The sequence below is a fragment of the Streptomyces sp. cmx-18-6 genome (assembly GCF_046548915.1).
GTDB lineage: Bacteria > Actinomycetota > Actinomycetes > Streptomycetales > Streptomycetaceae > Streptomyces.
The window spans coordinates 507,343-737,428 of the sequence record NZ_JAEBEP010000001.1 but is presented as its reverse complement, the minus strand read 5'-3'; the positions used below and the strand labels follow the sequence as shown (position 1 = coordinate 737,428).

The window sequence follows — 230,086 nt, the reverse complement described above, 5'->3', positions numbered from 1 at the left end:
GCGACAAGGGCGGCGAACTGCTGACGGCCTACCTCGACCAGGTGCTCGGCGCCGAACGCGACCGCCGGCTCGCCCCGCTCGACGCGCTCGACGTGGCCCCCGAACCGCAGGCCGAACTGATCGCCGCGCTTTCCGTACTACAGAGGGAGAGGTGGCAGCGATGACTGCCGTCACGGACGAGGACCAGGGCAACGGCACGGCGGACAAGGGTGAGGAGCCGGAGGGCCGGGACCGCGGGCGCTGGGACGACGGGCTCATCGCACGGCGCGCGGCAGCGGTGGAAGCCCCCGAGGCCGACCCCCTCACGACCGACCCCCTCACGGCCGACGAGGAATCCGCCGACTCCCCGCGATCCACCGACGCGGCGGCCGACGAGAGCGACGTACGGCCGCAGGTCGAGGCGTACGGCCCCTCCGGCGGCCCCCTGCCGACCCGGCTCGACGCCCTGCGCGAACTCATCGGCCTCTCCCGGGCCCGCCTCGACCGGGACACCCTCGCCGAGGCGGGCCGCGTGCTGGACGAGGCGGCGGCCCGCCAGCGGCTCTCCTCCCGGCATACGGTCGTCGCCGTCGCGGGGGCCACCGGGAGCGGGAAGTCGACCCTGTTCAACGCCCTGGCCGGGGCCCAGATCTCCGACACCGGGCTGCGCCGCCCCACCACCTCCCAGCCCATCGCGTGCAGCTGGACGGACGGGGCCGCGGGGCTGCTCGACCGCCTCGCGATCCCCGGCCGCCTCCGCCGCAGGCCGCACCCCGGGCCCGCCGCCTTCGACGAGGCGCTCCAGGGGCTCGTCCTGGTGGACCTGCCCGACCACGACTCCGCCGCGACGGCCCACCGGGACCAGGTGGACCGGGTGCTGGCGCTGGTCGACGCGGTGATCTGGGTGGTCGACCCGGAGAAGTACGCGGACGCCGCCCTGCACGAGCGCTACCTGCGCCCCCTCGCCGGGCACGCCGAGGTCACCTTCGTCGTCCTCAACCAGATCGACCGGCTGCCCGGCGAGGCCGCCGACCTCGTGCTCGACGATCTGCGCCGGCTCCTCGACGAGGACGGCGTGGCGGTGGGCGAGCACGGCGAACCCGGCGCCACCGTCATGTCCCTGTCCGCGCTGACCGGCGACGGGGTGCCCGAACTGCGCCAGCTGGTCGGCAAGTTCGTCCAGGGACGCACGGCCGCCACCCGCCGCCTCTCCGCCGACGTGGACGCGGCGGCGGCGCGGCTGCGTCCCGTGTACGTGGCCGAGGGGCGGCCCGGTCTCGGCGAGCGGGCCCGCGAGGAGTTCACCGACCGGCTGGCCGAAGCGGTCGGAGCGGCCGCCGCCGGGCAGGCCGCCGAGCGGGAGTGGCGCAGGAACGCGGGCCGCGCCTGCGGGACGCCGTGGCTGCGGCTGTGGCGCTGGTACGAGTCCCGGGGGCTGCCGGGCAGTCTGGACCGGATGGGCCAGGCGCTGGCCCCGCCGGAGGAGGAGCTGACCGCGCGGCAACGGGTCGAGCAGGCGGTCCGGATCGTCGCGGACGACGCCGCCGACGGGCTGCCCGCACCGTGGGCGCAGGCGGTGCGCGAGGCGGCCTTCACCGGGGCGAAGGGGCTGCCGGAGGCGCTGGACGAGCTGGCGATGCGGGGCGGTACGGGGGACGGCTCCCCCAAGGCCCGGGGCGCTGAGGCCGACGCCGGGCGGGCCGGCGGTACGGGGAAGGCCGCCGGGCGGTCGGGCGGTGCGGCGAAGGGGGGCCCGGCCGCCGGGATGCCGTTCGGCGGCCGCCCGGCCAAGCCGCCCCGGCCGAAGTGGTGGCCCGCTGCGGTGCTGGCCCAGGTGTCCATGACGCTGCTCCAGGTCTTCGGGGGGCTGTGGCTGGCCGGCCAGATCATCGGGGTCCTGGAGCCGGGACTCGTCACCCCCGCGCTCATCATGCTGGCCGGAGTCGTCGGCGGGCCGCTGGTGGAGTGGTCCTGCGCGGCGGCGATCCGGGGACCCGCGCGCCGTTACGGGCAGGAGGCCGAACGACGGCTGCGCGAGGCGGCGGCGGGGTGCGGCAGGGCGAGGGTCCTGGACCCGGTCTCGGCGGAGCTCGTGCGATACCGGGAGGTGCGCGAGCGGTACGCGGCGGTGACGGAGTTTTCCACAACCGGCCAGTAATCCACAGGCTCCGACGCCGTTCGCCCCCGACGTCCACCATGAAGTCAGCACACCGGTGGAGAGAACGAACAGGTACGAGCAGAACGAACAGAACGAGCAGGACGAACAGGTACGACGGAAAGCGGGGGCGGAAAATGAACGAGACCTTGGTGACGCTGGTGGGGAACGCGGCCACGGCGGTGGAGTTCCGGGAGACGGCCACGGGGGGAATGGCGCGGTTCCGCTTCGCCGTGACCCCGCGCCGCCGGGATCGCGAGACCCAGTTGTGGACGGACGGGCCCACCAGCTTCTACACGGTATGGGCCTGGCGGACGCTGGCCGCGAATCTGGCCGGATCCGTAGCCATCGGGGAACCCCTGGTGGTGCACGGCAGGTTGAAGGTCCGCGAGGAGGAACGGGACGGCACACGAAGGACGTTCGTGGATGTCGAGGCGGTCGCGGTCGGTCATGACCTGAGCCGCGGGACCGCCGCCTTCCGCCGAGCGGCCAGGGGAGAGCCGCCCTTGACCGCCTCTGGGGCGGCCGGGGCTGACGGGGCGTCGGGCGGAGCGCGGATGGGTGGTGCGGTGCTGGATCGGGACAGTGCCGCCGACGTTACGCCGCCCCTGCGGGAACGGGTCGGTGAAGTGATGGCGATGTCCTGAAAGGGCTGGTCGGGAGGGGCGGCCCGGCGATAACGATTGCGATTCGGAATGGTTGGCCGGGGGCCCTGCGGGGGATCAGGCTGCGTTCGGTCCCTAGGATTCCCAGAGCTCATGGGTCACTTGAGTCTGCTGGCGGGGCATTCCCCACACGCGCACCACGCGCGAGGGTCTCGCCCGGAGGGGAATTCTGTGTTTGCTGCGCCGTCTGTGTCCGCTTCGCCGTCCGACGCGAAGGCGGGGCACGCCGTACGCGGCAGAACCGCACGCATCGGGGGAACCGGCGGGACCGGGCGGAGGGGGCGCGGCCGGTCCGTCCTCCGACCGCTCGCCGCGCTGCTGCTCTCCGGTCTCGTCACGGCGGCCACCCTCGCCGGGGTGGGCACGGCGGCAGCCGCCGACGAGTCGGGCCGGCACCAGGGCGGTGCGGCGGCGGTGCTCGACGGGCTGAAGACCTTCGACACGGCGGTGCTCCGCATGCCGGGGGAGAACGGCGCGTCCGACCGGACCCAGGAACTGCCCGCCGGGCTCTTCGAGATGACCGTGGACGGCGGCGGCAAGCTCAAGACGTACTGCGTCGACCTCCACAACCCCACCCAGGACCAGGCGAAGTACCTGGAGATCCCCTGGGCGGAGACCTCGCTGGGCGCCAACAGGAACGCCGGGAAGATCCGGTGGATCCTCCAGCACTCCTACCCCCAGGTCGACGACCTCGCCGCACTCGCCGAGGCGGCGGGCACCGGCCCGCTCACCGAGCGGACCGCCGCGGCGGGCACCCAGGTCGCCATCTGGCGCTACTCCGACGACGCCGACGTCACCGCGTCGGACAAGCAGGCGGAGAAGCTCGCCGACTGGCTGCACAAGCGCGCCCGCAATGCCGCCGAACCCCGGGCCTCCATCACGCTGGAGCCCGCGGCGGTCTCCGGCCGGGCGGGGGAGCGGCTGGGCCCGGTGACCGTCCGTACGGGCGCGGGCCAGGTCTCCGTGTCCCCTCCGGTGGACGCGGCGGCGAGCGGCATCACGGTGACGGACAAGAACGGCAAGCCCGTCACCGCCGCGGTCGACGGCGCCCGGCTCTACTTCTCCGTACCCAAGGACACCGCTGACGGGTCCGCGCAGCTGACCGTCCAGAGCGCCACCTCCGTGCCGGTCGGCCGGGCCTTCGCCGGGGTCACGCGCAGCCAGACGCAGATCCTGGCCGGTTCCAGCGAATCCACGGTCTCCGCACGGGCCACCGCCACCTGGGCCGAGACCGGCGCCGCCCCGGCACTGACCGCCAGGAAGAACTGCGCGGCGGGCGGCGTGGACATCACCGCGGCCAACAAGGGCGACGAGCCCTTCACCTTCGAACTGTCGGGCGTCGAGCACACCATCGCCGCCGGCACGACCAGGACGGTGACGATCCCGGTCGCCGAGGACCAGGCGTACGACTTCACCATCACCGGCCCCGGCGGATTCCGGAAGAACTTCGCCGGCGTCCTGGACTGCGCCACCAGCGGAAGCGTCACCACCCCCGACGAGGACCGCCAGGCCGACGAATCCGACGAGCTCGACACCCAGAGCGCCCGGCAGACCACCCCCGCCTCGACCGGCACCACCACCTCGGGCCTGGAAGGCGACCTCGCCGCGACCGGCGGCTCCAGCGCCACCGCGATGATCGGAACCCTCGCCATCGGCCTGCTCGTCGTCGGCGGCGGCGCGGTGTTCCTCCTGCGCCGGAAGGAAGCGCGGCAGCACGGGGAGTAGCGACCGGTGCGCGTCCTTGACGGTTGCGCGCCGGCCGATCCCCGGACGGGTTTCCTTCCGGGGATGGACGTCAGGCAAGATGGGGTGTATCTGCCCACACCTCTATTGCTGCCGGACGGTTTCTCTTGGCTGAGTTCATCTACACCATGCGCAAGACGCGCAAGGCGCACGGCGACAAGGTGATCCTTGATGACGTCACCTTGAACTTCCTGCCCGGCGCGAAGATCGGTGTCGTGGGGCCCAACGGCGCCGGCAAGTCCACGGTGCTGAAGATCATGGCGGGCCTGGAGCAGCCGTCCAACGGTGACGCGTTCCTGTCGCCGGGGTTCAGCGTCGGCATCCTCATGCAGGAGCCGAAGCTGGACGAGGAGAAGACGGTCCTGGAGAACGTCCAGGACGGGGCCGCCGCGATCATGGGCAAGCTCAATCGCTTCAACGAGGTCGCCGAGCTCATGGCGACCGACTACTCCGACGCGCTGATGGAGGAGATGGGCAAGCTCCAGGAGGATCTGGACCACGCAGGCGCGTGGGACCTGGACGCCCAGCTGGAGCAGGCCATGGACGCGCTGGGCTGCCCGCCCGGCGACTGGCCGGTCACCAACCTCTCCGGTGGCGAGAAGCGCCGGGTCGCGCTCTGCAAGCTGCTCATCGAGGCCCCGGACCTGCTCCTCCTCGACGAGCCCACCAACCACCTCGACGCCGAGTCGGTGAACTGGCTGGAGCAGCACCTCTCGAAGTACGCGGGCTGTGTCATCGCCGTCACCCACGACCGGTACTTCCTGAACAACGTCGCCGAGTGGATCCTCGAGCTCGACCGCGGCCGCGCCATCGCCTACGAGGGCAACTACTCCACGTACCTGGAGAAGAAGCAGACCCGCCTCAAGGTCGAGGGCCGCAAGGACGAGAAGCGGCAGAAGCGCCTCAAGGAGGAGCTGGAGTGGGTGCGGTCGAACGCCAAGGGGCGCCAGACCAAGTCCAAGGCCCGTCTCGCCCGGTACGAGGAGATGGCGGCCGAGGCCGACAAGATGCGGAAGCTGGACTTCGAGGAGATCCAGATCCCGCCGGGCCCGCGCCTCGGTTCCATCGTCGTCGAGGTCGAGAACCTCTCGAAGGCGTTCGGCGACAAGGTCCTGATCGACGACCTGTCCTTCACGCTGCCCCGTAACGGCATCGTCGGCATCATCGGTCCGAACGGCGCGGGCAAGACCACGCTGTTCAAGATGATCCAGGGCCTGGAGACGCCGGACAGCGGCGCCATCAAGGTCGGCGACACGGTCAAGATCTCCTACGTCGACCAGTCCCGCGCCAACATCGACCCGAAGAAGAGCCTGTGGGCCGTCGTCTCGGACGAGCTGGACTACATCAACGTCGGCCAGGTCGAGATGCCCTCGCGCGCCTATGTGTCCGCGTTCGGCTTCAAGGGCCCGGACCAGCAGAAGCCGGCCGGCGTCCTGTCCGGTGGTGAGCGCAACCGCCTCAACCTGGCGCTGACGCTCAAGGAGGGCGGCAACCTGCTGCTCCTCGACGAGCCCACCAACGACCTCGACGTCGAGACCCTGTCCTCGCTCGAGAACGCGCTGCTGGAGTTCCCCGGTGCGGCCGTGGTCATCTCCCACGACCGCTGGTTCCTGGACCGCGTCGCCACGCACATCCTCGCCTACGAGGGCGACTCCAAGTGGTACTGGTTCGAGGGCAACTTCGAGTCGTACGAGAAGAACAAGGTCGAGCGTCTCGGCGCGGACGCGGCCCGCCCGCACCGCGCTACGTACAAGAAGCTCACGCGAGGCTGATCGTCTTGGCTCGTCACATCTACAGCTGCCCCCTGCGCTGGTCGGACATGGACGCCTTCGGCCACGTCAACAACGTGGTCTTCCTCCGCTATCTGGAGGAGGCGCGCATCGACTTCATGTTCCGGCTGGCGCCGGGGGACGGCTCGCCGTCGTTCTCGGGCGGGTCCGTCGTGGCCCGGCATGAGATCGACTACGTACGGCCGCTGGTGCACCGGCACGAGCCGGTCACCGTCGAGTCGTGGGTCACGAAGATAGGCGCCGCGTCGCTGACGATCGCCTATGAGATCAAGGACCCCGAGCAGGTGTACGTACGGGCCTCGACCGTCGTCGTGCCGTACAACCTGGCCGAGGAGCGGCCCCGGCGGATCTCCGCCGAGGAAAAGCTCTTCCTCCAGAAGTACCTGGCAGAGGAGCCCGCCGCGGCATGACGGCGCCTGTGCAGTCGCTGCTGTTCGCCGACCCGAGGGAGGCGGCGGATCTCGCCGCCTTCCTCGGCCGGCTGCTCCACTACGACCGGGCCGCCGCGGTCCGGTTGCAGGCGGGCGGCGGCGACGCGCTGGCTGTGTTCGGCCGCCCGCCCTCCTTCGAGGTCCTCGCCATCCGGGCGGCCCGCCTGGCCCGCCCCGAGACGCTCGACGTCACGGTGTCGGCCGGCGAGCTGCTGGAGTCCCTCGACGTCTCCGGGGAGGGCCCAGGTGAGCGGGGCGGCGTGCTGCCCGCTCCCGTCACCGGGCCGCCCTGGGCCGGTGTCCTGCCGCCCCGGGGGCCCTGGCGGGAACAGGACGGCCTGCCCGGCCCCGACGCCCTGCGCACCGCCCTCGACGCCGCCGTCGCCGAGTTCCGTACGCGGGACGAGGCGCTGCCCGAGGAACTGCGCACCCGCGCCGAACGCGACCGTATCGGCCGCGAGATCTGGTCCCGCCCGGTCGGCGCGACCGGGCTGCCGCTGCGGGCGCTCCACGCCGCCCAGTCGCTCGGCTTCCTGCGCGCGGACCCCGACTTCCCCGTCTCCCTGCTCGCCGCGGGCGCCTGGCTTCGGCTGCGGACCCCGTTCGGCTCGGTCGCCCTGCGCCGCGACCCGGTGGGCGGCGGGCTGGGCGGGCTCGCCCTGACGGTCGGGCACGGCTGAACCCCTTTGCCCGACGCGCGGGACCTGTTTCCGCCTGTGGACCGTCCGGGCTCGGTCAGTCAGCCGTGTTGACCATGGAAGCCGCCGCGTACGTCAGGTAGTCCCACAGCTGCCGCTCGTGCTCCGGCGCAAGCCCCAGCTCGTCCAGCGCGACCCGCATATGCGCCAGCCAGGCGTCATGGGCCGCCCGGTCCACCCGGAACGGGGCGTGCCGCATCCGCAGCCGGGGGTGCCCCCGGTTGTCGCTGTAGGTGCGCGGGCCGCCCCAGTACTGGATCAGGAACAGGGCGAACCGCTCCTCGGCCGGGCCCAGATCCTCCTCCGGGTACATCGGCCGCAGCAGCTCGTCGCCCGCCACCCCCTCGTAGAAGCGGTGGACCAGGCGACGGAAGGTCTCCTCGCCGCCGACCTGCTCGTAAAAGGTCTGCTCCTGAAGCGTGTCGCGCGGAATCTCTGTCACCCGTCCATGGTCGCAGACGCACCGGCCGAGGTCAGGGGTCCTAGGACCAATGGCCCGGGCCGCCGCGCGGGCTCCCTTCCGCCGTCCCGCCGCAGGACAGTGGAGGCATGGGCGGACAGCGGGAGGACTCCTCCGTCTCCGACGCCGATGCCGACGAGGCGCGGCAGGCCCTGGTGCGGGACATCGCCGCGCAGGGCGGGCTCACCGACCCCGCGTGGCGCGCCGCCTTCGAACAGGTGCCGCGCCATCTGTTCGTGCCGTACTACTACGTGCACGGCATCCGGGGCTACGAGCGCCTCCGGGCCGACGACCCCGACCCCGTGCGGCGCGAACGCTGGCTGCGCGGGGCGTACGGGGACGGGCCGCTGGCCACCCGGATGCGGGACGGCGAACTCATCTCGTCCTCCAGCCAGCCGTCGCTGATGGCCCTGATGCTCGACGCCCTGGACGTACGCGAGGGGCACACCGTCCTGGAGATCGGCACCGGCCCCGGCTACAACGCGGCGCTGCTCTCCCACCGGCTCGGCGACGCGGCGGTCACCAGCGTCGACCTGGACCCGGAGATCACGGAGCCCGCCCGCGACCACCTCGCCGCGGCCGGCCACCACCCGGTGGTCATCACCGGCGACGGGGCCGGGGGCTGCCCGCAGCGCGCCCCGTACGACCGGATCATCGCGACCTGCACCCTGCCGTCCGTACCGCCCGCCTGGCCGGAACAGTGCCGTACGGGGGCGCGCATCCTGGCCCCGGTCGCGACGGGACTGGTGTCGCTGGAAGTACGCGAGACGGCGCACGCCCCGCGCGCGGGCGTGAAGTACGCCGAGGGGAACTTCCTGCACACCCCGGCGTACTTCGTGCCCCTGCGCGGGGCGTTGCTGCCGCACGACCGTGACCAGCGCCTGGGCGGACTGCCGCGGCGGGCGCTCGGGGACGACCTGTTCCGGTTCCTGCTGGCCCTGACCGCGGACACCCTCGATCCGCACGAGGCCCTCTCCCTCTGGGAGCGCGAGGAGCGCCCGCAGCGGGAGAGGTACGGCATCACCGTCGCCGAGGGCCGCCAGTGGGCCTGGCTGGACGACCCGCAGGGTCCGTACACCTGGGCCCTCAGCGGCTGATCAGCGGCAGGGGTGGGCCCCAGGTGCACGGAGCCTCGTGGACCGGGGAGCGTGTCCTCGTTCCCGGGTCCTGAGCGGTCCCTCAGTCCCGGCGGATCGTGATCGTCGTCCACGCCCCGACGTGCACCTGGTCGCCGTCCTGGAGGGGGACGGGAACGTAGGGCTGGATCGGGTCCTCGGCACCGTTGAGCGTGGTGCCGTTGGTGGACTTCTGGTCGACCACCGCCCAGCCGCCGTCAGGCTGCTGCACCAGGACCGCGTGCTGGTGCGAGACCCCCGGATCCTCCGGCGGCACCGACAGGTCGATGTCGGGCGACTCGCCCGTGCTCTGCCTGCGGCGGCCGATGGTGATCTGGTTGCCGGTGAGCGGAAGGCGTTGTTCCGGGGAGTACGCGGGCAGGTTCAGCCCGGTCGCCTCGGGGCCGCTGCGCTGCATCATCGCCAGGAAGTACTCACGGTCCGGCGCGATGACGGCGGTCCAGGAGACGGCGGCCTGCTGCGGCTGCCCCTGACCGGGCGCCTGGCCGTGCTGCCCGCCCTGGTCGTAACCCTGCGGGCCCTGGTCGTAGCCCTGGTCCTGACCGTGCTGTGGACCCTGGTCGTACCCCGGGTCCTGGCCCTGCTGCGGGCCTCGGTCGTACCCCTGGTCCTGGCCGGGGCGCCGGCTCTGCTGGTGGCCGGGGTCCTGGCCTTGGTGCTGCTGGCCCTGGCCCTGCTGCTGGAACGCCTGCGGCGGCTGCGGCTGGGCCTGGGAGGGCGGCGGCAGCATCCAGTCGTCCTCGCCGCCGGTGTGCGGCGACTGCCGCTGGGGCGGTGCGGGCGGCGCCGACTGCTGGTGCGGCGGGAACGGCGACGACTGCTGCGGCTCGTACGCCGAGGGCGCCGACTGCTGCTGGTGTTGCTGCTGCGAGTGCCCCGGCTGTCCCGGCTGTCCCGGCTGCTGGAACGCCGGCGGGGGCGGCGGGCCCTGCTGGAACACGTGCTGCGGGGGCCCGCCCTGGGGGCCGGGACCCCGGTCGGGGCCGCCGTGCCCGCCCTGGCCGCTGTAGCCACCCGGGCCACCCGCGCCGCCGTGCTCCGGAGCGAGCGGCTCGGCCGGACGGTTCACCTGCGAGGGGCGCGAACCCTGGAACTCGAACGGGTCGCGCTGCTGGGGCGCGCCACCGGGACCGGCCGGCCCACCCGGACCACCGGGTCCCGCCGGGCCGCCGGGACCCGCGAAGCCACCCGCCCCGCCAGGACCACCGGGATGACCAGGCGCACCAGGCGCACCGGACCCGCCAGGTCCACCGGGACCACCCGGCCCGCCGAGTCCGCCCGGCGGACCGTGCTGCGGGGCCAGCGGGGTGTACGAGGTCGCCGTGTTCGTGAGGAAGTTCCAGCGGCACTCCTCGCAGTACGGCGCCATCGCCTCGCGCGGCGTACGGCACTGCGGGCAGAGCTCCGCCTGCATCGTCGGGGGACCGCCGTCGCCGCCCACGGGCGGCGGGTAGCCGTAGCCGGGCGCGGGCGGCGGAGGAGGCGGCGGGGGCACAGCGCCCGCCTGGGCCATGCGGTGTCCGCAGACCTCGCACCAGTCATCGGAACCCGACTGGTGTCCGTTCGGGCAGGTCGGCATGTCGGCGCTTCCCCCTCTCCTCGTCCGGCCCCGGGGCCGTCATGCTGTCGATCGCGGCGTCGTGCTCGGCGAATGCGGGCGGTGATCACCAGGCGGGAACCCGTCGATCACCGGATCGCTGGTGACCGTACGGTCACCGGGTGGTGCTACTTCTTGACGCGAACGGTCTTTGTGGAGCGCGTTTCGAGTGTCATCTCGTCCGCTTCCGCGACTTTCGCCTTCAGTCGCACAGTACCCGTCGCCGCATCGACGACGTCGACCACCTTCGAAAGCAGTTTCGCAGTGTCCTGGTTCCCGGACGCCGACGCCAACTGCACCGCACGGCCCAGTTTGGCCGTCGCGCCGTCGAAGTCGCCCGACTTGCGTGCGTCCAGCCCCTGCTGGATGACTTGTGCCAGTTCCGCCTGACCTGTGTAGTGCGCCACCTGCGGATTGATCGAGGTCGACGCCACCATGTCGTCCGTCCACACCGCCCGTACGAGCCCCTGGGAGAGGACCTGCGGAGCGCCCGCGCCCGAGGGGTCGGGCAGGATCAGCGAGACCCGGGCCGCCAGCATCTCCTGGCCGATTCCGGCCTCGGGAACCTCGACGCACACGTGGTAGTCGCGGGACTCGTCGCCCCAGGAGCCGGTCGGGTAGTCCCCGGCGCGCGGGCCCGCCTCGGTGCGCCGGCCGGTCAGATCCTCGACCGTGGGCGCCACCTGCTTCACGAACCGGATCCGCACCCCGACAGGCGTCCAGAGCCGCAGCGCCACATCCGCGACCTCCTTGCCCATCGCGTTCTCCATCATCTGCGTGAAGTCGGCGGACAGGCCCGAGGGGTCGGCGACTATGTCGGCGGTGCCGAGCAGCGCGGAGGCTATGGACGTGACCTCTTTCACCTTCCAGTCGGTGCCGACGCCCCGGGCGTCACAGGTGAACCGGCCCGCGCAGGCGTCCAGCGCGGCCCGCAGGTCCTCGGGCGACTCGTGCTCGTTGCGGCCGTCCGTCAGCAGGATGCCGTGCCGGATGTCCACGTCGGCGGAGCCCAGCAAACGGTCGGCCAGCCGCAGCCAGCTCCCGATCGCGGTGCCGCCGCCCGCGCTCAGCCTCCGCAGGGCGTCCTTCGCCTGCGCCTTCGTCTGCGCGTCGGCGACTGCCAACTGCCCGTTGCCCGGGTAGACGTCCTTGGCCATATGCGTACCGGCGACCACCGCGAACCGGGTGCCCTCGCGCAGCGTGTCGATCGCCGCCGCCGTCGCGTCGCGGGCGTTGCGCATCTTCGTGGGCGGGTAGTCCATCGAACCGGAACAGTCGACCATCAGCACCACCGCGGCGTTCACCGCCTGCCCCGGCCCGTGCCCGGGCGGGGCCGCCGCACCGGGCAGCGGCGTCCCGCCGGTGGTGCCGCCGCCGGTCGAGGTGACGGTGACGATCCCGTTCACCTCGCGGCCGCCCTCCGGCAGGAACTCGTTCTGATACACCTCGACGGAGAACTGCGGCACGTTCGACTTGGAGAAGTTGGCCATCTGATCGGCTCCTTGAAGCTCCACGCGGACAGCGGACAGCGGACAGAGGGCGGGGGTCAGGGGCAGGGAGGCGAGGACCGTGGGCCCGGGACTGAGGAGGTGACGCGGGTCGTCGCGGGAGGGCTCATGCCGTCTCGCTTGCCGATCCTGCCCCTTGCGGCTCCACGGCGAACGGCAGCAGAGCCACTGTTACGTTGTCGTGGCCCCCGCCGTCGAGTGCGTGATGGACGAGCACCTGGGCTCCCCGCAGCGGGTGCCGGTGGGCGTCCGGGGGCACGGCGGCGGCCATCTCCTGGGCGGACTCCGCGTAGTTCCACAGGCCGTCCGTGCAGACCACCACGAGTCCCGGCCGGTCCGGCTTGAACGAGGCGGTGTGCGGCTCCAGTTCGTAGGAGTCCGCGCCGAGCCAGCCCGTGATGGCGTGGGCGCGCTCGTCCGCGTACGCCTCCGCCTCGTTCATCAGGCCCGCCGCCACCATCTGCGCGGCCCAGGAGTCGTCCTCGGTGAGCCGGGCGGGCGGACCCGTCCGGTCGTCCGGCACCCAGTAGACCCGGCTGTCGCCCACCCAGCCGACGACCAGCAGATCGCCCGCCATGATCGCGCCGACCAGGGTGCAGGCCGGCGCGTTCTGCTGGCGGTGCGCCTCGTGCTCCGCCGCCCCGGCCGGGCCCTCGGCCAGCGCGTTGACCGCCTCGGACGCGGCGACGATCGCCTCGTGCATCGCCTGCTGCGGGTGCGTACCGCGCGGCAGGGACTCCAGCAGCGCCTCATTGGCGGCGACGGCGGCCGCCGCAGACGCCTCGTCGGGGCGGCTCGCCGAGGAGACGCCGTCGCAGACGATCGCGACGACGGCGGGCGAACCGTCCGGCAGCGCGGTCGAGGAGACCGCGAAGGAGTCCTCGTTACGGTGGTGGCGCAGGCCCCGGTCGCTGACGGCGGCCACCGAGCCGAGCTCCTGCTCCATGTGGTCGCGTTCGCGGGGCTGGGCGTGCCCGCAGTTCTCGCAGTAGCCGTCAGGGTCCACCCGGCCGGAACGGCAGGCCACGCAGACCTTCGTGCCGGCGGCGGGCGTCGGGGTGTGCTCAGCCGTACGGGGGTCGGGCGCGGCCAGCGCGAAGTCACCGGAGCCCGCAGGGGGGACAGGGGCGACGGGGGCGGCAGGGGCGACGGACGGTTCCGCGGCGTGCGTTTCTGCGGCCCGCGTCTCGGCGGCTGCCGCAGGGGCTCTTGCCGACCGGTCGTCGTGGCGCACCGGGGCCGTCGTCGGCAGCGGCTTGCCGCCCGAGTCCGTGCCGGGCAGGTCCGTCGCCCGCTGCACCGGCGCGGGAACGTCGGAGCTGTCCCTCTCGGAGGCGGGCGGCCAGGACGCGGGCGCGGGTACGGCGGATACAGGCGTGCCGGGCGCGGGTGCCGGTGCCGCGATGCCCGGAGCTGGCCCGGGTGAGCCGGGCGCACCGGGGCCGGGCGGGGCCGCCGGCGGGGTGATGGCCATCGTCGGCCGGTCGTCGGGGCGGGCGGGAACGGCCGAGAGGTCATAGCCGCACGCGCCGCAGAACAGGTCGCCCGGCTCCAGCGGATCCGCGCAGCCGGGACACCTCGTCAGGGCGGGCTGCTGGTGGCTCTCTGACATCTTCACACCCACGTCCGGGGGCGGAAACGGTTGGCCCGCTCCACCAGTTCGATCCTCTCGTCGCCCCGCTGCGCGAGCCGGGCGAGCATGCGGTACGAGCGCTCCAGGCCCAACCGCAGTCCCCGCTCGTCCAGTTCGGCGTCGAGCAGTTTCCGGGTGCCCAGAGCTTCGGCCGCCGGTCCGCCCGCCGGTTCGCCCGGCAGCGGAGTACCGGGACTACCGGAGAGTACCCAGTCCAGCGCCTTGCCCAGTACCTCGGTCGTCAACTGCTCGCGGCGCACCGGGTCCAGGCCGAAGCCGGTCAGTTCCGCCACCTGGACGGCGGCGGCCGTCAGATCGGTCAGCAGGGGCCCGGCCGGGTCGCGCTCGCGCAGCCGCGCCCGGACGGCGGCGACCCGGGCCGCGGTGAAGTGGATCGACGCCTCCGGCACCGACTCCAGGGTGAGCGCCGAGCCCGCCCGGTCCCCGGCGGCGATCTGCACCCGGGCCAGGCCGAACGCGGCGCTGACGAAGCTCGGATCGGTCGCCCACACCAGGCGGTAGTACTCGGCGGCGTTGTCCAGCTGGCCCAGCACCTCGGCGCAGATCCCCAGCGCCAGCTTGGGCGCGGGCTCCCCGGGGAACGCGTCGTACACCGCGTCGAAGGAGAGCGCCGCGACCTCGTGGTCACCGGTCACCAGCGAGGTGACGCCCCGATACCAGACGACCCGCCAGTCGTCCGGGTGCCGGCCTTCCAGTGTGGTCAACGCCTGGACGGCGACGTCCAGTTCCCGCATCTCCAGCCGGGCCCGCAGCTCCCGCAGCCGGGTCTCCAGGGAGGCCGCGGGCACCGTGTCCAGGGCCGCGACGAGCTCGGCGGGGGCGGAGGTCATCAGCCCGGCGAGGAACCCGGCGTTCGGGTCGTTCGCGTCGACCCGGGGGACCGGGAGCGCCAGGGCGGTGGCCCGCGCGTCGAACGGCGCGAGCCGGATCCCGCCGGCAGCCGTCCCGAACGGGCCGTACGGGACGGCCTGCGCGGCCGGCTCCGCCCCCCGGGGCGCGGGAACGGGGGCGGGCGCCGGGGGCGCGTACACCGGTGCGGGTCCGCCGCCCTGCGGTCCGGTGTACGTTCCGCCCGAAGGCGCGCCCTGCGTACCACCCGGAGGAGCTGCCTGCGCACCGCCGGGCCCGGTGTGCGTACCACCCGGGGAGCCGCCCTGCGGCCCGCCCCGGACGTGGGTCGCCGGCGCCGTCAGCGGAGCCGCCCCCGGCGAGGGCCGCGCGCCCGCCCCCGGGCCGGACGGCTGCCCGCCCGCCGGCAGCGCGCCCGCCACCGCCGACGTCACGGCCCCCGGAGCGACCGGCGCCGCACCACCCCGGCCCTGGCCGGGCAACGCGCCGCCCGGTGCCGGAACACCCTGCGGACCCCCCTGCGCCGGAACGCTCGGCAGCGCACCCGTGCCGCCCCTGCGCCGCCCGAAACGGCCGCCGCGCCCCGCCGCCGTCACCCGGCTGCCCAGCCGCGACACATCGTCCACCTGCTCGGCGAACAACTCCGTGTCCGTCACCCGCAGTTCCGTGCCGAACAGCGTCGACAGCGCCGGCCTCGGCCGCCTGGTCTGGAGCGCCACGACCTCGCGCAGCACCCCCGTCAGCTGCTCCGCCATCTCGGAGGCGGAGGCGAACCGCCGGGCCGGGTCCGGGTCGGTGGCCCGCACCAGCAGCCGGTAGAACGACTCGTAGGTGCGGAACACCTCGATGTTGTCGGGGTCGGGCAGCGAGTCCACGAAGACGTTCGTGTACCCCTGGAAGTCGAAGGTGAGGACCGCCAGGGTCCGCGCCACCGTGTACAGGTCGGAGGCGACGGACGGGCCGACCTCCGCGACCTCGGGGGCCTGGTAGCCCACGGTGCCGTAGATGGCGGACTCGTCGTCGTCCATCCGGCGGACCGCGCCCATGTCGATCAGCTTGAGCTGGTCCTCGGTCTGGATCGCGTTGTCGACCTTGAAGTCGCAGTAGAGCAGGTTGCGGCTGTGCAGATGGCCGAGCGCCTCCAGTGCCTCGATCCCGTACGCGCAAGCCTGCTCGACCGGGAGCGGGTCGCGCTTGCCGGTCGGGGTGCGGCGCTGGTTGGCGATCTCCTTGAGCGCCTTGCCGCCGACGTACTCCATGACGATGTACCCGTCGAGCGAACCGGTCCGCTGGTCCAGGTGCTCCACGAAGTTGTAGATCCGCACGATGTTGGAGTGCTCGATCTCCGCGAGGAAGCGGCGCTCGGAGATCGCCGCCGCCATCGCGTCCTGGTCGCCGGTGTCCAGCAGGCCCTTGAGGACCACCCAGCGGTCCGAGACGGCCCGGTCCACCGCGAGGTAGACCCAGCCGAGGCCCCCGTGCGCCAGGCAGCCCACGACCTCGTACTGGCCGTGCACGATGTCGCCGCCGGTCAGCTTCGGCACGAAGGAGTAGGGATGGCCGCACTTGGTGCAGAACCCCTCGGTGCGGCCCGGCCGCTCACCGCGCGAACGCCCCACCGGGGCCCCGCAGTCCGAACGGGAGCAGAACCGCTTCCGCTCGGGCACCTCCGGGTTGTCCATGACCGCCGTACGCGGGTCGGGCCGGGGCACGTCCGGGACCTGCACCAGGCCGACGCCGAGCCGGCCCCGGGTGGAGGAGGCGGTCGACGAGCCCGAGGAGCGCACCGAGACCGAACGGGAGGCGGCGGTCCCGGAGAGCGAGCGCGACAGCCGCCCCGACACCGAGCGCCGCGAGGTCGACGAACGCGACGAGGACCGTGATGAGGCGCGGGAGCCGGTGCGCTGCGAGGAGCTGTCGCGGCTGCTCGCCCGGCCGCCGCCCGCGATCCCGGTGGGCGGCGAACTGACCATGCCCGTGGGCGAGACGACCGGGGCCAGACCGCAGGTGTCGCAGTACAGCTCACCGCCGCCCATGTCCTCGTAGGCCCCCTCGCACGCGGGGCGCTGGCACTGCGTACTCATCGTGTCTCCCCCTGATGCCCGTGATGGCCCGGATGCCCCTGATCGCCCGGTCCGCCGTAGCCCCGCCGGTCCTCGGGCCCGTCGGCCTCGTCGGGCCGGCGCGGTGTCAGCAGTTCGGCCGCCGCCTGCTGGTAGCGCAGGACGGTCTGTTCGGCCACGCGCAGATCGCACGGGGCGCTCCACAGCATCCGGCGCGCCGCGTCGTACCGCTCGATCAGCAGCGGGTCCTCCGCCAGACCGTGCCGGGCCACCTTCGCCTTGTACGCGTCGAGCCGGCCGCGCAGCTCCGCGCGGACCGCCAGCGGGGCCGTCACCGAGGTCAGCGACTCCCGGGCGCGCAGCAGCTCGTCCTCGGCCTCCTGCTCCAGCGACTCCAGGAGCGGGGAGAGCCGGTGCCACTGGGCCCGCCTGCGGTAGTCGGAGGCGGCGGCCAGCCGCTCCTGGAGGGCGGTCGGCGGTCCGCTGACGGCGGGCACCTCGGACGCGGCGATCTTGGCCAGCACCTCGCCGCGCGCCGCCCGCGCCTCGGTCAGCGTGCGGTCGGCCCGCGAGAGCACGTCCCGCAGGCGCATCAGCCGGGCCTCGGCGTCCTGCCGCACGGCGAGCACCGCCTCGATCTCCCGCCGTACGTCCTCCAGGGCGCGGGCCGCCCGGTCGTAGCGGGAGGTGTCCGGGCGTCCGCCGCCGGGCGCGGCGCTGCCGGGCCCCGGCAGCCAGAACGCCAGCGGGTCCGAGATCACCTGCACCCGCAGCGTGGTCAGCTCCTCGGTGATCTCCGCCAGGTCGTCGGCCGCCGGGTGCTCGCCGGGCCGCACCCCGACCGAGTGGGCCAGCGAACGGGTCCGGTGCAGCTCGGCGGCGAGCAGGTCGATCCGGGCGGGCAGCGCCGACCAGACGGAGTCGGAGGCGACGACCATGTCCAGCGACCTGGCGTACAGCTCGTTCATCCGGGCGACCAGCTCCTGGAGCGAGAACCGCTCGGAGAGCTGGGCCGGGCCGGTGACCGGAGCGGTGGCCGCCGCACCGGGGTGGGCCAGGGTGACCGCGTCCCCGCGCAGCAGCTCGGTCAGCGCGGCCAGGTCCTCCCGGTTGGGGTGGCGGCGGCGCGCCCGGATCTTCCTGGCCTCCTCCAGCGCGCCCGCGTAGGCGTCGAAGTACCCCCACAGCAACGTGATCGACTGCTCGGTCGTGGCCCAGCGCTCCCGGGTGACCCCGGTCAGCTCGGCGCCCTCCAGGAGGCGGCGGCCCGCATGGTCCTGCAGGGCGAGGAGCGAGGTCTCGATGGCCTCGTGCTCCGCGCCGAGCCGGGCCAGCGCACGGTCCGCCTCTTCCCGGTCCATGACCGGGCCGGGGGGCCTCCCCGCGAAGCTGGGGAAGGATCCCGCGACGCCCATCGATCACCTCTCCGCTCTCGCCGCCGGGCCGGTGGGCCCCGCGGGATCAGTTGCTCCGTACGTACGCGCCCCGCCGCCCCGGGGTTCAGTCGCTGCGGTACTTCGGCTCCGGCGGGGCCGTGATGCCGGGCAGTCCGGCCGCCAGCCAGGTGCGGTACGACTTCATCCAGGCGCTGTCCTTCCCGCCCGCGCGGTAGTCGACCAGGACCTTGTTGACCCGGGCCACCAGATCGTCGGCGCCCTTCTTGGCGGCGACGCCGTAGTACTCGGTGGTGAACGGCTTGTCGCCCTTGAGGCCCACCGCCGGGTCCTGCGCCGCCTGCCCCGCCCCCAGGGCGTTGTCCGTGAGGACGGCGTCGACCTCGCCGAGCTGAAGCCGGACCAGGCAGTCCAGCTGGTTGGGGACGGTCAGCTGGTCCCGGTCGCGCGGGGTGCCGTCGAACTCGTCCTTGAAGATCGCCCCGTACGACTCCTTCTCCAGCGCCTCGTACGCCGTGGTGCCCTCGCCTGAGCAGACCCGCTTGCCCTTCAGCGAGTCGTCGTACCCCGTGATGGCGGAGTCCTTCGGGGCCAGCACCTGCTGCCCGGTCTGGAAGTAGGCGGTGGAGAAGGAGACCTGCTCCAGCCGCTTGCAGTTGATGGTCATCGTCCGCACGATGACGTCGACCCGGTCGTTCTCCAGGGCGGCGATGCGCTGGTTGGTGGGGATGGCCCGGAAGATCACCGCGTTCGGATCGCCCAGGATGTCCTTGGCCAGCGCCCGCACCAGGTCGATGTCGAAGCCTTCGAGCTCGTTGGTGTACGGGTTGCGGTAGCCCCAGCGGAAGCTGTTCTGGTCGACGCCCGCGATCAGCTTGCCGCGCTCCTTGATCTTCTCGATGCCCGGTCCGTCCGCCCCCGAGGGCGGCAGGCTCGCCTCCGGTTCGGTGCACGCCTCGGCCCGCACCGGGACGGCCGTCGTCGTCCCGCCGCCCGCCGGGGCCGCTCCGGGGGCCCTGTCGCCATGCAGGGAGAGCGGCAGCAGGGTGAGCGACGCGGTGACCGCGCACGCCGCCGCCATCCCCGTCACGCCGCCCCAGCCGCGCAGCCCGCCCCCGGCGGCACGCCGCCGCGTCCACGTACTCGCCCTGGCCATCGCTGCCCCTCTCACCGGTACTCCGAGAGCCTGCGGTTGATCCCGAGGATCGCGGCGACCGCTCCCAGCACCGCCAGCGCGGCGGCCCCCGTGGGCAGGCCGCGCAGGGCCCCGCGCCCGTCCTCGGCCGCCGCGGTGAACTCGCCCTGCTCATGGGCGAGGGCTTTCCCCAGCGCCGCGTCCACCTGCTGGAAGGACTGCCCCGTGGAGTCCTCGGCCCCGATGATCTGCTTCAACGCGCCCTCGTAGTCGCCCCGGTCGTCCGTCGCGCGGGCCTTGCGGTGGCGCTCCTGCCACTCGGCGACCCTCTTGGACGCCTCGATGACCGGAGCGCTGCCGCCCGCGTCGTCCGCGAGCCGCTCGGCCTTCTTCAGCTGCGCGTCGAGGGCCTTCATGCCGGCGGTGTAGTCCGTCTCGTACTGATCGGCCGAGCCGTCGGCGGTCAGCACGGCCCCGCGCGCCACCAGCGTCAGGTTCTCGTTGGCGCGCGCCTTCAGGGAGTTGATCCGCGCGTTGTTGAGCACGTCGAGCGACTCCTGCCCGTGCGCCATGGCCGAGCGCAGCTCGGCGCGGGCCACCGTGTGCCCCACCGCCAGCCAGAGCAGCACCACCGATGCGGCGGCCGTCGCCACCAGCAGCCCGTGGTTGAACACCCGGTTCGTACGGCGGTAGTTGCGGCGCTGCATCCACACCAGCGCGCCCAGCACCAGGAGTCCGGCGGCGAGCGAGAGGAAGGGCCACTTCCGGGCGTCGGAGGAGTCCCGGTCGAGCCGGCCCGTCTCCGCCGCGTACAGCCGCTCGGCGGCCGGCAGCAGCTCGTCGCTCATCTTCTGGTTGGCGTACCGGAGATACGCGCCGCCCAGCGGCAGCCCCTGCCGGTTGTTGGCGCGGGCCCGCTCGATCAGACCGGTGTAGACGGGGAGCAGCTCGTTGAGCGTGGTGATCTCCTGCCAGGAGCTGGTCGAGGAGTCGGTGTTCGCCGACGCCTTCACCAGCAGCCGCGCCGCTTCCTCGATGTCCTTGCGGTACTGATCCTGTACGGCCTTCGGCTCCTGCGCCCCTTCCAGGAATCCGCTCGCCGCCATCGTGTCCGCGTCGGCCAGCGAGCGGTAGATGTTCGCCGCGTCCGCGCTGAGCGGCTGGCTGCGGCCCACCACGTCGTCGGCGGCGGAGGCCCGCTGCGAGATCTCCAGCGCGGTCACCGCCCCGAACACCACGACCAGCAGTGCCAGGACGGCCCCGATGACCTGGAGCCGGCCGGGCTCGGTCGTCGCCGCGGCACGCAGCCGACGGCTCTGCACGGCCCAGGCGGACCGGCGCTGTGCGGGCAGGCCGGTGGGCGCGGGCGCGAGCGCCTGCTCCGGCGCGCGCCGCGTCTGCGGGCCGCCCTGCGGCGGGTGTGTCACTCGACCTCCCCCTCGGTCACTGACGATGCCCCGGACCCCGGCCCACCGGGGCCGGCGCCCGGCCAGAAGTATGGCCGCAGGGACGGACGTCCACACGGTGAACGCCCGGACCCCTGCGTCGGTCCACGCATTCGATCAGGGCGGACGCGGCCGATCAAGGCGATCGGCGCAAGGTGCCCCGATACATCCTCATAAGCGACCCGCCACCGTGCCGGGCCTCTCCCGAACCGCCTCCGGACCCGTCCCGCGGCATCCCCCAACTGCCCAGCCGTCCCCAAGCGTTCCGGACTCCCCATCAGGTACACGTACGACGCGGCCGATCGGTTCCCTCGCCCGGCCGGGTTCCCTCGAACGAGGGCCTCCACCAACGGGGGGCCCGTCACCGCCCAGGGGGCGCCCCACCGCCGAGGGGCGTCCCACCGCGCGAACGCGACGGCACGCCCCTCGGCGGTGGGGCCGGGAGAGGTCAGGCGTACTGCTCCCGCAGCCGCCGGTGGACCTCCGCCCCCGCCCCCGTACGGTCCAGGCCCAGCAGCGCCGCCCCCAGCACCGGCGGCTCCGACACCACCCGCACCACCGCCTTCGGGGCGCGGGCCGCCAGCAGTTCGGCGATCCGGTCGTTCAGCTGCGGGTGGCGCGCGGCCAGCACGCTGCCGCCCAGCAGCACCGGCGCCTCCTCCTCCAGCAGCCCGAGACGGGTCAGCGCGACCGAGGCCATCGCCACCACCTCCTGGGCCATCCGCTCCACCAGGGCGCTCGCCACCCGGTCCCCGGCGGCGGCCGTGGCGAACAGCACCGGCGTCAGCTCGTGCCGCCGCGTCAGCGGGACCCCGCCCCGGTGCAGCGCCTCGATCAGCGCGTACATCGAGTCGAGCCCGAAGTGCCCCGGCAGCGCCCGGGCCAGCTCGGTCGGCTCGCCCCGCCCGTCCTCGGCGCGCGCCGCGAACCACAGCGACTCCTCCGCCAGCCCCAGGCCCCCGCCCCAGTCCCCGGACAGCCGGCCGATCGCGGGGAAGCGGGCGGTCCGGCCGCCCGGCGCCATGCCCACGCAGTTGATCCCGGCCCCGCACACCACCGCGACGCCCCGGGGCTCGTCCACCCCCGCGCGCAGGATCGCGAAGGTGTCGTTGCGCACCTGGACCGACGCGCCCCAGCCCCGCGCCTGAAGGGCCGCCGCCAACTCGGCCTCCTCGACCGGCAGATCGGCGTTGGCCAGGCACGCGGAGAGGTGCCCGACGGAACCGACGGGCCCGGGCAGCGCCGCGAAGGCGTGCTCCAGGGCCGCGCCCAGCACGTCGAGCGCCGACTCCACCCCCACGACGGGCGGCTGGAAGCCCCCGCCCCGGGCCGTGGCCAGCACCGTGCCGTCCGCGCCGACCAACGCCACATCGGTCTTGCTGTTGCCCGCGTCGACGGCGACGACCGAGACGTTCACGCCCACGCGAGGTGCTCCCGGTTGTGCGCGATCAGCCGGTCGGTGAGCTGCTCGGCGCGGTCGTACTGGCCGATCAGCGGATGGGCGAGCAGCGCCCGGAAGACCCGGTCCCGGCCCCCGCGCAGCGCGGCGTCCAGGGCGAGGTCCTCGTACGCCGTCACGTTGGCGATCAGACCGGCGTACAGCGGGTCCAGCGCCGGGACGGCCAGCGGGGCCGCGCCGTCGTGGCCCACCCGGGCCTGCACCTCGATCACCGCGTCGTCCGGGAGGAACGGCAGCGTCCCGTTGTTGTACGTGTTCACCACCTGGACCGGCGAACCGCCGCCGCCCAGCAGGGAGGCCGCGAGGTCGACCGCCGCCTCCGAGTAGAACGCGCCGCCGCGCTTGGCGAGCAGCTCGGGCTTCGCGTCCAGCGCCGGGTCGCCGTACATCGCCAGCAGCTCCTTCTCCATCGCCGCGACCTCGGCGGCCCGGGACGGCTTGGCGCCGAGCTCCCGTACGACCTCGTCGTGGGCGTAGAAGTAGCGCAGGTAGTACGAGGGGACGACGCCGAGCCGGTCCACGAGCTTCCGCGGCAGGTGGAGGTCGTCCGCGATCGCGTCGCCGTGCTCCGCCAGCAGCCTCGGCAGGACGTCCTCGCCGTCCGGGCCGCCCAGGCGCACGCCCAGCTCCCAGGTGAGGTGGTTGAGCCCCACGTGGTCGAGGTGGACCTCGGCGGGGCTCACGTCCAGCAGCCGGGCGAACCTGCGCTGGAAGCCGATCGCCACGTTGCACAGGCCGACCGCCTTGTGCCCGGCCTGGAGCAGGGCCCGGGTGACGATGCCGACCGGGTTGGTGAAGTCGATGATCCAGGCGTCCGGGTTGGTGCGCCGCACCCGCTCCGCGATGTCCAGGACGACCGGCACGGTCCGCAGCGCCTTGGCGAGGCCGCCGGCTCCGGTGGTCTCCTGGCCGACGCAGCCGCACTCCAGGGGCCAGGTCTCGTCCTGGTTCCGCGCGGCCTGTCCGCCGACGCGCAGTTGGAGGAGGACCGCGTCGGCGCCGGCCACGCCCGCGTCCAGGTCGGTGGTCGTCGTGATCCTCCCGGCGTGGTCCTGCTTGGCGAAGATCCGCCGGGCGAGGCCGCCGACCAGTTCGAGGCGGTCGGCCGCCGGGTCGACGAGCACCAGCTCCTCGACCGGCAGCGTGTCCCGCAACCGGGCGAATCCGTCAATCAGTTCAGGGGTGTAGGTGGACCCGCCACCCACTACTGCGAGCTTCATGTCAGCCTTTTACTCCGGTCAGTGTGACGCCCTCGACGAATGCCTTCTGAGCGAAGAAGAAGACGGCGATCACGGGAGCCATGACCAGAACGGTCGCGGCCATGGTCAGGTTCCAGTCGGTGTGGTGCGCGCCCTTGAAGGATTCCAGGCCGTAACTGAGCGTCCAGGCGGCCGGGTTCTCGGAGGCGTAGATCTGTGGTCCGAAGTAGTCGTTCCAGGCGGCGAAGAACTGAAAGAGGGCGATGGCCGCGACGCCGGGCCTGGCCATCGGCAGGACGACCTTGATCAGGGTTCGGAACTCGCCGCAGCCGTCCACTCTGGCCGCGTCGAGGTACTCGTTCGGGATGGTCAGCAGGAACTGCCGCAGCAGGAAGATGGAGAACGCGTCACCGAACGCCATCGGGATGATCAGCGGCCACAGGGTGCCGGACAGGTCCATCTGCTTCGCCCAGAACAGGTACATGGGGATGATCACGACCTGCGGCGGCAGCATCATCATGGAGATGACGAGCATCAGCGACAGCTTGCGGCCCCGGAAGCGGAACTTCGCCAGCGCGTACGCCACGGGGATGGACGACACCACGGTGAGTACGGTGCCGAGCCCGGCGTAGAGGAGGGTGTTGCGCCACCAGGTGAGGAAGCCGGGGGTGTGGAGGACCCGTGCGTAGTTGCCCCACTCCCAGGTGTCGGGGGTGAGGTCGCGGGTCAGCGCCTGCTGGTCGTTCATCAGCGAGGTCAGGACCACGAAGACGAACGGCAGCACGAAGAAGAGCGCGGCGGCGATCCCGAGCGAGTGGACGGCGATCCAGTGCAGCAGCGCCTTGCGGCGCGCGGTGCGCGCGGCGGGCGTCGGCCGGTCGCTCGCGGGGGCCGCGGCGGGCTTGTCGAGAAGCTGGGCCATGGCTCAGTCACCCGCCTGGATCAGGTTGTCGCGGCCCCGCAGGAGCAGCGCGGTGAAGGCCATGGCCAGGGCGAACAGGATGAGGGCGACGACACAGGCCGCGCCGTAGTCGAAGCGCTGGAAGCCGAGGTTGTAGACGAGCTGGGGGAGCGTCAGTGTCGACTTGTCGGGATAGCCGGGTTCGAAGGACTGGCCGGAGCCGCCGATGACCCCGGAGGCGACCTTTCCGGCCACCAGCGGCTGTGTGTAGTACTGCATCGCCTGGATGACGCCCGTCACCACGGCGAACAGCACGATGGGCGAGATGTTCGGCAGCGTCACGAAGCGGAACTTCTGCCAGGCCGACGCGCCGTCCAGCTCGGCCGCCTCGTACTGCTCGGTCGGCACGTCCAGCAGCGAGGCCATGAAGATGACCATCAGGTCCCCGATGCCCCAGACCGCGAGCATGGTGAGCGCCGGCTTGGACCAGGCGGCGTCGTTGAACCAGCCGGGCGTCGGCAGCCCCAGGTCTCCCAGGATCGCGTTGACCGGGCCGGTGCCGGGGTTCAGCAGGAAGACGAAGGCGAGGGTCGCGGCGACGGGCGGGGCCAGGTAGGGCAGGTAGAACAGGGTCCGGAAGACGCCCGTCCCCGTCTTGATCCTGGTGATCAGCAGCCCGACGCCGAGCCCGAAGACGACCCGGCAGGTGACCATGACGACCACCAGCCAGAGCGTGTTCCCCAGCGACGGCCAGAACATCGGATAGTCCCGGAAGACATACGTCCAGTTCGTCAGACCATTGAAGACCGGCGCGCCGAACCCGTCGTACGCCGTGAAGGAGAAGTAGACCGTCGAGACCATCGGGTACGCGAAGAAGACCGAGAACCCGATCAGCCACGGCGACATGAAGGCCGCGTTCCGCAGCGCTCTTCTTCTACGTCTCGCGACCGGCGCGGGGGTGCGCCGCCCGGGGCGGAGTGTGTGGGTCGTCATCGTCGGCTACTTGGACCCGGCCTTGGCGATGTCGGTGTCGATCTGCTTCGCGGTCTTCTCCAGACCGGCCTGGAGGTCCTTCACCGCGCCCTTCTCGTACTGGTAGCCGAAGTCCTGGAGGGTCTGCTGGTACGTGGAGCCGTTGACGGCCCCGTCCGGGGTGCTGGACTTCGGGTGCTGGGCGATGTCCAGGAAGGTCCTGAAGCGCGGGCCGAACTTCAGGTCGGGCGACTTCAGCGCCTCGAAGGTGGAGGGCACGTTGCGGATGCCGTTGGCGAAGTCGACGACCGCCCGCGTGTCGCTGGTCATGTACTTCACCAGCTCCCAGGCGGCGTTCTGCTTCCTGCTCGCCGGGGCGATGCCCACGATGGTGCCGGAGAGGAACCCCTTGCCGTAGCTGTCCGCCTCGTCGTCCGCGACGGGCATCGGCGCGACCCCGATCTCGAAGCCGACCCCGGCGTCCTCGGCCATCCCGAGCCGCCACTCGCCGTCCAGCTGCATGGCCACCTGACCGGTGTGGAAGGGGTGCTTGGCGCCCCACTCGTCACCGAACGTGCCGCGGTACTTCTCCAGCTTCTCGTAGCCGCCCAGGTCCTCCACCAGCTTCTTCTGGTACGTGAACATCTCCGCGAACGCAGGGTCCTTGGCGATGGCGGACTTGCCGTCCGCGTCGAAGTACGAGTGGTCCCAGGAGGAGAGGTAGTGGTCCGCGACGGTCTCGTATCCGTGGAAGTTCGGCATGAAGCCGAGCTGCCGGTAGCCGTCGCCCTTCTCGACCGTCAGCTTCTTCGCCACGCTGGCCAGTTCGGACATGGTCTTCGGCGGCGCGGTGATCCCGGCCTTCTTGAAGGCGTCCTTGTTGTAGTAGAGGCCGTAGGCGTCCGTGAGCAGCGGCAGGGCGCAGCGCTTGCCCTCGAACCGGGTGTAGTCGAGCAGGACTTTCGGGAAGGTCTTCTCCAGGTCGAGGCCCGACTTGTCGATGAACGGCTTCAGGTCGGCGAACGCGCCCGACGAGCAGAACTTGCCGACGTTGGCGGTGGTGAAGGAGGAGACCACGTCGGGCCCGTTCGAACCGCCCGCGCGCAGCGCCTGGTTGAGCTTGTCGTCATTGATGTTGCCGGAGACCTTGACCGTGATGTTCGGGTGGGCCTTCCGGAACCGGTCGATGTTGTCCTGGACGGCCTTGACCTCGGCGGGCGAGCTCCAGCCGTGCCAGAAGCTGATCGTGGTCCTCGCCTTCGGGTCGTCGGTGGCCCCGGCCTCGGTCCGGCCGGTGCACGCGGAGGCGAGCACCGAGACGGCGGCGACGGCGACGGCGGTGGTGGTGGTGAGACGGTTTCTGCGCATGACAAGGCTCCCTGGGAGGGGGAAGGCAGGCGGACGGCAGAGACGGGGAAGCGACGGGCTCAGCGCGAGGTGTCGAACACCTCGTCGCGGGTGTCGGCGAGCGCCCTCTCCAGGGCGCCGCGCAGCACGGGGGTGCGGTCGATCTCGCCGACGACCAGCCGGGGCCGGGAGGCGGCGAGTTCGGCCAGCTCGGACTGGATGAGGGAGCGCAGGACCTCGCCGCCCGCGACGACCGCCCCGCCGGAGAGCACGATCAGCCCGGGGTCCAGGACGGCGGTGACGGAGGCGAGGCCGGTGGCGAGCCGCTGGGCGTACTGGCGCAGCAACTCGGTCAGCGCCTCGTCCCGCTCGTACGCGGCGGCCGCCCGCTCCAGCAGGGCGGCGGCCGCCTTCGCGTGCGGCTGCTGCGGGGCCTCGATGCCGAGCGCCTTCGCGAGCCGGGGCACCGCCTGGGCGCCCGCGAGCTCCTGGAAGCCGCCGCTGTTGGCCCTGACGACCTGGCGTACGAGAGGGGTGCCCGGCACCGGCAGGAAGCCGACCTCGCCCGCGCCGCCGGTGAAGCCGCGGTGCAGGCGGCCGTTGATGACCAGGGCCGCGCCGAGGCCCTCCTCGTTCCACAGCAGCACGAAGTCCTCGTGGCCGCGGGCCGCGCCGAGGCGCTGCTCGGCCACCGCGACCAGGTTGACGTCGTTCTCGTACTCCACCGGCATCGGCAGGAACGCGGCCAGCTCCTCCAGGAGCGTGGGGGAGTGCCAGCCCGGCAGGTGCGAGGCGTACCGCAGCCGCCCGGTGCCCGGGTCGAAGGCCCCCGGGGTGCCGATGACGACCCGGTGGACGTCGGCGCGGGTGAGCCCCGCCTCCTTCACCGCCCCGTCCAGCGCGTCCGCCACCTGGCGCACCACGCTGTCGGCGCGCCGGCCGGGCGTCGCCAGCTCGAACCGGCCGACCGTCGCCCCGGTCACGTCCGCGACGGCGGCGACGATGCGCCGGCCGTTCACATCGAGCCCGGCCACATGGGCGGCGCGCGCGTTCACCGTGTAGAGCTGCGCGCTGGGCCCGGGGCGGCCCTCGCTGGTCCCGGTGGCGACGACCAGTCCGGCCGCCTCCAGCCGGGCCAGGAGCTGCGAGGCGGTCGGCTTGGAGAGGCCGGTCAGCTTGCCGATCCGGGTGCGGGAGAGGGGGCCGTGCTCCAGCAGCAGATCGAGGGCGGCCCGGTCGTTCATGGCCCGCAGCACCCGGGGGGTGCCCGGTGTGGTTCCCGTCATCGTGGATGCCCCGCCCTCGCCGACTCTGTTAGGAAACTTTCCTATTCAGGGAGGACGGTAGGACGCCGGTCACCGGGGCGTCAATGGGGCCGCCCGTCCGGCAGCCGAAGCGTTACCCCGCCGGGGCCGTGTCGCGGGCATCCTGGGGCGGACACAGCTGTCCGGGAGGGGGCGTCAGGCATGGGGGACGAGGTACGGAGTCGGGAGGGCGGGGCCGACCGGGGGCGCCGGCGCGCCGGTCGCTGGGGGAGGTGTGCCGGTGCGCTCGCCGGGGTGCTCCCGGTCGCGATGCTCGTCACCTCGTGCGTGCTGACCAACGGGCCGGTCATCACCTACTCCGGCTTCCGCATGGAGGGCGCCGGCCTCCTCGTGGCCATGCCGCTCTGCCCCGGCGAGACGGTCGAGGGCGCGGAGATCAAGGTTGCGAGGGAGGACGAGGAGGCGGGCGGCTTCGAGACGCTCTGGAGTGCCCGTGAGCCCCGTACGGCCGCGGTTCGGGGCGGGGTCTTCCAGGTGAACAGTCCGCACGGCTTCGCCAGAGTGACCAAGGAGCTGTCCGGCGCCCTGCCGGACGAGTTCTACGTCGACACGAGGCAGGTCAGGAACGGCGAGGCGGTGAGCGGATCGGGGTACGTCGATCTCACCGAGCTGGACTCGGCCGAGCTGAGGGACGACGAGTTCATCACCCACAAGGGCGAGGTCATGACCCGGGACGAGATAAACGCCCAGGCCCACTGCGGCGAGAAGAAGTGACCGCCCGCCGGATGACAGAAGCGACCACCCCCCGACGACAGGGGTGACCGTTTCCCGGTGGCTGAAGAAGGGGGCTCCGCCGGTCCCCGGTGGAGCGCCCCTTCTTCTGCTTCTTCAGCGCACGCGTGCCCCTACTTGCTGATGCGGGTCGTGGACGGCGGTATCGGCGTCGCCGCCAGGGACTGCGGGGAGGTCGCCGAGGCGTAGGCGGAGGGCGCGGCCATGGCCGCGGTCGGGTCCGCCGTGCTCTCGCCGTCGCCCTCGACCGGCGTCGCGCCGATCATCCGGATGCCCGCGTCGTCCAGCGCCTGCTTGATGCGCCAGCGCAGCTCCCGCTCCACGCCCACGGCCTTGCCCGGCATCGTCTTCGCGGTCACCCGTACGGTCATGGAGTCCAGCAGGACCGCGTCCAGGCCGAGCACCTCCACCGGGCCCCACAGCCGCTCCGACCAGGGCTCTTCCTTCGCCATGGCCTCGGCGGCGGTGATGATGGCCTCGCGGATCTCGGCCAGGTTCTCGGTCGGGCGCACCGTGACGTCGACCCCGGCGGTGGACCAGCCCTGGCTGAGGTTGCCGATCCGCTTCACCTCGCCGTTGCGGACGTACCAGATCTCGCCGTTGTCGCCGCGCAGCTTGGTGACCCGGAGGCCCACCTCGATGACCTCGCCGGAGGCCACGCCCGCGTCGATGGTGTCCCCGACCCCGTACTGGTCCTCCAGGATCATGAACACGCCGGAGAGGAAGTCCGTGACCAGGTTGCGCGCGCCGAAGCCGAGCGCCACACCCGCGACACCGGCCGAGGCCAGCAGCGGGGCCAGGTTGATCTTGAAGGCTCCCAGGACCATCAGCGCGGCCGTGCCCAGGATCATGAAGGAGGCCACCGACCGCAGGACCGAGCCGATCGCCTCCGAGCGCTGGCGGCGGCGCTCCGCGTTCACCAGCAGACCGCCCAGCGCCGTGCCCTCCACCGCCTGGGCGCTGCGGTTCATCCGGTCGATCAGATTGGTCAGGGCACGCCGGATCAGGTAGCGCAGAGTGATCGCGACCGCCACGATCAGCAGGATCCGCAGGCCGGTGCTCAGCCAGGTGGACCAGTTCTCCTCGACCCACCCCGCGGCGTTCCCGGCGTGCTCGGCTGCTTCCTCCAGCGAGCCGACCGGCTCGGAGGACGGCGTTGCTGCCAGGAGGACGGACAGGTACACGACGGGGACCTCCAGAGGGATGACGGTTGACCGATAAGAGTAACGAAGCCGGGGGAGTGGATCGTTGCCGTCATCGGGGGAGAGACAGGTCTCACCGGGGATATGCGGGATGTGGCCGATCGCACAGTGCGCACGGCAGCGCTGGTGGGACGCCCCTCCGGCGCGTGCGGGCGCACCTCGCGGCCGGCGGAGTGAGAAAAATCCTCCCGGCCCGTTACCCGCACGTGGTGGCGCTTTGACCAGGCATGAGGAGAGACTGAGATCGGATCGTCCCGGCGCGAGCCACGCGCCGCCGGCGTACAAGGAGGCATCCACCGTGCCGCACGTCCTGGTTCTCAACGCGTCGTACGAGCCGCTCGGCGTCGTACCGCTCCGCCGCGCGCTCGTCCTCGTCCTCGAGAACAAGGCCATCTGCCTCGAGGAGACCGGCGCCTTCCTGCACAGTGCCACCCGTGCCGTGCCCGCGCCCAGTGTGGTCCGGCTCAAGCGTTTCGTCCGGGTCCCCTACCGGGGGCCCGTTCCCCTGACGCGCCGGGCGCTGTTCGCCCGGGACGGGGGGCGCTGCATGTACTGCGGGGCCGCCGCGACCAGCGTCGACCACGTCATCCCGCGCAGCCGCGGTGGACAGCACGCCTGGGACAACGTGGTGGCGGCCTGCCGCCGCTGCAACCACGTCAAGGCCGACCGCCATCTGCCCGAGCTCGGCTGGCGGCTGCGCCACCAGCCCGCCCCGCCGACCGGCCTGGCCTGGCGGATCATCGGGACCGGACACCGCGACCCGCGCTGGCTGCCGTATCTGCAACCGTTCGGCGCGGACGACGTGATGGCCCGGATCGACGGCGTCTCCGCCTGAGACCGGGCCTTCGCCGTCCCCGCCCGGGATTCGCCGTACGTCACGGCCGCGCTCCGGTTCAGTCGACGACCGCGTACGCCTCCACCGACCACAGCGAGTAGCCGTACGGGGTCGCCCGCCCGTCGCCCTGCACCCGGACGAACCGGGTGTCCTTCGCGTCCATCCGGACCGTCTCGCGCCCGCCCCGGCCCTCCTGGACGGTCGCGGCGGTGCGCCAGGTGCGGCCGTCCGCGGAGACCTGTATGCGGTAGCGGGAGGCGTACGCGTCCTGCCAGGACAGCACCACCTGCCCCAGCCGCACCGGCCGCGGCAGCTCGGCCTGCCACCACGCGCCGTCCTCCGCCGGGGAGGACCACCGGGTGGCCGGATCGCCGTCCGAGGCCGCCGACGCCGGGAAGTCCGGGGTCTCGTCGCCGGACGAGGAGGCCGTGGCCGTACGCACCAGATCCGGGCCCCCCGCACGCGGGAAGGCCCGCACGGTCAGGGTGGACTCCTGGCCGCCGAAGGCGAGCGGCACCTCGTACTCGCCCGCCGGGGTGTCGGCCGGAACGGTGATGTCCACGGGCACTTCGGTACGCGATCCACGCGGCACGGTCGTCTGCTTCGGGACCCGCACCTCGATGCCCTTGGGGGCCTTCGCGGTCAGCGCGCCCTTCACCTCGGCCGGACGCCGCCCGGCGAGCCGCGCCGCCACCCGCTGGGGCTCGCCGCCGATCTCCGCGTCCGTCTCGCCGCGCGCCAGGTCGAGCACCGCGTCCGGCTCGTCGCCGAACCAGGGCACCAGGGCCCGCAGCCGCAGGGCGCCCGCCGGGATCGCGGGGGCCGGCGGCAGGCTGGGGCTGAGGTAGGCGGGGGGCGCGGTCCGGGCCGCCTCCGGCACGGTGACCCGTACGGCGTCGGCGCGCAGTCCCTTCGCGGCGGTCTGGGTCCAGCCGGTCGGGGACAGCCGCCCCAGCGCCCGCCAGCCCTCGCCCGGCACATGGGCCTCGACGATCGCGTCGGCCGGGGCGGACCCGGGCTCCGCGAGCGCCGTCACGGCCTCCACCGGGCGGACCCGGTCGAGGCCGACCGTATAGCTGTGCGCGTCCTCGACGACCCGGCCGGCGGTGCGGTCGACGCCGTTCCAGCCGTCCGCGGCCTTCTCGACCCGGTCCAGGAAGGGGTCGAGGACCCCCTTGCCGACCGTGGCCCGGGCCGCCGCGATCTCCCCGCGCAGCGGCTCCAGCGCCAGCCGGTCCCGCCAGGCGCTCGCCCCTTCGCCCGCCGCCTGGGCCTGGAGCAGGTCCACGGAGAGCTCACCGGCGCGGCCGTAGCGGGCCAGCTGCTCGGTCCAGGGGCGCACCTCGTCGCCGAGGCGGCCCCCGGCGGGGGCGGCGAGCCGGCCGGGGGCCTGCCGCATCACGGTGAAGGCCGCCCGCAGCTCGCGCGCCGCCCGGTCGCGTACCGGCGCGGCGGCCGCCCGGGACCGCCAGAACGCCGCGAACAGGGGCTGGAGGTAGGCGGACTCCGCCGAGCCGAGCACGGAGTCCGCACTGTTGCCCGCCAGTGCCCGCAGCGCCTCCCGGGTCCCCGCGTCGCCGCCCGCCAGATCGTCGATCGCCGCCCGCCAGGACTCGTCCGCGCGGTACCCCTTCGGGTTCCAGGCGAAGTCGGCGGCGGTGAACAGCGGGATGCGCGAGGCGGACGCCTGCTCCATGGCGTTGGCCAGCAGCGCCGCCGAACCGCTCGCCACCGCCGGGTCCCGGCCGGTGTACGGGCCCAGGAAGATGCGGTCCTGGGCGTAGTCGTTGACCGGGTAGTTGTCCATCGTCACCAGCGGGTGGCGGAAGGCGTCGCGCGCCCCGGCCAGCTCGCGGCCGGTGATCGTCTTCGGTACGACCCCGACGCCGGTCCAGGCCACCTGCACCCGGTCGTCCAGCTCGGCGGCGAGCGCGGTGCGGTAGTCGGTCGCCCCGTCCTGGTAGAACTCCGTCGGCAGCACCGACAGCGGGGCCGCGTCCGGGTAACGGTCGGCCAGGTGCTGGGCGAGCGCGCCGGCCACCCGGGCCTGCGCGCGGGCCGCCGCCTTCGGGCCGCTGCCGTACGTCTCCGCGTCCAGGTCGCAGTGCCACTCGCTGTAGCTGACGTCCTGGAACTGGAGCTGGAAGACCCGCACGCCCAGCGCCCACATCGCGTCGACCTTCTTCGTCAGCGCCCGTACGTCCTGGTCGGAGGCCATGCACATCGCCTGGCCCGGCGACACCGCCCACCCGAGCGTCACATGCTCGGCGCGCGCCTTCCGCGCGAGCGCCCGGAAGTCGGCACGCCGCTCGGCCGGGTACGGCTGCCGCCAGCGGGCCAGCCGGTAGGGGTCGTCGCCCGCCGCGTAGAGATACCGGTTCTGCTTGGTGCGGCCCATGAAGGCGATCTGGTCGAGCCGCTCCTCCTGGGTCCAGGGCTGTCCGTAGAACCCCTCGGCCATCCCGCGTACGGCTGTTCCCGGCCAGTCCCGCACCAGGACCCCGGCCACCGAACCGCCGCCCACCAGTTGCCGCAGGGTCTGGACCGCGTGGAACAGGCCGTCCTCACCGAGCCCGTCCAGGGCCACGGTGGCGCGTCCGGCGACCTGGCCCGAGGCGATCCGGTAGCCGCCCGAGGGCAGATCGGCGCGGTCGGGCGCGCGCAGTGCCCGCAGCGCCTCCCCGGCCCCCGGGCCGCCGACGCGGATCAGGGGGCCTCGCCCGGGCAGGCTCTCGTGCACGGTCGTGACACCGGCCGCGCGCAGCAGGGAGCGCACCTGCTCCACCGCGTACGGATCGGCGTCGGACGCGGCCACGACGGTGGCCTCGGCGCCGAGCGGCAGGGCCGGTCCGGTGGTCTTGATGCTCTGGGGCCGCGGCCACACCGGGGGCGGCTGCGCGCTGTCGGCCCGGTCGGGCGAGCTGGCGGGGGGTTTGCCGGGGTCGAGGGGGGCGGCCGTCGCGGCCGGGGCGACGGAGCCCAGCAGCCCGCCGATCACCGCGACGGCCACGGCCGTCGCCTGCTTCCTGCGCCCGAACCGCACGTCGCGCTCCCTCGAAAGGACCTGGTGGGCCCCGACCCCACCACCCGGGCGCGAGGGTGTCAATGCGCGGGGCTGTTCTGCCGGATTTGCCGGGATTGGTGACACCTTCGCGCCCGGTGGGACGGGTGTGGCTGCTGGGAGTGGCCGAAAACGGGCCATACCTGCCGTACGGGGGAACGGAATGTGACCCACGGCACGTTGGGCTCGTTGTCCAGGGCGTACGCCGTAATAACGCGTATGTCACGTCCAGGTCTGCGCACGCGTGGCTTGGGTAGGGCTGCTGTGTCCTGTTCTCCACGGCCAGGAGGCCACCATGCCCGCATCCGCGCAGCTTCTGCTCTCCGCCCTCTCCAAACAGGTACCCGCCCCAGCCGATCCCGCACCGCTCACCAGCGGACTCCCGCTCGCCGACGTCGCCCACCTGATCAGCGGGCCGCCGCTCTCCGACATCTCCCTCCTGCTCGGCGAATCCTCCTACCCCGACGCCGCACCGCTGACCAGCGAGCCCCCGCTCGCCGACGCCACCCCTCTCACGAGCGAGCCTCCGCTCGCCGCCGTCGCCCCTCTGACCAGCGAGCCGACCGCACCCGGTGCGTCGGGGGGCATGGAGTTCCCAGGAGTCTGAATGGGCTTGTCCCGGCTCGCCGCACTGCACGGTGTCGCCACCTCCTACTCCCCGTCCCCGGATGTCACGGTGTCCGTCCCCGACGACACGGTCATCGCCGTGCTCGCCGCGCTGGGCGTGGACGCCGGCACTCCTGAGGACGTACGGAAGTCCCTCGTCGCGGCCCGGTCGCGCTCGCGCCTGCTGCCGTCGACCGTGGTGTTCTGGGCCGGTGAGCCGCTGCCGCCCGCGCTGACGGGCCTGCCGCCCGGCTCGACCGTCACGGTCGAGCCGGAGCGCGCGGGCGGGCCGCCCGCGCCCGCCGTCTCCTGGAAGGTTCCGGAGAACGCCTCGTCCTGGAAGATCACGACGGAGGCCGCCGCCGAGGCGGTGACGGAGGCGGAGAGGACCGGGCCCCGGCCGCCCGCCTCAGCCCCAGCCTCCGCCGCCCCCGCGGGGCCGGCCGGGACGCCCCCCGCCGGATGGACCGAGCCGCCCCACGGCGTCCACCGCCTCCACGTCCGTACGCCCGACCACCACGAGGCCACCGCCACCCTGGTCGTCGCCCCGGCCCGGGTCCCGCAGCCGCCCGAGCGCACCCACGGCTTCCTGGTCCAGCTCTACTCCCTGCTCTCCGCCCGCTCCTGGGGCATGGGCGACCTCGGCGACCTGGCCGACCTCGCCGCCTGGGCCGGACGCACCCTCGACTGCGGGTTCGTCCAGGTCAACCCGTTGCACGCCGCCGTCCCCGGCCGCCCCACCGACCCCTCCCCGTACCGCCCCTCCTCCCGCCGCTTCCCCGACCCGGTGCACCTGCACGTCGAGTCGATCCCGGAGTACGGGCAGGTCCGCGACCGGGCCGTCCTGGACGACCTCCGCCAGGACGCGGCGGCGCTCGGCGAGGCCGTGCTCAACAAGGGCGCGCTGATCGACCGGGACGCCGTCTGGGAGCTGAAGCGGCAGGCCCTGGAGCTCATCGTCCAGGTGCCGCTCACCCCCGGCCGCCGCGCCGCCTACTGCGACTTCCTCGCCGAACAGGGCCAGGCCCTGGAGGACCACGCCCTGTGGTGCGCGCTCGCCGAGGTGCACGGGCCCGACTGGCACACCTGGCCGAAGGCCCTGCGCGACCCCCGCTCCCCGGGGACCGCCCGCGCCCGCTCCGGGCTGCTGGACCGGGTCGACTTCCACTGCCGCCTCGCCTGGCTGACCGCCGCCCAGCTCGCCGCCGCCCAGCGGGCCGCCGAGGACGCCGGGATGGAGATCGGCATCGTCCACGATCTGGCCGTGGGCGTGCACCCGGCGGGGGCCGACACCTGGGCCCAGCAGGACGCCTTCGCCCGGGGCATGTCCGTGGGCGCGCCCCCGGACGCCTTCAACGCGCGCGGCCAGGACTGGGGCCTGCCGCCCTGGCGTCCCGACGTCCTCGCCGCCACCGGTTACGCCGCCTTCCGGGGCCTGCTGCGCGGCCTGCTGGCCCACGCGGGCGCGCTGCGCATCGACCACGTCATGGGCCTGTTCCGGCTCTGGTGGGTGCCGGAGGGCAGCCCGCCCACCGAGGGGACGTACGTCGCCCAGGACGCCGAAGCCATGCTCGCCGTCCTCGTCCTGGAGGCCCACCGGGCCGGCACGGTCGTCGTCGGCGAGGACCTCGGGACCGTCGAGCCCGGCGTCCGCGAGGCGCTGGCCCGGCGCGGGGTGCTCGGCACCTCCGTGCTCTGGTTCGAGCGCGACTGGGACGGCGACGGCCGCCCGCTGGACCCCGGGCAGTGGCGGCGCGACTGCCTGGCCACCGCCACCACCCACGACCTGCCCTCCACCGCCGCCCGGCTGACCGGCGACCATGTGACGCTGCGCCACCGCCTCGGCCTGCTCACCCGCCCCCTGGAGGAGGAGCTCACCGAGGACGTCACCTCCACCGCCGAGTGGCTGGCCCTCCTGGCCCGGCTGCGGATGCTCCCCGAGGGCGACGGCGACGAGGCGGCGGCCGTCCGGGCCGTCCACCGCTTCCTGGCGGCCACCCCCGCCCGCATGGTCGGCGTCTGGCTCCCCGACACGGTGGGCGACCGCCGCCCGCAGAACCTCCCCGGCACCTGGGACCAGTACCCCAACTGGCGACTGCCCATCGCCGACGCCGAGGGCCACCCCGTCACCCTGGAGGAGATCGCCGCCTCGCCCCGGCTCCACGGTCTGCTGGAGGTCCTGCGGCCCCGGAAGGCCCGTACGGCACCCCCGGGCGAGCGCCGCCCCTAGCCGTTCGCTACGTTGGCACCGTGGACAAGAAGAACGCTATGCGCGCCGGCGTCGTTGCGGCCGGGACGACGCTGATGATGCTGCTCATGTCGGCCCCGGCCCTCGCGCTCACGCCCGACGACGGTGACGACCCGGGTCCGGGCCTGAGCGTGATGGAGACCCTCGGTCTCTACGTCATCGCGCCCATCGTCCTGTTCGTGGTGATCACGGGCCTGGTCATGGTCCTGGACAAGTCCAAGAAGCAGGTCTGACCCGCACACGCACGAAGGGTGCGCCGCCGGTGGGAGCTACCGCGCGGCGCACCCCCATGTCCGGCGCGGCGGGGATCCGCCCGCGCCCGGCCGGTAGGTTGCGCCCATGACCGAGTGGGACGTCAAGAAGCTCCGCATCCTGCGCACCCTGCGGGACCGGGGCACGGTGACCGCGACCGCCGAGGCGCTCCTCATGACCCCCTCCGCCGTCTCCCAGCAGCTCACCAACCTGGCCCGGCAGCTCGGCGTCGAACTCCTGGAGCCCCAGGGCCGCCGCGTCCGCCTCACCGACGCCGCCCATCTCGTCCTGCGCCACGCCGAAGCGGTCTTCGCCCAGCTGGAGCGGGCCGACGCCGAGCTCACCGGCTATCTGCGCGGCGAGGCGGGCGAGGTCCGGGTCGGCGCGTTCTCCACCGCCGTGCCCGCCCTCGTCGTCCCCGCCGTGCGCCTGCTGCGCGCCGAGGACCGCCCGGGTCCCGACGTACGCGTACGGGAGGCCGAGGCGGCCCAGGCGTACGAGCTGCTCACCGCCGGGGAGGTGGACCTGGCCCTGTCGCTGGCCGCCCACGCCCCGACCGCCCGCGACCCGCGCTTCTCCCTCTTCCCGCTGCTCGCCGACCCGCTGGACGTGGCGCTCCCGGCCGGCCACCCGCTGGCCGACGCGCCGGCGCTGCGGCTGGCGGACCTGGCCGCCGACCGCTGGATCTTCGGCGGCTCGGGCCCCTGGTCCGAGATCACCACCGCCGCCTGCGAGGCCGCCGGGTTCGTCCCCGAGCAGGCCCACAGCGCCGCCGGGTGGACCGCGATCCTGGCCCTGGTCGAGGCGGGCATGGGCATCGCGCTCGTCCCCCGGATGGCCTCCCGGGAGCAGCGCCGCGAGGGCGTGGTGATGCGGGTCCTGGCGGCCGACCAGCCGCGCCGCCATGTGGTGGCGGCGGTCCGGCACGGGGCGGAGCGGGGTCCGGCGGTGGCCCGGGTGCTCACCGCGCTCACCCGGGCCGCAGCATCGTTCAGCTGAGCTGAACGGTATCTGCGAAAACTTTCGATGGACCTGATGGGTCCGTCGGCGCGAAGGTAGGGGCATGACCTTCGACGCGAACGAGACCGCATTCCAGAACCCCGACACCGACCCCCACGCCAACGACGCCGCGCCCTACGGCGGCGGCGACCCCTACGCCGACTACCGCGAGGCGGGCGACCTCCCCTTCACCGAGCTGGTCGACCTCGCCGACCGCCGCCTCGGCGCGGGCGTGATCGCCGCCAACGACGAGTTCTTCGCCGAGCGCGAGAACCTGCTCCTGCGCGAGCGCGCCGTCTTCGACCCCGAGCACTTCGGGCACAAGGGCAAGATCATGGACGGCTGGGAGACCCGCCGCCGTCGCGGCGCGGACGCCGACCACCCCTTCCCGGCCCCCGAGGACCACGACTGTGCCATCGTCCGGCTCGGCGCGCCCGGCATCGTGCGCGGTCTGATCGTGGACACCGCCCACTTCCGGGGCAACTACCCGCAGCGCGTATCGGTGCAGGCCACCGCCGTCGAGGGGACCCCAGGCCCCGAGGACCTGCTCGCCGACGACGTGAAGTGGGAGGAGATCCTCGCGCCCTCCCCCGTACGCGGTCACGCGGCCAACGCCTTCGAGATCACCGGCGGCCGCCGCTACACCCACCTGCGCCTCTGCCAGCACCCGGACGGGGGCATCGCCCGTCTGCGCGTGCACGGCGAGGTCGTGCCGGACCCGGCCTGGATCGCCGCGCTCGGCACCGTCGACCTGCTCTCGGTCCTCAACGGCGGTACGTACGAGGACGCCTCCGACCGCTTCTACTCCTCGCCCACCCAGATCATCCTGCCGGGCACCTCCCGCAAGATGGACGACGGCTGGGAGAACCGCCGCCGCCGGGTCCGCGACACCAACGACTGGGTCCGCTTCCGCCTCCCCGCCCAGGGCGCGGTCCGCGCGGTCGAGATCGACACCGCCTACCTCAAGGGCAACTCGGCCGGCTGGATCGCCCTCCAGGGCCGCAACGGCGACACCGACGAGTGGTTCGAGATCATCCCCCGCACCCGCCTCCAGCCCGACGCCCTCCACCGCTTCGTGCTGCGCGCCCGGGCCGTCGTCACCCATGTCCGCCTGGACGCCTTCCCCGATGGCGGGGTGGCCCGGATGCGGCTGCACGGCGGCTTCACGGAGTCCGGCACGGCCGAACTGGCCCGCCGCTACGAGGAGTCGGGCGCGTGACCCCGTAACCCCGCCGGCGCCCCACAGTTCCCGCCCGGCGGACGGCTGCGCTCCTGCGCCCGCCCGCCGGGCGGTTTCCACGGCTCCCGCGCCCGTACGCACGGAAGGGGCGCCCCCTCCGCCGCGGCGGAGAGAGCGCCCCCAGAGCCGTGCGCGCTACGCGGTGGCCGCCGCCGCGTCCGCCGCCTGGGCCTTCAGGGCCCGCTCCACGCCCGCCCGCGACTCCGACATCAGCCGGCGCAGGGCCGCGCTCGGCTCGGCCGAGGCCAGCCAGGCGTCGGTGGCGTCCAGCGTCTCCTGCGAGACCTGGAGCGAGGGGTAGAGGCCCACCGCGACCTGCTGGGCCATCTCGTGGCTGCGCGAGTCCCAGACCTCCTTCACCGCGGCGAAGAACTTCTCCGTGTACGGGGCCAGCAGCTCACGCTGGTCCGTCTGGACGAAGCCGCTGATGACCGCTTCCTGGAGCGAGTTGGGCAGCTTGTCGGACTCCACGACCGAGGCCCACGCCTGGGCCTTGGCCTCCTCCGAAGGCTGCGCGGCCCGCGCCGACGCCGCGTGCCGCTCGCCCGCCGCCGTCTTGTCGCGCTCGTACTCGGCGGCGATCTCCTCCTCGTCCAGCAGGCCGACCGCCGCCAGCCGCTGCACGAACGCCCACCGCAGCTCGGTGTCGACGGTCAGGCCCTCGATGGCCTCCGCGCCGTCCAGCAGCGACCGGAGCAGGTCCAGCTGCTGCGGGTTGCGGGCCGTCGCCGCGAAGGCGCGGGCCCACGCCAGCTGGTGGTCGCTGCCCGGCTCCGCCGCCCGCAGGTGCGCGAGCGTGGCGTCCGTCCACTGGTTGAGCGCGGCCTCCCGCGTCTGCGGGGCGGCGTACAGGTCCAGCGCCAGCTTCACCTGGCGGTGCAGCGACTGGACGACGCCGATGTCCGACTCCTTGCCGATGCCGGACAGCACCAGCGACAGGTAGTCGCGGGTGGCCAGCTCGCCGTCGCGGGTCATGTCCCAGGCCGAGGCCCAGCACAGGGCGCGCGGCAGCGACTCGGTGAAGTCGCCCAGGTGCTCGGTGACGACCCGGAGCGACTCCTCGTCCAGGCGGACCTTCGCGTACGACAGGTCGTCGTCGTTGAGCAGGATGACCGCCGGACGGGCCTTGCCCTCCGGGAACGGCACGGTGGTGCGCTCGCCGTCGACGTCCAGCTCGATCCGGTCGGTCCGGACGAGCTTGCCGTTCTCGTCCAGGTCGTACGCGCCGATGGCGATCCGGTGCGGGCGCAGCGTCGGCTCCCCCTTGGCGCCGGCGGGCAGCGCCGGGGCCTCCTGGAGGACGGTGAAGGAGGTGACGCGGCCCTCGGCGTCGGTCTCGATCTCCGGCCGCAGGATGTTGATGCCGGCCGTCTCCAGCCACGCCTTCGACCAGGTCTTCAGGTCACGGCCGGAGGTCTCCTCCAGCGCGCCCAGCAGGTCGCTCAGACGCGTGTTGCCGAAGGCGTGCGCCTTGAAGTACGCCTGCACGCCCTGGAAGAACGCGTCCATGCCGACGTACGCCACGAGCTGCTTGAGCACCGAGGCGCCCTTGGCGTACGTGATCCCGTCGAAGTTGACCAGAACGTCGTCCAGGTCCCGGATGTCCGCCATGATCGGGTGCGTGGAGGGCAGTTGGTCCTGCCGGTACGCCCAGGTCTTCATGGAGTTGGCGAACGTGGTCCAGGAGTGCGGCCACTTCGAGCCCTCGGCGTACGCCTGGCAGGCGATCGAGGTGTAGGTGGCGAACGACTCGTTCAGCCAGAGGTCGTTCCACCACTCCATCGTCACCAGGTCGCCGAACCACATGTGGGCCAGCTCGTGGAGGATGGTCTCGGCCCGCACCTCGTACGCCGCGTCCGTCACCTTGGAGCGGAAGACGTACTGGTCGCGGATGGTGACCGCGCCCGCGTTCTCCATCGCGCCCGCGTTGAACTCCGGGACGAAGAGCTGGTCGTACTTGGCGAACGGGTACGCGTAGTCGAACTTCTCCTGGAACCACGCGAAGCCCTGCCGGGTGACGGCGAAGATGTCCTCCGCGTCCAGGTACTCCGCGAGCGAGGGGCGGCAGTAGATGCCGAGCGGGACGGTCTGGCCGTCCTTCTCGTAGCTGCTGTGCACCGAGTGGTACGGGCCGACGATGAGCGCCGTGATGTACGTGGAGATGCGCGGCGTCGGCTCGAACGTCCAGACGTCGTCCGTCGGCTCCGGCGTCGGCGAGTTCGAGATGACCGTCCAGCCGGCGGGGGCCTTCACCGTGAACTGGAAGGTCGCCTTCAGGTCCGGCTGCTCGAAGGACGCGAACACGCGGCGCGCGTCCGGCACCTCGAACTGGGTGTACAGATAAGCCTGTTCGTCGACCGGGTCGACGAACCGGTGCAGGCCCTCACCGGTGTTGGTGTACGAGCAGTCGGCGACGACCTTCAGCTCGTTGGCCCCCTCGCGCAGGTCCGCCAGCGCGATCCGCGCGTCGCGGAAGACGGCGGCGACGTCCAGCGCCTCGCCGTTGAGCACGACCTCGTGGACGGCGGGGGCGACCAGGTCGATGAAGGACTCCGCACCGGCCTCCGCGGAGTCGAAGCGCACGGTGGTCACGGACCGGTAGGAGCCGCCCTCCTGCGCTCCGGAGAGGTCGAGATCGATCTCGTACGCGTCCACGGTCAGCAGGCGCGCCCGCTCCTGTGCCTCTTCGCGGGTCAGATTCGTGCCAGGCACGCGGTCATCTCCTTGGTGTGCGACTTGATATGCGGCGTTTCCGGCCATCCTTCCATGGGCGGCGCGCCGGGGGGACGCCCGGCGGATCATCCGCCCGCCCCGGTCCGCCGGAAGTCCCGGCACCCTGTCCGAAAGACTCAGCGCGATGTCCGAATTCCGCCGGACGCGGCCGCCCGGCCGGAGCAGGATCGGCCCCATGACCCGTTACGCGCTCCGCTACGAGCCCCGCCCCATCGCCCCCGCCGCCCTCGCCGAACTCCGCGCCACCGACGACGCGGGCCGCCCCTGCGCCCCGTACACCGAGACGGGGACCGGCGCTCCCCTCCGCTGCTGCCTGCGCGGCAGCGAACCGGGGGAGCGCATCGCCCTCGTCTCCTACGCACCGCTGCGCCGCTGGGCGGCGGAGACCGGGGCGACGCCGGGGGCGTACGACGAGCAGGGCCCCGTATTCATCCACGCCGAGGCGTGCGCGGGCCCGGACCCGGAGCGCCCGGCCTACCCGTTCTCGCGCCCCGGCGCACTGCGCACGGTGCGCCGCTACGACGCGCGCGGGCACATCGCCGGCGGCCGGCTGCTGGAGATCCCGGCCGAGGAGGAGAAGGGGTTCGAGGCGGCGTTCGACGAGGCGTTCGCGGACCCGGAGGTGGTGCTGGTGCACGTGCGGGCGGTGGAGTACGGGTGCCTCCACTTCGAGGTGCGGAGGCGCTGAGGATCCCGCTGCCCGTGGTGGCAACCCTTCCAGGTGCTTCTCCAGGCGGGCGATTCCGGTCGGAACACGGAGAGGGGCGGCCACCGGTGCACTCCGGCGGCCGCCCCTTCCGTACGTGTACGGGGGTGGGTCAGCCCTTCAGCTCGGCCGCCACCAGCTCCGCGATCTGCACGGCGTTCAGCGCCGCGCCCTTGCGGAGGTTGTCGTTGGAGACGAACAGCGCGAGGCCGTTGTCCACGGTCTCGTCGACCCGGATGCGGCCCACGAAGGAGGCGTCCTTGCCCGCCGCCTGGAGCGGGGTCGGGATCTCCGAGAGCTCGACGCCCTCGGCGTCCTTCAACAGCTCGTGGGCGCGCTCGACGCCGATCGGGCGGGCGAAGCGGGCGTTGATCTGGAGCGAGTGGCCGGAGAAGACCGGGACCCGGACGCAGGTGCCGGAGACCTTCAGCTCCGGGATCTCCAGGATCTTGCGGGACTCGTTGCGGAGCTTCTGCTCCTCGTCCGTCTCGAACGAACCGTCGTCCACGATCGAGCCCGCCAGCGGCAGCACGTTGAAGGCGATCGGGCGCGCGTAGACGGCCGGTGCGGGGAAGTCCACGGCGTCGCCGTCATGGGCCAGCTTCTCGGACTCGGCGACGACCTTGGACGCCTGGCCGTGCAGCTCGGCGACCCCGGCGACGCCGGAGCCCGACACGGCCTGGTAGGTGGCCACGGTCAGCGCTTCGAGACCGGCCTCGGCGTGCAGCGGGCGCAGCACGGGCATCGCGGCCATCGTGGTGCAGTTCGGGTTGGCGATGATCCCCTTGGGGCGTACGCGGGCCGCGTGCGGGTTGACCTCGGAGACGACGAGCGGGACCTCGGGGTCCTTGCGCCAGGCGGAGGAGTTGTCGATCACCACGGCGCCCTGGGCGGCGACCTTCTCGGCCAGCGCCTTCGAGGTCGCGCCGCCGGCGGAGAACAGCACGATGTCCAGACCGGTGTAGTCGGCCGTGGAGGCGTCCTCGACGGTGACGCCCTCGCCCTTGAAGTCGATCGTGGAACCCGCGGACCGGGCGGACGCGAACAGCCGGAGCTCGTCGACCGGGAAGTTCCGCTCGGCCAGGATCTTGAGCATGACTGTGCCGACCTGACCGGTGGCGCCGACGATTCCGACCTTCACTGGGACTCCTCTGTACGTCTGTACGTCTGTACGTTTACGCGGCCCGTTTACCGCTCCATGATGCGTATGTCCGGGCCCACCTTGTCCAATCCATTGTCCGACCTGCGGAATCGTGCGGCCGGAGCCGAACGTTTCGCCGTCCCTCGGCGTCGGAGGGGAAACATCTTCGGGGGGAGGCAGCCTTGCTGAGAAGGAGAGCGCCGGGTGCGGGGGATCCGCTCGGCCCGGCGCACGTGGACCGGGTCCGGGCGGTGCTGTCCCTGGGCGGGGTCCCGTACGCGGACCTCCAGGACGGCGTGCAGCAGATACGGCTGCGCCTGCTGGAGCGGGCCGCGCGGGGCCAGGAGCCCCCGGCGGACCTCGGGGCCTGGTCGGCGGTGGTCGCCTCGAATCTGGCGGCCGACTGGCACCGGGGGCGCGGCCGCCAGGACCGGGTGGCGGCCCGCCTCGCGGCCCTGGACCCGCCCGGCGGGGCGACGGAGGGCGGCCAGGAGGCGCGGCTGCTGGCCCTCGCGGTCGCGGCCGGGCTCGACGGGCTGCCCGGCCCGCAGCGCCAGGCCCTGGTGCTGCGGTTCTACGCGGATCTCTCGGTCCCGCAGATCGCCTCCGAGCTGGGGATCCCGCAGGGCACGGTCAAGAGCCGGCTGTACGCGGCGGCGCGCACGATGCGGGAGCGGCTGGCGCCGCTGCACGCGGACGGGGTGGTGTGACGATGAACACGGACGACAGGCGCGGCGCGGGCGGCGGGCCCGGCGGCCGGGGTCCCGGGGACGACAGGGGCTTCGGGGACGACGGGGGCTTCGGGGACGGCGGTGGGCCGGACGCGCTGATGGCCGTACTGCTGGGGGAGCCCGCGCCGCCGGGCGACGGCCCGGCCGCGCGCCGGCATGAGGCGGCCCGGCAGGACATGGACGTGCTCGGCGCGCAGGTGCGGCTGATCGGGGACCGGCTGGCGGCGTCGGGCGAGGAGGCGGGGGACCGTCCGGGGGCCGGGGAGGGGGCGGCGTACGGCACGTCCCCGCTCGTCCCCCGGCCGGGCCGCCCCCGCCCGCGCCGGAAGAAGCACCTGGCGCTCGCCGCCTGCGTGCTGCTGGTGGCCGGGCTCGCCGGGGCGGGCATCCTGCGGGCCGTCGCGATCCCCGCCGGTGGGGACGGGGCGGCCAAGCTCACCGAGGAGGGGATCGTGGCGTGCGCGCGCCTCGTCGTGGACGGCACGGTGGTGCGTACGGAGAGCGCCGCGTCGGGCGTGCGGGTGGTGCTGGACGTCGAGCGCTCGCTCAGACCGGAGCGGGGGCCCGACCGGGCCGACTTCCTGGTGCCGGGCGAGGAGGCGGGCTCCTACCGGCCGGGGACCCGGATGACCGTCGTGGTCTCCCGCTTCCCGGACGAGCCCGTCATGGCGTACACGGGGGCCCGGGAGCGGGCGGACGCCTGGGAGCGGCTGTCGGCCGCGCTGCCGGACTCCGGCGGGCTGGAGTGCCCGGGACCGGGCTGACAACGGGCTGGAGCCCGGGACCAACGGGCTGGACCCCGGGACCGGGCTGACGCAGCGGAGGACCGGGGGCTGGCGACGTACAGCGGGGCGGGAGCTCGTGGAGAGCGCCCGCCCCGCTGCTGATCACCGTCGGTCAGGAACGATCCGTTACGGCGTGACCTTCTCGATCACGACGCTGCCGGCGCCCGCCGAGGTGCCCCGGGGGTTGACCAACTGGACCTCACCGAAGAACTGCCGGCCCTCGGGAGCCGCTCCGGCGACCACGACCTCCGCGCCGACCTGCGCCGATGCGCCGTTGACCAGGTTGTAGGTCTTCGAGGCGTCGACCTTCAGTGTGCCGAGCGAGGCCGCGTAGTACACGTCGCGGTAGTCGTACGTGGTCGACCCGGACGGAACCGAGTAGCCCTCGACGACCACCGTGTACGTACCGGCGGCCGGGTTGGCCAGGCTGACCTTCTCCTCGGAGCCGGCGGTGGTGCCGCTGCCGACCTGGGCGCCGCCCCGGAGGACGTACAGGTCGAGGTCGGCGTTGGCGTCCGACGTGCCGCCGATGGCGAAGTCGAGCTTCTCGACGCCCGCACCGATGGTGACGGTGGTCTGCCGGATCTGGCCGGTGGAGATCGACGGCTTGTCGACCTTGGCCGAGCCCAGCGAGCCGCCCTTGAGCTTGCCCTCCAGCGTCCCGGCGTTGTTGGTGACCTTCCAGCTCACCGGGGCCGGGGTGCCGACCTTCGCCTCGGGGATGGTCTGCACCGCCGGGTCGAAGGTCGCGCCGAGCAGCGAGACGTCCAGCTTGAACGGGTTGTCCAGCAGCGGCGACGTACGGCGGGACTCGACCTCGATCTCCCACACGCCGGGGTACGGGTCCTTGTAGGACCGCACGTCCGGGCGGCAGGTGTTGGCCGGGTTCTCGTAGTTCGGGTAGCAGTTGACCGTGGAGGTCGGGTCGACCGGCGTCCCGTACGGGTGCAGGGCGATGAACCGGGTCTGGCTGCCCGAGCGCAGCGCGCTGAGGGCGACCTCGAGGGTCTTGGCGCCCTCCGGCACGTTGACGAAGTACGAGGTGGTGCCGTTGCGCTGCACCGAGCCCGACGACTTGAACGCGTAACCGGGCTTGGTCAGCTCCTGGGCGACGACGACCGTGGACAGGACCTGGTGGTCGATGCCGATGGTCTTGTTGTCGTCCAGCTCCAGGATGGCGCTGTGCACGCCCGCCGTCTTGGCCTTCGCCGTGACCTTCAGCTTCACCGGGGTGTCGAGCGGCAGCGAGACGTACTCGGGGCTGCTCAGCTTGAAGGTGCCGTCGTTGTTCTTCCACGACAGCTTGTGCTGGACGTTGCGGTCCGGGCCCGTGGTGCGGGTGACGGTGATCTCGTAGACCTTCGTCTCGCCGACCTTGAGGCCGCCCTCGCGGTCGTAGAGGCCGGTGCCGAAGCCCGGGTCCTTGAGCGCGAAGTCGATCGCGGTGTCGACCGGGGCCTTCACCTTGTACTCGTGCGCCGGGTTGCCCTTCTTGGTGATGAGCTTCCACGCGCCGACGATGTCGATCAGACCGGAACCCTGGGCGTGCGCGGGCACGTCCTTGATGTGGCTCGCGGAGCTGGTGAGCGCGACCCGCAGGTCGGCCGGGGGCAGCTCCAGGTTCCGCTGCTTCGCGGCGGACAGCAGCAGCGCCGCCGCGCCGGCGGCCTGCGGCGAGGCCATCGAGGTGCCCTGGAGCATCGAGTAGCCGACCGGCAGGGCGTAGCCCGCCTCCTTGACCGGACCGCCCGGGGCCCAGGTCTGGGTGGTGTTGATCGACGCGCCCGGGGCCGAGATGGTCGGCGTGAAGCCGCCGTCCTCACGCGGACCGCGCGAGGAGAAGGGGAGCAGGTCGTACTTCTTGGTGACGTTGGAGCCGTAGTTCGCGGCCCACGTCTCCTTGGAGATCGACGCGCCCACCGAGATGACGTGGTCGGCCAGGGCCGGGTCGCCGATGGTGTTGAGGCCCGGGCCGCTGTTGCCGGCCGAGATGACGAGCTGGACGCCGTAGATGTCGACGAGCCGCTTGTAGAGCTCGGCGCGGGCGTTGTTGCCGTCGTTCAGCGGCGGCAGGCCGCCGATCGACATGTTGACGATGTCGACGCCGCGGTTGACGACGAGGTCGATCATGCCCTCGGTCAGCGCGATGTTGGTGCAGCCGCCGGACCAGGTGCAGGCGCGCGAGGAGACGACCTTGGCGCCGGGCGCCGCGCCGTTCATCTTGCCGCCGAACAGGCCGTTGGCCGCGGTGATGCCCGCGACGTGCGTGCCGTGCGAGCCCTCGATGAGGCCGATGTTGACGTAGTCGGCCCGGGCGCCCGCCGCGTTGTAGACGACGTTCTTCCGGGTCTCGACGACGAACGGAATGCGCTCGACGACCTCGGTGCGCGGGTCGTCCTCACCGAAGTAGGAGACCTGGAACTTCTCCTTGTACGGCTTGAGGACCGTGTCGTCGGAGAAGTCGGCGTTGTCGTTCAGGTCGACGCGGGTGGTGCCGGTGACCGGGTCGTACAGCACGCCCCAGACGTCGGTGGTGTCACCGTCGCGGTTGAGGTCGCCCGCCATGTCGCCGCCGGTGGTGGCCGCCTCGGCGAACGTGGCGAACCGGTAGCTGCCCGCCGGAGCCGAGTAGGTCTTGCCGCCGGCCGTGAACGTCGGGCCGGTCACGGTCTGCGTCATCCGCAGCCAGGTGCCGTCGCCGTCGTTCACCGGGTCGGTCGCGGTGACCCAGTCGACGATCTTGCGCTCGCCGGTGGTGGTCTTCTTCAGCGCCGGGTGACCGAGGTCGACGCCGGAGTCCAGGACGCCGATGGTGATCCCGCGGCCGTCGGCGGTCGGGTTCTTCTCGACGAACTCGACGGCGCCCGTCTCGAAGGACGGGTTGTACGGGTTCGCGGCCGGGGTCTTCTTGCCAGGGGCCGGGTAACTGCCCGTGGCCTTGACCTGCTTGGCCCCCGCGGCCCGGTCGCCCGAGGGCGTCGGGTCGTCCCGCTTGATCTCCTGCTTGAGATCGATGCCGAGGACGGACTTGAGCTTGGACGCCGCCTGGATGGTGGCGTCGGCGGAGCTGGTCGGCACCGTCGCCCGGACGTAGCCGAGCTTGTCGTAGGTCCGGCCCAGCACGGAGCCGTTGACGGCGTCCAGCTGCTCGGTGACCTGCTCGGTCGCCCCCGGGGTGGTGGCGATCATCATCGTGATGTTCTTCTCGCCCTTGGCCTCGGCCGCGGCGAGGATCTCGGCGTCGGCCGTGCCGAGCTTGTCGCCCCGGTCGCTCGTGGCGGCCGGTTTGACGGGGGCCGGGGCCGGGTCCTCGGCGGCGAAGGCCGGGGCGGCGCCGGAGGCGGCGAGTGCGGCCGCCAGACCGGCAGCGGCCGCGATACGGGCCGCTCGTCTCGCCCCGGGTATGGAACTGGGGGATTCCTTGGTCATCAGCATCCCTGTAATTGAAAGAGAGTCCGGAATTCGGTACCGGATGACCGCTCAGCCTGTCGTAAATGACCAGGGTTTGTGGAGAGTTGACGGAGATCAGTCAGGGACATGGCAGAGATCCGCCACGGGGAGCGATACGTCACGCGGGATGAATGAGGCGAAAGGGTACGCCTGAAGCGCCGATGGCGGCCCTGTGGTCCGGACCAGTGGAACCGGCGGCTCCGCGCGCCGCCCGGTGGCCCGACCGGGCACGCGCCCCGCTCGGCGCGGCGGCGCCATCAGGTTCGCGCTCCCTGAGCGCGGCGGCGCCATCGAGTACGCGCCCCCTTCAGCGCGGCAGCACCACCAAGTACGCGGCCGGCTCCAGGTCGTTCGCCGCCATCAGCGCCGTCCGCACCACCGTCGCCTGCTGGTCCACCGCCTCGCGCAGCTTTCTCGGCGTGAGGTGGACGACCGTGACCCCGAGCCGCTCCAGACGGTCCCGCTTGGCGGCGTACGCGGACCACTGCGGGTCCTCCGGCCCCGCCGGGCCCCTGTTCCCGCCCCGGAGCCCCTCGCCCGGCACGCCGAACCGGGGTGCCCGGGTGTCCAGTTCGACCGCCACCGCCTGCTCCGGCCAGTACGCGTCGACCCCACCCAGCTCCGGCCCGCCCGGGAGCCGCAGGTCGACGTTCCACAGCGGTTCCGGCAGCCCGTGCTCCCGCACCATCGCGTACAGCCGCGCCTCCGCGACCGCCCGCCCCTCCGCCAGCAGCGCGTCCACCGCGCCGGCCACGGCGGGCCGCCCCAGCAGCTTCGCCGCGCTCAGCTCCCGCACCACGGCGGCCGGTTCGCTGTGCCCGCCCCGGACGGCTTCGGTCAGCAGCCGCGTCACGTCCTTCGCCCCGCTCAGCCCCGCCACCGCGTCGGCCAGCGCCCGCTCCACCGGGGCGACGGGCACCCCCGCCACCCGTACCGGGTCGGGCAGCGCGGCGGCCCGCACCACCTCCACGTACCGCGTCGAGCGCAGCCGCCGGGTGCGCGGGACCAGGACGTCGACGCGGTGCAGCGCCCCCAGGTCCGGGGCCGTGGCGAAGCCGTGCAGCGCGAGCGCCGCGAGGCCGGTGACCATCGCCTCGCCGAACCCCGCGTCCGAGGGCCCCGGGGGCGTACGCCGGGAGGAGACCGGCGGGCGGCCGGCGTACAACAGCGCGCCGTGCAACCGCTCCTGTCCGCTCGGCGGACCCGGGTGCAGCAGATAGACCCCCGGCAGCAGGTGCTGCCAGGGGCCGCCGGGCAGACAGTGCGCGGACGTCTGCGCGGCGAAGACGCCCCGGGCCCGCAACTGCGCGGCGGACAGCACGCGCTGCGCCACGTCCAAGAGGTCGTCGGCCGGCGGGCGGGGGGCGAGGGAGGGCTGAGGGTACTGGGGGGACCGGGGGGTGTTCTGGGTCATGTCCCGCAGTCTCCCGCCGGCGCAGGGTGCCCTAACCCCTGTTACACGCCCGTCGACAATTCAGGACAACGCCGCCCTAAAGTACGCGCGTTCGAGAACCGAAATGGGCCGTCGCGCCGGGATTGAGGGCGGGCGCGCGAGGCGGGTGTGCGAGCGCCGCTCGCACACCACACCCCGCGCGCCCCCTTGCCCCGGGTCAGGCGCTCGCGTCGCGCTCCTGCCCGCGCAGCCCCCGAGCCAGGTCGTCCCGGGCCTCGATGACCAGTCGGCGCAGCGCCGGAGCCGCGTCCGCGTGGCCGGTCAGCCAGGCGTCGGTCGCCGCGAGGGTGTGCGGGCCGTCCTGGAGGCCGGGGAACAGGCCCTTCACCACATGCATGCCGATCTGGATGGACCGCTCGGCCCAGATCCGCTCGATCGCCGCGAAGTACCGGTCCGCGTACGGGGCCAGCAACTCGCGCTGCGAGGGCTGCCCGAAGCCCGAGATCGTCGCCTCGACCAGGGCGTTGGACAGCTTGTCCGACTCCACCAGGGCCGCCCACGCCTGCGCCTTGACCGCCTCCGAGGGACGCGAGGCCAGGCACCGCACGTGGTGGCGCTTGCCGGACGCGGTGTCGTCCCGGGCCAGTTCGGCGTCGATGGCCGCCTCGTTCGCCGCCCCGTGCGAGGCGAGCGGGGAGAGGAACGCCCAGCGCAGTTCCTGGTCGACGTCGAGGCCGTCGATCCGGGCGGTGCCGTCCAGCAGCCCGTCCAGCAGCCGGAAGTCCTCCTCGGAGCCCGCGACGGCCGCGAAGAAGCGGGCCCACGTCAACTGGTGCTGGCTGCCCGGCTCGGCCGCCCGCAGCTCGCGCAGCGCGCCCTCGGCCAGCGCCCGGCCGCCCTCCTCGCGCCAGGTGGGGGCCGCGTAGTGCACCAGCGCCGACTGCGTCCAGGCGTGCAGCATCTGGAGGACGCCGATGTCGCTCTCCCGCCCGGCGTGCGCCAGCACCAGGGCGACGAAGTCGCGGGCCGGCAGAACCGCGTCCCGGGTCAGGTTCCACAGGGCCGACCAGCACAGGGCGCGGGCCAGCGGGTCGGTGATGTCGCCCAGGTGCTCGCGGAGGGTGGCGAGGGACCCCTCGTCGAAACGGACCTTGCAGTACGTGAGGTCGTCGTCGTTGACCAGGATCAGATCGGGCTTCTCGGCCCCGGCCAGCTCCTTGACCACCGTCCGCTCCCCGGCCACGTCCACCTCGGCGCGGGCGTAGCGCGTCAGCTCCCCCTGGGGCGTACGCCGGTACAGGCCGACCGCGACCCGGTGCGGGCGCAGCTCCGGGTGGGAGGCGGCGGCCTCCTGGACCACGACCAGCTCGGTCAGGGTCCCGGCCCCGTCGTACGCGGCGACGGGCGTGAGCACGTTGACCCCGGCCGTCTGGAGCCAGGAGCGCGACCAGGCCGTCATGTCACGGCCGGAGGTCTCGGCGAGCACCGAAAGAAGGTCGCCCAGGCGCGTGTTGCCGTACGCGTGGCTCTTGAAGTAGCGCCGCGCACCTTCGAGGAAGGCGTCGCGACCCACGTACGCGACGAGCTGCTTCAGTACGGAGGCGCCCTTGGAATACGTGATGCCGTCGAAGTTCAGCTTGGCGTCCTCCAGGTCACGGATGTCGGCCGTGATGGGATGCGTGGAGGGCAGCTGGTCGGCGCGGTAGGCCCACGCCTTGCGGTTGTTGGCGAAGGTGATCCAGCCGTTGGTGAAGCGGGTCGCCTCGACCATCGAGAAGGAGCCCATGAAGTCCGCGAAGGACTCCTTCAGCCACAGGTCGTCCCACCACTCCATGGTGACGAGGTCCCCGAACCACATGTGCGCCATCTCGTGCAGGATGACGTTGGCGCGCCGCTCGTAGGCCGCCGAGGTGACCTTGCCGCGGTAGATGTACTCCTCGCGGAAGGTGACCATGCCCGGGTTCTCCATGGCACCGAGGTTGTACTCGGGGACGAACGCCTGGTCGTACTTCCCGAAGGGGTACGGATAGTCGAAGTGGTCGTGGAAGAAGTCCAGGCCCTGCTTGGTGATCAGGAAGACGTCGTCCGCGTCGAAGTGCTTGGCGAGCCCCTTGCGGCACATCGCGCCGAGCGGGATCTCCAGCGTCGAGCCGTCGTCGAACGTACGGCTGTAGTGGTCGGTCACATAGTGGTACGGGCCGGCGACGACGGCCGTGATGTACGTGGAGATCGGCTTGGTCTCCGCGAACCGCCACACCCCGCCCTCGTGCGACTCCTCGGCCCCGTTGGACCAGACCCGCCAGCCCTCGGGCGCGGTGACCTGGAAGCGGTAGGGGGCCTTCAGGTCGGGCTGTTCGAAGTTGGCGAAGACGCGGCGGGCGTCGGCCGGCTCGTACTGCGTGTAGAGGTAGACCTCGCCGTCCTCCGGGTCGACGAAGCGGTGCATGCCCTCGCCGGTCCTGCTGTACGCGCACCGGGCGTCGACCACGAGGACGTTCTCGCCCTCCAGGAGCCCGTCCAGCGCCACCCGGACCCCGTCGAACACGAGGGCGGGGTCGAGGGACTTCCCGTTCAGCGTCACCGCGTCGACGGCCGGGGCCACCAGGTCGGCGAAGGTGGACGCGCCGGCGCGGGCGGAACGGAACCGGATCGTGGTCAGCGAGCGGAACGTCCGCGGACCGGCGGTCCCGTCGTCCCCCTCCGCGCTCCCGTCGGCCCCCTGGTGCTCGCCCACCGCGGAACGGAGGTCGAGCTCGACCTCGTAACCGTCGACGGCCAGCAGCTCGGCCCTCTTCTGGGCCTCGTCGCGGGACAGGTTTTCACCGGGCACGGGCACTCCTTCGTGACGCGCGTCATGTGTCGTGTTCGAACCCATTGATCCTTGCACGCGTCTCCGGAGACCGGTATCGGGTTCCGGCCGCGGCGGCCCGGCCGGGAATGGGAGGCCCCGCGGGGGTGTTCTGGACCACAGCAGCGACAGGCCATTCCTGAGGAGAGAGATGTCCCAGAACACCCCCGCGAACGGCAAGACCCCGGCCGACTTCTGGTTCGACCCCCTCTGCCCGTGGGCGTGGATGACCTCCCGGTGGATCCTGGAGGTGGAGAAGGTCCGCGACATCGAGGTCCGCTGGCACGTGATGAGCCTCGCCGTCCTCAACGAGGACAAGCTGGACGACGTCCCCGAGGAGTACCGCGAGATGCTGGCGACCAAGGCGTGGGGCCCGGTCCGGGTCGTCACCGCCGCCCAGCAGCTGCACGGCGACGACGTCGTCGGCCCGCTCTACACGGCGCTCGGCACCCGCTTCCACAACAACGAAGAGGGCCCCACCCGCGAGGCGATCGCCGGCGCCCTGAAGGACGTCGGCCTGCCCGAGGACCTGCTGGAGTACGCCGACAAGGACACGTACGACACCGAGCTGCGCGCCTCCCACAACGAGGGCATCGACAAGGTCGGCCAGGAGGTCGGCACCCCGGTCGTCGCGGTCCCCGGCGCGGACGGCGAGCAGGTCGCCTTCTTCGGCCCCGTCGTCACCCCCGCCCCCAAGGGCGAGGACGCGGCGAAGCTCTGGGACGGCACGCTGCTGGTCGCCTCCATCCCGGGCTTCTACGAGATCAAGCGGACCCGCACGCAGGGCCCGATCTTCGACTGAGGGCCCTTTCCGGCGGCCGCGGGCCGGGAGCACGCGCGTGCTCCCGGCCCGTCGTCGGTGGCGGGTCGCGCAGCGCCCGTTGTCAGTGGTGGACCGTACGGTGAGGACCATGCGAATCTCACCGGAGATGATCACGATCGACTGTCCCGACCCGCAGACGCTCGCCGCCTGGTGGGCCACGGCGCTGGGAGTGGACGACACGCGGGACTACGGCGAGTTCGTCATCGTCCCCGCCACGCCGCTGGTCCTCGGCTTCCAGCGGGTGCCCGAGCCCAAGTCCGTCAAGAACCGGCTGCACATCGACTTCGCGTCGCCCGACCGCCCGGCGGACGTGGAGCGCCTGGTGGGGCTGGGGGCGACGGTGATCGGCGAGCACTCCATTCACGGGCTCGTCTGGAACGTCCTCCAGGACCCGCAGGGCAACGAGTTCTGCGTGGCCGACGAGGGCACGCAGTGACCGGTCACCCCGCCCGGCCCTGAACTTGCCCTGGCCCTGGCCCTGAACCCGCCCCCGGCCCTGAGGGGGACAGGGGAAATAAGCGAAGGACACGCCCCTGTGGCGCGGAGTAGGTTCGGCCCATGATCACGGTGCGGCCCATGCGCGAGGAAGACGTCCACGGTGTCTCGACCGTGCGGACAAGAGGCTGGCAGACCGCCTACAGGGGCATGGTCCCGCAGGACTACCTTGATGCGCTCACCATCGAGGAGGACGCCCGCACGCGCCGGGACATGTTCGCGCGCGGCGACGGCAGCGTGCTGAACCTGGTGGCCGAGGAAGCCGGCACGGTGGTCGGCTGGGCGGCGCTGGGCCCTTCCCGCGAGGAGGACCGGGAGCCGGGAGACGGTGAGCTGCTCGCCCTCTACGCGGCTCCGGACCGGATCGGCGCCGGCGTCGGCAAGGCGCTGATGCAGCACACGTTGACCGCCGCGCGGGAGCGGTCGTACGGCCGCCTCGTGCTGTGGGTGATCGCCGCCAACGCACGGGCGCGCGACTTCTACGAGCGGGGCGGTTTCGCGGCGGACGGGGCATCGGTGGAATGGCCGGTGAACGGCGCCAGAGTCCCGGAGGTCCGCTACAGCCGGAAGCTCACGCCGTAGGCCCCTGGCCTTTCGGCCCCCGGCCCCTTGCCCTCCGCTCGAACTGTCGTTCATGATCTGCGGCATGCCGACCGAAAGCCGCGCCAGTCGCGACAACAGCGACAGCGACAGCGGCACGGGCAGCGGCCCGGGCAGCAGCCCGGACAACGGCCCGGGCAGCAGCACCGAGAGCGGTCCGGGCCCCGGGCTCCCGCGCCGGGTGCGGATCGGTTACGGCCTCGGCTCGCTCTGCACCGGCACTTTCGCCACCGTGCCCGGCCTGATCCTGCTCTACTACCTGACCAACGTGCTCGCCGTCTCCCCGGCCCTCGCCGGAGCCGCCGTCTTCCTGCCCAAGGCATGGGACGTCCTGATCAACCCGCTCGTCGGCGCGCTCTCCGACCGCAGCCGGCTGCGCGGCGGCCCCCGGAGACCGTTCCTGCTCATCGGCGCGTGCACCCTGCCGCCCCTCTTCGCGCTGATCTTCGCCGCACCCCCGCTGCGCGGCCTGGCGGCCGCCGCCTATGTCGCCGCCCTCTTCCTGCTCGCCGCCACCGCCTACGCGATCTTCCAGGTCCCGTACGTGACCATGCCCGCCGAGATCACCGACGACCCCGCCGAACGCCGCCGGGTGCTGAGCTGGCGCGTGGCCTTCCTGGGCGCGGCCATCCTCCTCTCGGGCGCGCTCGCCCCGGCCATCGCCCACGCGGACGGCGGCACTTCGGCGAGCTACCGGCTGATGGGCCTCGCCGTCGCTGTCCTGCTCGCGGTCGGCATGTTCGGCGCGTGGTTCACCACCCGGTGGGCCCCCGCCGCGGCCCGCTCCACCGCCGAACCCTCCCTCCGCGCCCAACTGGCCGTGGCCCGCACGAACCGGCCCTTCCTTTTTCTGGCCGGGATGTGGTTCCTCCAGGCGCTCGCGGTCGGCGTGATGCTCGCGGGGGTCCAGTACTTCGCCACGTACACCCTCGGCTCGCCGGCCGCCGTCACCCCGCTCTTCGCCTGCCTGATCGGCCCGTTGGTCCTGGTCATGCCGCTGTGGACCCGGCTGGCCCGGCTGCGCGGCGCGAAGTACGCGCAGGGCTGCGCCACACTGCTGTACGTCGTCGGGGCGGCGGCCCTCGCCCTCACCGGCCAGGTGGGGAACGCCCTCGGTTACGCCGCCGTCGCGGTCATCGGCATCGCCTACGCGGGCCTCCAGCTCCTGCCGCTCACCCTGCTCGCGGACACCCTGGCCGCCGACACCGCCCGGACCGGCAAGCGCCGCGCCGCCACGTTCACCGGCCTGTGGACGGCGGCCGAGACGCTGGCGTTCGCGCTGGGCGCGGGCGTCTTCGCCCTGGTGCTGGCGGTGACCGGATTCCGCTCCTCCGACGCCGACCACGAGGTCGCCCAGCCCGCCGCCGCGCTGACCGGCATCTCGGCGGGTATGAGCCTGCTGCCCGCACTCCTCGCCGCCGCGAGCCTGTGGCTGCTCCACCGCTACCGCGAGGACCCCGCCGACGCCCCGGAGGAACCCGCCCGTGTCCCATGACCAGGACGACGCCAGCACCCCGGCCGTGCAGCCCGCCCCCGCCGGGGGCGCCCACGAGCACCCCGCCCTCCCCACCGGCCGCCCCGCCGCCGAGATCCTCGCCGAACTGAAGGCCCTGCGCACCGCCGACGCCCCCACCCGGGGCGGCCGGACCTTCGCGTACGTGTACGACGCCGGGCGCGAGGGCCTGGACGAACTGGCCGCCGAGGCGTACGCCGCGTACGCCACCGTCAACGGGCTCGACCCCACGGTCTTCCCGAGCGTGGCGCGCCTGGAGAACGACCTGGTCGGGGCGGCGGCGGCCCTGCTCGGTGGATCGGCGCGGACGCAGGGCACGTTCACCAGCGGCGGTACGGAATCGATCCTGCTGGCGGTCAAGACGGCCCGGGACCACGCCCGTTCGACCCGTGGCGTGAGCGACCCGCAGCTGGTCCTGCCCGCCACCGCGCACGCCGCCTTCCACAAGGCCGCCGCCTATCTGGGCCTGGAACCGGTCGTGGTGCCGGTCGACCCGGTGACGTACAAGGCGAACCCCACCGCGATCACGGCCGCCATCACGCCCCGCACCGCCCTGGTGGTCGCCTCGGCCCCCTCGTACGCGCACGGGGTCGTCGACCCGGTGGCGCGCATCGCCGAGGCGGCGGCCGAGCGGGATGTGCTGTGCCATGTGGACGCCTGCATAGGCGGCTGGCTGCTGCCGTACCTGCGCAGGGCGGGCCGCGAGGTCGAGCCGTTCGACCTCTCCGTCCCCGGCGTCACCTCCCTCTCGGTCGACCTGCACAAATACGGCTACGCGGACAAGGGCGCGTCCGTCGTGCTCTACCGGGACGCGGAGCTGCGCCGCCACCAGTACTTCGCCCACGCCGGCTGGCCCGGCTACCCGGTCGTCAACCCCACGGTGCAGGGCACCAAGTCGGCCGGGCTGCCGGCCCAGGCGTGGGCGGTGCTCCAGCACATCGGGGAGGACGGCTACACCGCGCTGGCCGAGCGGGTGGCGACGGCGTCCGACCACCTGCTGGAGGGCCTGCGCGCCACCCCTGACGTGCACGTCCTCGGCGAACCGGAGGCGGGCCTGGTCGCGTTCACGGTCCTCACCCCCGGCGTCCCGGACCGGACGTCCGCCGCCCCGGACCTGAGCCTGCTGCTGCACCTGGCCGACGAGATGCGCGAGCGCGGCTGGTACCTCCAGCCCCAGCTCTCCTTCGACGGCCTCCCGCCCAACCTCCACCTCACCCTGACCCCCGCCACGGTCGACCGGGTGGGCCCCCTGCTCACCGACCTGGCCGCCGCCCTGACCTCGGCCCGCGCCCTGCCCCCGGTCACCGCCGACCCGGCCCTCACCGACCTGGCGGCGGGCCTGGACCCCGACGCCCTGACCCCGGACGAGATCGCGGGCATCCTGGCCTTCGCGGGCCTGGGGGAGGACTCCGGAACCGGCGGGCTCCCGGAGCGGATGGCCCCGGTGCTGTTCCTGCTGGACGCGCTGCCGGGGAGGCTGAAGGAGCGGCTGCTGACGGAGTTCGTGGGGTCGGTGTTCCGGCTGCGCTGACGGCTCCCGCCCGGCCGCGCGAGGGCGGCCGGGCGGGAACCGTCAGGGCGTGGACCGGTCAACTGCCCCGGCCCCGTGGCTCACGCCGGCCGCGACCGGCCCGCCATCGCCGCGGGGGTCACCAGTGCCAGTGACCCAGGAGCCGCACGCCGTCGTAGATGACCTTGGCGGAGCCCAGGCAGGTGCTGCTGCCGCCGTGTCGGTCGATGCAGATCTGGCGCATCTCGTGATGGAAGCGCTCGTCGATCCATGCCCTGCGGGCGTCGGACGGGTCGAGCTTGAGATGGCTGGAGGGACCGTAGTTCCCGTACCCGAAGTCGTGCTGGACGCAGGCATCGTAAAAGATGATCTTCGATCCGGTGTCGACTCCGGTGCAGCCGTCGGTCTCCCAGTCGAAGGGCGCGACCTGGGGCTGCCCGGCGAAGTCCCAGTACCTCATCCCCATCAGGCGGTCGGCGGTCTCCAGCAGTCCGGCGACCCGCGCCCCGCTCTCGGAAGAGGGGCCGGCCCCCGGAGCGGTTGACGCGGAAGCGGTCACCCCGGGAGCGGTCAACCCGGGCGGAGTCGCCCCGGCCGGTGTCACCCCGCCCGGAGTCGCCCCGGCCACGGTCGTCCCGCCGAGGGACAGCAGGAGGGTGAGGGCGGCGGCCATCGCGGTTCGTTGCAGGCGCATGGAACAGTCCTTTGCGGTGGGGGAGGGGTGCTCCGGGCGGCAGCGCCGCCCGGAGCACGAAAGGGGTGGGGGCAGGTGGTCACGGGAACTACCGGACCCCTGTGAGAGGGGCGGGCGGTCCCGCCCGCATCCCGGCCGCTGAGCGGTTGATGAGAGTCTGTGATGGCCTGTCACCTATCGCAAGCTTGTCCCGCTTGCTTCACCAATGTCGGGATCCCTAAGGTTCTGACCTGCTGGGACGCGGGCGTCCCGGGACAGCGACGGGCCTGACCGGGGCACGTCCGGCGGGCCCGACGAGCGGAAGAGGGGCAGCGATGGCCGGGGGCGAAGCGCGGCAGGAGAACCCCGCCCAGCGGTTGGGCGGGGCGTTGCGGGCGCTGCAACAGCGTTCCGGCCGGACGCTGCGGTCGCTGGAGGCGGACGTGGCCATCAGCGACTCGTCGCTGTCGCGCTATCTGCGCGGGGCGACGGTTCCTCCGTGGGCCACGGTCCGCGACCTGTGCAGGGCGCTCGGGGGCGACCCCGCGGAGTACCGGGCGCTGTGGGAGGCGGCCGAGCGGAGTCAGCCCCAGGCCGGACCCGGTGAACGCCCCGCGCCGCCGCCGTCGTTGGCGGAGCCCGTAACGCCCGAAGCCCCCGGGGCGGCCCCCGGCCCGACGCGCGTCCCGGGCCCGGGCCCGGAAGCGGGGCCCGGCCCGGGAGGCGCGCCGCGTCGGGCCCGGCGCCTACTGCGCAGCCGTCGCGCGTGGGCCCTGGCCGGGGCCCTCGCCGGGGCCGTGGTCGGCAGCGCCCTGACCGCCCTCGCGCTGCCTCCATCCGCCCCGGAACAAGGAGCCGGAACGGGGCCCCGGCACCATGCCGGGGCCCCCGCCGCCGGAAGGATGCTCGTCAACCGGTCCACCGGCGCGTGCCTGGACGACAGCCTCGACGCGGGGCTCCGCGCCTTCACCTGCAACGCTCTCAGCTACCAGAAGTGGACCGTGCGGACCGGCGGAGACGGTACGTCGTCGCTGCGGAACCACGCCACGGGCGGCTGCCTGGCCCAGGACGCCTCCGGGCCGCACACGGCGGCCTGCGGTACGGCGACAGCCCAGAAGTGGAAGGCCACTGCCCTGCCGGACGACGCCATGGAGGTGCGGAGCGTGGCCACGGGGGACTGCTTGGAGCACGACTCCGCCGGCCTGCGGGCCCGTGCCTGCGCTAGCACGGCAGCTCAGAAGTGGGCCTGAGGAACGGGCGGCCCGTGATCAGGCGGCCCGCGCCGCCTTCTTGAAGACCTCGAACACGGCCAGGTAATTCGAGTCGCCGTGGCCTTCGGCGACGGCCCGCGCCGCGATCGCCCGCATCAGCCCGGGCTGCTCGGCGTGCACGCCCTGTTCCGCACAGGTGCGGGTGATGTGCTCCAGGGCGTTCAGGTTCATCTCCAGGGTGCCCAGGTCGCCGGGGTAGTGGCCCGCGTCGAGGTCGGGAGCCTGCTCGACGAGGGTCGCGTCCACCACCGTGGGCAGGAACCAGTTGACCGCGAGATCGGCGAACTCCGCCGCCGGGACGCCCGCCGAGCCGACCAGGGCGGTGGCATGCAGGAAGCCGTTGACGGTCGCGTACATCAGGCCGAGCAGCGCGGTGTTGTACAGCACCGCGAGCCCGGGGTCGGAGCCGAGGAGCCGGGGGTCGCCCATGCTCGCCAGCGTGGCCCGGTGGGCGTCGAAGACCTCGGGCGGTCCGCTGTAGAAGAAGACCGCTCCGGGCTCCCCGACCAGGGGCGGCGGCACCATGATCGCGCCGTCCAGATACCCCGCGCCGCGCTCGGCGGCCCAATCGGCCGCCGCGTGCGCCTCCTTCGGCGTACCGGAGTTGAGGTTGACCAGCGCCCGGCCCGCCAGGGCTCCGGCGGCGGGGTCGAGCACGTCGTACAGCGTCGCGTAGTCCTTCAGGCATACGACGGTGAGGGGACTGGCCGACACGGCGTCGGCCACGGAGGCTCCGAGGCGCGCGCCCCGGGCGACGAGATCGCGGGCCTTCTCCGGGGTGCGGTTCCAGACGGTCGTGGGATGGCCGTTCTTCAGAAGGGCTTCGGCGAGGGCGAGCCCCATGGGGCCGAGGCCGATGACGGTGACGGGGGTGGGCTGCGGGCGGGTTGCCGGCTGATCGCTCATGCGGAATAGGCTGCTGTCTCACATCGGTGTGAGAGTCAACCGGACGTGGCGGGGGTCACATGCGCATGGGGGAGTTCTCCCGGAGGACCGGCGTCAGCCAGCGGCTGCTGCGCTACTACGAGGAGCAGGGCCTGCTCTCACCGGCCCGCCTCCCGAGCGGCTACCGCGAGTACGAGGAAGCCGACGTCGTCACCGTACGAGGCATCCGCATGCTGCTGGCCGCCGGCCTCAACACCGCCACCATCGCCGAACTGCTGCCCTGCATGCCCGACAAGGGCCGCGTCCTGGAACCGGCCTGCTCCGCGGTCCTGCCCGACCTCAACCGGGAACGGGCCCGCATCGACGAGGCCGCCGCCGCCCTCCTGGCCGCCCGTGACCGGCTGGACGCGCTGATCGCCGGCACGGCGGGGTCGGCGACGGACGACGGGGTGGCATGCACGGTGGGGGCCGGTTAGCGGCTGCGGGTGGCTGTGCCGGTGTCAGGGCTTGGTGATGAGTTCGCCGAGGGGGTCGGTCACGGAGAAGGAGTGCGGCCCGGGGTGGTGGTCGAAGAACCCGCACACGGTGATGGTTCGGGTGGCCAGGTGGCGGAGGACGGCGGGGCACAGGGGCAGGACGTCCAGCCGGTAGACGCGATGCGCGCCGGAGCCGGTCCACAGGAACCACAGGTCCCGGTCGTCCGGGGTGTCGGCGGTCCAGAGGTGGGCGGCGTGCTCGGCCGACTCGTCGTGCTCGCCCAGCTCGCACAGCAGGAATTCGTCCTGGTCGAGGACGTCCTGCGGGTGCTCGGGACCACCTTCCATGGTGGCGAGGGCGAGGAGCGCTTCGTAGAACGGCACGTCGGTCACGGCGGTGCATTGCAGCACGGGGGAGGTCTCTTCCGTGGGGTGATGTCCGGGCAGTACGAAGCCCCGCCCACGGCTTCGGGGATGGCTGTGGGCGGGGCTCCGGGTCTCAGGGAGCGGCGAGCCGGAGGTCACACGGGCAGATCCCACCCCGGACCGTCCTCGGCACCGATCCACACGCGCTGCCCGGCGGCCGAGACCGTGACGCCGAAACCGTCCTGATGCGGCTCGCCCGCCGCCTGCCAGAGCCGGATCGCGGCCTCGACCCGGTCCCACAGACGTACGGGACCACGCTGGACGACCGTCCACCCTCCATCGGGCCCGGGCGCCGTCCGAGCCTGCGAACCGGTGGAGACGTCCCAGAGGATCTGCTCCGCCCCCGCCCCCATGCGTTCCGCCGCCGGTGCCGCGAGCTGGGCCACCCAACTGCCGGTCCACGACCCGATCACCGCCGGATCGATCCGGCTCGCCCGCTCCTCGCCCGGCAGCAGCTCCAGGGTGGGACGGGGCGGCCGGTCGTGCGGGCGGGCGATCATGAAGCTGGTGTATCCGGGCAGGAACCGCCCGGTGGCGGTCCCGGGGCCGGTCACGGTGAGGAGCGCGAGCCCGGAGGCGTAGCTCCAGCCGGAGAGGGTGACCAGGATCTTCCCCCCGGGCTTCACCTGATGCAGCCAGGCCATGGGGACGTAACGGACCGAGCAGGTGGCGATCAACCGGTCGTACGCGCTCCCGCCCCCGTCCGGGTCGCGCCGGAGGCCGTCCCCCACGATCAGGCGCGGGGCGTACCCGGCCGTCTTGAGGGCGGCGGCCGCGGCACGACCGACCACGGGGTCGTACTCGACGCTGGTCAGCCGGTCTTCGCCCAGGCGGTGCGCACCGAGGGCGGTCGAGTAGCCGGTCCCGGTGCCGACCTCCAACACCCGCTGCCCTGACTCCACTTCGAGCTGCTGCCACATGCTCAGCACCAGCGACGGCAGGGTGGACGACGAGGTCGCGGAGCCCACCACGCCACTGTCGTCGCTGACGTCGTCGGCCCGGGTGCGGCCGTCGAGCTGGGTGATGAGCGTCCGGTCGGTGTAGATCCCTTCGAGCCACCCTTCCTGGCCCCGGCGCACGGGCCGGTAGCGGGTCGGAACGCTGTCGGGGACCGGTACGAAGTAGGACCCCACGAAGACCTCACGGGGAACCGCCTCGGCGGCGCTGCGCCATGCCGGGTCGGTGAGCGTGCCGTCCTCGGCCAGTACGTCCGCGAGGGCGGTGCGCAGTTGAGCGGATGTGCTCACGTGTCCGAGCCTTTCTCCAGTTGGCCGGCGAGGGCATGGGCGACCGCGTCGGTGATGTCGGGCGGTTGCCACGCCCACTGCCCGTTGGGGTTGCATTCAAGGAAGTACCAGGCCCCGTCACGACCCACGGCGAAATCGAAGGCCCCGTACGCCAGACGGAAGTGGGTGAGGTAGGCGAGGACGGAGCGCTCCACTGCCTCGGGCACATCGACAGGCCCGCACCGCATGAGGTTCTGCCGGTGTCGCCAGTCGAGATCGGGACTGTCGATCCGGGCCCCGAACAACTGATGGCCAACGGCGGTCACCCGCACGTCGAACGCCTTGTCCACCTTGGCCTGGAAGAGATGGGGGCAGACTGCCACGGCGTCCGTGATCTCCTGCTCGCGCACTTCGCGCACCCATACGCTGTGGGGCCGACCGGCCACGCGGAACGGCGTGTTCCACACGGGCTTGTAGACGGCTCCGCCAGGTTGACGACCGATGAACTCGCTGGCCTCGCCAGCGACGTTGGTGATCAGTGTGTCGGGTACGTGAAACCCGAACCGCTGCGCCGCCGCGAGCTGTGCGGGCTTGTACTCGGCGGCCCGGTTGCTCCAGGGGTGGTTGACGTAGTACGCGCCCGTCAGGGACGCGAGGATGCCTCCGACTCCCCAAGAAGCCTGCTCCGCCGCGAACCTGCGGTCCTGTGGGTCCAACCCGTGAGGCCCCTCGTACGGCGAGGGTCTGCGCACCCATACGGACCGCACCCGCGTGAGATCGAGTTGTCGGCTCGCAGTGCGCAGGACACCCCGCTGAACGCCCGTGCCGTACGTGGCGGACAGCGAGGCCCCTGCGTACAGGTCGGTGCCGGGGTCGAGGCGAACCACAGGAACCTGTCGTGCGGCGAGGACGCGCAGCACGATGTCCGTGGTCGCATCGGCGAGGTTGGTCAGCACCAGCACCGACCCGTGTCGGCCGTCCATCAGCCGGACTGGTCCTGGTCGTAGGACTCCGTGGTGTCGGAGTCGTTCGCTCCGCCCGGTCCCGAGCCGTCGCCCGGGGTGGTCTGCGTGGGCGTGAGCCCGCTGGTGCTGGTTCCGTGACCGCCCATCTCGATCGCGCGCCCGTTCGCGTCTACGACCAGGGCGACCTGTGTCTCGGGGTCGAGGACGGGCGTGAACTGCGGTACCGTGACGGCCGTTTCGTACGGTCCCATCCGGCCCGTGCCCCACGGGGCGGGTGTTTGCGTCATCCTGCTCATCTTCCTGAACCTCCGTACTGTCGGTGGACCGCTTCTCTTGTGCCGGCCTGTGACTGTCGGCCGCTCGGTCGCTATGGCGGCGACCTCAGCCGCCGCACCAGCGCATCCACCTCGCCCGAGCGCCAGTGACCCCGCTGCGCGATCGCCGCGCCCAGCCCCGGGAAGTGCCGGTCCCGGTATGCGGGGTCGGCTTCGATGCGCACCCGCTCGGCGAAGGGAGCGGGCAGGGGCGACGCGTGCGGGTGAGTGGCCGCCCTCCTCCGCGCTGCCGCCGCGAGTACGCCCCGCAGGCGCACGTTCACCCCCGCTCCACGCGGGCCGTGACAGCCCTGATGGGCAGGTGCGCCCAGATGGTCTTTCCGGGGTCGCGCGGGCGTACGCCCCACCGCTCGGAGAGCGCGTCGACGATGAGGAGCCCCCGGCCGGACGTCTCGTCGTCGTCAGGCTTGCGGAGTTCCGGCATCAACCACTGGTAGGAGTCCGCGACTTCCAGGATGAGCACGCCGTTCCGGCGGCGTAATCCCAACTCGAAATAGTCGCCGGTCCCTTTGGCGTGGTCGACGACGTTGGTGGCCAACTCGCTGGCGATGAGCGACGCGTCGTCCACCAGGCCGTCGAGCTTCCACCCGACCAGAACCGTTCTGACGTACCGCCGAGCGGCGGGAACGGAGTCCCTGCGGACTCGAAACCTCTTGCTGTCTGTGCGCCCGGACATACGTCCCCCAAGGTCGTGGGCAGGCGGAACCGTGATCACCTGGCGTGCTGGATTCGGCACTCGGGGTGACGCAATCCACGCTAGGGGTGGATTGAGACGCAAGGCAAGTGATTCTGTAATGCAAGCTTGCATTCACTCGTACGAGGCAACTCGCTAGCGAGAGCGAACCGTTGCCAGGCAGACTGGCCAGAAGGGAGAGGGGGAGCCATGCCCGCAGGTGGGAAGTCCACGGTGCGCAGTCGACGGTTGGGGGCCACACTCAGGCGGCTACGGCTCAACGCGTGCCTCGATCAAGAGCATGCCGCTGAAGCAGTCGACTGTTCCACTGCCAAGATCAGCCGAGTCGAGTCCGGAACTGTCAGTGCACGCATCGGGGACGTGCGCGTGCTCCTTGACCTTTACGGAGTCAAGGATGAACTCGAGCGCAGACGGTTGGAGAAGCTGGCACGGGACAGCAACAAGCGCGGTTGGTGGCTCGACTTTCCCTTTCAGTCGCCCACGCTGGAGCGGCTGGGCGACTTCTTGTCCTTGGAGACGGACGCCACGTACATCCGGTCCTGGCAGCCCGTCTTCATTCCCGGCCTGCTCCAGACACCGGACTACACAAGGGCTTTGACCGAGGCCAATCCTGAGGTTCTCAGCGACGAAGCAGCCCACGGCATCGTCAAGGTGCGGCAGGAGCGGCGACGGGTGTTCGAGGAGTCGGGCGCGCGGTTCGCCGCTGTCATATGGGAGCCCGCGATCGCTGGCCCAATGCCTTCGCCGGCCGTCCATCGCGAGCAGCTGGCACACCTCATCAAGATGTCCAAGCAGCCCACTATGACCATTCAGGTGCTGCCCCAGAGCGAGTGGGCGGCAGCCCGAGTCTCTCCCGGGTTCGTGGCGCTCTCCTACGCTCATGAGGCGTCGCCCGAAGCCATCGTCCAGGACACGCTGGTCAACAGCGTGATTCTGGAAGATCATGAAGACATGGCGGGGTACGTCCACGCGTTTGACGCGCTCAGGTCCGCTGCTCTCACGCCGGATCAGAGCGTCGCCTTTATCCGTAACACCATGAACGGCATCACCGCGGAGAACGAGGAATCGTGACCAGCCAGCAAGTCGTCAGCCCCTTTGCCAAGTCGTCGTTCTCCGGGGGAGGATCGGCCAACGAGTGCGTCGAGGTCGCCCACACCGCAGACGGCGGCCGGGCCGTGCGCGACAGTAAGAATCCGGCCGGCGGGCTTCAGTTCTTCGGCCCCGGCCACTGGGCCGCCTTCATCGACGGCGTGAAGGCCGGTACCTTCGGCGGCTGACGGCGACCATGCCAGTGCTTCGCACAGCCGAAGAAGTTGACGCGTGGCTGGCCGAAGCCGGATGGCACCCCGGGCGCGATGCCGAGGCGGAAGCGGCGCAAGCCGTTGCGGCCGTGGTCGAGCGGTATCGCGCCTACGGGGTGGACCTCGCGCCCTCCTCGGCGGCGCTCGCCTTCGTCCGTGAGCACGTTTCCCTCCGCGCGGTCATCGATACCGCCCCGGAGAACTTCGCGATCTTCACGCCGCACCTCGTGTTCAAGGGCGACGCCGAGGAGATCGCCGAACTGGCCGGAGACCTCGGCGCGAAGCTCTTCCCGGTCGGATACGACACCTACGACGGGTCCACGCTCCTCATCGACGAATCCGGCCGGTTCTTCCTCTCGCACCACACCGGGGCCTACTACCTCGGACGTGAGAAGTACGAGGCGTTGATCAGCCTCACGGGCAGCGACATGGACGACGCGGAGACGTACTTCGCCTGAGTCGCATCCCTCCCGGCGTCACCCCGCCCCCGGAGCCGCCGCCTCCAACTCCGCCACCGTGCCCGACATCACCGTACGGATATGGCGGGTCAGGTGGTCCGCCGGCCAGTCCCACCAGGCAACGGCCAGCAGGCGCGCGATGTCCCCGTCCTCGTAACGGGTACGGATCAGCTGGGCCGGATTGCCGCCGACGATGCCGTAGTCCGGGACGTCCGAGACGACCACCGACCGCGAGCTGATGATCGCGCCGTGCCCGATGCGGACGCCCGGCATGATGACCGCCTCGTAGCCGATCCAGACGTCGTTGCCGATGACGGTGTCGCCCCGGTTGGGCAGGCCCGTCAGCAGGTCGAAGTGGTCGGACCAGGAGCCGCCGAGCGTCGGGAAGGGGAACGTGGACGGGCCGTCCATACGGTGGTTGGCCCCGTTCATGATGAACCGCACCCCCGTGCCCAGCGCGCAGAACTTGCCGATGACCAGGCGCTCCGGACCGTAGTGGTAGAGCACGTTGCGGGTCTCGAACTCCGTGGCGTGCTCGGGGTCGTCGTAGTACGAGTACGCCCCGGCCTCGATCAGCGGCGAGGTGACCAGCGGCTTCAACTGCACCACGCGCGGCTGGCCGGGCATCGGGTGCAGGACGGTGGGGTCCGCCGGGACGGGCGCGGGGTGAGAGCTCATGGGTCCGCCTTCTGGAGGGATGGAGGAGTACGGGGACGGGGGCGAAGATCATCGTGACAGCTCGGCCCGGGGAACTGCGGGTATTTTCCGGCGCGGGCGGAGCTCCGGCCGTGGGACCGTCCCGATCTGCTGCGCCCTCGCGGACCACCTCAGGGGCGGTGCCGACCTTCTCGCCGCATCGGGGCGTGAGGACGAGCACCTGCGCGTCGATGCCGCCGAGCACTGGCGCTTCGACGTCCAGGAGGCCCTTCCCGATGGCGACGGGGTCCTGGCCTTCGGAGCTCTCGCCGGACGCTTCCCGGACTCGGACGGTACGCAGTCGGCGGAGCTTCACCGTGCCGGGAGCGTCACTCCGCTCGCCGGGGTCGTCCTCCTCCACCCACCCGAGGGCGGCAGCCCTGACGCGTTCCTGCGCGTCGTCGGCGGGGGCGTGCGCACGAGTCAACTCGCCCCGCCCGCCGTACTGTTCCCCGGCCGGTGCGCCCCCGACCTCGCGGCCGAGCAGTCCCGAGGCCCCCTAAGCCCCCGCCCCGCCCCCCAGCCGCAACGGCTCCCCCTGCGACCGGTCGGCAGGCACGCCCCGCATCACCAGCGCGCTGTCCAGCACCGCGCTGCCCGGCGGGAAGCGGTCCAGGTCCTCGAAGAACGTGGAGCGTACGGTACGGGGTCGGCCCGCCGTCACCTTCCAGGCGTCCGTGGACAGCTCCAGGACGTCCAGGTGGTCGCCCCCGGCGTTGGGGGAGAGGCCCCGGTGGCCGAGGCGGAAGAACTCCGACGCCTCCGCCAGGTCCGCGAACAGCCCGCTCCCGTGCAGTTCCCCGGCCGGCTCCACCGTCGCGTCGACCTCCACCGCGCCGTCCCGGGTCGCGAAGGCCACCCGTACCGCGTCGGCCTCCTCCCGCACCGTGAAATCCGCGCGGCCGTGCTCGCCCGGGTAGATCCGGCCGCCCGCGAAGGCGTTGAGGCGGGAGGCGGTGTCGCGGCGCGGGATGTAGACGCCCCGCTCGACGCCGTCCAGGCCGTCCTACTCGACGGAGATCCGGTGTGCCGCGTTCTCGCTGGTCAGCCCGGTCGCGGCCGGGGCCCAGCCGGGGCGGACCCCGCCGATCCGCAGCAGGCAGATCCCCGCCACCGCCTGGCCGCGCACCAGTTGGGGCGGGGGAGGGCATGGGAAAGCCCCCGCGAGTCACGTCCTCGCGAGGGCTTTCCGTTCATCCGCCTGCCGAAGTGAAGGTTGAGAAGACGATCACGAGGCAGGACGTGCTGTCCGCCGGAGCGGAATCAGGGGGCGAGCAGCAGAACGTCCGCGCGCTCCTTGGCGGCGGCGTAACGCTTCGCCACGTCCTGCCAGTTGACGACCTGCCACATCGCCTCGATGAAGTCCACCTTCTGGTTCTTGTACTGAAGGTAGAAGGCGTGCTCCCAGGCGTCGAAGACCAGGACCGGGACCGAGCCCTGGCCCACGTTGCCCTGGTGGTCGTAGACCTGCTCGACGATGAGCTTGCCGCTGAGGGGCTCGTACGCGAGCACGCCCCAGCCGGAGCCCTGCGTGGTGGCCGCGGCCTTCGTCAGCTGGGACTTGAAGCCCGCGTAGGAGCCGAAGGACTCGGTGATCGCGTCGGCGAGGTCGCCCACGCCGTCCGCCGCGAGGGGCTCGCCGCCGCCGTCGCCGGTCATGTTGTGCCAGTAGATCGAGTGCAGGATGTGGCCGGAGAGATGAAACGCAAGGTTCTTCTGAAGGCCGTTGATGGCTCCCCAGGCTTCCTTGTCGCGGGCTTCTTCCAGCTGCTCCAGGGTGTCGTTCGCACCCTTCACGTACGCGGCGTGGTGCTTGTCGTGGTGGAGCTCGATGATCTGCGGGTTGATGACCGGTTCGAGCGCCGCGTAGTCGTACGGGAGTTCCGGGAGCGTGTACGTGGCCATGATGCGAGCCCTCCGACTGCTGGGAATGCCGTCCAGTTGTTATTGCAACCTATATGCAAGAGCAGGCTAACAGCAGGAGGGTTTGAAAGTGATCAGCCCTTCGGCCTAGGTCCAGGCCGCCGAGTCGTAGGAATCGACACGGTGTCGGCACTCCCGCGCTCACAGCCGCACAGGGTCCGGAGGGCCTACGGGTCTACAGGGCGTCCCGTATCCACGGCCGCAGCTTCTCCGGATTGCGGACCGCCCAGATCCGGGCGACGCGGCCGTCGACGACATCGAACGCGGCCACGGTCATGACGGTGCCGGCGCGCAGGGCCACCAGCCCCGGCACCCCGTTGACCGACCGCTCCAGCAGTTCGAGGCCCGGGGCCTTGTCCGCGATCGCGACCATGTACTGGGCGATGTGCGCGCCCCCTTCGACGGGGCGCAGGGCGGCGCCGACCAGGCCGCCGCCGTCCGCGGTCATCACGGCGGCCGGGTCGAGGAGGTCGACGAGGGCCGCGATGTCCTTGGTCTCCCACGCTTCCTTGACCTGCCGCACCGCGTCGGCCTGCCCGGTCGCCGTCGTCGCCGGAGCCCGGTCCGTCCGCACTCGCCGCCGGGCGGAGGCCGCGAGCTGCTTGCAGGCCGCGGGGGTCCGGTCGAGGACTCCGGCGATCTCGGCGAAGGGGTACCGGAAGACGTCGTGCAGGACGAACGCCACCCGCTCGGCGGGCGTCATCGACTCCAGTACGACCAGGAAGGCCATGGTCACCGACTCGTCCAGGACCACCTGGTCGGCGGGGTCGGAGTCATGGGGGTCGGTGCTGCGGAAGTGGCCCTCGGCGCGGTCGGGCAGCGGGTCGGGCAGCCACGCGCCGACATACCGTTCACGCCGGGCCCGCGCCGAACCGAGCACGTCCAGGCAGATGCGGCCGGTCACCGTCGTCAGCCAGGCGCCGGGGGACGCGATGTCGTCCTGCCGGGTGCGCGGCAGCGCGTACCAGCGTGCGTACGCCTCCTGCACCGCGTCCTCGGCCTCGGCCAGCGATCCGAGCAACCGGTAGGCCACGTTGATCAGTTGGCGTCGCTCGCTCGCTATCCCGTCAATGCCCGCCCCAGCCGCCCCCATGCCCCGACCGTCCCCCCGCCCCGCCTTACCTTTCACCGGCCCGCGTCGTCGGGCTGATGAGACCTTATCGATCTACTGCCCCCGGGGGGCGGAAATGGGGACCGTGAACATGACGACCCAGGCGACGGCACAGGCGCAGACGACCGCACCGGCGCGGACGCGGGCCCGGCGCCGCTTCTCGCTCCTCCAGATCGCGATCGCGCTACAGACCCTGACCATCTTCCTTCAAGCGGTCTCCTCGGGACTGCTGTTCACCACGTCCTACGGGGAGATGCTGCACAGCGTCGGAGCCCGCGTGATGTACGGGGCGTCGATGCTGTACGTGCTCGCGGCGGTGCTGGCCTGGAAGCCGGGCGGCGGTTCACCCCGGCCCATCTGGTACGCCTCCGGCTTCCTCGTCCTCGCCTCGGTCCAGGTCGCGGTCGGCATCGCGCACATATCGTCGGTCCATATGCCCCTGGGGGTCCTGATGTTCGGCCTGAGCGTGCTGGCCCTAGCTCGGCGCTAGCCGCCGCGAGGTTCCGTGGCCCGGTCGCCGCCACCGGCCCCATGGAGAGGGCCCTGCGGCGAGCGGGCCCCGTGAAGAGGTCCCACGGTGAGAGGCCCCCCGGCGAGCGGCCCCGCGCAGAAACCCCGCGGCGAGCGGCCCCACGAAGTGGCCCCCCGGCGAGCGGCCCCGAAGTCAGGGGGTCAGTGCGTCGGGTCGCCGCCCTTCCTCTCCTGCGGGTCGATACCTGTGTGGGCGGACGCGTCCTTCTCGCCGCTCGGGCGGCCGGACCTGCCGCGCCGGCCCGTCCCGTGCTGGTCGGAGTCCCCGCCGCGGTTCTCCCCACGGCTGGTCCCGCTCTTCGTGGTGGTGCCTTCCAGCGAGGCGCGCTTCTCCTCCTCGGTCGGCTTCTTGCGGGGCCCGTCCGACTCCGGGGCGTATGTGTCCGGGTCGAAGGAGCGGTGCGCGCTCGGATTGGGCTGCTGGGACGTCTCGTCCACGTCGGGGGACCAGCCGTGCTGCCCCTCGCCGCCGAACCTGCTCGGCCCCTCGCCGTGCCGGGGCGGTTTCTTCGACATGGTGGGCCTCTCGTTCTCGTCGGGTGTCCTATTATCCTCCCTTTTCTTGTTATAAAGGCGTTCTGTTTTCCCGCCGACTTCTCTCCAGATGAGCCCCATGTCTTGAGCGCCCATGTTTGGACGCCTCTTCCCGGGGGACCCGCGATACGGCCGAGCGGTCCGCGCAGTGGCGGCCGGGCCGCCCGGGCCCGCCGAGCCTGCTTCCGCGCCGGGCGCGAGTGCGCCGCGCGCAGTCAACCCCGCCGCACCGACCAGGAGGACTTGATGCCATCCCCGAACGCCCCCGACGCCCCGACCGGCTCGAACGCCTCCCAGGGCAACGCCTCCCAGGGCAACGCCTCGCAGAGCAACGCCTCCCAGGGCGGTGCCTCCCGGGGCTCCGGGGCAGCCGCCGCCCGCTCCCGCGACCCGAAGCTGGCCCCGCCGGTCGCGGACGCGGCGGGCTGGGGCCCGCTCGACGTCCGCGCCGTCGACACCGTCCGGCTGCTGGCCGCCGACGCCGTGCAGAAGGCGGGCCACGGTCACCCGGGCACCGCGATGAGCCTGGCCCCGTTGGCGTACCTGCTCTTCCAGCAGGTCATGCGCCACGACCCGGCCGACGACCAGTGGCTCGGCCGCGACCGCTTCGTGCTCTCCTGCGGGCACTCCAGCCTCACCCTCTACATCCAGCTGTACCTGAGCGGTTACGGCATGGAGCTGGCGGACCTGGAGGCGCTGCGCACCTGGGGGTCCAGCACCCCCGGCCACCCGGAGTACCGCCACACCCGGGGCGTCGAGATCACCACCGGGCCGCTGGGCCAGGGGCTCGCCTCCGCCGTCGGCATGGCCATGGCGGCCCGGCGCGAGCGCGGCCTCCTCGACCCCGACGCGCCCGCCGGGACCAGCCCCTTCGACCACCACGTGTACGTCGTCGCCTCGGACGGCGACCTGATGGAGGGCGTGACGAGCGAGGCCAGTTCCCTGGCCGGACACCAGGAGCTCGGGAACCTCGTCGTCTTCTACGACTCCAACCACATCTCCATCGAGGACGACACCGACATCGCCTTCAGCGAGGACGTGACCGCCCGCTACTCCTCGTACGGCTGGCACGTCCAGACGGTCGACTTCACCCGCACCGGCGACTACGTGGAGGACGTCGACGCCCTGCTCGCCGCCGTCGAAGCGGCGAAGAGCGCGAGCGACCGGCCCTCCCTGATCCTCCTCCGTACGATCATCGGCTGGCCCGCGCCGACCAAGCAGAACACCGGCAAGGCCCACGGCTCCGCCCTCGGCGACGACGAGGTCGCCGCCACCAAGAAGCTGCTCGGCTTCGACCCGGACGCCGACTTCACCGTCGAGGACGACGTACTGAAGCACGCCCGCGCGGTCCGCAACCGGGGGGCCGAGGCCCACCGCGCCTGGGAGCCGCGCTACCAGGAGTGGCGCTCCGCCCACCCCGAGCGCGCCGAGCTGCTGGACCGGCTGCTGGAGCAGAGGTTCCCGGCGGGCTGGACGGAGCGCCTGCCGGTCTTCGACGCCGACCCCAAGGGCATCGCCACCCGCAAGGCGTCCGGCGAGGTGCTGACCGCGCTGGCTCCGGTGCTGCCCGAGCTGTGGGGCGGCTCGGCCGACCTCGCGGGCAGCAACAACACGACCATGGAGGGCGAGCCGTCCTTCGTGCCGGAGTCCAAGCAGACCGGCGAGTTCCCGGGCAACCCGTACGGCCGTACGCTCCACTTCGGCATCCGCGAACACGCCATGGGGGCGGTCCTCAACGGCATCGCGCTCCAGAGCCTCACCCGCCCCTACGGCGGTACGTTCCTGATCTTCAGCGACTACATGCGCCCGGCCGTCCGCCTCGCCGCCCTGATGAAGCTCCCGGTCACCTACGTCTGGACCCACGACTCCATCGGCCTCGGCGAGGACGGCCCCACCCACCAGCCGGTCGAGCAACTGGCCGCACTCCGCGCGATCCCCGGCCTCGACGTCGTACGGCCCGCCGACGCCAACGAGACGTCCGTCTGCTGGCGCACGGTCCTGGAGCACCACGACCGGCCCGCCGGCCTCGCCCTGACCCGGCAGCCGCTGCCGGTCCTGGAGCGCGGGGAGGGCGGGTACGCCCCCGCCGAGCGGGCCGCCCAAGGCGGATACGTACTCGCCGACAGCCGTGACGGAACCCCGGACGTCATCCTCGTCGGCACCGGGTCCGAGGTCCACATCGCCCTGGCGGCGCGCGAGCTCCTCGCCGCCGAGGGCCACGACGCGCGGGTGGTCTCCATGCCCTGCCGCGAGTGGTTCGCCGACCAGCCGCACGCGTACCAGGACGAGGTCCTGCCGCCCGAGGTGCGGGCCAGGGTCAGCGTCGAGGCGGCCGTCGCCCAGGGCTGGCGGGACGTCGTGGGCGACGCGGGCCGCATGGTCAGCCTGGAGCACTTCGGCGCTTCGGCCGACTACGAGCGGCTGTACGAGGAGTTCGGCATCACCCCCCGCGCCGTGGCCGACGCCGCCCTGGCCAGCATCCGGGCGGCCGCCGGCCCGGTCCGGCCCGGCGGGGAGCGCCCCGGCGCGACCCCGACCGAGGGCGGCACCGGCGACGCGGGCTGAGCCCGCCGCACACGACCACCACTGACATCCACCCCCACTAGGCCAAGGAGCCCCATGTCCCCCGCACGCACCCCCCGCTACACCGTCCCCGGCCTCGGCGTCGACGAGGGCCGGAAGATCATCGACCTGCTGACACTGCGGCTGCACGCGCTCAACGACCTCGCGCTCACCCTCAAGCACATCCACTGGAACGTCGTCGGCCCGCACTTCATCGCCGTCCACGAGATGCTCGACCCGCAGACCGCCGCCGTACGGGACATGGCCGACGCGGCCGCCGAGCGCATCTCCGCCCTCGGCGGCGAGCCCCAGGGCACGCCGGGCGCGCTGGTCAAGGAGCGCACCTGGGACGACTACAGCGTCGGCCGCGCCGACGCCATCGCCCACCTCGGGGCCCTGGACCTCGTCTACACCGGGATCATCGAGGACCACCGCGAGGCGGTGGAGAAGGTCGGCGAGATCGACCCCGTCACCGAGGACCTGCTCATCGAGCACCTGCGCGGCCTGGAGCAGTTCCAGTGGTTCGTCCGCGCGCACCTGGAGAGCAGCTCCGGCGCGCTCGTGAACGCCGGCGCCGACACCGAGGAGGCGGCGGCCGAGGCCGCGTCCCCGAAGCGTGCCGCCGCCAAGCGCACCCCGGCGAAGAAGACGGCGCTGCCCGCCCCCGCCAAGAAGACCGCCAAGCGGGCGACCAAGAAGACGACGGCGAGCAAGCGCACCACGCGCTGAGCCCCGAAGCCGGGAGGGGCCACGGCCGACGGCTCACACGCCAGGGCCTACGCCCTACCGCCGCAGCCCCTCCCGCGCCTGCACCGCGATGTCCGGGAAGTCCGTCACCACCGCGTCCACGCCCTGCCCGTAGTGGACGGCGTACTCGGCGAACGCGTCCCCGAAGTCGTTCGGCCCGGTACCCCGGCGGTGGGCGGCCGGCAGGTACTGGTTCTCCGCGCGGAAGGTGTACGCGCCCACCTTCAGGCCCGCCGCGTGCGCGTCCCGGAGGAGGGTGCCCGGCGGGACCAGCGACGACTTGTCCGGGCCGATCCACCGCGCGTACGAGGCGATCTCGCGCAGCCCGGCCGGGCTCATCATGTCCTTGTAGGCAACCGCGTGGCCGTACGGGCCGCCGCTCGTGCCCAGCGCCTGCCAGAGGGGGAGGCCGAGGCGGGCGGCGGCCACCCGGTGCAGGCTCGACGGCTCGAAGGACTGGACGACGCACTCCCCGGCCGTCAGCCGGTTGCGGCGGATCACCCGGATCAGCTCCTCCTCCAGCGGCAGCCCGATCGAGCGGAAGTAGGTCGGGTGCTTGGTCTCCGGGAAGACCGCGATCCGCCGGCCCGACTCCCGCGACAGCCGCCGGGCCAGGTCGATCACCTCCTGGAAGGTCATCACCCGCCCCCGCCCGTCGAAGACCGTGTTCCGGTCGCGGACCAGCGGCAGCCGCTCCACCGTGCGCAGCGTCCGCAGCTCGCGCAGCGTGAAGTCCTCGGTGAACCAGCCGGTCACCGCCTTCCCGTCCACCGTCTTCGTGGTGCGGCGGGCCGCGAACTCCGGGCGGCCCGCGACATCCGTGGTCCCGCCGATCTCGTTCTCGTGCCGCACGACCAGGACGTGGTCCTTCGTCGGTACGAGGTCCGGCTCGATCCAGTCGGCCCCGGCCCGGACCGCGTAGGCGTACGCGTCGGCGGTGTGCTCGGGCCGCCAGCCCGCCGCCCCTCGGTGGCCGATGACGAGGGGGCCGGAAGGCCGGCGGCCTTCCGGGGCCGACGCGGGGGTGGACGCGACGGCCGGGGCGGTGGCGGCGGCCGGGACGGCCGTGGTGGCCGCGGCGGCCGCGGTGGCCAGGAGAACCGAACGACGCCTTGGCGCAGGGGACATGACAGCTCCTCGGGTGGCGGAGCCACCACGGAAGCGAGGGCGGATGACGTCCCGGGGTACGGCGGTCGACCCTGTCGTGTCCGGCAGTCCACGTGTTTCCCCGCCGCGCCGCCGTCACGCAACGGAACCGCCAATGCCCGGGACCCGGGGGCGGGCCCGGACATCGTGCCTGGTCATAATGCGCGAGTGAACAGACCTCCCGTCCCGCTGCCCGCCGAACACATACCCCCCGGCACCCTCGACTGGCGCACCCCCGACGCCGGGCGCTGGCTCGCCGCCGTGCCTCCCCAGTGGGCCCACCCGCTGTGGGCGGTGCTGGCGCTGGTCGTCTCGATGGGCTGGTACATGGTGGCGTCTCCCCTCGCCCCCTGTACGACCGCCGCGCCGTGCGGCACCGACTGGTCGGGCGTCGGGACGGCCGCCCTGCTGGTGCTGACCCCGTACTGGGTGTGGCGGCAGCCGCGGCTCGCGCTCGTGGGGCTGGCGGCCGGGCTGGTCGGGTTCGCCGCCGACGGCGGCTTCACACAGTCGTTCGGCGAACCGTACGCGCTGGCCTACCCCGCGGCCGCCGCGTTCACCGCCGCCGGGATCGTCCACCGGCTGGCCCTCGCCGGCCGGCAGCGGGAGCTGGCCCTGGAGGCGGCAGGACCGGCCGCGCAGCCGCTGCCCGCCGCCGCGCGGACGTTCCGCAGGGGCCGGTTCTCCTTCGCCCTGGCCGCACTGATGCTGGCCGTCGCCGGGTTCGGCTACTGGCAGGCCCAGCAGGTCGCCGACGCCTACGAGGAGCGGGCCGCGAACGCCACGCACCTGTCCGGACGGGTCGCGGCCCACGAGCAGGACGACGACATGGACGTCCTGAAGGTGGAGGCCGACGAACGCGTCCACCGCTTCGAGACCGCCTTCCCCGAGGACTTCCCCGTGGACAGCCGCGTCGACATCGTGGTGGACGGCGACTGGGCCGCGCTGGTCGCGGAGCCGTACGACGCCTTCGGCTGGGAACTCCTGGCGATGGCCGGTTCCGCGACGGCGCTGGCGTTCTTCGCGAACGGCGTGGACGGACGGACGCGTGCGCTACGGCTGCGGCGCGGGTCCCTGCCGGTGCTGCGCGTGCTGGTCCGCGAGGGTCACGAGGACGGCAGCACCTGGGTGTTCGCGGCCGACGACCCGGAGGCCCGCCGGCCGATCCTGCACTTCCACTCGCTGTTGGCCATCGAGGAGGACGAAGAGGAGGAGCGGGAAGTCGACGAGAGCGACCTCGACGAGGCGAGCGTCGTCGACCTCACCAAGGTCAGGGAGATCCTCCAGGGCGAGGAACCGCCCCCGCCGCTGCGTGAGGCCGTCCTGTACGGCGTCCCCTACACCGGTGCCGAAGTCGCCTTCGTCGCCGGCGACGAGCACGAGGACACCGAGGTGGCGGTGGAGTGCAGCGTCACCGCCGTGAAGCCGGCCGTCCCGGGGCTGCTGGAGCGCGGAGCCAAGCGCCGGTCGCAGACCCGCGAGCAGAGGAACCCGCAGCGCCCCGTCGAGGAGATCGCCGCCGCCATGACGCCTGCGGCGGGCCCGCGGGTGTGGAAGGCGCACGGCTTCTCGCGTGCCGTGGGTCTCGGCCTGCTGCTGGTGCAGGGCGGCGGCATGTGGGCCATGCTCGACGACGGGCCGTCGTGGACCTGGCTGTGGCTGGTCGTGGGGCTGCCGTGGCTGGTGTCGGCCGTGGCGACCGCGCTCACCTGGCGGATCACCGCCGACCGCGACGGGCTGTGGGTGACCGGGGCATGGCGGGTGCGCCGGGTCCCGTGGGACGCGATCACCTCCGTGCGCCACGCCGACGACGGCATCCGCGTCCGCATGGGCAAGGACTCCTCCGTCGAGCTGTCACCCACCGGCTGGCCGTGGCTGGAACGCCGCATGGGCCGCGAGCCGTACGCGGTGCGCACCGCCGACGAACTGCGGGCGCTGCACCAGAGCCCGGAGCTGCGGCCCGCCGAGGAGGCGTCGACGGCACGTCAGGGCACGCCGATCGGTCCGCCGCTGGTCGCCGTGTCGGCACTGTGGGGCGCTGCGGTGCTGCTCCTGCTGTGACCGGGGGCCGGGGACCAGGAATCAGGGGCCGGGGGCCGGGGCAGCCGCCCCGGCCCCCCGGCCCTGACCCCCGATCCCGGAGGAGCCCGGTTACTTCCGCTGCGCGGGGATCTCCGCCGCGTCGGTCGCGTCCCCCCGACGCCGCTGACGTACGACCCCGATCCCGATCAGCACCGCCGTCAGCGCACCCGTGGCCAGCAGCTGGTCGCGGGTGTCCGGCTGGCGCAGCATCAGCAGGAAGATGCCCGCCATGCCCACCAGGGCGACGATCGTGAGGACCGGGAAGAGCCACATCCGTACGACCAGCTTCTCCGGCGTCTCGCGCTCGGTGCGGCGGCGCAGGATCAGCTGGGAGACGGCGATGAAGATCCAGACCACCAGGATCACCGCGCCGATCATGTTCAGCAGCCAGGGGAAGACGTCGTCGGGCCGCCAGTAGCTGAGCAGCACGCACAGGAAGCCGAACACCGAGGAGAACAGCACCGCGTTGCGCGGCACCCCGGAGGAGATCCGGCCGAGCACGGCCGGACCCTGGCCCCGGGCGACGAGCGAGCGGGCCATGCGCGAAGCGCCGTAGATGTTGGCGTTCATCGCGGAGAGCAGGGCGATGAGGATGACCACGTTCATGATCTGCGCGGCCCCGCCGATGCCGAGGTGGTCGAGCATCGCGTAGAACGGGCCGACCTCGGCGACCTTCGGGTTGTCCCAGGGGACCAGGGTGACGATGACGGCCATCGAGCCGATGTAGAAGACCGCGATGCGCCACATCGCCGTACGGACCGCCTTCGCGACGCCCTGCACCGGGTTCTCGGACTCGGCGGCGGCGATGGTGACGGTCTCCAGACCGCCGTACGCGAAGACGGAGGCGAGGAGCCCGATGATGAAGCCGTCCATGCCCTTCGGCAGGAAGCCCCCGTCTCCGGTGAGGTTGGTCAGGCCGGGCGCGTCCGCGTCCGGGAGCAGGCCGAGGATCGCCAGCAGGCCGAGCACCAGGAACAGGGTGATCGCGATGACCTTCAGCGCGGCGAACCAGAACTCGAATTCGCCGAAGTTCTTCACGGCGGCCAGGTTCGTCCCCAGGAAAACCACCATGAACAGGGCGACCCACGCCCACTCCGGCGTCCCCGGCAGCCAGCCGCTGACGATCTGGGCCGCGCCGATGCCCTCCAGGCCCACGGCGACGCACAGCAGGAACCAGAAGGACCAGCCGGCGGTGAAGCCGGCCCAGGGGCCGATCGCCCGTTCGGCGTGCACGGAGAAGGAGCCGGAGGCCGGGTTGGCGGCCGACATCTCGCCGAGCATGCGCATCACCATCATGACGAGCAGCCCGGACAGCGCGTACGCGACGACGATCGAGGGCCCGGCGGCGGCGATCCCGGCCCCGGAGCCGACGAAGAGCCCGGCGCCGATCACCCCGCCGAGGGCGATCATCGACAGGTGCCGCTGTTTGAGACCGTGGGTGAGCGCGGAGTCCGTCGAGGCTCCGGCGGAGGCTGCGGAGTCAGCGGTGGGGGGAGACGCGGAGGTCCGAGGCATGGACGAGCTCTGTTCGGTAGCTGAGACAGGGGACGAACCCACAGTCTGAGCATGGTCACCGCTCACACGGAACGGGTGTCCGCTATACGGGCACGAGGCTCACACAAGGTGCACACGCGCCTACCGGCCGATAAAAGCCGACCTCTAGCGCTTCTCCGCCTATCGGTCGGGTAGGAGCCGACCCCTCGCGCTCCTCCGCCTGCCGGCCGGTAGAGGCCGACCCCTCGCGCTCCTCCGCCTATCGGCCGGTAGAGGCCGAACCCCTACGCTCCCGCCACTGCCGCCCCACCGCCACCAGCAGCACCGACGCCGTCGCCCCCGCCGACCACAGCACCTGCGGGCGCGCGTCGGCGTCGGTCAGCATCAGCAGCAACACCCCCAGCAGCCCGGCCAGCGTCAGCCAGGTCAGATACGGGAAGCACCACATCCGCAGCGCGAGCGCCCCCGGGGCCTCCCGCTCCAGCCGGGCGCGCAGCCGCAGTTGGGAGGCGGCGATCAGGGCCCAGACGAACAGGAGCACCGCGCCGACCGAGTTGAGCATGTAGAGGAACACGGTGTCCGGCCAGAGCAGGTTGAGCAGTACGGAGACGAAGCCGAAGGCCACCGAAGCCAGTACCGCCCGCCGGGGCACCCCGCCTTCCGTCCCGGCCCTGCGGGACACCTTCAGCAGCCCGCGCGGCGCCTCCCCGCGCTCCGCCAGCGAGAACACCATCCGCGACGACCCGTACAGGTTGGCGTTGAGCGCCGAGAGCAGCGCCACGAACACCACGATGTTCATGATCTGCCCGGCGGACGGCACCCCGATCGAGTCCAGCACCTTCACATACGGGCTCAGCCCGGCCTGCTGGGCGGTCCACGGCAGCACGGTCACGATGACCAGCATCGAGCCGACGTAGAAGAAGAGGATGCGCACCACCGCACTGCGCACCGCGCGCCCCACCGCGCGGGCCGGGTCGTCCGTCTCGGCGGCGGCGATGGTGACGACCTCCAGGCCGCCGAAGGCGAAGACCACGGTCAGCACGCCCGAGACGACCCCGCCCCAGCCGTTCGGCAGAAAGCCCCCCTGCCCGGTCAGGTTGGTCATCCCGACCGGGTCGGTGTCCGGGAGCCACCCGAGGGCGGCCAGCAGCCCGAGGCCCAGGAAGACGACGATCGCGCCGACCTTCAAGGAGGCGAACCAGAACTCGAATTCGCCGAAGTTCTTGACCGCCGTCAGGTTGGCGGCGGTGAAGACGACCATGAACAGCAGCACCCACGCCCACGGTTCGACGGCCGGCGCCCAGCCGTGGGCGATCTGCGCGGCGGCCGTCGCCTCCACGGCGAGGACCACCACCAGCAGGAACCAGTACAGCCAGCCGACGCTGAACCCGGCCCACCGCCCGAGCGCCCGCTCGGCGTGCACGGAGAACGAACCGGAGGCGGGCATCGCGGCGGACATCTCGCCCAGCATCCGCATCACCAGCATCGCGAGCGCGCCCGCGATCAGATACGAGACGACGATGGCGGGCCCCGCCACCGCGATCCCGGCCCCGGACCCGACGAACAGCCCGGCCCCGATCACCCCGCCGAGCCCGAGCATCGTCAGATGCCGCTGCTTCAGGCCGTGGGCGAGCGGCTCGGCCGGAACCAGGGGGTCGGACGGAACCCGGGACCCGGACGGAACAGGAGACTCCGGCGGAGCGGCGGTCGCGGGGGAGTCGGCGGGGGGTGGAGCCTCGTGCATGGGGTGCGGGTCACTCTCGGATCATTTATGGGGAACCTACAGTCTGGGGCCCCAGCGCCTCTCCCGGCAAAACGGATCGCTCCCCGCCCCACCTCCGTGACGAGCGTCACGCCGGAAGGCGATTGCGCGGCGGCCTTTGTGCGAACCCCACCAACCCGCCAACCACCGCTTTGTGGGCGGCTGATGGTGTTCGGCCGTCGCCCCCTGGGCTAACGTCGGCAGCAGTCCCTCCCCAACTGCCTGGTGGGAGCTGTCCCTCCCCACCTGCCGGGCGGGACCGTCCCTCCCCACCTGCCCTCACCCGCGGAGTCCCGATGAGCACTGCTGCCGCCCCCGTCCGTTCCGGAGCGGTCCTCGCCGACCTGCTGCCCGCAGCCCGGCACCGCTACGCCGTCGACGCGGCCCTCGTGCTGGGCGGCGCGGCCCTCACCGGCATCGCGGCCCAGATCGCCGTCCCGATCCCCGGCTCCCCGGTCCCCGTCACCGGCCAGACCTTCGCCGCGCTCCTCATCGGCAGCGCGCTCGGCGCACGCCGGGGCTTCCTCTCCCTCGCGGTGTACGCGCTCGTCGGCATGGCGGGCATGCCGTGGTTCGCGGAGGGCACATCGGGCTACGCGATGCCGTCCCTCGGCTACATCCTCGGGATGCTGCTCGCCGCCACCGTGGTCGGCGCCCTCGCCCGCCGAGGCGGCGACCGCTCGGTGCTGCGCACGGCGGGCACGATGGTGATCGGCTCCGCGATCATCTACGCGGTCGGCGTGCCCTACCTGGCGCTCGCCACCGGCATGTCCCTGAGCGCGGCCGTCGCCGCCGGACTCACCCCGTTCCTGATCGGGGACGCGCTGAAGGCGGCCCTGGCGATGGGTGCGCTGCCCGCCTCCTGGAAGCTGCTCGGCCGCCGGGGCTGAGCCGGCTGTAGCCCGCTGTCGCGGAGTCAGGCCCCGTACGGGCCACCGAAGAGGCCCGCCGGATCGTACTGGGAGACCAGACCGGCGAGCCTCTTCGCCGTTCCGGGCTCGTGGAAACCGGCGGTACGGTCCCCGCCGCCGAAGGAGAAGTTCAGCGAACGCCCCACGACGAGCGGCCCGAGCACCCGGCCCACCTCCCCGTACAGCGCGCGCACCGAGGCCACGTCCGTACCGTCCAGCGGCGACAGCAGCCGCAGCAGGAACCGGGCGTCGCGGTAGGGCACGGCGTTCGGCGCACCCTGCTCCACGGCCAGCGCCCCGCCCAGGTGGTTGAGCTGCACCACGGTCATCATCGCCGCCCGGGGCCCGGCCAGTTCAAACGCCTGTACGGTCCGCTCCGCGTCCGGTGCGCCGAGCACCGCACTGTCCCCGTAGTACGCGTGCGGGAACGGCGGGTCGCCGTGGATGGTGTGGCTCTCGGCGTACGGCATCTCCCGCAGCGAATCCGCCAGGACGGGGGAGTCCTCGGGGGCGGGGGAGCCCACCGTGCCGTCAGGGCCCTTCGCCCCCGCCCCGATCGCCCGCAGCGGGGCCACCAGTCGCGCGCCCTCCTCCGCGTCCCCCGTGAAGGCGACCCGCACGGAGATCACGTACCGCCCGCGCAACTCCTCGGGCAGCTGGGGCATATCCGGATAGGTGAGCGCGGCCAGCGAGGACGTCAGGGCGTCCGGCACGGTCCGGGTCCACTCCAGATACCGGCGCACCACCTCGCCCGCCGCCCGGTCCCCGTCGAAGGCGATCGAGCCCCCGTAGAGCCGTTCCACCGCCACGAGCCCGATCTCCATCCCGGTCACCAGGCCCAGCCGGTGCCCGCCGCCGCGCAGCCCCCAGAAGAGCTCCGGCTCGCGCTCCGGCGTGACCCGGCGCGCGATGCCGTCGGCGGTCACCACGTCCAGCGAGCGCACCTGGTCGGCGGCGTACCCGAACTCCCGGGCCAGGATGCCGAGCCCGCCGCCCAGCGTGGAGGAGACGGCGCCCACGGAGGGCGATGAGCCGTTGAGCGGGGCGAGCCCGTGCGGGGCCGCCGCCTCGATCACCCGCCCCCAGCTCGCGCCCGCGCCGACCCGGGCGGTGCGGCGGACCGGGTCGACGGCGACGGAGTCCAGGGCGCGGGTGGCGATGAGGACCCCGCCCTCGACGGGGCCGGGGAGGCCGTGGCCGGAGGCGTGCGCGGCGACGCGGAGCCCGCGCACTCCGGCGTACGCCACGGCTTCCTGTACGTCCTCGGGCGTGGCGGCCTCCACCAGCCGCCCGGGCCGGATCGGGAAACCGGTCTGGAAGGTGGGGGGCGCGGCGGGTCCGCGCTCTGAGGGTTCTTCGGATGCGGAATCCCCTGCGGATTTCCTTGAGGATTCCCCTGCGGAGACCATGAGGAAGGCTCCCTTTCGTTCGCGTTCTCGGCGGTGCGAGCGGTACGAAAGGGAGCCTTCCCGGGAAACCTGACATCCGCCGTCAGGTATGGATCACGTACGGATCAGGGCCGGATCACTTGGCCACGGCCTTGCGGCTGCGCGCCTCCCGGAACAGCGAGATCCCCACCACCAGCGCCGCGACCAGCAGCGACAGCACGACCTGCTCGCGGGCGGCGTCGTCGGTCAGCATGTAGACCAGGACGAAGGAGATCATCGCGATCGTCGCCCAGGTCAGATACGGGAAGAGCCACATCCGTACGACCAGCTTGCCGGGGGTCTCGCGCAGGATGATCCCGCGCATCCGCAGCTGGGTGAAGCAGATGACCAGCCAGACGAACAGGGCCACCGCGCCCGAGGAGTTCAGCAGGAACTGGAACACCGTGTCGGGCCACTGGTAGTTGAAGAACACCGCCACGAAGCCGAAGACGACCGAGGACAGGATCGCCGCCTGCGGCACGCCCCGCTTGTTGACCTTGGCGAAGGACTTCGGCGCGTCGCCCCGCTCACCGAGCGAGAACGCCATCCGGGAGGCGGTGTAGAGGCCCGAGTTGAGACAGGACAGCACGGCCGTCAGCACGATGAAGTCCATGACCTGGCCGGCGTGCGGGATGCCGATCGAGTCGAGGGCGGCCACATAGCTGCCCTTCTCCAGGATCGACGGGTCGTTCCACGGCAGCAGCGTCAGCACGACGAAGATCGAGCCGAGGTAGAAGACGGCGATACGCCAGATCACGCTGTTGGTCGCCTTCGACACGGCCCGCTGCGGGTCCGCCGACTCCCCGGCCGCCAGGGTCACGATCTCGCTGCCCATGAACGAGAAGACCACCATCAGCACACCGGTGAGGATGGCCCCCGGCCCTTCGGGGAAGAATCCGCCGGAGTCCGTGAGGTGCGCGAGCCCCGAGCCGGGGTTGTCCGAACCGGGCAGGAACCCGAAGACGGCGAGCAGGCCGACGACCACGAACGCGGCGATCGCCACGACCTTGATCCCGGCGAACCAGAACTCGAACTCGCCGTAACTGCCCACCGACACCAGGTTCGTGGCGGTCAGCACGACCATCACGATCAGCGCCCACGCCCACTGCGGGACGCCCGGGATCCAGCCCTCCAGGATCTTGGCGCCCGCGGTCGCCTCGACGGCGAGCACGACGACCCAGAAGAACCAGTAGAGCCAGCCGATGGAGAACCCGGCCCAACGGCCCAGCGCCTGGTCGGCGTAGGCGGAGAAGGAGCCCGAACTCGGCCGGGCGGCGGCCATCTCGCCGAGCATCCGCATCACGAGGACGACCATCAGGCCGACCATCGCGTACGACAGCAGAATCGCCGGGCCCGCCGCGGCGATGCCCGCGCTGGAGCCCACGAAGAGGCCCGCGCCGATCACACCGCCGATCGCGATCATCGAGAGGTGGCGGTTCTTCAGTCCTGCCTGAAGCCCGCCGGAGGAGTCGGGCCGATCCGGCTCACCGGGCTCGTGACCCGGGCTCGCCAGCGTCGTCTGCGACGTCATGGGGGGAAGTCCTAACGTTTCCGTGCATGAGGGTGTGCCCTGCTCCACGTGGGGTGGTGCGGAAGACAAGGCCACGCATTCAAGCTCGCGGGAAGGAAGAAACGGAACCCCTAACTCCGTAACATTTGCCTGATCATTACCCAAGTGATGTCGGCCACACCGGACGAGCCGGGCAGGCCCGGCCCACGAGGAGACGGGCTCCGACCCCGCTGACCGCTACCCCGCGAAGTTCGTGCCACACTTCGCACCATGCGCGTGTACCTCGGATCCGACCATGCCGGTTACGAACTCAAGAACCACCTCGTCGAGTGGCTCGGCGCCCACGGCCACGAGGCCGTCGACTGCGGCCCCCACATCTACGACGCCCAGGACGACTATCCGCCGTTCTGCCTGCGCGCCGCCGAGAAGACGGCCGCGGACCCGGACAGCCTCGGCATCGTGATCGGCGGCTCCGGCAACGGCGAGCAGATCGCCGCCAACAAGGTCAAGGGCGTCCGTGCCGCACTGGCCTGGAGCGAGCAGACCGCCGCCCTCGGCCGTGAGCACAACAACGCCAACGTCGTCGCGATCGGCGGCCGGATGCACACGGTGGAGGAGTCCACGAAGTTCGTCGAGATCTTCCTCTCCACGCCGTACTCGAACGAGGAGCGCCACACGCGCCGCATCGAGATGCTCTCGGCGTACGAGACCACCGGCGAGCTCCCCCCGATCCCGGCCCACCACCCGCAGCAGGGCTGACCCAGCCCCGAGCCCCTTGTGCCGCCGGGTCCCGGACCCGGCGGCACGGCCATGCCACCGCCCGTACGACCACCCCGCACCACCCCCGTACCACCTCCGCCGCACCACCCTCCGTACCACCGCCCGCCATGCCACAGGGAACAGGGAGCAGCCCGCCGTGCCCGAGGGACACACGATCCACCGTCTCGCCCAGGACCACGCCGAGCGGTTCGTCGGGGCCCCGGTCCGGGTGAGCAGCCCGCAGGGCAAGTTCTCCGACAGCGCGGCCCTGCTCGACGGGCGCACCCTCACCGCGACCGACGCCCACGGCAAGCACCTCTTCCTCGGCTTCGGCGACACCGGCTGGGTCCACATCCACCTCGGCCTCTTCGGCAAGCTCGGCTTCGGCGCCGCACCCGCCCCGCCGCCCACCGACACCGTCCGCCTGCGCCTGGCCAACGCGGCCCACCACGCCGATCTGCGCGGCCCCACCACCTGCGCCCTGATCACCGAGCCCGAGAAGCGCGCGATACACGAGCGGCTGGGCCCGGACCCGCTGCGCGGCGACGAGGACGGCGAGCGCGCCCGGCAGCGGATCTCCCGCAGCCGGACCACGATCGCCGCCCTCCTGATGGACCAGAAGGTCATCGCGGGCGTCGGCAACGTCTACCGGGCCGAGGTCCTCTTCCGCCACGGCATCGACCCGTACCGCGCCGGCAAGGACCTCACCCGCGCCGAGTGGGACGCGATCTGGGCGGATCTGGTCGAGCTGATGCACGAGGGCGTGCGGAACAACCGGATCGACACCGTCCGCCCCGAGCACCTGCCCGAGGCGATGGGCCGCCCGCCCCGCAAGGACGACCACGGCGGCGAGGTCTACGTCTACCGCCGGGCCAACCTGCCCTGCCACATCTGCGCGACCGAGATCCGGACGGCGGATCTCGCCGCCCGCAACCTCTTCTGGTGCCCGCGCTGCCAGGACCCGCGCCTTCCGGGAGCCTGACCCCGCACCCGCGGGCTCCTCAGAACCCGTGCGGCAACCACGGCTCCACGTGCCACGAGAACGCCGAGGAGACCTCCTCCACCGCCCCCGGGCGCACCTCCCGCACCCGCCCCGCCGCCGCGAGCGAGGTGAACGACACCCCGCCCAGATAGCCGGCGCCCAGCTCCGCCACCGACAGCTCCAGATCCGGCGCGCGATCCGGCGCGCGCCGGCACGACGCACCGCCCTTCGCGTCCGCCACCAGGTGCCAGCGCCCCGCGTTCCACGGGCAGAAGTCGTCCGCCACCTCCAGCACCACGTCCACCGGCGTGCGGTACGCGCGCGCCTCCAGCGCCGCCCCCACCTCCACCAGCCGTACGTAGAGCGAGTCTTCCACCCGCGCCTCGCACCGCCGCACGTCCGAGACCAGATGCGTCAGCGGCTCGTCCACCGGCCGCCCGCCGGCCTCCAGCGTCGACGTCAGGTCGATGCCGAACAGGAACCGCCACAGCGCCGCGTACGAGGCCGCGTCCAGCGCCCCCAGATTCCGCAGCGAAACCGTCCCCTTCGGCCCCGCCCGGTCCCAGTCGGGCCGCACCCGGAACGTGGCGTACCCCAGCACCTCCCCGTCCCGCTCCGCCAGCACGCACTGCAACGGGGACGCGCCCGCCCGGTCCTGCGCCGTGTCCAGCACCGAGGTCAGCTCCCACTTCGGCTGCCGCACCGGCGTGCCCGGACGCTCCGCGGCGAGCCGCCCGTACACCTCCTCGCAGGCGGGCAGGGCCGCCACCGGATCCGTGTAGCGCACCCGCACGTCGTCCGTGCCGGGCGGCGCCGCGAGCCGCACGCGGGCGGTGTCGACGCTCAGGTTCAGCGCGCGGGTCGCCGCCCCGTAGCCGAAGCGCCCGTAGATGGCCGGTTCCGACGCGGTCAGCACGGCCAGCGGCTCGCCCCACGAACGTACGTCGTCCAACTGCCGCCGCATCAGCGTCCGCAGCAGCCCGCGCCGCCGGTGCGTACCGGCGACGCTCACCATCGTCACCCCCGCCGCGGGCACGGCCGCTCCGCCCGGCACGGTCAGCCGGAACGCGTACGCCCCCGCCGTACCGACGCACGCCTGCCCGTCCCACAGCCCGATGGACCGGTCGTACGCGACCAGCTCCCGCCACAGCGCACGGGACTCCGGGGCGTTCGGCACACCCCCGAACGCCCGCTCCAGACAGGACAGCCAGACATCCCAGTCGTCGGATCGCAGCACACGGAGTTCTGAAGTCATAGCCCATCCCTACCAGCGCGCGCGGAAGCGGACGACTCGATTTCGCGCTCATTGCCACCGGGGTACCCCTGCACCGGAGGCGTCCGGGTGGATAGGGTCCCGGCAATGGCCCGTCGCGGAGGAGTGAACGACTTCTGGGCCCGGTGGAGCAGATCGATGCACCGGGCCCGCATCGGGCTGCGCAGATCCGGGGTGGACTACTTCCGGGGCGACGGCTCCGACTGGATAGCCCTGGCCGGTCTGCTGCTGACCATCCCGGCCATCACCTTCGCCACCCTCACCAGCCCGGTGTGGGTCGACCCGGCCGCCCTCGCCCTGCCCATCATCGCGGGCGGCCTCCTGCTGCGCCCCGCCAGCCTGCTCGGTCTGTACGCCGCTTCCGCCGCCGCCCTGATGGTGGAGGCGCTCACACTGGGCCCGTACGCGGACGGCCCGGCCCGGGTCACTCCCGGCACCGTGCTCGTGGTCGCCGCCTGCGGGTTCTTCGGGCTGATCCTCGCCCAGTTCCGCGCCCGGGTCGGCGTGCCCTGGCGGCGCGGCGGCACCATGCTCTTCGACCTGCGCGAACGCATCCGGGTCCAGAGCGCCCTGCCCCGGCTGCCCCGGGGCTGGCACCGTGAGATGGCCCTGCGCCCGGCCGGCGGCCAGTCCTTCTCCGGGGACTTCGTCGTCGCGGCCCGCACCCACGGCGGCCGCACCCTGGAGGTCGTCCTCACCGACGTCTCCGGCAAGGGCATGGACGCGGGCTCCCGGGCCCTGCTGCTGTCCGGGGCGTTCGGCGGGCTGCTCGGGTCGCTGCCGCCGCACGGCTTCCTCCCCGCCGCCAACGGCTATCTGCTGCGGCAGGACTGGGACGAGGGGTTCGCGACCTCGATCCACCTGGTGCTGGACCTGGAGTCCGGCGACTACGAGATCTTCTCGGCCGGTCATCCGCCGGCCCTGCAACTGCACGCGGGCAGCGGGCAGTGGGAGGAGAAGTCGGGCGAGGGTCCGCTGCTCGGCGTCTACGACGGGGCCGAGTTCGACGCGGTCAAGGGCTCGCTCGCGCCGGGGGACGTGCTGATGCTCTTCACGGACGGCCTGGTGGAGGCGTCCGACCGGGACATCTCCGAGGGCATCGACCGGCTGACGGGCGAGGCCGACCGCTATGTCCCCACCGGCTTCGAGGGCGCGGCCTGGCATCTGATCGAGGCGTGCGCCAAGGACGTCAACGACGACCGGGCCCTTCTGCTGCTCTCGCGACGGCCCTGAGATCCGTGGCCACAGGGCCGTTCGTCAACGGAGAGACGTCCATCACTCGAACGTGATTCACGTCCGGAAGTGATCGTCACCGGGGGCGGGGTGCCGGGACGCCTCTCCGCTTCCGTTCAGACCGACACCGGGATCTGTTCCTGATCCTTGTCGTCGCTGTCCTTGTCGCGCTTGCCGGGCAGGATGCGGGCCAGCCAGTGCGAGCGTCCGGCCGCCAGCGGCGCGAGGACGGCGAGCAGCAGCACATAGCCGGCGATGAACGGCGAGAGCCGCTTGTCCAGTCCGGCGGCCGCCGCCATCGTGGCCAGGATGAGCGCGAACTCGCCCCGGGCCACCAGGGTGGTGGCGATGTTGGCCGTGGCCTGCGAGCCGAAGTCGTACACCCGGGCGGCGGCGAGCCCCGCGGCCACGTTCATGGCGAGCGTCAGGATGACGGCCGCCAGCACCGGCCAGAAGACGCTCGGGAGGTCGCCCGGGTCGATGGAGAGACCGAAGGCGAAGAAGAAGATCGCACCGAACGCGTCCCGCAGCGGGTGGACCAGCTTGAGGATGCGCTCGCCGGACGTGGTCGAGCCGAGCATCAGACCGACCATGAAGGCGCCGATCGCGTCGGCGACGCCGAACATCTCGGAGACCCCCGCGACGAAGACCGCGGCGCCGAGGAAGGAGATCACCAGGAGCTCGTCGTCCTTGGTGTTCATCAGCTTGCCGATGAGCTTCGTCCCGAAGCGGGCGGCCAGGGCGAGCAGCAGCAGGAAGCCGAAAGCCTTTCCGCCGTCGATGAGCATCGCCGACAGGCTGTCCGCACCGGACAGGATCGGCTGGAGGGCCGCCAGGTACAGGGCGAGGAAGACGTCCTCGACGACGATGATGCCGAGGATCGGCCGGGTCTCCGGGTTCCCGATGCGCCCCAGGTCCACCAGGATCTTGGTGACGATGGCGGACGAGGATATGCCGAGCACACCGGCGAGGACCAGCGCCTCCGACGTACCCCAGCCCAGGGCGAAACCGAAGCCGAGACCGGCGCCCACGTTCAGGACCAGATAGGTCCCGCCCGCGATGGCCATCTTCCGGCCGCCCGTCTTGAGGTCGTCCATGTGGAACTCGAGCCCCAGGTAGAAGAGCAGGAGGACGAGTCCCAGCGCGGAGAGCATCTCCAGATCGTGCGGGTTGGAGAGAAGCGTGTAACCGGGGGTGTGGGGGCCGAGGAGGATCCCGGCGAGGATGAACAGGGGGATCGTCGGCAGCCCGATGCGGCCGCCGAGGCGGGCGAGGACGGCAGCGGCCAGGAAAGCGCCGCCCATGGCGAGGAGGGTGTCTGCGTGTCCGATGAGCCTGTTCCTTCGGGATAGGTCAAGAGGGCGTCAAGAGGGTGTCAACAAACCATCAGTAATTAGTTTACCGAACGATTGACTCTGCAACTATGGCTCCGTCAGATTGTCAGCTTTTGTCTGCTTGGCGGCGAGGCTGTGGCGTGGCGGCGGCACGGGGCGGTGCGGAGGCGGCGCTGGGGTGGCGCGGGGGCGGTGCGGAGACGGGGCCTCGCCCGCGGACCGAAAGATTCCGGCCAACCCGCAACGCACCGATCCACCCGCGGTAGCTCCCACGGGTGGATCGGTGAAGGCAGGGTGCCGGACTCGGCGGCCGGCCCGGCCGCCGAGGGTTCAGCGCTTCGCGGGGTCCCGCCGGAACGCCCACTTCATGTCCGGCTCGGTGGCGAACTTCATGGCCCGGAGCACCGGCGGAGTGCACAGGAGCGACACCATCACGGCCGTCGAGACCGAGACGACGACCAGGCCGACGGGACTGGAGAGCCAGGTGTACCGGTCGAACAGGCCCCAGTAGTCGGCGCTCTTGATCACGAAGCCGTGGAGCAGGTAGCCGCAGATGGTCCCGGCGCCCAGCACGGTGAACCACGTCCTCCTGCTGGGGGTCCAGGCCAGGAGGGCGACGATCAGCGCCAGGGCGCAGCAGAACAGCGCCAGCGCCATCACCGCCCCCGACCACCAGGGGGCGTCCAGCTCCTGGACGCTGTTGGCGCGGTAGAGCCAGCCGAGCTGCATGCGCGGGGCGATCCAGTACGCGATCAGCAGCGCGGCCGCGACCACCGGCAGGGACAGCAGCCGCACCTCGCGGCGTCGGACCAGTTGGAAGTGCTCGGGCTTCAACAGCAGGCCGATGACGAAGAACGGCAGGAACTGCAACACCCGCTGGAGGTCCAAGTCGTTGCTGATGCCCGGGGAGACGGAGGCCAGCAGGGCGATGGCGAACGCCACCGGCAGCGGGTGGCGCAGCGTGCGCCAGATCGGCGTGGTGAGCCGCCAGATGAACAGGGCGGCCAGGAACCACGTCAGATAGATGGGATCGAGCAGGGTGATCGGCTCGTCGGGCGAGCCGCCCACGTACCTCTTGTGGAGCGCGTACGCCGTCTCGAACAGCACGTACGGCACGGCGACTCCGGTGATCAGCCGCTTCACCTTGGCCGGGGACATGTCGAACGAGCGGGAGAAGTAGCCGGAGATGAGGATGAAGGCCGGCATGTGGAACGTGTACACGAACACGTACAGACCCCGGGCGGCCTGGCTGCCCTCCCATACCGACGGCCAGGCGTGCCCCATCGCGACGAGGACGATGGCGAGATATTTCACGTTGTCGAAGTAGGCGTCGCGCTTCTTCGCCGCCGAGGGGGCCGGGGCGCCGACCGTGGGAACGCCCTTTTCCAGGACGGGTCGTGGCGCGGTGGCCGTGAGTGTCTGCTCACGTCTGGGGGGCTCCGGCTCCCGGGTCTCCGGGGGGAGCGGGGCCCTCTGAAATACGCTCGGAGCTTGGAACATCTACGGCACCTTAGACCCGTCGATTGCGTCGCGTAAAACCATGAAGCGATAGCGCGTGTTCCCGCATATTCACAGATGAAACTGCCGGACCTTGTCCGCTATGACACCTTTGATCCCCCTTAAATAGGGCATATCTCCCGGCAGTTGTGCGAGTGAATTACGTCGCTGCCGGGCGGTCCCGATTATCTGTGGACGAACTGTGGGGATATGGAAACGATCACTGCGAAAAAGCGACGGAAGGTGACCGGTCGGGGTGGGGGCGGCGATCGATATTCACCCGCACGTGTTTGCGTGCCGGAGGCGCGGGGTGCTGTGCGCGACCGGGTGGCGGGGCGTGCGGCGTAGGGACCGCGAGAGCTGGGCAGGATGGCGGGATCCGGTCAGTTCGCTCCGTCACCCGGCAACACCCGAAGGGGAGTTGGTGGCACGATGGAGACGAACGGGGCGCGCGGCGGTGCACGCTTCCGGGCCGGCAAGGCGGACCGACCGAGGGTGTGATCAGACGTGGCTATTTCACTGTCTATGGTGCTGCTGTTCGCGGTCATCCTGGTGGTAATGATCCGCAGCGGCTCCATCAAGCCCGGACCGGCGCTGGTCGCCGTGCTCTTCGGCTTCTTCCTGGCGTCGACCGGCATGGCGCCGTCGATCAACAGGTTCATGAACTCGATAGCGGACACGATCAACCAGATCAGCTTCTGAGGCGGCCGCGTCCCCCGGCGTATGCGGGGACGCACGCGATGAGGCGTCGCACGCAAGAGGCCCGGTCCGACGAAGACGTCGGACCGGGCCCAGGCGTGGAGCGGGCGACGGGAATCGAACCCGCGTAGCTAGTTTGGAAGACTAGGGCTCTACCATTGAGCTACGCCCGCGTGCACCGCGCCGCAGGTCCGGTGGACCGCGGCACGAAGAGCATCGTAGCGGGTCGGGGGCGGTGTCCGCACACCCGTTGCCGGGTCGCACACCGGACGCAGTCGGGCCCGCTCGAGAAAGCGGCGAACGCCCGGCTCCCGTGCATGTACCCTACGTGTCGCACCGACGGGGTGTGGCGCAGCTTGGTAGCGCGTCCGCTTTGGGAGCGGAAGGTCGTCGGTTCGAATCCGGCCACCCCGACCACCGGCAAGATCGCATTGTGGGAGTCCTCCCCTTTGCCGTTACTATGCAAAATGCGTGCCCGTGTGTCTGATGTACCGGGCTCGGTCCGCGAAGCCGCCGATCGGCGGCCCAGCAGAACCCCAAGAAGTCAGCCACCAAGGAGACCGAACCGTGAAGAGCGCCGTGGAGACCCTGAACCCGACCCGGGTTCGGCTCAGCATCGAGGTGCCCTTCGAGGAGCTCAAGGACAGCCTCGACGCGGCGTACAAGAAGATCAACCAGCAGGTCACGGTGAAGGGCTTCCGCAAGGGCAAGATCCCCGCCCGGGTCATCGACCAGCGGTTCGGCCGCGGTGCTGTGCTGGAGGAGGCCGTCAACGACGCCCTTCCGAAGTTCTACACCGAGGCGGTCAACGAGGGTGAGCTGAACGTCCTCGGCCAGCCCGAGGTCGACATCACCGAGCTGAAGGACGGCGAACTGCTGGCCTTCACCGCCGAGGTCGACGTGCGCCCCGAGATCGAGATCCCGGACTACTCCGGCATCGAGGTCACCGTCGACGCCCTCGAGGTCACCGACGAAGAGGTCGGCAAGGCCGTGGAGCAGCTCCGCGAGCGCTTCGCCTCCACCAACCCGGTCGAGCGCGCCGCCGCCGAGGGCGACGTCGTCACGATCGACCTGGAGGCCAAGGTCGACGGCGAGGTCCTGGAGGACGGCGTGGCCGCGGGTGTCTCGTACACCATCGGTTCCGGCGAGCTCCTCGACGGCATCGACGAGGCCGTGACCGGCCTGGAGGCCGGTGGCGAGACCACCTTCACCTCCGAGCTGAAGGGCGGCTCCGCCGAGGGCAAGGCCGCGGAGGTCACCGTCAAGGTCACCGCCGTCGCCGCCCGCGAGCTCCCCGAGCTGGACGACGACTTCGCCCAGATGGCCAGCGAGTTCGACACGCTGGAGGAGCTGAAGGCCGACAGCCGCAAGCGCCTGGAGACCACCAAGCAGTACGACCAGGCCACCCAGGCCCAGGAGCGGGTCCTGGAGGAGCTGCTGAAGCTCGCCGAGGTCCCGATCCCGGAGAAGCTGCTCGCGGACGAGGTCCAGACCCGCAAGCACAACCTGGAGCACCACCAGCTCGGTCAGATGGGCCTCGACCTCGAGAAGTACCTCGAGATCCAGGGCAAGACCCTGGAGGAGTTCGAGAACGAGACCTCCGAGCAGGCCATCAAGGGCATCAAGACCCAGTTCATCCTTGACGAGCTCGTCAACAAGGAGAAGCTGAACGTCAACCAGGAGGAGCTCACCGAGCACCTCATGCGGCGCGCGGCCTCCTCCGGCATGAGCCCCGACCAGTTCGCCCAGGCCGTCGTCGAGGGCGGCCAGGTGCCGATGCTCGTCGGCGAGGTCGCCCGCGGCAAGGCGCTCGCCGTCGTCGTCGAGGCCGCCAAGGTCGTCGACACCAACGGTGAGATCGTCGACCTGGAGGACGAGGACACCACGGACGCCGCTGAGACCACGGACGCGGCCGAGGCCGCCGCCGAGGACAAGGCGGACGACAAGGCCGAGGCGAAGAACGAGGGCTGAGCCCCGCTCTGATCCGCACGCCGGCCGCACGCCGACCGGCGAGGACGGGCCCCGGACGCACCACACGCGTCCGGGGCCCGTCGCCGTATCCCGTCCCGTACCGCCGTGCGCCCCCGGAACCCCTGTGCCCCTGGCGGGCCTTGGACCTTGCGCTCCCAGCGAACAGTTGCGGAAGCGGGATGGCGTTGTCCCACCTGCGCGTTAGGGTCCATGAAGAGGAAGGGTGGGGGAGTCCCTCACCCGCCCGGTACGAAGACGCTGAGACGGCCGGAGCCGTCAGAGACGAGCAGGTGGATACGTGACGAATCTGATGCCCTACGCCGCCGGAGAGCCGTCCCTCGGTGGTGGCCTCGGCGACCAGGTCTACAGCCGACTGCTCGGCGAGCGCATCATCTTCCTCGGCCAGCAGGTCGACGATGACATCGCCAACAAGATCACCGCACAGCTCCTGCTCCTTGCCGCCGACCCGGACAAGGACATCTACCTCTACATCAACAGCCCCGGTGGCTCGGTGACGGCCGGCATGGCGGTCTACGACACCATCCAGTACATCCCGAACGACGTGGTCACCATCGGCATGGGCATGGCGGCCTCGATGGGCCAGTTCCTGCTCACCGGCGGCGCCGCGGGCAAGCGCTTCGCGCTCCCGAACACCGACATCCTCATGCACCAGGGCTCCGCCGGCATCGGCGGCACGGCTTCGGACATCAAGATCCAGGCCGAGTACCTGCTCCGCACCAAGACGCGCATGGCCGAGATCACCGCCCGCCACTCCGGCCAGACCGTCGAGACGATCATCCGCGACGGCGACCGCGACCGCTGGTACACGGCGGAGGAGGCCAAGGACTACGGCCTCATCGACGAGATCATCACGTTCGCCTCGGGCATCCCGGGCGGCGGCGGCACGGGTGCCTGATCCGGTTCCCACCGGACCGGCGGCACCTCCCGCACACCTCTCGTACGCCGAGACCCCCAGCCCTCAGAACGCCACCAGGATGGTGAACACCCACATGAACAACTTCTCCGGCGCCTCCGCGAGCGGCCTCTACACCGGCCCGCAGGTGGACAACCGCTACGTCGTCCCGCGCTTCGTGGAGCGCACCTCGCAGGGTGTGCGTGAGTACGACCCGTACGCGAAGCTCTTCGAGGAGCGCGTGATCTTCCTCGGCGTCCAGATCGACGACGCCTCGGCCAACGACGTCATGGCGCAGCTGCTCTGCCTGGAGTCGATGGACCCGGACCGCGACATCTCGATCTACATCAACAGCCCCGGCGGCTCGTTCACCGCGCTCACCGCGATCTACGACACGATGCAGTTCGTGAAGCCGGACATTCAGACGGTCTGCATGGGCCAGGCGGCCTCCGCCGCCGCCGTCCTGCTCGCCGCCGGCACCCCGGGCAAGCGCATGGCGCTCCCCCACGCCCGCGTCCTCATCCACCAGCCGTCCTCGCAGACGGGCCGCGAGCAGCTCTCCGACCTGGAGATCGCGGCCAACGAGATCCTCCGGATGCGCACGCAGCTGGAGCAGATGCTGGCCCGGCACTCGACCACCCCGCTGGAGAAGATCAGCGAGGACATCGAGCGCGACAAGATCCTGACGGCCGAGGACGCCCTGGCGTACGGGCTCGTCGACCAGATCGTGTCCACCCGCAAGACCACCGCGGGCGCATCGCTCTGACGTCGGTCTTTCCCCTTGGCACATTCCGTTTGCACGGTCTCGGCCGTGTGAACCGTGCCAAGGGGGGCCCGAACGGGGGCCCAGGCAAGGTACCGTCGGATAGAGGCACCAGGAGCCGCTGAACCAGGCGGCCTCCCAGGCGAAGGGGAAGCACCTCGTGGCACGCATCGGTGATGGCGGCGACCTGCTCAAGTGCTCGTTCTGTGGCAAGAGCCAGAAGCAGGTGAAGAAGCTCATCGCGGGGCCCGGTGTGTACATCTGCGACGAGTGCATCGATCTCTGCAACGAGATCATCGAGGAGGAGCTCGCGGAGACGAGCGAGGTCCGCTGGGAGGAGCTTCCCAAGCCTCGTGAGATCTATGAGTTCCTCGAGGGGTATGTCGTGGGGCAGGAGCCCGCGAAGAAGGCCCTTTCGGTCGCGGTGTACAACCATTACAAGCGGGTTCAGGCCGGGGAGAACGGCGGTGGGGCGAATCGTGAGGACGCGATCGAGCTCGCGAAGTCGAACATCCTGCTGCTGGGTCCCACGGGTTCGGGCAAGACGCTGCTGGCGCAGACGCTGGCCCGGATGCTCAACGTGCCGTTCGCCATCGCGGACGCCACCGCGCTGACGGAGGCGGGGTATGTCGGCGAGGATGTCGAGAACATCCTGCTGAAGCTGATCCAGGCGGCCGACTACGACGTCAAGAAGGCCGAGACCGGGATCATCTACATCGACGAGATCGACAAGGTGGCCCGTAAGAGCGAGAACCCGTCGATCACCCGCGATGTCTCCGGCGAGGGCGTCCAGCAGGCGTTGCTGAAGATCCTGGAGGGCACCACGGCTTCCGTGCCGCCGCAGGGCGGACGCAAGCACCCGCACCAGGAGTTCATCCAGATCGACACGACGAACGTGCTGTTCATCGTGGGCGGCGCGTTCTCCGGCCTGGAGAAGATCATCGAGTCCCGTGCCGGCGCCAAGGGCATCGGGTTCGGCGCCACGATCCGCTCCAAGCTGGAGATCCAGGCCAGCGACCAGTTCCAGGAGGTCATGCCGGAGGACCTGGTGAAGTTCGGGATGATCCCCGAGTTCATCGGCCGCCTCCCCGTGCTGACCTCGGTCCACAACCTGGACCGCGAGGCGCTGCTCCAGATCCTCATCGAGCCGCGCAACGCATTGGTGAAGCAGTACCAGCGGCTGTTCGAACTCGACGGTGTGGAGCTGGACTTCGAGCGTGAGGCGCTGGAGGCCATCGCGGACCAGGCGATCCTGCGCCAGACCGGCGCACGCGGCCTGCGGGCCATCATGGAGGAAGTCCTCCAGTCGGTGATGTACGAGGTCCCGTCCCGCAAGGACGTCGCCCGTGTCGTCATCACCCCGGACGTCGTCCGCAACCACGTCAACCCGACCCTGGTCCCGCGCGAGCCGCGCACGATCGGCAAGAACGACGGCGGCGGCCGCCACGAGAAGTCCGCGTAACCGCAGCGCAGTCACGCACGCCGAAGGGGCGCCGACCGGTCAACCGGTCGGCGCCCCTTCGGCGTTGAAGAATCAGAGCTTGGTACGCGAGGTGTCGTACAGCTTGGCGGCGAGTGCGGCCACCTCGTCCTGGGTCATCGACTTGTTCGTCATCGCCCCGCCGATGTCCAGGCCGAAGACCACGCCCAGGGTGCTGTGGTCGGCCCAGATGCAGACCGGCAGGGTCATTTCCTTGGGGCCGTTCTGGACAGTGCCGTCAGCCTTCTCGTTGACGACCTTCACGTCCTGGCACTTCATCAGCGCGCCCTCGAAACCGGCGGGCTTGACGGCTTTCGGGCTGCCGACCAGCGTCCCTTCGCTGTCCTTGCTCATCGCCGCTTCCTTCTCGGCGTTCTTGAAGGAGCCGTCGATGACCTTCTCGGGGTCCTCGATCTCCCCCCAGGTGCCCGTGAGCATGAGCAGCTTCGTGGTGAGGGGGTTCTTCTTGATGTCACCGCTCATGTACTCGGCGCTGACGTCGTGAGAGTTCTTGACCCCCATGGCCTCGGCCTTGGCCTTCTCCTCGCCGGCCAGCGGGGTCTCGGGCTTCTTCTTGGCCGGGTCCTGCTTGTAGTCGTCCACCGACGCGGCCGGAGTCAGCTTGTACCCCTTGGTGGAAGCGGCCACCGCGCCGCTGCCGCTGTCGCCGCCCGACGTCAGGAAGTAGACCCCCGCCCCGATGACCGCCAGCGCCAGCACGGAGGCTCCCACGATCAGCCCCGTCTTCTTCTTCGGCTGCTGCGGCGGCTGCCCGCCGTACACCGGCTGGCCGCCGTACGGGGGAGTGGGCGGCTGCTGCCCGTACGGCCCCGGCTGCTGGGGCTGCGGGTAGCCGTAACCCGGCTGACCCGGAGGGGGAGTGCCGTAGCCGGGCTGGCCCTGGGGCGGAGCGCCGTACGGCCCCGGCTGCTGCGGCGGGACGCCCGGAGGGGCCTGCTGGGGGTAGCCGTAGCCGGGCTGGCCCTGCGGAGGCCCCTGCGGTGGGCCGCCGTACGGCCCGGGCTGCTGTCCGTACGGTCCGGGCTGGCCCTGCGGCGGCTGCCCGCCGTACGGGCCCGGCTGGTTGTAGCTCATTGCGGTGTCCCCTCCGAAACTCTTATGCGTTGCGAACATCCTGACGGAAGCCGCCCTGACATGGGGGATCGGGCCGGACACCGTTACTGAACTATCCCGTTTCAGTGCGGGACTGTGACGGCCCTAAACTGTCTCCCGTGACCGAGAACACTCAGCAGCAGCCAGCCAGCACCCCCGAACTGCCGACCCAGTACGCGCCGGCCGACGTAGAGGGGAAGCTGTATGAGCGCTGGGTAGAACGCGGTTACTTCGAAGCCGACGCCAAGAGCGACAAGCCCCCGTTCTCCATCGTCATCCCGCCGCCCAACGTCACCGGCGCGCTCCACCTGGGCCACGCCTTCCAGGTGACGCTCATGGACGCCCTCACCCGCCGCAAGCGGATGCAGGGCTTCGAGACGCTGTGGCTGCCCGGCATGGACCACGCCGGGATCGCCACCCAGAACAAGGTGGAGCAGCAGCTCGGCGAGGAGGGCAAGTCCCGCCAGGACGTCGGCCGGGAGGCGTTCACCGAGCGCGTCTGGCAGTGGAAGGAAGAGTACGGCGGCCGGATCCTCGGCCAGCTGCGCCGTCTGGGCGCGGGCCTCGACTGGTCGCGCGAGCGGTTCACGATGGACGAGGGACTGTCCCGGGCCGTCCAGAAGATCTTCAAGGACCTGTACGACGACGGCCTGATCTACCGCGCCGAGCGCATCATCAACTGGTGCCCGCGCTGCCTCACCGCCATCTCCGACATCGAGGTGGACTACCAGGAGGACGACGGCGAGCTCGTCTCCCTGAAGTACGGCGAGGGCGACGAGACCCTCGTCGTCGCCACCACCCGGGTCGAGACGATGCTCGGGGACACCGCCGTCGCGGTCCACCCCGACGACGAGCGGTACGCCCACCTCATCGGCCGGCGCATCAAGCTGCCGCTGACCGACCGCACCATCCCGGTCGTCGCCGACACCCATGTCGACCCGGAGTTCGGCACCGGCGCCGTGAAGGTGACCCCGGCGCACGACCCGAACGACTTTGCGATCGGCCGGCGCCACGACCTGGAGTCCCTGACGGTCATGGACGAGCGCGGTGTCATCACCGTGCCCGGCCCCTTCCAGGGTCTCGACCGCTTCGAGGCCCGCTCGGCCATCGTCGCCGCGCTGCGCGAGCAGGGCCGGATCGTCGCCGAGAAGCGGCCGTACGTCCACTCGGTCGGCCACTGCTCCCGCTGCAAGACGACCGTCGAGCCGCGGCTCTCCCTCCAGTGGTGGGTCAAGGTCGAGACGCTCGCCAAGGCCGCCGGGGACGCGGTCCGCGACGAGCGGGTCGTGCTGCACCCCAAGGAGATGGAGAAGCGGTACTTCGACTGGGTCGACAACCTCAACGACTGGTGCATCTCGCGCCAGCTCTGGTGGGGCCACCGCATCCCCGTCTGGTACGGGCCGAACGGCGAGGTCGTCTGCGTCGGACCCGACGACGAAGCGCCCACGGGCGAGGGCTGGACCCAGGACGAGGACGTCCTCGACACCTGGTTCTCCTCGGGCCTGTGGCCGTTCTCCACGCTCGGCTGGCCGGAACAGACCCCGGACCTGAAGAAGTTCTACTCCACGGACGTCCTGGTCACCGGCCACGACATCATCTTCTTCTGGGTCGTGCGGATGATGATGTTCGGCCTGTACGCGATGGACGGCGAGGCGCCGTTCAAGACGGTCGCGCTCACCGGCCTGGTCCGTGACGAGTTCGGCAAGAAGATGTCGAAGTCGAACCCGAACGCGGTCGACCCGCTGGACTGGATGGACGCGTACGGCTCCGACGCCGTCCGCTTCACCCTGGCCAACGGCGCGAACCCCGGCGCGGACGTCCCGATCGGCGAGGACTGGGTCAAGGCGTCCCGCAACTTCGCCAACAAGATCTGGAACGCCACCCGCTTCGCGCTCATGAACGGCGCGACGATCGAGGGCCCGCTCCCGGACCAGTCGGAGATGACGGCCACCGACCGCTGGATCCTGTCGCGCCTGAACGAGACCGTCGCGGACGTCGACCGGTACTACGACGACTTCCAGTTCGCCAAGATCTCCGACGCGCTCTACCACTTCGCGTGGGACGAGGTCTTCGACTGGTACGTCGAGCTGTCGAAGACGACGTTCTTCGCGGGCGGCGAGCAGGCCAAGGTCTCCGGCCGGGTCCTCGGCGAGGTCCTCGACGTCACCCTGCGCCTGCTCCACCCGATCGTCCCGTTCGTCACGGAGACCCTGTGGACCACGCTGACCGGCGGCGAGTCCGTCGTCATCGCGGACTGGCCGCAGGACTCCGGCTTCCGCGACGAAGCGGCCGAGAAGGAGATCGAGCTGGTCCAGCAGGTGATCACCGAGGTCCGCCGCTTCAAGGGCGACCAGGGGCTCAAGCCCGGCCAGCGAGTCCCGGCCGAGCTGACCCTCACCGGCACCGCCCTGGCCCCGCACGAGCCGGCCATCCGCCAGCTGCTGCGCCTGGAAGCGGCCGGCGACGGCTTCCACGCCACCGCCTCGCTCCCGGTCGCCGGGGCCACCGTCGCCCTGGACCTGTCCGGCACGATCGACGTGGCGGCCGAGCGCAAGCGCCTCACCAAGGACCTGGAGGCGGCGCGCAAGGAGAAGGCGCAGGCGGAGGGCAAGCTCGGCAACGAGGCGTTCCTCGCCAAGGCCCCGGACAACGTGGTCGACAAGATCCGCCTCCGGCTCGCCAAGGCCGAGGCCGGCATCGAGCGGATCTCCGCCCAGCTGGCGGCCCTCCCGCAGGGCTGATGAGCCGAGCGGCGAAGCCCCCGTACACCCGACCGACCGGGAGTACGGGGGCTTCCCCGTACCGCCGCTCCGCACTGCGCCGGGCGCTGCGCGCGATGTCGGCGCCCATCCGTAGACTGGCCCCGTGAGTGAGCCCCGCCCTTCAGACCGGCACGACGCGTCCCAGCCCGACGACGCCTTCGAGGAGATCGTCGGCGAAGAGACCCAGCGCGACCCCGACCTGGCGGTGATCGAGGCCGGGAGCCGCACCCTGCGCACCTATGCGGGATCCCCCCAGGGCGATGCGGTCCCCGCCCGACCCACCGACCCCGAGACCGACCGGGCGCTCCGCGCGGTGGAGCAGGAGCTCGCCGGACGCTGGGGCGAGACCAAGCTCGAGCCATCGGTGACGCGCATCGCCGCCCTGATGGACGTCCTCGGCGAGCCGCAGCGCGCCTACCCCTCGATCCACATCACCGGGACCAACGGCAAGACCTCCACGGCCCGCATGATCGAGGCCCTGCTCAACGCGTTCGAGCTGCGCACCGGCCGCTACACCTCCCCGCACGTCCAGTCGATCACCGAGCGGATCAGCCTGGACGGGGCCCCGATCGAGGCCGAGCGGTTCATCGAGACGTACGAGGACGTCAAGCCGTACGTCGAGATGGTCGACGCCCAGCAGCCCTACCGGCTCTCCTTCTTCGAGGTGCTGACGGGCATGGCGTACGCGGCCTTCGCCGACGCGCCCGTCGATGTGGCGGTCGTCGAGGTCGGCATGGGCGGCATCTGGGACGCCACCAACGTCATCGACTCCACCGTCGCCGTCGTCACCCCGATCTCGCTGGACCACACCGACCGCCTCGGCACCACGCCCGCCGAGATCGCCGGGGAGAAGGCCGGCGTCATCAAGCAGGGCGCCACCGTCGTCCTGGCGCAGCAGCCGGTGGACGCCGCGCAGGTGATGCTGAAGAAGGCCGTCGAGGTGGACGCCACCGTGGCCCGCGAGGGCATGGAGTTCGGCATCGTCTCCCGGGAGGTCGCGGTCGGCGGGCAGTTGCTCACCCTGCGGGGCCTGGGCGGCGCGGCCACCGAGTACACCGACATCTTCCTCCCGCTGTACGGGGCCCACCAGGCGCACAACGCGGCCGTCGCGCTCGCCGCCGTCGAGGCGTTCTTCGGCATCGGGGCCGAGCAGGCCCGCTCGCTCGACATCGACGCGATCCGCAAGGCGTTCGCCGCGGTGCACTCGCCGGGCCGCCTGGAGGTCGTGCGCTCCAGCCCGACCGTCGTCCTGGACGCCGCGCACAACCCGGCGGGGGCCAAGGCCGCGGCGGACGGGATCTCCGAGGCGTTCAGCTTCTCCCGGCTGATCGGCGTGGTCGGGGCCAGCGGCGACAAGGACGTGCGGGGGCTCCTGGAAGCCTTCGAGCCGATCTTCGCCGAGGTCGTCGTCACGCAGAACTCCTCCGACCGCGCGATGGACGCGGACGAGCTGGCCGCCGTCGCCGTCGAGGTCTTCGGCGACGAGCGGGTCCAGGTCGAGCCGAGGCTCGACGACGCGCTGGAGGCGGCGATCACGCTGGCCGAGGAGGACGACGAGTACGCGGGCGCCGGGGTGCTGGTGACCGGATCGGTGATCACGGTCGGCGAGGCCCGGCTGCTTCTGGGAAGGGGCTGAGAAGAAGGATGCGTACGCTCTGCGCCTCGACGCTGCTCGGTGAGTTCTTCGTGATCGGCTTCGCCGGTCTCGTCGCGATGAAGCTGGACGACGTCTCCATGACGGCGGTCTGGACGGTCTGCGGGGTCGGCATGGCGCTGTCCCTGCTGCTGTGCGGGATGCTCACCCGCCCCGGCGGCGTACAGCTCGGCTGGGCGCTCCAGGTCGCCCTGGTCCTCAGCGGGTTCGTGGTCCCGATGATGTTCATCCTCGGTCTGGTCTTCGGCGGACTGTGGTGGGCCTCGGTGCACTACGGCCGCAAGATCGACGAGGTGAAGGCCCGCTGGGCAGCGCAGCAGGAGGCCGGCGAGGCCGCGGCCTGACGGTGGTGGAAGGCGGCCCGGGCCCAAGGGTGACTCTGGGTGAACCCGGGCGTCGGCCCGTTTCCGTACCCCTGTAATCTCGCCCTCACCGCACCCGTATGCCTGCAAGGAGCCGCACATGACTCAGCGCACCCTCGTCCTGCTCAAGCCCGACGCGGTCCGCCGCGGCCTGATCGGCGAGATCGTCGGCCGGATCGAGCGCAAGGCGGGCTGGCGGATCACCGCGCTGGAGCTGCGCACCCTGGACCAGGACACGCTGGAGCAGCACTACGGGGAGCACAAGGGCCGCCCGTTCTACGAGCCGCTCGTGGAGTTCATGGCCTCCGGCCCGGTCGTCGCTCTGGTGGCCGAAGGCGAGCGGGTGATCGAGGGCGTGCGCGCCCTGGCCGGCCCCACCGATCCGATCGCCGCCGCGCCCGGGTCGATCCGCGGTGACTTCGGCACGATCACCCGGGAGAACCTCATCCACGCCTCGGACTCGCAGGAGTCCGCAGAGCGAGAACTGAAGCTCTTCTTTCCGGGACTTTCCTGACCCGATCGGCCAAACAGCGCTGTCTGCCTGGGGCGACCGAAGTAATTCGGTCGCCCTTCGGCATAGGGTTCCCTCTCGCGGGAACGCATCCCTCCGACGTAACGTCACCATGGGTGGAACGGGCAGCCGTTCCGCCAGCAATGGCGAAGGACCCTCGCGCTGTGTCCGTGCATACGGCACTACGATGGAAGCTTCCACGCCCGCAGCGCCATCCTCGCCGACCAGAACAAGCCATCATCGCTTCTTCGGGAAGGCCCGACGCATCCTCATGGGGAACAAGGGGAACTCAATGTCGTTCATCGGCCGTGACATGGCTATCGACCTCGGGACTGCCAACACGCTGGTGTACGTCAGGGGGCGCGGCATCGTCCTGAACGAGCCGTCCGTCGTGGCCATCAACACCAACACCGGCGGAATTCTGGCGGTCGGCTCCGAGGCCAAGAAGATGATCGGCCGTACGCCGGGCAACATCGTTGCCGTACGGCCCCTGAAGGACGGCGTGATCGCCGACTTCGAGATCACGGAGCGGATGCTCCGCTACTTCATCCTCAAGATCCACAAGCGTCGCTACCTGGCCCGCCCCCGGGTCGTCGTCTGCGTTCCCTCCGGCATCACCGGGGTCGAGCGCCGCGCCGTCATCGAGGCGTCCACGCAGGCCGGCGCGCGCCAGGTGCACATCATCGAGGAGCCCATGGCCGCGGCCATCGGCTCCGGACTGCCGGTCCACGAGGCCACCGGCAACATGGTCGTGGACATCGGCGGCGGCACCACCGAGGTCGCGGTGATCTCGCTCGGCGGAATCGTCACGGCCCAGTCGATCCGGACCGCCGGCGACGAGCTGGACAACGCGATCATTCAGCACATCAAGAAGGAGTACTCGCTCCTCCTCGGTGAGCGCACCGCCGAACAGATCAAGATCACGATCGGTTCCGCGTACGACATGGACAAGGACGAGCACACCGAGATCCGCGGCCGCGACCTGGTCTCCGGGCTGCCCAAGACGGTCGTCATCTCGGCCGCCGAGGTCCGCAAGGCCATCGAGGAGCCGGTCAACGCGATCGTCGACGCGGTCAAGACGACGCTCGACAAGTGCCCGCCCGAGCTGTCCGGCGACATCATGGACCGCGGCATCGTCCTCACCGGCGGCGGCGCGCTGCTGCGCGGCCTGGACGAGCGGCTGCGCCGCGAGACGGGCATGCCGATCCACATCGCCGAGGACCCGCTGGACTCCGTGGCGCTCGGCTCCGGCAAGTGCGTCGAGGAGTTCGAGGCGCTCCAGCAAGTGCTGGACGCCCAGCCCCGACGGTAGGAACTCGATGGCCAGACGGGCGGAACCTGCGGTTCCGCCCGTCGCATCGTTGATATAGATCGTTGTCGTACGCGTAGTGGCGCAGAGCCCGATACCCGTACGGACGCGTACACAGGCACGAACAGACGCATACACAGGCACGAACAGACGCATACACAGGCACGAACATTCCGACGAGGAAGGCACGGCCGCCGCACGTGAGGGACACACGAGAGAGCCGGCTGCTCCTGGTGCTGCTGGTCGCCATCGCATTCGCCCTGATCACGGTGGATATCCGAGGCGGCGAGGAGTCACCGGTGGACGGTGCCCGGCAGGCCGCCGCCACGGTCTTCGGACCCGTGGAGAACGGCGTCGCGGCAGCGGTCAACCCGGTGGGCAACGCCATCGGTGCGGTACGCGACTCCGGCAGCCGGCACGACCGGATCGCCGCCCTGGAGCAGGAGAACGCCGCGCTCAAGGCGAAGCTCGGCAGCGACGACCGCAGCAACAGCCGCGTCCGGCAGCTCGACGCCATGCTGAAGAACGCCGGCGCCGGGCAGTACGGCATCAAGGGCGCCGAGGTCATCGCCATAGGAGCGGCCCAGGGCTTCTCCTGGACGATCACCATCGACGCCGGGGCCGACGACGGCATCCGCCGCGACATGACCGTCCTCAACGGTGAAGGGCTGGTCGGCCGGGTTACCACGGTCGGCCCGAACACCGCGACCGTCCTGCTGGCCAACGACCCCGGCTTCACCGTGGGCACCCGGATGGAGAAGACCGACGAGCTCGGCTTCGCCACCGGCCAGGGCTCCCGCCCGCTGTCGGTCCAGTTCCTCAACGGCAAGGCCAAGGTGAAGGCGGGCGACCGGCTCGTCACCTTCGGCTCCAGCAAGGACAAGCCCTTCGTGCCCGGCGTCCCGGTCGGCGAGGTCGTCCACGTCGACCCCTCCGGCGGCGCGCTGACCCGGACCGTCCACGTGAAGCCGTACGTCGGGTTCACCAAGCTCGACATCGTCGGCGTCGTCGTCCAGGCCCCGCGCGCGGACCCCCGCGACGCGGTCCTGCCGAAGCAGCCCGCGAAGACGGAGACGAAGCCCAAGCCGACCCCCACGGTCACCGTCACCGTCCAGCCCAACGGCGATCTCGTCGACGGCTCGGGCAAGGTCGTCGGCAACATCAACGAGAAACCGGGCGACGGCCGGGCGGCCGGCGACGCGGCGCAGAACCAGCAGGGCGACGCGCAGGGCGACGCCCAGCCGCCCGGCGACGCCCAACCCGACAACGCGGCAAACGACCAGGAGTAGAGCTGATCCCCATGCGCCTGAACCGGACTCTGCTCTCCACCGTCCTGGTCGTCCTCGCCCTCGTCGTCCAGGTCTCCGTCCTCGCCCGCCTCCAGCTCCCCGGCGCGGTCCCCGACCTGCTGCTGCTCACCGTGCTCGCCCTCGCCTTCGTGTACGGGCCGGTCAGCGGCTCGCTCATCGGCTTCGGCGCGGGCCTCCTCGCGGACCTCGCACCCCCCGCCGACCACGCCGCCGGGCGCTACGCCCTGGTGCTCTGCGTCATCGGCTATCTCGCGGGCCTGGCCCGCCCGGAGAACGGGCAGCTCAAGTCGGCCTTCGCCCCGATGGCCGTGGTGGTCGCCGCCGCGATCGGCTCGACCCTGATGTACGCGGGAGTCGGCGCGCTCGTCGGCGACACGGCCGCCCGCCATGTGGGCCTGTTCAGCCTGCTGTTGACCGCCGCGATCTACGACCTGCTGCTGGCGCCCTTCGTCGTGCCGCTGATCATGGCCCTGGCCAGACGCACCGAGAACGACCCGGTCTCCGAAGCCGCCGGCGGCGGCAGCGACGTGGCCGCGGGCTGGCTCGCCTCGGGCACCGGACTGCGGATCGGCAACCAGCGCGGCGGCCTGCGCGTCAAGGCCGCCCGCAGCCGCGCCGCCCGCGCGGGCCGCATCAAGGGGGTCAAGCGACTGTGAAGCCGTACAAGACCGGAGACACCACCGGGGGCACCGCGTGAGGCTGTATTTCCCGGGGGACGACCCCCGTACCACCACCGGGGGCGCCGCGTGAGCAACATTCCGGAGACCGGGCGGACCCAGCGGGTCCAGATCCGGCTCATCGTCATCCAGGTCCTCGTCTTCTCCCTGCTCCTCACCCTCGGCGGACGCCTCTGGTACCTCCAGATCCGCAACGGCGACGAGTACACCGCCGAGGCGGCCGGCAATGGCGTCCAGCAGGTCGTCCAGCCCGCCGTGCGCGGCTCGATCCTCGACGCCCGCGGTGTGCCCCTCGCCGACAACGAGACCCGGCTCGTGGTCTCCGCGAGCCGCACCGAACTGCTGAAGATGAAGGACGACGGCGTCGGGGTCCTCACCCGCCTCGCCGACGTCCTGGACATGAAGCCCGACGAGGTCCGGGACAAGGTCCGCCTCTGCGACGCCAAGACCCCCCAGCCCTGCTGGAACGGCTCCCCCTACCAGCCGATCCCGGTCACCGACGAGGCCACCACCCAACAGGCCCTCCAGATCCGGGAACGCGCCGAGGACTTCCCCGGCATCACCGCCGAGCCCACCGCCGTACGCCGCTACGCCGCACCCGGCAAGGCGAAGACCGCGCAGGTCCTCGGCTACCTCTCCCCGGTCACCGACGAGGAGATCACCAAGGCCATCGACACCGACTCGCCCTATCTGCGCTCCGACCAGATCGGCCGCTCCGGCCTGGAGCGCACGTACGACAAGGCGCTGCGCGGGAAGGCGGGCGTCACCCGCTACGAGGTCGACAACCTCGGCCGCGTCATGGGCGAGGCGGAGAACGACCCGGCGGTGCCCGGCTCCAACCTGGTCACCAGCCTCGACGCGCGGGTCCAGGCGGTCGCCGAGTACGAGCTCAACGAGGCGATGAAGACCGTCCGCAAGGAGACCGACAAGATCACCGGCCGCCCGTACGAGGCCGACTCCGGCGCGGTCGTCGTCATGGAGTCCAAGACGGGCCGCATCGTCTCGATGGCCTCCCAGCCCGACTACGACCCCAACGCCTGGGTCGGCGGCATCTCCGGCAAGGAGTACGCCAAGCTCACCAGCAAGAAGTCCAACTACCCGCTGCTCAACCGGGCCATCCAGGGCCAGGCCCCCGCCGGCTCCATCTTCAAGGTGGTCTCCGCGAGCGCCGCCGTGCGCGGCGGCCACGCCTTCAACGACCGCTACAACTGCAGCAGCTCCTACAGCCTCGGCAGCCAGACCTTCGCGAACTTCGAGTCCCAGGGCCACGGCCCCATCACCCTCGGGGACGCGCTCAAGTACTCCTGCAACACGGTCTTCTACCGGCTGGGCCACGAGGAGTGGGCGCGTGACGGCGGCATAAAGCCGAAGAAGGATGCCAAGAACTGGTTCTACCGGACCGCCCGTGACTTCGGCCTCGGCGCGGAGAGCGGCATCGACCTCCCCAACGAGGTCAAGGGCCGCATCCCGGACCGCCAGTGGAAGCAGGACTTCTGGAAGGCCAACAAGGACGCCTGGTGCAAGGAGGGCAAGAAGGGCGGCACGTACGTGCAGCAGATCGCGTACGAGAGCTGCCTCGAAGGCAACCAGCTGAAGGCGTACGACAGCATCAACTACGCCATCGGCCAGGGTGACGTCCTCGTCACCCCGATCCAGATGGCCACCGCCTACGCCGCCATCAGCAACGGCGGCACCCTCCACGCGCCCACCGTGGGCAAGGCCGTGATCAGCCCGGACGGCAAGAGCGTCCAGGAGATCAAGCCCAAGGCCACCGGCAAGCTGCCCGTCGACGCCCAGACCGTCAAGGACCTCGACAAGGGCCTGCGCTCGGTGGTCGAGCCCGGCGGCACCGCCGCCTGGCGGTTCGGCGGCTGGCCGCAGGACAAGATCCCGATGCGCGCCAAGACCGGCACCGCCCAGGTGTACGGCAAGCAGACCACCTCGTGGTTCGCGACCTACACCGACGACTACACGATCGTCATGACGATCTCCCAGGGCGGCACCGGCTCCGGCGCCTCCGGACCCGCCGTCCGCAAGATCTACGACGCGCTCTACGGCCTCGACGCCGAGGGCAACCAGGATATGAAGAAGGCCCTGCTGCCCACGCCCCAGAAGACGCTGCCGAAGGTCCAGCCGGACGGCTCGATCCACGCCCCGAAGGTCAAGCCGTACAACCCCCGGCCGACGCAGCCGGAAGGCCAGGAGGCGGACCCCGAGAACCTGGTGCCGCAGCCCCCGGGCCAGCCCGGTCTCACCGGCTCGCCCGCGTTCGGGAGGCGACCCTGATGGCAGGTGGCTTCTCCGTCTCCCGGTACGGCCCCGACCAGGGCTCCTGGTCCAGGCTGACCGCCCGCGACTCCCTCGTACGGCGGCTGGACTGGCCGCTGCTGGGAGCCGCGCTCGCGCTCTCCCTGCTCGGCTCGCTGCTGGTGTGGTCCGCGACCCGCAACCGCGACCACCTCACCCAGGGCGACCCGTACTTCTTCCTCTTCCGGCACGTCATGAACACCGGCATCGGCGTCGCCCTGATGATCGGCACGATCTGGCTCGGCCACCGCACCCTGCGCGGGGCCGTCCCGGTCCTCTACGGCATCTCGGTGCTGCTGGTCATGGCCGTCCTCACCCCGCTCGGCACCACGATCAACGGCGCCCACGCGTGGATCAAGCTGCCGGCCGGATTCTCCATCCAGCCCTCCGAGTTCACCAAGATCACCATCATCCTGGTGATGGCGATGCTGCTGGCGGCCCGCGTCGACGCGGGCGACCAGCTCCATCCCGACCACATCACCGTCGCCAAGGCGCTGGGCCTCGCGGTCATCCCCATGGCCGTCGTCATGCTGATGCCGGACCTCGGCTCGGTGATGGTGATGGCGGTCATCGTCCTCGGCGTCCTGCTCGCCTCCGGGGCCTCCAACCGGTGGGTCTTCGGCCTCCTCGGCGCGGGCGCGGTCGGCGCGCTCTCCGTCTGGCAGCTCGGGCTGCTCGACGACTACCAGATCGCCCGCTTCGCCGCCTTCGCCAACCCGGCGCTCGACCCGGCCGGCGTCGGCTACAACACCAACCAGGCCCGCATCGCGATCGGTTCCGGCGGCCCCACCGGCACCGGTCTCTTCAAGGGCACCCAGACCACCGGACAGTTCGTCCCCGAGCAGCAGACCGACTTCGTCTTCACCGTCGCCGGCGAGGAGCTGGGCTTCGTCGGCGGGGGACTGATCATCGTCCTCCTCGGCGTCGTCCTGTGGCGCGCCTGCCGCATCGCCCGCGAGACGACCGAGCTGTACGGCACGATCGTCGCCGCCGGCATCATCGCCTGGTTCGCCTTCCAGTCCTTCGAGAACATCGGCATGACGCTCGGCATCATGCCGGTGGCCGGTCTGCCGCTGCCCTTCGTCTCGTACGGAGGGTCCTCGATGTTCGCCGTCTGGGTCGCGATCGGGCTGCTCCAGTCGATCAGGGTGCAGCGGCCGATGTCCGCCTGAACCCGGCTCAGGCGGGTAGGTGTCCGTATATGGCGGACACCAAGCGAGAGATCGAGCGGAAATACGAAGCCACCGAAGCCACCGGAGGCGGCGAAGCCGCTGCGGCGACCTGGCTGCCCGGCCTGAGCCGGGTCGCCGGGGTCGACCGGGTCGTCCCCCGGGGCGTCACGGAGCTGGACGCCGTCTACTACGACACCGCCGGCCTCCGCCTCGCCGCCGACTCCCTCACCCTGCGCCGCAGGACCGGGGGAGCCGACGACGGCTGGCACCTGAAGTTCCCCGTCGCCACCGGCATCCGGGACGAACTGAGCGAGCCGCTCTCCGACACCCTGCCGGACTCCTTCGCCGCGCTCCTCCGCTCCCGGGTCCGCCACGACGAGGTGGCCCCCGTCGTCCGGCTGCTCTCCTCCCGGGACGTCCTCCACCTCACCGCCGCGGACGGCTCCCTCCTCGCCGAGGTCAGCGTCGACACGGTGTGCGCCGAACGGCTCACCGGGGACACGGCCGGGACGACCGCCACCTGGACCGAGATCGAGGTCGAGCTCGCGGACGACGGCGACCCCGCCTTCCTGGACGCGGTCGAGAAGCGGCTCCGCAAGGGAGGGGCGCGCCCCTCCCCCTCCCCGTCCAAGCTCGCCAGGGCACTGGCCGAGACCGCCCCCGTACGCGAGAGGAAGCGGGCGAAGGAGCAGAAGGACGAGCCGCATACCGCGGGGGACCACGTCCTCGCCTACGTACGCGAACAGGTCCGGGCGATCGTCGACCGCGACCCCGCCGTCCGCCGCGACCTGCCCGACTCCGTCCACAGGATGCGGGTGGCGACCCGGCGGCTGCGCAGCGCCTTCAAGACCTACCGCAAGGTCCTCGACCGCGAGGTCACCGACCCCGTGGGCGCGGAGCTCAAGTGGCTCGCCGGCGAACTGGGCGTCGACCGGGACCAGGAGGTCCTCGAAAAGCGCATCGGCAGCCGCACCGCCGCCCTCCCGGACACCCTGGTCCTCGGTCCCGTACAGGGGCGGCTCCAGATCTGGTCGGCCGCACACGGCACCGGGGCCCGCCGCGGGATCATCGACGTCCTGGACGGGAAGCGGTATCTGGCGCTCCTGGACGCCCTGGACGCGCTGAGCGCCGATCCGCCCCTGCGCCCCGCCGCCTCCCGCGCACCGGAGAAGGTCCTGCCGCGCGCGGTCCTCAAGGACTACCGGCGGCTCGCGCACCGCATGGAGCACGCCCTGGAGCAGCCGGCGGGCGCGGAGCGGGACGTGGCGCTGCACGAGGCCCGCAAGGCCGCCAAGCGCGCCCGGTACGCGGGCGACGCCGCCCGGCCCGCCCTCAAGAAGCCCGCCCAGCGCTTCGCCAAGCGGGTGAAGGCCGTCCAGTCCGTGCTGGGCGACCACCAGGACAGCGTGGTGGCCCGCGAGACCCTGCGCACCCTGGCGATCCAGGCCCACGCGGCGGGCGAGAGCGCGTTCACCTGGGGACTCCTGTACGGCCGGGAGGAGGCCGCCGCCGACGCGCGGGAGCGCGAGCTGCCGCAGGTGTGGGAGCGGGCCGCCGACCCCGTACTGCGGGCGGATCTGAAGCGCTGAGCCGCGCGGTACGCTGGATGGTCACCCCAGCCGGCTCACGAAGGTTCGCGAGATGTCTGCCGCATCGGTCTTCCCACAGCTCGAAGCTCTGCTCCCGCATGTGCAGAAGCCCATCCAGTACGTCGGCGGTGAGCTGAACTCCACCGTCAAGGACTGGGACAGCTGCGACGTCCGCTGGACCCTGATGTACCCCGACGCCTACGAGGTGGGGCTCCCCAACCAGGGCGTCATGATCCTGTACGAGGTGCTGAACGAGCGCGAGGGCGTCCTCGCGGAGCGCACGTACAGCGTCTGGCCGGACCTCGAGGAGCTGATGCGCGAGCACGGCGTGCCGCAGTTCACCGTGGACAGCCACCGCCCGGTCGGCGCGTTCGACGTCTTCGGGCTGAGCTTCTCCACCGAGCTCGGCTACACCAACATGCTCACCGCCCTGGACCTGGCGGGCATCCCGCTGGAGGCCAAGGACCGCACGGTCGACCACCCGATCGTCCTCGCGGGCGGCCACGCCGCGTTCAACCCCGAGCCGATCGCGGAGTTCATCGACTGCGCGGTCATCGGGGACGGCGAGCAGGCCGTCCTGGAGATCACCGAGATCGTCCGCGCCTGGAAGGCCGAGGGCCGCCCCGGGGGGCGCGACGAGGTGCTGTTCCGGCTCTCGAAGACCGGCGGCGTCTACGTCCCGCGCTTCTACGACGTGGAGTACCTCCCGGACGGCCGCATCGGCCGCGTCGTGCCCAACCGGTCCGGCGTGCCGTGGCGGGTCTCCAAGCACACCGTCATGGACCTCGACGAGTGGCCCTACCCCAAGCAGCCCCTCGTCCCGCTCGCGGAGACCGTGCACGAGCGGATGTCCGTGGAGATCTTCCGCGGCTGCACCCGGGGCTGCCGTTTCTGCCAGGCCGGCATGATCACGCGCCCCGTGCGGGAGCGAAGCATCACCGGCATCGGCGAGATGGTCGAGAAGGGCCTCAAGGCGACCGGCTTCGAAGAGGTCGGCCTGCTCTCCCTCTCCTCCGCCGACCACAGCGAGATCGGTGACATCGCCAAGGGCCTCGCCGACCGCTACACCGAGGACAAGGTCGGCCTCTCGCTGCCCTCCACCCGCGTCGACGCGTTCAACGTGGACCTGGCCAACGAGCTGACCCGCAACGGCCGCCGCTCCGGCCTCACCTTCGCCCCCGAGGGCGGCTCCGAGCGGATGCGCAAGGTCATCAACAAGATGGTCTCGGAGGAGGACCTGATCCGGACGGTGTCCACCGCCTACGGCAACGGCTGGCGCCAGGTGAAGCTGTACTTCATGTGCGGCCTGCCCACCGAGACCGACGAGGACGTCCTCCAGATCGGTGACATGGCGGTCAACGTCATCGCCAAGGGCCGCGAGGTCTCCGGCCAGAACGACATCCGCTGCACCGTCTCCATCGGCGGCTTCGTGCCCAAGCCGCACACCCCCTTCCAGTGGGCCCCGCAGCTGAGCGCCGCCGACACCGACGCCCGCCTGAAGAAGCTGCGGGACAAGATCCGCGGCGACAAGAAGTACGGCCGCTCCATCGGCTTCCGCTACCACGACGGCAAGCCCGGCATCGTCGAGGGCCTCCTCTCGCGCGGCGACCGGCGCGTCGGCTCCGTCATCCGCGCGGTCTACGAGTCGGGCGGACGCTTCGACGGCTGGCGCGAGCACTTCAGCTACGACCTCTGGATGAACTGTGCGGAGAAGACGCTCCCCGAGTTCGGGGTCGACGTCGACTGGTACACCACCCGCGAGCGCACCTATGAGGAGGTCCTGCCCTGGGACCACCTCGACTCCGGCCTGGACAAGGACTGGCTCTGGGAGGACTGGCAGGACGCGCTGGACGAGACCGAGGTCGAGGACTGCCGCTGGACCCCCTGCTTCGACTGCGGCGTCTGCCCGCAGTTCGACACATGGCCACAACTGAGCGAGAGCGGTAAGAAGATGCTCCCGCTCACGGTCAAGAAGCCGTAGTGACCAGCGGGGATGTCGTCCGGCAGGTGGCTGAGTCGCTTGCTGGCATGACGGAGGCGGAGTGCGCCGAGATGTTGAGAGGTCTCGGCGCTATGGAACGGGGCCAGGCTCCACAGGCTGTGAGGCGTACGCCGCTTCCTCCGCCTCGCCGAGACCCGCGCATCGTCTCCGCTGTGGAGTGGGTGTAGTGACCAGAGGCGTCCGGCCCGTGTCGGACGCCTTCTGCGTACCGCGCGTGGGGTCGCCTCGCCCCCGGCTGGGGCAGGCTTTTATGCGACTACGCCAATATTCGCGTGATCGCATGGACGGCGACCCCCTCCCCTTCGTACGGTCTTCATGTCGCCCCAACAGGGGGCCCGAGACAAGGGGTTTCACCATGGCTCGTGAGGAACTGACCCGGCTTACAGGAACCGGTACGGGCGAGTGCAACAAGAACGACTGCCCCAACGTTTACCGCAAGGCATCCGGGGCCTTTATCGTGCAGGGCGACGTGTCCCACGCGTTCGCCGCGCCGGACGGGGAGGGGCTCGTGGAGATCCCGGAGGAGACGTTGAGGGAGGCGTTCCGTGCTCTTGGATGGTGACGAGTGGGCGGCTCGGTTCGAGTCTTTCCGGCGTGAGGCATGGCGACTGGAGACTTTGCCGGAATATCGCGTCCCGCAGGAGGCCGAAGAGATCGCGGCATTTCTTGCGGGAGAGCGCCTCGACCCTCACGCCTACTCGAACGAGTACACCGACGACCTGAAGCGGGTACGGCGGGAGGGAAAGAGGAAGGGGCGCGTTCACATCGTGACTCGCCCCCTGTCGGACTACCTGCGCTATGAGTTCATGTACTACCAGCCGCATGTGTGGGCCGGTGAGGACATCCGGATTATGGATGTCACGGATCGTCTCAACCCTCTTGCGGGGGTGCAGGACTTTTGGATGTTCGACGGCTCAGAAGTCGTGCTAATGAACTACGAGCAGGACGGCACTCAGGTCAACCGAGAAGTATTCGAAGGCGACGTGAGTCTCTATGTCGAATACCAACGGATCGCCTTGGCTGGTTCAGTTCCCTTCGAGGAGTACGTGAAGGGCTTTGACCTTTGACCCGGAATCGCTGGGCAAGTCGAGATCAGACCTAGCGGAAGCACTACGCAGCGAGCGCAAGCGAGCCGGCCTCACTCAGACCGCGCTCGCTCGGCGCTGCAACTTGTCGCAGACCAAAGTCAGCAATATCGAGAGTGGCAAGGTCACGCCGACCATCGTTGATGTCGAGCTGATTCTAGAGACGCTCGGGACACAGGGCCCCGTTGCGATGGAGATACTCACCCTTGCTCGCTCGGCCAACACAGAGTGGCAGGACGACTGGGGGTCTCAGCGGCGGGGCCTTGACAAGAAGCAGAACGAGTTGGCACGGCTGGAGACTGTCACCACAGAATTCAGATTCTTCCTGCCGACTATGATCACGGGCCTTTTGGCAACGCCGGACTATGTGCGTGCCAGTCTCGCCCGGAACTCCGGTGACATGACCAAGACTGTCGCGAAGAAGCTGGAGCGACAGCAGATCCTGACGGACTCCTCGAAGTTCTTTACGTTCCTCCTCACGGAACAGGCTGTGCGCTGGCCGCTGGCATCCCCGTTGGCGATGGCTATGCAGCTCGATCGCCTGGCTTCTGTTTCGCGTATCCCGAACGTGCGGCTGGGTGTGATTCCACTCGGGATCGTCGGCCCTGTGGTCGAGACGCCACTGAGTGTCTTCACGGTTTATGACCGACGCTTGGTTCAAGTGGAGACCCACACGGGGGCGCTGATCCTCCGCGACCATCGGGACGTGAGCGCCTATCGGGATGAGTTCGATAGGTATGAATCCCATGCCGTCTTTGGGGGAGAGTGCCGGTCACTCCTTGGCGACTGGGCGCAGGGATTTACCCGACAACGCGAATAAGTGCGGTCCCATGTCATCCACAGGGCGAGACTGGTGGTCGTTCTCAACACTCGTTCGGGAAGGCGCACGGTGTGAGCGAAAGGCAAACGACCATGACCGGACCGGTACACCTCGCCCTTCCCCATCCACCCCCGAAACCGGCGGTTGGCTGCGAAGTGTGTGAGGCGCTGGCCGTTCAGCGGCTGGCGGCACGGGACAGGGGTGACCTGTCGGCGGCGACCGACGCCGATGTGGAGATCCGGAGTCACCCGCACAAGGTGAGGCGGGGGCGGTGACGCGTTCGCTCACCCGGTTCGTTCAGCACCGGATAGCGCAGCACCCCGATACGGACGTCACCTTCGAAGCGGAGTGTCTCGGCTGCAAGTGGAAGGCGACGCCTTCGACGGACAGCGCGGCCGTGGATGTGGAGTGCATGAGCCACACGGGGCGCAGCAACCATCGGGGCTTCCGCCGTATCTGCACTTCGTTCGCGGCAGTCGTCCGCGACGAGTGACCCATGACCCCCGGCGCATCGAGGGATGGCGAGCACCACTTGACCAGCGGTGCGCCGGAAGGGGCGCAGCGTGAGCGACATGCGCCGCTGTGCTGGCCCCTGTCGGCTCCCCCGTAGTCGGTAGGGGCCAGCATCGTTCGATCCGTGTTCGTGCCCCACAGGGGCACAGAGAGGCTGGCGGCGGTGCGGCTGCGTGTGTTCGTCCTGCTGGAGAGCAAGGGGCCGAGAGGCCCCCGCTTCCTCATGGTCAAGAACCTGGAAACGGGGGCGTGGCAGTTACCAGGCGGAGACGTGCCGCAAGGGGAGACGATCCCCGAAGTGGGTTCGCGCTTACTGGAGTTGCAAGCGGGAGCGGTGCTGGAGCTTGCCCGGCTGCTGGCGTTCGACCAGTCGCCGGGGGATGTACTGACGGCGGTGCTGGACGGTGGCTTCATGGGCCCGGAGAAGTCGCGGGTGCACATGCGTCTGTCCCGCAGGGTCGGCACCCTGCTGCCCATGAAGTGGGTCACCATGGCGGGACTCAAGGGGGAGCCCGGTTACGTGCACCATGCGGTCGTGAGCCGACTCATGGGGAATCTGACGGCCCCTGTCCTGGTGGATGGCCGCAACGACATGGAGCGGCGGGAGTCTGCCAACGGGTGACGCTGCGCCCGGTACGCCGACAGGCCCCGACGTGATGCCGGGAGCCTGTCATGGGAACGCCTGCGCGCCTGTCTCAGTCGCTGTCACCGATGTGCCGGTACAAGGTGGCACGGGAGATCCCCAGCGCCTTAGCGATGGCTGTGACGCTCTCTCCCTTGGCGTGCCGGGCACGGGCTACGGCTAGCTTGTCGTCGTCCACTACGGTCGGGCGTCCTCCGTGGTTGCCCTTGCGGGCCGCAGCGTCGAGCCCTTCCAACGTCTTCTCCCGGATGCCTTCCCGCTCAACCTCCGCACTGACCGCGAGGACGGCGAACACGATCGCGCCCGCCCCGTTCGGGTCGTACACACCCTGGAGGGGACCGGACAGGAGTTCCAGTTGGATGCCGTCCGCTTGAAGGGTGGAGGACAGGGACATCAACTCTGCCGCACTACGGGCGAGACGCTTCATCTCGACCACGGTCAGGATGACGGGTTGGTTGGGTGCAGCCTGCTTGAACTCGCGTGCCAGCGTGAGCGCCTTCTCAAGCTCCGGCCGCTCCTTCACGCGGGTACTGATCTTCTCGGAGAACACGCGGGTGCACTGTGCCCCGGCAAGGGCGTCCAACTGGGACTGGAGTTCCTGCCCCACGGTCGAGCATCGGGCGTAGCCGAGCCGGATCGCTGCGCCCGGCTTCCCTTCGGGTGCCTGTGCCACGGGTGCGCCCTGCGTCCACGCCTTGCCCGGGTTGCGGTCGGCAGGCGTCTTCACGGTCAGCTCTGCCTTGAGCGCGGGCACCAGGGCGAAGCGGCCCGTGTGGTAGTTCGCTGCCACCTTGCCCGCGCCGGTACGGCAGGGGCTTCCTGCGGGTGCCTGGCACTTCGGGCAGTCGTGGCGCTCCACCTGTTCGGCGGGGGTGATCTTCTTCGTCATGACTGGACCGTCTCATAAACGCGTCTCGAAAGCTAGCCGTGAGACGGATCTTTTGAGACGGGTTTCGAGACGGCGAGACGGGAGCGAAACGGACACTGCCGAGAGACTGGCCGATCGTCTCACTATCGATGGTTTATGAGACGCACTGTCTTGGCCCTGATGGGCGCTGTCGCGCACTCGGTCAGCCTGTCTGTGCTGGCCAGCGTGAGGGGCTGCGCGCTTGCCTCCCGGCCTGCTGGCCAGCGCTCGACCGCAGGGCGGGGAGTCGCCCTGTCGGGCGCTCTGGATGGCGCACAGTCGTACGCCTATCGACGGCAGGCGACGGCGAAGGGGAGGGGGTATGACCCCCGAAGGGGGCAAGCTCGCACCGCCGTGTCTTAGCAGCTCAAATCGTGCCACGGTTTCAGGGTCTTTCAGGCTGGCCCCGACCCTCCGGCCGGCTACGGGATAGTGCCAGGTCACAGGCTTGCGCCAGCCTTGCAGGCAGCGGCGGAACAGTGCAGAGAGTGAAGCCTTTCGCCCTGCGTCTAGAGGCTTGGCCAGGTGGCCGCGTAGCGGCCCGCAAGAGGAAGCGCCTTACTCCTGGGGCTTCGCTCTACGGGGGCGCGGCAGCGCCCCACTGGGCTAGCTTCCTGTGTCTCTCTTCTGTCGGCCCTTGGGGCCGTACTGGCGAAGCGGCTTCCGACTGTGGCGGCGGAGCCGCCCACTGCCCCTACTCCTTCGCCGTTGCCTTGCTGCGTTAGGACGCTGCCGCGTCCTGCTTTCGTTCGCCGTTGAGTCAAGAGGCTTTCCTCTGTCGGCCCCGAAGAGGGCCGCACTGCACTGGAGCCAAATAGATAAGAGAGGGCGTGAACGTTCGTGCAGCTCAGGCGCGATGTCGGCACACGCGAGACGTGCTCTCACTACACGCTGGGCGTGCGGTCACCTGTCCTGGTGGAGACGGCACGGCACTGGTGCACCCTTGGCCTTCTGGAACAGGTGAGGCGGAAGCATCAGGCACGCCGCGCCTGAACGGGCCGAGATGAGGTGGAGATCCTTGGCGCGGGCTACCGCGTTGCGGGTGCTCTGGTCGGACAGTCGCTTGCCCTCCATGCCGAGTAGTGCGGCCAGGCGGCCCGGCTCGAACGCGGCGTGTCCGTGGCGGTCGGCCCATCCGATAGCGGCGAAGTGGACCCGGTAGGCAAGCTGGTGCCGGGAGTCCTGCGCCATGCGCCGGTACTCGTGCTGAGAGACTCCGCCCCACGGGCGGTCATGACCGAAGCTGATAGTCACTGGTCGTGGCCCCCGGCGTTGGGGCCGCAGGTGTGGGCGTGTCCATCGATGAGAGGCGACGCGCACGCCTCGCAGGTCCAGACGATTTCGCTCGTGATGTTCAAGGGTTCGCGACTCCTGTCGGTGGAGCGCAGCACGTAGCCACGGCTCGGCGGTTGGAAGTCGCGCAGTTCCGTCCTGCGCTTCGGGAGGTCCTCGACATCCCTGCGAGCCCCTCGGGATCGCGGCCTCTCGCGGAGTGGCCAGCTCTACCACCGCTGAACGGTGGGAGCTACGGTCCCCGCTCGTCAAAGAGCGGGGAGGTATTCCTACGTGGCGCGTGGCTCGGCTGTCAAGCCGAGCCCCTCCCTATCCTTGCTGTCAGAGTTTCGCCGCGAAGTCGTCGCTCTTGATGACGAGCCGTTCGCGTACGTCACGGGGAATCTTCAGACGCAGATGTACGGAGGGCGCACGCACGCCCTTGACCTTGGTGCGGGTGACCTCGCACGTGATGCCCACACGGCGGAGGTCCTCAGCCATGACCTCCATCCCTCCGGACTCCCATGCTTCACGGAACGTCTTCCCGTTGTGGATGAGAGTCCATCGGTCCTGTGTGGTCTGGGGATCGATCGCACCCAGTTCGTCAGTGAGCTTGTCGAGCGTCTTCTCCGCCTGCTCCCGGGTGAACCGCGTCTTCGCGTAGCGCCCTCCCGGCTCCAGCCCCTTCATGTAGTAGGCGATGGCCTCTTCGAGTCGCTTCACCTCGGCGCGAGCCTCAGCGCCCTGCGCGTACTCGCGGACTTGGACGGGGAAGTCGCCGAGTACGCGCAGCACGTCGCCGACAAGAACGTCGTACACGCCCTGCGGATCGGGGGCACCGAGACCCCCGCTCTTGCACTTCTGGCACCGGAGATACCGGTACTGGCCAAACTTGTTGGACGTGACGTGCACCGTCATGTTCGACGCGCAGTCGGCGCAGACCAGGACACCAAGGAACTGAGTCGCGCCGTGTGTCTGACGCTGGGGCTGGTTCTTGCCGCGCCGGTCGATGGCCTCTTGGAGTTCGTTGAACTCGTCCTCGGTGAAGATCGGTTCGGCCACCCTGATCGGCTTGCCATCGTGTCCAAGTATCAACTTGGAGCGGCGTACCCCCTTGTTCTTGTTCTCCTCCACTCGGTACCCCATGAGAGCGGGGTTGCGGAGGCGTCGCAGAAGAGTCGTTGTGGTAAGCCCTGCGGACATGAGCCCGGACCGGACAAGGCACACGGCCATGCGTCGAGCGGACACCCCTCGAAGCGCCATACGGCGCGCCCAGTGCAACGCCTTGTGTGCGACAGGGTCGACGGCAAGGGTCGACCTTCCGTTCACCTTCGCCGTCACGAAGCCGTACGCGGGCTTGCCCACGAGCCATGCGTCCTGAGTCCGGGTGTAGTCCCACAGGGAAGCGACGCGAGTCGACGTGTTCGCCGCCTCGATCTCGGCGATGCCTCCGATGAGCGTGACCATCATCCGGCCCACCGTGGATTCGAGGTCGATGCTGTCGTTCTTCGAGACGAGGTTCTTCGCGTACCGCTCGCACCACTCGATCATGGTCGAGAGATCCGACATGCGACGGATGAACCTGTCGAGCTTCCAGAAGAGAAGGACATCGAACTCCGGAGCCCGGTTGTTCAGCCAGTCGCCCAGTTCCTTTCGCTTCCACGGCGGGACCTTCGTTGCTGACACGTTGAGATCAGAGGCGACGCCCACGACACGGCACCCCTTCTCTCTTGCTAGGAGGCGGAGGTCCAACTCCTGCCGCACGGGCGAGGTGGTGTCCTCGGTAAGGACAGACAGCCGGATGGACAGCAGAGCGCGCGGCGCATCCGCAGGGAGTAGGGCCTCCGCTTTCTTCAGCTCCTCTAGAAGGGCGAGGTCTGAGGCGGTCCACTCGGTTTCGATGGCATACGTCTTCATGGGGCGGAGAGTATGTGTGGATGTGGGCTCATGTCCATCTGCCCGCAGCTCGACCTGGACATCCAGATCGGTCCGACCGGCAAGAAGCTGCTCCCGCTGAGCGTGGTGAACAAGTAGCGCGTCCCTGACGCTCCGCAGGCCCGGTCCGGCAACCCCGGACCGGGCCTGCGCGTCCTTCACGGCATGGACGACGTGAGCAGGCCCCGGGAACTGGACCGGTCCGCGCCCGACACCGCGCTGACCAGGCTGATCAGGGTGCCGGTGCGCATCGTGGCACTGGTCCTCGTCCTGCCCGTCCGCATGGTCTGGGACCTGCTGGCCGCCGGCTGGCACGCCCTCGACCGGACCCTGCTCCGCCCGCTGGGCCGAGGGCTGGCCCTGCTGTTCGACACCCTGGTCGTCACCCCGCTGACCTGGCTGTACGCCAACGTCCTCACCCCGCTGGGCCGGGCCGTCGCCTGGCTGGCCACCGCCCTCCTCATCTGGCCCTGGATCGGCCTGTGGCGGTATCTGGTCGTCCCCGTCGCCCGGTACGGGATCGGGGCCCCGGCGCTGTGGCTGTACGCGTACGTCCTCACCCCGCTGGGCCACGGCCTGCGGTGGGTCGGCGCCGCGCTGCTGGCCCCGGCGGCGCGCTACGGCCTGGTCGTGCCGCTGGTGTGGCTGTACGGGGCCGTCCTCGCCCCGGTCGGCCGGGGCACGGCCTGGGTCCTCGGGGTGCTGTGGCGGGGCGTCTCCTGGCTCCTCCGCACGCTCTGGCTGGGCACGGCCTGGCTCCTGGAGCTGGTCTGGCAGGGCGTCGCGATCGTCGGGCGCGGGGTGGGGGGTGCGGTGGTGTGGCTCGTCATGACGCTGCTGGTGGCCCCCGCCTCCTGGCTGCACCGCCGCGTCCTCGCCCCGGTCGGGCGGGAGATCGCGGAGGCCGCCGAGGTCGCCTGGCGGATCGCCGGGTACCTCTCCCGGGCGGTGGGCCGGGGGATCGCCTGGCTGTTCCGGCACCTGATCGGCGTACCGGTGTCCTGGGCCTACCGAACGGTGTGCACCCCGGTCGGCCACTTCGTACGGGACGCCCTGTGGGCCCCGGCCCGACGCGCCGCAGTCGAGGCGGGGCGCACCGCCCGCGAAGCGCTCGCCGCCGCCCGGGAAACCGTGCGGCAGGCCCGCCGCGACGCCTGGCGCGCACTGGTCGGCGGCGCGAGCGGCGAGCGGTCCCGGGAACCGCTGGGGGTGCCTGCGCGTACTCTGGGTAGTACAACGACTGTCCCCAGCGCGGCGCAGGCGTCCGAGACCTCCCCGCCGATCGAGAAACTCGTCAAGCGGGCGTGAGCCGGCGCGGCACCCCGGGGACCACCCCGCACTTCGTGGGCGGCGCTCCACCGCGCCCGCCCCGCACCGAGGAGAAGAACCACTGGGCAAGCGACAGCCCGAAGGCCCGCCGCCCGCACCGGCAGTGCAGCGCATCCGTTTGCGCTACACCAAGCGCGGCCGCCTCCGGTTCACCAGTCACCGCGACTTCCAGCGGGCCTTCGAGCGGGCACTGCGCCGCTCCGAGGTGCCGATGGCCTATTCGGCGGGCTTCACCCCGCACCCCAAGGTCTCGTACGCCAATGCCGCCCCCACCGGCACGGGCAGCGAGGCCGAGTTCCTGGAGATCGCCCTCACCGAGGCACGCGACCCCGACCTCCTGCGCGAGCTGCTCGACGCCTCGCTGCCGGACGGCCTGGACATCACCGACGCGGTGGAGGCCCGCACCTCGGGCCTCGCCGAACGGCTGACCGCCTCCGTCTGGGAGATGCGCCTGGACGGGGTGGAGACGGACGAGCTCCGCGAGGCCGTGGCCGCCTTCAACGCCGCCGGGACCGTCGAGGTCCAGCGCAAGGCGAAGAACGGCATCCGCACCTTCGACGCCCGCGCCGCCGTCGCCGACCTGCAGGCCCTCGATCCATCGGCCGATAGGCCGGGGGACAAGCCCTGTGCGATACTGCGGCTGGTTGTTCGGCACGTGACACCTGCCGTGCGACCCGACGACGTCCTGTCCGGTCTTCGCGCTGTGGCCGACCTGGCGCCGCCCGTCCCCGCTGCGGTGACGAGGCTGGCGCAGGGGCTCTTCGACGAGGAGTCCGGCACGGTGACCGACCCGCTCGCGCCCGACCGCGAGGCCGCCCCGACCGCACATCCCGCGGTCGCAGCAGCCGTCGCGACGGCGCCGGAAGGTGCAGGTTCCGCGTAGGCGGTCGTTGTAGCGCAGCCCTCCGACCCGGGAGCCACCTGGGTCGGGCCGCGCACTGACCCAATAAGACTTTCGCCAGGCCGTCCGCAACACCGCGTACGGAACCGGCGAGCCAGACATCAGCTCCCGTGCGGCGCCCGCGCCCCGGACGAGCGGTATCGCACCACTGCGGACCGTGCCGGACCGGAATCAGACGCGGCGCCCGGGAGCGCGACGGGAGAACCGCCCGCATGCCTCAGCCGAACGAACCCGGTACGAACGGGAACAACGAAGACAACGCCCCCGGCGACAAGCTGCCGCCGCGCCGCAGGCGCCGCGCCGCCTCCCGCCCGGCGGGCCCGCCGGGCGGGCCCGTGACGCCCGCCGGGGACACCGCGCCGGCCGCCGTCGCGGAGACCCCGGTCACCGCCCCCGAGGAGACGGCCCCCGCGCCGGCTCCCGAGACCGCGCCGCCCGCCCGTGCGCGCCGCCGCGCCGTGCGCAAGGCGACCGCGCCCGCCGGTGCTCCGGAGACCGCCGAGGCCCCGGAGGTCGTCGAGCCCACCGCTGCCCCGGCCCCCGCCGAGGCTCCGGCCGCGGAGACCCCGGCCGCCGAGGAAGCCCCCGCGCCGCGCACCCGTCGCCGCGCGGTCCGCAAGGCGACCGCTCCGGCCGGCGCCCCGCAGGCCGCCGAGGTGGTCGAGGCCGTGGAGACCCCGGCCGAGCCTCCCGTGGACGAGGAGAGCGAGGAGCTGGAGGCCGAGGCTGAGGTCGTCGAGCCCGAAGCCGCTCCCGAGCCCCCGGCCCCGCGCCGCCGCCGTGCCTCCCGCAAGGCGTCCGCGCCCGCCGGAGCCCCGCAGGCCGCCGAGGCCGCTGTCGTGGTCGAGCCGGTGGCGTCCGCCGACCCCGAGAACGAGAGCGTCGTCAAGGTCGAGACCGCCGAGCCCGCCGTCGAGGCCCCGCGCGGCCGTACCCGCCGTCGCGCCTCCGCCCCGGCCGGTACGCCGCAGGCCGCCGCCGAAGCCGTGAACGAGCCCGCGCCCGCCGTGGAGCCCGCCCCGGCCGCCGCCGAGGCCGCCGAGGAGACCCCGGCCCCCCGCAGCCGCCGTCGCGCCTCCCGTAAGGCGTCCGCGCCCGCCGGAGCCCCGCAGGCCGCCGAGCCCGTCGAGGAGACGGCCGAGGCCGGCGAGAGCCTGCCCGCCGCCGTCGCCGAGGAGCTCGCCGCCGAGGTGGAGGAGGTCGAGGAGGCCGCCCCGCGCGGACGCCAGCGCCGCCGGGCCACCGCCGCCGCGGGCCGCCCCGAGTTCACCGCCACGACCGAGGAGCCGAACCGCAAGGGCCGCCGCGCGACGCGCCCGGCCGTCGCCGTGTTCCAGGCCCCGGTCTTCGCCGAGCCGATGTTCCAGACCCCCGAGACGGCGGCCGCCGCAGCTGCCGCCGCCGGTTCCTCCTCGCCGTACGACGAGGTCGAGGAGGCCGACGAGCAGCGGACCGCCGAGGCCGAGCAGGCCCCCGCGCCCGCTGAGGCCGCGCCGCAGGGCGGTTCGCGCCGCCGTCGCCGCCGCCGTGGCGAGGCCGCCGAGAGTGAGCAGGCCGCCGCGCCCGCCGCCCCGGTGGAGGAGCCCGTCGAGGACGAGCCCGAGGCCGAGGCGGACGCCGAGCACGAGGGCGAGGACGCCGACGAGTACGGCGACCGGCCCTCGCGCCGCCGCCGTCGCGGTGGCCGTCGCCGCCGCCGTGGCGAGGCCAACGACGTGGACGACGCCGACGAGAGCGCCGACGACCCGCGCGCCGCCCGCACCGAGGACGGCCGCGCGGACTCCGGTCGCGGCGAGTCCTCCCGTAACGACTCCGCCCGTGGCGACTCCCGTAACGAGTCCGCCCGCTCCGACGACGAGCAGGGCCAGGACGCCGACGAGGCCGACGACGACAACGACGGCGACTCCTCGGCCTCCGGGTCGAGCAGCAGCCGGCGTCGTCGCCGTCGCCGTCGCCGCAGCGGTGAGGGCGCGGCCGCCGAGGCCGACAACGGCACGGACGACCCGGAGCGTACGGTCGTCAAGGTCCGCGAGCCCCGTAAGAAGGAAGCGGAGCGCGAGCCGGGCACCGGTTTCGACGAGGTCCAGTCCATCAAGGGCTCGACCCGTATGGAGGCCAAGAAGCAGCGCCGCCGCGAGGGCCGCGAGCAGGGCCGCCGCCGGGTCCCGATCATCACCGAGGCGGAGTTCCTGGCGCGCCGCGAGGCCGTCGAGCGCGTGATGGTCGTCCGCCAGAGCGGCGAGCGCACCCAGATCGGCGTCCTCGAGGACAACGTGCTCGTCGAGCACTACGTCAACAAGGAGCAGGCCACCAGCTACGTCGGCAACGTCTACCTGGGCAAGGTGCAGAACGTCCTGCCCTCCATGGAGGCCGCGTTCGTCGACATCGGCAAGGGCCGCAACGCCGTCCTGTACGCCGGTGAGGTCAACTTCGATGCGCTCGGCATGGCCCACGGGCCGCGCCGCATCGAGACCGCGCTCAAGTCCGGCCAGTCGGTCCTGGTCCAGGTGACCAAGGACCCGATCGGCCACAAGGGCGCACGCCTGACCAGCCAGGTCTCCCTGCCCGGCCGCTACCTCGTGTACGTCCCCGAGGGCTCGATGACCGGGATCAGCCGCAAGCTGCCCGACACCGAGCGCTCCCGCCTCAAGACGATCCTCAAGAAGATCGTCCCCGAGGACGCGGGCGTCATCGTGCGCACCGCCGCCGAGGGCGCGAGCGAGGACGAGCTCCGCCGTGACGTCGAGCGGCTCCAGGGGCAGTGGGAGGAGATCCAGAAGAAGGCGAAGGGCACCAGCGGCTCCAACGCGCCGACGCTGCTCTACGGCGAGCCGGACATGACCGTCCGGGTCGTCCGCGACATCTTCAACGAGGACTTCTCCAAGGTCATCGTCAGCGGCGACGACGCGTGGGAGACCATCCACGGTTACGTCTCGCACGTCGCGCCGGACCTCACCGAGCGGCTGTCGCGCTGGACGTCCGAGGTCGACGTCTTCGCGACGTACCGCATCGACGAGCAGCTGATGAAGGCGCTGGACCGCAAGGTCTACCTGCCCAGCGGCGGTTCGCTGGTGATCGACAAGACCGAGGCGATGATCGTCGTCGACGTCAACACCGGCAAGTTCACCGGCCAGGGCGGCAACCTGGAGGAGACCGTCACCAGGAACAACCTGGAGGCGGCCGAGGAGATCGTGCGCCAGCTGCGGCTGCGCGACCTCGGCGGCATCGTCGTCGTCGACTTCATCGACATGGTGCTGGAGTCCAACCGGGACCTCGTGCTGCGGCGACTGCTGGAGTGCCTGGGCCGCGACCGGACCAAGCACCAGGTGGCCGAGGTCACCTCGCTGGGCCTGGTCCAGATGACCCGTAAGCGGGTGGGCCAGGGGCTGCTGGAGTCCTTCTCCGAGACCTGCGTCCACTGCAACGGGCGCGGTGTGATCGTCCACATGGAGCAGCCGACGTCCGTCGGCGGCGGCGGTGGCAAGAAGTCCAAGAAGCGCGGCCGGGGCGGCGCGGGCCAGGACCACGAGCACGGCTCCGAGCAGGACCACGGCCACGGCTCCGACGAGCACGCGGCGGCCGAGCCCGCCGAGACCGAGGCTGAGCTCGCCGCCGAGGTCGCCACCCCGGTGTCCCTGGCGGACCTGGAGCCGGCCGCGGACGAGGAGTTCTACGGCAGTGCGGCGGAGGCCGAGGCGGCCGCCACGCGCGGCCGTGGCCGTCGTCGGGCGTCCCGCAAGGCGTCGGCCCCGGCCGGCTCCCCGGCTGCCGCGCGGCAGCCGGAGGCCGAGGCTCCGGCCGTGGCCGCCGAGGTCGTGGAGGCCCCGGCAGCGGTCGCTGAGCCTGCCGCCGAGGCGCCGCCCGTCGCGGAACCGGCCCCCCAGGGCCGTGGCCGCCGCCGGGCGACCCGTAAGGCAACCGCCCCGGCCGGCTCGCCGAAGGCGGACGGCGCCGAGGCCCCGGCGGAGGTCCGGGTCGAGGCGGCTCCGGCGGCCGAGGCTCCGGCCGAGCCCGAGCCCGAGGCGCGGCCCTCCGAGCAGCCCCCGGCCGTCGTCGAGGAGGCCCCGGCGGAGGCAGCCGCCGAGACGCCGGTCGCGGCTCCGCCGCGGGCGCGTCGCCGGGCCACCCGCAAGGTGTCGGCTCCGGCCGGTCCGCCCGCGGGTGCGGAGGAGACGGCGGTCGTCGTGATCGACTCCGCTCCGGAGCCGGCGGCGGCCGAGCCGTCCGAGGCGACCGTGGTGGACGCGCCGGAGGAGAGCGGCGCGGACGGTGAGGCCGTTCCGGCCAGGAAGACGGCCCGCAAGGCCGCCAAGAAGGCCCCGGCCAAGAAGACGGCGGTGAAGAAGGCAACGGCGGACAAGACGGCCGCGAAGAAGACGGCCGCCAAGAAGACCACCGCGAAGAAGACGACGGCCAAGAAGGCGGCCAAGAAGACCGTCGCGGCCGATCAGTCGGCTCCGACCACGGTCTCGGCGTCGACCGAGGAGTGAGGCCGGCGTCGGCCGGGGACCGAGCGCCCTCGGCCGTCCGTGGTGAGTGAATGACGATGTCCCGTACCGGAGTCCGGTGCGGGACATCGTCATTCGTGGGCGGACTCGCGGGGCGGGGGCTCCGGTGTGTTCCGCCCGGCGGCCATCAGGGCCCGGAGGCGTGCGGGACGGCGGACGGCGGGCAGCGGACGGCGGCCAGGGGGCGGGGACGGCGGACGGTGAAAGGGGACGGCCGGTCCGGAGGATTTCCCTCCGGACCGGCCGTCCCCTTTCACGTCACCGGGAGCCCGCGCCCCGGCTGACCTCTCTCAGCGCCTCTCTCAGCGCCTCTCTCAGCGCCTCTCTCAGCGCTTCTCTCAGTGCTTCTCTCGCGCGAGCTCCAGCATCCGGTCCACGACCCGGCCGGACGCGTGCCCGTCGTCGAGGTCGCAGAAGAGGTGGTGGAAGCGGTCGAACCGCTCCTGGTACTCGGCGGAGACCTTGTCGATGTCCCGGATGGCGCTGACCAGCTCCTCCGACGTGGGGATCAGCGGGCCCGGGGAGTCCTTCTCGAAGTCGAAGTAGAAGCCCCGCAGGGTGTCCCGGTAGTGCTCCAGGTCGTACGTGAAGAACAGCATGGGCCGCTTGAGGTGCGCGTAGTCGAACATCACGGAGGAGTAGTCCGTGATCATCAGGTCCGCGGCGAGGTAGAGCTCCGCGATGTCCGGGTACTCCGAGACGTCCCAGACGAACCCGTTGCCCGCGCCGGGGACGGCGTCCACCACGTTGGAGTGGCGGCGGATGAGGAGCACATGGTCCTCGCCCAGCCGTCGCCGCGCGTCCTCCAGGTCCAGCCGCAGGTCGAAGAGGTACTGGCCCGCGCTGTGCGACTGGTCGTCGCGCCACGTGGGCGCGTACAGCACGACCTTCTTCCCGGTCGGCAGTCCCAGCGTCTCCTTGACCTTCTTGACGATCTGGTCCTGGTCGGGGGAGTAGAGGTAGTCGTTGCGCGGGTAGCCGGCCTCCAGGATCTCTCCGTCGAAGGAGAAGGCCCGCTTGAGGATGGGCGTGCTGAACCGGTTCGACGAGACGACCAGGCTCCACTCCTTGGCCTCGAGCGTCAGACGGTTCTGGTACTCGCGGTCGAAGTACAGCGTCTCGATGTCGTGGCCGATCTTCTTCAGCATCGTGCCGTGCCACGTCTGCACGATCACCTGGCCGGGGCGGCGTTTGACCCACTCGGGCAGATGCCCGTTGGTGACGATGTAGCGGGAGGAGGCCAGCGCCTCGTACCACTCCGTGCCCCACATCCGTACGGGCTCGGCGGTCGGGGGAAGGACGACCTGGCCGTCGCGGACCGCCCACAGGTGCTTCAGGGAGCTGCCCCGGCTGAGCAGTTCCTCGTGCATCGCGCGCGGGCTGTCGGAGTACTGCTTCCCGTTGTAGCTGAGGTAGAAGACCTGGTCGCGCAGCGGCTCCTGGCTCTTCGGCCCGTAGACCTCGCGCTGCATCTGGAGCTGGCGGTAGGGGCCGAGCTCCAGGTCGCTCAGCTCGGAACGGCAGTTGAGCTGCGGGAAGTCGCCCCAGCGGTTCTCGAACCAGTAGCGGCGGCCGCGGAGGTTCGTCTGGAGGGGGAACTGGCTTACGGCCAGTCGGTCGATGACGAAGGCGGTGTCCGGGACGCTCGGGTCCTCGGACCGCAGGAAGAGGTTCCAGCGCCCCGTCCGCAGCGGCACGCTTCCCGAACCGCCCATGACCGAGGGGTCGAAGGAGGTGGTGAAGGTGCCGTCGGGGGCCCATTCGACGTCGGCCCTGCGCTCGTCGAACCGGTTGCGGGCGCGCAGCACCAGGTCGGTTCCCACCAGCAGTTCGCTGGTGTGGCCGGTGACGACGATACGGCCGTCCCGCTCGGAGACCTCGGTGATGACGGCGCGTCGCGTACGGCCGATGATCTTCAGATAGCCGTTGGTGCCGGACGTCAGCGCCAGCTCATGGTGGTCCGCCCGGTCGCCGAGCGAGGCCGGCAGGTCGAACCGCAGGTCGGCGAGTCCGTCCTTGACGACGCTGCTGAACTTCCGCCGGGAGCCGTCCGGCGCCGTGGCCACCAGGACCGTGCTCCACAGCCGGCGCTCCGGCTGGGCCTGCTCCTCGACCGTGTCGCTGGAGACCAGTGCGACGTCCTCGACCGGGACGAGCGTACGGAAGGTCGCGGCCCCCGGGGCCCCTTCCACCGTTATGGGGTACTCGAGGAGTTCGCCGCTCTTCGGGTTGGTCAGCTGAAGGGTGAACGTGGTGCCCGCGACGGTCTTCTCCCGCAGGTCGCCGCTGATCTCCACGTCGGGGCCGACCAGCCGGCGGCCGGTGATCAGCGCGCGCACCTTCTCGATGCGGAGCTTGAGCGCGCCCCGTTCGACCGTGGGCAGCAGCCGGTGGTTCTCGTCGAGCCACTGGTACGGAGGGAAGTTGGCGGCCGAGCCGCCGCGCGCCCACACCCCGCTGCGCCGGACGAGCCCGGAGGAGTAGACGTTGATGCCGACGTGCCAGATCCCCTCCTGCCAGCTGTCGCCCTTGCGGAGCTTGGCCGGGTCGAGGGTGAGCTCCCAGCCCGCCCAGTCGTAGTTGTAGCGCCGCTGCCCGGAGTGCGTGGTGCACTCGGGGCGGTGGATGTTGCGGGCGGGCAGGAAGATCCTGCGCCTGGACTTGTCCCGCTTCAGCTGGACGACCTTGACGCTGCCGCGCTTCGTCGACATGTCGATCTTGTCGATCCAGGCGTCGCCCGACAGGACCAGCCGGCCGTCCTGCCAGGTGACGGAACGCAGGGGCGCGCGCAGGGAGAGGTCGCGGTCGATCCGCAGGGCCGCCTTGGGCAGCTCGATCCCGCTCTCCTCCAGCGGTCGGAAGCCGGCGTACTTGCGGAACGCCCCGGTGACCTCGATCGGCTCCTTGCGGCGCTGGGAGGCGATCAGGGCGATGAGCTCGGGCATCGCGTGCTTGCGGACCAGCAGCCACTGGACCCGCAGATCCGCGGGCAGGTCCATGACCGTCTGCGGGTCGATGAGGTCGAGGTAGCGGTTGGTGGCTTCGAGGAACGCCTCGTGGAACTCCGCGCCGGCGGTCGGCAGCACCCTCATGAAGAGCCGCAGGTCGTCACGGAGGACCCGGTCGTCGTACTGCCGCTTGAAGCCCGCGTACTCGGGACCGGGCTGTTCGGCGAGGAAGTTGCTCACCATGCTCACCGCGGTGACGCGGTCCCTGATCGCCTTCGGCTCGGTCCGCCGTTGGGTGATGGAGGGGGCCGCCTCGCCCTCGCGCAGCCGCCAGAAGTACACCGGCTCACCGATGATGTCGATCGCCTCGGCCCGGTAATGGGCCGGCAGGGTGACCGGAGTGTCCTCGTACATCATCCCCTCGGGGAAGGAGAAGGCGTGCCGCTCCCAGAAGGTGCGGCGGAAGACCTTGTTGCACGCGATGCGGTCCGCGATCAGCCTCGGATTCTCCGACACATGGGTCCGCTTGCGCGCCTCGCCCGCCAGCATCCTCAGCAGCGGCACCTGCCAGGACTTCTGCCCCTTGAGGTGGAAGACGTTGCCCGTCGCGAAGTCGGAACGGCTTTCGTCGAGGCTTTCCACCATGAGCCGGTAGGCGTCCGGCGGAATGACGTCGTCGCTGTCGATGAAGGCCAGGTACTCCGAATCCGGGGACATATGTGCGATGCCCGTGTTCCGGGCCGCACCGAGGCCGGCGTTCTCCTTGCGTATCAGCGTGAAACGCGCGTCCCGTTCCGCGTACTCCGCGGCGATCGCCGCCGCGTTGTCGGGTGATCCGTCGTCCACCATGAGGATCTCGATGTCGCGCAGGGTCTGCGCCTCCAGCGAGTCCAGACAGGCCGGCAGATACTGCTCCACGTCGTAGATGGGGACGATGACACTGAGCCGAGGGGCCATGGGGAGTAATTCCTTTCGGGTCAGGCCCGCTCGACGAATTCGAGCACCTGGGCGGGGAGCGGCGCGTGCGCGCGCTCGTCGAAGGGCACAAAGGGGATCGGCTCGTCCTCGCCGAGGAACACCCGGCGGACGACGCGCTCGGCGGCACGGCCGTCGTCGAACTCGCAGAACTTCCTGCGGAACGCGGCACGCAGCAGAGCGGCCGGTTCGCCCCGCCACTCCTCGGAGCGCAGGAGCTCGATGAGGCCGTCCTCGGTGGTCGCCACCGATCCCGGCGCCTCGCTCAACAGGTCGAAGTACGTCCCGCGGACCGCGGAGTACACCTCCCAGTCGTCGGCGAAGACCACGATCGGCCGGTCCAGGACGGCGTAGTCGAACATCGCCGAGGAGTAGTCCGTGATCAGCGCGTCGGACGCGAGGTAGAGGTCTTCGACCCGGGGGTGGGCGGAGACGTCGATGATCCGCCCGCTCGCCCGGAGATCGGCTAGCCGGGGCGACGCGGAGTAGAAGTAGTGGCCCCGGACCAACAGGGTGACGTCGGGGCCGAGTTCGTCGGCGAGGCGGAGCAGGTCCAGGCGCGGGGTGAACTCGCTCTGGTACTCGCGGTGCGTGGGCGCGTAGAGAAACGCGGTGGTGGAGTCCGCGAGCCCGAGGTCGCGACGGGCCTTGCGGACGTCGTCGGCCGTCCCGTTCACCAGGATGTCGTTACGCGGGTAGCCGGTTTCCAGAGAGGTGTAGCGGCAGGGGTACACCCGCTCCCACGCCGCTGTGGAGAAGCGGTTGGAGGAAAGGCTGAAGTCCCAGCGGTCGCAGCGCTCCAGCAGCCGCTCGAAGTCCATGTCCGTCGACGCCGGGAACTTGCGCTGGTCGAGCCCCATGGTCTTGAGGGGGGTGCCGTGGTGCGTCTGGAGGTGGATCTGCCCCTCGCGCTTGACCACGGCGTCGGCGAAATTCACGTTGTTGACCAAGTACTTGGCCCGCGCCAGGGCCGACCAGTACTCCCGCGAACCCACGCGCACGATCTCCACGCCCTCGGGTACGCGGTTCACGCTGTCGCCCCGGACGGCCCACACCCGCCGTATGTGCGGGGCCGTTCGCGCCAGCTCGGCGTCGATGGCGGCCGGGTTGCAGGCGACGCCGCGACTCCAGTAGGCGGAGAAGAGCGCGAGGTCCGCGTCGATCGGCGCGCGCAGCTGCGACCGGTAGTACGCGCCCATCGCGCCGCGCTTGAACCGGGTGAGGGTCGAACGCGTGCGTCTGCGCACAGCGCGGCGGGCCTTGATCGCGGTGTACGCGCTCGCCATGACCGGGTACGAGCCGCGCTCCAGCAGCGCGTACCGGTGACCCTGGGCCGCGGCGGGGCGGGTGAAGCCCTCCGGGAGACGGGACCGGTAATGCTCGGTCGCCAGCCGGAAGAATTCCGGGCGGGAACTCCGCGGAAGCCGGCCCGGACTCTCCAGCACGGTCAGATAGTGATCGATCATCTTCCGGAAAAGCGGCCGACGCCATTCGTTCAGTTCGGGACGGGCGTCCACGAACGAGAATACGCGATCATATTGCTCGAAGATGTCGAAGTGCTTTCGGCTGACGGTTTTGAGGATATTCCCGCCCTCACGCCGCTGCCGATAATGCACGCATATGTGGTCGAGCACGGCTATGCGTTCCGCCGATATCAGCGAGCAGAACGTCCAGGGGGCGTCCTCGTAATATCCGGGGGGGAACGTCAGGCCGAGCCGGGTGATGAAGTCACGCCGGTACGCCTTGTTCCAGGCGATCTGGAGAAGGTCCAGCAGCTCGGGGTGGTCCGACAGGGGAAAGGCCCCCGGCTCCTTGTCCTGCAGCAGGCCGGCTCGCTGGTTGGGCCGGACCTCGCCGTTCCAGAAGGTGCGCGCGTAGTCGTAGATCAGGATGTCCGGGTCGTCGGCCTCGTCCAGCCGCCGGGCGACCGCGCCGAGCGACCCGGGGGTCAGCGTGTCGTCACTGTCCAGGAACAGCACGTAGTCGCCGCGCGCCTCGGCCAGCCCGGCGTTGCGGGCGGGGCCGAGGCCGATGTTCTCGGCGAGGTGGAGGACACGGACCCGGTCGTCCCGTTCGGCGTAGGTGTCCAGGATCACTCCGGAACCGTCGGGCGAGCAGTCGTCGACCGCCAGGACCTCGAAGTCCGTGTAGTCCTGGTCCAGTACCGAGTCGAGGCACTCCTGCAAGTAACTCTGCACCTTGTAGACAGGCACGACGAGGGTGATTCTTGGCATCCTAGTAACCTGTTCTGAGAACTGTCCGTGGCCTGGCGCCGGGCAGAGGCCGGGCGGCGCTGCGCATTGATGGTAGAGGATTCACCAGCAGTTTCCGTTGCCGCGGTGGCGGGCGGCCGATCGCCTTTCGGGCCGGCCGGGCGACTGTGCACGGGAAGATGGTGGCGGAGCGTGGGCGGGGGTTCACGCAGAGGTGTCCGTCACCTTGCAACATTGCGCTCAATCAAGCGTTCTGTGGCGAGATGTCCGATTGGGCTTTCCCCTGGAACGCTTGGACTGCTCGGACCGCCGATAATCCTGCATCAGGACCGATGACAGGGCCCATGCTCGCGAAAGGACGCTCAATGAGCTGGTTGGTGACCGGTGGCGCCGGATACATCGGCGGACACGTGGTGCGCGCCATGGTGGAGGCGGGCGAATCGGTCGTCGTCTACGACGACCTCTCGACCGGCAGCCGCGACCGGGTGCCGCAGGGCGTGCCCCTGGTGGTCGGCAGCGTCCTCGACGCGGCGGGCCTGGAGAAGGCCGTCCGTGACCACGAAGTCACGGGCGTGGTGCACATCGCGGCGAAGAAGCAGGTCGGGGAGTCCGTCGAGCGGCCGCTGCACTACTACCGCGAGAACGTGACCGGCCTCCAGGTCCTCCTTGAGGTCATGGCCGGGGCGGGAGTGGACCGGCTGGTCTTCTCCTCCTCGGCCGCCGTCTACGGGATGCCGGACGTGGACCTGGTCACGGAGGACACGGCGTGCCTGCCGATGAGCCCGTACGGCGAGACCAAACTCGTCGGCGAGTGGCTCATCCGCGCGGCCTCCGCCGCCCACGGCGTCCGCAGCGCGTCGCTGCGCTACTTCAACGTCGCCGGCGCGGCCTCGCCCGAACTCGCCGACACGGGAGTGTTCAACCTCGTCCCCATGGTGTTCGAGCGGCTGGAGGCGGGGGCCGCGCCCCGGATCTTCGGTGACGACTATCCGACGCCCGACGGCACGTGCGTACGCGACTACATCCATGTGCGGGACATCGCCTCCGCGCACCTGGCCGCCGCGCGCCGCCTGCGGGACGCGGAGCCGGGCACGGCGCTGACGCTCAACATCGGCCGGGGCGAGGGCAGCTCCGTACGGGAGATGGTCGACCGCATCCTGGAGATCACCGGGAACGAGGAGCACGCGCCGGAGGTCGCCGGCCGTCGCGCCGGCGACCCGGCGCGGGTGGTGGCCTCCGCCGACCGCATCCGCGCGGAGCTCGGCTGGTCGGCCCGGTACGGCCTCGACGACATGATCGAGTCGGCCTGGCTGGGCTGGCGCAGCCGCCGCCCGTAGCGAGTGCCCGCCGGACCGCCCCCCTCGGCTGCCCCCTCCGGGGCGGTCGGGGGCCGGTTTGACCGCCTGCGGGGCGCCCCGTACTCTTGACAGTCGGCGTGTAACCATACGCGCCATTCCCCTGAGCACCTCCCTTCCGGCAGTCGCTTTCGACGCGGGCTGGAAGAGGCCGTTCATCCTTCTGTGAAGTCACCACGGGCCCCGGCCCGTGCGAGCGGCTGGCATCAGGGGTTTCCGTTCTGAGCGAGAGTGAGATCCGCGTGTACGCCATCGTGCGCAGCGGTGGTCGTCAGCACAAGGTTGCTGTTGACGACATCGTTGAGGTTGACAAGATTCCCACTGCCAAGGTTGGCGACACGGTCGAGCTCTCGACCCTGCTCGTTGTCGACGGTGACTCCGTGACCAGCGACCCGTGGGTCCTGGACGGCATCAAGGTCACCGCCGAGGTCGTGGACCACCACAAGGGCGCGAAGATCGACATCCTTCGCTACAAGAACAAGACCGGCTACCGCCGTCGCCAGGGCCACCGCCAGCAGTACACGGCGATCAAGGTCACCGGTATCCCCTCGGCTGCGAAGTAAGGGACTGAGAACACATGGCACACAAGAAGGGCGCATCGTCCACTCGGAACGGGCGCGATTCCAATGCTCAGCGGCTCGGCGTGAAGCGCTTCGGCGGTCAGGCCGTCAACGCCGGTGAGATCCTGGTCCGCCAGCGCGGCACCCACTTCCACCCGGGCACGGGCGTCGGCCGTGGCGGCGACGACACGCTGTTCGCGCTGACCGCCGGTGCGGTGGAGTTCGGCACGCACCGTGGCCGCAAGGTCGTGAACATCGTTCCGCTCGCCGTCTGATCTCTTCTTTCGGCGCGCACAGGGCGACACAGCACCTTCCGAGGGCGGATCTCAGCTTTCCCGGCAACCGGGGAAGCGGGTCCGCCCTCGGCGTGTTACGACAGAGACATTTCCGTATTCATCGCAGTACCTGGAGGCACCAACCATGACCACCTTCGTGGACCGCGTCGAGCTGCATGCCGCCGCGGGTAACGGAGGCCACGGCTGCGCCTCCGTACACCGTGAGAAGTTCAAGCCGCTGGGCGGCCCCGACGGGGGCAACGGCGGACGGGGCGGCGATGTGATCCTCGTCGTCGAGCAGTCCGTGACCACCCTGCTGGACTACCACCACAGCCCCCACCGCAAGGCCACCAACGGCCAGCCCGGCGCCGGCGACAACCGCTCCGGCAAGGACGGCCAGGACCTGGTCCTGCCCGTCCCGGACGGCACCGTCGTCCTCGACAAGGCCGGCAACGTGCTCGCCGACCTCGTCGGCCAGGGCACCACCTTCGTCGCCGGACAGGGCGGCCGCGGCGGCCTCGGCAACGCGGCACTGGCCTCCGCCCGGCGCAAGGCCCCCGGCTTCGCGCTGCTCGGCGAGCCCGGCGAGGACCGGGACATCGTCCTGGAGCTCAAGACCGTCGCCGACGTGGCGCTCGTGGGCTACCCGAGCGCGGGCAAGTCCTCGCTGATCTCGGTGCTCTCCGCCGCCAAGCCGAAGATCGCGGACTACCCCTTCACCACGCTCGTCCCGAACCTGGGCGTCGTCACCGCCGGCTCCACCGTCTACACCGTCGCGGACGTCCCGGGCCTCATCCCCGGCGCCAGCCAGGGCAAGGGCCTCGGCCTGGAGTTCCTGCGCCACGTCGAGCGCTGCTCGGTCCTCGTGCACGTCCTGGACACCGCGACGCTGGAGTCCGACCGCGACCCCCTCTCCGACCTCGACATGATCGAGGAGGAGCTGCGGCTGTACGGCGGCCTGGACGACCGGCCCCGCATCGTCGCCCTGAACAAGATCGACATCCCGGACGGCCAGGACCTCGCCGACATGATCCGCCCCGACCTGGAGGCCCGCGGCTACCGCGTCTTCGAGGTCTCCGCGATCGCGCACAAGGGCCTCAACGAGCTCAGCTACGCACTCGGCGGGATCATCGCCGAGGCGCGCGCCGCCAAGCCGAAGGAGGAGGCGACCCGCATCGTCATCCGTCCCCGGGCCGTCGACGACGCCGGCTTCACCGTCGCCGTGGACGACGAGGGCATCTACCGGGTGCGAGGCGAGAAGCCCGAGCGCTGGGTGCGCCAGACCGACTTCAACAACGACGAGGCGGTCGGCTACCTCGCGGACCGGCTCAACCGGCTGGGCGTCGAGGACGCCCTGATGAAGGCGGGCGCCCGGGCCGGCGACGGCGTGGCGATCGGACCCGAGGAGAACGCGGTCGTCTTCGACTGGGAGCCGACCGTGACGGCCGGCGCCGAGATGCTGGGCCGCCGTGGCGAGGACCACCGTCTGGAGGAGCCGCGGCCGGCCGCGCAGCGTCGCCGGGACCGCGACTCCGAGCGTGATGACGCGCAGAAGGAGTACGACGAGTTCGATCCCTTCTAAAGAGCTCGAAGAGCTCGAAGGAAGGGAAGGGCTGAGGGGCCGCCCGCAGAGGATGTACGGATTACGCAACACTTCTGCGGCCCGGTCCGGGCCCGTACGCGCCCCGGACCGGACCGGCCCCCCTTGCGCCAGATGGTGAACTGCGGGTTGCCGCCGGGCGGGCGGCCGATGACGCTCGCCTTGCACGACGGTCACGGAGGGTGGGAACATCGCACCGTTCCCCCGTCGTAGCTAAGTAGGTCGCCCTGTGTCTGTGCATCACGAAGCCAAGCCCCGGACCACAGCGGTCGTACTCGCCGGAGGTACCGGACAGCGCGTCGGCCTGTCGATCCCCAAGCAGCTGCTGAAGATCGCCGGCAAGGCCGTCATCGAGCACACGCTGACCATCTTCGAGAACGCGGATGACATCGACGACGTCATCGTGCTGATGGCGCCCGGGTTCGTGCCCGAGGTCGAGAAGATCGTGGCCAAGGCGGGCCTGGCCAAGGTCACCCGGATCATCGAGGGCGGCGACACCCGCAACGAGACCACCGAGCGCGCCATCGCGGCCCTCGGCGAGGGCCTCGCCGAGGGCGAGGACCGCAACGTCCTCTTCCACGACGCGGTGCGGCCCCTGCTGTCACAGCGTGTGATCACGGACTGTGTCGACGCCCTCGACCGCTACCAGGCCGTCGACGTCGCGATCCCCTCCGCGGACACGATCATCGTGACCCGCACCCACGGCGGGGACGGGGAGTTCATCACCGAGGTCCCCGACCGGTCCCGGCTGCGCCGCGGTCAGACCCCGCAGGCATTCAAGCTCTCCACGATCCGCAAGGCGTACCGGATCGCGGCCGGGGACCCCAACTTCCAGGCCACCGACGACTGCTCGGTGGTCCTGAAGTACCTCCCCGACGTGCCGATCTACGTGGTCGCGGGCGACGAGTACAACATGAAGGTGACCCAGCCGGTCGACGTCTTCATCACCGACAAGCTCTTCCAGCTCGCCTCCACCGCCGCCCCGCGCCAGGCCGACGAGGCCGCCTACCGCGAGCTGCTCTCCGGCAAGACCCTCGTCGTCTTCGGCGGCTCGTACGGGATCGGCGCCGACATCGCGACGCTGGCCGAGAACTACGGCGCGAGCGTCTACGCGCTCGGCCGCTCCACCACCGGCACGCACGTGGAGAACCCGGAGCACGTCGACGAGGCGCTCTCCAAGGCGTACGCCGAGACCGGGCGCATCGACTACGTCATCAACACGGCGGGCGTCCTGCGCATCGGCAAGCTGGCCGAGACGGACAACGCGACGATCCAGGAAGCCCTGAACGTCAACTACCTGGCCCCCGTGCAGATCGCGCGCGCCTCCTACAAGTACCTCGCCGAGACCCAGGGCCAGCTGCTGCTCTACACCTCCAGCAGCTACACCCGGGGCCGCGCCGAGTACAGCCTCTACTCCTCCACCAAGGCCGCCATGGTCAACCTGACCCAGGCGCTCGCCGACGAGTGGGCGGGCGAGGGCATCCGGGTCAACTGCGTCAACCCGGAGCGCACCGCCACCCCCATGCGCACCAAGGCGTTCGGCCAGGAGCCCGAGGGCTCGCTGCTCTCCTCCGAGGCGGTGGCCCGCACCTCGCTCGACGTGCTGCTCTCCACCCTGACCGGCCATGTCATAGACGTACGGCAGCAGGACCCCACGCGTGGCGCCTCAGAGGCATCCGGGTTCGAACAGGCACTGGCTTCCGTGCTTGACCGTCAGGAAGACGTGTAACACTCCCTGACCATCGTCCCTTTCGGGCCCTTGCGATCGCGCTGAGCGATCGCAAGGGCCCGTTCGCGTTTTCGGAGGTCTCTCACCCCCGACGATCCCTTCACCCGCCACGATCTCTTCGCCGTCTCTCCGCCACCCACGTGCGTCAGTTTCCGCACCACGTGAATTTCCGCACCACGTGAATCGACGGCACTCCCTCCCTGGAGCAGGATTCCTCGTGATTTCGACAGCCATTCGCCTCGCCCGAGTGGGCAGCGGGTCGGAACTGGCAGCAGCGGCCCTGATGGGGCTGAGCTACCTCTGCCTCCTCGTCGCCGCGCTCATTCCCCAGTTCTGGTTCTTCGCGGCGGCCGCCGCCGCCACCTACGCCAGCGACTGGTTCCTCCATCAGCGGGGGAGCTATCTGCTCAACCGGCTCAGCAAGATCAGGGCGGGACTGTCCATCCGCTTCCTGCTCCGCCAGATGATGCTCCTTCTCCTCCTGGCCCGTATGGACCTGGCGGCGGAGCCGCTGTTCTACGCGGCCGCGGCGTGCTTCCTGGTCTTCTACGGCCTCCAGGTCCCGCACGGCGCCCTGACCACCCTGGTCCGGCTGCGGCGCGTTCTGCCGGCCGTCACCCGCAACGTGGACCTGCGCGACCTCCGCATCCCCGACGCACCTCCCAGAGCGCTGCTGCACCGCGCCGGGGAGAAGATGCTGCACCTGGACGTCCCGGCCGTCGTGGGCGTGCTGATCGCCGCCCGTACGGGGCAGGACCTGCCGGCCTACATCGGTGCGGGACTCACCGTGGTGCTGGCCCTGCTGCTCATCGGGCTGCTCCTGCCCTACCTGCGCCGCAGCCGTCAGGTGCCCGCGCCCTCCGTGGTGCTCAAGGCCCTGGACGACTGGCTGCGCGCATACCGGCCGACCACGGTGCTCTACTTCTCCGGCTCCCACGAGTCCGCCTACCAGGGCAACATGTGGCTCGACACGCTGGCCCGCGCGGAGGGACGGCCGCTGATCGTCATGCGGGAAAGGGGGCTGGCGGGGCAGCTGGCCGAAACCTCCGTACCGCTGATCTGCGTCCCGGCCGCCACCCACCTGATGAACCTGGACCTCTCCACCGTCCGGGTCTGCCTCTATCCCGCGAACGTGGGCAAGAACATCCACATCCTGCGCGTGCCGACCACGAAGCACGTCTTCATCGGCCACGGCGACAGCGACAAGCTCGCCAGCGTCAACCCGTACTCCAAGGTGTACGACGAGGTGTGGACGGCAGGCCGGGCCGGCCGCGACCGGTACGCGCTGGCCGACGTGGGCGTCCGGGACGAGGACATCGTCGAGGTGGGACGCCCGCAGCTGGAGTCCGTCGAACGTTGGACCGGTACGGCCGCCCACCCCATCCCGACCGTGCTGTACGCGCCCACCTGGGAGGGCTGGGACGACGACCCGGGCAACACCTCGCTGCTGCTGGCCGGCGAGAACATCGTCCGGCGGCTGCTGGCGGCCGGGGACCCGGTCCGCGTCATCTACAAGCCGCACCCCTTCACCGGCATCCGCAGCAGTCAGGCCAAGGCGGTCGACGCCCGGATCAGGGCCCTCCTGGAGCAGGCGTCCGCCGAACGCGCCGCCGAACCCCGCTGGACGCGGGAGGCCGCGGACGCCGCCGCCGGGCAGAGCGAGGCCAAGGCGGAGATGGAGCGGATCGAGGCCCGCCTCACCGAACTGGCCGCCCGGGGCGTCGCCCGGGGCGATGACGCGGAGGAATCACGCGTCGCGCTCGCCGACCCGGCCCGCGAGGCCGAGACGGCCGGGCTGCGGACCGCGTGGAACGCCGCCTACTGGCGTTCCTTCGGCTGGTGGGAGCACCGTACGGTGACGGGGGCGCGGCCCAAGTTGTACGACTGCTTCAACGAGTCCGACGCCATGGTCTCGGACGTCTCCAGCGTGGTCTCCGACTTCATCGCGAGCGGCAAGCCCTACGCGGTCACCGACTCCGCGGCGCTCGGGGCCGAGGAGTTCAAGCGGCAGAACACCGCCGTACGGGCCGCGGTCATCCTGTCCAACAGCGCCGAGGAGCTCGACGAGCTGCTGGCCGCGGTGGCCGACCCGGCGGCGGACCCGCTGGCCGGGGCCCGGCGCGAGCTGAAGGACTACCTTCTCGGCCCCGACGAGCCGACGTCCATGGAGCGCTTCAACGCCGCCCTCGTCGACCTCGCCGCGCGGGCCGAGGCGCGCAACGAGGCCGTCGAGCAGCGCCTCAAGGAGCAGGACCTGGCGGTGCCGGACCCGGAGGCGGCCTCCAGCGGCGTGGGGACGGGCGGGACGGAGGCCGTCGCCGACGCGGTCGCGGTCACCGGCGGCGAGGCCCGGCCGGTCGAGGATGCGGAAGCCGTTGCCGACGCGGCGACGGTCGAGGACGCCGAAGCCGTCACCGTCGAGGCTTCCGAAGCCGCCACCGACGCGGCGGCCACCGCCACCGGCGCCCCGGCCGCCGCGCCCGTCGAGGAATCGACGTCCACGCGCTGACATGCGCCGACCACGTGCTGATGACGCGCTGACCACGCGCTGGCAATGGGCTGATCACGCGCCCAGCGCCGTGTGATCGCACCGCCCGACAGTGGGGACAACCCCGCCCTCGGCTCGTATGTCCCCCTGCGGGAGGGATCTGCGAGCCGCTCGGCGCACCCGTACGTAAAAGCATATGGTCTGACGAATTTCGCCCCTCTTGTGATCCAATCCAAGGGTGGATACGGCCGAAAAGTCACAGAACAACCAGAACAACCAGAACGACCCCACGCCCGATGTCAGTGTGATCATCGGAGCCTATGAGGCCATGCCGTACCTCGTCCGCTGCCTGGAATCCGTCGAGGCGCAGACCATCGGCGCCGGGCGCATGGAGATCGTCGCGGTCGACGACGGGTCCACCGACGGGACCGGCGAGTACCTGGAGCGCTTCGCCGCCGGGACCGCGATCCCCACACGGGTGGTCCGGCAGGCCAACTCCGGCGGCCCCAGCGGCCCGCGCAACCTCGGGCTGAAGCTCGCCCGGGGCCGCTACGTCTTCTTCCTCGACGCCGACGACTACTTCGGCGAGGAGGCGTTGGAGCGGCTCGTCGCCATGGCGGACCGGGCCGGAACCGACGTCGTCCTCGGGAAGATCGTCGGGGTCGACCGGGGCGCCCCGAAATCCATGTGGAAGAAGACGGTCGAACGCGCCGACCTGTACACCTCCAACATCAAGTTCACGCTGAGCGCCCAGAAGCTGTTCCGCCGCGAGCTGCTCGTGCGGCTGGGCATGTCCTTCGACGAGCAGCTGAAGACCGGCGAGGACGCCCTGTTCACCATGGAGGCGTATCTGCGCGGCGGCGGGGTCTCCGTCGTCGCCGACTACACCTGCTACTACCTGGTGGGCCGCGAGGACGGCAACCAGGCGACCAAGCGGGGCAGCCACACCCTGCGGTTCGACTCCGCGCGCGCTCTCACCGGGCTGATCGCCGCTCATGTGCCGCCCGGGCCCCGGCGCGACGCGCTGATGGTACGCCCGTTCGTCATCACGCTGCTGCCCCAGTTCGGACCCGGATTGCTGAAACTTCCGCCCGCCGTGCAGCGCGAGAAGATGGCGCTGGCCGCCCCCCTGATGAAGGCTTACTGGACCCCCGGCCTCGCCTCCCGCCTCAAGGTCGCCGAGCGGATCAGGCTGACCTGCGTGGCCCGGGGCAGGCTCGACCTCCTCCTCGACTTCCTGCGCGTCCTGCGGGACAAGCGGCAGCCCGAAGTGGTCCGCCGCCGGAACCCGCCCCGGATCTACCTGACGTATCCGCAGTTCAGGAGGGCGAGGAGACTGCCGCGCGGCACGTATCAGGTGACGGTGACCGAGTGGGTCGGGGGCGAGCGCGTCGAGCCGCCCAAGCCCGTGCCGCACACGCCCCTGGTCCGGCGGGCCGCCCGCAAGGCCCGGCGCGTCGCCGGACGGGCCCGCCGGAGGCTCCGTAAAGCCGTACGCGCCCGCCGGAGAACCTGAGCCGGGCGGCGGGTCCGGGCAGGGCCTTCGGCAGGGGCCGGGAGGCGGTCGGGGCGACGCCATAATGCGGGCTTGAGCGAGATGGCGTCCTTGTCTCGTTCGCACCCCGTTCCGCCGGGGTTCACCCCATGTGCGTCCTTCCGGAAAGGCCCTCCCCGTGGCGTCCCTCGAAGCGATCCCCGAAGAGCTCAGCCGGCTGATGAAGTACTTCCCGGAGAGCCCGGCCGAGGAGCGCCCCGCCTTCCATAGCGCCGCCAGGGACTTCCTGGACCGGGCCGCCCCCCAGCTCGTCCGGCAGTTCTCCCCGCTGGCCCGGGTGAAGTGGCACCTGGCGGCCGGCGGGCGCGGCGACGAACTGGCGGAGCTGCTGCGCTACGAGCGGGAGAACCCGGGCGCCTTCTCCGTACGCGGTCTGCGGCGCGCCCGCATCGAGCTGCCCGGCATCTCCGGCTCCTCGCTCCCCGCGTCGGTGCGCACCTTCGACCGCAGCGAACTCCCCGTACGCGCCAAACTCCTCGACCTCGCCTGGCGGGACGGCAAGCTCCTCGTCCGCGGCTACGCCTACATCCCCAACGTCCCCTCCGCCACCGGCAGGCGCTCCCTGCGCGTCGCGGCGCTGCGCCGCCGGGGCAGCCGGTCCACCCTCCCGCTGCGCCTGCGCACGGTCCACGAACCGCGCGCCACGGCCGAGGCCAAGGGCGCGCTGCACAACTACGACTGGTCGGGCTTCGAGATCGGCGTCGACCCGGGCCGGCTGCGCGTACGGGGCCAGTGGCAGCCGGGCGTCTGGCGCCTGGGCATCGGCATCCCGCGCCCCGGCGGCATGTCGGTGGGCTCCGTCATGAAGAACAGTGCGGGGGCCGCCGGGCACAGCCTCACCCGGGTCCTCGACGACGGCGTACGCCTGGTCGCCGGCTTCGACCGCGACCGGCTCCGGCTCACCGTCGACGTACTGCCCGCCGAGGTCGTCGCCCAGGAGCCGGCCGGCGACACCCTCACCGTCACCCTCCGCTCCCGCGTCACCGCCCCCGCCGCCAAGCGCCCCACCGCGCTGCGGATCGACCACGAGCCGAGCGGCTTCACCACCGACCTCCCGCTCCAGGACGCCGGGACCGGCTCCGAGGGCTGGCTCCGCCACACCGCCCGTCTCCCCCTCACCGCCCTCCCCGTCGACGGCGTCGCCCCCGGCCGGCCCCGCAGATACCGCGTGTTCATCGTCTTCGCGGACGGCGCCACCCGCCGCGCCACCAACGGCGAGGACCTGCGCACCGGCGTCCACCCCCTGCCGGACGGGCGCGAACTCGCCGTCGTCACGGACGGCGCGGGGAACTTCACCCTCCAGGCGCGGACCGTCCAGCCGGTCGTCGACCGCGTCGAGTGGAGCGACGACGGCGAACTGGTGCTCTCCGGCTCCTACACCGGGCCCGCCGAGCGGATGGCGATGGTCCTGCGCCACACCGGCCGCCACGAGGACCGGCCGCTGCCCGCCGAGTTCGCGGACGGCCGCTTCACCGCACGCCTGCGCCCGGACGCCATGCCCACGTACGACGGCACCGTGCCGCTGCGCGCCGGCCGCTGGATGCCGCGCCTGCGGGAGCGCACCGAGTGGGACCACACCCGCGACCTGCCCGTCACGCTCCGCCCCGACCTGGTCTCCCTGCTGCCGCTCTCCCACCGGGGCGAGCACCGCACGTACACCGTGGAGCGCGTCGACTTCGACCGGATCTTCGTGGAGTCCGGCCCGGTCCTCCGCCCGGAGCTGCGCGGCGCCTACCGCCAGCGCCTGATGTGCGAGGTCCACACCCCCGCGCAGCGCGAACTGCCGTTGCGCGAGGCCGTGCTCTACAACAGCTTCGGCGGCAAGCAGTTCTCCGACTCGCCCCGCGCGGTGTACGAGGAGCTCAAGCGCCGGGGCACGGACGTCGAGCACATCGTGATGGTCCACGACCAGCAGGTCGTCCTGCCGCCCGGCGTGCGCGGCGTCGAGTGGGGCAGCGAGGAGTGGTACGAGGCGCTGGCCCGCAGCCGGTACGTCGTCACCAACGGCGGCCTCCGCGAGTGGTTCGTCCGCCGTGAGGGCCAGGTCGTCGTCCAGACCTGGCACGGCACCCCGCTCAAACGCGTCGGCGCGGACCTGCTCGGCACCCCGAAGGCGAACCTGGCCTACATCGCGAGCCTTCCGCAACGCTCGCGCCAGTACAGCCTGTTCATCACCCCGAACGCCTTCAGCACCCCGATCATGACCCACGCCTTCCGCCTCCAGTGCGAGGTGCTGGAGGCGGGCTACCCGCGCAACGACGTCTTCCACGCCGCCGACCGCGACGAGCGCGCCACGGCCGTACGGAAGAGGCTCGGCATCCCCGCCGGCAAGAAGGCCGTCCTGTACGCGCCCACCTGGCGCGACGACCAGCGCTACGGCGGCCGCCGCTTCAAGCTGGACAACCGGATCGACGTCGAGGCCGCCCGGCGCGAGCTCGGCGAGGACCACGTGCTGCTCTACCGCAAGCACCACAAGGTCCTCGACTCCATCCCCGGCGCGGGCCAGGGGTTCGTGCACGACGTCACGTACTACCCGGACATCGCCGACCTCTACCTGATCGCCGACGTCCTCATCACGGACTACTCCTCCGTGCTGTTCGACTTCGCCCACTCCGGGCGGCCGATGCTCTTCTTCACGTACGACCTGGAGCACTACCGCGACACCCTGCGCGGCTTCTGCTTCGACTTCACCGCCCGCGCCCCCGGACCGCTGGTCAAGACCTCCGAGGAGCTGGTCGCCGCGATCCGGGACATCGACGCGGTGAGCGAGGAGTACCGGGAGAAGTACGACCGGTTCCGGGCCGACTTCTGCGAGCCCTCGGACGGGCGCGCCTCCGCCCGGGTCGTGGACCGGATGCTCGCGATCCGGGAGGAGCGGCAGGACTGAACCGCCCCGGCCGCTCCCAGGGCCGTCCACCGGGCGGAATCGGCGGGCGGCCGGGGCGGCCGCTCGCGTACTGTGCTGTTCCGGGGGCGGTCGCGGCGGCACCGGGTACGGCGGCACACGGCCCCCACCGACCACCCGGCGAACCAGAGCGAGGCAGCACCGTGTCAGAGCAGAGGCCGTCGGAACACCGGTCGTCGGAGCACCGGCCGGACGTGACCGACGCCCGCCGGATCGTCGTCAAGGTCGGCTCCTCCTCGCTCACCACGGCGTCCGGCGGCCTCGACGCCGACCGGGTCGACGCCCTCGTCGACGTACTCGCCAAGGTCAGGGACGGCGGCGAACGCGAGATCGTCCTCGTCTCCAGCGGCGCGATCGCCGCCGGGCTCGCCCCGCTCGGCCTGGTCCGCAGGCCCAAGGACCTCGCACGCCAGCAGGCCGCCGCCAGCGTCGGCCAGGGCCTCCTGGTGGCCCGCTACACCGCCTCGTTCGCGCGTTACGGCGTCCGCGTCGGCCAGGTGCTCCTCACCGCCGACGACACCAGCCGCCGCGCCCACTACCGCAACGCGTACAGCACCCTGGACCAGCTCCTGGAGATGGGCGCGGTCCCCGTCGTCAACGAGAACGACACCGTCGCCACCGACGAGATCCGCTTCGGCGACAACGACCGGCTCGCCGCCCTGGTCGCCCACCTCGTCCACGCCGACCTGCTGGTCCTGCTCTCCGACGTGGACGGGCTGTACGACGGCCCGCCCGGCACCCCCGGCGCCTCCCGGATCTCCGAGGTCGCCGGGCCCGACGACCTGGCGGGCGTCACCATCGGCAGCGCCGGGAAGGCGGGCGTGGGCACCGGCGGCATGGTCACCAAGGTCGAGGCCGCCCGCATCGCCACCGCCGCCGGGGTCCCGGTCGTCCTCACCTCCGCCAGCCGCGCCGCCGACGCCCTCGCGGGCCGCGACACCGGCACGTACTTCCACCGCACCGGCCGCCGCTCCGCCGACCGGCTCCTGTGGCTGGCCCACGCCTCCACCCCGCGGGGCGCGCTCACCCTGGACGACGGCGCGGTGCGGGCCGTGGTGGAGCGCCGCACCTCGCTGCTGCCCGCCGGCATCTCCGCCGTGGAGGGCGAGTTCAGCGCCGGCGACCCGGTCGAACTGCGCGACCTGCGCGGTACGCCGGTGGCCCGGGGACTCGTCAACTTCGACGCCAAGGAGATCCCCCAGCTGCTCGGCCGCTCCACCCGGGACCTGGCCCGGGAGCTCGGCCCGGCCTACGAGCGCGAGGTCGTACACAGGGACGATCTGGTCATTCTCACGCCCCGCCTCGCCACCTGAAACGGCTGAAAGTCCTGCCATCGGGCAGGGACCTTTACCAAAACCGCCCCACGCCCGGCTGTGGACTGGTCCACTTTGTAGCGGGGATGCAGGGGTACCGCACAGCAACACATCACAGGAGGCCGCCGGTGAGACGAGCGCGCCCGGGGGCGTCGCCCCGAGGCACGGGCAGCCGCGCCCTGACGAGCGTCGGAGCGGGGGCGGATTTCGACCGGGACCCGCCCCTGGAAGGCACCGCCGAACAGGAGCCGGCGACGGAGCGGCAGGAGGACCGCCAGCAGTCGAAGCTGTGGCACATCACCCTCAGCGTCTCGGGGGACGAGACGCCGCTGGGCGAGATCAGACGCGGCCTGGAACAGCTCGCGCACGACCATCCCTTCCTGCTGACCAGCCGCTACGCCAACGACCACGCGGAGATCCGCTACTGGGAAGAGGCCCGCGACCTGCACGACGCGGCCGCGGTCGCGCTGCGGCTGTGGGGCGAGCACCGCTCCAGCGCCCGGCTCCCGCCCTGGAAGATCGTCGGCCTCGAAGTCATCGACCGTGAGACCTACCACCAGCGCATCGCCGAGGGATACGGGCCGCCGCCCGCCGCCCCGGTGGGCGTGCACCCGTACTGACCCCGGGGGATCCGAGGGCCGGTCCGGGGCGCTTTCTCCGGCTCCGGGGCGGGCGTCCGTCCCTCGGGTAGGTCGTCTCGCATCACGGGATACGTGCCGTATGCCCGCAGAGCGCGCATTACTCTGCGGGCATGACCACGCTCTCGCCCTACGACAACCTCTCGCCGGTCGCGCAGACCGCCTACCGGGCCCGTTCCGCCGCCGCAGATATCGCGCCACTTCCGCGCGCGGCCAAGGACGACGCACTGCTGGCCATCGCCGACGCCCTCGAAGTGCGGACCGCCGAGATCGTCGAGGCCAACGCGCAGGACGTCGAGCGGGCCCGCGAGGCCGGTACGAGCGAGGGCGTCATCGACCGGCTCACCCTCACCCCCGAGCGCATCCGCGCCATCGCCGCCGACGTACGGGACGTGGCCGCGCTGCCCGACCCGGTCGGCGAGGTGGTCCGCGGCTCGACCCTGCCCAACGGCATCGACCTGCGCCAGGTCCGCGTCCCCCTCGGCGTGGTCGGCATCATCTACGAGGCCCGCCCCAACGTCACCGTGGACGCCGCCGCCCTCTGCCTGAAGTCCGGCAACGCGGTCCTGCTGCGCGGCTCCTCCTCCGCGTACGCCTCCAACACCGCCCTGGTCCGGGTCCTGCGCGACGCGGTCGGCGGCTCGGGCCTGCCCGCCGACGCGGTGCAGCTCGTCCCGGGCGAGAGCCGCGACTCCGTACGGGAGCTGATGCGGGCCCGCGGCCTGGTCGACGTCCTCATCCCGCGCGGCGGCGCGTCCCTGATCCGTACGGTCGTCGAGGAGTCCACGGTCCCCGTCATCGAGACCGGCACCGGCAACTGCCACGTGTACGTCGACGCGCAGACGGACCTGGCGATGGCGGTGGACATCCTGGTCAACTCCAAGGCCCAGCGGCCCAGCGTCTGCAACTCCGCCGAGACCCTGCTCGTCCACAAGGACGTCGCGGACGCCTTCCTGCCGCTCGCCCTGGACGCGCTGGCCGAGGCCGGGGTGACCGTGCACGGCGACGAGCAGGTCCTCGCGCACGCCGGATCCACCAAGGCCACCGTGGTCGCGGCGACGACGGAGGACTGGGAGACCGAGTACCTCTCCTACGACATCGCGGCGGCCGTCGTGGACTCCCTGGACGCGGCGGTGGCGCACATCCGCCTCTGGTCGTCCGGCCACACCGAGGCGATCGTGACCACCTCTCAGGCGGCCGCCCGCCGGTTCACCCAGCTGGTCGACTCGACCACGGTCGCCGTCAACGCCTCGACGCGCTTCACGGACGGCGGACAGTTCGGCTTCGGCGCGGAGATCGGCATCTCCACACAGAAGCTGCACGCCCGCGGCCCGATGGGACTGCCGGAACTGACCTCGACGAAGTACATCGTCACCGGCGACGGCCACACCCGGTAGGCGACGGCCACACCCGGTAACAGCGCCCGTCAGCCGCGCCCGTGAGCCGCGCCCGGTCCGTACGCCGGGTGGGGCGTCCGGGCCGGCTTACGCGGACGGGTCAAGATCCGTCCGCATGTTCCCCTCCCCGCCCGCCGGGCGACTTTGCGGAGCACCTGCCGAAAAGGTCCGGGCGCGGCTACGCTGAATCCGTGCCGGACGACGTGGGGGGCAAGCCGTTCCCGGACGGCTGGGAGCCCGACGACGACCGCGGGGGCGCGGACGAGGACTTCGCCTCCGTGGTGTTCGACGAGGACTTCGTCCGGGCGGCGCCCGTCCATGAACCCACCGCCGTGGAGCGTCTGCTCGCCGCGGCGGAGGCCCGCGCGCAGGCCGAAGCGGCCCGGGCCCGGCGCAGCCGCCGCGTTGACGACTTCTACGACGAGCACGGCCCCGGCGGACGCTCCCGGGTCCACGATCCGCAGGACCTCGACTACGACCCGGACGACGACTACGAGGACGACCAGCCCCGCCCGGCCGCCTACGGGCGACACGGCGGCGCTCTGTGGCCCTACCGGAGCTCCGGGCGCTGGCACCGGCCGGTCGCCTGGCTGCTGGCCATGGTGATGGGCGTCGGGATGGTCGCCCTCGCCTTCAGCGCCGTCTACCGGGCCTCGGCCCACCGCCAGGACCAGGCCCCGCCGCCGGCGACCAGCGGGGTGGACAAGCCCGGGGCGGTCCCCACGGCCTCCGCCGGCCACCCCCGCCCGGCGGTCTCCGCCACACCCCGCGTCCCCTGAGACCCCGCACCGGGGCCGTCGCACGTCAGCCCCAGAAACCCCTGTCCTCCCTTCGGACCCAGGGCCCCCTTCGGACCCGGACCGTCACCCGTCCGGCGGTCACGCGTACCGGCACTTCTGGCCGCTCTCCGCGTTTACGTACGCGCCGATCGACCTACTCTGAAGATATGACCCCTCGCTTCCCGGGGGGCTTCTCGCTGCCGGACGCCCGACGGCCGAAGCAGACCGTTGCGCACCGAGCAGACCGGTGGTGCGGAGATCGGGAGAGAAGTCATGACAGGCCGCTCAGAACCGCCGGACGGCCCGCCCGAGAATCCCGAGGGCGGCGAGGACGAGTACCGCTCGCTCGTGTTCGACGAATCGTTCGTCCGGGGTGCCCGCGTGCAGGAGTTCTCGGCCCAGGAGCGGATGGGCGAGCCCGCCCGCGCCGTGCGGACGCTGCCCCCGCCGGCGGCCCCGCCCCGCCACAACTCCCGGGCCGCCGTCGCGCTGGTCGTCCTCATCGCCCTGGCCTTCGCCCTGGCCGTCTACATCGGCTTCCGCAACCCCTACCCGCAGCCCGTCACCCGGCGGGCCGAACCGCTGCGGACCACCGTGGTGCCCCTCGCCCCGCGGGGCGTCGTGCCCGCCGGATCACCCGAGCGGCTCTACCGGACCGCCCCGGTCTCCGGCTTCCGGGTCGGTGCGGAGGGCATCAACTTCCCCGCCGTGCGACGCACGCAGAACTTCTCGGACAGCCAGATCACCACCGCCCTCGCCACGGTCAAGGACTATCTGGTGGAGTCCTCGCTCAACCCCGACGTCCTCACCGGCCAGGTCCGCCGGCCCGTCGAGCAACTCCTCGACCCCGACCAGCGGGGCCAGTTCGAACAGTCGCTGACCGGCCCCGCCGACGACGGTCGCCACGCCGCCATCGGCTGGCTGGTGCGCTTCGACCCGGCCGAGGTGGAGCTCGCCGACCCACGGGTCCGGGTCCAGGGCACCCTCTCCTACGCGGAGGAGGCGGCCAGCACCCTGGAGGTCGTCTCGGACCACACCTTCACCTACGCCCTGCGCCCGGCGAAGGGACCGCACCGGGCGGACGGGGCCTCGCTGTTCACCGTCCGGCGCGAGCTGCACTTCCGCTTCGACCGGGAGGACCTGCGGCTGCACCGCCTGGAGGTGCGCACCGCCCACGTACAGGCCGGGCCGCAGTCCTGCTCGGCCGACGCGACGGGGACGCTGCGCCCGCTCCTGGCGGGGGAGCGGGCGGACGACCGGGGCCCCGCGGCCACCGACCCGTACGCCACGGGCCGGCCCACGTCGGCACTCTGCGGGACCCTGGCGCGCCCCGGCGGCGACCCTACTGCGCCCCCCGGGGCCCCTCCTCAGGCCCCTGCGACCCCTCAGAGCCCCCGTCCCCGTCCGTAGCGGAACCGCCCGAGGACGAACCATTCGCGGAAGAACCGCCCGCGGCGGGACCGCCCGCGCCGGCCGGACCCTGCGCACCGCCCTTCGCGCCTCCCGCGCCACCGCCGGTGAACTTGTCGCGCAGCTTGCCGCCGAGGTCCCCCGCGCCCCCGGCGATGTCACCGACCAGCTTCATCAGCGGGTCCTTGCTCGTACGCACGGTGTCGGCGTAGTGCGAGGCCGACTCCCGGAACGAGTCCGACACCGAGGCGTCCTTGTCCTCGTCGCGCCGCGGGTAGTGGCCGTCCATGATCCGCTGGTAGTCGCGGGTCTCCGACCACTTCTTCAGCTCGGCGGCCCGCACCGTGGTGAAGGGGTGCGTCCGGGGCAGCACATTGAGGATCTTCAGGACGGAGTCGCGCAGATCCCCGCCCTTCTCGTACTCGTCGGCCTGGGCGAGGAAGGCGTCCACGTTCATCTCGTGGAGGTGGTTGCCCCCGGCGATCTTCATCAGACCGCGCATCGAGGCCCGGATGTCCTGGCCCACCAGCAGCCCGGCCCGGTCGGCGGAGAGCTCCGACTTGCGGAACCACTCGCGCAGCGCCGTCACTATCGCCATGATCGCCACGTTCCCCAGCGGGATCCAGGCGACCTTCACGGCCAGGTTGGTCAGGAACAGCAGTATCGTCCGGTACACCGAGTGGCCGGAGAGCGCGTGGCCCACCTCGTGGCCCACCACCGCCCGCATCTCCTCCTCGTCGAGCAGCTCGACCAGGCCGGTGGTGACCACGATGATCGGCTCGTCCAGCCCGATGCACATGGCGTTGGGCTGCGGGTCCTGCTTCACGTACATCGGCGGGACCTTCTCCAGGTCCAGGATGTAACACGCGTCGCGCAGCATGTCGTTGAGGTGGACGAACTGCGCCTCGCTCACCCGTACGGAGTCGGAGAGGAAGAGCAGCCGCAGGCTGCGCTCCGGGAGCAGCCCGCTGAGCGCCTTGAACACGGTGTCGAAACCGGTCAGCCTGCGCAGGGCCACCAGGGCCGAGCGGTCCGCCGGGTGCTCGTATGCCCGGGAGGAAATCCCGGGGAATCGCCTGCGCGCCCTGCTCGGCACGTTCTCGTGACTGCGGTCGGTCATGGGTGGCCCCCTGTTCGTACGAGACGTTGCTCGTCCCCCGGACAAAAGCCAGCGTATGCGCTGGCGCTACGGTGTGCGGGGGGCTGTGGATAACTTTGAGGAGCGCCCGAAATGCCGCACACCGCCGTACTGCTCGCCGCCGTGACCAAGGAACAGGGACCGGGGGACACCCTCCGGATCGTGCTGCTGGTCTCGATCGTCGGAGCGGTGCTGCTCGCCTGGTTCCTGCTGCGTGGATACCGCAACGACGATGACAACGACTGAGTCGGCGTGAGCGTGCCCGAGGCTCCCGCATACGATGTGCCCGACGTCTCCTTCCGACTCACGATCGATAGGTCCTGCCGAAGATGAGCCTTACGAGCACCGCACACGAGCTGGTCACCCTCGCATCCGGAGGCGAGGGCGGCGGCAACCACGAAAGCCTCAACCCCTACCTCGTCGGCGGCCTGGCCTTTCTCGCGCTGATGTTCCTGCTCTGGGTCACCACCCGCTTCAACCGCGACCGCTGAGGCAGAGGCGTACAGCTGTGCCAGTAGGCTCTGCACGCATGGGAGAGCAGGAAGTGCCTACCGGCCCCGCCGAACGCCGGATCGGCGTCATGGGCGGGACCTTCGACCCGATCCACCATGGACACCTGGTGGCGGCCAGTGAAGTGGCCGCCCAGTTCCATCTCGACGAGGTCGTCTTCGTCCCGACCGGGCAGCCGTGGCAGAAGAGCCACAAGAAGGTCTCCCCGGCCGAGGACCGCTATCTGATGACGGTCATCGCCACCGCGTCCAACCCGCAGTTCTCGGTCAGCCGCAGTGACATCGACCGTGGCGGACCGACGTACACCATCGATACGCTGCGGGACCTGCGTGAGGTCCACGGCGACGCGGACCTCTTCTTCATCACCGGCGCCGACGCGCTCTCCCAGATTCTCACCTGGCGCGACGCGGAGGAGCTGTTCTCGCTCTCCCACTTCATCGGTGTGACCCGGCCGGGTCACGTGCTCACGGACGACGGACTGCCCGAGGGCGGGGTCTCCCTCGTGGAGGTGCCCGCGCTGGCGATCTCGTCCACGGACTGCCGTGAGAGGGTCGCGCAGGGGGAGCCGGTCTGGTACCTGGTGCCGGACGGCGTGGTCCGCTACATCGACAAGCGCCAGCTGTACCGCGGCGACTGAGCCACGGAGAGGGGCACCGGTGAACGACCGACAGAACCCGTACGACCACGACCCGTACTACCAGCAGCCGCAGATCATCGGCTACGACGAGTACGGGCAGCCGGTGTACCAGCAGCAGGGGCATCAGCAGGGTCAGCAGTACGACCCCTACGGCACCCAGCAGGATCAGGGGCAGGGCCAGAACCAGGGGCACGGCCAGGTTCCGGACGCCGGGTACGGGTACGACCCGTACGGCCAGGGCCGGCAGCAGCCCCAGGCCCCGTCGCATCAGTACGACCCCTACGCAGGTCAGCAGGGCCACGGCAGCCAGGACGGCGGGGGCTACGGCCGGACCACCCAGGGCTACGGCCAGGACCAGGGCCACAGTCCGGGCCAGGGACAGGACCAGGGCCAGGGTTACGGATACGGCGGGGGCTACACCGACTACGGCTACGCCCCCGGGCAGCAGCAGCAGCAACAGCAGCCGACCGCCTCCGTGGACACCGGGCAGCAGTGGAGCATTCCGCAGCAGGGCGCAGCCCCCGCACCGGAGCAGGCCCCGCAGCCGGCCGCGCGGCCCGCTCGCGAGCGGGAGCCCGACGCGGAACCGGACCCCGCCGTCCCAGGTCAGCGCGGCCCCGCCCCGGACTACCGCACCGAGCAGTTCTCGTTCATCGAGGAGCCCGACGAGGACTCCGAAGACGTCATCGACTGGCTGAAGTTCACAGAGAGCCGCAGCGAGCGGCGCGAGGAGGCGCGGCGCAAGGGCCGCAACCGGATGATCGCGCTGATCGTCGCCGCCGTGCTCGTGGTCGGCGGCGGAGTCGGCTACCTCTGGACGGCCGACATGCTCCCCGGCCTCTCCGGCTCGGAGGAGAAGAAGACCGCCGCCACCGGTGCGCAACAGCGTGACGTCATCGTGGTGCACCTGCACAACACCAAGAAGGGCGGAACGTCGACGGCTCTGCTCGTCGACAACGCCACCACCAAGCAGGGCACCACCGTCCTGCTGCCGAACTCCCTCGCCGTCGCCGGCGAGGACGGGACCACCACCACGCTCGGCAAGTCCGTCGACGACGACGGCAGGACCGGCACCCGGGAGTCGATCGACGCCCTCCTGGGCACCCGGATCAGCGGTACCTGGCGACTGGACACCCCGTACCTGGAGATCCTCGTCGAGCAGGTCGGCAACATCGAGATGGACACCGACATCGATGTGCCCGACGCCAAGAAGGGCGCATCGCCCCTGGTGAAGAAGGGGGAGGGGCAGACGCTCAGCGGCCCGATGGCCGTCGCGTACGCCACCTACCTCGCCCCCGGCGAGGCCGAGGCCAAGCAGCTGACGCGGTTCGGGGAGGTCATGCGCGCGGTGCTGCGCAAGGTCTCGGAGGACCCCAAGGCGGCGACCGTCACCGTGGAGACGCTCGCGCAGGTCCTGGATCCGTCGCTGCCGGAGAAGGACCTCGGGGCCTCGCTCGCCAGGCTGGCCTCGCGCGCCAAGATCGGCGACTACAAGACGGCCCTGCTGCCGGTCCAGGACGACGGCACGCTCACCGACGCGGCCACCCGAAGCGTCGTCAAGGACATCCTCGGCGGCACGGTGAAGGCCCCCGAGGCGGGCGCGCCCCTCCGGGTCGCCATCCGCAACGCCACCGGGAACGAGAGCGCCGGGGAGTCGGCGCGGATCAAGCTGGTCAACGGCGGCTACGCCTTCGTGAACAACGGCAGGGCCGACGCCGAGGCGGCGTCCGTCGTGCTCTACCGCACCGCCGAGGACAAGGAGAAGGCCACCGAGGTCGCCAAGACCCTGGGGCTGCCCGCCGACGCGGTGAAGAAGGGCGAGCCGGCCGCCAACGCGGACGTGTCCGCGCTCCTCGGCCGGAACTACAAGATCAAGTAGATCGCCGAGCACCCGTGGGGGCCTCGCTCGACCGGCGCGTCGCCGCCGGTCGGCGGGGCCCTTCCCACGACCCTTCGTACGGCCCCTCGCGCATCCCTTCACGCGGCCGTCAGTCGCTGCGCGGTGAGCAGTGAAGGGCTGTCGGCGGTCCGTGAGACCCTAGAGGTTGCATCCGACCGCCGACGAAAGCCTGCATGTGACCGCCACGGACCGCTCCATCGAGCTCATCAACGCCGCCGCTCAGGCGGCCGCCGACCGGCTCGCGCACGACATCATCGCCTACGACGTCAGCGACGTGCTGTCGATCACCGACGCCTTCCTGCTGGCCTCGGCCCCCAACGACCGCCAGGTCAAGTCGATCGTCGACGAGATCGAGGAGCAGCTCCAGAAGCAGCTCGGCGCCAAGCCGGTGCGCCGCGAGGGCGACCGCGACGCCCGCTGGATCCTCCTCGACTACGTCGACATCGTCGTCCACGTCCAGCACAGCGAGGAGCGCGTCTTCTACGCGCTCGAGCGTCTGTGGAAGGACTGCCCGGAGATCGCCCTCCCCGAGGACGCGGTCAAGACCCGTGGCAAGGCCGAGGAGCACGCGCAGCTCAACGGCAGCACGGAAGGTGACCAGAGCTGAACGGCAGCAGCAGCGGCAGGGGCCGCAGAATCGTCCTCTGGCGGCACGGTCAGACGGCGTGGAACCTGGAGCGCCGCTTCCAGGGCTCCACGGACATCGAGCTCACCGAGGCTGGCGTCGGGCAGGCCCGCCGGGCCGCCCGGCTGCTCGCTTCGCTGAAGCCCGACGCCGTCGTGGCCTCGGACCTCCAGCGGGCGGCGGCCACCGCCGCCGAGCTCGCGGCCGTCACCGGCCTCACCGTCGCCCATGACGCCGCACTGCGCGAGACGTACGCGGGCGCCTGGCAGGGCCTGACGCACGAGGAGATCGTCGAGCGGTACGGCGAGCAGTACGCCGCATGGAAGCGCGGCGAGCCCGTGCGCCGGGGCGGCGGCGAGCTGGAGACCGAGGTCGCCGACCGGGCCGCACCGGTCGTCCTGGAGCACGCCGACAAGCTGCCCGCGAACGGCACGCTCGTCGTGGTCAGCCACGGCGGCACGATCAGGACGACGATCGGCCGGCTGCTGGGGCTGGAGGCGCACCACTGGGAAGGACTCGGCGGGCTGACCAACTGCTGCTGGTCCGTCCTCGGGGAGGGCGCGCGCGGCTGGCGTCTGCTGGAGCACAACGCCGGCACCCTCCCTGAGCCGGTCCTCGGCGACGACGACTAGGACCTCTGTTCGGGCCGCACCCGGCCGTCTCCGGGCGGCCCCGGCCGGATTTCACTTTCCGGCAGGTCGCAGGCTAAAGTTCTTCTTGTTCGCAGCGCGGAAACGCAGGGAAACACAGCGGACAGCGGGGCTATAGCTCAGTTGGTAGAGCGCCTGCATGGCATGCAGGAGGTCAGGAGTTCAATTCTCCTTAGCTCCACAATCAGGATCCCGTCCCCGGCTGGGGGCGGGATCCTCTGCGTACGCCCCTAGCCGGCCTTCAGGGCGTACGTCGGCGGCGCAGCGCGGCGACCCGTTCACCGCTGGCCGTGTCCGCCGGGGTGTACGCGACGATCCGGCACCCGGGCATCCCGTTGACGGACAGCGACACCGACGTCATCCGTATCTCGCCGGTCACCGCACGGTGCTTGAACACCTTGACCCGAGGGCCCGGCGGAATCACGTCCCCGCTCCTCCACAGCCGGGCGAAGTGCGGGCTCGCAGCCGAGAGCCCCGTCACGAACGACTCCCAGGCCGGCTCGCCCGCATGGCCGCCGTAGGCCGCCCGCAGAGTCGCCACCATGACGGGCAGCTCCTGCTCCCGGTGGACGAGCGGGCAGGACTCCTCGTCCGCGACGAAGAGCTCCCACAGCGCGTTGGCGACGCCGGAGACCGGGCTGCCGGCCACCGCGAACAGGTCGCGGTAGGCGGGATTCGTGGCCAGGATGTCGTATCGGGCGTTGTAGACGACGGCGGGGTGCGGATCGAGCGCGTCGATGATTCCCTGGATCTCCGCATCGATCTCGACCGGGCCGCCCTGTCCGTCGGGCACGAACGCCACATCGGCCAGTTGATAGAGGTGCTCCCGCTCCGCCGGATCCAGCCGCAGGGTGCGCGCCACGGCGTCCAGGACCTGCCGCGACGCGTTGATGGGGCGTCCCTGTTCCAGCCAGGTGTACCAGGTGATCCCGACCCCCGAGAGCTGGGCGACCTCCTCGCGGCGCAGCCCTGGCGTACGTCGCCGCAGACCGGGGGCCATCCCCACGTCGGCGGGCGTCACGCGGGCCCGGCGACTGCGCAGAAAGGCCGCCAGCTCCGGTCGGCGTCGCCGTCCACGAGGTGCCGGCGCGGCAGGGAGCGGCTCATGGGGTGTCGTCGTCGCCGTCATCACTCCTCCATCGTCGGTGCGGCGTCGTGCAGTTGCCAGGTGCTGCCGGTACCAGTATCGGCGGGCTCTCGTTACCCGTATCCGAACGGGCTCAAGGTCGGACCATGACCTCGACGCCCCCACCGACACCGACATCGACGACCCCACCGATACGGGCCGGTGCCACCGCTCCGCCGACCGGCAGCACCGCAAAGGCACCGAAGCCTCCTGCGTCCAGTAAAGACCGCGCCACTGACAAGCGAGCCCGGCGGCTGCTCGTCGTGGTGCTCGCCGCCCAGTTCATGGCCCTCCTCGACACCTTCATCGTCAACGTCGCCGCACCCACGATCCGAGGCGAACTCGGTACGTCAGGGGCCGGGTTGCAGCTCGTCGTGGCCGGATACACCGTCGCGTACGCCGTCCTGCTCATCACCGGCGCGCGGCTCGGCGGCCTGTTCGGGCACGGACGCGCCCATCTGGCCGGGCTCGCCCTGTTCACCGCGGCCTCGCTCGCCTGCGGGCTCGCCGCGGGAACCGGCCAGCTGATCGCCTTCCGGCTGCTCCAGGGCGCGGGCGCGGCGGTGATGATCCCGCAGGTGCTCAGCCTGATCCAGCACCACTTCACCGGCCGGGCCCGGGCCCGGGCGCTGGGCGCCTATGCCGCCGTGCTCGCCGTGGGTGCGGCCGCCGGGCAGGTGGTGGGCGGTGTCCTGGTGAGCGCCGACCTGTTCGGCATGAGCTGGCGTCCCGTCTTCCTGGTCAACGTCCCGGTCGGCATCGTCCTGTTGGTGCTGGGCTCCCGTCTCCTGCCGCGCGAACCGCGTACGGCGGAGTCCCGGGTGCGGGCCCGAGGCCGTGGGCTCGATCTGCCGGGTACGGTGCTGCTCGCCACGGCCGTCACCCTGCTCACCGTGCCGCTCGTCCTCGGGCACGAGCTGGGCCGGTCGCTGTGGTTCTGGGCCTGCCTGGCCGGTTCCGCGGTCGTCCTGGCGGGATTCGTGGCGTACGAGGGGCGGTTGGCGGCGCGGGGCGGTGCCCCGCTGATCGCGCCCCGCGTGCTCCGGATCCCGGGCCTGGCCCGCGCCGCGCTGCGCATCGCGCTGATCATGGCGCTCAACGCCGGGTTCCTCTTCGCGGCGACGCTGCACCTCCAAGGGGGCCTCGGGCACTCGGCACTGCGTACCGGGCTGATGTTCGGCTCCAGCGCGTTGACCTTCGGTGTGGTCGCCATGACCTGGGGCCGGTGGCCCGCCGCGCTGCGCAAGGTCCTCGTACCGGCGGGGTTCCTGCTGGTGGCGCTGGCCACGGCCGCTGTCGGCCTGCTGCTGAGGGACGGTTCCGACGGGGGCCCGGTCCTGCACGCGGTGTTCGCCGTATGGGGGGTTGGGCTGGCCATCGGCTTCAGCCCCACCCTCACCGAAGCCCTGGCGACCGTACGCCCCGAGGACGCCGCCGACGCGAGCGGCGTCCTGGTGACCGTTACCCAGCTCGGCCAGCTGATCGGCGTCGCCACCTTCGGAACGCTCTACCTCGAACGCCTCGACGGGGCGGGGGCGGACGCCTCCGCCCGTGCCCTGGCGGCCTGCGCGGCGGCTCTCGTGGCGACGGCAATCGCGGGTGCGGCCACGGGGCTGGGGAGGCGTCGGAGCGGCGAGGGGCCCCGAGCGGGCTGACCCCCTTGCGGGGTCATGGCAGAATCGGAGCGCCGGAGGGGGCGACGGACCGATCGGGAGGGAGCGCGATGCCTGCGAGTCGCGAAGACGTCCCCGACCTGCCCCTTGTCGCCGCTCCGTTCCCCGGCTCCGTGAGGTCCGAAGATCCAAGGTCCGAAGAACGATCCCGTCTCGGCTGTCCGTCCTGCGGTTCGTCCCATGTCGCCCAGATGCTGGGGGACAACGGAGGGGTCTCCTACGTGTGCACGGCCTGCGGCCACAGTTGGAGCTGACTGATGGGTGCACACAGGCGTAAGTGCGACTGGTGCGGCAGCGGTACGCCCATCGTCAGGGACATGGACCCGGTCAACGCGGAGTACCAGTACTGGTGCGAGGAATGCGCACGGGCGCTGATCATAAAAGGCGACCCCATCGAGACCTATCGGGAGCTTGAGGGGGAGCCGATCTACGGACGGCTCCTGGAGGAGCACTGCACGCTCAAGCGCTTCTACTCCTTCGCAACCGCCTGACCTGCGACTGAAGACTCCACGCTGGTGACGATTCGGGCACAAGGTGCAGATCGGAAACGATTTGGTGAAGCACCGGGGGGACCGTGTAATGTTCTCGATGTCGCCAAGGGAAACCGGGCGGCGCGCGGCGAGGGGCTATAGCTCAGTTGGTAGAGCGCCTGCATGGCATGCAGGAGGTCAGGAGTTCAATTCTCCTTAGCTCCACAGTGAAGCAGTGAAGAAGCGGGCCACCCGGATCGGGTGGCCCGCTTCTTCATGTCCCTTTTTCGTTGCCCGGTTCCCGGCTCGCTCAGCCGCGTCCGCTGCCCAGGGCCCGCCGGTTGACCGCGGGCAGCGCGGGACGCTGCTCGGCGGGCGGCTGCTCGATCCGGAGCGCGAGCGCCGGGCAGCGCCGTACGGCCCGTTGGGCGCGCCCGCGCAGATGCATCGGAACGGAGGCGTCCGCCAGCGCCGGGTAGCCGTCCGGGCCCAGCCTGATGAGCTCGGGGGCGATGTCCGCGCAGAGGCCGTGGCCCTGGCACAGCGTCCAGTCCACCGCCAGCTTCTCGCCGCTCGGAATCGACTCCTCCAGATCCTGGTAGCCGGATCCGGGCAGCGGCAGCACGCCGAGCGTCTCCCGGCCGCACCCGCCGTCCAGGACATGGGCGGCGAGATCGTCCGTGAACGCCGACAAGGTCGACATCAGGAACCGCGCCGAACCGTCCGGGTGCTTGCACGCGCCCCGGCCCTTCACGGCCTGGGTCACCTCGCGCAGCGCCTCCAGCGCGGCGGGACCGCCCCCGTTCAGCACGTCGGAGAGCCCGCCCGCGGCCGCCGGCAGCCCCAGCTTGCAGGGCCCGCACTGGCCGGCGGTCTCGGCGGCCAGCCAGTTCGCGATCCGCAGGGACTCGCCGAGCGCGCAGGTGTCCGGCCCGATCGGCAGGATCGCGCCCGCGCCCAGAGCACCGCCCACGGTGGCCAGCGACTCCCGGGAGACGACCGCGTTGTGGGAGGCGACCGCGTCGATCCAGTTGCCGTGGTAGCCACCCGTCAGCACCCCTTGGGGCAGCGGCGGGGCGCCGGCCAGCTGGAGGACGTACCGCAGCGGGACGCCGGTCGGCACCTCGATGACCATGGGCCGGGCCACGGCGCCGGAGACGGTGAGCAGGACGGTGCCCGGTTCGTTCGGCAGCCCCGTGTGCCCGTACCTGCGGGGGCCGGTCCGGGCGGCGACGGCGAGCTGGGCGTACGTCTCCGCGTTGGACAGCAGCGTCGGCGCGCCGCCGACCCCGCTCTCCGCCGCTCGCTCGCGCCGGCCCGGAGGCAGGGCGGGCCCGCCGCTCGCCGCCCGGATCACCGAGGACGCCTCGCCCGACACCATGCGCTCCGGGGTGCGGATCACCCGGGCGCGCAACTGCTGGCCGCGCCGGTCGGAGAGGCCGCGCTCGGCGAGGGCCGCGCGTACGGAGACCTCGGTGGAGTTACGGGTGACGGCGACGACCAGCGTGCGCGCGCCGAGGGCCTCCGCGGCGAGCAGGGCGCCGTCCAGGATCAGGTGCGGGGCGCGGTTGAGCAGGACGGTGTCCTTGCGGCAGGCGGGCTCGCCCTCGCTCCCGTTGATCACGACGACGGGCCGCACCCCGCGCCGGATCGACGCCTTGGCCACCGCCCGCAGTTTCTTGCCGAAGGGGAACCCCGCCCCGCCCCGCCCGCGCAGGGAGATCGCTTCGGCCAGTTCGGCCAGCCGCTCACCGGTCATCGGTTCGAGGGGCCCGTGCACCTTCAGATGCATGGCGAGGTCGAGCCGCTCCACCAGGTCGAAGCCGGTGGTCAGATGCGGCAGGCCGACGACGCGGACCTCGGGAACATCGGGGAGGGGAACGTTCACGGGCGGTCTCCTGCGGGTGCGTGCCAGGGTTCGCCGGCCGGGGGCGCGGAGAACGGGCCGGAGCCGGGGGCGGCTGATTCGTGGGGCTCGTGAGCGGCTGACTCGTAAGTCGGTGACTGGTATGCGGCTGACCGGTAAGCGGGTGACTCGTATGCGGCTGACTCGTGGGCGGGCGAAGGGGAGGGTGTGCTGTGCGTCGGTGCGTTGCCATAAGAAGGTGCCGCATCGGCTGTGCCGTGGGCCGGAGTGCCGTGAGAAGGCGTCGCGTCGGCTGTGCCGTGGGCCGGAGCGGCATAAGAAGGCGTCGTGTGGAGCGGTGACGTGTACAGCGGTGGTTCCTGCGGGGGCGCGTAGGTGTGCTCGGCGCCGCCGGCCCGGTGCCGGGCCTGCACGGGCGGCGCGGGGGACGGAGCGGGCCACCTGGCGCCCGGCGGGAGCGGGGCCTCACCGGCCCGGGAGACGGCGCGGTAGCCGGCCGATATCCCCGGACCGGCCGCAGGGCCGTCCGCGAGCCGGTCGGAACTGCGCGGAGGCGGCTCGTACGGGGTCGGCCCCGCGCCGGGCGGCTGCTGGGCGGCCCCGACCCCGTACAGCAGCTCGGTGGGAGCCTCGTGCAGCGAGTGCAGCGAGCCGGGCAGCGGCACGGACGGGGACGTCATGGGCGGGGGCGTCGACGGTGGCGGCATGGGCGGCGGCATCGGCTGGGGGGTCCGCCGATGTGCCGGGGCCGACAGGGTGCGGGGGCGTACCGGAGTGCCCCGGACCTCCCGGCCCGGTTCGCTCCACCCGGTGGGGTCGCCCGGGTGCGGTTCGCGGTCCACGCCCGGCCCATAGGGCGCGCCCGGTTCGCCGTCCGGGCCCGGACCGCCCTGCGCGCCCGGCGGCGAGGACCCGCGCAGCACCGGATCCGGCACGGTCCCGTCCGCCTCGGGGCTCAGCAGCGTGGCGATCCGGTCGGTGATCCGGCGTTTCGTCGGGCGGGGCAGCGACCGCAGGCACAGGGCTCCGGCGACGGCGGCGAGGCACAGGCCGTACATCACGACGACCCAGGTGGCGGGCGCGCGGCCCGCGTACAGGCCGTGGATCAGCGCGAAGCACCAGGCCGGATACGCCAGGGCGTGCAGGGCGCGCCACCGCCCCGCGATCCCGCCCGTGTCCCGGGGCGCTCCCAGCGACTGCCCGAGCCGGCTGGCCGCGGGGGACGGCTGGGCGAAGGCGCTGCGCAGTGCGCCGGTCGCTGCGGTGACCACCATCAGCAGTCCGGCCAGCGAGCCGAAGCCGATCAGCCCCGCCGCGCCCGTCACGCCGAGGCCGAAGGGTATGAGGGCGCCGAGCAGGGTGACATGCCCGAGGGCGACCTTGACGGTTCCGTGCAGCAGCAGGAAGCCGAGTGCGGCCACGGCCGTGGCCCGGTGGATGCCCTGGCACAGGAGCCGTTGCCGGGCGGAGAGGAACAGCCGGTCGGTGGCCAGCAGCCCCCAGGCGACGGCTGCGCTGAGCGACACCAGCGACAGGACGCCGGTGGTGAAATCGAGGGTGGCGCGCAAGCCGTCGCTCCCCGCGACGGCGAGCAGGGGGACGAATACCAGGGCGGCGACAGTCAGGCCGCCCTGTACAGGCCGACTCATTCCGGGGCTCATGGTGGGGGATACGCGGATCTTGCGATGAGGGTTCATGGGGGCGACTCCGAATAGTTCGGCAAAGCGGTCCCGTTGCCGCATGCTAGGACGCCCCATACCGGACGGTACGAGCTTTGCTCGGTTGCCCCGATAGAAGTCGGTACGCCGAGTAACCTCCGCTTCCCGGGAGTTCCCCGCCTCCGGGGAACCGCCCCAGGACTCCACGGAAGGCCCACCGCAACCCCGTCGAACGCACACCGTGTGCCCACAGGAGCATCACGCGTCGACTACTGAGGGCGACGGACGAGCGGGTGGACAGCGGCTCCCGCGCGCGATGTCCGCCCACCGGTTGCTCCCCGCTCGCCTCCAGGCCCGTGCGGTACCCTGACGCCATGCGTGCCGTACGCCTTCTGCTTAGCGAGCCGCGCTGAACCGTCCCGACCGGTGAGAACGCCTGGTCGGAGTCAGCGCGGCGTCCCCTCCTGTGCGAGGGGATTTTTCGTTTCCCGGCAGATGACGATCGATGGAGCTTTGAGGATCATGAGCGAGACGAATTCCGCAGCCGAGACGGCCGCGCCGCACCGCTACACGGCGGCGATGGCCGCCGACATCGAGGCACGCTGGCAGGACTTCTGGGACGCCGAGGGGACGTACGAGGCGCCGAACCCCACCGGTGACCTGGCGGGCGACCCGGAGCTGGCCGCCAAGCCGAAGAAGTTCGTCATGGACATGTTCCCGTACCCCTCGGGTGCGGGGCTGCACGTCGGGCACCCGCTGGGCTACATCGCCACCGACGTCTACGCCCGCCACCAGCGGATGACCGGCCACAACGTGCTGCACACGCTGGGCTTCGACGCCTTCGGCCTGCCCGCCGAGCAGTACGCGGTCCAGACGGGCACGCACCCCCGGGCCTCCACCGAGGCCAACATGGAGAACATGAAGGTCCAGCTGCGCCGGCTGGGTCTGGGCCACGACAACCGCCGCTCCTTCGCGACGATCGAGGCCGAGTACTACAAGTGGACGCAGTGGATCTTCCTGCAGATCTTCAACTCCTGGTACGACACCGAGGCCGGCCGGGCCCGCCCGATCGCCGAGCTGGTCGAGCAGTTCGAGACCGGCACGCGGGCGACCCCGGACGGTCGTGAGTGGAGCGCGCTGAGCGCCGCCGAGCGCGCCGACCTGCTGGGCCAGTACCGCCTGGCGTACGCCTCCGACGCGCCCGTCAACTGGTCGCCGGGGCTGGGCACCGTACTGGCCAACGAGGAGGTTACCGCGGACGGCCGCTCCGAGCGCGGCAACTTCCCCGTCTTCAAGGCCAAGCTGCGCCAGTGGAACATGCGCATCACCGCCTACGCCGACCGGCTGCTGAACGACCTGGACGCACTGGACTGGCCCGAGGCCATCAAGCTGCAGCAGCGCAACTGGATCGGGCGCTCCGAAGGCGCGCGTGTCGAGTTCCCGGTCGACACCGCCGGTGGCATCACCGTCTTCACCACCCGTCAGGACACCCTGTTCGGCGCCACCTACATGGTGCTGGCCCCCGAGCACGACATGGTCGAGCGGATCATCCCGGCCGCCTGGCCCGAGGGCACCCACCCGGTGTGGACCGGCGGGCACGCGAGCCCGGCCGAGGCCGTCACCGCGTACCGCAAGCAGGCGGCGGCCAAGTCCGACGTCGAGCGGCAGGCCGAGGCCAAGGACAAGACCGGTGTCTTCACCGGCGCGTACGCGACCAACCCCGTCAGCGGCGAGAAGGTCCCGGTCTTCATCGCGGACTACGTACTGATGGGCTACGGCACCGGCGCGATCATGGCCGTACCGGCGCACGACGCGCGCGACTTCGCCTTCGCGCGCGCCTTCGAGCTGCCGATGCGCTGTGTCGTCCAGCCGTCCGACGACCGCGGCACCGACCCCTCCACGTGGGACGACGCCTTCGGTTCGTACGACGCGAAGCTGGTCAACTCCGCGAACGACGAGATCTCGCTGGACGGTCTGGGCGTCGTCGAGGCCAAGGCCAGGATCACCGAGTGGCTGCGGGAGCACGGCGTCGGTGAGGGCACCGTCAACTTCCGGCTGCGCGACTGGCTGTTCAGCCGCCAGCGCTACTGGGGCGAGCCCTTCCCGATCGTGTACGACGAGGAGGGCATCGCCCACCCGCTGCCCGAGTCGATGCTGCCCCTGGAGCTGCCGGAGGTCGAGGACTACTCGCCGCGCACCTTCGACCCGGAGGACGCGACCGCCCAGCCCGAGACCCCGCTGTCGCGCAACGCGGACTGGGTGAACGTCACGCTGGACCTGGGCGACGGACCGAAGGAATACCGCCGCGAGACCAACACCATGCCCAACTGGGCCGGTTCCTGCTGGTACGAGCTGCGCTACCTGGACCCGAACAACGAACGGCAGCTGGTCGACCCGGCGATCGAGCAGTACTGGATGGGCCCGCGCGAGGGGCAGCCCACCGGCGGCGTCGACCTGTACGTCGGCGGCGCGGAGCACGCCGTGCTGCACCTGCTGTACGCCCGTTTCTGGACGAAGGTGCTGCACGACCTGGGCCACATCTCGTCCGCCGAGCCGTTCCACAAGCTGTACAACCAGGGCATGATCCAGGCATTCGTCTACTACGACAGCCGGAGCATCGCCGTCCCCGCCGCCGAGGTGGAGGAGCGCGACGGCGCCTACTACTACGAGGGCGAGAAGGTCAGCCGCGTCCTGGGCAAGATGGGCAAGTCCCTGAAGAACGCGATCACGCCGGACAAGATCTGCGCCGAGTTCGGTGCGGACACCCTGCGCCTGTACGAGATGGCGATGGGCCCGCTGGACGTGTCGCGCCCGTGGGACACGCGTGCCGTGGTCGGGCAGTACCGGCTGCTGCAGCGGCTGTGGCGCAACGTGGTCGACGAGGAGACCGGCGAGGTCACGGTCGTCGACACGGAGCCCGGTGAGGACACCCTGAGAGCCCTGCACAAGGCGATCGACGGGGTCGGCCGGGACCTGGAGGGGATGCGGTTCAACACCGCCATCGCCAAGATCACCGAGCTGAACAACCACCTGACGAAGGCGGGCGGCCCGCTGTCGCGGTCCGTGGCCGAGCGGCTGGTCCTGCTGATCGCCCCGCTGGCCCCGCACATCGCGGAGGAGCTGTGGCGCCGGCTGGGCCGCACCGAGTCGGTCGTCCACCAGGACTTCCCGGTGGCCGACCCGGCGTACATCGTGGACGAGACCGTCACCTGCGTCGTCCAGATCAAGGGCAAGGTCCGGGCCCGCCTGGAGATCTCGCCCTCCATCACGGACGAGGAGCTGGAGGCACTGGCCCTGGCGGACGAGGCGGTCGTCGCGGCGCTGGGCGGAGCGGGGATCCGCAAGGTGATCGTCCGCGCGCCGAAACTGGTGAACATCGTCCCCGCGTGACCACCTCCGTACGTGGTTAGGGCCATCCCCTACGGGCAGGTTGGGGGTTCCGAAGGAACCCTCGGCCTGCCTGTTCCGTTTACGGTGGAGGGGGCGACCGGTACCGGCAGCCGCATCGAGACATCCGAGGGGCGTTCATGGAAGTCGGAGCCGTGATTGCGGTGGTGGCGCTGCTCTTCGTCGCGTTCGTCGCCCTGGGCGTCTATGCGACCGTCAAGGCCGTCGGCGCGGCCAAGCGCGGTGTGGACCGCACGATCACCCAGGCCCGCCGCACCGTGGAGGACACCACGCTCCGGGCCAAGAGCTTCGGTCAGCCGGGCGTCGCGGGCGAGCTCGCGCAGCTCCGGCTCACCCTGCGCACGTCGATGCGCGCCACCCAGGACGCCCTGCACGCCGGCGTGGCGGAGGACGCCTCGCTGGCGGAGTCGGTGGCCCTCTTCCGCCGGCTGAGCGCCCACGGCCTTGAGCTGGACGACGAGCTGAAGCGGCTGGAGCGCGAGCCGGACCGGGCGACGGTCGCCGGCCTGCTGCCGAAGCTGAAGGAGCGCACCCAGCGGATCACGCACTCGGCGGACTCGCTGCGCTGGGCGGCACGGGACCGGGCCCAGCAGTTCGCCGACGACGACCTGGACGCGCTGAACGCACAGATCGACATCGAGGCGGGTGCTCTGCGGCACTGGACGGTGGGGGAGCATTCGTCGTCGCGGACTGCGGACGCGGGGACCCCTCCGGGCCCGGGTGCCGGGCCGGGGCGGGCACGCGGCGCGGGGGCGGACTGGCCCGAGCCGGCCGCCGGAGCCGGAAGCAGCAGCACGGCCGACGAGTCCTGGGGCGGGCCGGCCGGCGAGGAGTCCCCGCAGGCGATCACGGGCCCGGACCCGCGCCTCCAGACGCGCTATCTGTGGCAGAAGTCCGCCAAGCCGGAGACGACCAACTGACGGCGTCGCTTGTGGCGAGGCATATAGCGGTGCGTGAGGTGCGTGAGGTGCCTGAGGTCAGTGAGGTGCCTGAGGTCCGTGAAGTGTTGAAGTCTCGGTGTTCTTGAGGTCTCGGCGTTTCGGTGTCGGAGTGTCTCGGTGTTCGCCGGTGACAAGGTGCGTTCCGAAGTGACCACGAATGATCAGAGGGTCGGGGTCGGACTCCCGCACTCCCACCTCGGCAGGTAACCTCCGGCTCATGTCCCGCCATGTCGCTGTCGTCACCGATTCAACGGCCTATCTGCCGCGCCAGGCGATGGAACGGCACGGCATCACCGCGGTGCCGCTGACCGTCGTCCTGGGTGGTCAGGCCCTGGAGGAGGGCACGGAGATCTCGGCCCGCTCGCTCGCGCTCGCCTTGCAGAAACGCCACTCCGTGACCACCTCCCGCCCGAGCCCCGAAGTCTTCGCCGAGGCGTATCGGGCGGCGGCCGAGGGCGGGGCGGATGCGGTGGTGTCGCTGCATCTGTCGGCGGAGTTCTCGGGCACGTACGACGCCGCGCTGCTCGCGGCCAAGGACGCTCCGATTCCGGTACGCGTGGTGGACACCGGCATGGTCGCCATGGCCCTCGGGTTCTGCGCTCTCGCGGCGGCGGAGACCGCGGACGCCGGCGGCAGCCTGGACGAGGTCGTCGTGGCGGCGGAGAAGCGGGCCGCCGGAACGTCCGCTTATTTCTATGTCGACACGCTGGACTACCTCCGCCGGGGCGGCCGTATCGGCACGGCGCAGGCGCTGCTGGGCTCCGCGCTCGCCGTGAAACCGATTCTCCAGCTCGACGGCGGCCGGATCGAGATGCTGGAAAAGGTGCGGACGGCGTCCAAGGCCATCGCCCGTCTGGAGGAGATCGCCGCCGAGAAGGCCGGTGAGGCGTCGGTGGACATCGCCGTTCACCACCTCGCCGCGCCTGATCGCGCGGAGCGCCTGGCCGGGCGGCTGCGCGAGCGGGTGCCGGGCCTGGTCGACCTTCACGTCAGCGAGGTGGGCGCGGTGATCGGTGCGCACACGGGGCCGGGGCTGCTGGGCGCGGTGATCTCGCCCCGATGACTCTGGCGCAGTGATTCTGCCGCAGTGATTCCGGCGCGGTGATTTCGCCTCGGTGACGGCACGAACGGGTGGCCGAGTTATCCACAACTGGCCGGTTGTCCACAGGAATCGGGGCTGCTCAGCGGGTTCGGGCGGTTGTGCCTAACGTCGTGAGGCATGGCCCTTCGAACTCCTCGGGTGTCACATCCCGACCACTCGTCCACCGTCGCGCAGTCCCCGTCTCCCGCGCTCGCGTCTCCCGCGCTCGCGTCTCTCTCGTCTCCGGCTTCATCGCCTCCGCCCCCGATTCCGCCTGCTTCCGTCGATGTCCCCGTGGGCGCGGCGGCCGCTGCCGAACGTGCGCCGACTGCCGGGAGCCGGGTGCGGCCAGGTCCCGGAAGCCGTCCGAGCGGCCGAGCGGGGCTCCGTCCCGGCGCTCGGCCGGGTGCCCGCTACGGCCGGCAGGGGTCCGCGCGGGGGCGTGCCGCCCTTGCCGCAGCGACCGCGCGGCGTCGGGCGGATGCGCTGATGGCCGGTGCACCCGGCCCTCCTGCGGACCCTGACCCGCGTCCGAATCCACAGCTGTACCCAAGGCCGACCCCGGCCCCGACTTTGTCCCCGACCCCGACTCTGTCCCCGGCCCCGGCTCCGACTCCCTCCCCGATTCCGCTCTCGACCCCCGCCCCGACTCCGTACCTCCCGCCGGACGAAAGCGCGCGACAGGACGCGGATGTGGAGGTGCGGGAGCCTGGGCGGGCGCGGGGTGTGTGGCGGGTGGTGTCGGAGCTTCGGGAGCGAGTGCCGCTGTGGGTACGGCTCCGATGCGGACTGGCGCCACGAACGCTCGCGGCGCTGGCCGTGCTGCTGCTCGCGGCCGTGGGCCTCGCCGCGTTCCACTTCTGGTCCGTGCGTCCTCAGGTGGTGCGCGCGCCGGAGGCGGTGGAGGACGGGGCGGCGGCATCTGCGTCGGTTGGGGACTCCTTACGGCTCGGTGGCGTGGAACCGGTGCCCGGGCCGATGGCCGGTGGCCCGCCTTCCCCCGCCCCGGACGCGGTGGTGGAGATCGTCGTGGATGTCAGCGGCAAGGTGCACCGGCCGGGCGTCCAGCGCCTTCCGGCCGGTTCGCGGGTGGCGGACGCGCTCAGGGCGGCGGGCGGTGTGCGTTCCGGCGCCGACGTCACGGGGCTCAACCGGGCGCGGGTCCTCATGGACGGCGAGCAGGTCGTGGTGGGTCTTCCCCCTGCCCCGGCCGCCCCCGGTGCGACGGGTGGGACCGGCGGGGCGGTGGGCACGCCGGGGGCGGCTGGCCCGGTGGCGCCGCTGAGCCTGAGCACGGCCACCAAGGAGCAGCTCGAAACACTGCCGGGGGTCGGGCCCGTGCTGGCGCAGCACATCATCGATCACCGCGCGCAGCACGGCGGGTTCCGGTCCGTCGACGAGCTCCGGCAGGTCAACGGCATCGGAGACCGCCGGTTCGCCGACCTTCAACCGCTCGTACAGCCATGAGCGCCCCTGTGGCAGTCCACCGTGGGGCGGACGGGGCAGGGGAGCCGGAGACGGCCGGTCCGCGCCGGGAGGAGGCGGTGGATCTGCGGCTCGTCCCGCCGGCGCTGGCGGTCTGGGCGGCAGCGGCGCTCGCCCTGGGGCTGCCGGGGCGCTGGGTGGGCATCGCGGCCGGGGTCTGCGCCGCTGGGGCGCTCGTGCTCCTGGCCGGACCGCGCGCGGTCGCCCCCACGGGGGTGGGGCGAAGCGCGAACGGTCCGGCGGGGCCCGGCCCTTCTCAGGTCGCCCCCACGGGGGTGGGGCGACCTGCGAACGGTTCGGCGGGGCGCGGCCGTTCTCGGGCCGTCGTGGCGGGGACCGTGCTGCTCTGCGCGGCGGCGGGTGCCGCCACGGCGGGGCTGCATGCCGCCGATGTACGGCGTGGACCGGTGCCCGCACTGGCGCGGGAGCACGCCCGGGTCGACGTGGAGGTGCGGGTGACATCGGACCCTCGGCCGACCCGACCGGGCGTCCGGGGGAGCCACAGCACCCCGCCCGCCCTGCTGCTCAACGCCGACATCACCGAGGTGTCCGACCCCGGTGGCGACCGCACCCGGGTGCGTACGCCGGTGCTCCTCATGGTCCTGCCCGGCGGCGACCGGGCGGCCTGGCAGCGGCTTCTGCCGTCCACCCGGCTCCGCGTCGCGGGGCGGCTGTCGCCGCCCGCCCACGAGGGTGAACGCCTGGCCGCCGTCCTGCGGGCGGACGCCGGGGGGCCGCCCCGGATCATCGGGCCCCCGACGTCGATCCAACGCGCGGCCGGGGAGCTGCGCTCCGGGCTGCGGGAGGCGACGGACGGTCTGGACGCGGATGCGCGGGCGCTGCTGCCGGGGCTGGTGGTCGGAGACACCTCCAGGGTCCCGCCCGAACTCCACGACGCCTTCAAGGCCACCGATCTGACGCACTTATTGGCTGTCTCCGGGGCGAATCTCTCGATTCTCCTCTTCCTTCTCATCGGTCCGCCCGGATCGGCGCTGAACAGTGAACGGCGCGGTCTGGCACCGAGATTGGGCATCTCCCTGCGGGGGACCGCACTGATCGGCGGCGCGCTGACGCTCGTGTTCATCGTCGTCTGCCGTCCGGAGCCGAGCGTCCTGCGTGCGGCAGCCTGCGGTCTGATCACCCTCCTCGCCATCGGAACGGGCCGCCGCAGATCACTGATCCCCGCTCTGGCGGCGGCTGTCGTGCTCCTGGTGCTGTACGACCCCTGGCTGGCCCGGAGTTACGGGTTCCTGCTCTCCGTCCTGGCCACGGGTTCCCTGCTGACCCTCGCGCCGAGGTGGAGCGCGGCACTGCGACGGCGGCGGGTGCCGGGCCGGCTCGCGGAGGTGCTGGCGGCGGCGGCCGCCGCGCAGGCGGTCTGCGCGCCCGTCGTGGTGGTGCTGGCCTCCCGGGTGAGCCTGGTGGCGATCCCGTGCAATCTGCTGGCGGAGTTCGCGGTGGCGCCCGCGACGGTGCTGGGGTTCGCGGCGCTCGCCACCGCCCCGGTCGCCCTGCCGGTGGCCGAGCTGCTGGCCCGGGTCGCGGGCTGGCCGGCCGGGTGGATCGCCACGGTGGCCCGTACGGGGGCGGACCTTCCCGGGGCGGAGGCCCCGTGGCCGGGAGGCTGGACCGGGGCGGCACTCCTCGCCTCCCTCACGGTCCTGGCCGTGCTCCTCGCCCCCCGGCTGGCACGCCATCCCTGGATCTGCTCGGCCGCCGCGCTCCTGTTGGTCCTGGTGGTGCTGCGGCCGGCCCCGCTGGCCCGGGTGATCACCGGATGGCCGCCGCCGGACTGGGCGTTCGCGCTGTGCGACGTCGGGCAGGGCGATGCGATGGTGCTCGCGGCCGGGGAGGGTGCGGGCGTGGTCGTCGACGCCGGGCCCGACCCCCGCCCGGTCGACCGCTGTCTGCGCGAGCTCGGCGTCAGCCGCGTACCGCTCGTGATCCTCACCCACTTTCACGCCGACCATGTGCGGGGGCTTCCCGGGGTGCTGCGGGGCAGGGCCGTGGGCGCGATTCAGACGACGAGCCTGGACGAGCCGCCCGAGCAGGCCGCGTTCGTGCGGCGGACGGCCGCCGCGGCCCGGGTCGCGATGGTGCGGGCGGCCCCCGGTGAGCGGCGGCGGGCGGGTCCGCTCGACTGGCGGGTCCTCTGGCCGCGCGACGGTCCCGGGGGAGCCGGGGAGGCCGGGGGAGTCAGGGAGACCGGGGGAGCCAGGGCGGCGAAGGCTTCGCGGGGGCCGAACGACTCCAGCGTGACCCTGCACGTGCGGGCGGCGGGCGGTCTCACGCTGCTGCTCCTCGGCGACCTCGAACCGCCGGCCCAGCGCGAGCTGCTGCACAGCCACGTGGTTCTGCCCCGGGTGGACGTCCTCAAGGTGGCGCACCACGGTTCCGCTTTCCAGGACATGGGGCTGCTGCACAGCGCACGGCCGAGGCTGGCGCTGATCTCCACCGGCGCGGACAACCCGTACGGTCATCCGGCACCCCGAACCGTCGACGCGCTCAGGGCCGCCGGGGCGCGGGTCCTGCGCACCGACACCCACGGAGCCATCGCGGTGACCGGTGCGGGCAAGGAGCTGCGGGCGGTGGGGAGTTCATGAGGGGAGGACCGATGTGCCGTACGTTACGGCTGCTCCAGCCATCCTTCGTACTCCGCGGCGAACCCGTCGAGCGCGGCCGGGTCCAGGCGTCCGGCCGGGTCCTCCACGACGACCAGCCACTGGGCGTCCTCGGCGTCGTCCTCGCCGGCCAGGGCGTCCCGTACGAGTTGGGGCTCCTCGGCGACTCCGAAGCGGTCGGCCAGCTCACCGGCCACCTCCTCCGCCGCGTCGCGGTCCGGCAGCACCAGTACATGTCTCACATCGCTCACCCGCTCATTCTCGGACACGGGCGTCCGTGCCGGGCACGGGGGCGCCCGAGCCCGAGAACGGGGCGTCCGTGCCCGGGGTGGTGGGGTTCCGGTCGGGACCGGTGGGGCTCCCGTGGGGACGTCCGGCGGCGACAGGGAGCGCAGCGCCCCGTAGCGGCCCCTCGGTCGGTGGTGTCATGGGGTGTGTCAGTGGGGCGTGGGATGCTGGAGCGCGATGGCCACCAGGAAGAATTCCACCGACGACCCGCTCGCCCCCCTCACGCTCGCCGTGGGCCAGGAGGACCTTCTCCTGGACCGTGCGGTGCAGCAGGTGGTGGCGGCGGCCCGCGCTGCCGACGCCGATACGGATGTGCGCGACCTCGCCCCCGACCAGTTGCAGCCCGGCACGCTCGCCGAGCTCACCAGCCCCTCGCTCTTCGCCGAGCGCAAGGTCGTGATCGTGCGCAACGCGCAGGACCTCGCGGCCGACACGGTCAAGGACGTCAAGGCGTATCTCGGAGCGCCGGTCGAGGAGATCACGCTCGTCCTGCTGCACGCGGGCGGGGCCAAGGGCAAGGGGCTGCTGGACGCGGCGCGCAAGGCCGGGGCGCGGGAGGTCGCCTGCCCGAAGACCACCAAGCCGGCCGAGCGGCTCTCGTTCGTACGGTCGGAGTTCCGGGCGCACGGGCGGTCCGCGACGCCCGAGGCGTGCCAGGCGCTCGTCGACTCCATCGGCAGCGACCTCCGGGAGCTGGCCAGTGCGGTGTCCCAGCTGATCGCGGACGTCGAGGGCACGATCGACGAGGCGGTCGTCGGGCGCTACTACACGGGGCGTGCGGAGGCGTCGTCGTTCACCGTCGCCGACCGGGCGGTCGAGGGGCGGGCGGCGGAGGCGCTGGAGGCGCTGCGGTGGTCGTTGTCGACCGGGGTCGCGCCCGTGCTGATCACCAGTGCGCTGGCGCAGGGGGTGCGGGCGATCGGGAAGCTGTCCTCCGCCCGGGGCGGCCGGCCGGCCGATCTGGCGCGGGAGCTGGGGATGCCGCCGTGGAAGATCGACCGGGTGCGGCAGCAGATACGGGGGTGGACGCCGGACGGCGTCGCCTCGGCGCTGCGGGCCGTGGCTGCGGCGGATGCGGGGGTGAAGGGCGGGGGGGACGATCCTGAGTACGCCTTGGAGAAGGCCGTCGTCGCTGTTGCGCGGGCCGCGCGGGCGGGGCGGTAGTCGCTCCCTCGGGTTCGCCACGGGCGCGGGGCCTCCCGCTCGACGGTTCCGTCCTCAAGCGCCGGACGGGCTGGGTGTGCCCCCTGCGGGCTCACCGTGGCGAGCGGGCCCTCGTGCGAGTGCCGGTTCCGTCCTCAAACGCCGGACGGGCTGGGTGTGCGCGGGCCGGCTGGATGTGCCCCCGGACAGGCTGGGTGTGCGCAGGCCGACTGGATGTGCGCCCCGGACTGGCTGGGGAGCAGCGCCCCCGGACTGGCTGGGAGCAGTGCCCTCGGACGGACGGGCTGGGAGCAGTGCCCCCGGACGGACTGCCCGGGAGCAGCGCCCCGGGGCAGGCCAGGGGTGCACGCGCCGGAAATGGACATGCCGAAGCCCCGGGCGTAGATCTGGGGAGATCTACGCCCGGGGCTTCCGGTTCACGCTTCTGGTGCGCCGCACCCGCGTGGCGAACGCAGGTTCGGTGTGCGGCGCGGGGTGCCGGTCAGGGGCGGGAGAGAGGGCCCGTCTGGTCCGTTCCGGCGGTCACATCAGTGAGCTTCGGGAAGAAGCTCAGCCCTTAAGGGAGGCAACCTTGGACGCCAGCGCCGACTTCTTGTTGGCGGCGGCGTTCTTGTGGATGACACCCTTCGAGACAGCCTTGTCGAGCTGACGGGAAGCGTCGCGGACGGCCGTGCCGGCCTTCTCGACGTCACCGGCAACGACGGCCTCGCGGGCCTTGCGGATCGCGGTCTTGAGCGACGACTTGACGGCCTTGTTGCGCAGGCGCGCCTTCTCGTTGGTCTTGTTCCGCTTGATCTGGGACTTGATGTTCGCCACGAATAGAGCCTTTTCAGGTTCGTTGGATCTTCCAGGTGAGCCGCGCCGCTCGTGAGAGCCACGAGGCACAGCTGTCCACGGTAGCAGCCACCGTCCGACCGGCCCAAACCGGTCGCTGCCGCGCAGGCGTGGGACGATGGAGCCTACGTATCGATCCGACCGACGATCCGACCGACCCGACATCGACCCGAGACACGGCGTTCGGCGTCTCAAGAATCAGGACCCTGCGTGCCCGCGACTCCTTCCAACGTGCCCGAGCCGAGCCGTACCGACCCGGCGCTGATCCGCAATTTCTGCATCATCGCGCACATCGACCACGGCAAGTCGACCCTTGCCGACCGGATGCTTCAGCTGACCGGGGTGGTCGACCAGCGGCAGATGCGTGCTCAGTACCTCGACCGGATGGACATCGAGCGCGAGCGCGGCATCACCATCAAGTCCCAGGCGGTCCGACTGCCGTGGGCGCCCGACACGGGCGAGGACACGGGCACCACCCACATCCTCAACATGATCGACACCCCGGGCCACGTGGACTTCACCTACGAGGTCTCCCGGTCGCTCGCGGCCTGCGAGGGCACGGTCCTGCTGGTCGACGCCGCGCAGGGCATCGAGGCCCAGACGCTGGCCAACCTCTATCTCGCGATGGAGAACGACCTCACCATCGTCCCGGTGCTCAACAAGATCGACCTCCCCGCCGCGCAGCCGGAGAAGTTCTCCGAGGAGCTCGCCAACCTCATCGGCTGCCAGCCCGAGGACGTGCTCAAGGTCTCCGCCAAGACGGGTGTCGGCGTCGAGGCGCTGCTCGACCGGGTCGTCCGGGACGTGCCGGCGCCGGTCGGCGTCGCGGACGCCCCCGCCCGCGCGATGATCTTCGACTCGGTCTACGACTCGTACCGGGGCGTCGTCACCTACGTCCGTGTCGTCGACGGGCAGCTCAACAAGCGCGAGCGCATCAAGATGATGTCGACCGGCGCCACCCACGAGCTCCTGGAGATCGGGGTGTCCTCCCCGGAGATGACCCCGGCGGACGGCATCGGCGTCGGCGAGGTCGGCTACATCATCACCGGTGTGAAGGATGTGCGGCAGTCCAAGGTCGGTGACACGATCACCTCCCTGAACAAGGGGGCGACCGAGGCGCTGGGCGGCTACAAGGACCCCAAGCCGATGGTGTTCTCCGGGCTCTACCCGCTGGACGGCTCGGACTACCCGGACCTGCGCGAGGCGCTCGACAAGCTCCAGCTCAACGACGCCGCCCTGGTCTACGAGCCGGAGACCTCCGCCGCGCTCGGCTTCGGCTTCCGCGTCGGCTTCCTCGGCCTGCTCCACCTGGACGTGGTCCGCGAGCGGCTGGAGCGCGAGTTCGGGCTCGACCTGATCGCGACCGCGCCCAACGTGGTCTACCGGGTCGAGATGGAGGACGGCAGCGAGCATGTCGTCACCAACCCGAGCGAGTTCCCCGAGGGCAAGATCGACAAGGTGCACGAGCCGGTCGTCCGCGCCACGGTGCTGGCCCCCAGCGAGTTCATCGGCGCGATCATGGAGCTCTGCCAGAACCGGCGCGGCAGCCTCCTCGGCATGGACTACCTCTCCGAGGACCGCGTCGAGATCCGCTACACCCTGCCGCTGGCCGAGATCGTCTTCGACTTCTTCGACCAGCTGAAGTCCAAGACCCGGGGTTACGCCTCCCTCGACTACGAGCCCACCGGCGAACAGTCGGCCCAGCTCGTCAAGGTCGACATCCTGCTCCACGGCGACAAGGTGGACGCGTTCTCAGCGGTCACCCACAAGGACAAGGCGTACGCGTACGGCGTCCGGCTCGTCGCCAAGCTGCAGAAGCTCATCCCGCGGCAGAACTTCGAGGTGCCGATCCAGGCCGCGATCGGCGCCCGGGTCATCGCCCGTGAGACGGTCCGCGCCATCCGCAAGGACGTCCTCGCCAAGTGCTACGGCGGTGACATCTCCCGTAAGCGGAAGCTGCTGGAGAAGCAGAAGGAGGGCAAGAAGCGGATGAAGATGGTCGGCAACGTGGAGGTTCCGCAGGACGCCTTCATCTCGGTGCTGTCGACCGACGAGTCCGCCGGGGAGAGCAAGGGCAAGAAGTAGGCCCCGGGCCTGTACCGCTTCTTTCGGGCAGGCCCCGGGCCCGTACCGCTTCTTTCGGGCAGGCCCTGGCCCGTACTGCTTCTTCCCCAGCAGGCCCCGGCCCGTACCGCTTCTTCCGGGGAATCGCCGTAGGGCCCCCTCGCCGCAGTACCGTGCGGTGAGGGGGCCCTGCCGTCTCAGGGGCCTCGTGCGTTTCGCGGGGCCCTTTCGTTATGAAAGCGGCGGCCCGTTGCCCCTTACGTGGTGGCCGAGTGCGCTCTACTCTGATCACGCATCGTTGGTTACTCGCCAGTTAAACAAGACGAACAAGCAGGTTGCGCAGCAGGACAGCACCGCACAGCAAGAGCAGTCGCAGTATCAAAGAAGCCGGTCGTAGCAATGCCGCAGGCCCGGAGGACGTCGTGAGCGACACACAGACCTTGATCGATAACCGGCCGCCCTCCGTGGCGGCCCTCTTCATCGACCGCGTGGCGGCGACCCCGGAGAGGGAGGCGTACCGCTACCCGGTCCCGTCGGCCTCGGGCGAGGGTCCCGACGACTGGAAGTCGCTGACCTGGGGACAGGCCGCGAAGCGGGTCTACGCGATCGCCGCCGGCCTGATCGCGCTCGGCGTGCGGCCGGAGGAGCGGGTCGCCCTCTCCTCCGCCACCCGCGTGGAGTGGATTCTCATCGACCTCGGCGTGATGTGTGCGGGCGCGGCGACCACCACGGTCTACCCCTCCACGAACGCCGAGGAGTCCGCGTTCATCCTGGCCGACTCCGAGAGCCGGATCCTTGTCGCGGAGGACGCCGAGCAGCTGGCCAAGGCCCGGGAGCGCCGTACCGAGCTTCCCGACCTCGCCCACGTCATCGTCATCGACCCGGCCGGCGTCGAGCCCGCCGAGGGCGACCCCGATGGCTGGATCATCACCCTCGCCGACCTGGAGGCCCAGGGCGACGAGCTCCTGGCGAAGAACCCGGACGCGGTCACCGAGCGGGTCTCCGCCATCACGGCCGACCAGCTCGCCACCCTCATCTACACCTCGGGCACCACCGGCCGCCCCAAGGGCGTACGGCTGCCGCACGACAACTGGTCGTACATGGCCAAGGCCACCGTGGCGACCGGGCTGATCACCGCCGAGGACGTGCAGTACCTCTGGCTGCCGCTCGCCCACGTCTTCGGCAAGGTCCTCACCTCGGGCCAGATCGAGGTCGGCCACGTCACCGCGATCGACGGCCGCATCGACAAGATCATCGAGAACCTGCCGGTCGTCCAGCCGACCTACATGGCAGCCGTCCCCCGGATCTTCGAGAAGGTCTACAACGGGGTCGCCTCCAAGGCCCGCGCGGGCGGCGGCGCCAAGTACAAGATCTTCCAGTGGGCGGCCGGGGTCGCCCGCGAGTACGCCAAGGTCTCCCAGGACAACTTCCGCCGCACCGGCAAGGCGTCCGTCCCCTTCGCGCTCGGCGCGAAGCACAAGGTCGCCGACGCGCTCGTCTTCTCCAAGATCCGTGACGCCTTCGGCGGCCGGCTGCGCGCCTGCATCTCCGGCTCCGCCGCCCTCGCCCCCGACATCGGCTACTTCTTCGCGGGCGCGGGCGTCCACATCCTGGAGGGCTACGGCCTCACCGAGACGAGCGCCGCCTCCTTCGTCAACCCGGGCGAGGCGTACCGCACCGGCACGGTCGGCAAGCCGCTCCCCGGCACCGAGGTGCGTATCGCGGACGACGGCGAGATCCTGATGCGCGGCCCGGGTGTCATGGAGGGCTACCACAAGCTGCCCGACAAGACCGAAGAGGTCCTGGAGTCGGACGGCTGGTTCCACACCGGTGACATCGGCGAGCTGTCGGCAGACGGCTATCTGCGCATCACCGACCGCAAGAAGGACCTGATCAAGACGTCGGGCGGCAAGTACGTCGCCCCGGCCGAGGTCGAGGGCCAGTTCAAGGCGGTCTGCCCGTTCGTCTCCAACATCCTGGTGCACGGCGCGGACCGTAACTTCTGCACCGCGCTCATCGCCCTCGACGGCCCCACCATCCTGAACTGGGCCGCCGAGAACGGCCTCAAGGGCAAGTCGTACGCGGAGGTGGTCGCCGCCCCGCAGACGGTCGAGCTCATCGACGGGTACGTACAGCGCCTCAACGAGGGGCTCCAGCGCTGGCAGACCATCAAGAAGTTCCGCCTGCTGCCGCGTGACCTGGACGTGGAGCACGGCGAGCTGACCCCGAGCCTCAAGCTGAAGCGGCCGGTCGTCGAGCGCGAGTACCAGGGGCTGATCGACGAGATGTACGCCGGGTCGCGCGAGGCGTAGGTCGTCAGGCGTACGCGGGCGGGAGGGCCGGATACCGAAGCATCCGGACCTCCCGCCCGCGCTGCGTTCCCGGCCCGCGTTCCGGATGCGATCCGCGCGCAATGCCGACGTCCGACTCGGCGACCCGGCCGGCCGGGCAGGCCGTCCTGCCGCCGAGGCTGCTCAAGGGCGCCGGAGTCGTCGGTGAGAAGGGCCCACCGCTCGGTGAGAAGGGCTCACCGCTCGCTGCGGAAGAGGTCGCGGAGCTCGTCGGTGCAGTCCACGGGGTCGACCCCGCGTCGCGGGTACGCCAGTATGCCCTCGCCCTCGCCCTCGCCCTCGCCCTTCTGCCTGGCCTTCTCCAGCTGCTTCTCGACGTAGGCGACGTGCTCGCGGCACTCGGCGCTGACAGGCTTCTCGGGATGCGGGCCCGGTGCCGAGGCGGCCTTCAGCCCGGCGGTGGCGGCGAGTCCTGCCACGCACAGCACTGCCCACGTGGCTGCCCACGTGCGGCGGTTCATCCGTATCGGCTTCGACATCCAGGCATCCTACGAGCGCTGTGGCGGACCGCAACGGGCAGCACGGCAGCGGTGCCGAGCCGCATCGCGACGGGAGCCGCGGCGGCGGCGCCGAGGAAGACGCATTCGCGCTTGTCATAGCGCGGGACACGCGGGACAGACGCGGATCCGATGCGTTCCTGCCGCCTTCCGCATACAGGCGTTCGAATCTGCTCGATTTTCTGCTCACTTCGGTAACTCGGTGCTTATGCGTGCGGCCCGTCTGTCACTCTGTCGGTGTCGTCGGACCCGTAGGAGCCGCATCGTGGGGCCCATTCCCTTGCAGCGGGACATCGTGCACCGTCCCGGCACCGCCACCGGTGCCGGGTATGTGAGCGGCCCGCCTCTGGTCAGCCGCACCAGCCTGCCCGGAATACCGCTGGCTCCGTCCGCCGCCCGCCGGTTCGTGCGGGCCGCGCTCGCGGAGTGGACCGGGCTCGGGGCCCCCGCGGCCGTGGGCTTCAGCGACCGGCTCGCGGACGACGCCGTGACCGTGGCCAACGAGCTGGTCACCAACGCGGTGGTGCACGCGGGCACCACCGTCGACCTGCTGCTGAGGCTGGAGGAGGACGCCGAGGGCGAGGAGCCGTCCGCCGCCCTCGTCCTGGAGGTCACCGACCACCACCCGGCCCGCCCGGTGAGCGGCGACGAGCCCGAGCGGCCGGGGAAACCGGCCGCGGCAGCCCCTGCCGGAGGCACGGCCGGCCCCGGCGGAGGCACGGCCGGCCCCGCCGGAGGCGCGGCAGTCCCCACCGAAGGCACGGCAGCCCCCGCCGAATCCGCAGCCGCCCCCGCCGATGAGCTGCCCGACCCCGCCGAGTACGGCCGGGGCCTCCAGCTCGTCGCCACCCTCGCCGAGTCCTGGGGCATCACCTACCGCACCGGCCTCAAGACCGTCTGGGCCCGCCTCCCCGTCGACGACTGGAGCGCCGCCGCGCCCGCCCAGCCCGAGCAGGAGGTCCTCAGCCGCGGGCTGCGCGCCGCCGAGATCCTCGCCCCGGCCGCCCGGCGCACCGAGCGCGACGACGCGGTCTGGGACAGCCGGGGCGCACCGGCCTTCCTCGCCGAGGCGTCCGACCTCCTCGCCGGGCAGCTCGACGAGGACCTGGTGGCCGCCATAGCGGGCCAGCTGCTGGTGCCCCGCCTCGCCGACTGGTGCGCGATCTGGCTGGAGAGCGAGGGCCCGGGACCGGCCGCAGCCCCCCGCCTCGCCCGGGTCTGGCACTGCGACGAGACCGGTACGGAGCCCCTGCGCACCGCCCTGGAGAGGGAACCCCTCCACCTCCCCGCCGACGCGGGATCCGGCCCCGTACCCATCTCCGTACCCTGGCTCAGCGCCCACGCGGAGAAGCCCCGGAACCTCAGCGGCCGCACCCACGAGCACCCCGGCGGCCGGGACGGGGCCGCGCTCGCCTTCCGGATCACGGCGGCCGGACGGGCGCTCGGGACCGTGCTCGTCGGGCGCGAGGGCGTCGCCCGGGTGCCCGAGGCGGTCGCGTCGCTCATCGAGGACTTCGTACGCCGCCTCGGCCTCGCGGTCGGAGCCGCCCGCGCCTACACCCGGCAGGCCACCATCAGCCGCATCCTCCAGCGCGGCCTGCTGCCCAGCAAGGTCGCGGACATCCCCGGCGTCACCAGCGCCCTCGTATACGAACCGAGCGACGACGGCGTCGTCGGCGGTGACTTCTACGACATCTTCCCCTGTCCGGGCGACCGCTGGTGCTTCGTCCTCGGCGACGTCCAGGGCAGCGGCCCCGAAGCCGCCGTCGTCACCGGTCTCGCCCGCCCCTGGCTGCGGCTGCTCTCCCGCGAGGGCTTCGGCGTCGGGGAGGTCCTGGACCGGCTGAACCGGCTGCTCCTGGACGACGCCATGGAGGCCGCCGAGGCCGCCGCCCTGATGGTCGCCGCCGCCGGGGGCCAGCAGCTCCACGACGGCTCGCAGTCCCGGTTCCTGTCCCTCCTGTACGGGGAGGTCGTCCCGCTCCCCGGCGGCGGCGTCCGCTGCACGGTGGCCAGCGCCGGCCACCCGTTGCCGCTGCTGCTGCGCCCGGACGGCTCCGTATGCCCGGCGGCCGACCCGCAGGTGCTGCTGGGGGTCGTGGAGGACGTGGCGTACGAGAGCCAGACGTTCGACCTGGAGCCCGGCGACAGCCTGCTCTGCGTCACGGACGGGGTGACCGAGCGGCGGTCGGGCCCGCTGATGTTCGACGACGGCGACGGGCTGGCCCGGGTGCTGGCCGGGTGCGCCGGGCTGCCCGCCGACGCGACGGCCGAGCGGATCAGGAGGGCCGTCCACGAGTTCGCGGAGCAGCCGCCGGACGACGACGTGGCGCTGCTGGTGCTGCACGCGGACTGACACGCGGGTTGACACGCGGACTGGCACGCGGGTTGACACACGGACTGGCAGCGGACCGGCACGCGGATTGACACGCGGACCGGCACGCGGATTGAAGCACCTCACGGGCGAGCGACAATGGACGGTATGCCTTCCGTACTGCCCGATGGTGAGCCCGTGCCCGACGACGGGGCGCTGCCCCGCCACGCCCTGGAAGGCGCAGCCGACCGCCCGCTCGGCTTCTATCTGCACGTCCCGTACTGCGCCACCCGCTGCGGCTACTGCGACTTCAACACCTACACCGCCACCGAGCTGCGCGGCTCCGGCGGCGCTCTCGCCTCTCGCGACAACTACGCCGCCCACCTCGTCGAGGAGGTCCGCCAGGCCCGCAAGGTCCTCGGCGACGACCCGCGCCCCGTCCGTACGGTCTTCGTCGGCGGCGGCACCCCCACCCTGCTGCCCGCCGCCGACCTCGTGACGATGCTGGCGTCGATCAGGGAGGAGTTCGGGCTCGCGGACGACGCGGAGATCACCACCGAGGCGAACCCCGAATCCGTCGACCCGGCCTATCTCTCCGCCCTGCGCGAGGGCGGTTTCAACCGGGTCTCCTTCGGCATGCAGAGCGCCAAGCAGCACGTCCTGAAGATCCTGGACCGCACGCACACCCCCGGCCGCCCCGAGGCGTGTGTCGCCGAGGCGCGGGCGGCGGGCTTCGACCACGTCAACCTGGACCTGATCTACGGCACCCCCGGCGAGTCCGACGACGACTGGCGGGCCACCCTGGACGCGGCGATCGGCGCGGGCCCCGACCACGTCTCCGCGTACGCCCTGATCGTCGAGGAGGGCACCCAGCTCGCCCGCCGCATCCGGCGCGGCGAGATCCCCATGACCGACGACGACGCGCACGCCGACCGCTACCTCATCGCGGACGCGGCCTTCGCCGCCGCGGGCTTCGACTGGTACGAGGTCTCCAACTGGGCCACCACCGAGGCCGGCCGCTGCCTGCACAACGAGCTGTACTGGCGCGGGGCCGACTGGTGGGGCGCGGGCCCCGGGGCCCACAGCCACGTCGGCGGGGTCCGCTGGTGGAACGTGAAGCACCCGGGCGCGTACGCCCAGGCGCTCTCCGAGGGCCGCTCGCCCGGCGCGGGCCGCGAGGTCCTCAGCCAGGAGGACCGCCGGGTCGAGCGCATCCTGCTGGAGCTCCGGCTCCGCGAGGGCTGCCCGCTCGCCCTCCTGAAACCGGACGGCCTCGCCGCCTCCCGCCGGGCCCTGGCGGACGGGCTGCTGGAGCCGGAGCCGTACGAGGAGGGCCGCGCGGTCCTCACCCTGCGCGGGCGGCTGCTGGCCGACGCCGTGGTGCGGGATCTCGTCGACTGATCCGGACGGCGGGCCTCACGGCTTGCAGTCCTTCGCCGTCAGCGGCCGCGCGTTCCCGGCGGGCTTGCCGCAGACGACGGTCCGCTCGGCGCTCGGCCCGGGGCGGACCACCTTGACGATGTTGAGGCCGTGCACGTTGTCGGAGACCGAGGACTTCGCCCGGCTGAACGAGATCGTCCCGGTCGGCATGTTGTTCAGGTCCACCGTGTGCAGCGTCGCCCAGGTCTCGGCGGCGCTCCGGCGGGCGTCACCGCGGGCGGCGGCGTCGTACAGCGCCGCCGTCGCGCTGTAGGAGATGACCGTCTGCCCGCTGGCGAACAGCTCGTCCTCGTACGCCGGACGCCCCGCGACCAGGGGGACGGCCTTCTCGTCGGGCCGCAGCTCCCGCAGGGTGCGGTGCGCGTCCCCGTAGAAGCCGAGGTTCTTTCCCCGGTTCAGCGGGGCGAGCGAGCTGTGGTAGAGCGTGACGTTCGTCGCGATGGAGGCGCTGTCGCTGAAGGTGTCCTTCGTCAGATCGTCCCCCGTGAACACCGTCATCGCCCGGTCCGAGCACCCGGTGGTCTCCGACAGGCCCCGCATCAGCGTCCGTACGTCCTCGACGCGCCCGGCGAAGTACAGCGCGTCCGGGGCCCGTTCGGCCTGGCAGACGGTGGTGAGCGGGGCGTTCAGGCTCGCGCCGCCCGCGAGGTCGTACTCCACGTCGCGGCCGACCGAGAAGCCCGACCCCCGGAGCATCTTCCGGCCCGCGGCCCGCTGCTCGTCGGTGTAGCGGTCCTTGTCCCCGTTGCCCGTCCTGCGCGACAGCACGACGGCGTGCGGGCGCTCCAGCTTCCTGGCGATCTGCCCGGCGATCAGCCCCAGCGCGTACGTCTGCTCCTCGTCGGTCGCCGCGAGGCCGAAGTAGTTGGGGTAGAGGCGGGGCAGGTCGCTGCTGGAGTTCGTCGTGTTCACCAGCGGCAGCCCGGCCGTGCGCAGCAGCGCCGCCGCGTCGTCGCTCTCGTCGGTGTTGCGGCCGAGGCCGACCACCCCCACCACCGTCGGATCCCGCCGGGCCACCTCGATGATCTTCTGCACGGCGGTGAGCTGGTGCAGCATGTCCTGGCCGGTGTTGGCGGTGAGCACCCGCAGCCGTACCGACCGCCGTACGGTCTTGTTCACCGCCTGCTGATGGAGATAGACGCCGGTCAGCTCCTCCAGGCCCTTGCGGGTCGCCCGGCGGTCGTTGCCCGCCGAGGTCAGCGGACCCGCGTAGACGACGGTCACATACGCGTCGTCCGGTTCGATGTCCGCGTTCTCCTCGCGGATCGCCTGCTCGATCCGCTCGAACGTGATGCCCTTGCCGGCCCCGTGCAGCTCCAGGCCGTTGCCCCGCGCGAAGCGCACCTCGGGCACGGTCGCCACCCCGACGCACTCCCGGTCCTTGGCGGGCCCGGCCCAGATCGCGTCCGTGCTGCGGTCGGTCAGCGGCCCGTAGCAGTACGTGTCGCGCCAGTGCCCGGCCCACAGGAACGCCCCCAGCAGACTGCCCACGACGACCAGCACGGCGCCCTCCCGCGACATCACCCACCGCGCCCAGGTCCGCGGCACCCGGTTCGTCGAGAGCCGGGGGTGCACCGCCTCACGGTCCAGCTTCGCGGGGGTCAGCGGCAGTTGGAGCACCCACGCCAGGGACGCGGCCGCCGCCGGGGTCTGGCCCAGGCTCAGATCGGCGACCCAGTCCTTGTACAGGTCCCGGGCCCCCGAGGAACGGAACGGCGCGTTCGCCCCCGGCAGCTCCGGCGGCGGGGTGTGCCGCATGACCTCGGCGGCCGGCAACGCCGCGAGCAGCAGCAGCGGATCCACCTCGCTGCGCCGCGACCGTACGTTGTTGATCGCGTTGATCAGCAGAATGCCGCCGTTGTCCTGGGTGGCCCGGGGCAGGAACACCATCGGCGGGACCGTCCGCTTGGCCCGCCGCCAGTCCAGCGCACGCGGCCGGTAGTTGTCCCGCAGGTCCTCCAGCAGCGCCTGCACCCGCAGCTCCAGATGGAAGCGGCGCGCCTGCTCGTCGCCCGCCCCCGCCTCCGCCACCCGCCCGGCGACCGCCGCTGCCCGCATCCGGATCACGTCCCACGAGCCGCTCGGCGAGAGCCAGGACCAGCCGTCCGAGGGAAGGCCCGTGCTGGACGCGGCCAGGGAGGACGTGGTCGCGAACCAGCGGCTGGCCCGGCGCAGCCACAGCAGCGGCGGCGCGGCCCGGGTCATCAGGCCCACGACGGCCAGTCCGAACAGCGCGAGGAGCATCACCAGGAGCATCAGCAGCCAGTCGACCTCACCGAGCAGCACGCTGAGCAGGGTGATGAAGGACGCGCCGATGAAGGTCTCCGGCCGCACCGAATCCGTCAGCGGCTCCCACCAGTTGCCCCGGCGCGGCCGGTCGGCCCGCCAGCGCAGCCGGCTGAGCTGCTCGAGAATCCTTTCCTCACGGCTCTCGGCGGCGTCCTCGCCGGACTGGTCCAGCACCGTGGCGGTGGCCTGCTCGATCGCCCCGAGCAGCCGGGAGCGGGGGAAGGCGAACGGCTTGTACTGGGTGCTTCCCCAGGACTTCGCGGACAGCTTGCGCACCATGTCGAGCGCCGCCGTGTACGGGGCGGTCCCGTGGCCGGCCAGTAACTGCACCGGCACCCGTCTCGTGGGGTCGGCGTTGGCTCTGTACAGCAGCCTGACGATGTCCTCGACCCGCCCGTCGACGTCGAACTCGTCCGAGGTGTCCTCGGCCTTGATCACCACCAGGGGCATCACCGGCCGGTTCTTCCGGTACTCGCCGATCAACTGCCGCATCAGGTCGAAGACGTTGGAGGCCGCCTCGTTGTCCGCGTCCTCGTGCCAGCTCTCGCGCCCCATCGCGTTGCCCTTCCCCCGTGAACCCGGCCCGTGCCCCACTCTCCCTAACCGATGATGCGCGTGGGGCGCAGGTATTCACAGGGATCGGTACCCGATCCTCCCCAAGAGGACGGCAACGGGACGGCCACAGGGTGGCGACAGGGCCGGGACATCACTCCGGAAGGGTGACGAAGTCGATCAATTCCTCTACCCGACCCAGGAGTTGGGGTTCAAGATCCTTGTAGCTGCGGACCTTGGACAGGATGTGCTGCCAGGCCGCCCCGGTGTTCTCCGGCCACCCCAGCGCCCGGCACACCCCGGTCTTCCAGTCCTGCCCCCGGGGCACCGCCGGCCACGCGTCGATCCCCACCGACGACGGCTTCACCGCCTCCCACACGTCGATGTACGGGTGGCCCACCACCAGCACATGGGGGTCGGAGACCTGCGCCGCGATCCGGGACTCCTTGGAGCCGGACACCAGGTGGTCCACCAGCACCCCGAGCCGGGCGTCCGGCCCCGGCGAGAACGCGCCCACGATGGCCGGCAGGTCGTCGACGCCCTCCAGGTACTCCACCACCACGCCCTCGATGCGCAGGTCGTCGCCCCACACCCGCTCGACCAGCTCCGCGTCGTGCCGGCCCTCCACATAGATCCGCCCCGCCCGCGCCACCCGCGCCCGCGCACCGGGCACCGCCACCGAACCGGAGGCCGTACGGGTGGGGCGCACCGGACCGCCGGGCCCCGGGCGCACCAGCGTGACCACCTTGCCCTCCAGCAGGAAGCCGCGCGGCTCCATCGGGAAGACCCGGTGCTTGCCGAACCGGTCCTCCAGGGTCACCGTGGGCCCCTGAGCCGTCTTCTCGCAGCGGATCACCGCCCCGCAGAAGCCGCTGGCGACCTCCTCCACGACCAGATCGGGTTCGGCGGGGACCTCGGGCACGGGGGCGGACCTCTTCCACGGCGGGGTCAGGTCCGGCTGGTAGCTGCGCATGGCACGACGATAATTCGCCGTACGCGCTCCCAGGGCGCACCCCGCCCCGAAGATCGTCACCTCGGAGTTCCGCGCCCCGCCCGGGAGATGCTCACCCCGCAGATCCGCCCCCGCCCCGGAGACCCTCACCCCACCCCGAACCGCTCCGCCAGCGCCCCCCGCTGCGCCCGGACGAACGCCGCGTCCACCACCGCCCCGTGCCCCGGTACGTACACCGCGCCCTCGCCGCCCAGTTGGAGGAGCCGGTCCAGGGCGGCGGGCCAGCGCGAGGTGATCGCGTCCCGGCCCGCCTGCGGCTCGCCCGACTCCTCCACCAGGTCCCCGCACAGCACCACCGCGGGCTCCCCGTCCGTCCCCGGGACCAGCACCGCGAGGTCGTGGCCGCTGTGGCCCGGGCCCACGTTCGCCAGCAGCACCTGGCGGCCGCCGCCCAGGTCGAGGGTCCACTCGCCGGTCACCTCGTGGTGCGGGACCACCAGGGCGTCCACCGCCCGGTGGGCCTCCTCCTCCGCGAGGCCGTGGTGCACGGCCGAGGCGCCCAGCTCGTCCGCCGAGCGCCGCAGCAGGGCGGCGACGCCCACCGCCCCGTACACCTGGACCCCGGCGAACGCCGCCGTGCCCAGCACATGATCGAAGTGCGGGTGGCTCAGTGCGATATGCGTCACCCTCCGGCCGAGCAGCGCCTCGGCCTGCCCGCGCAGCTCGACGCCCTCGCGCAGGGTGGAGCCGGTGTCGAACAGCAGCACCCCGTCCGGCCCGGCCACCAGCGCGACCGTGGCGTCCCAGCCCGGCAGGCGTCGCCGCCCGATACCGTGGCCCAACCGCTCCCAGCCGAAGTCTTCCCAAGCGACGTCCATGCGACGACGCTATCGGGGCGACGTGCGCGGTCCCGGGGCGGCGTGGCCGGTCGGCCTTGCCCCCGCCCCACCCCACCCCCGTACACTGACCGGTGGGTAGCTGGCACTCGTACGCACCGAGTGCCAGACGGATACCGGAGTTCAGACACCGGAGAACGACAGCTGGAGGTGTGCGCCATGCTCAGCGAACGCAGACTCGAAGTGCTGCGCGCCATCGTCCAGGACTATGTCGGCACCGAGGAGCCGGTCGGCTCCAAGGCGCTCACGGAGCGGCACCAGCTGGGGGTCTCCCCGGCCACCGTCCGCAACGACATGGCGGTGCTGGAGGACGAGGGCTTCATCGCGCAGCCGCACACGAGCGCGGGGCGCATCCCCACCGACAAGGGGTACCGCCTCTTCGTCGACAAGCTCGCCGGCGTCAAGCCGCTCTCCTCGCCCGAGCGCCGGGCCATCCAGAACTTCCTCGACGGCGCGGTCGACCTCGACGACGTGGTCGGCCGGACCGTGCGGCTGCTCGCGCAGCTGACCCGGCAGGTCGCGGTCGTGCAGTACCCCTCGCTGACCCGCTCGACGGTCCGGCACGTGGAGCTGCTGTCGCTCGCCCCCGCCCGGCTGATGCTGGTCCTGATCACGGACACCGGCCGGGTCGAACAGCGTATGATCGACTGCCCCGCGCCCTTCGGCGAGGCATCCCTCGCGGATCTGCGGGCCCGGCTCAACAGCCGGGTCGTCGGACGCCGCTTCGCGGATGTCCCGCGCCTGGTGCGGGAGCTGCCGGAATCCTTCGACAGCGAGGACCGGGGGACGGTTTCCACGGTTCTTTCCACCCTCCTCGAAACACTGGTCGAGGAGACGGAGGAGCGGCTGATGATCGGCGGCACCTCCAACCTCACCCGCTTCGGGCACGACTTCCCTGTGATGATCCGGCCGGTGCTGGAAGCACTGGAGGAGCAGGTCGTCCTGCTGAAGCTGCTCGGTGAGGCCACGGACTCAGCCATGACCGTGCGGATCGGGCACGAGAACGCCCACGAGGGGCTCACCTCCACGTCCGTCGTCGCGGTCGGCTACGGTTCGGGCGACGAGGCAGTCGCCAAACTCGGCGTGGTCGGACCGACCCGCATGGACTACCCCGGAACGATGGGAGCGGTACGCGCAGTGGCACGTTACGTCGGACAGATCCTGGCGGAGTCGTAAGTGGCCACGGACTACTACGCCGTACTCGGCGTACGCCGCGACGCATCTCAGGACGAGATCAAGAAGGCATTCCGTCGGCTCGCCCGCGAGCTGCACCCGGATGTCAACCCGGATCCGAAGACCCAGGAGCGGTTCAAGGAGATCAACGCCGCTTACGAGGTGCTGTCGGACCCGCAGAAGAAGCAGGTCTACGACCTCGGCGGCGACCCCCTCTCGGCGGGCGGCGGCGGTGGCGCGGGCGGTTTCGGAGCCGGTGGCTTCGGCAACTTCTCCGACATCATGGACGCGTTCTTCGGAACGGCCTCGCAGCGCGGGCCCCGCTCGCGCACCCGGCGCGGCCAGGACGCCATGATCCGGCTGGAGATCGACCTCGCGGAGGCGGCCTTCGGCACCACCAAGGACATCCAGGTCGACACGGCGGTCGTCTGCAACACCTGCAGCGGCGAGGGCGCGGCCCCCGGCACGTCCGCCCAGACCTGTGACATGTGCCGCGGCCGCGGCGAGGTCTCGCAGGTCACCCGGTCCTTCCTGGGCCAGGTCATGACCTCGCGGCCCTGCCCGCAGTGCCAGGGCTTCGGTACGGTCGTGCCGACGCCGTGCCCGGAGTGCGCAGGCGACGGCCGCATCCGCTCGCGCCGCACGCTCACGGTCAAGATCCCGGCGGGCGTCGACAACGGCACCCGCATCCAGCTCGCCGGCGAGGGCGAGGTCGGCCCCGGCGGCGGCCCGCCCGGCGACCTGTACGTCGAGATCCACGAGCTGCCGCACTCCGTCTTCCAGCGGCGCGGCGACGATCTCCACTGCACGGTCACCATCCCGATGACGGCGGCGGCCCTCGGCACCAAGTGCCCGCTGGAGACCCTGGACGGCGTCGAGGAGATCGACATCCGGCCCGGCACCCAGTCCGGCCAGTCCGTGCCCCTGCACGGGCGGGGCATCACGCACCTGCGCGGCGGCGGCCGGGGCGACCTCATCGTGCACGTCGAGGTGATGACCCCCTCCAAGCTCGACGCGGAGCAGGAGCGGCTGCTGCGGGAGCTGTCCAAGCTGCGCGGCGAGGAACGGCCGCTGGGTCAGTTTCAGCCAGGTCAGCAGGGGCTTTTCTCCCGGCTGAAGGACGCCTTCAACGGCCGCTGAAGCCCTTTCCGCCTTTCACCGCACCGCCCCCCGGTCACCTGCCGGGGGGCGGTGCGGTGTTCGGTGGGAGAACCGGTCACGCCAATCGCTGGCTGATTCGGCCCTGTGCGGCGGACGTGGCACGATGCGGTCATGCCCTCCGAGTTGACCGATCTCTGCCGGTATCCGATCGTGCAGGCCCCCATGGCGGGCGGCGCGTCCGGACCCCAGCTCGCCGCGGCCGTCGCCGAGGCGGGCGGGCTCGGGTTCCTGGCCGCCGGGTACAAAACGGCGGACGGCATGTACAACGAGATCAAACAGCTGCGCCGGCTCACCGGCGGGCCGTTCGGCGTCAACCTCTTCATGCCGCAGCCCGCGCTGGCCGACCCCAGCGCCGTCGAGGTCTACCGCCACCAGCTCGCGGGTGAGGCGGCCTGGTACGAGACCCCGCTCGGCGACCCCGACAGCAGCGGCGACGACGGGTACGAGGCGAAGGTCGCCATCCTGCTGGAGGACCCCGTTCCGGTGGTCTCCTTCACCTTCGGCTGCCCCGTCCGCGACACGCTCGACGCCTTCGCCAGGGCGGGGACGTACACCATCGTCACGGTCACCTCCGCCGAGGAGGCCCAGGGAGCCCAGTGGGCCGGGGCCGACGCCGTCTGCGTCCAGGGCGTCGAGGCGGGCGGCCACCAGTCCACCCACCGCGACGACCCGCAGGCCGACCACACCGGCACCGGGCTGCTCTCCCTGGTCACCCAGGTCCGCGAGACCGTGCAGATCCCGGTCGTCGCCACCGGCGGCCTGATGCGCGGCGCACAGATCGCCGCCGTCCTCGCGGCGGGCGCGGACGCCGCCCAGCTCGGCACCGCCTTCCTGATCTGCCCCGAGTCCGGGGCCCACCTGCTGCACAAGCAGGCCCTGACCAACCCGCTGTTCGTCCGCACCGAACTGACCCGCGCCTTCTCCGGGCGGCCCGCGCGCGGCCTGGTCAACCGGTTCGTCCGCGAGCACGGCCCGTACGCCCCCGCCGCCTACCCCCAGGTCCACTACCTCACCACCGGGCTCCGCCAGGCCGCCGCCAAGGCCGGGGACGCCCAGGGGATGGCCCTGTGGGCGGGGCAGGGCCACCGGATGGCCCGCGAACTGCCCGCCGGCGAGCTGATCGAGCTGCTCGCCGCCGAACTGGAGGCCGCCAGGGCGGCCCTGAGCCCGAGGAGCCCCCGGTGACCGCACCGGTCTTCGTCGTCGAACGGATGCCCACCGAAGGGGAGTTCGTCCTCGACGGCCCCGAGGGGCGGCACGCGGTGTCGGTCAAGCGGCTGGAGCCCGGCGAGGAGCTGGTCCTCACGGACGGCCTCGGCCACTGGGCGGAGGGCGCCGTCCGGGCCGCCGAGGGCAAGGACCGCCTCACCGTCACCGTCCGCGGCGCCGTCCGGGAGGAGCCGGAGCCCACGCCCCGGATCACCGTCGTCCAGGCGCTCCCCAAGGGCGACCGGGGCGAACTGGCCGTCGAGACGATGACCGAGACCGGCGTCGACGCCATCGTGCCGTGGCAGGCCGCCCGCTGCATCACCCAGTGGAAGGGCGAGCGGGGCGCGAAGTCCCTGGCGAAATGGCGCGGTACGGCACGGGAGGCGGGCAAGCAGTCCCGCCGGGTGCGCTTCCCCGAGGTCGCCGAGGCCATGACGACGAAGCAGGTCGCCGCCCTGCTGGCCGGCGCCGACTTCGCCGGGGTCCTGCACGAGGACCGCGACCACGACAGCACCCCGCTCGCCACCGCCGAACTCCCCGCCACCGGCTCCATCGTGCTCGTCGTCGGCCCCGAGGGCGGCGTCTCCCCGCAGGAACTGGCCGCCTTCGCGGAGGCGGGCGCGCGCCCGTACCGGCTGGGCCGCAGCGTGCTGCGTACGTCCACGGCGGGGACGGCCGCGACCGCGCTGCTGCTGGGACGCACCGGCCGCTGGGGCTGAACCTCGGGCTGGGCGGCCCCGTCCGTGCGGGGTCCGGCGATAGCATGCCCGTACCACTGATCACCAGCGAACGAGGAGGCCCGGAGCCATGGCGGGAGAGCCGCAGACCGACTGCCTGTTCTGCAAGATCATCTCGGGAGACATCCCGGCGACCATCGTCCGCGAGAGCGACACGACCGTCGCCTTCCGCGACATCAACCCGCAGGCACCGACCCACATCCTGGTCATCCCCAAGGTCCACTACCCCGACGCCGCCTCGCTCGCCGCCGCCGAACCGCAGATCGCCGCCGACGTGCTGCGCGAGGCCGGAGCGGTCGCCGCCGACGAGAAGGTCGACGGCACCGGCTACCGGATCATCCTCAACACCGGCTCCGGCGCGGGCCAGACCGTCTTCCACGCGCACGCCCACGTCCTGGGCGGCCGCGGCCTCCAGTGGCCCCCCGGATAACGCCCGCCTCGTAGGAGCCCGACCCCATGTCCGTACGCGAGCTGGTGGTACTCGGCACCGCCAGCCAGGTCCCCACCCGGCACCGCAACCACAACGGCTATCTGCTGCGCTGGGACGGCGAGGGCATCCTCTTCGACCCCGGCGAGGGCACCCAGCGCCAGATGCTGCGGGCCGGGGTCGCCGCGCACGACATCGACCGGATCTGCGTCACGCACTTCCACGGCGACCACTCCCTCGGGCTCGCCGGGGTCATCCAGCGCATCAACCTCGACCAGGTGCCGCACCCCGTCACCGCCCACTACCCGGCGAGCGGGCAGCACTTCTTCGACCGGCTGCGCTACGCCACCGCCTACCGCGAGACCGTCCGGCTGACCCAGACCCCGGTCGCCGGAACCGGCGGGGTCCTCGCCGCCACGGCCTCGTACACCCTGGACAGCCACCGGCTCTCGCACCCCGTCGAGTCGTACGGCTACCGCCTCACCGAACCCGACACCCGCCGCATGCTGCCCGCCCTCCTCCAGGAGCACGGCATCGCCGGGCCGGACGTCGGCCGCCTCCAGCGTGCGGGCGTCCTCGGCGGCGTGACGCTGGAGCAGGTCTCCGAGGAGCGGCGCGGGCAGCGGTTCGCGTTCGTCATGGACACCCGGCTCTGCGACGGGGTGTACGCGCTCGCCCAGGGCTGCGACATGCTCGTCATCGAGTCGACCTTCCTCGACGAGGACGAGAAGCTCGCCACCGACCACGGCCACCTGACCGCCGGACAGGCCGCCCGGGTGGCGAAGGAGTCGGGCGTACGCCACCTCGTGCTGACCCACTTCTCGCAGCGCTACAGCGACCCCGAACTCTTCGAGACCCAGGCCCGCGCCGCCGGGTTCGACGGCGAACTCACCGTGGCGCAGGACCTGATCCGGGTCCCGCTCCCTTCCCGGCACCACTGACATATCCGCACCATTCGTTTGCGAGACACCGTGCACCTCCCCAAGGCAGAACTCCACCTCCACATCGAAGGCGCCCTCGAACCCGAACTCGCCTTCGCGCTCGCGGAACGCAACGGGGTGACCCTGCCGTACGCCACCACCGACGAACTGCGCAGGGCCTACGCGTTCGACGACCTCCAGTCCTTCCTGGACCTCTACTACGCGCTGATGGCCGTGCTGCGCACGGAGGAGGACTTCACCGAACTCGCCGACGCCTACCTCGCCCGCGCCGCCGCCCAGGGCGTCCGGCACGCCGAGATCTTCTTCGACCCGCAGGCCCACACCGCCCGGGGCGTCCCCATCGGCACGGTCATCGAGGGGCTGAGCCGGGCGCTGGAGCGCAGCGAGGAGACCCACGGGATCTCCACCCAGCTCATCCTGTGCTTCCTGCGCGACCTCTCCGCCGAAGCCGCCCTCGGCACCCTCGACGCGGCCCGCCCCTACCTCCACCGGATCAGCGCGGTCGGCCTGGACTCCGCCGAGGTCGGCCACCCGCCCGCCAAGTTCCGCGAGGTGTACGAGAGGGCCACCGCGCTCGGGCTGCGCAAGGTGGCCCACGCGGGGGAGGAGGGGCCGCCGTCCTATATCCGCGAGGCTCTGGACGTCCTCGGCGTCGAGCGCGTCGACCACGGGCTGCGCTGCCTGGAGGACCCGGAACTGGTGGCGCGGCTGGTCGCGGACCGGGTGCCGCTGACGCTGTGCCCGCTGTCCAACGTACGGCTGCGGACCGTCGACACGCTGAAGGACCACCCGCTGCCGCGGATGATGGCCGCCGGGCTCCTCTGCACGGTGAACTCCGACGACCCCGCCTACTTCGGCGGGTACGCCGGGGACAACTTCGACGCCGTACGCGACGCGCTCGCCCTGGACCCGGAGCAGTTGCGCACCCTGGCCCGGAACTCCTTCGAGGCGGCCTTCCTCGACCACGACGAGGAGCGCCGGGCCCGCTACCTGTCCGAGGTCGAGGCGTACGCGTTCGACTGACCGGGCCCGCCGCCGTCCGGACCGGCCGTCCGGATCGCGCTGCGCACCAGCCGCCTGCGCCGTACGCGGAGTTCGGTGACGGCCTGCTCCGGCGAGCCGAGCTTCGGCACCGCGCCGGACAGGCTGCCGGTGGTGGCGGCCAGCAGCGCGGCCGGTGCGCCACCGCGACGGCGCACCGAACCGGGCACCAGCGGACGGCCGCCGGTGTGCAGCGCCACGGCGGTCACGGGCGCGGCGACCAGGAGGGTGGCCGCACCCAGGACCAGCCCCATCGCCGGATAACCGGCCTCCTCGGAGAGCACGCTGCCCAGGAGCGGGCCGCACGCCACGCCCACGGAGGAGGCCGAGCCCGCCAGGACCGCCCAGCGGCCCCGTACGTCCAGGGAGGCGGCCAGGCCGATCAGATAGGAGAGGACCACCGGGTAGACGCTGTTCCACAGGATCTCGCCGGTCGCGAACGACCCGAGGTCCCGGGCCGACGAGGTGAGCACGATGCTCCCCGCGATGACCACGGTCCCCACCCCGATCGGCACTGCCCGGCCGAGCCGCGCGCCGAGCACCCCCGCGCCCATCACGCCCAGCAGGCCCGCGCCGAGGGCGGCGGCGAACACCGCGCCGACGGTGATCTCGGAGAGCCCCGCCTGCACCGAGCCGATGCGGCTGCTGACCCCCCACAGCGCGTTCTGCGCCATGGACCAGACGAGCATGCCGCCCGCCAGTACGAGACCGGAGCGGCGGTGCGGCAGTAGCCGGCCGGTGATCCGCGCGGCGGACTCCTCGGGGGCCGAGGGGCCGTTCAGCCGGGTGGTCGCGGGCCAGACGAGCAGGGCGACCAGGGCGATCGCGGCGAACGGGAGCCGGTGCCCGCCGCCGAGGTGCGGGATCGTCAGATATATGGCCCCCGCCGTGGCGGAGACGGTGAGCAGCCCGAGCGAGGACGTCCGGTGCGGGTCGCGCTGGGCGGCGATCCCGGCCGCCGCCACCGCCGTGGCCGTACCCGACCCGAAGCCGCCGAGCACCACGCCGAGCACCACGAGCGGCACCGACCCGGCCAGCGCGGCGCAGCCGTACCCGACGGCGGCCAGCACCAGACCGACCCGCGCCGGGGCACGGGACCCGTACCGCTCGACCCGGCCCGCCAGCGTGAACCCGGCACTGGCCGAACTCAGCAGCAGAGCACTGCCGACCAGGCCCGCCTGAGCGGGCGTCAGCCCGAGATGGACGCTGAGGCGCCCGACGACGGTGGGGAGCAGATAGGAGGCGAGGTAGCCGGCGGTGAACACGGCGACCAGGGGCCACGCGGCACGGCGCGAGGACATGGGCGTTCCTGAAGACATGCCTGAGGCAGGCAGGGGGGAGGGGGAGGGGAGGACGACACGAAGCGCGCTGGAAGAGGGCAGCACGGGGCAAGCGGGAAAATGCGAATATGCGGGGAGATGCGAGAAAGTGCGGCTCTCGTCGGGCAACGTCCCCGAAGGTGCTCGCGGGGCAATTTGTATCAAGCGCCCCCGGCTGTCCGAAAGTCGCCCCGATGTGATCTGGGTCACTGAGAAGTTTATGCACTTCCAGGCCGGGTAGCTGTGCATGTTTATGCAGGTCAGCAGTGGACGTTTCCGCGCCGCCCACACCATGCGCATCGGCGGGGAGGCTCCGCTCGCGCACCCCCATCGGGCAGACTGGCTGGATCTCACACAGTCCAGATCTGCCGCACGGCCGGGGAGCGCACGGTGAGCACTGACACTCCAGGTATCGACCCGCTGCTGGCGCTGCGGGCCCCGCAGGACCCCGCCTGCGACGTCTTCCTGACCGGCACGGTCTTCCTCGACATCATCTTCACCGGCCTCGACAGCGCCCCCGTGCGCGGCACCGAGTCCTGGGCCCGGGGCATGGGCTCCAGCCCCGGCGGCGTCGCCAACATGGCCACCGCCCTCGCCCGGCTCGGCCTGCACACCTCCCTCGCCGCCGCCTTCGGCGACGACCACTACGGCGAGTACTGCTGGGACGCCCTCGAACAGGGCGAGGGCATCGACCTGTCGATGTCGCACACCGTTCCCGGCTGGCACTCCCCGGTCACCGTCTCCATGGCGTACGAGGGCGAGCGCACGATGGTCTCCCACGGCCACGAGGCCCCGGCCCCGCCCGCCGCCGAGGTTCCCGCCGCCCCCACGGTCCCGGCTCCCGCAGGAGCCGCCGCGACCGGCGGCACCACGACCGCCACCGCCGCCCCCGGCCCCGCCTTCCCGCAGTGTCCGCCGCGCGCCCGCGCCGCGATCGCCTCGCTCGCGCCGGGCCGCAGCGAGCCCTGGGTGGCCGCGGCGGCCCGGCAGGGGGCGCGGGTCTTCGCCGACGTCGGCTGGGACGAGACCGGCCGCTGGGACCTGGACGCGCTGCCGGACCTGGCGCACTGCGAGGCGTTCCTGCCCAACGCGGAGGAGGCGATGCGCTACACCCGCACCGACTGCCCCCGCGCCGCCGCCCACGCCCTCGCCGAACGCGTCCCGCTCGCCGTGGTCACCCTGGGGGCCGAGGGCGCGTACGCCGTCGACGGGCGCACCGGCGTCAGCGCCCAGGTGCCCGCCATCGCGGTGGAGGCGCTCGACCCGACCGGGGCCGGGGACGTCTTCGTCGCCGGGTTCGTCACCGGCACCCTCGCCGACTGGCCGCTCGCCGACCGGCTCGCCTTCGCCGGGCTGACGGCGGCCCTGTCGGTGCAGGAGTTCGGCGGCTCGCTCTCCGCGCCGGGCTGGGCCGAGATCGCCGCCTGGTGGCAGCGGGTCCGCACCTGCGACAGCCAGGACCCCGCTGCCCTGGAGCGGTACGCGTTCCTGGACGAGCTGCTGCCCACCACGGCCCGCGCCTGGCCGCTGCGGCGCGCGGTCCCCACGATCGGCTTCCGGCAGTGAGAGGACCCGCGCGGCACGGCCGGTCGGCACGGCCGGTAAAACCTCTCGGCGTTGTCACCGCCAGGTCGTAGGCTGGGTAATCCAGAGGTTGTCGAGCAGCGAGAACCCTGCAACGGGAGGTATGCGCAGGCCCGAGGGCCGGCCCATGACTCACACACCCACACAGCCGCAGGCGCGTGCCCAGATCCGGATTCCGGCCGCACACCCCATGGTGATGCTCCTCGGATCGGGCGACTCGCTGTTGCGCGTGATCGAAGAGGCTTTCCCGGCGGCCGACATCCATGTCCGGGGCAACGAGATCAGCGCCACGGGCGAGGCGGCCGACGTCGCCCTCATCCAGCGCCTGTTCGACGAGATGATGCTCGTGCTCCGCACCGGAGCGCCGATGACGGAGGACGCAGTGGAACGGTCGATCGCCATGCTCAGGGCGGCCGGCGCCGGCGAGGGAGACCCCCAGGGCGAGACACCCGCCGAGGTGCTCACCCAGAACATCCTCTCCAACCGCGGCCGCACCATCCGCCCCAAGACGCTCAACCAGAAGCGGTATGTCGACGCGATCGACGACCACACGATCGTCTTCGGGATCGGCCCGGCGGGCACCGGCAAGACCTACCTCGCCATGGCCAAGGCGGTGCAGGCGCTCCAGTCCAAGCAGGTCAGCCGGATCATCCTGACCCGCCCCGCCGTCGAGGCGGGGGAGCGGCTCGGCTTCCTCCCGGGCACGCTCTTCGACAAGATCGACCCGTATCTGCGCCCGCTCTACGACGCCCTGCACGACATGCTGGACCCCGACTCGATCCCGCGCCTGATGGCGGCGGGCACGATCGAGGTGGCGCCGCTCGCATACATGCGGGGCCGGACCTTGAATGACGCTTTCATCATTCTGGACGAGGCGCAGAACACCAGCGCCGAGCAGATGAAGATGTTCCTGACCCGCCTCGGCTTCGACTCCAAGATCGTCATCACTGGTGACGTCACCCAGGTCGACCTGCCGAGCGGCACCAAGAGCGGGCTGCGCCAGGTCCAGGACATCCTGGAGGGCCTGGAGGACGTGCACTTCTCCCGCCTCACCTCCCAGGATGTCGTCCGGCACAAGCTGGTCGGCCGTATCGTCGACGCGTACGAGAAGTACGACAGCCGAAACGGTCAACAAGACGGTCAGTCGGACGGCCGGGAAGACGGCCGACGCGACCGGCGTAAAGGGAAGTAGTCGCAGGACACCATGTCGATCGATGTCAACAACGAGTCCGGAACCGAGGTCGACGAGCAGGCGATCCTCGACATCGCCCGCTACGCGCTGGCCCGGATGCGGATCCACCCGCTGTCCGAGCTCTCGGTGATCGTGGTGGACACCGACGCCATGGAGCAGCTGCACATCCAGTGGATGGACCTCCCCGGTCCGACCGATGTCATGTCCTTCCCGATGGACGAGCTCCGGCCGCCGTCCAAGGACGCCGAGGAGCCCCCGCAGGGGCTTCTCGGCGACATCGTGCTCTGCCCGGAGGTCGCGAAGAAGCAGGGCGAAGAAGCCCCGACGCAGCACTCCATGGACGAGGAGCTCCAGCTCCTGACCGTCCACGGAGTGCTGCACCTGCTGGGGTACGACCACGAGGAGCCGGACGAGAAGGCCGAGATGTTCGGGCTCCAGGCCGCCATCGTGGACGGCTGGCGCGGTGAGCAGGGGCTCACCGGCGCGTCCCCCGCCCCCACCGTCTCGTGATCGCGACCCTGATCACCGGGGCCGTCCTGCTGGTCGTCGTCGGCTGGCTGGCCGCCTGCGCCGAGGCGGGCCTCGCCCGGACGTCGAGCTTCCGGGCGGACGAGGCGGTCCGGGCCGGGCGGCGCGGCAGCGCGAAGCTGGCCCAGGTCGCCGCCGACCCGGTGCGCTATCTCAACGTGGCGCTGCTGGTGCGGGTCGCCTGCGAGATGTCGGCCGGGGTGCTCGTCACCTATGTGTGCCTCCAGAAGTTCCCGGAGACCTGGGAGGCGCTGGCCTGCGCGATGGGCGTGATGGTCCTCGTCAGCTATGTCGCCATCGGGGTCTCCCCGCGCACCATCGGCCGCCAGCACCCGCTGAACACGGCGACGGCCTCGGCGTACGTGCTGCTGCCGCTGGCCCGGATCATGGGCCCGATTCCGCAACTGCTGATCCTCATCGGCAACGCGCTCACCCCCGGCAAGGGGTTCCGCAAGGGCCCGTTCGCCAGTGAGGCCGAGCTGCGCGCCATGGTCGACCTGGCGGAGGCGGAGTCGCTGATCGAGGACGACGAGCGCCGCATGGTGCACTCGGTCTTCGAGCTGGGCGACACCTTGGTGCGCGAGGTGATGGTGCCGCGCACCGACCTGGTCTCCATCGAGCGCTACAAGACGATCCGGCAGGCCCTCACCCTCGCCCTGCGCTCCGGTTTCTCCCGGATCCCGGTCACCGGGGAGAACGAGGACGACATCGTGGGGATCGTCTACCTCAAGGACCTGGTCCGCAAGACGCACATCAACCGCGAGTCCGAGGCCGACCCGGTCGCCACCGCGATGCGCCCCGCCGCCTTCGTCCCCGACACCAAGAACGCCGGGGACCTGCTGCGCGAGATGCAGCGGGACCGCAGCCATGTCGCCGTCGTCATCGACGAGTACGGCGGCACGGCGGGCATCGTCACGATCGAGGACATCCTCGAGGAGATCGTCGGCGAGATCACCGACGAGTACGACCGCGAGCTGCCGCCCGTCCAGCCGCTGGAAGACGGCTGCTACCGGGTGACCGCCCGCCTCGACATCGGGGACCTCGGCGACCTCTTCGGGTTCGACGCGTACGACGACGAGGACGTGGAGACCGTCGGCGGCCTGCTCGCCAAGGCGCTCGGTCGGGTCCCGATCGCCGGGGCCTCCTCCGTCGTCGAGCTGCCGGACGGCCGCAAGCTCCGGCTCACCGCCGAGTCCCCGGCCGGCCGCCGCAACAAGATCGTCACGGTGCTGGTGGAGCCCGAGGAGAAGGAAGCCGGGAAGGAGGCCGAGACGGTATGACGCCGGAGCGGCTGCGGGCCTTCTGCCTGGAGTTCAACGCGAGCGTGGAGGAGTTCCCGTTCGGGCCCGAGACCTCGGTCTTCAAGGTGCTCGGCAAGATGTTCGCCCTCAGCACGCTGGACGCGAGGCCGCTGACGGTCAACCTGAAGTGCGACCCGGACGAGGCGATCCGGCTCCGCGAGGAGCACCCGGCCATCGTGCCCGGCCGGCACATGAACAAGCGCCACTGGAACACGGTGACCGTCTCCGGCGTCCCTGACCGGCTGCTGCGCGAGCTGATCGAGGACTCCTACGACCTGGTGGTCGCCGGCCTCCCGAAGGCGGAACGGCTCCGGCTGGACCGGCCGTAGGGTCGGTCGTCGAACTGCCTCGTCAGCCGCGCCGCAGCCCCGCCGCCACCGCCGCGCCCGCCGCCAGCAGGACGGCCGCCGTGATCGCCACCACCGTCCGTACGCCGTCGAACAGCCCGTCCTGCGTCGTCGCCAGCACCCCCAGCAGCGGGATGCCGACCGTGAGGCCCACCTGCTGGGTCGTGGTGACCAGGCCGGTCGCCAGGCCCTGCTGCTCGTTCGGGACGCCGGACGTCACGGTCAGGCCGTACGCGATGATCGCGCCCAGGTGGCACATGCTCGCCAGGGACACCGCGACCGTCGCCAGCCAGACCCCCGACTCCGTGCCGAGCCCCAGCAGCGCGCCGATGAACAGCCCCTGGCCGAGCAGCGACACCACCAGGGTCCGGCGCGCCCCGACGCGGCCGATCAGCCTCGGGGCGTACATCCCCGCCACCACCGACAGCACCCCCTGCACGCCGAAGACGAGCCCGGTGGCGAACGGGGAGAGGCCCAGGACCTCCTGGAGGTAGAGCGTCAGGACGAAGACGACGGTGCTCATCATCGAGAAGGTGACCAGGCCGCCCAGATTGCCGAACGCCACCGTCCGCCGCCGCAGCATCGGCAGCGAGACCAGCGGGGCCGCCGCCCGGGACTCCACGACCACGAACGCGGCCAGCAGACCGACGCCGAGGACCAGGGTGATCAGCACGTCCGCGCCGCCGAAGCCGTGCTCCGCCGCCGTCGTCAGGGAGTAGATCAGCGCCAGCAGTCCGCCGGTCACGGCGACCGCGCCCGGCACGTCGAGCCGGGGCCGGCCCGGCGTACGCGACTCCTCCAGCACCTTCGGGGCCAGCACCAGCACCACCACCGAGGCCACGGTCAGCAGGCCCATCGTGGAACGCCAGCCGAGCGTGTCCGTCAGCACGCCGCCCGCGACCATGCCCACCGTGAAGCCGAGCGAGAGCAGGGTCCCGCTGATCCCGAGCGCCCGGTCCCGCAGCGGCCCCTCCGGGAACGTGGTGGTCAGCAGCGACATCCCGGTCGGCACGATCACCGCGGCCCCGAGCCCCTGGAGGGCCCGCCCGGCCAGGAAGGAGGCCGGGTCCCAGGCCAGGGTCGCCAGCAGCGAGGACGCCCCGAAGAGGGTCAGCCCGGCGAGGAACAGCCGCCGTCGCCCGTACAGATCGGCGATCCTCCCGAACAGCAGCAGGAACCCGCCGGACGGCAGCGCGAACGCGGTCACCGCCCACTGGAGCCCCGAGGTGGACAGCCCCAGGTCCTTGCCCAGGACGGGCAGCGCCACATTCAGTACGGAGAAGTCGAGGGCCACCATGAACTGGGCGGCGCACAGCACGAAGAGGACGAGCCGCGCCCGTGCGGAGAGCCGGGGTGCGGGCGCCGCGGGAGGGGTCGGGGAGGGCGGGGGAGTTGAGGTGACAGGGGTTCCAGGGGTTTCGATCGCCATGGCCCCCACCCTGCGGCGGCCGGAATATCCGTGGGGAGCGGGAACTTATCCTGTTGCCCGCACCACCAGGCAGGGCGCACACGGACACCAGGGGGAGTACGTGGCCACACCGGCCCGGCAGGCGACGGACGGGGCGAAGGCCCACCGGCTCGCCGAACTGCGCGAGTTCCTGATGAGCCGCCGGGCCCGGATCACCCCGGCCGACGCGGGCCTCCCGGACGGCGGCGCCCGCCGGCGTACGCCCGGACTGCGCCGCGAGGAGGTCGCCGTCCTCGCGGGCGTCGGGGTCTCCTGGTACCAGTGGCTGGAGCAGGGCCGCGACATCACCGTCTCGCCGCAGGTGCTGGACTCCGTCGCCCGGGTGCTGCGGCTCAGCAGCGCCGAGCGCCGCCACCTGTACGTCCTGGCCGGGCTGAACGCGCCCCCGCCCGAAGTCGACCCGGCGCACGCCGACATGTGCGACGGGCTGGTCCGGCTGATCGAGGCGTGGATGCCGTACCCGGCGCACATCATGGACCGGTACTGGAACACGATCCTCTACAACGACGCGGCCGCCACGGTCCTCGGCATGCGTCCCGGGGCCGTGCAGAACTGCCTTGTCGCCTTCTTCACCGACCCGGTCTACCGCTCGCGCACCGCGCCGAGCTGGGCGGCGCTCGCCCCGCAGGTGGTGGCCCAGTACCGGGCGGCCTGCTCGGAGTGCCCGGAGGACGACGGCTTCCGGGCCGTGGTGGAGGAGGTGAAGGCCCTCAGCGAGGTCTTCGCCGCACTGTGGGATCGGCGCGACATCGCCCCCGCCGGGCAGAACCGCAAGGAGGTGGAGCACCCGCTCGTCGGCCCCCTGGTCCTGGAGGCCACCCAGCTGCGGGTGCCCGCCCGGCCGGATCTGGCGATCGTGCTGCACACCCCGCTGCCGGACACCGGGAGCGAGGCCAAGCTCCAGTGGCTCGCTTCATCGGAGGGCCGGCGCGGCTCGCTGTACCCGGTGCCGGGGTGACCTGCGGGGGTCCGGGGCCGCTTCGTATGCTCGTGCCATGACCGACAGCACCGGCACCGCCGACCTCGACGCCGAGGACCGCAAGATCGTCACCCTGGCGCGCAGCGCCCGCGCCCGCAACGGTGTGGCCGAGGGGGCCGCCGTACGGGACGAGACGGGACGTACGTATGTGGCGGGGACGGTGACGCTGGAGTCGCTGCAGCTGAGCGCCCTCCGGACCGCCGTCGCCATGGCGGTCGCCAGCGGCGCGACCTCGCTGGAGGCCGCCGCCGTCGTCTCCGCCGCCGAGGCCCCCGCCGCCGAGGACCGCGCCGCCGTACGGGACCTGGGCGGACCTGAAACGCCGGTGCTGCTCGCGGGTCCGGACGGCACCCTGCGGTCGCGGGTCACGGCGGGCTGACGGACCGGTTCCGGAAGCGGTTCCGTACGCCCTACCGGCCCGTCCGGGCGGACCGCTGTACGGGAGTGCCGCCGCGATCGGGGAGAATGGTCGGCATGAGCGCTCGACCGAACCAAGAAGCCGCTGCCCAGCAGACGGAGAACGACGCCCCCCACCGGGCCGGCTTCGCCTGCTTCGTGGGCCGCCCCAACGCGGGCAAGTCCACCCTGACGAACGCTCTGGTCGGCCAGAAGGTGGCGATCACCTCCAACCGCCCCCAGACCACCCGGCACACCGTGCGCGGCATCGTGCACCGCGACGACGCGCAGCTGATCCTGGTCGACACCCCCGGCCTCCACAAGCCGCGCACGCTCCTGGGCGAGCGGCTGAACGACGTGGTCCGCACCACCTGGGCCGAGGTCGACGTCATCGGCTTCTGCCTGCCCGCCGACCAGAAGCTGGGTCCGGGCGACAAGTACATCGTCAAGGAGCTCGCGGGGATCAAGAAGACCCCCAAGATCGCCATCATCACCAAGACCGACCTGGTCGAGTCGAAGGCACTGGCCGAACAGCTCCTCGCCGTCTCCGCGCTCGCGGACGAGCTGGGCTTCGAGTGGGCCGAGATCATCCCCGTGTCCGCGGTCAAGGAGGAACAGGAGGCGGGACGCAGTCCCTCGAACAAGGGTGGTGGCGGGCGAGGGGCAGGCCAAGTGGGCCTGCTCGCGGACCTGATCGCCCCGCTGCTCCCCGTGAGCCCGCCGCTCTACCCGGAGGGCGACCTCACCGACGAGCCGGAGATGGTCATGGTCGCGGAGCTGATCCGGGAGGCCGCGCTGGAGGGCGTGCGCGACGAGCTGCCGCACTCCATCGCCGTCGTGGTGGAGGAGATGCTGCCGCGCACGGACCGCCCGGCGGACAAGCCGCTGCTGGACATCCACGCCAACGTCTACATCGAGCGCCCCAGCCAGAAGGGCATCATCATCGGCCCGAAGGGCAAGCGGCTGAAGGAAGTCGGCACCAAGTCGCGCAAGCACATCGAGGCGCTGCTCGGCACGCCCGTCTTCCTGGATCTGCATGTGAAGGTCGCCAAGGACTGGCAGCGCGACCCGAAGCAACTGCGCAAGCTGGGCTTCTAGAAGCCCCTCGACATCGGGGCCGGTCTCACGCGCCCTCCTTGAGGACGCGTGAGACCAGCGTGCGCTGGGCCCCGGTCAGATCGGGGTCAGCGCAGTACACGGTGCGGTCCCCGACCGTGATCCGGTACTGGAAGCCGTCCGGCACCCCGGACGGCGGCGCGTCCCGGGTGCCGGAGGGGGCGGAGGCGAGGACCTCCTCGGCGAGCGACTCCCACCCCGCCGCGTCCTGGCGGCCCTCGGTGTCGATCTCGTGGCGGCGGGAGATACCGGCGAAGCCGCCGGTCCGGCTGACCTGAATACGCATGGGGTCCTGTCTATCCGGGGCCGGGCACACGCTCAAGACCGCCTCGCGGGCCCGCTCGCGCAGGACCGCGTCACTCCGCGATCGCGCAGGACTGCGCCGCACCGCGATCGCGCAGGACCGCGCCGCTCCGCGATCGCGCGAAACCGCCTCGCGGACCCGCTCGTTCGGCCCGTCCTACTCCGCTGTCGGCACGCCCACCTCGGACCATGCCTTCAGGACCGCCTCCTTCTCGCCGCGCTCCCCGAAGCGGCTCCCCGCCGCGGAGACCGTCAGCCGGGCGAACTCCGCGAAGTCCGCGGTGGCCGTCAGCTCGCCGCCGGTCAGCACGTCGAACCAGATCTGCCCCGCCCGCTCCCAGGCGTTGCCGCCCAGGGCGGTGGCCAGCAGGTAGAAGGCGCGGTTGGGGATGCCGGAGTTGATGTGGACCCCGCCGTTGTCCTCGTCCGTCTCGACGTACTCCTCCATCGACGCGGGCTGCGGGTCCTTGCCGAGCACATCGTCGTCGTACGCCGTGCCGGGGGCCTTCATCGAGCGCAGGGCGTCCCCGCTGACCCGGGGGGCCAGCAGGCCGGCCCCGATCAGCCAGTCGGCCTGCTCGGCGCTCTGGCCCAGCGAGTACTGCTTGACCAGCGAGCCGAAGACGTCGGATACCGACTCGTTGAGCGCGCCCGACTGGCCCTCGTAGCGCAGGTTGGCGGTGTACTGGGTCAGGCCGTGGGCTAGTTCGTGGGCGATGACGTCGATGGCGTAGGTGAAGTCGAGGAAGATCTCCCCGTCGCCGTCCCCGAAGACCATCTGCTCGCCGTCGAAGAACGCGTTGTTGTACTCGTGGCCGTAGTGCACGGAGCCGATGAGCGGCAGGCCCTTGCCGTCGATCGAACTGCGCCCGTAGGCGGAGAGCAGCAGTTCGAAGGTGGCGCCGAGTCCGGCGTACGCGCGGTTGACGCTGGCGTCCGAGGTCGGCTTCTCGCCCTCGGCGCGGACCTGGCGGCCGGGCAGGGAGGTGCGGTTCTCGCAGTCGTACAGGGTGCGGCGGGGCTTGGTGGGGACCGCGCCCGCCGTGGGGGTGACGGGCGCGGCGGCGAGGGCCGTCAGCCGGCGGCCCTCGCGGCGGAGCGCGTCGGCCTCCAGGGTGCGGCGGGCCGGATCGGCCAGCCGGGCGTCGCCGGAGTGCGACAGCTTGTCGAGGACGTGGGGCGGCACGATGGTGCAGAAGACGGGGTTGAGCCCGCCGTCATTGGTTCGAGGCTGCATGCACACAACTGTGGCACTCCGTCACCGTCATGTCACTGGTTGCGATGACGATTGACGAAATGGAGTGATGAGTCACCGTTTACCCGTCACCGATGCCCGATCCCGCATACTGATACGGACCGACACCCCGGGCCACCCTCGGTTAGGCTCGTCGCATCATGCGTTTCGGGCTGCTTCTCCTTAGCTGCCGCGGCGAGGGTCTGTAGTCGTAGGCCGACCCCCTCCCCGCGGAGTCTGGTGTTGCCACGACACCGTCGGCCGACCCACGTCGGACCCCCGAGGAGCCCTACGCCATGACGACCCCCGTGAATCCCGCCCCTGACGCTGTCGGCCGCCCCACGCCGATCACCAACGCGACGCAGCTCCAGAAGCCGTCCGGGATGCCGGTCCACAAGTACCGCGGCTACGAGGCCGTCAGCATCCCCGACCGCACCTGGCCCGAGAACCGGATCACCGTCGCGCCCCGCTGGCTGTCCACCGATCTGCGCGACGGCAACCAGGCGCTCATCGACCCGATGTCCCCGGCCCGCAAGCGCGAGATGTTCGACCTGCTCGTACGCATGGGCTACAAGGAGATCGAGGTCGGCTTCCCGTCCTCCGGCGAGACCGACTTCGCCTTCGTCCGCTCCATCATCGAAGAGGGCGCGATCCCCGAGGACGTGACGATCTCCGTCCTGACGCAGGCCCGCGAGGAGCTGATCGAGCGGACCGTCGAGTCGCTGGTCGGCGCGCACCGGGCCACCGTCCACCTGTACAACGCCACCGCCCCCACCTTCCGCCGCGTCGTCTTCCGGGGCTCGCGCGACGAGGTCAAGCAGATCGCGGTGGACGGCACGCGGCTGGTCATGGAGTACGCGGAGAAGATCCTGGGCCCCGAGACGATCTTCGGCTACCAGTACAGCCCGGAGATCTTCACCGACACCGAGCTGGACTTCGCCCTGGAGGTCTGCGAGGCGGTCTGCGACGTCTGGCAGCCCGAGGAGGGCCGCGAGATCATCCTCAACCTGCCCGCCACCGTGGAGCGTTCGACGCCCTCCACCCACGCGGACCGCTTCGAGTGGATGTCGCGCAACCTGTCCCGCCGCGAGTTCGTCTGCCTGTCGGTCCACCCGCACAACGACCGGGGTACGGCGGTGGCGGCGGCCGAGCTGGCCATCATGGCCGGGGCCGACCGCATCGAGGGCTGCCTCTTCGGCCAGGGCGAGCGCACCGGCAACGTCGACCTGGTCACCCTGGGCATGAACCTGTTCTCGCAGGGCGTGGACCCGCAGATCGACTTCTCGCAGATCGACGAGATCCGCCGCACCAGCGAGTACTGCAACCAGATGGAGATCCACCCGCGCCACCCGTACGCGGGCGACCTCGTCTACACCGCCTTCTCCGGCTCCCACCAGGACGCCATCAAGAAGGGCTTCGACGCCCTGGAGCGCGACGCGGCGGCGCAGGGGAAGACGGTCGACGACATCGAGTGGGCCGTGCCGTACCTGCCGATCGACCCGAAGGACGTCGGCCGCTCCTACGAGGCCGTCATCCGCGTCAACTCGCAGTCCGGCAAGGGCGGGATCGCGTACGTCCTGAAGAACGACCACAAGCTGGACCTGCCGCGCCGGATGCAGATCGAGTTCTCCCGGATCATTCAGGCCAAGACCGACGCCGAGGGCGGCGAGGTCACCCCGACGCAGATCTGGTCCACCTTCCAGGACGAGTACCTGCCGAACGCCGAGAACGCCTGGGGACGCGTCCAGCTGCGTTCCGGCCAGACCACCACCGACACGGACGGCACCGACACCCTGACCGTCGAGGCGACCGTGGACGGCACGAACACCGTGCTGACCGGGACGGGCAACGGCCCGATCTCCGCGTTCTTCGAAGCGCTCCAGGCCACCGGCATCGACGCCCGCCTGCTGGACTACACCGAGCACACGATGAGCGAGGGCGCCAGCGCCCAGGCCGCCTCGTACATCGAGTGCGCGATCGACGGCAAGGTCCTGTGGGGCATCGGCATCGACGCCAACACCACCCGCGCCTCGCTCAAGGCGGTCGTCTCCGCCGTCAACCGCGCGGCCCGCTGACCCGCGCCGCGGCACCTTCGTACGGGCGTCCGCTTCGCCCCCGTACGGGAGTGGACCAGGGACCCCGGCCGCCCGCTCCGGGCGGTCGGGGTTCGGCCACATCCCGGGGTTGTGACGTCCTGGATGCTGACGCCGCATCGCACATGTGGCTAACATCACGTCCAACACACGGCAGTGTTGCCGGAGCGTTACGGAGGTGTGCGACGTGAGGTCAGCCAAAGGACAACGCGCCCTGAGGCCGGTTCTCTACGGCATCCGCACGGTCTGGGACGCCGTGGGGGACGGGGCCTTCTTCTGCCCCGGCTGCGGGGGCGACCGCAACTACCGCCGCCTCACCGGACGCCGCCGCCTCACCGTCCTCGGCGTCCCGCTGGCCCGCCGGGGCGAGACCGGCCCCGTCGTGGAGTGCGCCGCCTGCCGCGCCCGCTTCGCCCCTGACGCCCTGGACCACCCCACCACCACCCGGTTCTCCTCGATGCTCCGGGAGGCCGTCCACACCGTCACCCTGGCCGTTCTCGCGGCCGGCGGGACCACCTCCCGTACGGTCCTGGACACCGCGGTCGCCACCGTGCGCGACGCCGGGCTCGACGACTGCACCCAGGAGCAGCTGTACACCGTGGTGGAGGTGCTGGCCGCCGACACCGGCTACGGCAGCGGCTCGGACCCGGCGGCCGAGGCGTGCGGCCCGACCCTCGCCATCGAGCTGCACGAGGTGCTGGCCCCGCTCGCCCCGCACCTGGCCGCCGGCGGCCGCGAGTCGGTCCTCCTCCAGGGGGCCAGGATCGCGCTCGCGGACGGGCCCTACTGCCAGGCCGAGCGCGAGGTGCTGACGACGATCGGCAACGCGCTCAAGCTCCCCGCCGAAGACACCGTCCGGCTGCTCGCGGCCGCCGCCCGCACGCCTTCTTAGGGCTCCTGGGGTACCGCCGTCCGGGTGTGGGCGACAATGGGCCCATGAGCTTGTTCCGGGACGACGGCGTCGTGCTGCGTACGCAGAAACTGGGCGAGGCCGACCGGATCATCACGATCCTCACCCGCGGCCACGGCCGGGTCCGCGCCGTCGCCCGGGGGGTGCGCCGCACCAAGTCCAAGTTCGGGGCCCGCCTGGAACCCTTCTCCCACGTGGACGTGCAGTTCTTCGCGCGGGGCAGCGAGCTGATCGGCCGCGGCCTGCCGCTCTGCACCCAGAGTGAGACGATCGCCCCGTACGGCGGCGGGATCGTCGCCGACTACGCCCGCTACACGGCCGGCACCGCGATGCTGGAGACCGCCGAGCGGTTCACCGACCACGAGGGCGAACCGGCCGTCCAGCAGTATCTGCTGCTCGTCGGCGGCCTGCGCACCCTCGCCCGGGGCGAGCACGCCCCCCACCTCATCCTGGACGCGTTCCTGCTGCGCTCGCTCGCGGTGAACGGGTACGCGCCGAGCTTCGAGGACTGCGCCAAGTGCGGGATGCCGGGCCCGAACCGGTTCTTCTCCGTCGCGGCGGGGGGCGTCATATGCGGTGACTGCCGGGTCCCCGGCAGCGTCGTACCCTCGGCGCAGGCCCTCGAACTGCTGAGCGCGCTGCTCAGCGGCGACTGGGCGACGGCGGACGCGTGCGAGGCGCGTCATGTCAGGGAGGGGAGCGGGCTGGTGTCCGCCTATCTGCACTGGCATCTGGAGCGCGGCCTGCGCTCGCTGCGGTACGTGGAGAAGTGACGCGGCGCTTCGGTGGGTGACGCGGTACGTAGAGAAGTGACACAGGGAGACTGAGAAGCTCATGGCAGTACGCGGGATCCTCGGCGGCCGTAACCGGCGCACCTACAAGACCCCCGAGCCCCACCCCTCGGGCGCGACGCCGCCGAGGATCCCCGGCGAGCTGGTGCCCCAGCACGTCGCCGTCGTGATGGACGGCAACGGCCGCTGGGCCAAGGAGCGGGGTCTGCCCCGCACCGAGGGCCACAAGGTCGGTGAGGGCGTCGTCATGGACGTTCTCAAGGGGTGTATCGAGATGGGCGTCAAGAACCTCTCGCTCTACGCCTTCTCCACGGAGAACTGGAAGCGCTCGCCGGACGAGGTGAAGTTCCTGATGAACTTCAACCGCGACGTGATCCGCCGCCGCCGCGACGAGATGGACGAGCTCGGCATCCGCATCCGCTGGGTGGGCCGCATGCCCAAGCTGTGGAAGTCCGTCGTCCAGGAGCTCCAGGTCGCCCAGGAGCAGACGAAGGACAACGACGCGATGACGCTGTACTTCTGCGTCAACTACGGCGGCCGGGCCGAGATCGCGGACGCCGCGCAGCGCATCGCCCAGGACGTGGCGGCCGGGAAGCTCGACCCGTCCAAGGTCAACGAGAAGACGTTCCAGAAGTACATCTACTACCCGGACATGCCGGACGTGGACCTCTTCGTGCGCCCGAGCGGCGAGCAGCGCACCTCGAACTACCTGATCTGGCAGAGCGCGTACGCCGAGATGGTCTTCCAGGACGTCCTGTGGCCGGACTTCGACCGCCGGGACCTGTGGCGGGCCTGCCTGGAGTACGCCCAGCGCGACCGCCGCTTCGGCGGGGCGGAGGCGGCGGAAGCGGCGGCGAAGGCCGCCAGGAAGTGACGTAGGACGTCAATCAAAGCCCGCCAGGAAGTGACGTAGGACGTCAATCAAAGCCCGCCAAGAAGTGACGTAGGACGTCAATCAAAGGAGGGCGGTCCCGGTACGCGCACCGGGACCGCCCTCCTTTGACGTTCGCGCGCCTACCCCTTGCTCGCGGCGCACTCCGCACACGTGCCGAAGATCTCGACGGTGTGCGCGACGTTCACATAGCCGTGCTGGGCGGCGATCATCTCGGCCCACTGTTCGACCGCGGGCCCCTCGACCTCCACCGCCTTGCCGCAGAGCCGGCAGACCAGGTGGTGGTGATGGTCACCGGTCGAGCACCGCCGGTAGACGGCCTCGCCCTCGGTGGTGCGCAGGACGTCGACCTCACCCGCGTCGGCGAGGGACTGAAGGGTCCGGTAGACCGTGGTCAGGCCCACGGAGTCGCCGCGGTGCTTGAGGACGTCGTGCAGCTCCTGGGCGCTGCGGAACTCGTCGACCTCGTCGAGGGCCGCCGCCACCGCCGCCCGCTGCCGGGTGGACCGGCCGCGTACCGGCGCTGCGTTCGTGCCACTGATCGGCGCCGTGGCCACAGGTGCCTCCTCGTGTCGCCCGTACATGTGTCGGGCCATTGTGCCAGCCCGCCCGGGCGCCGCACTCAAACGCGCACGTCACCCGAGGACCGGCGGGCAGCCGGTACCTCCAGGGTGCACTCCGCGCCCTTGACCTCGCTCGCCCGGGCCCGCCGTTTCGCGAGCGGGGCGGCGAGCGCGGTCAGCGCGACGAACACCGCGATGGCCAGCAGCACGATCGTCGCGCCCGGCGGAACGTCCTGGTAGTACGAGGTCACGGTGCCGGCCAGGGTCACCGCCGTGCCGATCACCACGGACAGCACGAACGTCACCTTGAAGGACTTGGTGATCTGCTGGGCGGCCGCCACCGGCACCACCATCAGCGCGCTGACCAGCAGCAGCCCGACGACCCGCATCGCGACGGTCACCGTGACGGCGGCCGTCACCGCGATCAGCAGGTTCAGCACCCGCACCGGCAGCCCGGTGACCCGGGCGAACTCCTCGTCCTGGCTGACCGCGAACAGCTGCCGCCGCAGCCCGACCGTGACCAGCACCACGAAGGCCGCCAGCACGCAGATCGCGATGACGTCGGACTCGGAGACGGTGGAGAGCGAGCCGAAGAGGTACGAGGTCAGGTTGGCGTTGGAGCCCGTGTCGGACAGGTTGATCAGCATCACCCCGCCCGCCATGCCCCCGTAGAACAGCATCGCCAGGGCGAGGTCGCCGCGCGTGTGCCCGTACCAGCGGATCAGCTCCATGACGACCGCACCGGCCACCGCGACGGCCGTGGCCATCCAGACGGGGCTGGTGGAGAGCAGGAAGCCGAGGCCGACGCCGGTCATCGCGATGTGGCCGATGCCGTCGCCCATCAGGGCCTGCCGGCGCTGCACCAGGTAGATGCCGATGGCGGGCGCGGTGATGCCGACCAGCACGGCCGCGATGAGCGCCCGCTGCATGAAGGGAGGGGTGAGGAATTCGAGGAGCATCAGGTCAGCAGTCCCGTCCGTACGGGCTCGGCGGCCGCGTGGGGGTGTACGTGGCCGGGCAGGGCGTGCTGGCCCAGAGCCTCCGGCGGCGGGCCGTCGTGCGTGACGCAGCCGTCGCGCAGGACCACGGCCCGGTCGATCAGCGGCTCCAGCGGGCCCAGCTCGTGCAGCACGAGGAGCACGGAGGTGGTCAGGGCCACCTGCTCGCGCAGGGTCGCCGCCAGGATCTCCTGGCTCGCCAGGTCCACCCCGGCCATCGGCTCGTCCATGATCAGGAGCTCCGGCTCGGCGGCCAGGGCGCGGGCGATCAGGACCCGCTGGTGCTGCCCGCCCGACAGGGCGCTCACGGAGTCCTTGGCGCGGTCGGCGAGGCCCACGAGCTCGATGGCCCGGTCCACGGCCGCCCGGTCCGCCTTCCCGGGCCACCGCAGCCGCGTCCGGGCCAGCCTGCCCGACGCGACGACCTCGCGGATGGTGGCGGGCACCCCGCCGGCGGCCGTGGTGCGCTGGGGCACGTAACCGATCCGGCCCCACTGGCGGAAACGCCGCAGCTCGGTGCCGAACAGCTCGACGGAGCCGCCGGTCAGCGGGACCTGGCCGATGGCTGACCGTACGGCGGTGGACTTGCCGGAGCCGTTGGCGCCGAGCAGGGCGACGACCTCGCCCCGGTGCACGGTGAGGTCCACCCCGCGCAGCACGGGGCGCGCGCCGAGAGTGGCCGTGGCGCCGCGCAGGCTGACGACGGGCTCACGGGTGGCGCTCACGGGCTCGCGGGGCTCGTGGGGGGCGCTCACGGGCTCGTGGGGCTCGCGGGTGGCGCTCACGCGCTCACGGGTGGTGCTCTCACGCTCCGGCATGAGCGCCTCCGATCCAGGGGTGGTACGAGTCCGGCCGGTGGTGCGGGTCACTTCGCGCCGAGCGCCTTCTGCAACGCGGCGAGGTTGGACTCCATCACCTCGATGTAGTCAGCGCCCTGGGACTTGCCCGTGATTCCCTCCAGCGGGTCCAGGACGTCCGTCTTCAGCCCGGTGTCCTTCGCGAGGGTCTTCGCGGTCCGGTCGCTGGCGAGCGTCTCGAAGAAGACCGTGGTGGCCTTCTCCTTCTCCGCGACGGTGTGGATCTCCTGGATCCGGGCGGGGGTCGGCTCGGCCTCGGGGTCGATCCCGGCGATGCCCTGCTGGGTGAGCCCGTAGCGCTCGGCGAGGTAGCCGAAGGCGGAGTGGGTGGTGATGAAGGTCTTGGTGGCGGTGTTCTTCAGCCCGCTCGCGTAGGCCGAGTTCAGCTTGTCCAGCTCGCCGACCAGGGCCTCGGTGTTCTTCTTGTAGTCGGCGGCGTGGTCGGGGTCGGCCTTCTCCAGCGACTTGCCGACGCCCTTGGCGACCTCGGCGTACTTCACCGGGTCCAGCCAGATGTGCGGGTCGGCGCCGCCTTCCTCGCCGTGGTTGTGGCCGTCGCCCTCGGAGTGCTCCTCGTGGGCTTCCTCGCCCTCGTGGCCGTGCTCCTCCTCCTCATGGGCGTGGTCGTGGCCGCTGACCTCGGAGCCGTGGTTCTCCAGCGTGGTGAGGGTCGCGGCGTCGACGGTGTTCCGCACACCGGACTGCTTGACCGCGTCGTCCACGGCGGGCTGGATGCCCTTGAGGTACAGCACGTAGTCGGACTCGCTGATGGAGCCGATCTGGCGCGGGGTGAGCTCCAGGTCGTGCGGCTCGACGCCCGGCTTGGTGAGGCTGGTGACGGCGACGTGCTCGCCGCCGATCCTCTCGGCCAGGAACTGCATCGGGTAGAAGGACGCCGTCACCTTCAGCTTGTCGCCGCCGCTCCCGTCCGCCGCGTCGGAGGTGGAGCAGGCGGAGAGAGCGGTCAGACCGAGGGCGACTGCTCCGGCGACGGCGGTGGTGGGTATCAGGCGGCGTACGTTCATGACAGTCATTTTCAACAAAAGTGGAAACGATTGTCAACAAGGCTGATGAGATGCCCGGAAGGTCACATAGGAACGCGGTGAAGATCCCTCAACCCCCACCGATTTGATCCCGGGGGTGCGCCCGCCGGTAATCTGAGTCCTTCGCCCGCCCGTCTCCCGACCACCACCCCCCACCGAGGCGCTACGCGCCGCCCCTGTCCAACTTTCCCGTCGTAATGAAGAGAGCACCGTGGCCGCCGACAAGATCGACACCATCGTCAGCCTGAGCAAGCGCCGTGGCTTCGTCTACCCCTGCAGTGAGATCTACGGTGGCCAGCGCGCCGCCTGGGACTACGGGCCGCTGGGCGTCGAGATGAAGGAGAACCTGAAGCGTCAGTGGTGGCGCTACATGGTCACCGCGCGCGAGGACGTGGTCGGTCTCGACTCGTCGGTCATCCTGGCCCCGGACGTCTGGGTGGCCTCGGGCCACGTCGCCACCTTCTCGGACCCGCTGACCGAGTGCACCTCCTGTCACAAGCGCTACCGCGCCGACCACCTGGAGGAGGCGTACGAGGAGAAGCACGGCAAGCCGCCGGTGGGCGGCCTCACCGACCTCAACTGCCCCAACTGCGGCAACAAGGGCACCTTCACCGAGCCCAAGCAGTTCTCGGGCCTGCTCTCCACCCACCTCGGCCCGACCCAGGACTCCGGCTCGGTCGCCTACCTGCGCCCCGAGACCGCCCAGGGCATCTTCACCAACTTCGGCCAGGTGCTCCAGACTTCGCGCAAGAAGCCGCCGTTCGGCATCGCGCAGATGGGCAAGTCCTTCCGGAACGAGATCACTCCGGGCAACTTCATCTTCCGGACCCGCGAGTTCGAGCAGATGGAGATGGAGTTCTTCGTCAAGCCGGGCGAGGACGAGGAGTGGCAGCAGTACTGGATGGACCAGCGCTGGAACTGGTACACGGACCTCGGCATGCGCGAGGAGAACATGCGCTGGTTCGAGCACCCCAAGGAGAAGCTCTCCCACTACTCCAAGCGCACCGCGGACATCGAGTACCGCTTCCGCTTCGGCGGCAGCGAGTGGGGTGAGCTGGAGGGCGTCGCCAACCGCACCGACTACGACCTCAAGGCGCACTCCGAGGCGTCGGGCACCGACCTCCAGTACTACGACCAGGAGGCCAACGAGCGCTGGACGCCGTACGTCATCGAGCCGGCGGCCGGTGTCGGCCGCGCGATGCTGGCGTTCCTGCTCGACGCCTATGTCGAGGACGAGGCGCCCAACGCCAAGGGCGTCATGGAGAAGCGCACCGTGATGCGCCTCGACCCCCGCCTCGCCCCGGTCAAGGTCGCGGTCCTGCCGCTCTCCCGCAACCCGCAGCTCTCGCCGAAGGCCAAGGGCCTGGCGACCGACCTGCGCAAGAACTGGAACATCGAGTTCGACGACGCGGGCGCCATCGGCCGCCGCTACCGCCGCCAGGACGAGATCGGCACGCCGTTCTGCGTCACCGTCGACTTCGACACCCTCGACGACAACGCGGTGACCGTGCGCGAGCGCGACACGATGAAGCAGGAGCGCGTCTCCCTGGACCAGATCCAGGCGTACCTGGGCGCGCGTCTATTCGGCTGCTGACAGCCCCCGAAAACCGCCCCGTACGCTTTCGTACGCGCGTGAGGCCCCCGGTTCCGGGTACGGAACCGGGGGCTTCGTCGTACCGTCCACCGGAGCCCCCCGCCGCCGTCCCGGGAGGTACGCGATGCCGTCGATCACCACCAGCAAGGTCACCAGATGGGACCAGCACGGCCGTGAACACGTCGTGCACGTACGGAAGTCGGGCATGGCGCGCGAGCTGACCTGCTCCACCTGCGGCTGGCGCCGCTCGGCGCAGTTCCTGCCCTGGCTGAAGGCCCAGGAGCACCTGACCGAGGCCCATCAGGCGACGGTGGACCCGGCGGCCTGAGCACCCCGGCGGCCTGATCGCCCCGGCGCCCGGAGACCCCGGCGGCCCGAAAAAGCTGGTGCGACGGGCTTCGGGAGCGGGGTACGGTTTCCGCATGTCTTCGTTCTTCCAGATCTACGAGTGAGAGCGCGGCGGGTCCGACCACCCGCCGCCCACCGGATCGATCTCGATCACCCGATCACTTCCTTCCTCACTTCTCACCACGAATGGGAGAACGCCGTGGCCAAGAGCCGCAACAACCTCCTCGGCGTCGGCGGACAGCGCAAGAAGCTGTCCCGCGCCGAACAGCAGGGCGCGGGTTCCGCGCGAGGCGCCGACCGCAAGGCCGCCGAGGACAAGAAGCAGGAGCTGGTGCGCAAGATGCGCGAGCGCGCCGAGGCCCAGGCGGCCACGACCGCCGAGCCGGGCGAGCAGGACGCACCCGCCGCGCAGGGCTGACACGCCGGAGCCCTTCCCGTACGGCCCGAGGCCCCGAGGTCTTCCCTTCGGTCCCTCCTTCCGTACGCGAACCGGCTCCATCCCGTACGGGTGTGGGCCCGGATCATCCGTGATCCGGGCCCACACCCGTGTCCGGGCCGGTCGCGCGGCCGGCGCCTCAGCACGGCCGCGCGGCGGCGTCTCAGCTCAGCCTGGTGACGGCGTAGGTCTCGATGGCGTCCCGCTGGTACTCGGACAGCCCCGGGGTGATCGCCTCGTAGACGGCGCGCCACTGCTCGTTCTCCACGCAGGAGCGCCCGACCGCGCGGTACTCCTCGGCGCTGACCGCGCGGAAGGCCGACGCCGCCCGGTACTGGGCGTCGATCTCCGCCTGCACCGCTTCGGCGTCATGGGGCGTACCGGCGGTCAGCAACTCGGCCAGTCGGATCATCTGTGCGGTGCGCTCGCGCTGTCCGGCCTCGATCTCCTCCTCGCTCATTCCCGCAACCCCGAGATCCGCGTTCCTCGCCGCCGCACCGGCACGGTCGGCGTCCCGGAACCGGCACGGGCGGCATCCCCAGAACTTTCCCCGTTCCGCAGCCGGAGGATACGGCCCTTGGCACGATGCTCGTACGAGGCCGTGGTGCGGCGTCGGGTGGAGGCGGGCGGTTGCCCGCCGACGAGTCCTGGGGGGCAGAGGCATGAAGCGGGGAGCAGGGAGCAGACGGGGAAGCCGGCCGCTGTCAGCGGCTTGTCCGGCGCTCGGCGGCCTGCTCGCCGCGACGCGATCCTGAGCGGCATGTCGCTGTACTGGTTCACGGTCACGTTCCTCGCCGCCCTCCGCCGCCCTCCGCCGCCCCCGGTCCGCCATCCGCTCTCGATGACGGTCGGTCAACGGGCCTATGCGCAGGGCCAATTGCGTCATCATCGTCCGGCAGGGGAGGAGAATCAGCGCCATGATGACCATGCTGAACGACATCGAAGCGCGCGGTATGCGGCACTGCGAGACGACGGCGCTGGGCGTGCTGCTGCGCCATGAGGGACTCGACTTGTCCGAGCCCATGCTGTTCGGGCTCGGATCCGGGCTGTCCTTCATCTACTGGGACAGCAAAAACATGGGCTTCCCCTTTCTGGGGGGCCGGGTCAGGCCGTTCGAGCTCACCAGGAACCTGGCCGCCGTTCTCGGGGTCCAGCTGGCGGTCGAGGAGACCACCTCCCCGCGCAAGGCATGGCAGAACGTGGCGGCGCCCATCGACGCAGGCCGACCGGTCGGCCTGCAGCTCGACAGCTACCACCTGGACTACTTCAGCACCAAGGTGCACTTCGGCGGGCACGTCGTGGCCATGTACGGCTACGACGAACAGAACGCCTACCTGGTGGACACCGCCGCCCAGGGCGGAGCCGTCTCGACCGGCCTCGCCGACCTGGCCAGGGCCAGAGCCGAGCGTGGCCCCATGACCGCCAGGCACCGCTCCTTCACCATCACCGCGCCCGCCGACCTGCCGTCACCGCAGGACGGGATCATTCCCGCGATCAGGACCTGCGCCGACGTCTTCCTGAACCCGCCCATCGCGAACCTGGGCCACCGGGGCATCGAGAAGACCGCGCAGCAGGTGCCGAAGTGGCTGCGGCGCAGCGAAAACCCGCAGGAGGACCTGCCACGGGCCGCCGTCCTCATGGAGAGAGCCGGTACCGGTGGCGCCCTGTTCCGCAATCTCTACCGGGACTTCCTCTCCGAGAGCGCCCAACTGATCGACAGCGGACACCTGCGCACCGGCCACAGCCTGTACGCCGAGGCCGCCACCCTCTGGACGCAGGTGGCCGCACTCATCGGGACAGCGGGCGAATCCGGCGACGCGCAGCACCTGGTGCAGGCCGGCTCCATCCTCCACGAGCTCTCGCGCGTCGAACGCGACGCGATGCGGGCACTCAGCATGCTCTAGACGAAGACGTTCCTGCGGCACTGCGGGCTGCGATCTCCGCCGGGGACGGCGTCGTCCACCCGGCCCTGTTCCCCGAGGTCTTCTGGGCGGCCCTGCACGGACTGGCCGCCCCGACCCGGGCGCGCGGGCTCCCGGCGGAGGGCACCGAGCGCAGGGTGGGACTGCTGGTGGACCGGCTCGCCGTGCTCTGACGCGCCGCCTGGCCCGACGCCCCGCACCGGCGGATACGGAGTCGGGCCCTGGGGCACCCCCCAGTCCCCGCCTAGTCCCCGCCCTCTCCGGTGAACTCGGGGAAGAGATGGGGGAGTTGCCTGGCGAGCTCCTGGGTGATCGCCGCGTCGGTGGGGTCCGTGACCTCCCACCCGTGCCCGGACGGGTGGCCGGCGAAGAGCCCGCACGCGTCGTCCTCGTTGCGGGCGTCGAGCGCCAAGCACCAGGGGAGCCGCGCCAGTTCGGCGCGCTCGCCGCTCCACCGGGCCCAGACGGCGCTTCCGGGCCGGCCTCCTTCGTCCCAGAGCATCGCCGCGTGGCCCCCGTTGTGGTCCTCGCCGAGTTCGCAGAGCACGTACCCGGCTTCGGGGCGGTGTCCCTGGGCCGACGACAGGGCGATCACGTGGTCCGGGGGCGGCAGAAGGGCAACGGCGGTGCACTGGTTGATCATTGAGGCCATCTCCTCGGATCGTCGGTGGCGTCGCCGGAGCCGGTCCCCCCGGCGATCAGGTCTCCGAGCGGGTCGGTCACACCCCAGGAGTGCGACGCGGTGTGGCGGTCGAAGAGCGCGCACCGCAGCACGCCCCCCGTGTCGACGTTGCGGAGGACGGCGGGGCACCAGGGCACGGTCTCGACCCGGTGGACGCGGTCCTCGGGCCCGCTGCCGGCCCAGAAGAACCACAGAGCGGGTCTACTGGGCGTCTCGGCGGGCCACAGGAGCGCGGCGTGATCGGTACGGGTGTCGTGCTCTCCCAGTTCGCACAGGCTGTAGTGGTCCAGGGCGAGGGAGCCGGGCGGGTCGTCCGGCCCGTCGTCCATGGCGGCGAGGGCGACCAGCACCTCGCTGATCGGGATTTCGGTCACGGCGGTGCATTGCAGCACGTCGGTCTCTTCTTCGGAGAGGGCCCACAGGCAGGGCATACAGACAGGGTCTACGGAACGGCCGGGTCGGCCGGGGAACCGCGCCACCCGGCGAGCGTCAGGCTCAGCCCGACCGCCGGGTCGACGACGGTGAACAGCAAGGGGAACCCCGCTTCCAGGGCTCGTATCGCGTCGTCCTGACGCTCGTGATCGGTCGCCCAGGCCCGCAGACCCTCGGGGGCGTCGGAGCCGTGGAAGACGACCGGCCGCACGTCCCGGGTGGCGGCCGGCCGCAGGACGTCGGCGGCCACCGCGAACCCGTGCCCGTGGCCGTACCCGTGCCCGTCAGCGAGGCGGAGGGCCTGCCGGCGGAGCCAACGGAGTACGAGCCGCCGGTTGGGCGCGGAGACCTCGCCGAGCGACGCGTACCGCAGTCCGTGCGTCACGGTGACCTCGGCGGCGTAACCGGTACGGGTCATGCGGCCCGCTCGTCGTCGGGAGCGGCGGGGCCGGTGGGGGCGGACGGGGCGGCGGGGCCGATGAGGGTCTGGAGCCGGGCGGCCGCGGCCTCGACCGCGTGCACCATCGCCTGGCGCTCCGCGTCCCGGTCGGTGATCGCCGCGTCCAACCGCGCGAAGAACAGGGCCCGGTACGCGGGATCGGACTCGATACGTCCCAGCTCCGCGAAGGGCTGGTCACGCGCGGCCGGACGGCGCACGAGCACCCACATGAGGCGGGGGAAGCACAGCCGCAGGCGGATTTCCAGCGCTCCCAGAGCGAGGAGGCCCCGAACCCGTAAACGTGCCAAGCTGCTCACAGCACCTCACCCCGGCTCCGTGCGTTGGCCCGTGCGGTACGGGCGCGAAGCTGCTCTATGGGGAGTGCGGGACGTACGTGGTGGGGCTCGACCTCCCACTCGGTGCCGCCGCCCATGGGCCGCAGCGACCAGTAGAAGCCGGCGACCCCACGGAACTCGCCCACGCGGCCACCGCGACTGGTGTCGACCAGCAGGGTGCCAGGGGCGGGGAGTTCGGGAAGCTCCGGAATATTAGGACGGGCGTTCTCGTCGTCCACCGATGGTTCCTCTCCGTAGCTCTTCGACTACCGGGGGGCTTCAGGGTGGACTAACGTGAAGAACCCTTCAACTGACCGAAGTTGAAGGAAGAATTAGGAGCGTGGCGTGGCCAACATCAAAAAGCTGAACCCCGACAGCAGTCCGCAGGCGGCCTACGGTGCCCGAATCCGGCAGTTCCGGGAGGCGCGGGGGTGGAGTCAGGACGAGTTCGCGCCGCGGATCAGGTACTCCAGTCAGCATGTATCGGCCGTCGAAACTGTTCGCAAACCGCCAACCCTGCGTTTTTCGCGTAGGTCTGACGAGGCGTTCGGTACGACCGGAACCGCTGACTCGTTCGAGCGTGAGTGGTCCGAGATGCGCAACGGCGTGCTGCTGGAGGGCTTCCCGGAGTACGTGGGGTACGAGGGTCGCGCGGTGGAGATCAGGTTGTTCGACGTCGGCCTCATTCCTGGCCTGTTACAGACACCGGACTACGCGCGGGCCGTCGCCTACGGGCACGTGGAACGAGGCTCCATCACCTACGAGCAAGCCGACGAACGCGTCGCGTTCCTGGAGGAGCGGCAGGCGGCCCTGGTGCGGTCGCAGCCGCCGATGATGTTCGTCGTCATGGACGAGAGCTGCCTCCACCAGGCGGTCGGCGGTCCGGAGGTCATGAACGCCCAGCTCCGGCGGCTGGAGGAGATGGCCGCGCGGCCCAACTGGATCATCCAGGTGGCACCGTTCAGCCTCGGCGAGCGCAGGGCGTTCTACCTGCCGGTCAACCTGCTGACCATGGCCGACCGGTCCATCGTCGCGTACGCCGAATCGCAGGCGCAGGGCTATGTCGAGCGCGAAACCTCGGTGGTGGCACCCATGTTCACGACCTACCATCAGATGCAGGGCGAGGCGCTGTCGAAGACGGTGTCTGTGGCCAAGATCAGCAAGCTGCGAAAGGGCACCCCGTGAAGACCGAATCCCCCCGTTGGTTCAAGTCCTCGTACAGCGACAACGGCGGCAACTGCATCGAGGTGGCTGCCAACTTCGTCGCCTCGCAGGGCATCGTGCCGGTCCGCGACTCCAAGTGCGTGGACGGCCCGGTGGTCGACGTCCGTACCGCCGCGTTCTCCGCGTTCGTCGCGGGCGTGCAGGCTGGAGAGTTCGGCACCGTCTGACAAGCCGATCCAGGGCCGCCCCATCGTGCCGCGCATGGTGGGGCGGTCCTTCTGTGTACTCCGACAGGCCGTCTGGCGTCACCTCGCCGTGTCGGGCATGGTGGGGCTTCCTGCTACGAAGGGGCAACCGTGACGACCGAATCCCCCCGTTGGTTCACGTCCTCGTACAGCTCGAACGGCGGCAACTGCGTCGAGGTGGCCGCCAATCTCGTCGCCTCGCGCGGCGTCGTCCCGGTCCGTGACTCCAAGCGCGTGGAGGGCCCGGTGGTCAGCGTTCCTGCGGCTGCGTTCTCCGCGTTCGTCGCGGGGGTGCGGGCCGGGGAGTTCGGCACCGTCTGATGTGCCGGGTCCGAGTCTGTCCACCGTGCCGTGCACGGTGGGCTTCCTGCAAGGAAGGGGCAACCGTGAAGACCGAATCCCCCCGTTGGTTCACGTCCTCGTACAGCGACAACGGCGGTGACTGCGTTCAGGTGGCCGCCCATCTCGTCGCTTCGCGCGGCGTCGTCCCGGTCCGTGACTCCAAGCGCGTGGAGGGCCCGGTGGTCAGCGTTCCTGCGGCTGCGTTCTCCGCGTTCGTCGCGGGGGTGCAGGCCGGGGAGTTCGGCACCGTCTGACGAACCGGTTCAGGGCCGCCCCACCGTGCCGCGCAGGGTGGGGCGGCCCTGCTGTCTGCGGAGCCGGCGGCCTCGCCGACGCGCTACCGCGCCACATCGGTGTCGTAGTCGTGCCGGGCCCGCTCGACGCTGTCGAGGTGGGTGGCGGCCCATTCGGAGAGATGGGCGAACAGCGGAGCGAGGCTTCGGCCGAGTTCGGTGATCTCGTACTCGACCCGAGGCGGGACCTCCGGGTGGTAGGTGCGCACGATCATGCCGTCCCGTTCGAGTTGACGCAGCCGCTGGGTCAACACCTTCGGTGTGATCTTGGCGATCCGTCGCTCCAGCTCAACGAACCGGTGCCGACCGTGCATGTTGAGGGTCCACAGGATCGGTGTGGTCCACCGGCTGAACACGATGTCCACGACCGGGCCGATCGGGCAGGCACTTTCTGGGTCGGCCGGCGCAAGTGCCGTCCAGGCCGGGCTGTCAGCCATGCAAGTCCCCTTATGGATAGCCACTTTCCTGTAGGTACCTACTATATCGACGGTGTTAGCTTTCGCCGGGTCGCAGCGAGGCCCCCCGCCCCGCAGCGTTCTCGCCCGCTCGGGCGTGAAGAACACGGTGAAGTGACACGGGAGTTGTTCATGATCGTAGTACTGGGAGCGACCGGCAACGTTGGCCGACCGCTGGTGCGGGCACTCGCGGCAGCCGGTGAGCAGGTGACGGCGGTGTCCCGAGGAAGTTCGGAGGTGGCCTTGCCCGAGGGCGTCCGGCACCGGCAGGCGGACGTGACCGTCCCTGAGAGCCTTCGGCCTGTTCTCGACGGTGCTGACGCGCTGTTCCTGCACGACGCCGGTGGCAGTGCGCACCCCTTCAGTCCACAAGACATCCTCAACATCGCGAAGGCCGGCGGAGTAGCACGCATCGTGTTGCTGTCCTCCCAGGGAATCGCAACCCGACCGCAGTCGCACTCCCATGGCAGCGTGGGACAGTCCAGGGAGGACGCCGTCCGCCAGTCGGGCGTGGACTGGACGATCCTGCGTCCTGGCGGCTTCAGCTCCAACGCGTACGCCTGGGTCGAGTCGGTCCGTGCCCGGCGGACGGTCGCCGCGCCCTTCGGTGACGTTGGCCTGACGACCATCGACCCCGCCGACATTGCCGAGGTCGCCGCCGCGGCCCTGCGCGAGGAAGGACATGCCGGGCATGTCTACGAGTTGACCGGGCCCGCCCTCAGCACACCCCGGCAACGAGCCGGGGCGATCGGTGACGCGCTGGGCGAGCCCATCGAGTTCATCGAGCAGACCCGCGACGAGGCCCGCGCGTACATGTTGCGGTTCATGCCCGAGAACGTGGTCGAGACCACCCTGGACATCCTCGGCGAGCCCAACCCGGCCGAGCAGCGGATCAGCCCCGACGTCGAGCGGGTTCTCGGCCGCCCACCCCGCACCTTCGGCGACTGGGCCCAGCGCCACATCGACGCCTTCCGGTAGGACCCGCACCTGCGCTGTCGGCCTCGGCCGGGGTTACCGGGAGCCGGCGCACCGAGGGTTGCCACCCGGGATGTCCTGGTCCAAGCGCTGAACGATCCCGGACAGGCAGCGGGCCCCGGCGCCGCTCTCCGGAGGAAGGGCGACCGCCGGGGCCTGCTGCCGCCCGTTCTCGTGAACAGGGCCAACCCCTGAAGGCCAACGGCGGCGCACCGAACCGGAATCGCCGGGCCGCTGAGCACCGGAGGGCCACGCGACGACGACTCTGCTCGGCCGTCAGGCCCAGGAGTTGAAGAGCGTTCCGCCCAACGTGGTGATGCCGTAGGCGCGAATACAGCGCCACTCGCCCTTGGTGAGCACCGACGTGTCCACGTCGGAGAGAGGCGTGGCGAGCTGCTCGCCGCTGAGAACCACGAAGCCTGCGTCAGCGAAGACGGAGGCCCATGGCGGAGGGGGGCGGAACTCCTCCGCGTACCAGTTCCGGCGTTCTTGTGCGAAGGCGATCCAGGGGTGATGGGCGTGACACAGGATGACGCTCTCGCCGGTGCGATCGATGACCGACGCGGTGTGGAAGGTCCGCGGGTACTCCTGGCCCTCGATCTCGCCCACGTGGCCTTCCACGACTCGGGCAGCGGCGTACAAGGCGGTCCGGAACGCCCGCAGGTCGGTATCCGGGGGGAGGAGGGGGCCGTCCTTGGGTGCGAAGAAGCCTGTCGCGCCCCGGGGCAGCGTGAAGCCCGGGTTTCCCTCGTCGACCATGCGGCTCATCCTGCCCGGTGCTGTCGCGTCGATGCTCCTCGGCCATCCGGGTGGCCCCCGCGGCGGTCAGGGGAAACGGCGGATACCGGCTGGGCATCATGGGGCGTATGAGTCGAATCGTATCCCGACGTACCGCCCTTGCCGCCGCGATCGCCGGTGTGGCCGCTGCGGGAGTGCCCCACAGTCCCGCGCTCGCCGCCGAGCGTTCCGTAGCGGCCGATGAGAGCCCGGCCGCGAACACGGTGGAGCTCTACGCGCCCCTGTCCGGGGAGATCGTCGACATCGAGGACGTGCCCGACGTGGTGTTCGCGGAGAAGATCGTCGGTGACGGCGTCGCCGTCAAGCCGTCCGGCAGCACGCTGGTCGCGCCCGCGGACGGCACCATCGGCAAGATCTTCGAGACCAACCACGCGTTCTCGATCGAGACCGACAGCGGGCTGGAGGTCTTCGTCCACTTCGGCATCGACACCGTCGAGCTGAAGGGGGAGGGCTTCCGGCGTATCGCCGAAGAAGGACAGCGCGTCAGCCGGGGCGACGCCATCGTCGAGTTCGACCTCGCGCTGCTGGAGGAGAAGGCCAAGTCCACCCTCACCCCGGTGGTGATCTCCAACATGGACGAGATCACCGAGCTGACCAAGCTCTCCGGTCAGGTCGCCGCCGGCCGGACGGTGATCCTGCGCGCCGCCAAGAGGTAGTCCGACCCGGGAAAGGATCTGTTCGCCGGGGAAGAGACGCGTGGCTGCGGGTTCGTCAGTCGGCGCGCGGCGTGTCCGTGGGCTTCCGTCCTGGCCGGCGGGGCCGCAGCAGCGCTGCCAGGAGGGGTTGCGGCTGCTGCCTCCAACTCCGTCGCTTTCCAGCGGACTTCGCTCGCGGAGCCGCCGCACGGCGCGGCGTCGGGATGTCCACCGGCTGGGTGGTCAGGTACCAGGAGCCTTCGCCCCCGTCCTCGCTGACGAGCAGGAAGCCGGGGCGGTGCAGACGCAGCGCCTGCTGCCCGTCCCTGAGCCCGTGCACGGAATCGGACCACGCGCTACCGGGGGTGTCACTGGGCCATGCGGGCGGAGGGCAGTCGCAGTCGGGCTCGAGCCGCAGGCACTGGCAGACGTAGGCGACCCGCCACAGGCCGTCGGTCCGGAACTGGACGGTGAGCACCGCCGGGCCGCCGTTGTAGCGGAGCACCTCGTCGCCTCGGCCCCGGTGTTCGGGGGTGAGGTCGGTGGCGGCCGACAGCGGTGCGACGCGGATCGACCAGCGGTGGCCGTCGTTGCTGTTCTCGGTGATGACGCGGAGGTGGGTGGCGTCGTCCGCGTACAGGTAGGTGCGCCCCCGGTACGCGCCGATGTGGTTGATCAGACCTTTGCCGCTGTTGGTCCGTTCCTCGGTGCGCGTCAGGGTCTGGAGGAAGAAGTTGCCCCCGCCGGTGACCTCGACGTCCAGCAGGGCGGGACGGCCGGGCTCGGGGCGGTCGATGAGCACGTCGGTCCTGCCGCTGCCGTGACCGGTGGACACATGGCGTTCCCCGGTGGCGGAGAACGGGCCTGGGGCGGTGGCCGGCGGGAGGGCGGCCGCCGGAGGGAGGGCGTCGATCGGTACCGGTCTGCCGTGCCGCCGGGCGTCCAGGCGGATCATGGCGGCGCGGCCGTCGCGCAGGGCCGACAGCGCGTCGGGCCCCGTACGCGCCGCACTGGCCCGGTCGTACGCCTCCAGCGCCGCCCGGTACTCCTTCAGGACGGCGGAGGTGGCGTCGGGACCGCCGGCATCGAACTCCAGGGTGGTCACCTCCTCCCCGAAGGCGGTGACCGACTCCTGTAGCGCTGCGGGCAGTTCGGCCGCCGGCTCGCCGGGCGGCTCCACCGTGGCGGGCCGTGGCCGGCGCAGCGTGAAGAAGAGCGCGCCCACCCCCAGGCCGAGCAGGAAGCTCACCGCGTATCCGATCACGTCCGTCATCCTCGCACGGGTGCGCCAGAGCTCAACTGCCCTTTCCGTGACCGTTGTCGCCGGCCCGCGCGCGTCGGCGGGCGGCCCCGGGCCCGGAACGGCCGGCCCGGCCGCCTCGCGGCTCTCGGGGGACGCTGCGTGCGGCTTTCAGGGCCTCAGGGCGACGCTTCGTAGTGGGCGGCGACCGCGGCGGCGCGGCCGTGCAGGGCGGTGCGCAGCCACTGCGGGGCCAACGCCTCGGCGTACGTCGTGAGTTGCCACAGCGCCCATTCGGCGTGCCGCGCGTCCTGGAAGGCCACCTCCAGCCGCAGCCGCCCGTCCGCGTCGGCTTGTTCGGTGAGGACGGCCAGTGCTGTGCCCACCAGGTCCTCGCGTCGCGCCGGGTCCACGCGGACCAGCGCGGTGACCTGGTCGCCGCCGGTCCGGAACCGCGTACCGCGTTCCTGCCATGCCCGCTCCAGGTCGACCCGCACCGGTCGTCGGGCGGGCTCGGCGAGCTCCTCGGCGGCCAGGATGCGGGACAGCCGGTAGGTGCGGTCCGCACCGGACCTCGTGGCCAGCAGATAGCCCTGCTCGCGTACGGTGACCAGGCCGATCGGGTCCACCGTGCGCCACTTGGGGGCCTGGTCGGCCGCCGCGTAATGGATGCGCAGCCTGTGCCCGGCGAACACCGCGCGCCGGACCTCGGCCGCCAGGTGGTCGGGCACCTCGTCGGCGTCCACCCGGCGTGAGAGGAGATCGGTCTCCGGGTCGATGAGCAGGCGTTCGGCCACGTCGGCCGCTGTGTCCCGGTGGCTCTCCGGCAGCGCGTCGACCACCTTGAGCATGGCCGAGGCGAGTGCCGAGCCGAGGCCGAACGCCTGCGAGCCGCGCCGCGATCCGGCGACCAGCAGGGCGAGGGCCTCGTCGTGGTTCAGGCCGGTGAGCTCGGTGCGGAAGCCGGGGAGCAGGGCGAAGCCGCCGTGCCGGCCGCGTTCGGCGTACACCGGGACGCCGGCCACGGACAGCGCCTCG

194 protein-coding genes, 4 tRNA genes and 3 pseudogenes (2 of these 201 running past the window's edge) are annotated in these 230,086 nt (G+C 71.5%); 124 read left to right on the top strand and 77 right to left on the bottom strand.

Annotated elements, in window-relative coordinates:
- The 7 genes from ACLJPL_RS03320 to ACLJPL_RS03290 all read left to right on the top strand — a co-directional run.
- Positions 1–164 carry the final stretch of a dynamin family protein gene (locus ACLJPL_RS03320; RefSeq protein ID WP_411079450.1) on the top strand. Its footprint begins 1,480 nt before the window's first position, so only the last 164 of its 1,644 coding nucleotides appear in the window; the start codon falls outside the window, past its left edge; the stop codon is at positions 162–164.
- Positions 161–2,137, top strand: coding sequence for a GTPase (locus tag ACLJPL_RS03315; protein WP_411079115.1), 1,977 nt, complete (start codon positions 161–163; stop codon positions 2,135–2,137). Before ACLJPL_RS03320 ends, ACLJPL_RS03315 begins: the two co-directional genes overlap by 4 nt.
- A 134-nt stretch (positions 2,138–2,271) precedes the next feature.
- On the top strand, positions 2,272–2,781 hold the full coding sequence (locus tag ACLJPL_RS03310) for a single-stranded DNA-binding protein (protein WP_411079114.1): 510 nt from the start codon (positions 2,272–2,274) through the stop codon (positions 2,779–2,781).
- Between the two features lie 189 nt (positions 2,782–2,970).
- Positions 2,971–4,524 carry a Cys-Gln thioester bond-forming surface protein gene (locus ACLJPL_RS03305; RefSeq protein WP_411079113.1) on the top strand — a complete coding sequence of 518 codons (1,554 nt, stop codon included), beginning with the start codon at positions 2,971–2,973 and terminating at the stop codon, positions 4,522–4,524.
- 125 nt (positions 4,525–4,649) lie between these two features.
- The gene (ettA, locus tag ACLJPL_RS03300) at positions 4,650–6,314 is read left to right on the top strand and encodes an energy-dependent translational throttle protein EttA (protein WP_411079112.1); all 1,665 of its coding nucleotides are present in this window, start codon (positions 4,650–4,652) and stop codon (positions 6,312–6,314) included.
- A gap of 5 nt (positions 6,315–6,319) precedes the next feature.
- Entirely contained in the window at positions 6,320–6,742 is a 423-nt protein-coding gene (locus ACLJPL_RS03295; protein ID WP_411079111.1) for an acyl-CoA thioesterase, read from the top strand.
- On the top strand, positions 6,739–7,443 hold the full coding sequence (locus tag ACLJPL_RS03290) for a hypothetical protein (RefSeq protein ID WP_411079110.1): 705 nt from the start codon (positions 6,739–6,741) through the stop codon (positions 7,441–7,443). The genes ACLJPL_RS03295 and ACLJPL_RS03290 overlap by 4 nt, the downstream gene beginning before the upstream one ends.
- A 55-nt stretch (positions 7,444–7,498) precedes the next feature.
- Here ACLJPL_RS03290 and ACLJPL_RS03285 read toward each other — a convergent pair whose 3' ends face one another.
- Positions 7,499–7,903, bottom strand: a complete 405-nt coding sequence (locus ACLJPL_RS03285) for a globin (protein WP_411079109.1) — start codon at positions 7,901–7,903, stop codon at positions 7,499–7,501.
- A gap of 107 nt (positions 7,904–8,010) precedes the next feature.
- Between ACLJPL_RS03285 and ACLJPL_RS03280 the strand changes: the two genes are divergently transcribed.
- Entirely contained in the window at positions 8,011–9,018 is a 1,008-nt protein-coding gene (locus ACLJPL_RS03280; RefSeq protein WP_411079108.1) for a methyltransferase domain-containing protein, read from the top strand.
- An 82-nt stretch (positions 9,019–9,100) separates the two neighbouring features.
- On the opposite strand, the gene ACLJPL_RS03275 is transcribed toward ACLJPL_RS03280, so the two are convergent.
- The 13 genes from ACLJPL_RS03275 to ACLJPL_RS03215 form a co-directional block, all read right to left on the bottom strand.
- Positions 9,101–10,636, bottom strand: coding sequence for an FHA domain-containing protein (locus ACLJPL_RS03275; protein ID WP_411079107.1), 1,536 nt, complete (start codon positions 10,634–10,636; stop codon positions 9,101–9,103).
- Positions 10,637–10,782: 146 nt separating this feature from the next.
- Complete coding sequence (locus ACLJPL_RS03270) at positions 10,783–12,144, bottom strand: vWA domain-containing protein (RefSeq protein ID WP_411079106.1); 1,362 nt, start codon at positions 12,142–12,144, stop codon at positions 10,783–10,785.
- A gap of 124 nt (positions 12,145–12,268) precedes the next feature.
- Positions 12,269–13,774 (bottom strand): PP2C family serine/threonine-protein phosphatase, encoded by a 1,506-nt coding sequence (locus ACLJPL_RS03265; RefSeq protein ID WP_411079105.1) that lies wholly within the window; start codon positions 13,772–13,774, stop codon positions 12,269–12,271.
- 2 nt (positions 13,775–13,776) lie between these two features.
- Positions 13,777–16,749, bottom strand: coding sequence for a tetratricopeptide repeat protein (locus tag ACLJPL_RS03260; RefSeq protein WP_411079104.1), 2,973 nt, complete (start codon positions 16,747–16,749; stop codon positions 13,777–13,779).
- On the bottom strand, positions 16,746–18,143 hold the full coding sequence (locus ACLJPL_RS03255; protein WP_411079103.1) for a hypothetical protein: 1,398 nt from the start codon (positions 18,141–18,143) through the stop codon (positions 16,746–16,748). Before ACLJPL_RS03255 ends, ACLJPL_RS03260 begins: the two co-directional genes overlap by 4 nt.
- Positions 18,144–18,228: 85 nt before the next feature.
- Positions 18,229–19,278 carry a glutamate ABC transporter substrate-binding protein gene (locus ACLJPL_RS03250; RefSeq protein WP_411079102.1) on the bottom strand — a complete coding sequence of 350 codons (1,050 nt, stop codon included), beginning with the start codon at positions 19,276–19,278 and terminating at the stop codon, positions 18,229–18,231.
- Positions 19,279–19,289: 11 nt separating this feature from the next.
- Positions 19,290–20,684 (bottom strand): hypothetical protein, encoded by a 1,395-nt coding sequence (locus ACLJPL_RS03245; protein WP_411079101.1) that lies wholly within the window; start codon positions 20,682–20,684, stop codon positions 19,290–19,292.
- Positions 20,685–21,150: 466 nt separating this feature from the next.
- A complete protein-coding gene (locus ACLJPL_RS03240) occupies positions 21,151–22,125 on the bottom strand; it encodes an N-acetylglucosamine kinase (RefSeq protein WP_411079100.1) in 975 nt (324 codons plus the stop codon).
- Complete coding sequence (locus ACLJPL_RS03235) at positions 22,116–23,381, bottom strand: 6-phospho-beta-glucosidase (RefSeq protein WP_411079099.1); 1,266 nt, start codon at positions 23,379–23,381, stop codon at positions 22,116–22,118. The genes ACLJPL_RS03240 and ACLJPL_RS03235 overlap by 10 nt, the downstream gene beginning before the upstream one ends.
- A 1-nt stretch (position 23,382) precedes the next feature.
- On the bottom strand, positions 23,383–24,282 hold the full coding sequence (locus ACLJPL_RS03230) for a carbohydrate ABC transporter permease (protein ID WP_411079098.1): 900 nt from the start codon (positions 24,280–24,282) through the stop codon (positions 23,383–23,385).
- 3 nt (positions 24,283–24,285) lie between these two features.
- A complete protein-coding gene (locus ACLJPL_RS03225; RefSeq protein WP_411079097.1) occupies positions 24,286–25,254 on the bottom strand; it encodes a carbohydrate ABC transporter permease in 969 nt (322 codons plus the stop codon).
- A gap of 6 nt (positions 25,255–25,260) precedes the next feature.
- On the bottom strand, positions 25,261–26,601 hold the full coding sequence (locus ACLJPL_RS03220; protein ID WP_411079096.1) for an ABC transporter substrate-binding protein: 1,341 nt from the start codon (positions 26,599–26,601) through the stop codon (positions 25,261–25,263).
- Between the two features lie 59 nt (positions 26,602–26,660).
- Positions 26,661–27,866: an ROK family protein gene (locus ACLJPL_RS03215; protein ID WP_411079095.1), complete on the bottom strand. Its 1,206-nt coding sequence runs from the start codon at positions 27,864–27,866 to the stop codon at positions 26,661–26,663.
- A 180-nt stretch (positions 27,867–28,046) separates the two neighbouring features.
- Between ACLJPL_RS03215 and ACLJPL_RS03210 the strand changes: the two genes are divergently transcribed.
- Positions 28,047–28,619, top strand: a complete 573-nt coding sequence (locus ACLJPL_RS03210; RefSeq protein ID WP_411079094.1) for a hypothetical protein — start codon at positions 28,047–28,049, stop codon at positions 28,617–28,619.
- Between the two features lie 131 nt (positions 28,620–28,750).
- On the opposite strand, the gene ACLJPL_RS03205 is transcribed toward ACLJPL_RS03210, so the two are convergent.
- On the bottom strand, positions 28,751–29,821 hold the full coding sequence (locus ACLJPL_RS03205; protein ID WP_411079093.1) for a mechanosensitive ion channel family protein: 1,071 nt from the start codon (positions 29,819–29,821) through the stop codon (positions 28,751–28,753).
- A gap of 316 nt (positions 29,822–30,137) precedes the next feature.
- On the opposite strand from ACLJPL_RS03205, the gene ACLJPL_RS03200 reads away from it, so the two are divergent.
- Positions 30,138–30,674 (top strand): HNH endonuclease, encoded by a 537-nt coding sequence (locus tag ACLJPL_RS03200; RefSeq protein ID WP_031122726.1) that lies wholly within the window; start codon positions 30,138–30,140, stop codon positions 30,672–30,674.
- Between the two features lie 58 nt (positions 30,675–30,732).
- On the opposite strand, the gene ACLJPL_RS03195 is transcribed toward ACLJPL_RS03200, so the two are convergent.
- A complete protein-coding gene (locus ACLJPL_RS03195; RefSeq protein ID WP_411079092.1) occupies positions 30,733–33,717 on the bottom strand; it encodes a beta-N-acetylglucosaminidase domain-containing protein in 2,985 nt (994 codons plus the stop codon).
- Positions 33,718–34,030: 313 nt separating this feature from the next.
- On the opposite strand from ACLJPL_RS03195, the gene ACLJPL_RS03190 reads away from it, so the two are divergent.
- The 5 genes from ACLJPL_RS03190 (at position 34,031) to alc (ending at position 39,059) form a co-directional block, all read left to right on the top strand.
- On the top strand, positions 34,031–34,342 hold the full coding sequence (locus tag ACLJPL_RS03190; RefSeq protein WP_411079091.1) for a hypothetical protein: 312 nt from the start codon (positions 34,031–34,033) through the stop codon (positions 34,340–34,342).
- On the top strand, positions 34,343–36,571 hold the full coding sequence (gene malQ, locus ACLJPL_RS03185) for a 4-alpha-glucanotransferase (RefSeq protein WP_411079090.1): 2,229 nt from the start codon (positions 34,343–34,345) through the stop codon (positions 36,569–36,571).
- Positions 36,572–36,591: 20 nt separating this feature from the next.
- Entirely contained in the window at positions 36,592–36,822 is a 231-nt protein-coding gene (locus ACLJPL_RS03180; RefSeq protein ID WP_411079089.1) for a hypothetical protein, read from the top strand.
- 106 nt (positions 36,823–36,928) lie between these two features.
- Positions 36,929–37,840, top strand: a complete 912-nt coding sequence (locus tag ACLJPL_RS03175) for a LysR family transcriptional regulator (RefSeq protein WP_411079088.1) — start codon at positions 36,929–36,931, stop codon at positions 37,838–37,840.
- 64 nt (positions 37,841–37,904) lie between these two features.
- Complete coding sequence (gene alc, locus ACLJPL_RS03170) at positions 37,905–39,059, top strand: allantoicase (RefSeq protein ID WP_411079087.1); 1,155 nt, start codon at positions 37,905–37,907, stop codon at positions 39,057–39,059.
- Between the two features lie 156 nt (positions 39,060–39,215).
- On the opposite strand, the gene pepN (ACLJPL_RS03165) is transcribed toward alc, so the two are convergent.
- Positions 39,216–41,792, bottom strand: coding sequence for an aminopeptidase N (pepN, locus tag ACLJPL_RS03165; RefSeq protein ID WP_411079086.1), 2,577 nt, complete (start codon positions 41,790–41,792; stop codon positions 39,216–39,218).
- Between the two features lie 196 nt (positions 41,793–41,988).
- On the opposite strand from pepN (ACLJPL_RS03165), the gene ACLJPL_RS03160 reads away from it, so the two are divergent.
- A complete protein-coding gene (locus ACLJPL_RS03160) occupies positions 41,989–42,501 on the top strand; it encodes a DUF1203 domain-containing protein (protein WP_411079085.1) in 513 nt (170 codons plus the stop codon).
- 130 nt (positions 42,502–42,631) lie between these two features.
- Here the strand turns inward: ACLJPL_RS03160 and ACLJPL_RS03155 are convergent, their stop codons facing one another.
- Positions 42,632–43,660 (bottom strand): aspartate-semialdehyde dehydrogenase, encoded by a 1,029-nt coding sequence (locus tag ACLJPL_RS03155; protein WP_411079084.1) that lies wholly within the window; start codon positions 43,658–43,660, stop codon positions 42,632–42,634.
- Positions 43,661–43,842: 182 nt separating this feature from the next.
- Between ACLJPL_RS03155 and ACLJPL_RS03150 the strand changes: the two genes are divergently transcribed.
- Together ACLJPL_RS03150 and ACLJPL_RS03145 are read left to right on the top strand one after the other, a co-directional pair.
- Positions 43,843–44,370, top strand: coding sequence for a sigma-70 family RNA polymerase sigma factor (locus tag ACLJPL_RS03150; protein ID WP_411079083.1), 528 nt, complete (start codon positions 43,843–43,845; stop codon positions 44,368–44,370).
- A 2-nt stretch (positions 44,371–44,372) separates the two neighbouring features.
- Complete coding sequence (locus tag ACLJPL_RS03145) at positions 44,373–45,155, top strand: hypothetical protein (RefSeq protein ID WP_411079082.1); 783 nt, start codon at positions 44,373–44,375, stop codon at positions 45,153–45,155.
- A gap of 147 nt (positions 45,156–45,302) precedes the next feature.
- On the opposite strand, the gene ACLJPL_RS03140 is transcribed toward ACLJPL_RS03145, so the two are convergent.
- The 3 genes from ACLJPL_RS03140 to pepN (ACLJPL_RS03130) all read right to left on the bottom strand — a co-directional run bounded on the left by ACLJPL_RS03140 (position 45,303) and on the right by pepN (ACLJPL_RS03130) (position 52,849).
- On the bottom strand, positions 45,303–48,611 hold the full coding sequence (locus ACLJPL_RS03140) for a S8 family serine peptidase (protein ID WP_411079081.1): 3,309 nt from the start codon (positions 48,609–48,611) through the stop codon (positions 45,303–45,305).
- 322 nt (positions 48,612–48,933) lie between these two features.
- Positions 48,934–50,040 (bottom strand): hypothetical protein, encoded by a 1,107-nt coding sequence (locus ACLJPL_RS03135; RefSeq protein ID WP_411079080.1) that lies wholly within the window; start codon positions 50,038–50,040, stop codon positions 48,934–48,936.
- Positions 50,041–50,236: 196 nt separating this feature from the next.
- Positions 50,237–52,849: an aminopeptidase N gene (gene pepN, locus ACLJPL_RS03130; RefSeq protein ID WP_411079079.1), complete on the bottom strand. Its 2,613-nt coding sequence runs from the start codon at positions 52,847–52,849 to the stop codon at positions 50,237–50,239.
- Between the two features lie 169 nt (positions 52,850–53,018).
- Between pepN (ACLJPL_RS03130) and ACLJPL_RS03125 the strand changes: the two genes are divergently transcribed.
- The 5 genes from ACLJPL_RS03125 to ACLJPL_RS03105 all read left to right on the top strand — a co-directional run bounded on the left by ACLJPL_RS03125 (position 53,019) and on the right by ACLJPL_RS03105 (position 57,829).
- Complete coding sequence (locus ACLJPL_RS03125) at positions 53,019–53,669, top strand: DsbA family protein (RefSeq protein WP_411079078.1); 651 nt, start codon at positions 53,019–53,021, stop codon at positions 53,667–53,669.
- A gap of 109 nt (positions 53,670–53,778) precedes the next feature.
- A complete protein-coding gene (locus ACLJPL_RS03120; RefSeq protein WP_411079077.1) occupies positions 53,779–54,126 on the top strand; it encodes a VOC family protein in 348 nt (115 codons plus the stop codon).
- Between the two features lie 122 nt (positions 54,127–54,248).
- Positions 54,249–54,767 carry a GNAT family N-acetyltransferase gene (locus ACLJPL_RS03115; RefSeq protein ID WP_411079076.1) on the top strand — a complete coding sequence of 173 codons (519 nt, stop codon included), beginning with the start codon at positions 54,249–54,251 and terminating at the stop codon, positions 54,765–54,767.
- Between the two features lie 64 nt (positions 54,768–54,831).
- The gene (locus ACLJPL_RS03110; protein WP_411079075.1) at positions 54,832–56,280 is read left to right on the top strand and encodes an MFS transporter; all 1,449 of its coding nucleotides are present in this window, start codon (positions 54,832–54,834) and stop codon (positions 56,278–56,280) included.
- Positions 56,281–56,305: 25 nt separating this feature from the next.
- Positions 56,306–57,829, top strand: a complete 1,524-nt coding sequence (locus ACLJPL_RS03105; protein ID WP_411079449.1) for a pyridoxal phosphate-dependent decarboxylase family protein — start codon at positions 56,306–56,308, stop codon at positions 57,827–57,829.
- A 118-nt stretch (positions 57,830–57,947) separates the two neighbouring features.
- Here the strand turns inward: ACLJPL_RS03105 and ACLJPL_RS03100 are convergent, their stop codons facing one another.
- Positions 57,948–58,502, bottom strand: a complete 555-nt coding sequence (locus ACLJPL_RS03100; RefSeq protein WP_411079074.1) for a phospholipase A2 — start codon at positions 58,500–58,502, stop codon at positions 57,948–57,950.
- Between the two features lie 314 nt (positions 58,503–58,816).
- On the opposite strand from ACLJPL_RS03100, the gene ACLJPL_RS03095 reads away from it, so the two are divergent.
- On the top strand, positions 58,817–59,731 hold the full coding sequence (locus tag ACLJPL_RS03095; protein ID WP_411079073.1) for a helix-turn-helix domain-containing protein: 915 nt from the start codon (positions 58,817–58,819) through the stop codon (positions 59,729–59,731).
- An 18-nt stretch (positions 59,732–59,749) separates the two neighbouring features.
- Here the strand turns inward: ACLJPL_RS03095 and ACLJPL_RS03090 are convergent, their stop codons facing one another.
- Positions 59,750–60,658: an NAD(P)-dependent oxidoreductase gene (locus tag ACLJPL_RS03090; RefSeq protein ID WP_411079072.1), complete on the bottom strand. Its 909-nt coding sequence runs from the start codon at positions 60,656–60,658 to the stop codon at positions 59,750–59,752.
- Positions 60,659–60,717: 59 nt separating this feature from the next.
- On the opposite strand from ACLJPL_RS03090, the gene ACLJPL_RS03085 reads away from it, so the two are divergent.
- On the top strand, positions 60,718–61,113 hold the full coding sequence (locus ACLJPL_RS03085; RefSeq protein WP_411079071.1) for a MerR family transcriptional regulator: 396 nt from the start codon (positions 60,718–60,720) through the stop codon (positions 61,111–61,113).
- Positions 61,114–61,137: 24 nt separating this feature from the next.
- Here the strand turns inward: ACLJPL_RS03085 and ACLJPL_RS03080 are convergent, their stop codons facing one another.
- From ACLJPL_RS03080 to ACLJPL_RS03055, 6 genes are all read right to left on the bottom strand, one after another.
- Positions 61,138–61,524: a hypothetical protein gene (locus ACLJPL_RS03080; RefSeq protein ID WP_411079070.1), complete on the bottom strand. Its 387-nt coding sequence runs from the start codon at positions 61,522–61,524 to the stop codon at positions 61,138–61,140.
- A 110-nt stretch (positions 61,525–61,634) separates the two neighbouring features.
- The gene (gene tgmC / locus ACLJPL_RS03075; protein WP_411079069.1) at positions 61,635–62,786 is read right to left on the bottom strand and encodes an ATP-grasp peptide maturase system methyltransferase; all 1,152 of its coding nucleotides are present in this window, start codon (positions 62,784–62,786) and stop codon (positions 61,635–61,637) included.
- The gene (gene tgmB, locus ACLJPL_RS03070) at positions 62,783–63,748 is read right to left on the bottom strand and encodes an ATP-grasp ribosomal peptide maturase (protein ID WP_411079068.1); all 966 of its coding nucleotides are present in this window, start codon (positions 63,746–63,748) and stop codon (positions 62,783–62,785) included. Before tgmB ends, tgmC begins: the two co-directional genes overlap by 4 nt.
- Positions 63,748–64,017 carry a putative ATP-grasp-modified RiPP gene (tgmA, locus tag ACLJPL_RS03065; RefSeq protein ID WP_411079067.1) on the bottom strand — a complete coding sequence of 90 codons (270 nt, stop codon included), beginning with the start codon at positions 64,015–64,017 and terminating at the stop codon, positions 63,748–63,750. The genes tgmB and tgmA overlap by 1 nt, the downstream gene beginning before the upstream one ends.
- An 80-nt stretch (positions 64,018–64,097) precedes the next feature.
- Positions 64,098–64,328 carry a hypothetical protein gene (locus ACLJPL_RS03060; RefSeq protein WP_411079066.1) on the bottom strand — a complete coding sequence of 77 codons (231 nt, stop codon included), beginning with the start codon at positions 64,326–64,328 and terminating at the stop codon, positions 64,098–64,100.
- A complete protein-coding gene (locus tag ACLJPL_RS03055; protein WP_411079065.1) occupies positions 64,325–64,741 on the bottom strand; it encodes an ATP-binding protein in 417 nt (138 codons plus the stop codon). The genes ACLJPL_RS03060 and ACLJPL_RS03055 overlap by 4 nt, the downstream gene beginning before the upstream one ends.
- Positions 64,742–64,948: 207 nt before the next feature.
- On the opposite strand from ACLJPL_RS03055, the gene ACLJPL_RS03050 reads away from it, so the two are divergent.
- From ACLJPL_RS03050 to ACLJPL_RS03040, 3 genes are read left to right on the top strand one after another with little or no spacing between them, the layout of a single operon-like run.
- A complete protein-coding gene (locus tag ACLJPL_RS03050; protein ID WP_411079064.1) occupies positions 64,949–65,830 on the top strand; it encodes a helix-turn-helix domain-containing protein in 882 nt (293 codons plus the stop codon).
- Entirely contained in the window at positions 65,827–66,036 is a 210-nt protein-coding gene (locus ACLJPL_RS03045; RefSeq protein WP_411079063.1) for a DUF397 domain-containing protein, read from the top strand. The genes ACLJPL_RS03050 and ACLJPL_RS03045 overlap by 4 nt, the downstream gene beginning before the upstream one ends.
- 8 nt (positions 66,037–66,044) lie before the next feature.
- On the top strand, positions 66,045–66,518 hold the full coding sequence (locus ACLJPL_RS03040; RefSeq protein WP_411079062.1) for an SUKH-3 domain-containing protein: 474 nt from the start codon (positions 66,045–66,047) through the stop codon (positions 66,516–66,518).
- A gap of 18 nt (positions 66,519–66,536) precedes the next feature.
- On the opposite strand, the gene ACLJPL_RS03035 is transcribed toward ACLJPL_RS03040, so the two are convergent.
- From ACLJPL_RS03035 to sigJ, 4 genes and pseudogenes are all read right to left on the bottom strand, one after another.
- Positions 66,537–67,196, bottom strand: a complete 660-nt coding sequence (locus ACLJPL_RS03035) for a CatB-related O-acetyltransferase (RefSeq protein ID WP_411079061.1) — start codon at positions 67,194–67,196, stop codon at positions 66,537–66,539.
- Positions 67,197–67,713: 517 nt separating this feature from the next.
- Positions 67,714–68,346: pseudogene (locus ACLJPL_RS03030) on the bottom strand (hypothetical protein).
- 131 nt (positions 68,347–68,477) lie between these two features.
- On the bottom strand, positions 68,478–69,119 hold the full coding sequence (locus tag ACLJPL_RS03025) for a superoxide dismutase (RefSeq protein ID WP_411079060.1): 642 nt from the start codon (positions 69,117–69,119) through the stop codon (positions 68,478–68,480).
- 193 nt (positions 69,120–69,312) lie between these two features.
- Entirely contained in the window at positions 69,313–70,230 is a 918-nt protein-coding gene (gene sigJ, locus ACLJPL_RS03020) for an RNA polymerase sigma factor SigJ (RefSeq protein ID WP_411079059.1), read from the bottom strand.
- 109 nt (positions 70,231–70,339) lie between these two features.
- On the opposite strand from sigJ, the gene ACLJPL_RS03015 reads away from it, so the two are divergent.
- On the top strand, positions 70,340–70,738 hold the full coding sequence (locus ACLJPL_RS03015; RefSeq protein WP_411079058.1) for a hypothetical protein: 399 nt from the start codon (positions 70,340–70,342) through the stop codon (positions 70,736–70,738).
- A gap of 182 nt (positions 70,739–70,920) precedes the next feature.
- Here ACLJPL_RS03015 and ACLJPL_RS03010 read toward each other — a convergent pair whose 3' ends face one another.
- A complete protein-coding gene (locus tag ACLJPL_RS03010) occupies positions 70,921–71,295 on the bottom strand; it encodes a hypothetical protein (RefSeq protein WP_411079057.1) in 375 nt (124 codons plus the stop codon).
- A gap of 264 nt (positions 71,296–71,559) precedes the next feature.
- On the opposite strand from ACLJPL_RS03010, the gene tkt reads away from it, so the two are divergent.
- On the top strand, positions 71,560–73,878 hold the full coding sequence (gene tkt, locus ACLJPL_RS03005) for a transketolase (protein WP_411079056.1): 2,319 nt from the start codon (positions 71,560–71,562) through the stop codon (positions 73,876–73,878).
- Positions 73,879–73,932: 54 nt separating this feature from the next.
- Positions 73,933–74,604, top strand: a complete 672-nt coding sequence (locus tag ACLJPL_RS03000; protein ID WP_411079055.1) for a Dps family protein — start codon at positions 73,933–73,935, stop codon at positions 74,602–74,604.
- A gap of 54 nt (positions 74,605–74,658) precedes the next feature.
- Here ACLJPL_RS03000 and ACLJPL_RS02995 read toward each other — a convergent pair whose 3' ends face one another.
- Complete coding sequence (locus ACLJPL_RS02995) at positions 74,659–75,750, bottom strand: glycerophosphodiester phosphodiesterase family protein (RefSeq protein WP_411079054.1); 1,092 nt, start codon at positions 75,748–75,750, stop codon at positions 74,659–74,661.
- Positions 75,751–75,936: 186 nt separating this feature from the next.
- Between ACLJPL_RS02995 and ACLJPL_RS02990 the strand changes: the two genes are divergently transcribed.
- The gene (locus tag ACLJPL_RS02990; protein ID WP_411079053.1) at positions 75,937–77,829 is read left to right on the top strand and encodes a hypothetical protein; all 1,893 of its coding nucleotides are present in this window, start codon (positions 75,937–75,939) and stop codon (positions 77,827–77,829) included.
- A 90-nt stretch (positions 77,830–77,919) separates the two neighbouring features.
- Here ACLJPL_RS02990 and ACLJPL_RS02985 read toward each other — a convergent pair whose 3' ends face one another.
- Positions 77,920–79,365 carry an amino acid permease gene (locus tag ACLJPL_RS02985; protein ID WP_411079052.1) on the bottom strand — a complete coding sequence of 482 codons (1,446 nt, stop codon included), beginning with the start codon at positions 79,363–79,365 and terminating at the stop codon, positions 77,920–77,922.
- Between the two features lie 238 nt (positions 79,366–79,603).
- Positions 79,604–81,088, bottom strand: coding sequence for an amino acid permease (locus ACLJPL_RS02980; RefSeq protein WP_411079051.1), 1,485 nt, complete (start codon positions 81,086–81,088; stop codon positions 79,604–79,606).
- Between the two features lie 314 nt (positions 81,089–81,402).
- Here ACLJPL_RS02980 and ACLJPL_RS02975 point away from each other — a divergent pair, with 314 nt between their 5' ends.
- Positions 81,403–81,996: a biotin transporter BioY gene (locus ACLJPL_RS02975; RefSeq protein WP_411079050.1), complete on the top strand. Its 594-nt coding sequence runs from the start codon at positions 81,403–81,405 to the stop codon at positions 81,994–81,996.
- A 26-nt stretch (positions 81,997–82,022) separates the two neighbouring features.
- Here ACLJPL_RS02975 and ACLJPL_RS02970 read toward each other — a convergent pair whose 3' ends face one another.
- Both ACLJPL_RS02970 and ACLJPL_RS02965 read right to left on the bottom strand, forming a co-directional pair.
- On the bottom strand, positions 82,023–83,426 hold the full coding sequence (locus tag ACLJPL_RS02970) for an FAD-binding oxidoreductase (protein ID WP_411079049.1): 1,404 nt from the start codon (positions 83,424–83,426) through the stop codon (positions 82,023–82,025).
- 115 nt (positions 83,427–83,541) lie between these two features.
- Positions 83,542–84,975 carry an amino acid permease gene (locus ACLJPL_RS02965; protein WP_411079048.1) on the bottom strand — a complete coding sequence of 478 codons (1,434 nt, stop codon included), beginning with the start codon at positions 84,973–84,975 and terminating at the stop codon, positions 83,542–83,544.
- Between the two features lie 249 nt (positions 84,976–85,224).
- On the opposite strand from ACLJPL_RS02965, the gene ACLJPL_RS02960 reads away from it, so the two are divergent.
- Positions 85,225–85,713 (top strand): ribose-5-phosphate isomerase, encoded by a 489-nt coding sequence (locus ACLJPL_RS02960; protein WP_151513567.1) that lies wholly within the window; start codon positions 85,225–85,227, stop codon positions 85,711–85,713.
- A 157-nt stretch (positions 85,714–85,870) separates the two neighbouring features.
- On the top strand, positions 85,871–86,695 hold the full coding sequence (locus tag ACLJPL_RS02955; RefSeq protein ID WP_411079047.1) for an Fpg/Nei family DNA glycosylase: 825 nt from the start codon (positions 85,871–85,873) through the stop codon (positions 86,693–86,695).
- A gap of 19 nt (positions 86,696–86,714) precedes the next feature.
- On the opposite strand, the gene ACLJPL_RS02950 is transcribed toward ACLJPL_RS02955, so the two are convergent.
- Entirely contained in the window at positions 86,715–87,950 is a 1,236-nt protein-coding gene (locus tag ACLJPL_RS02950) for a GNAT family N-acetyltransferase (protein WP_411079046.1), read from the bottom strand.
- A gap of 105 nt (positions 87,951–88,055) precedes the next feature.
- Here ACLJPL_RS02950 and ACLJPL_RS02945 point away from each other — a divergent pair, with 105 nt between their 5' ends.
- A complete protein-coding gene (locus ACLJPL_RS02945; protein WP_411079045.1) occupies positions 88,056–89,201 on the top strand; it encodes a PP2C family protein-serine/threonine phosphatase in 1,146 nt (381 codons plus the stop codon).
- 116 nt (positions 89,202–89,317) lie between these two features.
- Here ACLJPL_RS02945 and ACLJPL_RS02940 read toward each other — a convergent pair whose 3' ends face one another.
- Entirely contained in the window at positions 89,318–90,505 is a 1,188-nt protein-coding gene (locus ACLJPL_RS02940) for a cation:proton antiporter (protein ID WP_411079044.1), read from the bottom strand.
- A 360-nt stretch (positions 90,506–90,865) separates the two neighbouring features.
- Positions 90,866–92,035: an acyltransferase family protein gene (locus tag ACLJPL_RS02935; RefSeq protein WP_411079043.1), complete on the bottom strand. Its 1,170-nt coding sequence runs from the start codon at positions 92,033–92,035 to the stop codon at positions 90,866–90,868.
- A 504-nt stretch (positions 92,036–92,539) separates the two neighbouring features.
- On the opposite strand from ACLJPL_RS02935, the gene ACLJPL_RS02930 reads away from it, so the two are divergent.
- The gene (locus ACLJPL_RS02930) at positions 92,540–92,734 is read left to right on the top strand and encodes a hypothetical protein (RefSeq protein WP_012380975.1); all 195 of its coding nucleotides are present in this window, start codon (positions 92,540–92,542) and stop codon (positions 92,732–92,734) included.
- A 96-nt stretch (positions 92,735–92,830) separates the two neighbouring features.
- Here the strand turns inward: ACLJPL_RS02930 and ACLJPL_RS02925 are convergent.
- Positions 92,831–92,904, bottom strand: a tRNA-Gly gene (locus ACLJPL_RS02925).
- A 167-nt stretch (positions 92,905–93,071) separates the two neighbouring features.
- Between ACLJPL_RS02925 and ACLJPL_RS02920 the strand changes: the two genes are divergently transcribed.
- The 5 genes from ACLJPL_RS02920 to clpX all read left to right on the top strand — a co-directional run bounded on the left by ACLJPL_RS02920 (position 93,072) and on the right by clpX (position 97,840).
- Positions 93,072–93,148: transfer RNA gene (locus tag ACLJPL_RS02920), tRNA-Pro, on the top strand.
- Between the two features lie 150 nt (positions 93,149–93,298).
- Positions 93,299–94,702, top strand: coding sequence for a trigger factor (tig, locus tag ACLJPL_RS02915; protein ID WP_411079042.1), 1,404 nt, complete (start codon positions 93,299–93,301; stop codon positions 94,700–94,702).
- Positions 94,703–95,012: 310 nt separating this feature from the next.
- Positions 95,013–95,618, top strand: a complete 606-nt coding sequence (locus ACLJPL_RS02910; RefSeq protein ID WP_411079448.1) for an ATP-dependent Clp protease proteolytic subunit — start codon at positions 95,013–95,015, stop codon at positions 95,616–95,618.
- A gap of 79 nt (positions 95,619–95,697) precedes the next feature.
- A complete protein-coding gene (locus ACLJPL_RS02905; protein ID WP_007448931.1) occupies positions 95,698–96,381 on the top strand; it encodes an ATP-dependent Clp protease proteolytic subunit in 684 nt (227 codons plus the stop codon).
- A gap of 157 nt (positions 96,382–96,538) precedes the next feature.
- Positions 96,539–97,840 carry an ATP-dependent Clp protease ATP-binding subunit ClpX gene (clpX, locus tag ACLJPL_RS02900; protein ID WP_411079041.1) on the top strand — a complete coding sequence of 434 codons (1,302 nt, stop codon included), beginning with the start codon at positions 96,539–96,541 and terminating at the stop codon, positions 97,838–97,840.
- A gap of 72 nt (positions 97,841–97,912) precedes the next feature.
- On the opposite strand, the gene ACLJPL_RS02895 is transcribed toward clpX, so the two are convergent.
- The gene (locus ACLJPL_RS02895; protein ID WP_411079040.1) at positions 97,913–98,953 is read right to left on the bottom strand and encodes a hypothetical protein; all 1,041 of its coding nucleotides are present in this window, start codon (positions 98,951–98,953) and stop codon (positions 97,913–97,915) included.
- A gap of 137 nt (positions 98,954–99,090) precedes the next feature.
- Between ACLJPL_RS02895 and ACLJPL_RS02890 the strand changes: the two genes are divergently transcribed.
- The 16 genes from ACLJPL_RS02890 to ACLJPL_RS02815 all read left to right on the top strand — a co-directional run bounded on the left by ACLJPL_RS02890 (position 99,091) and on the right by ACLJPL_RS02815 (position 117,666).
- Complete coding sequence (locus ACLJPL_RS02890) at positions 99,091–101,712, top strand: valine--tRNA ligase (protein ID WP_411079039.1); 2,622 nt, start codon at positions 99,091–99,093, stop codon at positions 101,710–101,712.
- Positions 101,713–101,836: 124 nt separating this feature from the next.
- On the top strand, positions 101,837–103,369 hold the full coding sequence (folC, locus tag ACLJPL_RS02885) for a bifunctional tetrahydrofolate synthase/dihydrofolate synthase (RefSeq protein ID WP_411079038.1): 1,533 nt from the start codon (positions 101,837–101,839) through the stop codon (positions 103,367–103,369).
- An 8-nt stretch (positions 103,370–103,377) separates the two neighbouring features.
- Positions 103,378–103,731 carry a DUF4233 domain-containing protein gene (locus tag ACLJPL_RS02880; RefSeq protein WP_411079037.1) on the top strand — a complete coding sequence of 118 codons (354 nt, stop codon included), beginning with the start codon at positions 103,378–103,380 and terminating at the stop codon, positions 103,729–103,731.
- Positions 103,732–103,849: 118 nt separating this feature from the next.
- The gene (gene ndk, locus ACLJPL_RS02875) at positions 103,850–104,263 is read left to right on the top strand and encodes a nucleoside-diphosphate kinase (protein ID WP_032753273.1); all 414 of its coding nucleotides are present in this window, start codon (positions 103,850–103,852) and stop codon (positions 104,261–104,263) included.
- A 289-nt stretch (positions 104,264–104,552) separates the two neighbouring features.
- Positions 104,553–105,572 (top strand): rod shape-determining protein, encoded by a 1,020-nt coding sequence (locus tag ACLJPL_RS02870; RefSeq protein ID WP_093687258.1) that lies wholly within the window; start codon positions 104,553–104,555, stop codon positions 105,570–105,572.
- Between the two features lie 197 nt (positions 105,573–105,769).
- Complete coding sequence (gene mreC / locus ACLJPL_RS02865; protein ID WP_411079036.1) at positions 105,770–106,858, top strand: rod shape-determining protein MreC; 1,089 nt, start codon at positions 105,770–105,772, stop codon at positions 106,856–106,858.
- A gap of 11 nt (positions 106,859–106,869) precedes the next feature.
- Positions 106,870–107,535, top strand: a complete 666-nt coding sequence (mreD, locus tag ACLJPL_RS02860) for a rod shape-determining protein MreD (protein ID WP_411079035.1) — start codon at positions 106,870–106,872, stop codon at positions 107,533–107,535.
- Positions 107,536–107,625: 90 nt separating this feature from the next.
- Complete coding sequence (mrdA, locus tag ACLJPL_RS02855) at positions 107,626–109,842, top strand: penicillin-binding protein 2 (RefSeq protein ID WP_411079034.1); 2,217 nt, start codon at positions 107,626–107,628, stop codon at positions 109,840–109,842.
- On the top strand, positions 109,842–111,035 hold the full coding sequence (gene rodA, locus ACLJPL_RS02850) for a rod shape-determining protein RodA (protein WP_411079033.1): 1,194 nt from the start codon (positions 109,842–109,844) through the stop codon (positions 111,033–111,035). The genes mrdA and rodA overlap by 1 nt, the downstream gene beginning before the upstream one ends.
- Positions 111,036–111,064: 29 nt before the next feature.
- Positions 111,065–112,624 (top strand): CHAD domain-containing protein, encoded by a 1,560-nt coding sequence (locus tag ACLJPL_RS02845; RefSeq protein ID WP_411079032.1) that lies wholly within the window; start codon positions 111,065–111,067, stop codon positions 112,622–112,624.
- 52 nt (positions 112,625–112,676) lie between these two features.
- Positions 112,677–114,605, top strand: coding sequence for a TIGR03960 family B12-binding radical SAM protein (locus tag ACLJPL_RS02840; protein WP_411079031.1), 1,929 nt, complete (start codon positions 112,677–112,679; stop codon positions 114,603–114,605).
- A gap of 376 nt (positions 114,606–114,981) precedes the next feature.
- Positions 114,982–115,188 carry a hypothetical protein gene (locus tag ACLJPL_RS02835; RefSeq protein ID WP_411079030.1) on the top strand — a complete coding sequence of 69 codons (207 nt, stop codon included), beginning with the start codon at positions 114,982–114,984 and terminating at the stop codon, positions 115,186–115,188.
- A complete protein-coding gene (locus tag ACLJPL_RS02830; protein ID WP_411079029.1) occupies positions 115,172–115,693 on the top strand; it encodes a DUF6879 family protein in 522 nt (173 codons plus the stop codon). Before ACLJPL_RS02835 ends, ACLJPL_RS02830 begins: the two co-directional genes overlap by 17 nt.
- Complete coding sequence (locus ACLJPL_RS02825) at positions 115,683–116,531, top strand: helix-turn-helix domain-containing protein (protein WP_411079028.1); 849 nt, start codon at positions 115,683–115,685, stop codon at positions 116,529–116,531. Before ACLJPL_RS02830 ends, ACLJPL_RS02825 begins: the two co-directional genes overlap by 11 nt.
- Before the next feature lie 271 nt (positions 116,532–116,802).
- Positions 116,803–117,024: a hypothetical protein gene (locus ACLJPL_RS02820; protein WP_411079027.1), complete on the top strand. Its 222-nt coding sequence runs from the start codon at positions 116,803–116,805 to the stop codon at positions 117,022–117,024.
- Between the two features lie 318 nt (positions 117,025–117,342).
- Positions 117,343–117,666, top strand: coding sequence for a hypothetical protein (locus ACLJPL_RS02815; protein ID WP_411079026.1), 324 nt, complete (start codon positions 117,343–117,345; stop codon positions 117,664–117,666).
- Positions 117,667–117,739: 73 nt separating this feature from the next.
- Here the strand turns inward: ACLJPL_RS02815 and ACLJPL_RS02810 are convergent, their stop codons facing one another.
- From ACLJPL_RS02810 to ACLJPL_RS02800, 3 genes are all read right to left on the bottom strand, one after another.
- Positions 117,740–118,576, bottom strand: coding sequence for a recombinase family protein (locus ACLJPL_RS02810; protein WP_411079025.1), 837 nt, complete (start codon positions 118,574–118,576; stop codon positions 117,740–117,742).
- Positions 118,577–119,497: 921 nt separating this feature from the next.
- A complete protein-coding gene (locus ACLJPL_RS02805; RefSeq protein WP_411079024.1) occupies positions 119,498–119,785 on the bottom strand; it encodes a hypothetical protein in 288 nt (95 codons plus the stop codon).
- A gap of 423 nt (positions 119,786–120,208) precedes the next feature.
- Positions 120,209–121,783, bottom strand: coding sequence for a recombinase family protein (locus ACLJPL_RS02800; protein ID WP_411079023.1), 1,575 nt, complete (start codon positions 121,781–121,783; stop codon positions 120,209–120,211).
- Between the two features lie 183 nt (positions 121,784–121,966).
- Here ACLJPL_RS02800 and ACLJPL_RS02795 point away from each other — a divergent pair, with 183 nt between their 5' ends.
- From ACLJPL_RS02795 to ACLJPL_RS02785, 3 genes are all read left to right on the top strand, one after another.
- Complete coding sequence (locus ACLJPL_RS02795) at positions 121,967–123,109, top strand: hypothetical protein (RefSeq protein WP_411079022.1); 1,143 nt, start codon at positions 121,967–121,969, stop codon at positions 123,107–123,109.
- A 124-nt stretch (positions 123,110–123,233) separates the two neighbouring features.
- Positions 123,234–124,013, top strand: coding sequence for a TIGR03936 family radical SAM-associated protein (locus ACLJPL_RS02790; protein ID WP_411079021.1), 780 nt, complete (start codon positions 123,234–123,236; stop codon positions 124,011–124,013).
- 230 nt (positions 124,014–124,243) lie between these two features.
- Positions 124,244–128,521, top strand: coding sequence for an Rne/Rng family ribonuclease (locus ACLJPL_RS02785; RefSeq protein WP_411079020.1), 4,278 nt, complete (start codon positions 124,244–124,246; stop codon positions 128,519–128,521).
- A 356-nt stretch (positions 128,522–128,877) separates the two neighbouring features.
- Here the strand turns inward: ACLJPL_RS02785 and ACLJPL_RS02780 are convergent, their stop codons facing one another.
- Both ACLJPL_RS02780 and ACLJPL_RS02775 read right to left on the bottom strand, forming a co-directional pair.
- Positions 128,878–132,444 (bottom strand): CDP-glycerol glycerophosphotransferase family protein, encoded by a 3,567-nt coding sequence (locus tag ACLJPL_RS02780; RefSeq protein ID WP_411079019.1) that lies wholly within the window; start codon positions 132,442–132,444, stop codon positions 128,878–128,880.
- A gap of 20 nt (positions 132,445–132,464) precedes the next feature.
- Positions 132,465–134,696, bottom strand: coding sequence for a CDP-glycerol glycerophosphotransferase family protein (locus ACLJPL_RS02775; RefSeq protein WP_411079018.1), 2,232 nt, complete (start codon positions 134,694–134,696; stop codon positions 132,465–132,467).
- Positions 134,697–135,040: 344 nt separating this feature from the next.
- On the opposite strand from ACLJPL_RS02775, the gene galE reads away from it, so the two are divergent.
- From galE to ACLJPL_RS02710, 13 genes are all read left to right on the top strand, one after another.
- Positions 135,041–136,012, top strand: coding sequence for a UDP-glucose 4-epimerase GalE (galE, locus tag ACLJPL_RS02770; protein WP_411079017.1), 972 nt, complete (start codon positions 135,041–135,043; stop codon positions 136,010–136,012).
- Positions 136,013–136,272: 260 nt separating this feature from the next.
- A complete protein-coding gene (rplU, locus tag ACLJPL_RS02765; protein WP_411079016.1) occupies positions 136,273–136,593 on the top strand; it encodes a 50S ribosomal protein L21 in 321 nt (106 codons plus the stop codon).
- 14 nt (positions 136,594–136,607) lie between these two features.
- Complete coding sequence (gene rpmA / locus ACLJPL_RS02760; RefSeq protein WP_015608479.1) at positions 136,608–136,865, top strand: 50S ribosomal protein L27; 258 nt, start codon at positions 136,608–136,610, stop codon at positions 136,863–136,865.
- A gap of 145 nt (positions 136,866–137,010) precedes the next feature.
- Positions 137,011–138,447: a GTPase ObgE gene (gene obgE / locus ACLJPL_RS02755; protein WP_411079015.1), complete on the top strand. Its 1,437-nt coding sequence runs from the start codon at positions 137,011–137,013 to the stop codon at positions 138,445–138,447.
- Positions 138,448–138,694: 247 nt separating this feature from the next.
- Positions 138,695–140,194 (top strand): SDR family NAD(P)-dependent oxidoreductase, encoded by a 1,500-nt coding sequence (locus ACLJPL_RS02750; protein WP_411079014.1) that lies wholly within the window; start codon positions 138,695–138,697, stop codon positions 140,192–140,194.
- 217 nt (positions 140,195–140,411) lie between these two features.
- The gene (locus tag ACLJPL_RS02745) at positions 140,412–142,703 is read left to right on the top strand and encodes a hypothetical protein (protein ID WP_411079013.1); all 2,292 of its coding nucleotides are present in this window, start codon (positions 140,412–140,414) and stop codon (positions 142,701–142,703) included.
- 217 nt (positions 142,704–142,920) lie between these two features.
- Complete coding sequence (locus ACLJPL_RS02740) at positions 142,921–144,198, top strand: glycosyltransferase family 2 protein (protein WP_411079012.1); 1,278 nt, start codon at positions 142,921–142,923, stop codon at positions 144,196–144,198.
- Positions 144,199–144,355: 157 nt separating this feature from the next.
- On the top strand, positions 144,356–147,124 hold the full coding sequence (locus ACLJPL_RS02735; RefSeq protein ID WP_411079011.1) for a CDP-glycerol glycerophosphotransferase family protein: 2,769 nt from the start codon (positions 144,356–144,358) through the stop codon (positions 147,122–147,124).
- Positions 147,125–147,336: 212 nt separating this feature from the next.
- Positions 147,337–148,455: a glutamate 5-kinase gene (gene proB / locus ACLJPL_RS02730; RefSeq protein WP_411079010.1), complete on the top strand. Its 1,119-nt coding sequence runs from the start codon at positions 147,337–147,339 to the stop codon at positions 148,453–148,455.
- Positions 148,456–148,583: 128 nt separating this feature from the next.
- A complete protein-coding gene (locus ACLJPL_RS02725) occupies positions 148,584–149,075 on the top strand; it encodes a hypothetical protein (protein WP_411079009.1) in 492 nt (163 codons plus the stop codon).
- Between the two features lie 131 nt (positions 149,076–149,206).
- On the top strand, positions 149,207–150,490 hold the full coding sequence (locus tag ACLJPL_RS02720) for a glutamate-5-semialdehyde dehydrogenase (RefSeq protein ID WP_411079008.1): 1,284 nt from the start codon (positions 149,207–149,209) through the stop codon (positions 150,488–150,490).
- 191 nt (positions 150,491–150,681) lie between these two features.
- Positions 150,682–151,269: a hypothetical protein gene (locus ACLJPL_RS02715; protein WP_411079007.1), complete on the top strand. Its 588-nt coding sequence runs from the start codon at positions 150,682–150,684 to the stop codon at positions 151,267–151,269.
- A gap of 273 nt (positions 151,270–151,542) precedes the next feature.
- A complete protein-coding gene (locus ACLJPL_RS02710) occupies positions 151,543–152,679 on the top strand; it encodes a hypothetical protein (RefSeq protein WP_411079006.1) in 1,137 nt (378 codons plus the stop codon).
- Here ACLJPL_RS02710 and ACLJPL_RS02705 read toward each other — a convergent pair.
- Positions 152,612–153,799 (bottom strand): M48 family metallopeptidase, encoded by a 1,188-nt coding sequence (locus ACLJPL_RS02705; RefSeq protein WP_411079005.1) that lies wholly within the window; start codon positions 153,797–153,799, stop codon positions 152,612–152,614. The two genes, ACLJPL_RS02710 and ACLJPL_RS02705, sit on opposite strands and share 68 nt — an antisense overlap.
- Positions 153,800–153,910: 111 nt before the next feature.
- Here ACLJPL_RS02705 and ACLJPL_RS02700 point away from each other — a divergent pair, with 111 nt between their 5' ends.
- From ACLJPL_RS02700 to ACLJPL_RS02670, 7 genes are all read left to right on the top strand, one after another.
- On the top strand, positions 153,911–154,063 hold the full coding sequence (locus ACLJPL_RS02700) for a hypothetical protein (RefSeq protein ID WP_411079004.1): 153 nt from the start codon (positions 153,911–153,913) through the stop codon (positions 154,061–154,063).
- 83 nt (positions 154,064–154,146) lie between these two features.
- Positions 154,147–154,308 carry a hypothetical protein gene (locus ACLJPL_RS02695; protein ID WP_363199495.1) on the top strand — a complete coding sequence of 54 codons (162 nt, stop codon included), beginning with the start codon at positions 154,147–154,149 and terminating at the stop codon, positions 154,306–154,308.
- A gap of 38 nt (positions 154,309–154,346) precedes the next feature.
- Positions 154,347–154,964, top strand: a complete 618-nt coding sequence (nadD, locus tag ACLJPL_RS02690) for a nicotinate-nucleotide adenylyltransferase (RefSeq protein WP_411079003.1) — start codon at positions 154,347–154,349, stop codon at positions 154,962–154,964.
- A gap of 19 nt (positions 154,965–154,983) precedes the next feature.
- Positions 154,984–156,843 carry a LytR C-terminal domain-containing protein gene (locus ACLJPL_RS02685; protein WP_411079002.1) on the top strand — a complete coding sequence of 620 codons (1,860 nt, stop codon included), beginning with the start codon at positions 154,984–154,986 and terminating at the stop codon, positions 156,841–156,843.
- Positions 156,844–157,039: 196 nt separating this feature from the next.
- Positions 157,040–157,471: a ribosome silencing factor gene (gene rsfS / locus ACLJPL_RS02680; protein ID WP_384633000.1), complete on the top strand. Its 432-nt coding sequence runs from the start codon at positions 157,040–157,042 to the stop codon at positions 157,469–157,471.
- The gene (locus tag ACLJPL_RS02675) at positions 157,468–158,121 is read left to right on the top strand and encodes a histidine phosphatase family protein (protein WP_411079447.1); all 654 of its coding nucleotides are present in this window, start codon (positions 157,468–157,470) and stop codon (positions 158,119–158,121) included. The genes rsfS and ACLJPL_RS02675 overlap by 4 nt, the downstream gene beginning before the upstream one ends.
- 126 nt (positions 158,122–158,247) lie before the next feature.
- A tRNA-Ala gene (locus ACLJPL_RS02670) sits at positions 158,248–158,320 on the top strand.
- 60 nt (positions 158,321–158,380) lie between these two features.
- On the opposite strand, the gene ACLJPL_RS02665 is transcribed toward ACLJPL_RS02670, so the two are convergent.
- Complete coding sequence (locus ACLJPL_RS02665; RefSeq protein ID WP_411079001.1) at positions 158,381–159,268, bottom strand: helix-turn-helix transcriptional regulator; 888 nt, start codon at positions 159,266–159,268, stop codon at positions 158,381–158,383.
- A 260-nt stretch (positions 159,269–159,528) separates the two neighbouring features.
- Here ACLJPL_RS02665 and ACLJPL_RS02660 point away from each other — a divergent pair, with 260 nt between their 5' ends.
- The 3 genes from ACLJPL_RS02660 to ACLJPL_RS02650 all read left to right on the top strand — a co-directional run bounded on the left by ACLJPL_RS02660 (position 159,529) and on the right by ACLJPL_RS02650 (position 161,633).
- Positions 159,529–160,920 carry an MFS transporter gene (locus ACLJPL_RS02660; protein WP_411079000.1) on the top strand — a complete coding sequence of 464 codons (1,392 nt, stop codon included), beginning with the start codon at positions 159,529–159,531 and terminating at the stop codon, positions 160,918–160,920.
- A 275-nt stretch (positions 160,921–161,195) separates the two neighbouring features.
- On the top strand, positions 161,196–161,429 hold the full coding sequence (locus tag ACLJPL_RS02655) for a hypothetical protein (RefSeq protein ID WP_003969224.1): 234 nt from the start codon (positions 161,196–161,198) through the stop codon (positions 161,427–161,429).
- Positions 161,430–161,560: 131 nt separating this feature from the next.
- Positions 161,561–161,633: transfer RNA gene (locus tag ACLJPL_RS02650), tRNA-Ala, on the top strand.
- An 85-nt stretch (positions 161,634–161,718) separates the two neighbouring features.
- On the opposite strand, the gene ACLJPL_RS02645 is transcribed toward ACLJPL_RS02650, so the two are convergent.
- Together ACLJPL_RS02645 and ACLJPL_RS02640 are read right to left on the bottom strand one after the other, a co-directional pair.
- The gene (locus ACLJPL_RS02645; protein ID WP_411078999.1) at positions 161,719–163,296 is read right to left on the bottom strand and encodes an NADH-ubiquinone oxidoreductase-F iron-sulfur binding region domain-containing protein; all 1,578 of its coding nucleotides are present in this window, start codon (positions 163,294–163,296) and stop codon (positions 161,719–161,721) included.
- Entirely contained in the window at positions 163,293–164,924 is a 1,632-nt protein-coding gene (locus ACLJPL_RS02640; RefSeq protein ID WP_411078998.1) for a hypothetical protein, read from the bottom strand. The genes ACLJPL_RS02645 and ACLJPL_RS02640 overlap by 4 nt, the downstream gene beginning before the upstream one ends.
- A 531-nt stretch (positions 164,925–165,455) precedes the next feature.
- Between ACLJPL_RS02640 and leuS the strand changes: the two genes are divergently transcribed.
- The 5 genes from leuS (at position 165,456) to ACLJPL_RS02615 (ending at position 174,451) form a co-directional block, all read left to right on the top strand.
- Positions 165,456–168,323 carry a leucine--tRNA ligase gene (gene leuS / locus ACLJPL_RS02635; protein ID WP_411078997.1) on the top strand — a complete coding sequence of 956 codons (2,868 nt, stop codon included), beginning with the start codon at positions 165,456–165,458 and terminating at the stop codon, positions 168,321–168,323.
- A 137-nt stretch (positions 168,324–168,460) separates the two neighbouring features.
- Positions 168,461–169,261 carry a hypothetical protein gene (locus ACLJPL_RS02630; RefSeq protein ID WP_411078996.1) on the top strand — a complete coding sequence of 267 codons (801 nt, stop codon included), beginning with the start codon at positions 168,461–168,463 and terminating at the stop codon, positions 169,259–169,261.
- Positions 169,262–169,499: 238 nt separating this feature from the next.
- On the top strand, positions 169,500–170,345 hold the full coding sequence (locus ACLJPL_RS02625) for a DegV family protein (protein ID WP_411078995.1): 846 nt from the start codon (positions 169,500–169,502) through the stop codon (positions 170,343–170,345).
- Between the two features lie 507 nt (positions 170,346–170,852).
- Positions 170,853–171,830, top strand: coding sequence for a helix-hairpin-helix domain-containing protein (locus ACLJPL_RS02620; RefSeq protein WP_411078994.1), 978 nt, complete (start codon positions 170,853–170,855; stop codon positions 171,828–171,830).
- Entirely contained in the window at positions 171,827–174,451 is a 2,625-nt protein-coding gene (locus ACLJPL_RS02615; RefSeq protein WP_411078993.1) for a ComEC/Rec2 family competence protein, read from the top strand. Before ACLJPL_RS02620 ends, ACLJPL_RS02615 begins: the two co-directional genes overlap by 4 nt.
- A gap of 23 nt (positions 174,452–174,474) precedes the next feature.
- Here ACLJPL_RS02615 and ACLJPL_RS02610 read toward each other — a convergent pair whose 3' ends face one another.
- The gene (locus ACLJPL_RS02610) at positions 174,475–174,720 is read right to left on the bottom strand and encodes a hypothetical protein (RefSeq protein WP_411078992.1); all 246 of its coding nucleotides are present in this window, start codon (positions 174,718–174,720) and stop codon (positions 174,475–174,477) included.
- A gap of 214 nt (positions 174,721–174,934) precedes the next feature.
- On the opposite strand from ACLJPL_RS02610, the gene holA reads away from it, so the two are divergent.
- Complete coding sequence (gene holA / locus ACLJPL_RS02605; RefSeq protein ID WP_411078991.1) at positions 174,935–175,921, top strand: DNA polymerase III subunit delta; 987 nt, start codon at positions 174,935–174,937, stop codon at positions 175,919–175,921.
- Between the two features lie 549 nt (positions 175,922–176,470).
- Here the strand turns inward: holA and rpsT are convergent.
- Positions 176,471–176,737, bottom strand: a complete 267-nt coding sequence (rpsT, locus tag ACLJPL_RS02600; RefSeq protein WP_411078990.1) for a 30S ribosomal protein S20 — start codon at positions 176,735–176,737, stop codon at positions 176,471–176,473.
- A 228-nt stretch (positions 176,738–176,965) separates the two neighbouring features.
- Here rpsT and lepA point away from each other — a divergent pair, with 228 nt between their 5' ends.
- Together lepA and ACLJPL_RS02590 are read left to right on the top strand one after the other, a co-directional pair.
- Positions 176,966–178,840: a translation elongation factor 4 gene (lepA, locus tag ACLJPL_RS02595; RefSeq protein ID WP_411078989.1), complete on the top strand. Its 1,875-nt coding sequence runs from the start codon at positions 176,966–176,968 to the stop codon at positions 178,838–178,840.
- A 401-nt stretch (positions 178,841–179,241) separates the two neighbouring features.
- Positions 179,242–181,131: an AMP-dependent synthetase/ligase gene (locus ACLJPL_RS02590; protein ID WP_411078988.1), complete on the top strand. Its 1,890-nt coding sequence runs from the start codon at positions 179,242–179,244 to the stop codon at positions 181,129–181,131.
- A gap of 215 nt (positions 181,132–181,346) precedes the next feature.
- Here the strand turns inward: ACLJPL_RS02590 and ACLJPL_RS02585 are convergent, their stop codons facing one another.
- Complete coding sequence (locus ACLJPL_RS02585; RefSeq protein ID WP_411078987.1) at positions 181,347–181,649, bottom strand: hypothetical protein; 303 nt, start codon at positions 181,647–181,649, stop codon at positions 181,347–181,349.
- Between the two features lie 283 nt (positions 181,650–181,932).
- Here ACLJPL_RS02585 and ACLJPL_RS02580 point away from each other — a divergent pair, with 283 nt between their 5' ends.
- On the top strand, positions 181,933–184,023 hold the full coding sequence (locus tag ACLJPL_RS02580; RefSeq protein ID WP_411078986.1) for a SpoIIE family protein phosphatase: 2,091 nt from the start codon (positions 181,933–181,935) through the stop codon (positions 184,021–184,023).
- A 117-nt stretch (positions 184,024–184,140) separates the two neighbouring features.
- On the top strand, positions 184,141–185,382 hold the full coding sequence (hemW, locus tag ACLJPL_RS02575; RefSeq protein ID WP_411078985.1) for a radical SAM family heme chaperone HemW: 1,242 nt from the start codon (positions 184,141–184,143) through the stop codon (positions 185,380–185,382).
- 15 nt (positions 185,383–185,397) lie between these two features.
- Here hemW and ACLJPL_RS02570 read toward each other — a convergent pair whose 3' ends face one another.
- From ACLJPL_RS02570 to ACLJPL_RS02560, 3 genes are all read right to left on the bottom strand, one after another.
- Positions 185,398–188,265, bottom strand: a complete 2,868-nt coding sequence (locus ACLJPL_RS02570) for an ABC transporter substrate-binding protein (protein WP_411078984.1) — start codon at positions 188,263–188,265, stop codon at positions 185,398–185,400.
- A 151-nt stretch (positions 188,266–188,416) separates the two neighbouring features.
- Positions 188,417–189,235 carry a DUF3097 domain-containing protein gene (locus ACLJPL_RS02565; protein ID WP_411078983.1) on the bottom strand — a complete coding sequence of 273 codons (819 nt, stop codon included), beginning with the start codon at positions 189,233–189,235 and terminating at the stop codon, positions 188,417–188,419.
- A 125-nt stretch (positions 189,236–189,360) separates the two neighbouring features.
- On the bottom strand, positions 189,361–190,092 hold the full coding sequence (locus ACLJPL_RS02560; RefSeq protein WP_411078982.1) for an MBL fold metallo-hydrolase: 732 nt from the start codon (positions 190,090–190,092) through the stop codon (positions 189,361–189,363).
- Positions 190,093–190,269: 177 nt separating this feature from the next.
- On the opposite strand from ACLJPL_RS02560, the gene hrcA reads away from it, so the two are divergent.
- From hrcA to ACLJPL_RS02525, 7 genes are all read left to right on the top strand, one after another.
- A complete protein-coding gene (gene hrcA / locus ACLJPL_RS02555) occupies positions 190,270–191,286 on the top strand; it encodes a heat-inducible transcriptional repressor HrcA (protein ID WP_030563440.1) in 1,017 nt (338 codons plus the stop codon).
- Positions 191,287–192,423: a molecular chaperone DnaJ gene (dnaJ, locus tag ACLJPL_RS02550; protein ID WP_411078981.1), complete on the top strand. Its 1,137-nt coding sequence runs from the start codon at positions 191,287–191,289 to the stop codon at positions 192,421–192,423.
- A gap of 132 nt (positions 192,424–192,555) precedes the next feature.
- Entirely contained in the window at positions 192,556–193,629 is a 1,074-nt protein-coding gene (locus ACLJPL_RS02545; protein ID WP_411078980.1) for a nitronate monooxygenase, read from the top strand.
- Positions 193,626–194,372, top strand: a complete 747-nt coding sequence (locus ACLJPL_RS02540; RefSeq protein WP_411078979.1) for a 16S rRNA (uracil(1498)-N(3))-methyltransferase — start codon at positions 193,626–193,628, stop codon at positions 194,370–194,372. Before ACLJPL_RS02545 ends, ACLJPL_RS02540 begins: the two co-directional genes overlap by 4 nt.
- Before the next feature lie 88 nt (positions 194,373–194,460).
- The gene (locus ACLJPL_RS02535) at positions 194,461–194,820 is read left to right on the top strand and encodes a histidine triad nucleotide-binding protein (RefSeq protein WP_411078978.1); all 360 of its coding nucleotides are present in this window, start codon (positions 194,461–194,463) and stop codon (positions 194,818–194,820) included.
- A gap of 26 nt (positions 194,821–194,846) precedes the next feature.
- On the top strand, positions 194,847–195,758 hold the full coding sequence (locus ACLJPL_RS02530; protein ID WP_411078977.1) for a ribonuclease Z: 912 nt from the start codon (positions 194,847–194,849) through the stop codon (positions 195,756–195,758).
- A 30-nt stretch (positions 195,759–195,788) separates the two neighbouring features.
- Entirely contained in the window at positions 195,789–196,781 is a 993-nt protein-coding gene (locus tag ACLJPL_RS02525) for an adenosine deaminase (RefSeq protein ID WP_411078976.1), read from the top strand.
- Here the strand turns inward: ACLJPL_RS02525 and ACLJPL_RS02520 are convergent.
- The gene (locus tag ACLJPL_RS02520; protein ID WP_411078975.1) at positions 196,745–198,100 is read right to left on the bottom strand and encodes an MFS transporter; all 1,356 of its coding nucleotides are present in this window, start codon (positions 198,098–198,100) and stop codon (positions 196,745–196,747) included. The genes ACLJPL_RS02525 and ACLJPL_RS02520 overlap by 37 nt on opposite strands.
- Before the next feature lie 408 nt (positions 198,101–198,508).
- Here ACLJPL_RS02520 and ACLJPL_RS02515 point away from each other — a divergent pair, with 408 nt between their 5' ends.
- From ACLJPL_RS02515 to ACLJPL_RS02495, 5 genes are all read left to right on the top strand, one after another.
- Complete coding sequence (locus tag ACLJPL_RS02515) at positions 198,509–199,684, top strand: carbohydrate kinase family protein (protein WP_411078974.1); 1,176 nt, start codon at positions 198,509–198,511, stop codon at positions 199,682–199,684.
- Between the two features lie 145 nt (positions 199,685–199,829).
- Positions 199,830–200,894 (top strand): PhoH family protein, encoded by a 1,065-nt coding sequence (locus ACLJPL_RS02510; protein ID WP_411078973.1) that lies wholly within the window; start codon positions 199,830–199,832, stop codon positions 200,892–200,894.
- A gap of 12 nt (positions 200,895–200,906) precedes the next feature.
- Positions 200,907–201,404 (top strand): rRNA maturation RNase YbeY, encoded by a 498-nt coding sequence (ybeY, locus tag ACLJPL_RS02505; RefSeq protein WP_411078972.1) that lies wholly within the window; start codon positions 200,907–200,909, stop codon positions 201,402–201,404.
- Positions 201,401–202,702: a hemolysin family protein gene (locus tag ACLJPL_RS02500; protein WP_411078971.1), complete on the top strand. Its 1,302-nt coding sequence runs from the start codon at positions 201,401–201,403 to the stop codon at positions 202,700–202,702. Before ybeY ends, ACLJPL_RS02500 begins: the two co-directional genes overlap by 4 nt.
- Positions 202,699–203,052 carry an MmcQ/YjbR family DNA-binding protein gene (locus tag ACLJPL_RS02495; RefSeq protein WP_411078970.1) on the top strand — a complete coding sequence of 118 codons (354 nt, stop codon included), beginning with the start codon at positions 202,699–202,701 and terminating at the stop codon, positions 203,050–203,052. Before ACLJPL_RS02500 ends, ACLJPL_RS02495 begins: the two co-directional genes overlap by 4 nt.
- 22 nt (positions 203,053–203,074) lie before the next feature.
- Here the strand turns inward: ACLJPL_RS02495 and ACLJPL_RS02490 are convergent, their stop codons facing one another.
- Positions 203,075–204,499 (bottom strand): MFS transporter, encoded by a 1,425-nt coding sequence (locus ACLJPL_RS02490; RefSeq protein WP_411078969.1) that lies wholly within the window; start codon positions 204,497–204,499, stop codon positions 203,075–203,077.
- Between the two features lie 100 nt (positions 204,500–204,599).
- Between ACLJPL_RS02490 and ACLJPL_RS02485 the strand changes: the two genes are divergently transcribed.
- From ACLJPL_RS02485 to ACLJPL_RS02475, 3 genes are all read left to right on the top strand, one after another.
- Positions 204,600–205,496, top strand: coding sequence for a helix-turn-helix transcriptional regulator (locus ACLJPL_RS02485; protein ID WP_411078968.1), 897 nt, complete (start codon positions 204,600–204,602; stop codon positions 205,494–205,496).
- Positions 205,497–205,533: 37 nt separating this feature from the next.
- On the top strand, positions 205,534–205,896 hold the full coding sequence (locus tag ACLJPL_RS02480; protein WP_411078967.1) for a cytidine deaminase: 363 nt from the start codon (positions 205,534–205,536) through the stop codon (positions 205,894–205,896).
- 86 nt (positions 205,897–205,982) lie between these two features.
- Positions 205,983–207,011: a GTPase Era gene (locus ACLJPL_RS02475; RefSeq protein ID WP_411078966.1), complete on the top strand. Its 1,029-nt coding sequence runs from the start codon at positions 205,983–205,985 to the stop codon at positions 207,009–207,011.
- Between the two features lie 25 nt (positions 207,012–207,036).
- Here ACLJPL_RS02475 and ACLJPL_RS02470 read toward each other — a convergent pair whose 3' ends face one another.
- On the bottom strand, positions 207,037–207,315 hold the full coding sequence (locus ACLJPL_RS02470) for a protealysin inhibitor emfourin (protein WP_411078965.1): 279 nt from the start codon (positions 207,313–207,315) through the stop codon (positions 207,037–207,039).
- A gap of 174 nt (positions 207,316–207,489) precedes the next feature.
- Positions 207,490–208,569 (bottom strand): M4 family metallopeptidase, encoded by a 1,080-nt coding sequence (locus tag ACLJPL_RS02465; RefSeq protein WP_411078964.1) that lies wholly within the window; start codon positions 208,567–208,569, stop codon positions 207,490–207,492.
- Between the two features lie 293 nt (positions 208,570–208,862).
- Here ACLJPL_RS02465 and leuA point away from each other — a divergent pair, with 293 nt between their 5' ends.
- From leuA to ACLJPL_RS02445, 4 genes are all read left to right on the top strand, one after another.
- On the top strand, positions 208,863–210,641 hold the full coding sequence (leuA, locus tag ACLJPL_RS02460; protein ID WP_411078963.1) for a 2-isopropylmalate synthase: 1,779 nt from the start codon (positions 208,863–208,865) through the stop codon (positions 210,639–210,641).
- 205 nt (positions 210,642–210,846) lie between these two features.
- A complete protein-coding gene (locus ACLJPL_RS02455) occupies positions 210,847–211,551 on the top strand; it encodes a TerB family tellurite resistance protein (RefSeq protein ID WP_411078962.1) in 705 nt (234 codons plus the stop codon).
- Between the two features lie 44 nt (positions 211,552–211,595).
- A complete protein-coding gene (recO, locus tag ACLJPL_RS02450) occupies positions 211,596–212,342 on the top strand; it encodes a DNA repair protein RecO (RefSeq protein ID WP_026241394.1) in 747 nt (248 codons plus the stop codon).
- A 61-nt stretch (positions 212,343–212,403) separates the two neighbouring features.
- Positions 212,404–213,234: an isoprenyl transferase gene (locus ACLJPL_RS02445; protein WP_411078961.1), complete on the top strand. Its 831-nt coding sequence runs from the start codon at positions 212,404–212,406 to the stop codon at positions 213,232–213,234.
- A 140-nt stretch (positions 213,235–213,374) separates the two neighbouring features.
- Here ACLJPL_RS02445 and ACLJPL_RS02440 read toward each other — a convergent pair whose 3' ends face one another.
- The 4 genes from ACLJPL_RS02440 to ACLJPL_RS02425 all read right to left on the bottom strand — a co-directional run bounded on the left by ACLJPL_RS02440 (position 213,375) and on the right by ACLJPL_RS02425 (position 216,695).
- Entirely contained in the window at positions 213,375–213,809 is a 435-nt protein-coding gene (locus ACLJPL_RS02440; protein ID WP_411078960.1) for a Fur family transcriptional regulator, read from the bottom strand.
- Positions 213,810–213,874: 65 nt separating this feature from the next.
- Positions 213,875–214,774, bottom strand: coding sequence for a metal ABC transporter permease (locus ACLJPL_RS02435; RefSeq protein WP_411078959.1), 900 nt, complete (start codon positions 214,772–214,774; stop codon positions 213,875–213,877).
- Positions 214,774–215,631 carry a metal ABC transporter ATP-binding protein gene (locus ACLJPL_RS02430; protein ID WP_411078958.1) on the bottom strand — a complete coding sequence of 286 codons (858 nt, stop codon included), beginning with the start codon at positions 215,629–215,631 and terminating at the stop codon, positions 214,774–214,776. The genes ACLJPL_RS02435 and ACLJPL_RS02430 overlap by 1 nt, the downstream gene beginning before the upstream one ends.
- A 47-nt stretch (positions 215,632–215,678) precedes the next feature.
- Complete coding sequence (locus tag ACLJPL_RS02425; protein WP_411078957.1) at positions 215,679–216,695, bottom strand: metal ABC transporter substrate-binding protein; 1,017 nt, start codon at positions 216,693–216,695, stop codon at positions 215,679–215,681.
- A gap of 229 nt (positions 216,696–216,924) precedes the next feature.
- On the opposite strand from ACLJPL_RS02425, the gene ACLJPL_RS02420 reads away from it, so the two are divergent.
- The 3 genes from ACLJPL_RS02420 to ACLJPL_RS02410 all read left to right on the top strand — a co-directional run bounded on the left by ACLJPL_RS02420 (position 216,925) and on the right by ACLJPL_RS02410 (position 219,073).
- Entirely contained in the window at positions 216,925–218,307 is a 1,383-nt protein-coding gene (locus ACLJPL_RS02420) for a glycine--tRNA ligase (RefSeq protein ID WP_411078956.1), read from the top strand.
- A 124-nt stretch (positions 218,308–218,431) separates the two neighbouring features.
- Positions 218,432–218,635 (top strand): hypothetical protein, encoded by a 204-nt coding sequence (locus tag ACLJPL_RS02415; protein WP_411078955.1) that lies wholly within the window; start codon positions 218,432–218,434, stop codon positions 218,633–218,635.
- Between the two features lie 219 nt (positions 218,636–218,854).
- On the top strand, positions 218,855–219,073 hold the full coding sequence (locus ACLJPL_RS02410; protein ID WP_411078954.1) for a DUF6243 family protein: 219 nt from the start codon (positions 218,855–218,857) through the stop codon (positions 219,071–219,073).
- Positions 219,074–219,254: 181 nt separating this feature from the next.
- On the opposite strand, the pseudogene ACLJPL_RS02405 reads toward ACLJPL_RS02410, so the two are convergent.
- Positions 219,255–219,554 (bottom strand): annotated as a pseudogene (locus ACLJPL_RS02405) (TipAS antibiotic-recognition domain-containing protein); the annotation flags it as partial.
- 457 nt (positions 219,555–220,011) lie between these two features.
- Between ACLJPL_RS02405 and ACLJPL_RS02400 the strand changes: the two are divergent.
- The gene (locus ACLJPL_RS02400) at positions 220,012–220,995 is read left to right on the top strand and encodes a BtrH N-terminal domain-containing protein (RefSeq protein WP_411079446.1); all 984 of its coding nucleotides are present in this window, start codon (positions 220,012–220,014) and stop codon (positions 220,993–220,995) included.
- 38 nt (positions 220,996–221,033) lie between these two features.
- Positions 221,034–221,186: pseudogene (locus ACLJPL_RS02395) on the top strand (TetR family transcriptional regulator); the annotation flags it as partial.
- 71 nt (positions 221,187–221,257) lie between these two features.
- On the opposite strand, the gene ACLJPL_RS02390 reads toward ACLJPL_RS02395, so the two are convergent.
- The 5 genes from ACLJPL_RS02390 to ACLJPL_RS02370 are packed head-to-tail and all read right to left on the bottom strand — an operon-like array spanning position 221,258 to position 223,140.
- On the bottom strand, positions 221,258–221,653 hold the full coding sequence (locus ACLJPL_RS02390; RefSeq protein ID WP_411079445.1) for a hypothetical protein: 396 nt from the start codon (positions 221,651–221,653) through the stop codon (positions 221,258–221,260).
- A complete protein-coding gene (locus ACLJPL_RS02385) occupies positions 221,653–222,126 on the bottom strand; it encodes a hypothetical protein (protein WP_411078953.1) in 474 nt (157 codons plus the stop codon). Before ACLJPL_RS02385 ends, ACLJPL_RS02390 begins: the two co-directional genes overlap by 1 nt.
- 11 nt (positions 222,127–222,137) lie before the next feature.
- On the bottom strand, positions 222,138–222,545 hold the full coding sequence (locus ACLJPL_RS02380; RefSeq protein ID WP_411078952.1) for a hypothetical protein: 408 nt from the start codon (positions 222,543–222,545) through the stop codon (positions 222,138–222,140).
- The gene (locus tag ACLJPL_RS02375; protein ID WP_411078951.1) at positions 222,542–222,883 is read right to left on the bottom strand and encodes a hypothetical protein; all 342 of its coding nucleotides are present in this window, start codon (positions 222,881–222,883) and stop codon (positions 222,542–222,544) included. Before ACLJPL_RS02375 ends, ACLJPL_RS02380 begins: the two co-directional genes overlap by 4 nt.
- Entirely contained in the window at positions 222,880–223,140 is a 261-nt protein-coding gene (locus tag ACLJPL_RS02370) for a hypothetical protein (RefSeq protein ID WP_411078950.1), read from the bottom strand. The genes ACLJPL_RS02375 and ACLJPL_RS02370 overlap by 4 nt, the downstream gene beginning before the upstream one ends.
- A gap of 106 nt (positions 223,141–223,246) precedes the next feature.
- Here ACLJPL_RS02370 and ACLJPL_RS02365 point away from each other — a divergent pair, with 106 nt between their 5' ends.
- The 4 genes from ACLJPL_RS02365 to ACLJPL_RS02350 all read left to right on the top strand — a co-directional run bounded on the left by ACLJPL_RS02365 (position 223,247) and on the right by ACLJPL_RS02350 (position 224,906).
- Positions 223,247–224,086 carry a helix-turn-helix domain-containing protein gene (locus ACLJPL_RS02365; RefSeq protein ID WP_411078949.1) on the top strand — a complete coding sequence of 280 codons (840 nt, stop codon included), beginning with the start codon at positions 223,247–223,249 and terminating at the stop codon, positions 224,084–224,086.
- The gene (locus ACLJPL_RS02360) at positions 224,083–224,292 is read left to right on the top strand and encodes a DUF397 domain-containing protein (RefSeq protein WP_411078948.1); all 210 of its coding nucleotides are present in this window, start codon (positions 224,083–224,085) and stop codon (positions 224,290–224,292) included. The genes ACLJPL_RS02365 and ACLJPL_RS02360 overlap by 4 nt, the downstream gene beginning before the upstream one ends.
- A 129-nt stretch (positions 224,293–224,421) precedes the next feature.
- Positions 224,422–224,631 carry a DUF397 domain-containing protein gene (locus tag ACLJPL_RS02355; RefSeq protein ID WP_411078947.1) on the top strand — a complete coding sequence of 70 codons (210 nt, stop codon included), beginning with the start codon at positions 224,422–224,424 and terminating at the stop codon, positions 224,629–224,631.
- Between the two features lie 65 nt (positions 224,632–224,696).
- Entirely contained in the window at positions 224,697–224,906 is a 210-nt protein-coding gene (locus ACLJPL_RS02350) for a DUF397 domain-containing protein (RefSeq protein ID WP_411078946.1), read from the top strand.
- 83 nt (positions 224,907–224,989) lie between these two features.
- Here the strand turns inward: ACLJPL_RS02350 and ACLJPL_RS02345 are convergent, their stop codons facing one another.
- The gene (locus ACLJPL_RS02345) at positions 224,990–225,382 is read right to left on the bottom strand and encodes a winged helix-turn-helix transcriptional regulator (protein ID WP_411078945.1); all 393 of its coding nucleotides are present in this window, start codon (positions 225,380–225,382) and stop codon (positions 224,990–224,992) included.
- A 150-nt stretch (positions 225,383–225,532) separates the two neighbouring features.
- On the opposite strand from ACLJPL_RS02345, the gene ACLJPL_RS02340 reads away from it, so the two are divergent.
- Positions 225,533–226,378, top strand: a complete 846-nt coding sequence (locus tag ACLJPL_RS02340) for an NAD(P)H-binding protein (RefSeq protein ID WP_411078944.1) — start codon at positions 225,533–225,535, stop codon at positions 226,376–226,378.
- 273 nt (positions 226,379–226,651) lie between these two features.
- Here the strand turns inward: ACLJPL_RS02340 and ACLJPL_RS02335 are convergent, their stop codons facing one another.
- A complete protein-coding gene (locus ACLJPL_RS02335; protein WP_411078943.1) occupies positions 226,652–227,134 on the bottom strand; it encodes a hypothetical protein in 483 nt (160 codons plus the stop codon).
- Positions 227,135–227,241: 107 nt separating this feature from the next.
- On the opposite strand from ACLJPL_RS02335, the gene crr reads away from it, so the two are divergent.
- Entirely contained in the window at positions 227,242–227,829 is a 588-nt protein-coding gene (gene crr, locus ACLJPL_RS02330; RefSeq protein ID WP_411078942.1) for a PTS glucose transporter subunit IIA, read from the top strand.
- 55 nt (positions 227,830–227,884) lie between these two features.
- Here the strand turns inward: crr and ACLJPL_RS02325 are convergent, their stop codons facing one another.
- Complete coding sequence (locus ACLJPL_RS02325) at positions 227,885–229,081, bottom strand: hypothetical protein (protein ID WP_411078941.1); 1,197 nt, start codon at positions 229,079–229,081, stop codon at positions 227,885–227,887.
- 146 nt (positions 229,082–229,227) lie between these two features.
- A protein-coding gene (locus ACLJPL_RS02320; protein ID WP_411078940.1) for a helix-turn-helix transcriptional regulator crosses the window boundary here: on the bottom strand, positions 229,228–230,086 show its 3' portion. It continues 116 nt past the right edge of the window; the window shows 859 of its 975 coding nt (coding positions 117–975); its start codon lies beyond the right edge, outside the window — the gene reads right to left on this strand; it ends in the stop codon at positions 229,228–229,230.

Coding starts and splice junctions, on each gene's coding strand:
- ACLJPL_RS03315 (WP_411079115.1), top strand. CDS start 161: ATGACTGCCGTCACGGACGAGGACCAGGGCAACGGCACGGCGGACAAG.
- ACLJPL_RS02845 (WP_411079032.1), top strand. CDS start 111,065: ATGGCGGACACCAAGCGAGAGATCGAGCGGAAATACGAAGCCACCGAA.
- ACLJPL_RS02560 (WP_411078982.1), bottom strand. CDS start 190,092: ATGGACGTCGCTTGGGAAGACTTCGGCTGGGAGCGGTTGGGCCACGGT.
- ACLJPL_RS02835 (WP_411079030.1), top strand. CDS start 114,982: ATGGCTCGTGAGGAACTGACCCGGCTTACAGGAACCGGTACGGGCGAG.
- ACLJPL_RS02625 (WP_411078995.1), top strand. CDS start 169,500: ATGTCCCGCCATGTCGCTGTCGTCACCGATTCAACGGCCTATCTGCCG.
- ACLJPL_RS02565 (WP_411078983.1), bottom strand. CDS start 189,235: ATGCGCAGCTACCAGCCGGACCTGACCCCGCCGTGGAAGAGGTCCGCC.
- ACLJPL_RS02800 (WP_411079023.1), bottom strand. CDS start 121,783: ATGAAGACGTATGCCATCGAAACCGAGTGGACCGCCTCAGACCTCGCC.
- tkt (WP_411079056.1), top strand. CDS start 71,560: ATGCCATCCCCGAACGCCCCCGACGCCCCGACCGGCTCGAACGCCTCC.
- ACLJPL_RS02785 (WP_411079020.1), top strand. CDS start 124,244: ATGCCTCAGCCGAACGAACCCGGTACGAACGGGAACAACGAAGACAAC.
- ACLJPL_RS02700 (WP_411079004.1), top strand. CDS start 153,911: ATGCCGCACACCGCCGTACTGCTCGCCGCCGTGACCAAGGAACAGGGA.
- ACLJPL_RS03275 (WP_411079107.1), bottom strand. CDS start 10,636: ATGCCGACCTGCCCGAACGGACACCAGTCGGGTTCCGATGACTGGTGC.
- ACLJPL_RS02495 (WP_411078970.1), top strand. CDS start 202,699: ATGACGCCGGAGCGGCTGCGGGCCTTCTGCCTGGAGTTCAACGCGAGC.
- leuS (WP_411078997.1), top strand. CDS start 165,456: ATGAGCGAGACGAATTCCGCAGCCGAGACGGCCGCGCCGCACCGCTAC.
- malQ (WP_411079090.1), top strand. CDS start 34,343: ATGGGCTTGTCCCGGCTCGCCGCACTGCACGGTGTCGCCACCTCCTAC.
- ACLJPL_RS02535 (WP_411078978.1), top strand. CDS start 194,461: ATGGCGGGAGAGCCGCAGACCGACTGCCTGTTCTGCAAGATCATCTCG.
- ACLJPL_RS02445 (WP_411078961.1), top strand. CDS start 212,404: ATGGCAGTACGCGGGATCCTCGGCGGCCGTAACCGGCGCACCTACAAG.
- obgE (WP_411079015.1), top strand. CDS start 137,011: ATGACCACCTTCGTGGACCGCGTCGAGCTGCATGCCGCCGCGGGTAAC.
- ACLJPL_RS03135 (WP_411079080.1), bottom strand. CDS start 50,040: ATGACCCAGAACACCCCCCGGTCCCCCCAGTACCCTCAGCCCTCCCTC.
- ACLJPL_RS03310 (WP_411079114.1), top strand. CDS start 2,272: ATGAACGAGACCTTGGTGACGCTGGTGGGGAACGCGGCCACGGCGGTG.
- alc (WP_411079087.1), top strand. CDS start 37,905: ATGACCTTCGACGCGAACGAGACCGCATTCCAGAACCCCGACACCGAC.
- ACLJPL_RS03050 (WP_411079064.1), top strand. CDS start 64,949: ATGCCCGCAGGTGGGAAGTCCACGGTGCGCAGTCGACGGTTGGGGGCC.
- ACLJPL_RS03160 (WP_411079085.1), top strand. CDS start 41,989: ATGACCCGTTACGCGCTCCGCTACGAGCCCCGCCCCATCGCCCCCGCC.
- ACLJPL_RS02480 (WP_411078967.1), top strand. CDS start 205,534: ATGACCGACAGCACCGGCACCGCCGACCTCGACGCCGAGGACCGCAAG.
- ACLJPL_RS02710 (WP_411079006.1), top strand. CDS start 151,543: ATGACAGGCCGCTCAGAACCGCCGGACGGCCCGCCCGAGAATCCCGAG.
- ACLJPL_RS02970 (WP_411079049.1), bottom strand. CDS start 83,426: ATGGTCTCCGCAGGGGAATCCTCAAGGAAATCCGCAGGGGATTCCGCA.
- ACLJPL_RS02950 (WP_411079046.1), bottom strand. CDS start 87,950: ATGACTTCAGAACTCCGTGTGCTGCGATCCGACGACTGGGATGTCTGG.
- ACLJPL_RS02465 (WP_411078964.1), bottom strand. CDS start 208,569: ATGCAGCCTCGAACCAATGACGGCGGGCTCAACCCCGTCTTCTGCACC.
- ACLJPL_RS03225 (WP_411079097.1), bottom strand. CDS start 25,254: ATGACGACCCACACACTCCGCCCCGGGCGGCGCACCCCCGCGCCGGTC.
- ACLJPL_RS03265 (WP_411079105.1), bottom strand. CDS start 13,774: ATGTCAGAGAGCCACCAGCAGCCCGCCCTGACGAGGTGTCCCGGCTGC.
- ACLJPL_RS03255 (WP_411079103.1), bottom strand. CDS start 18,143: ATGGGCGTCGCGGGATCCTTCCCCAGCTTCGCGGGGAGGCCCCCCGGC.
- ACLJPL_RS03090 (WP_411079072.1), bottom strand. CDS start 60,658: ATGAGCGATCAGCCGGCAACCCGCCCGCAGCCCACCCCCGTCACCGTC.
- ACLJPL_RS02385 (WP_411078953.1), bottom strand. CDS start 222,126: ATGCCCTGCCTGTGGGCCCTCTCCGAAGAAGAGACCGACGTGCTGCAA.
- ACLJPL_RS03010 (WP_411079057.1), bottom strand. CDS start 71,295: ATGTCGAAGAAACCGCCCCGGCACGGCGAGGGGCCGAGCAGGTTCGGC.
- ACLJPL_RS02980 (WP_411079051.1), bottom strand. CDS start 81,088: ATGCACGAGGCTCCACCCCCCGCCGACTCCCCCGCGACCGCCGCTCCG.
- ACLJPL_RS03040 (WP_411079062.1), top strand. CDS start 66,045: ATGCCAGTGCTTCGCACAGCCGAAGAAGTTGACGCGTGGCTGGCCGAA.
- ACLJPL_RS02905 (WP_007448931.1), top strand. CDS start 95,698: ATGGTGAACACCCACATGAACAACTTCTCCGGCGCCTCCGCGAGCGGC.
- ACLJPL_RS02570 (WP_411078984.1), bottom strand. CDS start 188,265: ATGGGGCGCGAGAGCTGGCACGAGGACGCGGACAACGAGGCGGCCTCC.
- rodA (WP_411079033.1), top strand. CDS start 109,842: ATGGCAGGTGGCTTCTCCGTCTCCCGGTACGGCCCCGACCAGGGCTCC.
- ACLJPL_RS02380 (WP_411078952.1), bottom strand. CDS start 222,545: ATGACCCGTACCGGTTACGCCGCCGAGGTCACCGTGACGCACGGACTG.
- ACLJPL_RS03035 (WP_411079061.1), bottom strand. CDS start 67,196: ATGAGCTCTCACCCCGCGCCCGTCCCGGCGGACCCCACCGTCCTGCAC.
- ACLJPL_RS02615 (WP_411078993.1), top strand. CDS start 171,827: ATGAGCGCCCCTGTGGCAGTCCACCGTGGGGCGGACGGGGCAGGGGAG.
- hemW (WP_411078985.1), top strand. CDS start 184,141: ATGGACGGTATGCCTTCCGTACTGCCCGATGGTGAGCCCGTGCCCGAC.
- ACLJPL_RS03015 (WP_411079058.1), top strand. CDS start 70,340: ATGACGACCCAGGCGACGGCACAGGCGCAGACGACCGCACCGGCGCGG.
- ACLJPL_RS02870 (WP_093687258.1), top strand. CDS start 104,553: ATGTCGTTCATCGGCCGTGACATGGCTATCGACCTCGGGACTGCCAAC.
- ACLJPL_RS02585 (WP_411078987.1), bottom strand. CDS start 181,649: ATGTCGAAGCCGATACGGATGAACCGCCGCACGTGGGCAGCCACGTGG.
- ACLJPL_RS02475 (WP_411078966.1), top strand. CDS start 205,983: ATGGTCGGCATGAGCGCTCGACCGAACCAAGAAGCCGCTGCCCAGCAG.
- ACLJPL_RS03260 (WP_411079104.1), bottom strand. CDS start 16,749: ATGAGTACGCAGTGCCAGCGCCCCGCGTGCGAGGGGGCCTACGAGGAC.
- ACLJPL_RS03235 (WP_411079099.1), bottom strand. CDS start 23,381: ATGAAGCTCGCAGTAGTGGGTGGCGGGTCCACCTACACCCCTGAACTG.
- ACLJPL_RS02995 (WP_411079054.1), bottom strand. CDS start 75,750: ATGTCCCCTGCGCCAAGGCGTCGTTCGGTTCTCCTGGCCACCGCGGCC.
- ACLJPL_RS03175 (WP_411079088.1), top strand. CDS start 36,929: ATGACCGAGTGGGACGTCAAGAAGCTCCGCATCCTGCGCACCCTGCGG.
- ACLJPL_RS02490 (WP_411078969.1), bottom strand. CDS start 204,499: ATGGCGATCGAAACCCCTGGAACCCCTGTCACCTCAACTCCCCCGCCC.
- ACLJPL_RS02840 (WP_411079031.1), top strand. CDS start 112,677: ATGTCTGCCGCATCGGTCTTCCCACAGCTCGAAGCTCTGCTCCCGCAT.
- ACLJPL_RS02345 (WP_411078945.1), bottom strand. CDS start 225,382: ATGGCTGACAGCCCGGCCTGGACGGCACTTGCGCCGGCCGACCCAGAA.
- ACLJPL_RS02665 (WP_411079001.1), bottom strand. CDS start 159,268: ATGACGGCGACGACGACACCCCATGAGCCGCTCCCTGCCGCGCCGGCA.
- ACLJPL_RS03290 (WP_411079110.1), top strand. CDS start 6,739: ATGACGGCGCCTGTGCAGTCGCTGCTGTTCGCCGACCCGAGGGAGGCG.
- nadD (WP_411079003.1), top strand. CDS start 154,347: ATGGGAGAGCAGGAAGTGCCTACCGGCCCCGCCGAACGCCGGATCGGC.
- tgmA (WP_411079067.1), bottom strand. CDS start 64,017: ATGACGCAAACACCCGCCCCGTGGGGCACGGGCCGGATGGGACCGTAC.
- ACLJPL_RS03270 (WP_411079106.1), bottom strand. CDS start 12,144: ATGGCCAACTTCTCCAAGTCGAACGTGCCGCAGTTCTCCGTCGAGGTG.
- ACLJPL_RS02780 (WP_411079019.1), bottom strand. CDS start 132,444: ATGGCCCCTCGGCTCAGTGTCATCGTCCCCATCTACGACGTGGAGCAG.
- ACLJPL_RS02510 (WP_411078973.1), top strand. CDS start 199,830: ATGACTCACACACCCACACAGCCGCAGGCGCGTGCCCAGATCCGGATT.
- ACLJPL_RS02705 (WP_411079005.1), bottom strand. CDS start 153,799: ATGACCGACCGCAGTCACGAGAACGTGCCGAGCAGGGCGCGCAGGCGA.
- ACLJPL_RS03220 (WP_411079096.1), bottom strand. CDS start 26,601: ATGCGCAGAAACCGTCTCACCACCACCACCGCCGTCGCCGTCGCCGCC.
- ACLJPL_RS02620 (WP_411078994.1), top strand. CDS start 170,853: ATGGCCGGTGCACCCGGCCCTCCTGCGGACCCTGACCCGCGTCCGAAT.
- ACLJPL_RS02415 (WP_411078955.1), top strand. CDS start 218,432: ATGCCGTCGATCACCACCAGCAAGGTCACCAGATGGGACCAGCACGGC.
- ACLJPL_RS03120 (WP_411079077.1), top strand. CDS start 53,779: ATGCGAATCTCACCGGAGATGATCACGATCGACTGTCCCGACCCGCAG.
- ACLJPL_RS02965 (WP_411079048.1), bottom strand. CDS start 84,975: ATGACGTCGCAGACGACGCTGGCGAGCCCGGGTCACGAGCCCGGTGAG.
- ACLJPL_RS03115 (WP_411079076.1), top strand. CDS start 54,249: ATGATCACGGTGCGGCCCATGCGCGAGGAAGACGTCCACGGTGTCTCG.
- ACLJPL_RS03125 (WP_411079078.1), top strand. CDS start 53,019: ATGTCCCAGAACACCCCCGCGAACGGCAAGACCCCGGCCGACTTCTGG.
- ACLJPL_RS02985 (WP_411079052.1), bottom strand. CDS start 79,365: ATGCCTCGGACCTCCGCGTCTCCCCCCACCGCTGACTCCGCAGCCTCC.
- ACLJPL_RS02545 (WP_411078980.1), top strand. CDS start 192,556: ATGCCCTCCGAGTTGACCGATCTCTGCCGGTATCCGATCGTGCAGGCC.
- rpmA (WP_015608479.1), top strand. CDS start 136,608: ATGGCACACAAGAAGGGCGCATCGTCCACTCGGAACGGGCGCGATTCC.
- ACLJPL_RS02945 (WP_411079045.1), top strand. CDS start 88,056: ATGGCCCGTCGCGGAGGAGTGAACGACTTCTGGGCCCGGTGGAGCAGA.
- ACLJPL_RS03145 (WP_411079082.1), top strand. CDS start 44,373: ATGAACACGGACGACAGGCGCGGCGCGGGCGGCGGGCCCGGCGGCCGG.
- ACLJPL_RS02425 (WP_411078957.1), bottom strand. CDS start 216,695: ATGAACGTACGCCGCCTGATACCCACCACCGCCGTCGCCGGAGCAGTC.
- galE (WP_411079017.1), top strand. CDS start 135,041: ATGAGCTGGTTGGTGACCGGTGGCGCCGGATACATCGGCGGACACGTG.
- holA (WP_411078991.1), top strand. CDS start 174,935: ATGGCCACCAGGAAGAATTCCACCGACGACCCGCTCGCCCCCCTCACG.
- tgmB (WP_411079068.1), bottom strand. CDS start 63,748: ATGGACGGCCGACACGGGTCGGTGCTGGTGCTGACCAACCTCGCCGAT.
- mreD (WP_411079035.1), top strand. CDS start 106,870: ATGCGCCTGAACCGGACTCTGCTCTCCACCGTCCTGGTCGTCCTCGCC.
- ACLJPL_RS02940 (WP_411079044.1), bottom strand. CDS start 90,505: ATGGGCGGCGCTTTCCTGGCCGCTGCCGTCCTCGCCCGCCTCGGCGGC.
- ACLJPL_RS02805 (WP_411079024.1), bottom strand. CDS start 119,785: ATGGCGCAGGACTCCCGGCACCAGCTTGCCTACCGGGTCCACTTCGCC.
- ACLJPL_RS02895 (WP_411079040.1), bottom strand. CDS start 98,953: ATGAGCTACAACCAGCCGGGCCCGTACGGCGGGCAGCCGCCGCAGGGC.
- crr (WP_411078942.1), top strand. CDS start 227,242: ATGAGTCGAATCGTATCCCGACGTACCGCCCTTGCCGCCGCGATCGCC.
- ACLJPL_RS03110 (WP_411079075.1), top strand. CDS start 54,832: ATGCCGACCGAAAGCCGCGCCAGTCGCGACAACAGCGACAGCGACAGC.
- ACLJPL_RS02975 (WP_411079050.1), top strand. CDS start 81,403: ATGAGCACTGCTGCCGCCCCCGTCCGTTCCGGAGCGGTCCTCGCCGAC.
- ACLJPL_RS02435 (WP_411078959.1), bottom strand. CDS start 214,774: ATGCTCCTCGAATTCCTCACCCCTCCCTTCATGCAGCGGGCGCTCATC.
- ybeY (WP_411078972.1), top strand. CDS start 200,907: ATGTCGATCGATGTCAACAACGAGTCCGGAACCGAGGTCGACGAGCAG.
- ACLJPL_RS03140 (WP_411079081.1), bottom strand. CDS start 48,611: ATGCTGATGACCAAGGAATCCCCCAGTTCCATACCCGGGGCGAGACGA.
- ACLJPL_RS02775 (WP_411079018.1), bottom strand. CDS start 134,696: ATGCCAAGAATCACCCTCGTCGTGCCTGTCTACAAGGTGCAGAGTTAC.
- ACLJPL_RS02695 (WP_363199495.1), top strand. CDS start 154,147: ATGAGCCTTACGAGCACCGCACACGAGCTGGTCACCCTCGCATCCGGA.
- ACLJPL_RS02935 (WP_411079043.1), bottom strand. CDS start 92,035: ATGTTCCAAGCTCCGAGCGTATTTCAGAGGGCCCCGCTCCCCCCGGAG.
- ACLJPL_RS02810 (WP_411079025.1), bottom strand. CDS start 118,576: ATGACGAAGAAGATCACCCCCGCCGAACAGGTGGAGCGCCACGACTGC.
- ACLJPL_RS03215 (WP_411079095.1), bottom strand. CDS start 27,866: ATGACGGGAACCACACCGGGCACCCCCCGGGTGCTGCGGGCCATGAAC.
- ACLJPL_RS02880 (WP_411079037.1), top strand. CDS start 103,378: ATGCGTACGCTCTGCGCCTCGACGCTGCTCGGTGAGTTCTTCGTGATC.
- ACLJPL_RS03055 (WP_411079065.1), bottom strand. CDS start 64,741: ATGTCCGGGCGCACAGACAGCAAGAGGTTTCGAGTCCGCAGGGACTCC.
- sigJ (WP_411079059.1), bottom strand. CDS start 70,230: ATGGGGGCGGCTGGGGCGGGCATTGACGGGATAGCGAGCGAGCGACGC.
- ACLJPL_RS03210 (WP_411079094.1), top strand. CDS start 28,047: ATGGGGGACGAGGTACGGAGTCGGGAGGGCGGGGCCGACCGGGGGCGC.
- ACLJPL_RS02655 (WP_003969224.1), top strand. CDS start 161,196: ATGGGTGCACACAGGCGTAAGTGCGACTGGTGCGGCAGCGGTACGCCC.
- ACLJPL_RS02430 (WP_411078958.1), bottom strand. CDS start 215,631: ATGCCGGAGCGTGAGAGCACCACCCGTGAGCGCGTGAGCGCCACCCGC.
- ACLJPL_RS02340 (WP_411078944.1), top strand. CDS start 225,533: ATGATCGTAGTACTGGGAGCGACCGGCAACGTTGGCCGACCGCTGGTG.
- ACLJPL_RS03000 (WP_411079055.1), top strand. CDS start 73,933: ATGTCCCCCGCACGCACCCCCCGCTACACCGTCCCCGGCCTCGGCGTC.
- ACLJPL_RS02335 (WP_411078943.1), bottom strand. CDS start 227,134: ATGGTCGACGAGGGAAACCCGGGCTTCACGCTGCCCCGGGGCGCGACA.
- ACLJPL_RS02910 (WP_411079448.1), top strand. CDS start 95,013: ATGCCCTACGCCGCCGGAGAGCCGTCCCTCGGTGGTGGCCTCGGCGAC.
- ACLJPL_RS03095 (WP_411079073.1), top strand. CDS start 58,817: ATGGCCGGGGGCGAAGCGCGGCAGGAGAACCCCGCCCAGCGGTTGGGC.
- ACLJPL_RS02530 (WP_411078977.1), top strand. CDS start 194,847: ATGTCCGTACGCGAGCTGGTGGTACTCGGCACCGCCAGCCAGGTCCCC.
- ACLJPL_RS03250 (WP_411079102.1), bottom strand. CDS start 19,278: ATGGCCAGGGCGAGTACGTGGACGCGGCGGCGTGCCGCCGGGGGCGGG.
- ACLJPL_RS03085 (WP_411079071.1), top strand. CDS start 60,718: ATGCGCATGGGGGAGTTCTCCCGGAGGACCGGCGTCAGCCAGCGGCTG.
- ndk (WP_032753273.1), top strand. CDS start 103,850: ATGACTCAGCGCACCCTCGTCCTGCTCAAGCCCGACGCGGTCCGCCGC.
- ACLJPL_RS02400 (WP_411079446.1), top strand. CDS start 220,012: ATGACCATGCTGAACGACATCGAAGCGCGCGGTATGCGGCACTGCGAG.
- ACLJPL_RS03100 (WP_411079074.1), bottom strand. CDS start 58,502: ATGCGCCTGCAACGAACCGCGATGGCCGCCGCCCTCACCCTCCTGCTG.
- ACLJPL_RS03230 (WP_411079098.1), bottom strand. CDS start 24,282: ATGGCCCAGCTTCTCGACAAGCCCGCCGCGGCCCCCGCGAGCGACCGG.
- hrcA (WP_030563440.1), top strand. CDS start 190,270: ATGCTCAGCGAACGCAGACTCGAAGTGCTGCGCGCCATCGTCCAGGAC.
- ACLJPL_RS02470 (WP_411078965.1), bottom strand. CDS start 207,315: ATGCGTATTCAGGTCAGCCGGACCGGCGGCTTCGCCGGTATCTCCCGC.
- ACLJPL_RS02520 (WP_411078975.1), bottom strand. CDS start 198,100: ATGTCCTCGCGCCGTGCCGCGTGGCCCCTGGTCGCCGTGTTCACCGCC.
- ACLJPL_RS03190 (WP_411079091.1), top strand. CDS start 34,031: ATGCCCGCATCCGCGCAGCTTCTGCTCTCCGCCCTCTCCAAACAGGTA.
- ACLJPL_RS02795 (WP_411079022.1), top strand. CDS start 121,967: ATGGACGACGTGAGCAGGCCCCGGGAACTGGACCGGTCCGCGCCCGAC.
- ACLJPL_RS02720 (WP_411079008.1), top strand. CDS start 149,207: ATGACCACGCTCTCGCCCTACGACAACCTCTCGCCGGTCGCGCAGACC.
- ACLJPL_RS02630 (WP_411078996.1), top strand. CDS start 168,461: ATGGAAGTCGGAGCCGTGATTGCGGTGGTGGCGCTGCTCTTCGTCGCG.
- ACLJPL_RS03280 (WP_411079108.1), top strand. CDS start 8,011: ATGGGCGGACAGCGGGAGGACTCCTCCGTCTCCGACGCCGATGCCGAC.
- ACLJPL_RS02325 (WP_411078941.1), bottom strand. CDS start 229,081: ATGACGGACGTGATCGGATACGCGGTGAGCTTCCTGCTCGGCCTGGGG.
- ACLJPL_RS03025 (WP_411079060.1), bottom strand. CDS start 69,119: ATGGCCACGTACACGCTCCCGGAACTCCCGTACGACTACGCGGCGCTC.
- leuA (WP_411078963.1), top strand. CDS start 208,863: ATGACGACCCCCGTGAATCCCGCCCCTGACGCTGTCGGCCGCCCCACG.
- ACLJPL_RS02960 (WP_151513567.1), top strand. CDS start 85,225: ATGCGCGTGTACCTCGGATCCGACCATGCCGGTTACGAACTCAAGAAC.
- ACLJPL_RS02640 (WP_411078998.1), bottom strand. CDS start 164,924: ATGAGTCGGCCTGTACAGGGCGGCCTGACTGTCGCCGCCCTGGTATTC.
- recO (WP_026241394.1), top strand. CDS start 211,596: ATGAGCTTGTTCCGGGACGACGGCGTCGTGCTGCGTACGCAGAAACTG.